Consider the following 230,686-nt stretch of genomic DNA (forward strand, 5'->3'; position numbering starts at 1 on the left):
GTAGAACATGGCAGGTCAAAAGAAGCAACGCGGGCGTAACCCGATTGCTGCCTTTTTTGGTTTTGGTCTCTCGAACCTCGGCGTCCAGCCGCACAAGAATAAGAAGAAACCCACCCCATCCAGAGCAGTTTCTAGCCCTTCCGGTGACACTGACACGCAAGTTCCCGTTGCAGCTCATTCTTTCTCTAGTCACTTCATTACCTTTGCGCTCATCATCGCTATCATTGCCGTCTCTATTTACGGCCCTTTGAGTTCTTTCCTCAAACAGCGAGATGAGATTAACGACGCCAAAGAAACTATCGCCGCACTTGAAGCTGAGCAGGACGCTTTAGAGGCGCAGGTCAGCTGGTGGGAAGATGATAACTACGTCAAACAGCAGGCACGCAGCCGCCTCTTTTACGTTGAACCCGGTCAGACACCCTACCTGGTGGTAGGCCTGGACGGCACCTCAGCGTTAATTGATGACACCAGTGCCGCAGCGAAAACGGCCCCAGAAGACCCCTGGACTACCAAGTTATGGGGCTCTTTCCAATTAGCTTCTGGACAGGACGCCCCAGCGGTGGGCGCCGGCTCTGAGGCGGAAGAAACTGATTCTTCTGACGCGCCTAGCCCTGATCTTAGTGTTACCCCTAGCGAGTGACCCCTGCTTAAAGTCGGTGGGTGTCACCGCGTACACTTATAGCTAATCCACCGTTCAACCATGATGATAAAGGATCCCATGACCACTCACTTACCTCACGGCTTCGGCGTCACCGCTGAAACCCTTGCCCCCACCGAACTCGATATTCAGGTTCTCTCGGCACAATTGGGGAGAAAAGTTCGTGACGTGGCCGAGATTCCTGCTCGTTGTATCTGCGGTAACCCGCTGGTGGCTGCTACCGCCCCGCGTTTGTCGAACGGAACTCCTTTCCCCACCGTTTTTTACCTGGCGCACCCTGTTATCACTGCAGCAGCGTCTCGCCTCGAAGCAGAAGGTGCGATGTACGCCATGACCGACGAGGTCGCCGCTGATCAAGCAATGGCTGAAGCTTATCGCGCTGCCCACGAAAACTACTTAGCTGAGCGTGAGCGCATCCGCGTGGCGACTAACACCGGTGAGGTACCCGAAATTGAGGGCATCTCTGCCGGTGGCATGCCTACCCGCGTTAAGTGCCTGCACGCGGTGCTGGGTCATACCCTGTCGGTGGGGCGCGGCATCAACCCCTACGGGGATCGCACCCTGGATATGATTTCTGAGTGGTGGACTCCCGAGGTTTGCCACTGCGACCCTGCCTGGCGTGCTGACGCCGCTACTGAAGCTTAAGGGGTAGAAGATGCGCGTAGGTGCTATCGACTGCGGAACCAACTCAATCCGCCTGCTCATCGCTGACATGGAAGAGGGCGCAGACGGTGCTATCCACCTATCAGAGGTGGTGCGCCGTATGAAGATTGTGCGCCTAGGAAAGGGCGTGGACGCCACCGGGTGGCTGGCCAAAGAATCTTTGGAGCGCACTTTTGAGGCAGCCCGTGAATACGCCGGTTTGCTGAAGGAACACGGTGCGCAGAAAGTTCGTTTTGTGGCTACCAGTGCCACCCGCGATGCCGGTAACCGCCACATTTTCATGAACGGTATCCAGGAGATTCTGGGGGTTGAACCCGAGATTATTTCTGGCACTGAAGAGGCTGCGCTGTCCTTTGCTGGTGCCCTATCATCGGTGGGTAATACCGAGCAGATGACGCTGGTGATTGACCTAGGCGGCGGCTCTACCGAGTTCGTCCTCGGTAACAAGGACGGGGTAGCGGCCTCGCAGTCGGTCAATATCGGCTGCGTGCGCATGACTGAGCGCCATGTTAGTTCTAACCCTCCGAGCGTGGATCAGATTGCCCGCGTAATTGCAGATACAGACCGGGCTATTGGGGGTGCATCTGCTGAGGTTGACTTCTCTGTTGCTGAACGTCTGGTGGGGGTCGCTGGTACGGTCACTACGGTCACTGCGCATGCGCTGGGTCTCGATTCCTATGACCCGCAAGCTATTGACCGCACCGAACTGTCCATCAAAGATATTTCGAAGGCGGCGGCTGATTTGGTGGCTATGACCACCGAAGAACGCGCTGAACTGGGCTTTATGCACGAGGGCCGTGTTGACGTTATTGGCGCCGGCTCAATTGTCTGGGCTCGTATTATCGAGCGTATTTCGAAGATGACCGAGGGGCGGGTTTCTACCGCCATTGCATCTGAAAAAGATATTCTGGACGGCATTGCCCTCTCATTAGCTCGGTAGGGCTTTGACCCCCTCACAACACCGATTACCTCTCAGCAAACTACGGTAAGGAGTGTGCTTCCATGGCTCGGTTCAGCCTTCGCCAGGTTCTAGCGCTTGTTGCTAGTGCTCTGCTGATGACCACTGGCTTTCGTGCCGCCCTTGCTACTGAACCCAGTGCATCCCCCAGCGGGGGAACCAGATCTGCCGCCCCCAGCCCGTCGCACCTGACCTCCGTTCCTACCATCGATACCCCGCGCGGTGACTCCATTCGGGCTAGGCAGTACTGGTTGATGCAGTATGGGTTCGCGGATCTCTGGAAGGAAGCTACCGGTCAGGGAGTAACCGTCGCGGTCATTGATACCGGAGTCGACGGCAACCACCAAGATCTCAAGGGCAATGTCATTGACGGCTTTGACGCTTCGGGCAATGGCTCCGGTCAGGGCTGGAAGGGCCTGGGTGTCGAGCCGGAGCACGGCACTCTGGTCGCTTCTGTCATTGCTGGGCATGGACACTCCGATGGGGGCACTCCGACTAACCCAGGAGAACCCGGGGATGGTCCCGCAGGCATGATAGGTGTAGCGCCAGAAGCTACCATCTTGCCGATTTCCTTAGAGCTGGGCACCGTGGGTAGCTCTACTAAGTCCGTGGATGAGCAGATTCCCGCTGCTGTCCGCTACGCTGTGGACGCTGGCGCGGACATCATCAACCTTTCGGTGGGGTCAGACAGCACCTCTTGGCCCGAGAGCTGGGATTCTGCCTTCACCTATGCCGAAGAAAAAGATGTCATTATCATCGCCTCAGCCGGCAATAGGGGAGCGGGACTTACCCAGGTCGGTGCTCCCGCTACCATGCCCGGTGTTCTTACCGTAGGTGGGGTTGACAAGAGTAAGAAGGATTCCTGGTCCTCGTCCTCTCAGGGTATTTCTATCGCTGTCTCAGCCCCGAGTGAGTCCATGGTGGGCGCGATTCCCAATAACAAGTATGCTACCTGGAGCGGCACTAGCGCGGCTGCACCTACGGTTTCTGGCCTAGCCGCTCTCATCATGGAAAAGCACCCCGACCTTACCGGTAGCCAGGTCATTGAGCGTATTATCTCCAGCACCGATGACGCGGGGGAGAGCGGGCGCGACGCCTTCTACGGTTTCGGGGTGATCAACCCGCAACGGGCGCTAGCTCCCAATACACCCGATTCAGCGGAGTCTAACCCCCTGGGGTCGATGAAAGAGTGGGTTTCGGTGCACCGTAAAAACACCGGCACAGCAAGCCCCACATCCAGTCCCACTGCTGCGCCAGTGCATGAAGAGGGAGAGAGCATCGAGGCAGTTGCTGCTCCTCAGCCCGTGCGTCCAGCTGAAGATTCGGGCATCCTGCCCTTCATCGTGTTGACGGCCTTCGGTTTTTGGATGGTGGTGATTACAGCCGGTAGCCTGCGCCGTCTGGACTCACTGGCCCGACGCGCAAGCCGCCGCCGGTAAAACCAGTCCATCAGACTCTCACCCGGCACTTTGCATGCACCTTTCTGGTGACTCTGGTCTAGCCGTCTAGAAATTGAAAAACGTGAGAAAATAGACCCGAACCAAACCGTAAGACCTTTTTCTCAAACCGTGCTTAAAGGCGCCAAAAGTGGCAAGATAAGCATGGAGACTTTTTTGCCGTACACCGGCAAACAACCAACAGGAAGTAGCAAACTCAATGGCTTTCAATAAGATTGCACAGGACCGCCCTCGCGTTCTCATCGTCGGTGGCGGCTACGTCGGCTTCACCGTCGCTCAGAAGATTCAGAAGGTTATTAAGGAATCCGGTGGCGTTGTCACCGTTGTAGACCCCAACCCCTACATGACCTACCAGCCCTTCCTTCCCGAAGTAGCTGCTGGTTCCATGGAAGGCCGTAACGCAACCGTTCCACTGCGTCAGCATCTGCGCGACTCCGAAATCATTGGCGGACGCGTTGTAGCTATCAACCACGCCACCAAGACCGCCACCATTGAACCCATCAACGCTGGCGAGAACTTTGAACTGACCTACGATGAAATCGTTATCGGTGCTGGTTCAGTAACCCGTGCCTTCCCCATCCCCGGCCTGGCAGAAGTTGCCATCGGTATGAAGACCATTGAAGAAGCTGTTTCTGTTCGCAACTGGGTACTGGAACGCATCGAAGTTGCTTCTCTTGAAATTGATGAGGACGCCCGCCGTCGCGCCCTGACTTTCGTCGTCGTTGGTGGCGGTTTCGCTGGTGTTGAGACCATCTCAGAACTCGAAGATATGGCTCGCGAAGCTGTCAACCGTAATGAGCGCTTGCGCGTTTCTGACATCCGCTTCGTCATGGTTGAAGCTGCCCCCCGCATCATGCCCGAGGTCCCCGCAGATCGTGCTGAGAAGGTTGTTGCTGAACTACGCGGCCGCGGCATCGAAGTTCTGCTCAACACCTCACTGTCAGATGCAACCGACGGTCACCTGCAGCTCATCAACATGGGCGACAAGTCACCTGCCGGTGAACTGGATACCGACACCCTCATCTGGACTGCAGGTGTCGCAGCCTCTCCCATGCTCAAGAACACCGATTTCCCCATCGATGAGCGCGGTCGTGTGCGTGTAGGTGCTGACCTTCGCATCACCGGCGACGAGGGTGTTATCGAAGGCGCTTGGGCTGCAGGCGATAACGCTGCTGTTCCCGACCTCACCGGTGGCGGCGTGGGTGGCTTCTGCGTACCTAACGCTCAGCACGCCTCACGTCAGGCAGTTAAGCTGGCTGAAAACCTGCTGGCTAACCGCCGCGGTGAGTCACTGACCGACTACTACCACGAGACCATCGGCGTTGTTGCTGGTCTGGGTCTGTGGAAGGGCGTTGCTAACTTCAAGGGCAAGACCATCGGCGGCCCCCTGGCTTGGATCATGCACCGCGGCTACCACGGTACCGCAATCCCCACCACCGAGCGCACCGCACGCGTCATGGCAATCTGGGCTCTCAACCAGATCTTCGGTCGAGATACCTCCCACATCCGCCACCAGCGTTCACCCCGCCGCGCTTTCCAGGAAGCAACCGGTACCGCACCTGAAAAAGAGAAGCCACGTCTCTAACCTTTTTCTGGTATAAATAATGGGTGCCCGCATTGTGCGTGCGGGCCCTGTGCGCCCCTATAGCCCAATTGGCAGAGGCAGAGGACTTAAAATCCTTGTGTTCTGGGTTCGAGTCCCAGTAGGGGCACAACACTGAGACCCGGTGCTACTAGCATCGGGTCTTTTGTATAGCAAGTACCTCTTACCCTTTTCGTATGTAACTGAAAGCCCAGCATGACTAGCCCGCGCCTCTTTGCCGTAGACCTTGACGGTACCCTTCTCACCGATACTAAAACGTATAACCATGAGCAATTGGACCGCGTTCTTGAGCTGATGGCTGCGGAGGGGTCGCACTTGGCGATTGCCACTGGAAATCAGATGCCCAAGGTTGATGAGTACCTGGCAGGGCACGAGCATCACGCCAACTTGCACTACATCGCAGAAAACGGTGCCATCATCCATAACCAGGGTAGAGATTTGGCCCTCTGGGGTTTTAGCCCCCAACTGGTGCATGACACCCTGGAGGCTTTGCAGCAACACCTCAAGCTAGGCATTATTGTTTCTTGCCGTCACCATTCGTATATCCCAGCAGACCGCCTTGACACCATTTCGGCAATCGTTCACTCATACCTCTCTGCTAGTGGCATGGAAATACCCGGTTATGATCCCGCTGACCCTCTCACCGTGATTCGTCCCTTCTACCCCAACGTTGAGGCAATTGACGATGTACAAGCCATTAAGGACACCGTAGTTAAGGTTGCCCTCAACACCGATTCTTCTGCTGATGTTTATGAGACGATGAGTATGCTGCATCAGACCCTGCCTGAGGGCGTTACTCCTACCTCATCTGGTTTTGGGGCGATTGACCTGATTCTTACCGGCAATCATAAAGGCCGTGGTCTGGCATGGCTAGCTAATCATTTGAGCATTCCACAGAGCCAAACCATAGCCTATGGGGACTCAGGGAATGACCTTGAAATGTTCCAGTACGCCGCCACCGCCATCGCTATGGAAGAAAGTGATCCACGTCTTCTACCTGAAGCAGATTTTAGTATTGGTAGCAACCAGGACGGCGCGGTGCTAGATCATATCGAAGCGACGCTTACTGCCCCTTAGCCTGAAAATTGCCTGGGGAGTGTATAGCCCAGAGAAAAATACCCAGCAAAGAAGCACACTTTTCGGTAGGCTAACAGGTAACGTTTCCACGACTACCATTAGGAGAACACAGCCGTGGCAGGTAACCCACTTCTCAACAGTATGACTAAGCCAAAGGGTGATCCCCGCTTTGGTCAGTTTGGTGCTGGCGGCACCTCAACCGCTCACCCCTACGGTCAGCAGACCTACGGTAACTACCAGCAGCCTCAGTATGGGCAGAACCCCTACGGTCAGCAGCAGCACGCTCAACCGACTGCAGACGAGCTGAACCAGATGTACGGCGCTGGTACCGCGGGGCCCGCGGATACCAACCGTTTGACCATTAACGATGTCATCGTCAAGACCGGTCTGAACCTCGGTATCGTTGTGCTGGGCGCGGTCATTGGGTGGGCATTCCCTGCTCTGATGTTTGTTGGCATGATTGCCGGCCTGGCGCTGGGCATAACCAACGCAGTGAAGAAAAAGGTCTCACCTGCCCTGGTCATGGCCTACTCCTTTGCGCAGGGTCTGCTCGTAGGCGGTATCTCTGGTCTCTTCGAAACCATGTACCCCGGTATCGTGGTCCAGGCTGTTCTAGCAACCCTCATTGTCTTTGCCACGGTGCTGACTCTTTACTCTTCAGGCAAAATTCGTGCCACCGCTAAGATGACCCGCTTCTTCATGATTGCGACGATCTCTTACCTAGTTTTCGCTCTCATCAATCTGGGCTCAGCACTCTTCTTTGGTTTCGATATGCGTAGCGACATCACCATCATGGGTATCCCCCTGGGTCTCATCATCGGTCTCTTCGCCGTGCTACTGGCGACCTACTCGCTGCTGCTTGACTTCACCAACGTCAGTGAAGCAGTGAAGATGGGTCAGCCTGAGCGCGAATCCTGGCGTCTTGCCTTCGGTCTGATTGTCACCCTCGTGTGGCTCTACATCGAGATTCTGCGCGTCGTTTACTTCGTGCGATCCATGGCAGATAACTAAACCATCATCCGGTACCGGAAGGGGGAGGGAGAAGCGTTAAGCATCCCTCCCCTTCTCGCGTACAAATTCCCTTATCGCCGGTATATGAGATAGCTAGAACAAGCACGAGATAATCGTGGGAAGATAAAAATATGAGTGTACAAGTCCCCAACACCAGAAGCAGAGACACCCAAGAGTCCTCTGCCCACTATGTTTCACCCGCGCTTAAAATAGCGGCTGGCTGGTCTTGGCGTCTACTCGTGGTGGGTATCGCCGCAGCTGCGCTCTACTGGATGTTCTCCAAGATTTCGCTGATCGTCATTTCTATCATGATTGCCGCGCTTTTGGCAGGGCTCGTGTCCCCTGTCGTTTACTTCCTGCGGAAAAACAAAATTCATGCAGGTATCGCAACAGCTATCACCGAAATCGGTCTTATTGCTGGCGTCATCGGCCTGCTAACGCTTGTTGGTCAGCAACTTACCGCTGGGTTCTCCTCCCTGTCTGATCAGGTGGCAGAGGGCTGGAATCAGTTGGTCGCGATGCTCAACAACCTTCCCATTGAGCTAGGTGCCGACCGTATTGATGGCTATATTAGCCAGCTTACCGAGGCAATCCAGAACAACACATCCAGCATCATCAGCGGTGTCGCCAGTGTGGGCTCAACCGCCGCTGATATTGGCACCGGCACCGTCATCGTTCTCTTTACCCTCATCTTCTTCCTCATGGAAGGTGAGCGTATCTGGCTTTTCATCGTTAAGCTTTTCCCACGCCGTTCACGCCTTGCCGTCAACGGAGCTGGCCGTCGTGGGTGGAAGTCACTGGTCAGCTACGTGCGCGTACAGGTCTTCGTCGCGGCGGTGGACGCCGTAGGTATTGGTCTCTCAGCCTTCTTCTTGGGCGTGCCGCTGGCCTTCCCCCTGGGCGTCCTGGTTTTCCTGGGTTCCTTTATTCCCGTGGTTGGTGCACTTCTGACCGGTGCTATCGCGGTACTGCTCGCTCTGGTAGCTAACGGACCTGTCAACGCTCTTATCATGCTGATGATGGTGCTGATCGTGCAGCAGATTGAATCTAATATTCTTCAGCCCCTGGTCATGGGTAAGGCTGTCGCTCTGCACCCGCTCGCTGTCGTTATCGTGGTCATTGCTGGCTCAACCCTTTACGGTATTGTTGGCGCCCTCTTTGCTGTGCCTGTGCTTGCAGTCGTCAACACGGTAGTGAGATACCTTGCTGGACGAGAGTGGGAGAGTGACCCCGATATTAGGCAGAGTGAGTTCCTCTACCCGCACGAAATAAAACGCCGCACCAAAAAAGCGATTGCTGAAAAAGTTAAGGAACGCTTAGAACGCAAGAAGGAAATAGAGAAGCAACAGGAAGCTACTGCAGAAGCGGTTGAGACCTCCACCGCCCCCGATTCTTCAGCAGCCCGTTAGCAACCAGCCCACAATACAAAGGTAGACATCAGTGGAAGAACTGCCCGTTCAGCTTGCAGATATCCAAAACGCCGCCGACCTGCTCGAAGGCGTTATTGAGCGCACCCCTGTGGCTCACTCCCGTGCGCTTAGTGAGATTCTGGGGACCGAGGTCTTTCTCAAATGTGAGAACCTGCAACGATCCGGTTCTTTCAAGGTACGTGGGGCCTACGTCCGTATGGCGCAGCTCAGTGACGCTGAGAAAGCGCTGGGTGTCGTAGCAGCGTCAGCGGGCAACCACGCCCAGGGTGTAGCCCTCGCGGCCTCCCGCCTGGGGATTGAAGCCCGAATTTATATGCCGCGCGGTGCAGCCCTGCCTAAAATCGCTGCAACTCGCAGCCATGGCGCTGAGGTAATTTTGCACGGCAACACTGTGGACGATGCTCTCGCAGAAGCCAAGCAGTATGCCCAGCAGACCGGCGCGATTTTTGTGCATCCCTTCGACAACGAGGACATCATCGCTGGTCAAGGAACCCTGGGTCTTGAGATTCTCGACCAGGTCTCTGACGTAGATACTATCCTGGTTGGTGTAGGCGGGGGCGGGCTACTGGCCGGTCTTTCTGTGGCGGTACGTGCCAAGGAGAAGGAACTGGGCAAAAAAATCCGTATTATCGGTGTGCAAGCAGAACACGCTGCTGCCTACCCGCCCTCACTGGCAGCGGATGCCCTAGTACCCCTCAAAAAGGTCTCAACCATCGCTGACGGTATCGCGGTTGGCCGTCCAGGTCAGTTGCCCTTTACCATCATCAAATCCCTGGTGGACGATGTTCATACCGTCTCTGAAGACGATATCGCCCGGGCACTCATCTTCCTTCTTGAACGCAACAAGCTGGTAGTTGAACCTGCGGGTTCTGTACCGGTTGCTGCCCTCATGAGCGGTTCATTGACCGAGAAGTACGGTGATTTGGGCACCACTGTGTGTCTGCTTTCGGGCGGTAACATTGACCCCATGCTGATGCTCAAGGTCATCCAGCGCGGTCTATCAGCGGCAGGTAGATTCATGACCATCAAACTGATGCTAACTGACCGCCCCGGTGAGCTCACCTCAATCTCCCGTATCATCTCTGAACACGACGCCAACGTAACTGGCGTGGACCACACCCGCTTAGGCGGTGCCCTGTCCATGGGCGATGTTTCAATCACCATCGACATGGAAACTAAGGGCGCCGAGCATTGCAAAGAGGTCATCGTTGCCCTAGAGGCTGAGGGCTACCAGCCAATCGTCGTTCAATAATCTGCTTTTCAGCCTGGTATACAACAAGGCCCCGGCGCCTCCCACCTGTGAGGGTGAAGACATCGGGGCCTTAGTTGTTTGCGAGCTTTTAGCCGGTAAAGGGCTTAGCTGAGATGATCTTAACGGGAATCTGCTTACCGTTAGGTGCTTCGTAGGAAAGTTCATCACCAACCGTGTGACCATTGATGGCAGCACCCATGGGTGACTTTTCACTGAAAACCTGCAGTTCGCTGTCACCCACCAGCGAGTCAGCAACTTCGCGAGAGCCGAGCAAGAAGCTTATCGCCTTACCGCCGATTTCAGCCTCAATGACCATGCCGGGCTCAACGATACCGTCATCAGCAACGGGCTGATCTGAGACCTGGGCGTTGTCCAGCAGATGCTTGAGCTGGGCGATACGGCCTTCGTTCTTGCCCTGCTCCTCGCGGGCTGCGTGATAGCCGCCATTTTCTTTAAGATCGCCTTCATCACGGGCAGCTGAGATGCGCTCCACAATTTCCTGGCGGTAGGGGCCAGAAAGGTGGTCGAGCTCAGCCTGCAGACGGTCATATGCCTCCTGGGTGAGCCAGGCGCCTTCGTTTTCAGCCATTTTTCCTCCTTGGGTGCGGCTTTCCAGCTAGGCTGGGAAAGATCCGCTACTAGCGAGAGAGGCACCCGCTAACTGGGTGCCGCCCTGAGATATATGTGACCAATTTTACCCATAGAGGCAGGCGTTGACCTAATGTTCCCCCTGAGCTAAAGAGCTACTTCTGTTCTGGAATCCAACAGGCATCAACGGTCACTGTATGGGCTTCACCAAGCGTGCGTAAAGCTACGGTTTGCACAGAGATTCCGTTGCCGTTTTCATCGGCGTAGGGACCAATAGCAACTTCCTTCCAACCTACCGGCGCGCCTGAAGGGTTGAGAGCCTTGAGCGCGCACACTGCGGTGTCTTCAGGGTTTTTACTGACCTCGAAAGTGACATCAACTTCATTAACACTGGTCAGTGTGAATCCGACGTCCCGAGCCGTAGGCTTATCCTGTGAGGAGGTCTGTACCCAAAGGACAAATGCCACGCCCAAAGCAACGCCCAGTGCTGCCAGGGTATACCAGAAAGCTGGGGACATTTTTTTGCGTTGGGTGCGTTGACCGTAGCGGTCAGAAAGGGTGGGTGCGGTCATTGTGCTCATTCATCCGGGGTAATACTGAGGTTTATGGTGCTCGGCTCTTTCGCTAGAATTGAGCACAGCAAAACAGCGGGTCACCACTCCCACGATACCGTTTCTCATTCACCGATTCACCTCCTAGCGCCGAAAGCATCATGATGAATACACCTCAGTCACAACCTCTCTTTGATCACGCGCACCTTGCTCCGCTTGAGGAGGACTACACCGGTTTGCGCATCTTAGCAGTGCATGCCCACCCCGATGACGAGTCCTCTAAGGGCGCCGCATCCATGGCAGCTTATGTTCAGCGCGGAGCGCGCGTGATGGTTGCATCCATGACAGGTGGTGAACGCGGCGATATTTTGAACGCTGAGGTTGATAGCAACCCGGCAGCTCACCGCGACCTACCGGGAGTCCGGCGGTCCGAGATGAAAAAGGCCGCTGAAATTCTGGGTGTAGAGCACCGTTGGGTAGGGTTTGTCGATTCGGGTCTTCCTGAAGGTGACCCCCTGCCGCCTTTGCCCTTCGGCTCCTTCGCAACGCTACCCCTTGAACAGGCCGCCGCGCCTCTCATTCGGCTGGTGCGGGACTTCAAGCCCCACGTGATTCTCGCTTACGATGAGATCGGCGGCTACCCCCACCCGGATCACATTATGAGCCACCGGGTAGCTATGGAGGCCTACGAGAAAGCTGGAGACGCCACCGCCTACCCCGAAACCGGGGCGCCCTGGGAAGTCTCCAAAATTTATTACGACCTTGCCTTCAGCCCTGATCGTATGACGACTTTTCACAACTATCTGGTGGAGCAGGGGCACGAATCACCGTTTGCTCGCTGGGTAGCTGAGGCAATGGAAGGTGACGGCAAGGGGCACACCCCACCGGTTTCCCGCCACCAAACCACCACCCGCATCCTTGCGGCAGACCACTTTGACCAGCGAGATGCAGCTCTACTGGCCCACCAGTCACAGGTTGCCCCCGACTCCCTCTTCTTTGCTATCAGCCCCCAGGAACAAAGCCAAATCTGGCCCTTTGAAGACTACGTACTTGCTTTCAGCAGAGTCAGCTCCCAACTGCCAGAAACCTGCTTCGCAGCAGGTATTGATTACGCAGCGCGCTAAGAAGGGTAAGCTATCTTCCCCACCACCTATAATGGGGAGACAGGCCTAAGCGCTTTTTACGTTCCACGACCCTAAGGACGCCCCACCGTGTCATCTCTGACCCTTGCAGCCCTCACCGTTGCAGCAGAAGCGACCCCCACCGTCATCACCACGGTTAACCCTGATGGCACCTTCCGCGGGTCTCCCGGGATCATCGGTTTCGGAGTGACCTTCGTGCTGGCTGTGGTCATCGTGATGCTGGGTCTTGACCTCACCCGCCGCGCTCGCCGTCTGCGCTATCGGAGCGAATACGCCATTGCCCGTGAAGCTGAGGAGCTAGCGAAGGCCGAGGCCGCGGCATCCGCTGCCCAAGCCGCTACCCCTGAAGTGCACCCCACTGTCAAAGATGAAGCGGTGGTAGCGCAGGATCATTTGCGCCGCCCGCACTAGCTACCGTGCCCTAATGTCATAAAAGAAACCTGGCAGCCCCACATGGGGTGCCAGGTTTTTCTTATGCTCCTGGACTAGACAGCGAAAATTGCCAGCATGACCGCAATGTAATGCAGAATAAAACCGATTACGGTACAGGCATGGAAAAGTTCGTGGAAACCAAAGATGGAGGGGGACATGCGCGGCCACTTGCTGGCGTAAAAGATTGCGCCAACGATATAGAAAGCACCGCCTGTGGCAATCAGGATCATGGCGGCAGGTGATACTTGCCAGAAATCACCGAGGAAGAAAACCGCTAAGAGACCCATCACTATGTAAATCGGGGTGTAGAGCCAGCGGGGAGCACCCGTCCAGAGTACGCGGAAGAGCACCACCGATAGTGCACACCCCCAGATCGTCCAGAGCAGGACCGCCTGCTTGGTTCCGCTCAGCAGAGTGAGTGCGATGGGGGTATAGGTGCCAGCAATGAGCAGGGCAATATTCGCGTGATCCAGCCGCTTGAGCAGCATTCGCGCTTTAGCTGGCCAGAAGCCACGGTGGTACATGCCCGAGACACCAAAGAGTAGCACGCCGGTGAGGGCGAAAACGGCGCAGGCAAGAGCAAGCGGTCCGCCCCCTGAAAGGGCGATGAGGACGATGCCGGCAACAAAAGCTACGGGTGCGAAGGCCGTATGAATCCAGCCGCGCATTTTAGGTTTACCGTTGAGACGGTAGAACTCCATGATTTCGTGCTGGGTTTCGCTAAGACGCTCCATGACCCCGTGGTAACGGTCATGAGGTGCTACCTGCTGGCCGGAGGACGGTGAGTTGGTGGTCTTTTCCATATATTTAGTATGGCAGGTATAAATTCTGGTGAAAAGTAGATGCTGGGACGTGCAGTGATCTTGAGCTGTAGGCTGATGGGACAGCGCCCGGCACCAGGGCAAAGAGCTAGAATAGGGGAGTGAAAAACCTCTCTGATCGGTCAGGAGCCAGCATGAAACTACCTCAACCCCTCTACACGGTGTATGAGCGGTCGCTGGCGGCCTCCTTGCCCGTTGAAAAGTTGCCCCAGCACATCGGTGTTCTGGTGGACGGTAACCGCCGTTGGGCGGCTTTGTTGGGTCAAAGCACCAAGCACGGGCACCAGGCCGGTGCTGCGCGCATTATCGAATTTTTGGGGTGGTGCACTGAGCTTAGAATTCCGATGGTCACCCTCTACATGCTTTCAACCGAGAACCTCAAACGAAGCAGCGAAGAGCTCATCGATTTGGTGGAGGTTATTGAAGGGTTTATTGGTCAGTTGGCTGAGTCTGGGCTGGCTCGTATCCGAGCGGTGGGTCAGCTGGAGTCGTTGCCAGATAGCCTGAGATCTGCCTTTGAAGGTGCAACTGCCCGGACCAAAAACGTGCAGGACCTGCAGGTGAATGTGGCGGTGGGCTATGGCGGCCGCCAGGAAATCGCCGACGCCGTGCGTGGCCTTCTGCGAGAGGCTGCTACCAGTGGTGCGTCCCTGGCAGAGCTCTCTGAGAGCATCACCATTGACGATATTTCCCGTCATCTTTACACCAGCGGTATGCCGGACCCCGACCTGCTGATTCGTACCTCCGGTGAGCAGCGGCTTTCGGGCTTTATGACCTGGCAGTCCGCCTACTCGGAGTTCTACTTCTGCGAGGCACTCTGGCCGGACTTCCGCCGCGTTGACTTTCTGCGCGCTCTACGTGACTACGCCCAGCGGCAACGCCGCTTCGGCTCCTAGGGCCCGATGCTGACAATCATTGCGGATTTCGCCGCTCGGGGGTTGAGCGGGGACTGGCGTGCGGGCGCCTCAGCTCTTCTGCTGGTGTGGGTGCTGGGTTACTTTCTGGTCACTGCCTGGAAGCTCTGGGTTATCGATGTGAGGGAACACCGCCTGCCTGACCGGCTGGTGCTACCCATGTATGCCGGAGTGGGAGCGCCTCTCTTTGCTGTTGCCTTTCTGGGGTCAAACACCTTTAACGATGCCCGCGAGATAGCTTATAGTGGGGTGCTGATGACGGGCTTCTACTGGGTGATGCGTCTAGCCTCCCGCCGCGCTCTGGGCTTCGGCGACGTTAAGCTCGCCGGTGTGCTGGGCATGCTCTTGGGTTTTTTCTCACCCACTAACCTGCTGTGGGGTAATGTGCTTATCTTCTTATTCGGTGGGCTCTGGGCACTGACTCTAGTCCTGGCCCGCCGCGCTAACACCAAGACTCATATCGCTTTTGGTCCTTTCATGCTGCTGGGCACGGCGCTAGCAGTATTCTTCCCCGCCTGACCCTCTACATCCTACGAAAGCCGCGCTCATGCCCACTCCAGAATTCATTACCTCCCTGCGAGAGAAAATCGGCAGTGAACTGCTCTGGCTCTCCGGCGCCACTGCCGTCATCCAGCGCGATAGCGGGGATATTTTGCTGGTGCGACGCTCCGATAATGGCAATTGGACGCCGGTCACCGGCATCGTAGACCCCGGCGAGAACCCCGCGCTAACCTGCCTGCGGGAGGCGCAAGAAGAAGCCAACGTGGAGATTGAGGTGGTTGCCTTTGCCCAGCTTAAGGCTGACCCTCCTCAGCAGTTCACCAATGGCGACCGCTGTCAGTTTTTAGACCACACCTTCTACTGCCGTTACATTTCGGGCGAAGCGCGCGTCAACGATGAAGAGTCCAGCCAGGTGCGCTGGGTGCCGGTAGAACAGCTCGCTGACTATTGCGGTGAACGCATGTTAGACCGTATTGACGCTGCCCTCAACTATCGGGATGGCGCACGGTTTGGTTTCGAGGCTGTCTAAGAAGATTCGATGGTGCTAGCCCAAGACCCTCGTCGGAGGCCAGCCTAGCCTAGCGGAAAAGAAAGCACGGTGCTCATCTGCTGTGGTTTGGCAGGCGCGCACCGTGCTTTCCCTTGAAGGGCTGGTTGAAGCTGGGGAGAGTTTAGAAGTTGCCCAGCATCTTGGTGACGTCCAGGGCCTCGTCTAGCTGAGCCTCGGTCACTTCGCCGCGCTCCACGTAGCCCAGGGCAATGACCGCCTCGCGCACGGTGGTCTTATTAGCCACCGAGTACTTAGCGATCTTGGCTGATGCCTCGTAACCGATCAGCTTATTCATAGGGGTCACGGTAGAGGGGGAGGCCTCTGCCAGGAAGCGGGCACGCTCCACGTTAGCTTCAAGACCGTTAATCATCTTGTCAGCCATAACGCGTGAGGTGTTGGCCAGCAGACGGATGGATTGCAGGAGGTTAGCTGCCATGACGGGGATGCCCACGTTGAGCTCAAAGGCGCCATTGGTGGAGGAAAGGGCGATGGTGGTGTCGTTACCGATGACCTGGGCCGCTACCATGATGGCGGCTTCACAGATCACGGGGTTAACCTTGCCGGGCATAATCGAGGAGCCGGGCTGCAAATCGGGGATGTGCAGTTCGCCCAGGCCGGTGTTGGGCCCTGAACCCATCCAACGAATATCATTGTTGATTTTCATGAAGGAGTAGGCGATGTTGCGCAACTGGCCGGAGGCTTCAATTAGGCCGTCACGGTTTGCCTGGGCTTCAAAATGGTTGCGCGCCTCGGTCAGGGGCAGACCGGTTTCTTCCGCCAGCAGTTCAATGACGCGCGCGCTAAAGCCGTCAGGGGTGTTAATGCCGGTCCCAACAGCGGTACCGCCCAAAGGGACCTCTGCGATGCGAGGCAGGGAGGCGTGGATTCGCTCAACACCGTAGCGTACCTGTGCTGCGTAGCCGCCAAACTCTTGGCCCAGGGTCACGGGGGTAGCGTCCATCAGGTGGGTGCGGCCGGACTTAACGACGTCCTTGAACTCCACAGCCTTGCGCTCAAGTGACTCAGCAAGGTACTCAAGAGCGGGCACCAGGTCTTTGATTAGCGCTTCGGTCGCTGCCACGTGTACAGAGGTGGGGAAGACGTCGTTAGAGGACTGGGACGCGTTGACGTGGTCGTTGGGGTGCACCTCAGCCTCGGAGCCTTCAAGCTCGCGGTTGGCAAGGGTTGCCAGTACCTCGTTGGTGTTCATATTTGACGAAGTGCCAGAACCGGTCTGGAACACATCGATGGGGAAGTGTGCATCGTACTCGCCGGCGGCCACCAGGTCTGCGGCCTTCTGGATAGCGGTAGAGCGCTCAGCGTCGAGCACGCCCAGTTCTTCGTTAGCCTTTGCAGCGGCTTTCTTGATGAGGGCCAGTGCACGGATGTGGGCAGACTCCAGTGTCTGACCGGAGATGGGGAAGTTTTCCACGGCACGCTGGGTTTGCGCGCGGTAGAGGGCATCTACCGGTACGCGGACTTCGCCCATGGTGTCGTGTTCAATGCGGTATTCAGTGTTTTCAGCCATACCCATGATTTTAGTACGAAGCAGTGACGCCTGTCGCATTGGAGCGCAACATGACGGCGGAAAACCTGGCCGCAGAACTAATCGGTGATGCTGGGGGAGCTGGAGTAGACCAGCTCGGCCTTACCGTCGGCGAGGTGATAGAAGACGCCAATGACAGCCACGGTTCCACCCTCGACCGCCTCACGAATGATGGCTGACTGCTCGGCGATGCGGGCAGCGGTCTGGCGGGTGTGTTCAATGACCATCTCGTTAATGGTGGCATCATCGGGTAGATCGGGGGAGATCACCGATGGCAAGATGCCTTCGACGAGGTTGCGGATGAACCCTGGAGGCATGGTGCCAGAAATCAGTGAATTACGGGTGGCAGTGACTGCGCCGCAGGAGTCGTGCCCCAGCACCATGATGAGGGGGATTTCGAGTTCAGCTGCTGAGTATTCAAGGGAGCCCAGCACCGCATCATCGAGCACCTGACCAGCGGTACGCACCACAAACGCATCTCCCAAGCCCAGATCAAAAATGATTTCGGCGGCTAGACGTGAATCCCCGCAGCCCAGAATAGCGGCAAAAGGGTGTTGCCCGCTGACTAGCTCAGCACGCCGGGCGGCGTCCTGGCGGGGGTGGGAGCTGGTGTTGGCCACGAAGCGTTCGTTGCCTTCTAACAGTCGCTCCCAAGCTTGCTGCGGTGTTGCAATCAGGCTCACAATGTTCTCTTCTCTACGAAGCAGTGTTTCTAGGGTCTAAGCTAGCAAGCTAGGCTTCCAAAAATAGTATGACACACCTAACTTTTATTCAATGCCGCTAGAAGGAGTGGGCGAGGAGGTAGAAGACGGAGCCTTCAGGTAAGCAACCGTTGCTTCTGCCAGAGACTCAAATTCGGGTGCGTCTGCTTCACCCATCATGATGACCGTGGTGCCTTCAAGCTCTCCGATATAGTTGGTGGTGATCTTATTCTTATCATCAGGGTCAACCTGAGAGCGCACTTCCCACTCAGTCCCCGCCATCTGAACCTGCGCTTCGGGCACTGCATTGCCTACCTGTTGCGCAACCCAGGTGGGGTTGGCATCCTGAGCCTGGACCAGCTCGATGAAATGGTTGCTGGGGGTCACCTGACCGCTGGACCAATAATTGATGCCGTCTGCAGCGCCGGTGTTCCAGCGAGCGTAGTTGTAGTGCCAGCCTTCCTGCTCGGCCGCAGCCACATGGTAACCGGCCTCACGGCTTGCTTCGTAGGCAACGACCGGCACATCTACGGTGGGCTGGTAGGGGTTCTTGTTAGGTTGCGGCATTAGCCAGAGCACGGGGATGATGAGTAGCAACATCACCACCATCGAAATAATCATGTTTCTCGCCGGAGCGTTAATACGCCTTGCTTGCTTTTCAGTAATCTGAGGCAGCACCTGCTCACCTCCTTGCGCATCAGAGGACGCGGGGGCGTCGGCAGGCTGCGCTGAGGGCTGGAAATCGGGAGTATTGTTCGATGAAGTCACGCTTTCTAGTATGACCTACCAAAGCATAGAAATCGAAGACAGCTCTTGCCTATGACCTACCTCACCCCCCCCATCGGGTCTTCCGTAAATGTTCCTTAACAAAGCCTGGAAGAGAGTAGGCTAAATAGAGGCACATAGCCACACCGGGACCAGTATGCCAAGGTGCCCCGGAGCAACAACTCAAAGGTGAGAAGATGATCGAACCCTACATGTCAGACCGTAACCTAGCCCTAGAACTAGTGCGTGCTACCGAAGCCGCAGCCATCGCCTCCGGCCCGTTCGTAGGTGCTGGAGACAAAAACATGGCAGACGGAGCCGCGGTAGATGCCATGCGCGCCCGCCTGAAGACGGTTCACTTCAACGGCACCGTGGTCATTGGTGAAGGCGAAAAAGACGAAGCCCCTATGCTCTTCAATGGTGAGCAAGTCGGTGATGGTAGCGGCGCTAAGTTCGACGTTGCGGTAGACCCAATCGACGGTACCCGCCTCACCGCCCTGGGCATGGATAACGCCCTCTCGGTCATCGCGGTTGCTGAAGGCGGCACCATGTTTGACCCCTCAGCCGTCTTTTACATGGAAAAACTGGTCACCGGCCCCGAAGCCGCCGACATGGTGGATCTACGCCTACCGGTCAAACAAAACCTACACCTGGTGGCTAAAGCTAAAGGCACACATATCAATCAGCTCACCGTCTGTGTGCTCGACCGCCCACGTCACGCCAAGCTGGTTGAAGATATTCGTGCCACCGGCGCTCGCACCCGCATGATTCTGGACGGCGACGTGGCTGGTGCCATCGCAGCGTGCCGCGAAGGCACCGGTGTGGATCTCATGATGGGCACCGGCGGCACCCCCGAAGGTATTGTCGCTGCCTGCGCTATCAAGGCAACCGGCGGCGTCATTCAAGGACGTCTGGCTCCGGTAGATGATGCCGAGCGCCAGAAAGCCCTCGATGCTGGTCATGACCTGGACGCCGTGCTGAGTACCGATGACCTGGTAACTACCGATAACTGCTTCTTCGCAGCTACAGGTATCACCGACGGCAAACTGCTCCGCGGTGTGCGCTATGGTCGCGACACCGTCACCACCCAGTCGCTGGTTATGCGCTCGCTCTCAGGCACCGTGCGACTCATCGAAGCTGAGCACAAGCTCTCACGCTACCTCACCAACGTAGTCGGTATCATGCCCCGCTAGTACCGTAAACGCCCCAGCCACGTGGCTGGGGCGTTTTTTGTGGGTCAACCTCAGTTCTACTTGCCGACCTTAGTACGAACGGTGGCCATCGTCTTGCGTGCGGCCGGTAGCACCTTGGTCTGGGCCAGCTTCTTAGCCTGAGCTAGGCCCTCACGAGCGGCCCGAATACCCTGGTAGGCGCGATAACCCTGAGATGATACGGGTAGATCCCAGGTTCCGGGGAAAGCTACTGACTCGCCGCCAAAAGACTTCTTGAACTGCGTGAAACCTGCCCACTCATGGTTAGGGTCATCAGTGGGAGCGATGCCGAAAAGATCCATATACTTCAGGCCCTTCTCCTTAGCGTCCATCATGATGGTGGAGAGCAACGGGTTACCCGCTTTGAGCTTGCGGTGCTCAAAGCTAACTGCAGTATGGGCGTAGACGCGGGTATCGTCTGAGTCGTAGCAGAGGGAAGCGCCGATGGGTTCGCCGTCAACCTTGACGATAAAGAGAGTGGCGGCGTCCTCAGGCATCAAGACCTTAGCCACGTTCATCAGGTAGTCGTCCTGCTGACGGTTAAAGCCAAGGCGCTCTGCGGTCTCGTTGAGGTAGTGCAGAAGAATTTTGACGTCTTCGGGGTTCTGAGACTTCTCAAACGTCACACCCTTTTTATGGATATTGCGGTGTAGGTTTCGGTTGGAGGAAATCATGCCCTTGAGAAGTTCATCCTCGGAGAGGGTTAAGTCAATAATTTGGGTGTGACCGGGCTGAATCTGGCGCGGGGAGAGCTTGAAGCCTCGCGCTGCCAAGAAAGATTCGCCGCTCTGCTGGCCCCAGATGCTGTCGTTAGTTGGCTCCACACGAATGAACCAGCACTTGTGCTCGGCAGCAACTCTCTTCATATCGGCTATGGCCGCATCAAAGGCTGCAGCATTCTCTGCCTCAGGGCCGTAGGGAGAGTAAAGGTAACGCCCTGTTGAGCCACCTTCAACGGTTGCCATGTAGTTCCAGCCTTCGCCCGAACCCCGCACTACCGTGTGCCCATTATGTTCCTGAAGTTTAGCCCAAATATCTGACTGCAGAATGTTACTCATGGCGTTCAGTCTACCGGTTAGGGCACGGAGCAGGTGCCATTGGGTGAGAGCTCACTGGCTAGCTGCGCGCGGAAAGCCACGGGTTCAACCGTCACAGCGTCAGAGATGGTGCTTGTATCGGTGTCAGCTATTTCTGAGGCAGAAGACCCACCCTGCGCCGTGGTGGCCGTGGGGGCGATGCCCTGGGCCGACTCAGAAATCATTTTTTCTACCGCTGCATGGAGCTGATCAAAGTCTGGGTAGGTCGGGAAATCTTCGCTGAAGTAGGGCGGCCCAGCGGCGAACTGAATCAGATCGTAGTCCTTGGACTTCAGCGCCACATCACCCAGCTGGGACAGACCGCTCTGAGGGATATTGGTTTCTACCACCTGCTCACCTGCAGCAGTGATATCGGCGAATTTGGTCAGCACATTAGCAGGGTCAAGCTGCTTGAGCATAGCAGCCTGAACGCACCGCTGGCGTGCCTGACGGTCGTAATCCGAGGCGCCCTCTCGGGAACGGGCATACCAGAGAGCGTGGAAACCATCTAGCTTCTGCACACCTGGCTTAATGTAACCGTCAATGGGGTTGGGCTCACCCGTGAGCTCGTTGGTGCCCCCGCCAATGGGAACGTAACCTCCCACATCAATGGTGATACCACCCAGGGCGTCCACCAGTTGCTCAAAACCGCTCATATCAATCAGTAGGTAGTTCTCAACCGTAATCCCCAAAACCCCTGATACCGCATCCATGGTAGCTTCAGCGCCAGGATCCTCTGCCTCCGGGTACAGGTCTGGGTAGTTAGCGGTGACATCAGGGTAGAGAGCGTTGAGAATACACTCGTCTCCGCAGTTGAAGCCCTCTGGGTAAACAGACCAGAGAGGGGAACCCTGCTCGAAGATTGCGTTCTGCAGGTTGCGCGGCACCGAGATAGTGATGGCCTGCCCTGTTGAAGCGTCAATACTGACTACCGTCATAGAATCCGGGCGGCGGCCCACCCGGTCTTCGCCGGCATCCCCTCCCATGAGCAGAATGTTGTAACGGCCCTCGTTCTCATTCAGCGCGCCGTCAGCGAAGATAGAACCGAGAGCTCCCCTGCCTACCCAGGTGATGTAGGCGCCGTAGCCCAAGCCACCACCGGTGACAAAAATTGCTGTAATCAGGCAAAGGGTTACCAGAGTGCGGTGCTTACCGGCCAGCAGACCTGGGCGGATAGCACGCAGAGTATCAAGGAAGAGATACACCCAGCCTGCGGCTAGAGCCAGCAGGAGCAGGGCGAAGGCGGAGAGAAACCAGGTATTGGTAAACAGCGAAAGCACCATGGTGCGGCGCATCAGCCAGAGCCCCAGCATAAAAATGATGAAAGCCCACACCGTGAGAGTCACGGCCAGTGCCCGCTTTCCTACCACCTTGCGGTCGGTCATCAGTTGAACAGAACCGGGTAAGACCAAAGTGAGCAACAGAAACATCCATGCTCTTTTAGACCGCAACGCAGGTGAAGCTGCTTCTGGGTGATGCAAAGGATCAGTCAGATTGGGTGCGCCCAGATTCTGACCACGACTACGCATCCCGCTAATCGGATGAACGGGTTGAGAATCACGCTGATCTAACACGATGGCCTCCCCTGGGCTGAACAGCACCAATATGCTCTTTGTCTAACAGAGAAAAACTCTGCCTCACCACATTAGCTAAAGAACCTGGGTGTACCACCGGCACAAGGGGGCTAAACCCTGAGAGGAGGCACACTTCACAAATATGACGCTATTCTTTAGGGGGCGTAGGGTGCCTTAGCATCGCTTTCTGATGCATCAGGAGCTGGGCGTGCGGGGGCAGGGCGCTCGCCGGCTTCTTCAGCGGCGTCCTCGATGCGTTCGGTGACTTTAGCGCGCAGGGCTGAGCCCTTGTCCATGGCGGTCTGGCGCAGTGAAGCCGCAAAGTCGATCATGTCTGAGCGCACCTGACGGGCAAAGCTGTCATCGCCGCTGCCCAGGATACGCAGAGCCAGCAGACCGGCATTACGGGCACCGTTGATGGAAACAGTAGCCACGGGCACTCCGGCGGGCATCTGCACAATGGACAGCAGAGAATCCATGCCCTCTAGGCTCTTGAGCTTGACTGGGACGCCGATGACCGGCAGGGGAGTCACTGCAGCCAGCATGCCCGGCAGGTGAGCAGCACCGCCTGCTCCGGCAATGATGACACGGATGCCGCGTTCGTGAGCTTTTTTGCCGTAATCAATCATGTCCTCAGGCATGCGGTGGGCTGAGACCACATCAGCTTCGTAAGGAATCCCGAATTCTTCGAGCACCTGGGCTGCGGCTTCCATGACGGGCCAGTCAGAGTCAGAGCCCATGACAATGCCGACGATGGGGTTAGATGAATCGTAGGGTGAGCTCATGAGCGTCTCCTTGAAGTAGTGGCTAGGCGCCGTGGGTGAGTAGGTGAGCGGCCGTGGTTGCCTGCTGCCGCATAGTGGGCAGGTTGCTACCTACCATATTGATGTGACCGATTTTGCGCCCGTGCTTGGGCTCTTTTCCGTAGAAGTGCAATTTGGCGGCAGGGTAGTTGCCCAGAACCTGGGGGTAAACACCGAAGATGTCTTGATTTTCTCCACCCAAGAAATTTTTCATCAGAGCGTAATCGCCCTTGAGAGAGGTATCTCCCAAAGGAAGGTTGGCAACTGCACGCAGGTGCTGTTCAAACTGGCTGGTGACAGATCCGTCCTGGGTCCAGTGCCCAGAATTGTGGGGGCGCATAGCAAACTCATTGACCATGAAACCAGCAGCAGAGCCGGGCACTTCAAAGAGTTCAGCTGCCATGACACCGGTAACCTCTAGCTCGGTGGCGACCTGAACAGCGGCCGCTGTCGCTGCTTTCACGAGATCTTCAGAGAGGCCCGGGGCAGGAGCAATCACTTCATCGCAGACCGAGTTCACTTGAATAGATTCAGCTACCGGCCATGCACGTACTTCACCGGAATCTCGGCGGGCTACCAGAGCCGAAAGTTCGCGGGTAAAGGGTACCTTTTCTTCAACGAGGAGGGATGAAAAATCGGTGCGTTCGGGCAGCTGGTCAAACCAGGTAGCTGCCTGGTGGCGCGCCTGATCGGCGTCATCCAGCACCAACACGCCTTTGCCGTCATACCCGCCACGCGGTGTTTTAAGGACGACGGGCCAGCCGGTTTCTTCGCCGAAGACCAGTAGTTCGTTGAGGGTCTTTACTTCAGCCCAGGTGGGATTGGGTAGACCCAGGCGGTCTACCGCTTTGCGCATCTCTAGTTTGTCCTGGGCATGCACCAGGGCGCCAGGTCGAGGCTGAACGTTGATGCCATCATCAATGAGCCGTTGCAAGAAATCGGTGGGCACATGTTCGTGATCAAACGTCAGCACATCGACGCCGCGAGCGAACTCGTGCAGGGTATCAAAGTCCCTGTAGTCGCCCACCGGGGCGTAGGGAACAGCGCGAGTGGCGCAAACATCATCAGATTCGGCTAGAACCTGTAGTTCTAGACCGAGTTCGGTTGCAGCGGGTGCCATCATGCGGGCAAGCTGCCCGCCTCCGACGACACCGATTTTGGGGCCAGTTACAGGAAAAGTCACTCTTTTAGGGTACCGGTCACATTACCGCTTGTAAAAGCATGTCCTAGGGGCTAAGACAGGGTGGCCTGTGAGCAAATACGTAACGAACTTTCGAGGGCTCGCACAGGGGCCGCTGTATATTTGACTCAATACAGCCCTAACCTGAACTAATTCGGGGTGCTGGGCCCAAGCTTTTCGGTGCTGGGCCCGCTGGGGGCACCGAAGATAAGGAAACCATGAGCTCTTTTTCTGAGCGGCTAAAACTCATCTGGCAGTCGCACGGCCGTGAAGTCCTACAGTTTTTGTCCGTGGGCGGCGCGGCCTTTGTCATTAACTCGGCCGTGACGTGGACTCTCATGCACTCCATCTTTGAGGACGGGCACGGTAAAGCTAAAGTAGCCGCCGGTATTGTTGCTACCCTCTTTTCCTGGGTAGCTAACCGCCTGTGGACTTTTAAGGAAAAGCGCACCGGAAACAAGTGGCGCGAAGCGGTTGAATTTGCCATCGTGAACGCAATCGGTATCGGTGTTGAGTTAGGTTGCGTGCTCTTTAGTTTCTATGTTCTGCAGTTGACCAGTCCCACGGCGTCCTTCATCTCGGGCACCATTATCGGCACCATTTTGGGTACCATCGTGCGCTACTTCCTCTACAAATTCTGGGTCTTTTCCAAGAGCAAGGGCAAAACTGACCTGACCGAAGAAGAGCGCCGTGCTCAGCTTATTGCCGAGACTACGCAGATCATGACCGGACACATCCCACAGGTTAAGGCTCAGCAAATTAAGCGCCCTGGGAGCAACGGCTCCATCAGAGCTGATCGCTAGCCTAAATCTTTAGGAGCTGCAGCTCTTTCATCGGAGATAATGCGATTCTTGCGCTCATCGGCCCACTCTTCTTGTGGGTCAAGAACTAGCACGCTGTAACCAGCCATGAGCGCTCCCAGTACATCAACGGTGGCATTGAGGCTGAGCTTAGAAGTTTCAAGGAGCAGCGAGTGGGTCTCTGTTGCTGTGAGCTGCGATAGTTGCGCCGCCCGGGCGGCTGCCCGCTGCATGAGCTCACGGTAGGTTAGCCCCGTGAAGGCCGCATCGCTCTCGTGGGGCAAAGAGAAACCGCTGTAAGCATCAGAGTGAGAACGCACCTCAGCACAGTAATCGGTAGTACCTGCCGGAACCTGCCCCATGAATCTCATTGAGAGGGGGCCGCGGTCGACCAGCACAGGGTATTCAGCCGCTGATTGCTCTATCTCATCCGGTGAGAAAGCCGCGTGCACCTGTGAACCTTCGCCCCCACCCTCAAAAGTGAGTCTCGCCCCCACTCTTAGGCCCGCTAAAAGCAATACTAAGCTGCGCCAGTGCACCTGTGGGGTCAGCGTATATTGCTGTGCGGCACCCAGCTCACATTCATCTACCAAGAAATTCGCTGACTTGCTGACCCAGTTATCTAACACGCGCCCTGAGAGCTCGATACGCTCTCCCGGCGCTGAGTACCAAAGCAGGGCTGGGCTTTGACGCCGGGCTAAAGATGAGATGAAGGCAGTAAAAGTGGGAATGGAATCTAAAGTCATATTCTCTACTTTAGTAGAGCGTCGGATGAGGGCCGTAGAGCAGGGCGCCTAGCTGAAAGCTATGGTTTGCATATACCATAGTGAAACGCAAATCTGAGTGAGAAGCCCGGTCAGAAACACATAATTTTTAATCTCAGCTTGACGAAAGGGTCATCACACACGTGTAATTAGGTGCAGGGAATTTTTTACGAACAGATATCACGGCGCCTTATTAGCCCCCTTCGGGGAATAAAAAGGCGCTGTAGGCCAGGCTGTTCGGGAAGGCCAAAGCGGCAGTCCGGCGCCCAGTCGCCGGTTTTATATCTACCGCGCATTCAGTCCTGACCGGGATATGAAAGGGAAGACAATGGGCTCTTACAGTCACCAGCCTCACGGCGATGCCGGTGGGCGCACTGCAGGGGTTCAGCACCACAATATGCACTCCGCCCAATACCTTGAACACCAAGCAAGCAACTTTCTTGCCCCCGTTGCAGAACGGGAGCCAGCCCGCACACCCCAGACGGGTTCTGCAGGACCCCACGAGGCTGCGTCCAGTGACGCCGATAACCTGTCACTGTGGCAGCAGGCAGCCGGTATCTACAGCACAGATGGGGACGAAGGCGAGCTCTCGTGGCAAGCTGATGCTCTGTGCGCACAGACTGATCCTGAGGCTTTTTTCCCCGAAAAAGGTGGATCAACTAGGGACGCCAAGCGCGTGTGCAGTGAATGCCCCGTACGTGAGGCCTGCCTAGAATATGCCATGGAAAATGACGAACGCTTCGGCATCTGGGGCGGTCTTTCAGAGCGCGAGCGCCGTCGTCTGCGCAAGCAAGCAATCTAAGAAAGAAGGGCTTGTCATATGGCAACTACTCGCCAGTGCTCGCGCCAGACCTGCCAGCGTGAAGCTATTTTCACGCTCACCTATGCATATTCCAATTCCACGGCTGTCATTGGCCCTCTTTCGGTGCACCGTGAACCGCATGCTTACGACCTGTGTGAATTTCACGCGGACCGTCTGACCGCTCCCCAGGGCTGGGACGTTGTTCGCGTAGCTTCCCCGGTGAGTGCTACACCTGAGCAAGAAGTTCCAACCCAGGCGTCCTACCCGCCGCTTCGCGGTCTGTAAATCACCCTCTTAATGTGGCAGCGGGTCCTTTGTGTGAGCGGAGATCCCACTGGCTCATATGAAACCGTCACCCCGCGTTTACTTGACCTTAATCACAGGTGCGTGACGTGGGCAGGTCACATAACCGACTCTCCAACTATGTCTTTAGTAGTTCACATCAGATAAAATTTGATGAGCACACCAACACACTCGCACCCCCGTTACCTTTAAGGAAGTACGTATTCGTGGAACATCCTCACTCCGGTTTATCTCGCGATGCCTGGACCAGGCGGTCCTTTGTTACCGTGGGCGCCTTAGGTACCGTTACCCTAGCTGCCTGTTCGACATCCTCTGAGAATGCAACTGAGAGCGAGGCTTCACCTAGCACCACTTCCGCCACCCCTTCATCGACCCCTGATAAGGAGTTTGCCGGGACGGTAGAGGTCTACCCTGCTTTGGGTGAGGTAGAAATCAACCCCGTCGAGAAGGTGACTGTAACCAGCCCTGACTCAACCCTGACCGACGTCATTGTCACCACCCCTGAGGGCGCTGAGTTAGCTGGTGAACTTTCAGAAGACGGAAGCACCTGGACTTCCACGGACAACATGCTTTTCCACAGCGACTACACCGTGAGTTGGCAGGCAGCGGATGCTGAAGGAACAGCGGGCGAAGGCGAAAGCACCTTCACAACCGTCACCTCTCCTCACGAAGCAGATGTCATTGTCAACGTTACCGACGGCAGCACCTACGGCATTGGGCGAATTCTTCAGTTCAACTTCTCTGAACCCGTGCTCAACAAGGCCGAGGTGGAAAAGCGAATTAAAATCACCGGCGGTGGCGACCAGGCAGGCAAATTCCGCTGGTACAACGATTACATGGCACGCTACCGTCCCGCTGATAAGTGGGCCACCAACTCAACCATCACCCTTAACATCGATTTGTTTGGGCTGGATATCGGCAACGGCATGATTGGTAATCACAACACCGCCCTGAGTTTCAAGACCTGGAATAAGCGGTACGCACTAGCGGATAACCTCACCAAGACCATCAAGATTTACGTTGATGATGTTCTGGTGCGGGAGAACCCCATCACTCTGGGTAATGCTGAGTGGCCCTCAGTGGTAGGGGAACTGCCTATCATGGAGAAGTCTGAAAGCTACTACTTCAACCCTACTTCTCTTGATCTTGAAGAGGATGATGAACATTATTACGAGCCTTTCTGGGCGTCCTGGACGGCGCGACTGACCAGCGGCGGTGTCTTTGTGCACCAGGCACTACCCACCGCCTGGTCTTCTGTAGGTGTCTACAACGTGTCACACGGCTGCATCGGCATGCTGCCTGAGGATGCAAAATTCTTCTACAACACCTTCGGTGTAGGTGACATCGTGGAAACCGTGAACACCGGCTACCCCCAGGCTGACCCGGATGATGGCTACGGCGACTGGAATATTCCCTTTGAGCACTACAGCGACTCAAGCTGGGTAGGTAACTGGTAGGCCAGCCCTTTAGAGAAGCTCCCGCCCCTCCCGTGGGTGGGAGCTTCTCTGCGCCTGGCTGCATACAGTACAGTGAAGCAAGCACACATCAATCACAGGGGAGCGTCATGACCCAGGGACCAGATCAGAGCCAGAAGCCAGAACGAGAATGGGGCAAACTTTCGCCCGCTATTTCCTCACCCACAGCGGACTCACTTCTATCTGCTCGTCGTAAGGAAAGCATCGTGCCCACAGAGGCACCAGCGCCCGGCACGGAAACTCCCTGGACATCCTCCATGCCCGCGGTGGCAAATCACCGGGCAGACGCCTTAGAAGAGCCCGGGCAGCCAGCTGAGCAAAAAACCACAGCGGCTCTGCCTACTGAAGCCTCAACCGCTGAAGCCCCGACCATCGGTGGCTCTGACTCTGCTCCTCAGCCCCTAGCAGCCTCCGTCGTTACTGCCGAAGAAGCCAGTGTGCGGGCTGAAGCTCGAGAGACTGCTGTGGAAGATCGCCCACGCTGGCTAGCAGCCCGTACCGCACTCATCGCGCTAGCGGTTCCCCTGCTGACCCTCCTAATAGCCGTGCGGCTAATCGCCACTCACGGCTTCCTCTGGGCCGAGTATCACCGCCCGGGGTTCCCCGCTGACAGCTATGGCTTTGACACCCAAGAGCGTCTACGCCTGGGGTCTTACGGTCTGGACTACATCCTCAACTTTGCCCCCCACACCTACCTCTCTGAGATCGAAACCGGGGGAGCTACCGCCTTTTTAGCCTCCGAGATAGAGCACATGACCGACGTAAAACGGGTCATGCTGATAGCACTTACCGCAGGCGCCCTGCTCTTTATCGCTGCTCTATGTGCCAGCCGATCACTACGCACCCGCGCACCCGGTGCCATCAGAAAGAGCCTTTTCACCGGCTCCTGGCTCACCCTGGGCGTACTCGTCGCACTGCTGGTGATCGGGCTCTTGGGCTGGGAACCCCTCTTCACAGCCTTCCACCAGCTTTTCTTCCCTCAGGGCAACTGGCAGTTCCGCATGTCAGATACCCTCATTCGCCTGTACCCACCCCAGTTCTGGGTGGACGCTGCGCTCGCTATCGCGACCCTCACCCTGCTCTTCAGCCTGGTGCTCATGATGCTCACCTGGCCTACCCAAGCCCGTAAGCAACGGGCGCTTGCCCGCCGCGCGCAGCGTCAGGAACTCCAGAGGAAGCTCAGCCAGTAGGGCTACATCGAGATAGTGCTTGCTTTAGATCCAGGCGTCGAACCACATGCGCTGGCGCCACTGGTCATAGGGCACCACCTCAGCGGTCCAAATGGGCCAGAAGTAAACTGAAACGAGGAGCGCGAAGACGGTAAAGAGCCCCACTGTCAGCAGGCCCAGCCGTTTGCGCCGTACGCTATCGCCCGGGCGTCCAAGCGCCAGCCCCAGCACCCCTGCCAGCATCAGAATAAGGTAGGGCTCAAAGGAGAGGGCGTAGAAGAAGAACATGGTCCGCTCTGGGTAAGCGAACCAGGGTAGGTAGCCCACCGCGAAGACTGCCAGCAGGGTACCGAAACGCCAGTCCCTGCGCCACAGCAGGATGAGCAGGGAAAACACCGCAACGATGATGAAGGACCACCAAATCAGTGGGTTGCCAATGTTCAGTACCGCCTGAGAACAGGATTCTACGGTGCAAGCACCCTCACCCATGCTGGAGGATTCGTAGAAGTAACTGGTCGGTCGCCCCAAAATTAACCACTCGGCTGCTGAGGACTGGTAGGTATGAGGCGAGCTGAGACCCGCGTGAAAGCTGAAGGCAGAGCGGTGATACTCCCAGAGGGAACGCAACGAGTCAGGGAGCCAGAGCAGCCCCTCACCCGGATGCTCAGCCGCCCAGTTACGGTAATAGGCGGTGGATGAAACGAACCAGCCGCTCCAGCTGGCTAGGTAGGTCAGCAGACCGGTACCAATAAGAGCAAAGAACGCTAGCACACCGTCCCATAGGAAACCAGACACATACCAGCGCCTCACACCCGCTATACGGCGGGCATTGGCGTCCCAAAAGACGGTAAGCAGACCAAAAATCGCGATGAAAAAGAGAGCGTTCCACTTCACGCCCACTGCCAGACCAGAGCAAATGCCAGCAACCAGGCGCCAGTAGCGCAGGCCCAGAGCAGGGCCGAAACGCATGAAAGAGTCAGTGGGCGCTCCACCGTTGGACGCCGCGTGGGCTGCAATCCGGCGTGCCAGCGCCCGGCGCCCCTGATAACGGTCAAGGAGCAAGGCCACGAAGGCGGCAAGCAGCCAGAACATCAAGAAAATATCGAGCAGGGCAAAACGCGACTGTACAAAGTGAAGACCATCAATACTCAGCAACAAGCCAGCCAGAGTTGCCACGGTGATAGACCTAAACAGTAACCAACCCGCAAGCATCACTAAGCCAATGGAAAGGGTGCCGGTGAGGGCAGCAGCACATCGCCAGCCGAAGGGGTTATCGTCGCCAAAGAGCAGCATGCCCACGGCAATCATCCACTTGCCGACCGGTGGGTGCACCACGTACTCAGCCGAATCCTGAACGCCCGACGGCGCACCGGCAACGAAGGAGTCATTTGCTCCCTCAGCCCAGGTACGCTCATACCCGAAATGTAACAGCGAGTACCCGTCTTTAGCGTAGTAAGTTTCATCGAAAACAATAGCGTTGGGTTCAGCCAGATTCACCAACCTCATCAACCCGGCAAGAAGCAGCACCAGTGCAGGCGCCACCCAACCCCAGGAGGGCAGTGAAACATACTGCACCGCCAAACGCGCTCGTAGGGCTTTTTCTGTAAAAGCGTCGGTGAGCGTCATAACGGCGGTGGGCCGGGCACTATCATTGGTTTTCACCCGTCCTATGCTAGTTGATATCGGGCTGTTTCTGCGGGCAGACCTGCCTCATCGTTTGCGTTATCAGCAGATGAAGCGGTGATATTGCACCCCTTTCCTGGCGCACCCCTGTTGGGCTTTGACCTGCTCCTAGTAGGATAGGCACGTTGAAAATTACACCCTAGGAAAGCAGATAATGAGTCAGCCTGCCGCAAAACCCGCCGCTCAAAAAGACACAGCCCCCTCACAGATCGCTTTAAACCTGGTGCGTGGTGCCCTTATCGGGACGGTAGAAACCGTGCCGGGTGTTTCCGGCGGAACCGTGGCGCTGGTCGTGGGTGTGTATGAGCGTCTCATTAGCTCGGCGTCCTCACTCATGAGCGGGGTCAAAGAAGTAGCGGTGAGCACCGTGCGCAAGGACCCTGCCCAGCGCAGCGCTGGTTATCAGCGGATCAAGAACCTCCCATGGGCACTGCTGCTTGCTATCTTCTTGGGTATGGCCGTAGCCGTTGTATCGATGGCCCATATGATGAGCTACCTGGTTGAGGAGCAGCCGGTACTGACCAGTGCCGCTTTCTTTGGCATGGTGTTAGCTTCCCTCTACGTACCCTTTAGCTTCGCCGGTAAGTGGCGGGGCAGGGACTGGTGCTATGCCCTGATCGCTGCAGGCATCATGTACTTCGTTGTCTCTATGCCACCTGCCGGTGATATGTCTAACCCGCCCTGGTACATCATTATGGGCGCGGCGGCTATCGCTATTGCAGCTCTCGTCTTGCCGGGCCTGTCCGGCTCCTTCCTGTTGCTGAGCTTTGGGCTGTACCAAACTACTATGAACGCTGTGAGCAATTTTGATCTCACCTATATCACTCTTTTTGGGCTGGGCGCAGTTCTGGGACTAGCTACCGTGGTCAAGGGTCTGGAGTGGGTGTTGCAGCATCATCATCATCTCACTCTGGTGGTGCTGACCGGCGTTATGCTGGGTGCACTGCGTGCCCTCTGGCCCTGGAAAACTGACAGCAACGACCTGCTAGTGGTGGGCGATCAGGCTGGTGCCGCGCTTATCTGGTGCCTGGTGGGCTTTGTGCTGGTGGTACTGGTCATTCTTGCAGATAAGATCTTCAACAAACCTAAGGTAGTGCATCAGGAAACGATCTAGGCGCTCTGCTTTCTGCCCACCGACCGGTCTGTCCTCTAGGGGGCAAGCCGGGCGGTGCTAGTCTTAAAACCATGAGTGAACAGCAGAGCACGAGCACCCCCCAGACCGATATAGACCCCATAGTCGGTGCGCTGGTCCTGGGCGGCACCCCTATCGGTAATCTGCAGGATGCTTCCCCGCGCCTGCGTCACGCCATGGCTACTGCCGATGTGATTGCTGTGGAAGATACCCGCACCCTGCGCCGGTTGGCGTCGGGGCTCGATGTGCAGACCCGCGGGCGGGTTCTGGTCAACCATGACCACAATGAGGCTGCACGAGCATCCCAGATTGTCGATGCCGTTGCAGCGGGGCAAACGGTTCTGCTGATGTCTGATGCCGGCATGCCCGCGGTCTCTGACCCCGGCTATGTAGCTGCTGCCGCTGTAGCTGATGCTGGGCTTCCCGTTACCGCCGTGCCTGGTCCATCGGCTGTTGTCACGGCGCTGGCGGTCTCTGGCCTGCCCAGCGGGCGTTTTACCTTTGAGGGCTTTCTGGCACGCAAGGGCTCTGACCGCACCCAAAGGCTCGCAGCCCTGGCTGCAGAAGAGCGCACCATGGTGTTCTACGAGTCTCCCCACCGCCTCGTTGCCACGTTGGCTGATTTCGCTCAAACCTTTGGTGCTCATCGCCGGGCAGCGGTCTGCCGTGAGCTCACCAAACTTCACGAAGAAGTTGCACGCGGCACTCTGACCGAACTGGTTGAGTGGAGCGAATCCAAGCAAATACGTGGTGAAATTGCCATCGTTGTGGAGGGAGCCGAACCTCCTGCTGCCCAAGATGCCGAAAGCCTTACAGAACTCGTCCTTGAACTGGTGGACGGCGGGATACGTCTCAAAGACGCCTGCGCGCAGGTGGCAACAGCTCGGGGAGTCTCTAAACGGGATCTCTACGAGGCAACCCTGGCTGCCCGCGATCACGACTAACCTGCAATTCAACATGGGGCTGGGGGACAGCTCGCTCAAGATGCCCCATCCCTCACCTGCCTACCGTGATACGGAAGAGAAACTTATGTGCACTAGCCACCACACCATGACAGCTGAAGATCTAGCAGAACTAGCAGCGCGCTTTGCCGGTACCCTTCCATCTCAGAATGAGCTGACGGCATCCATCTTTGAAACCACGCTGCCTGTCCCAGAAGGGCAGGTTCCTCCCGCCTATGAACCCGAGCGCTACGCTCTTGCCGGTGAAGAAAGCGGGGAGGGGACGCGTCGCAGATCAGAGCAGGGGCAGGATGGGAGGCGCCGCAATCTTGCGTTTCCCCCGGCGCCCGCACCGCTGCCCTATGCGATTGTTGATAACCACACCCACATGGACTTGCTGGATGGCGAGGTGGCGGTTACTGCCCGGGATGCCTTAGATACCGGTGAAGCACTGGGTATTGGGGCTATTGTGCAGGTGGGCTGCGATGTTCCCAGTTCCCTCTATGCGGTTAGAGCTGCTCACTCTGATGCGCGCGTGCTGGCAGCGGTTGCCCTGCACCCCAATGAGGCACCCAAGCTTGAAGAAGCTGGTCAGCTGGACGCCGCGCTGAACGTAATTGAAAAGCTGGCGCAGGATGATCGGGTACGCGCCATTGGTGAGACTGGTCTAGACTATTTCCGCACCGGTGAGGAGGGGGTGGAGGCACAGCAACGCTCCTTCCGAGAGCATATCCGTATCGCTAAAACCTGCGGCAAGGCTCTGCAGATTCACGATAGGGACGCCCATGAGGACGTAGTGCGTATTCTGAGGGAGGAGGGTGCCCCTGAAACCGTTATTTTCCACTGCTATTCCGGGGATCCTGACCTCGCTGAGATCTGTAATGGTGAAGGCTGGTACATGAGCTTTGCGGGCACGGTGACCTTCAAGAATTCTCAGGGAATTCAAGAGTCACTGAAACTTGCCCGCCGCGATTTGATTTTGGCTGAGACCGATGCACCCTTCTTAACACCGCACCCCTTCCGTGGGCGTCCCAACGCTTCTTACATGACCAACTACACCGTGCGTTTTATGGCGCAGTACCTAGACACTGATCTTGAGGAACTCTGCCGGGACATCCGCGCTAATTCTCTGGATGCTTACGGTAGCTGGGGCGTAGAGGGTTTCTGAAGCCTCTAGAGCTACCTTTTGTAGCGAATTCAGAGGTAGTTGTTGGTATTAGAATGTTCTCATTGGGCGGCCTCTTTAACTGTGCCCCAGTAGAAAAGATGTGGAGAAGCGATGGGTAAAAGTTTCACGCCCCAAGCCAGCATTATCATTCCTGCTTATAACGCAGCTGACACTATTGCTGATCAACTTGATGCTCTTTGTCAGCAGGTTGATGCACCAGAATTTGAAGTGATTGTTGCTGATAACGGTTCAACCGATAATCTTCGGGGCGCTGTTGAACCCTTTAAGCAGAAACTCAACGTGCGGGTCATTGATGCCTCGGCCAAAAAGGGTCAATCCTTTGCGCGTAACTTAGCTGTGTGGGAAGCGCAAACGAATTTTATTCTTAGTTGCGATGCTGACGATATTGTGGGTGAGCACTGGGTCAATAAAATTTACCAGCATATTTCAACGTCTGACTGCCAAGTCGCGACACCAACCGCTGTTTTTTACCCGCACCTGGGGGAGACCGGGCCTCATAAATATTCTGGCAATATCCCCACTGAACCTCATATTTCCTTGGGTTATAAGATTTTTGCCCCAACCAGCTCTACTGGCTATCGTCGTTCAACTTTTATTGAAATAGGTGGAATGGACGAAACCTATAACCGGGGGTGCGAGGACATCGATTTTTCCTGGCGCATGGTTGAGTCGGGGCGTAGCCTCGTATGGGAACAAGAAGCCGTACTGTTTTATAGAGCTCGGAATGAAGAAAAAGACCTTTTCGTGCAGTTCTTTCGATACGCTCGTGAAGATATTCTTTTGTGGAAGAGACTGAAAGACCGTGGTGTCCATCTGCCCACCTTTTCTTTTGCAAAGGTTTGTAAAAGAGCCCTTGCTGTTCTTCGACGGTATCCAAAAAAGCACACCAGAGGGGACCTTATTGACTACGCAAAGAGAATTGGTACCCTAAGCGGCTATGTTCAATACAGAATTCTTAGACAAAAAAGCAAACCGATATTTTTGCAGGAAAGTATTTCTACCATTAGTGAGTAAGAAATTTAAGATTGACTGATTCAAGAATAGTCTCCCGCCGCGTCATATCTCTGGCCGACTCCGAAAGAATAAATGGGTTTCTTCGTCAGCCTTCAGGGGGAAGCTTCGAAGTCTTTCAAGCTGTTGACGGAAGGAAGGGCGAAGGGCTTGAATCCAGATGAAACAATTCTGCTAGCGATGCCCTTCAGTTCTAAAGACCAAAGAAACTATTTTAGTCATGACGAGAATGCTTGCCAGCAAAGCTTTATTTCAAAGGATTTAGTTAATCGGAAGTACAAACTGGCGTCCTATGACGGTACCGCCTGGGGTACGGGTCTTTATCTTATGAGTAAAAAATCTGCCACTAAATATATTGAGTGAGTGAAGGATCTGGGCAGGACTTATTGGGTAGCTGATGACTGGGCTTACATTTCCAGCAAGTGTGATTTTTCTATGAAAGTAGTGCGCCCCAATCTAGCGTCCTGGGAGGGGGCAAGCAGCGTCCAGAGTGAAGAGAAGGATCCTGGGAGTCCAAGAGCCGTGACCCTCATTGGAAAAGTAAGGGAGCGGGTAGGAATAAGGACTCGCCTTTACCGCTTCCGGAGCAGACTTGCGGCTACCGCTTTCGATCTAGCAGAAATGCTCTCGCCTAGACGGTAAATGTTATTTCTTCATGAGTCGAACTGGCACCGCTAGGTAGGCAACAGCCCAGGCCACGGGCAGGGCATGCATGAGGCCAAGGGCGAGCGGCCATTCGCCGGTACCCCAGTTGTGCCCACCAAACCAGATGGCGAAGGGCAGAGCAAAAATAAGGGCGCCGCTTGCTGCCAGGTAGAGGTAGGTTCGGTCAGATGACCGCCAGCCATAAACGGCAGCAAAGAGCACGAAGGTAACCAGCCAGACCCAGTGATGGGTCCACGAAATGGGGGAGAGCAGAAGCCCCAGCACCGCCACAGCGCTCACAGCTCCCACCGTCTGCCCCAGGGCATGCAGCTTCTTGCACGCCCAGTAGGTAAGCATCAGCACTGTCAGGGCTGATGCCGCGAAGAGGGCGGTTGCCGCCGGGGCCGGGAGAATCATGGACCAGCTACCTAGCAGGTTGTAGTTCAGCGCTCCGGTGATACTGCCGACCCTGTCGGACTCAAAGATTTTCTCGGTGAAGAATTCGAGGGCATGGTGGGGCATAACGGCGAAACTTAGCGCGATGCCTGCCAGCCCGGTACCGATAAAGCGCGCCAGAGACTTCCAATCCTTCGTTGCTAGGAAGTACAGAGCGAAAATTGCGGGGGTTAGCTTAATGCTGGCGGCTAGCGCCATAAGTACGCCGTGCCAGCGGGTGCCGCGCAGGTAGATTGCGTCGGTGAGAATCAGTAACACCAGAAAGAGATTGATCTGCCCCAGCTCCATATTGAAGCTGATGGGGAAAAATTTAAGAAAAAGCGGTGTCAGCCAGAGCCCGCTTGCCAGCGCCACCCGTCTGCTGACGTCCAGCCCGCGCAGAGTGAGGTAACTGACCAGCACCAGAGCAACCACATTGAGCACCAGGAAGGCTGGACCAGCAGCCTGAGCGTTAGTGAGTAAGACAAAGGGTGCAAAAATTAGCGCAGCCAACGGTGGGTAGGTGAAACCGTAAATTTCTTCTGGAGGAAGAGCCCAGTTGTAAAGATTACCGGTGGTCAGCCAACTCTTGACCGCACCGTAGTAGACGTTCAGGTCAAAGAAAACCCGGGGCTCCATCTTCTCGTTCCACAGAAAGGGGTAGAGGCTAATAACCGTCAGCAGAAGCCCCGTCACTATTGCCACGTTGCTGGTCAACCCAGAGCTGAGTGCGGCATAGGATGCACCTGTGTGCTGAGATGCGGTGGTCTGTGAGGTTGATGTTGCGGAGCGAGGGCGCATGACCGTCCTGGTAGTGGCTGGGGTAGTACAAGAGAAGAGTCTACCGTCCGGGCAAATCTTGCCCAGACGCTCACCTGCTGGTGACTTGGTCACTATGAGGCTAGCTCCCTCTTTGAGCCACCTGGCATATAGACTGGTGGGGTGACTGAAGAACCTGCACCCACCACTCAAAACCTGCTCGGCGCCCAAGAAATCCGTGAACTGGCCGATATGCTCGGTATCCGCCCCACCAAAACCCTGGGGCAGAATTTCGTGATTGACCCCAACACCATTCGCCGTATCATCGCTACCGCTAAAATTAGCCCTGATGAAACGGTGGTTGAGGTTGGCCCTGGGCTGGGGTCTTTGACTCTGGGCATCCTGGATGCCGCTAAAGACATGGTGGCTGTGGAGATAGATCCGCCTCTGGCAGAACAACTCCCTGCAACAATTGCCAAGATGCGCCCGGGCTCAGAAGCACGTATTGATGTCGTGCTGTCGGATGCCATGAAGGTCACCGAACTGCCTAGAACCCCCGGCGCGCTGGTAGCTAACCTGCCCTATAACGTAGCGGTTCCCGTCCTCTTACACATGTTTGCGCAGTTCCCTTCTATTGAGCATGCTTTGGTGATGGTGCAGGACGAGGTCGCTGACCGCCTGGCCGCCAAGCCCGGTTCTAAGATTTACGGGGTGCCCAGCGTTAAGGCCAACTGGTTCGCTGAGGTCTCCAAAGCGGGAGTGATAGGCACTAACGTCTTCTGGCCAGCTCCTAAAATCAAATCAGGTCTAGTTGCCTTTGAACGCCGCGCAGAGCTGCTTTCTGACCTACCGCGGGAAGAGGTCTTTGCCATTATTGACGCCGCATTCGCTCAGCGTCGTAAGACCCTGCGCGCCGCCCTGTCTACCTGGGCAGGTTCAGGTGCCCGCGCCGGCTCTATTCTTGAAGCTGCGGGTATTGACCCTCAGCTACGCGGTGAAAAGCTGGATATTCACGACTTCATTAAGATTGCTGAAGCTGCCCGTACGGTGCCGGCGGTAGGAGAAGCCTAATGTCTGTATCGGTCAAGGCCACCGCTCCGGGCAAGGTCAACCTGTATTTTGCGGTCGGCCCTCTTAAATCTGATGGGTACCACGATGTCGCGTCTCTTTATGCTGCGGTGGACATTCTAGAAACAGTTACTCTGACGGAAACCGATGCTCCTGGGATTAGTCAGTCGATGAGTGTTGCTCCCGGTTCACCGGTGGCTCAGCAGATGGAGTTAGGCGCTTTTGACCCCTCCGTAGTGCCTCTGGACCACACTAATCTTGCCTACCGCGGTGCTGCTGTGGTGCTGGATGAAGCTGGGCTGAGCCCGGCTGATGTCTGCCTGAAACTGCACATTGAAAAGGCGGTGCCCGTTGCCGGTGGTATGGGCGGCGGTTCGGCTGATGCCGCAGCGGCTATGAAAGCGATGAACTCTTACCTGGCGCAAACTGGCAGGCTTTCACAAAAGCTACCGCACAACCGGTTGTTACAACTTGCAGCTCCACTGGGGGCAGATGTCCCCTTCGCCCTGTTGGGTGGGCTAGCTGTTGGGCAGGGCATCGGTGACCGCCTCCAAGCAATTCCCTTACCCGAGGGCGTTGAGCCGCTTCGTTTTGGTTTTGTGCCAGCGGTCTCTGGCCTGTCAACGCCTGCAGTTTTTCGTGAGCTGGACGCCGGCAGGGAGAGCGGCCGCTACCCTTCCCCCGACGAAAACTTGCAGGTGCCACAGCAGCTTATTGCTACTCTGACATCACCGGCTCCGCTGACCGAGCGCTTGCCTTTTATTTCTAGTCTTTTGCGCAATGATCTTGCTGCTCCCGCTCTCAGCCTGCTCCCTGAATTGGAGCAAACCCTGGCAGTGACAGCAGAAGACCCAGGTGTAACGGCATGTTTTGTCTCCGGCTCAGGCCCTACGGTCGCCTATATCTCACAGTGAGTTAGCTGAAAGAACCTGCAGTCTAACCCTGAGGCGTGGGTAGAATGAGAGCTGTTCTTTTCAGATTGCAGTGACTGTGTAGGGAATTATGCTCAGCAATATTCGCAACCTTTTTTATCTGGTTGATTTCCCGGTGAAAACCAAATTGGCGTTATCGGTGATCGGCGCCTTCATCGTTTCCCTGCTTGAAATATTTGGTGTAGCTGCAACCTATCCGCTCATCTTGCTGGTTTCAGGGCAAAGTATTGAAAACGGACCCCTAGCCACTCTTGCTCAGCTTCTGGGAACCACTGATAGGCAACGCCTAATTGCACTTACCGGAATAATAGTTGTATCTGCATTTATCGGAAAATCATTGTTTACTATTGGCTTCCGATGGTGGCAAAGCGGTTTTGTCAACAAAATGGAACTGTCCGCAAGAGTAAATCTGCTGGGCCTTTACCTAGACTCTCCCTACCCGGACCACAAGAAACGAGAACTCTCCAAAATCCATACCAACCTCGTGACATCAATGGCTCAGGCCTATCGAATGAGTATCTTTGGAGGGTTGAGCCTGCTGACAAACCTCATGACGATCACCCTCATGCTCATCATTGTTTTCATTCTCTCACCACAGGTTGCACTTATTGCTGTACCTATTTTTGGTGCCGTAGGGTATGCCATTCCCGCTCTTTCTAAAAGACGGCTGGAAAAAATTAGCCATGAAATGACAAAGGCTGATCAAATCTCCTGGTTCTCATCAATGCCAGCTTTATCAGCTTTCCGAGAGATGCGATTGTTCTCCGTGGGAAATCAGTTTGTGCAGAAATATAAGCGCGGCGTTGAAATGAGCGCTAAAGCCCAACGCCAACAGGGTCTGGTCAACGAGCTACCTAAAAACATTATGGAAATCGTTTTTATTGTTAGCATTGCGTCCCTGGCAGTCTTTATGTTTTCTACCCGGGACCAAGCAGAAGCAATTGCAACTATGGGCGTTTTCAGTGTGGCCGCTGTACGTCTTATGCCAGCCATTAACTCAGCTATGGCCTCTCTTAACGTTGTAAGATCTGGGACTGCTGGTGTGCTCCTTCTCAACAGAGAAATTGAGTACTTCAAGGGTATTTCACGGTATTCAGCACTACCTTCTTCGAACACTGTTTTCACCGGCGATGTTGATGTTCAAGGGGTTAGCTTCCAATATGACCCGGCAGCTGAACCGGTCTTAAAGAATATCTCTATCTCAATCCCCGCAAACAAAACGGTAGCTTTTGTAGGGTCTAGCGGGTCCGGAAAATCAACCCTAGTTGATATTATTCTGGGAATGCTCACACCCACCCAGGGGTCTGTCACCTGTGGCGGAATCCCCATAAGCGCCGACCTCAAGGCGTGGCAACAGCAACTGGGTGTCGTGCCGCAAAGTGTTTATGTGCTACCAGGGAATCTCAAGGAGAACGTTGCTTTTGGTTTACCCGAGACTGACATCGATGATGCACAGGTAATCTCTGCTTTAGCTTATGCTGAGCTGAATGAACTAGTCGATAGCCTGCCGAACGGCATTACAGAAGACTTAGGGCAGGACGGCGGCAGGTTATCTGGCGGGCAGCGTCAGCGACTGGGGATTGCCCGCGCGCTGTATCGCACCCCCAAATTACTGGTTTTAGATGAGGCTACATCAGCTCTAGATAATAAGACCGAGCATAAAATCACGCAGACTATCGAAGGTTTAGCTGGTGAAATGACGATCGTGATGGTGGCTCACCGCCTGTCTACTATCAAAAAAGCAGACATTATTTACTATATGAAAAATGGTGAAGTGGTGAACCAGGGAAGCTTCGAAGAACTTTCTGAGCTGAACCCTGAATTCAAAGAACTTGTAGAGCTAGGTAAACTGTAGGCCAGATTTTTTCTATGAGTAGATGCACGGGAAACTAGCGGATGACGAATAATAGGACAATCTATTTTTTAGTAGATGAATTTCCGAGGTTTGGTGGAGCTGAGACTGTGACGGACAGATTGGCATCGGAGCTTACGGAAAGAGGTGAGCGTGTAGTTGTACTTGCCAAAACCTCCGGCATGAAGCTACCCAGGGAGGGCGCATACACAGTTGAATATTGGTCTCCTTTCTCTTTTGCTCTAAAGCAGTCGGTTCTTAGGCAAATTTCATTGAGGCAAGTTCCTCGTGGGCTTTTCCTGTTTGCTCTTAAGAAATCTGGTTTCCTTAATAAATTTGTTGATGTTTCTGCGGCGATAATTATTAAAAAGAAAATTCGTCGGTGGAATTCTTCTGACATAATTATATCTACTCGGGCAGATATTCTGCTGCAGTTAATATCTTCTCCTGCATTTGATATTGAGGGTAAACCTCTGATAATAAATCAATTTCACACGTCCTTAAACCCTCTTGGTGAATATGGCGCCTTTATCGAAGAGGCAAGGCGTTCTCTGAAATTAATTGATGGTTTTACTGTGCTGAGCAAAAATTGCAGGAACAGTTTTATAAACGATTGGTGCATTCCTACTCTCGTTCTGGCTAATCCTAATCCGCCGCTCAACAAATTTTCTATTTCATCTTTTGAAAAGAGAATTGTTATAGCCGCTCGTTTAGTTGAGAGCAAGCAGGTAGATATTGCTATTAAGGCCTTTTCCCGTTTTGTCCAAGACCCGCTCTATGAAGATTGGTGCCTGGAAATCTTCGGTGATGGAAGTGAACGTCATGCCCTAGAAAGTATGGTCGAGAATTTAGGTGTGGAAAAATCAGTTTTTTTCAGAGGTCAAGCCAGAACACCCGAGGAAATTTTTTCGAGGGCCAGCATTCATCTCATGACATCAAGATTTGAAGGGCGTGCAATGGTTATTCAAGAAGCTGCGTGTTTTGGAATACCAAGTATCGCTTTCGATGTAAGCGGTGGGACACACGAATTGGTCAAGTCTTTGGACGGAGTTCTGGTTCAGCCAGGAGACTCCGAGCAGCTGCTATCTGAACTAAAGAAAATGGCGGTCAATAGACTCCAGCTCGAGCAAAATTCGTTGCAGGTCAGGTCAAAGGCTAACCAATATGACCCATCAACAATAGTAGATACTTTTTTGCGGTGGGTTGAGGAAATTCAGCATTAGGTTTCAAAAGGTTGTTTGGTAGCGTTTGATAGTGAAAGGTGGAGAATCAAATTCGCGGACATTCAGTGGTCATTATTTCTAGTCAGGTACCTAAAACGGAACCCACCAGCGCCGGTGAGCGGTTGGTTGGTGAACTTTGTGAGGCCCTTAGTTCCCATGGGCACACCCCTCTGGTGATTGCCCCCCACCCACGTAATGGTTTGGCCCAGCAGTACGCTGTGGCTCACCATTTCCTTAATATGGATAAATCCAGCCGCATTCAAAAGTGGAGGGCTCCGGTAGGTACCTGGACGCCTAATCTGGAATTCTTGCTGGCTGTGCGAAATGACTCCACGGTCATGAAACATCTGCAATCTGCAGAAATTATTGATATGCAGTGGTCGACTAATATTATGCTTGCTCCTTGGCTTCGCCGGGTAAACCCCTCAGCACGGCTCATTGGCACCTACCACGATATTAATGAACAGCGATTTAAACGCAGATCTGCAGCTGAAACCAGCGCAAAAAAAGCGCTGGTCTGGTCTGTGCAAGCCGAAATATCACGGTGTTTCGATACTGTTTCGGCTGGTTACCTTGATACGGCTATAGTTCTCTCTGCTAAAGATGCAGGTTTGTTGAAAACCCGTCAAAGGGACATCGGCAAGGTTGAGACTATCCTCCCTCCGGTTTATCTGGGTAACAGCGTCCCCCTAGCCCGAGCTGCACGTAGCAAGCATCTTCTCTTTGTGGGAACCATGTACCGCTGGGAGAACCACCAGGCTGTCCAGTGGCTGATTGAAAAGGTTCTGCCTCTCGTCTGGCAAAAGGACCCCGAGGTTACGCTGAAGGTAGTAGGGGAGAGCCCCTCCGCCGATCTCCTACGGTTAGGTCAAGATCCCCGCATAGAATTTACTGGGTTCTTGCAGGAAATAGAGCCTGCTTATGCCGAGGCAACCGCGGTGGTTGCCCCCATCCAGCTGGGCAGCGGCGTCAAATTTAAGACTTTGGACGCTATCTTGCGTGCTGTTCCCGTCATTGCCACAGTGCCCGGTGTCGAAGGTATCGCTCAGGTGAGCTGGGCATCAAAAATAGCTCACAACCCGCAGGGCTTTGCTCGTGCGATACTCGATGTGGTGGGTAACCCTGCAACCTACCAGGCAAAAGCAGACGAGGCTTGCTTAGAAGCTAAACACATTTATTCACAGCAGAGTTACCGAGCGAGAATTGGGAAAATCTATGGCACGAACCATTCCTGAAGTTTCGGTGGTAATACCGGCTTATAACGCTGCCGACTTCATCAGAAAACAGCTTGATGCTCTATTATCTGGTACTTTTCTACCCGGTGAGATTGTTGTTTCTGATAATGGTTCTACCGATACCACTGCTAGTCTTGTGCAGGCCTATACTGATTCTGTTGTCCAAGTAAGAGTGGTGGACTCATCATCGCGTCAAGGTGTCTCGTACGCGCGAAATAAGGGAGCCGAAGAGGCCAATGGTAAGAAACTGCTGATTTGTGATGCAGACGATGTGGTGGATTCACGGTGGGTTGAGCAAATGTCTCTGCATCTTGATTCTTGCGACCTTGTTGGAAGTGGCTATCAACATCTTGTGAGGCAGGCCAATGGCGACTATACGTTAGGTCATCTTTTTATCCACCAGCCTGAGGTCTTTGAGGGGCACAGGTATCTACTGGGCGCAACTATAGGTTTCAGAAGGGATGTATTTGAGTCCCTCCATGGGTTTGATATGTCTTACATAGGTGGGCATGACGAGGTTGATTTTTGTTTGAGAGCCTCTGCACAGGGATATACTCAAGGTTGGATTCCCGAGCCTCTCATTCTTTACCGCCAACGTCCATCGCATAAGGGTCTGGCAAAGCAGTCCCGGAACTACGGGCGGACCTGGATACAACTGGCCCAGAACTTCTCACCTATTTACAACCATCACATCCCTTCCCTCAAGCTCATGATTCGTAAGGTAGTGCCCCAAGTACCTAGCGTGCTCTTGAAAAAGCAGATGAGCTGGGAAGAACTCAGGGGTTTCTACTGGAATGTGGGAAGACTTGAGGGAGTTATCAAGTACCGGATGTTCCGGAAGACTCCGCAGCGCAATCTGTATAGCTCGGTACCTGACAGCCCTCGCTAAGAGGTTGCTGGAAGCCACCCTCGATTTTGCAAAGACTGTTCTATACTCCTCCACATCGATAGGTATGGAAAGTTCGCGTGGACATGCTCTGAGGCCCGGTGGCCCTTCTGCGCCACTTCTTGAGGGTCTTCTAGTAATTGGTTGATACGCAGACTCCACGCTTCAGGATCACCCTGCGGATGGTAGTAGGCTACATGATCGTCAAAGTAGTCTCTCATAGCAGTCGACTCGGTGAGTAGCAGAGCTGCTCCAGTTGCTGCCGCTTCGAGGACAACAGTTTGCCCGGTAGGGTAGGCAAGCTCGACCGTTGGAATCGCTAAAATGGATGACTCATGCAAGACCTTAACGTACTCTTCGAAAGGCACCAGCCCATGGAAGATTATATTGCTGGGCAAATCGATTCCTGCAACTAACTCGGGCCTGGTATAGAGGTGGATATCCGCCTTGATAGTCCGGGCTGCTTCAATCAGGGTTGCATAATCCCTGCCGCGATCAAACCCGACTGCTGATATCAGCCCCTGCTTCTTCATATGTGGGCTGTAACTAAACAATTCTGGTGCAAATCCAAAATGTATAGCCTCTACCCGTTCCCGGGGAAATCCCGCATCGACTAGGATGTCTACCTGATTCGAGCTCAAAACGAAGATAAGATCAACCGCCGAGTATTTTTTCACTAGTTCAGTGCGTTCCGAGGCTGATGCCTGCAGCAGCTCCTCAGCCAGCCAGCAAGAAATCATTGCTAGAGGCTTAGACCCATACGGGGGGATGTTTTTGCTCTTAAGCAGAGCAGGAAATTGAGCATGCTGTTCAAGAAAACATAGGACCGCCTCGCTCTTGACTACACGCGGTATAAGCTGCAGAGCTTTGAGAATGGGGTAGCCAGCACGATGTTCAAGCACATCACGAATTTTGATGAGGGGCTGTCGCTTCGCATCTGCACCATCGTAGACAGTGTGGCCTAGCTGGTTTCTGAGTAGGTTGACCCCGTAGGGGCCTTGCTCTACGGTTCCTGAACAAAGGACTGAAATAGGTGCCATTGATAAAACAACCCTTTCGCAAATATTTTATTTATTATTGTGCGCGAATAATTGTGAATAATGAGCCGTAGCGTTTTGTCTTATGTGACACTTTCTCCATCAGATTTTATGAGACCAGATCGCTGAGCTCCATCCAGCGCATCTCTAATTCTTCAATCTCGTCCTGCAGACTCTGCTGCTGGGCGCCAAGATCTGCAAGACCTGTGTAGTCACTTTGGTTGTGCGCCACCATCTTTTCAGCCAGGGCATTTTTCTGGTCAGCTAGTTTGGCTAACTTACGGTCAATCTGGTTGATTTCTTTCTGGGCGGCTCTTGCTTCAGCACCACTAACTTTGGGAGCCGAAGCGGTAGCAGCGTCTTGCTTGCCCAGCGGGGAAGAATCAACGGCGGCGCTGGAGGGCGCGGAGGCTGCTTGAGCAGATAGCTGCAAGTACTGGTCGATGCCGCCGGGTAGGTGGCTGAAGGTACCGTTCACTAGCGCGTATTGCTGGTCGGTCACACGTTCCATGAGATAGCGGTCGTGGGAGACCACTAGAAGGGTGCCCGGCCAGGTATCCAGAAGGTCTTCCATAGCTGCCAGCATGTCCGTATCAAGGTCATTGGAGGGCTCATCCAGGATCAGGACGTTGGGTTCATCGAGCAAAATCAAAAGAAGCTGCAGACGTCGCTTCTGGCCACCTGACAAGTCCTTAACAGGTGTAGATAGCTGCGCTGAGGTGAAGCCAAGGCGCTCCAACAACTGCCCGGGAGTCATTTCTTTCCCGCCGGTTACATACGTTGTACGTTTGCGGCCAATGACATCTGAGACCCGGTCGTTTTCGATGTCTTTTAGCTCATCGAGCTGCTGAGTAAGGGTGGCTACCTTAACAGTCTTGCCGTGCTTAACTCTGCCGGTGCTGGGCTGGACGGAGCCCGTGACGAGACCCAGAAGCGTTGACTTACCGGCACCGTTGACGCCCATGATGCCGGTGCGTTCACCGGGGGCTATACGCCAGGTAATTTTCTTGAGCACCTCTTTGGAAGAACCCGGGTGCTGGGTATCCGGGTAGCTGACTGAGACATCCTCGATATCAACGACGTCCTTACCCAAGCGTGACACCGTCATTTGTGATAGTTCAACCTTGTTGCGTACCGGGGGAACATCAGCAATTAGACTATTAGCGGCATCAATGCGGAATTTAGGCTTGGATGTACGGGCGGGTGCGCCACGGCGTAGCCAGGCCAGTTCCTTACGCATGAGGTTCTGACGCTTAGCTTCAATGGTTGCTGCTTGACGGTCACGCTCAACACGCTGCAGGATGTAGGCGGCGTAGCCTCCCTCGAAGGGTTCAACGATGCCGTCGTGTACTTCCCAGGTGGCGGTGCAGATTTCATCGAGGAACCAGCGGTCGTGGGTGACGGTGAGCAACCCGCCAGCGTTTTTAGGCCAGCGATTCTTCAAATGCTGGGCAAGCCAGGTGATAGCTTCAACATCAAGGTGGTTGGTGGGTTCATCAAGCATGAGGACGTCCCACTCGCCAGCTAGCAAGGCGGCTAGAGCTACTCTGCGGCGCTGGCCGCCGGAGAGTGAACCAATAGGGGCGTTCCAGTTGAGGTCTGAGACCAGGCCGGCAATCACGTCGCGCACTTTGGCGTCGGAGGCCCACTCGTATTCGGGGGTATCGCCCACAATCGTTTGACCCACGGTGAGGTCATCACTGAGGACGTCTGCTTGGTCTAGGTAGCCGATGCGGGTCCCTGAACGAACAGTCACCTTTCCTGAGTCAGGCTCGAGCCTCCCCCCTAAAAGTGAGAGCAGGGTTGATTTGCCGTCGCCATTACGACCTACGATGCCGATTCGGTCACCTTCGTTAAGCCCTATGGTTACACCCTCAAAAACAGTACGGGTGGGGAATTCGATGTGCAGCTCTTCGCCGCCTAATAAATGTGCCACCTCTCTAGGCTACAGGCACCTCGGTGGTTCTGCCCTAGAAAAGTATGTATCTGCAGGCAGAGACCGTTCTTACATCTGGTGAAGATGTGAGGTGCTCTACTCCCTAGGCAGGTAAAATTATGGCGGGTAAGGCACAGCCCCACCTAGCGGGACCATAATGAGCGGAGCGCCATGTCAGATTTTAATGTTTCAACCCTTTTGCACAGGTTTGGGCACAAAAAAACCTCTGACTCTGCTGTGCCGCTTGTAAAAAAACAAGTTCTTTTTATCTGTACCGGAAATATAGCTCGTAGCGCGTCTGCGCAATATATCTCTCGTTCTAAAATTTCACCGGAGGCGCAGTGGACCTTTGACAGTGCTGGGATTGGTGCTGTGGTGGGCTCAGGTGTGGCCCCTCATGTTGATAGAGAGCTAGATGCTCGTGGCGTTGAATATGGTGCTCACCGGGCCAAACAGGTAACGGAGAAAATGATCGCTGAATCTGCCTTAGTCCTGGTGATGGAGAAGGAGCATCTTCACTGGTTGGTCCATGAGTGGCCGCAGTATCGGTCAAAAATTCACCTTCTGGGACAAATGGCACGGCTGCAGAAGCATGCGGGACGGCGCGTTGATCCGGTCGCCTTCATGCAACAGCGCGTCGAAGAGCCTTTAGCAGCCGATGAAATAGCTGACCCTTACCTCAGGGGTAAAGCTGCTGCCCAGAAGGCCATTCAGGAAGTCGAGAACGCACTTGATGTCATCATTCCCTGGCTAGGGTACTAAACTTTCGCGTGCGTTATAGCTCACTGTATTTCGTATCAGGGCATGACTTTGATACTATTTTGACTGTCTGTTCTCAAGGAGTTTTGCGTGAGTTCACCTCCAGAGCCAGTCAGTGATCCGCCATGGTGTAATTGGCAACACAGCGGCCTTTGGAGCCGTTATTCAAGGTTCGAGTCCTTGTGGCGGAGCTAGTCACCACGTTAAGCGTTGAAATAACCACCGGTGGCGATTCCCATATCACTCGAGGAGTCCACACATTGTGAGCACTGCAGTAGCGAAAGCACCGTCAGCCGTCATCGTTCTAGCAGCAGGTGCTGGAACCCGTATGAAGTCAGAGACTCCCAAGGTAATGCACCCTATTGGTGGGCGTTCCATGGTTGAGCACGCGATAGCAGCTGCTCAGGATCTTCGTCCCCAGCGTCTAGCTGTTGTGGTGCGTCACCAGCGTGACAAGGTAGCAGCCCACGTTACTGCCTTTGACCCTTCTGTCACCATTGTGGATCAGGATGACGTTCCCGGCACCGGTCGTGCAGTTGAAGTTGGCCTCCTGGGTCTTGACGAGAGTGCCACCGTTGAGGGAACCGTTGTCGTCACCTACGGCGATGTTCCTCTACTCCGCTCAGAAACACTCAAAGAACTTATCGCGGTTCATGAGCTTGATGGTAATGCGGTCACAGTTCTTACCACTAATATTGCTGATCCCGGTGCATACGGCCGCATCGTCCGCAATGCTGCTGGTGAAGTAACCGCCATCGTTGAGGCCAAGGACGCCACTGATGAACAGCTAGCTATCACTGAAATCAACTCGGGGATCTACGCCTTCGATGCTGCTGTCCTTCGCGATTCGCTCAAGCAGGTGACCACCGATAATTCCCAGGGTGAAAAGTACATCACCGATGTCTTGGAGATTGCTCGCAACGCAGGTCACCGCACCAGTGCACTGGCGATTGAAGACCGTTGGGAAGTTGAAGGCGCTAACGACCGCGTACAGCTGGCCCAGCTGGGCCGCAAGCTCAATGACCGTCTGCTGGAGATGCATATGCGCAACGGCGTGACCATCGTTGACCCGGCAACCACCTGGGTTGATGTCACCGTCACCATCGAAAACGATGTCACCGTGCTACCTGGCGTCCAGTTGCAGGGAACCACCAGCATTGCCACTGGCTCCACTGTTGGCCCTGATTCCACTCTCAAAAACATCACTATTGGTACTGGCGTTATTATCGAACGTACCCACGGTTCTGAGTCAATGATTGATGCCGGCGCTACCGTTGGCCCCTTCGCCTACCTGCGTCCCGGCACCCATCTGCACGAAGACGGCAAGATTGGCACCTTTGTAGAGACCAAGAACGCTGAAATCGGTAAGGGCTCTAAGGTACCTCACCTGTCTTACGCAGGGGATGTCACCATCGGTGAGAGCTCCAACATTGGCGCGGCGTCCATCTTCGTTAACTACGATGGTGTCAACAAGCACCGCTCCACCGTAGGTAATAACGTGCGCATGGGCTCCGATAACATGTACGTCGCTCCTGTCACTATCGGTGATGGGGCGTATTCTGGAGCTGGGACCGTTATTCGCCAGGACGTCCCCGCTGGCGCCCTTGCAATCAACGAAGCCCCCCAACGCAATATTGAAGGCTGGGTTACCAAAAACCGAGCGGGTACTGAGGCTGCAGCTGCAGCCGAGGCAGCAACCTCTGAGGAGAACAAGTAATGACGGAGATTACTAATCCGGGCGAAAAGAAGATGGCCCTGCTGAGTGGTAGCGCCCACCCAGAACTTGCACAGCAGATTGCAGCTGAGCTGGGCAACGAAGTTCTACCTAGCTCCTCTTACGTTTTTGCTAACGGGGAACGCTATGTACGCTTTGAAGAATCAGTGCGCGGTGCAGATGCTTTTGTGATTCAGGCGCATCCTGCTCCCATCAATGAGTGGCTGATGGAACAGCTCATCATGATTGACTCCCTCAAGCGTGCATCGGCTCGTTCCATTACCGTGGTTTCGCCGTTCTACCCCTATGCCCGTCAGGACAAGAAGCATAAGGGCCGTGAGCCTATCTCCGCTCGTCTCATCTCAGATCTCTACAAGACTGCCGGTGCTGACCGTCTGATGAGCGTGGACCTGCACACTGCTCAGATTCAGGGCTTCTTTGATGGCCCCGTGGATCATCTGATGGCAATCCCCCTACTGGCAGAGTACGTAGCGAGCAAGGTTGATACCAAGAACGTCACCGTTGTTTCGCCCGATACCGGCCGCGTGCGCGTTGCTGAAGAGTGGGCAGAGCTTCTGGGCGGCGCGCCTCTTGCCTTTGTGCACAAGACCCGCGATATTAATGTCCCCAACCAGGCTATCTCAAAGACCGTGGTGGGCGATATTGAAGGCCGTACCTGCGTGCTCATCGATGACATGATCGATACCGGCGGTACTATTGCTGGCGCGGTGAAGGTGCTCAAGGATAACGGTGCAAAAGACGTCATTATCGCAGCTACCCATGCTGTCTTCTCACACCCTGCCGCTGAGCGTCTGGGCTCCTGCGGCGCCAGTGAGGTGGTAGTGACTAACACCCTGCCGCTGCGCGATGACCAGAAGTTCGAGAACCTGACAGTTCTATCGATTGCCCCTCTCTTGGGCCGGGCTATCAAGGAAGTCTTTGATGAAGGCTCCGTCACCAGCCTGTTTGAAGGCAAGGCTCACTAGCTACCATCACTTATGATCGTGCGGTTCCAGCTCAGTAGCTGGTGCCGCACGTTTTCATATTATGACTTGTCTCGGAGTAGTTGCCGAGTCACTACAAAAGGAGTCTGGTCATGAGAGTAGGTATGTTGTCTTCTTGGGATATGGAAGATCCATCCTCATGGTCTGGCGTAGTTTTGCCTGCTTGCCAAAGTCTTGCTGAAAAAGTTGAATTAGTACCTTTACAGGTGCCAAAAATTCGTGATTCTATGGTGGATCGTTTTCTTACACGGTTGCTCGGCCTCCTAAAGATTACCTACCTACCCGGTGATTCTTTCGCCACCTCCTTCCGCAAGGCACGGGCTGTGAAAAAGTTGCTGAATCAGCATCAAGTAGATGTAGTGGTATCGTTCGCAGCTGCCAAAGAGTCCTTGGGCGTGCCTGCCCATATTCCTCTAGTTCAGATAGCTGATTCGTCTTTTAAAGCCATAGTTAAGGCGTATTTTAAGCACCACAAAGTATCCCGCCTCACCCTGTTTCAAGGTGCGATGTTGGATCGTTGGGTAGCGCGTAGAAGTGATTATTTCTGTGTAGCCAGTGAATGGTCTGCCCAACAACTGATCAATGATAACGGGGTGAGCCCAGAAGCTATTCGCGTACTTCCTTTCGGTCCGGGAACTTCGCCTGTATCGGGGCCTTTAGGCTCTAAATCTACTGACCCAGGTATCGCTGTTCTCTTCATTGCATCTAACTGGGCCCGTAAGGGTGGGGAACGGGCTCTGAAGAGCTTTAGAAAAGCCCGTCTTGTGCGCCCTGAACTCACTCTCACAGTGGTGGGGGCACTACCGCTCGTAACTGAAACAGATGGAGTGAAGTTCTTACCACGCCAAACCCGTGAAGAATTATCTAGCTTGTATCGTTCCCACCACCTCTTATTAGAACCAACCGAGGCAAGCGCAGGTGGAGTGGTTGTGACTGATGCTCTCAACCACGGGTTGCCCGTACTTTCTACCCTGGTTGGTGGCATCCCCACCCTGGTTCGCCCGGGTGAAACTGGTTGGCTAGTATCGCCGGATAACGCGGTTGAAGAAATGGCAGAGCTGTTGGTAACTCTGACGCCGGCCGAATTGACCCGAGTTTCAGCAGCTGCTGAGCAAGACGCTGGTCAACGTTTGACCTGGGAGAACTGGTCAAAAGGAATGCTAGAAGTCTGTGAAAAATTGGCTCCTTAGTGATTCTAAGCCTGGCTGAGAATATGGAGTCTGAGCCCAAAACGTCGCCGCTACCACAATAGATGACGTTGGTATCCGCCCCGCAACATGATTCGATAGGGAGTAGAGAGTATGCGAAGAAGAGGAGGCCGTGTGCCATTACTTTCGGTCATTATCCCTTTTTATGGTGACCCCACCGATACCCTAGCGCTACTTGCAGAACTTGAATCTCAGGGAATCCCAGATTCCGTTGAAATTATCGTGTCAGATGACTGCTCACCCATCTCCTTCCCATCACATCAAGGTGTTACGGTAGTGCGCCGTAGCTCAAACGGTGGTTTTGGATCCAACGTCAACACCGCTGTTGCTGTTGCTAGGGGAGAGTGGGTGTTGATTCTCAACAGTGATTTGACCCCACCAGAGAACTTCTTAGTACGCATGATTCAGGCAGCCCAAGAGGAAGGAGCAGCCCTGCTGAGCCCTCACATCGTAGGCCACCGGGGTGAAAATCAGTGGGTAGGGAGGAAATTCCCCCTAACTCGCCATCACATGTGGGAGTGGTTTACTCCGGCGGCGCGATTACGCTCCACCGTATTCTGGCACGCGATGGTGGGGCACGATGTAACCTGTGTCAGCGGCAAGCGAGCTGAGCCTGATTGGCTGATGGGAGCCTGCATGATGCTCCGTCGTCAAGACTTCAACGCTGTAGGCGGCATGGATGAGCGATTCTTTATGAATAGCGAAGAAATTGACTTGCAACGGCGGTTGGCGGAACGGGGCACGAAGAGAGTCTTTCGCGGAGATATCGTAGTGGAGCACCTGGGTGGAGGCTCATCGGGGGCGTCCGCTCAACGTCGTCAGTGGGTATTGGACTCTCGTTTTATCTACAACGCTAAATGGGGTCAGGGGCAGCACCTGGCGTTAGCCCTTAAACTGACGAGCTATGCAAACTTTTTCTTTAACATGATCCGAGTCATCCGCAATAAAGCGGTGACCCCGCGCGCTGGTCTGCGCGAGGAGCTGGCCTTCATCAAGAGAGCAGAGCACAAAAAATAATGTCAAAAAAACTGCTGATTATCAGCCCTGCCTTTCACGGCTACTGTCACTCTATTGCCGATGGTTTCAGGGGCTTAGGTTACGAGGTCACTGTTCATCGCTATGATGCCTTTGACACGGTGAAAGATAAGGTAAGAAATAAGGCGCTCTACGAGTTGCCCTCAAAGCTTGGATTTGACGGGCAGAAAGCTGCAGAAAAAGCAGCGACATCTAAAGCGCTTGAAGTCATAGAGCAGGTTAAACCCGATAAGCTGATCGTCATTAAGGCTGATACTCTGGGCGACAACTTTTGGCAGGCTGTTTCGGATCGAAAAGTCCCCTACTTGCTGTGGCTCTACGATGACTTGAAACGTCACCGCTACACCTTTGAGTTCCTACGCAGCCTTCCAGCTGTGGTCAGCTACGCGCGGTCTGAGGCAGAAAGTTTTGCTGCTGAGGGAATCAACGCTCACTTCGTAGCTAATGGATACGACCCCAAGCTGGCAGCTTTTCCGACAACCCGCGTCCCTGAAATTGTGTTTGTTGGATCCCGCTACGAAAATCGGGAAACTATACTCCTCGCTTTGAAGGACGCTGGTCTGTCGGTGCGTGCCTACGGCCGAGGCTGGTCACATCATCCCTTTGACCGCCTAAGAACGTGGGAACTTAAGCGCCCTAATCTCCCGGCTGAGCGTGATATTCCCTTGCACGAAGCCTACCGGGTACAGGCAGCTGCTGCTGCATCTTTGAATGTACATGGGTTACAGGCGGGTCTTGCCATGCGCACTTTCGAGGTGCCCGGTATGAATGGTCTTCAACTGATTGATCGCCCCGATGTTGCTGAGTTCTATGAGATTGGCAAGGAAGTCCTGCTCTATCAGAGCACAGAAGAATTGATTGAGCTGTGCCAGCATATTATTGCCGATCCCAGGTGGAGCGATTCCATCCGTGCCGCCGGCCTCAAACGTAGCCAGGCTGAGCACACCTTCTTCCACCGAGCACAGAGCATGGATGCGCTATGGGTCTAAAATACCCCACCGATCTTGAAGCATGGGGCAAATGGCAAGCAAACTCTAAACCAGAACGCAGAGTAAAAGACTTTGTTCAGGTTTGCTTGCGGTTAGCACCCGGAAAAAACAGTGGGGTTGCCCAAGAAGCGGCTGAACCTCAAGCCGGAATTCTGCACCTTCGCGGCTCGTCTCCACGCCTGCTGGTTGTACTGGACTCTACTTCACCTACATCTTTATGCTCTCTGGTGCGCCCTCTGCAGTTTGTCGACGATGTAGATATCGCGGTGTGGGCCCCGCAGGATGTCTCGGCTCAACTGCCTGGTCAAAGTGATAAATGGCGCTGTGAACCGGCTAGCGATATGGATCTTTGCGCACTCACAGAAGTGGTGACCGTGATGGCTCTAGGGCACTACATGGGATTCGGGGGTGCAGCATACCGGCTGACCCAGCGCACCGGCGCCCGGTTCGTGACCGTTCAGCATGGTCTGCACACTCCTTACGCCCCACCTTTGGCTCCAGGAACTCACCTCTTAGCTTTTAGCGAGGCTGATGCTCATTTCTGGATTTCGGACCGAACTGATGTTACCTATGATGTAGTGGGTTCTCAGCTCTTCTGGGATGCAGCGCAGAAGCCCAAGGTAGATATAACGGAGCTGGGGGAGCCAGTAGTCTTCCTGGGTCAAATGCACGGTGCAGAGTTGCCGCGCGCCTCCTTTGTAAGGGCCACCCTTAAGTTCGTTAAAAAACACGGGGCAGTCTATCGACCGCACCCTCAGGAGAAAGATAAACTATCAAGAGTAGTTCATGCCCTCATGAAAAAGATGGGTGTGACGATTGATGAATCTCAACAGCCTTTGAACCAGGTGAACAACCCTGTTGTTGCTATCTTTTCAACAGGCATCATTGAAGCGGCTATTCGCGGCGTGCCCTCCTGGGCTTATCACCCTGACCCCCCTGAGTGGCTCATGGAGTTTTGGGAACGTTATGGCATGAGTCAATGGGGAGATTCTCCGACACCGTCTCCTTCGCTTCCGCAGATAGAACCGGCCCGATCAATCGCTACTATCATCACTCAACAGTTGGAGAAGTAAAGATGCGTGTGTTGTGTGTTATTCCGGTTCGCGGCGGTTCTAAAGGCATTCCTCGCAAAAATATCAAGCCGATTGCGGGCAAGCCGCTGGTAGCCTGGACCATTGAACAGGCTTTAGCCGCTCAGACCGCTCTCGCGGGTGAACACACGGTTGATGTGCTGGTTTCAACCGATGACGCTGAGATAGCAGAGGTAGCTCGCGCACACGGCGCCCAGGTACCTTTCATGCGCCCCACCCACCTGGCAGAAGACACTACTGCCACCGAGCCTGTGGTTGAACACGCCATCGAGTTTTACACAGCCGCGGGTCAGCGTCCGGACGCAGTAATGCTCTTGCAAGCAACCAGCCCGGTGCGCCTACCGGGAACCTTAGAACGCGCTATCCGTCAGTTTTCTGTCTCGGGCTCAGACTCTATGGTGGGCGTTATTCCTATTGGTCCTTTCATCTGGACTGCTACCGAACCGCCCACCGCCCAGTATGAGGTCATGGCCCGCCCCCGCCGCCAAGAACTGACCCGTGAAACCTTTCGCTACCGTGAAAACGGGTCTATGTACATCACTAAAACCGAGCTCTACGAGACCCTACATAACCGTTTAGGCGGAGCAATTGAGCTATTTATGCTTGATGAGGTAGAGGGTGTGGACATTGACGCCATGATTGACTTCACCGTAGCTGAACATCAACTTAAACAGACTTTCTCAACAGAAGAAAACGAAGGTTAACCCCGATGAATATCGAACGTAATATCACCCCCTACATCGTTTTCGCTGAGGATCCGGTATTAACCGCTCTGCAGAAGATTTCTGCCAACCAGCAGCGCATTATCTTCCTGGTCAATGAGTCTGGCTACCTGCAGGGCGCCCTATCTGACGGGGATTTCCGCCGCTGGCTCATCGCTAACCCGGCTGCCAGCCTAGAAACTTCAACCTTTGAGGTCGCCAACCTCACCCCCAAAACCGCTCCCTTCGGGGCATCCCCTGCAGAGCTCCAGGGTGAGTTCGCCCAGGGAATTTCCCTGCTACCTCTGGTCGATGAGCGTGGCCACTTGGTAGCTATTGCCGTGGACGAGCAGAACGTTCTGCGCATTGGACGAACCGAAATCTCTGAGGACTCACCCGCTTTCATTATTGCCGAGATCGGCAATAACCATCAGGGTGACGTTGACTTTGCCAAGCGCCTGGTTGACCTGGCCGTTGAAACCGGCGCTGATGCCGTGAAGTTCCAGCTACGAGATATGGACGCTCTCTACCGCCAGGCTGGCTCAAAAAGCGCTGGCGAGGACCTGGGCGTGCAGTACACCCTTGATCTGCTGCGTCGCTTCTCATTTAATGTTGATCAAATGTTTGAGGTCTTTGACCACGTCAAGCAACACGATATGGACATCATGTGCACCCCTTGGGACGCTCCCTCGGTACAGGCACTGGTGGACTACGGTGTGCAGGGCCTGAAGGTAGCATCTGCTGACCTCACCAATCACGAACTTCTGCGGGATATGGCTTCTCGTGGTCTGCCCATGCTGGTTTCAACCGGTATGAGCCGTGAGGAAGAAATCCGCGAATCGGTCAACCTGTTGCGTTCAACTGGTGCTTCCTACGCCCTGCTCCAGTGCCAGTCCACCTACCCGGCGCCCTTCAAAGACGTCAACCTGGCCTACATGGATCGCTTGGCTGAAATTGGTCAGTCACTAGTGGGTTACTCCGGCCACGAACGCGGCTACCACGTTCCCATTGCGGCTGTTGCCCGCGGCGCAAAAATCATTGAAAAGCACTTCACCACCGATAAAACCCTGGAAGGCAACGATCACACTGTCTCGTTGCTACCTGAAGAGTTCAAGGCAATGGTGACCCAGATTCGTGAAGTTGAAGAGTCCATTGGCACCGCAGCACCACGCGAGGTTTCTACCGGTGAGCTGATGAACCGCGTCAACCTGGCCAAATCGCTGGTAGCTACCCGCACCATCGCTCAGGGCGAGGTGGTCTCAGAAGCCGATGTTGAGGTTAAATCACCTGGCCGCGGTCTGCAGCCCAACTACCTGCCTCAGCTGGTGGGCCGCACCATGCAGCGTGAGGTTGAGGTTGGTAGCTTCTTCTTCGAAGGAGATCTTAAAGATGACCTGGTCACCCGCCGAGATTTCAAGTTCGACCGTCCTTGGGGTCTGCCGGTTCGTTACCATGACTACAAGCCTCTGATTGAGGACGCCACGCCTGACTTCCTGGAATTCCATTTCAGCTACAAGGACCTCGAAATCAATATCGATGATGTCTTTGACCGCAAGTTGGGCATGTCCTTCACCACCCACCTGCCCGACCTCTTCGCAGGTGACTTCTTGGTAGACCTGGCATCCCGTGACCAAGACATCTGGGAACGCTCCATAGCTGAAGTTCAGCGCACTATCGACATCACCCGCGATCTGACCCGCTACTTCACCCTGGATAATGACCCCATCATGGTGGTCACTATGGGCGGCTTCACCAAGGACGGCCACATCGCACCGGCAGCCCGCGTCGATAAGTATGAGCGCATCGGTGAAGCGCTGAAGCACCTTAATACCTCAGGTGTGCGTCTTTCGGCTCAGACCCTGCCCCCTTACCCCTGGCTCATGGGTGGGCAACAGTTCCACAACCTCTTCCTTGACCCTAAAGACACCGCCGACTTCTCAGACACCTACGACACCGAGCTCTGCTTGGATATCTCCCACACCATGCTGGCCGCTAACTTCCTTAAGATGCCGCTGAGTGAAGCCGTTGAGCTTCTAGCGCCGCGCTCTAACCACCTGCATCTAGTGGACGGCGTTGGCGTAGACGGCGAAGGCGTACAGGTCGGTGAAGGTGACGTGGACTGGGCAGCTTTGGGCAAGCAACTGCGCGAACTCAACCCCACCGCTTCCTTCATTCCCGAAATCTGGCAGGGGCACGTTAACAACGGCGAGGGATTCTTCACCGCACTAGATCGGTTGGAAAAGTGGCTGTAAGCCATTCTTTACCGGTGGCGCTCCACTGTGTACCGGTCCCAGGCTTTGGTGGCGTAGCTCGGCATATCAGCGATATCGCTGAAGCCGGGCTACCCGGTTACCGCCTGGTGGTGCTCTGCCCGCCAGGCGCACTTTCTGCTCGGCTTAAAGAACTAGGTGCTGAGGTGCTAGAAGCAAACTTTGGCACGGACGCTGGCCTCATGGTGTCCTTACGCACCCTCACCAGCATCATCGAAAACTTACAGCCGGCTATAGTTCATAGTCACCTAGCCTACGCTGATGTAGTGGCAGCTATCGCCGTCAACCGGCTCAAAGCGCGCAGGGTGTTGCACCGCTCCACCCATCTCCCACAGCTCTTTACCACCGAGCACGGCATCGCCGGAGACGACACCGTGTACCACGGCTCATCCTGGCGCTCACGTCTCATGCAGACGGTCCACCGTGCCCGGCTCTGGGGCACAGATGGGGCACTCGCTGTTTCACAGTCCACCGCTGATCAGATGAGGCGTCAATGGGGCGCTCGCAAGGTGGGCGTGCTGACTAACGGTATTGACCTTTTGGGTATAACTCAGGCAGTTGCGTCGCAGCGAGTTGTCCCTGATTCCCATCAGTTGAGGGTTCTTTCGCTCTCCCGTTTAGCTCCTGAAAAAGGGCTGGATGTTCTGATTGATGCCTTCTCCCTACTGCAGCAACAGGTACCGGGTGCATCCCTGGAGATAGCGGGTGAAGGTGAGCTTTTACCCCAACTTCAGCAGCAGATTAAAAAGCTTGGACTTGAGGAATCGGTGAGTTTCCCCGGTTTTGTTGATTCTCTAGCTGCTATGGGCCGCTCTGATGTTTTGGTTCAGCTTTCGGTGTGGGAGAACTGCTCCTACACCCTGCTGGATGCCAAGGCCGCTGGTCTAAAGGTGATAGCAACAGCGGTTGGCGGTAACCCTGAAATTCTCTCGGGTGCAGAGATGGTTCCATCACTGAGGCAGATGAACCGCCATATAGCTGCAGCGCTGGTTGCCAAGAAGGTACGAGAGGCACAAGATCTACCTAACACAACCTTCGAATGGACTACTACGGAACAGATGACCAGCCGCTTGGCTGATTACTACGGGGAGGGGCAAGATGTCTATCATCGGAATAAGCGATGAAGGAAAACTGACCCTGGGGCAGAAAACCATCGGGCAGCAGGTCAAAGATTGGGGCCAGCGCGCCAAGGTTGAGGTCTCCCAGGTTCGTGTTCCTGAGTTTCTGCTTTTCGCGTCCCTGATTTACGGGCAACCCGTACCGGGTGTGGGCCTACCCTTTAACCAGCTCATGGTCTTTATCATTGTGCTTTACGCAATGAGCCACAAGCCGCTTTTCTCATTAGGTAAATGGTCCCGTCTCTTTATTCTGTTCGGCGCTATATTGAGCTATATTGCCATGGTCTCCGCGTTCGCTGACCCCAGCGATTACGCAGCGGACTGGACGAGGCGGTGGGTGCGCCTTGCTGTAACAACCCTTCTGATTTACGTTATAGCGGTAGGCCAAGTTCACCTGCGGTCAGCGATTTTAGGCTACTCTGCAGCGTTGGTCGTTAACGCGGCGCTCTTCTTTGGAGGGATAGCCCCTGATACCTACGGCGGATATCTGACAGGTTATCTAGGCGATAAGAACTATGCTGGTCTGGTTCATGTTCTCTTCGGTTTGCTGATTATGACGGCTTTTACTAAACGGTGGCAGCAGGTCACGGTTTTCTTGATGTCCTGCGGTCTGTTATGGACCACAGGTTCCCGTACGTCCTTAGGTGCGTTGGTTTTTGCCTATCTTTGGATTCTTATTGCTCCTCGTCTGGTGCCGCTTGCTAAGGTGGCTCTGATGGGCGCTTTCTGGTGGCTCCTTGGCTTTTTAACGGAGGATTACTCGCAGGCAGAAGTTTTTGGTGATCGAGCGGGAACCGACGAACTACGGTCACGTATTGATGCTATGTCATGGGCCAAGGTGCAGGATACCGGCTTCTTCGGCCAGGGACTGGGCGAAGCATATATCTACGATGTGGCTGATGAACGTACCTGGTTCTTTCACAACTCCTACTGGTCAGCTTTCGTCGAAGGCGGTTGGCCTTGGGCTATAGCTCTGGTTGCTATTACTCTTTTTGTTGCTGTGCGCCCCCTGAGCAAGAACCCGGGCTGGAATAAATACCAAGTTATTGCCCAGGGTTTGGGTATTGCGTTATTGGTCTGTGCCCTGCGTTTGGGTGAGGTTTTCTATACACTTCCTTGGGCCATCGCAATGGGCTACGTCTTGCGTGCTTGGGTGATTAGTCTACCGAGCAATGAAAAGGTTCCCCTGTTCGGGTACGACAAAGAGATTATGGATGTTAAACGATGAGTAGTTCATTGCAGGCCTCGGTTATTATCTGCGTCAAAAATGGTCAGGATTTCTTGAGGAGGCAGCTCGATGCTGTGACGGCCCAAGTCACAAACCCTAGAATCAGCTATGAGATTATTGTGGTTGATAACGGGTCAACTGACGGAACCCCGCAGGTGATTCAAGAGTGGCTAAAAACAGTTAGAGCGAACGGTCTCATCAAAACTTTCTCTCAGCCTCATCTGAAGGGGATTCCCACTGTAAGAAACTTCGCAGCGCAACAGGCCGAAGGTGAGCTCTTGCTTTTTTGTGATGCTGATGATGAGGTGTCATATTCTTGGGTTCAAGCCTATATTGACAGATTAAACGGGCAAGAAGCACTTGCCGGTGGTTTGATAGAAGCTTATGACTCTGCAGGGGTAGCTCATCCGGGCTTTTTCCCTCACAGTCTTATACAGACGACATATCTACCGCATGTTGGTAACTGTAATTGTGCAGTAAGTCGATCTATCTTTTTCGCTGTGGGTGGCTATGACCAATCATTACCTACCTATGGTTTTGAAGACGTTGATTTCTCATGGCGGGTACAAGAGGCTGGTTTCCCCATTATCTTCGTTGAAGAAGCCCGTATACGGTTTCAAATTAGCGGTTCTACTGCGTCCTTTAGAAAGAAGTTCCTTTTGGGAAAGGGGAGGGTCCTGATGGCCCGTCGGTACCCTAGTTACGATTCTGAAACCTATAGTGTCGGTTATTGCACCAAAAAAATCATCAGAGTTGCTTCTGAAATTATTCACAGATTTCGTAAGGAAAGAACCTTTAACCGGCGTGAGCTATCAGTTCTAGTAGCGAGCTTCGGTAATCTATACGGTGCTCTTTTCTATTCAGGCAAGAATAGACAACCCGCCCCTGAACTTCTACCACTTTCTGAGGTATAGCTGTGGATATTGTTATTGCTACAAACAATGGTGATATGGGGGGCGGGGAGGTCATGCTACTCAACATCGCCAGAGCGCTCCGTACCCTTGGCCATAAAGTGACCGTCGTTGTCCCCGCCCAACCCGACGAGCTACTTGACGCTGCGCGAGATGAAGGCTTTACCACCCTTGCCTTACCGGCAACAGACCGCAAGACTTACATGGCTCAGTTACGAGCATGGCGCGCTCGTAACCGTAATGCTTTGCTTTGGTGTAATGGACTGGTGCCTTCACTTGCCACGGCGGGCGACAAAAACCGAATTATTCACCTCCACCAGCTCCCTGCCGGTTCCCAAAAGGTAGCTTACCGGTTGGCAAAAAAAGGAGCTCGCGCCGTCCTAGTACCCAGTCACTTCATGGCGTCTCGCATTAAGAATGCAACCGTTCTAGAGAACTGGGTTTCAGAAGTTTCAACCCCCATAAATAAATCGAAAGATAGGAGCGAACTCGCGGTTGGTTTCTTCGGCAGAGTATCAGAAATCAAGGGTACCCACCTGCTGGCGGAAGCTCTATATCAGCTCAATCAAAAAGGGACGTTGAACTACCGTCTTATCATTGGTGGCAAAGCAAAATTCATTGCGAAGGCAAGCCACAATCGCGTTAAGGATGCGCTCCACAAGGTTGAAAGTAGTGTCACCCACCTGGGGTGGGTGACACAAAATGAATTCTTCCAATTAGTTGATTGCGTGGTCATGCCCTCACTTTGGGAAGAGCCCTTTGGCTTAGTTGCGGCTGAGTCGATGAGTGCTCGGGTGCCTCTCATCGTCTCTAGTTCAGGTGCACTCCCTGAGATCCTTGGTTCTGACTACCCCTTCATTGTCCCTCGGGGAGAAGTGCAGCCAATTATCGTTGCCTTAGAAAATTTAGCTCATATGATGGAGCACCAAGACAACGAGCTTTCAGATATTCTGAGTGATAACTATTGGCGTTGGCAAGAGAACTATTCACCTGATGCTGGCAAAGAACGTATCAGGCGCTTGCTGCAAGATTTTGAAGGGTAACCCCTCCATGAGCACATATTCAGCGGCCGTCATTATTCCTACACGTGGCGGAGCCTCAAAACTTCACTACCCTCTGGACGCTCTTGAACAGCAAACAGAGAAAGACTTTCAGGTCATCGTTGTGATTGATGGTGATATCGATGATTCAGCTTCGGTAGTGCAAAGATACATCGAGCGTTCCACCCTGAATCTTTCTATGATTGTCTTCGATGAAAACCGGGGTCGAGTTGCAGCTCTGAACGCTGGTCACAACGATGCTGATGCTGATGTGCTAATCCGCTGTGATGATGACTTGCAACCAGCAACCGACTACATAGCGCAGCACCTTTCACACCACCGTGGAGAGAAGGAGGTCGGTGTCATTGGTATCTATAAGAACGTACTGCCCGACACGCCCTACGCCAGGTTTTATGGACGATACCGCGATGAAAAGTTTAGGCAAGATGCTTATTCGTGCCCCTCAAGCCGCCAGTGGGTGTACTGGGCTGGGAACGTCTCTATGTCCCGCACCCTCTTCCAACAGCTAGGAGGTTATGATGAACGCTACCGTCTATACGGATGGGAAGACGTTGATATGGGGTATCGGCTCTACCAGGCAGGCGCAAAAATTGTGATCGATCCCCATCTAGCTACCCATCATTATGTGGCGGCTACTACCACTGCTAGCCGCGCTAAGCGAGCTCTTTACTCAGGAGCTGCGCGGAACATCTTTGTCGACCAGCACGGGAGCACTGCTCTGGGATCACCCAAACCTACGGGGGTATGGGGGCTGGCTGTAAGGTCAATTGCTAAACTTTCCACGGAAACTAATGTAAAGTATGTGGGAAATGCCATTGATACCGTTGCTGATAAGATCCCTCCGCGATTGGCTGAAAAACTGATTTCCTTGATTGTTGAGTCAGCTAGTTATGCAGGGATTACCCACCCTCAACGCGCACAGAAGAACTTCTAACCGAATGACTTTGCTCTCTATACGTTCTCGCACCACCACAGGTGACGGCCAGACAGCTGGCACAGTCCCTCTTGCTATAGCTCATGATTATCTCACCCAACGCGGTGGAGCTGAACGAGTGGTCCTTGCCCTTCATAAGGCTTTCCCCGACGCCCCCATTTACACAACCCTCTACGATCCAGAGAATACTTACCCAGAGTTTAAAGACTGCCAGATTATTACGTCACCTCTGAATCACTTTAAAATCTTCCGCAAAGACCACCGCCTTGCACTCCCTCTTTTACCATTCTTTTCCAGCCGTTTGAAGGTCGATGCTCACAGGGTCGTAGTATCAACTACAGGTTGGGCTCACGGGTTCGACGTTCCTCATGACGCTTTGGTCTACTGCCATTCACCGGCGCGATGGATCTACCTTACCGATCAATATCTAGGTAACCGCCTCAACAAGGGTCTAGCCAGGATTTTTAAGACAATGAGACCCTTCCTACGCAGGTGGGACCGGGCAGCTGCTATGAGACTGCCTAATTACGTGGCGAACTCAAGCATCATTCAGCAACGAATTTTTGATGTCTATGGCAAAAGAGCTGATATTATCTTTCCTCCCTACTCAGTGCAGAACGGGGAGCCACAAGAGCCGATTGCCGGTCTCGAGGATTTCATGGAGCGCGGCTATTTCATGATTGTTTCGCGGCTACTTCCCTACAAAAACGTTCAGCATGCAGTAGAGGCTTTTTCAGGTCTTGACCACCAGCTATTAGTGGTGGGGGCCGGTCCTATGCTGGATGAGCTCAAATCAATGAGCACCCCAAATGTTGCTTTCGTATCCAATATTTCTGACGCTCAAATGCGCTGCGCCTATGCGGGTTCGACAGCCTTACTGGCTGTGTCCCACGAGGATTTTGGTATTACCCCTCTTGAAGGTGGAGCTTTCGGCAAGCCAACCATCGCACTACAAGCTGGGGGTTTTCTCGATACTATTTCTGAAGGTATCAACGGGGCTTTTATTAATACTCCCAGCGTTCAAGATATTAGAAAAGCTGTCCAAGAATTAGATTCGCAGCAGTATTCTGCAGAGGCCATCAAAGCTCATGTTAAGAGGTTCAATGAAGAGCGGTTTATCCATCAGATGAAAGCTCGTTTGGTTCAGACCTCTTAGGATTCACTCACACGGTGTAGAAGCCCCTGGTTGAGAAGAGAATCGAGGAAAACGAGCACGCTTTCAGCGATGGTCTCGCGCGGCAATCCGTAGATATCACTGATTTCAGTAACAATTTCCTCGGTACTGGCGGGCTGATCTAAAATTTCCCAGATGACTGTGCTCGGGCCTTTGAGCACAGCAATCTCAGACGTCAGAAGGTTAGCAAGATATGACGTATCGTCGTGAGGTTCCGGGCGTTCAAAGCCCATGATGAAAGCTGTGTGCGGGGAGCGGTATAGTTTTTCTGTCACGATAATACTTTCCCTACTTTCCCCACACCCGAAAACGGCTGAAAAACTTTTCCCGAATTTCCTGAGGGCTCGGTTGGTGTCCTAGCTCCATGGCTAGATGGTCTCTGTTGACTCTAAGAATGCTGAGCAGAACCCTAGTTTTTCTCCTTGGACCTTGAGCATGATTGAACCGTGCCCACCACTGAAGATAGAGGGGTGTCTCCTCTGATACCGATTTCCATAGAAGATAATCCGGGTGCTTATCGAATCGCTCTATCTCACCAAGCGCTGCGGCGAAAGTTAATTCAGCCCCCAAATCAGGCACGCGATCCCTCATTGTTTGCCAGTCTGCAGACGTTAAGGAGCTGTGCAAATGGTCGATGTCAGAATTGATCTGAGTTGCAGAACGGGCGGCGTGAACTATAACAAATATCCTGGAGTCAACTAAGGACGGTAGAAAACAGGGGTAGTGAGCGATTTCGCGAACACGGCGATGTTGCCATAGGGTGTCGAAGGCGGAACCCTGAGCGTTCCCGATACCAGGGAAGTAACGATGAATATCTGCCAGACCCCACGAACCGTGATAAAGAGTCATAGCGTGCTCAAAGATAGACCCTGTCTCGAAGTGAGCCTTAATCTCCCACCCGTCTTTTAACGCTGACTGAACTAACCGGTCTAGATGCTCTGGGCGTACCAGAATATCCACGTCAGTGCTGCTTCTGCCCGGAGGGTAGATTTCTTCAGCGAAGGCGTAACCCTTAATATGCAAGATATCTACGCCACTCTTCTCGGCAAGGTGTTGGAAATAAGCGTGTGACAACTGCATTCGAATATGCAAAGGTACATCAATGACCGGGGAAGTTGGAGAAGCAGGGTTATGAGACATAGCGCCTAGGAGGTTCAAATACAGGTGAGTATGTACATACAGTTTATGCCAGCTTACTCGGGGAGTATAGCTGGCATAAACAGGCAAGAGCCCAAAAAATCAGGCACTAACTACGGTACTAGGCCTTAGACTTAGCCTTTTTAGCAGAGCGTTTGCTGCCCTTCTTTGACTGTTCGTCCTTGCCGTAGTAACTGTTATAAGCGCCGTTAGAGCTGTAGGCAAAACCGTAGTAGGAGTTACCCAGACCTGTGCGAGGTGCCCGGTTAATAACCAGCCCAAGAATCTTGGCGTTAACCGCTCGCAGATTCTTAGCTGCTTCTGCCAGGTTTTCTTTGCGAGTCTTACCTACGGCGCCCACGAGTACAACGCCATCTACAGAGTTTGAAAGTAAGGAAGCGTCGGTAACGGGGAGAACGGGTGGAACGTCAATTACTACCGTGAACTCTTGAGAGAGCTCGTGGATGAGCTGACGCATCTTGTCTGAGCCCAGCAGCTCTGAAGGGTTCGGGGGTATGCGACCTGCAGGAAGAATAAAGAGCTGAGTATCCTCAAACTGTTGAACTGCATCAGCCAGCTCAACCTGACCAGCCAATACCTGGGTAAGACCTACCTTTGAGTCCACCTTAAACTTCTTAGCGATGGTGGGGCGGCGTAAATCAGCATCAATAATAACGGTAGGCTGATCAGCATCTGCCAGAGCGCGCGCAAGCGAAGAGGAGACAGTTGATTTGCCTTCACCAGGTTCTGCGGAGGTAATAATAAATGAACGAGGGGGGTTATCCACGTTGACGAAGCGCAGATTGGTGCGCATCTGGCGGATAGCCTCTTGCGAGATGTGGTCTTTATTAGCGGAGAGAATGTTCTCTTCACTGAGTTCATCTGAGACCGGCAGAACACCAAGCACACCTGCATCAGTCGCTTTCGTGGCGTCGTCTCGCGTCCGAAGTTTAGTATCCACAGTACGACGGAGCATCACAGCAGCCAGCACCAGAGCGAGACCCAAGCCCGCTCCGATTAGCACTAGCTTAGAGGTATCAGGGCTAGTGGGTGAGGGGTTAAGAGCTGCATCTTCAAGAGGGATAACCCTCACGGAGCTTGATCCCTCCAAGTCGTTGACAACCTTAGCAACTGCTTCAAGAGAGCTATTGGCAAGAGCCTGAGCTGCTTCGGGGCTGGATGCAGTCGCTGAGACACTAATGAGTGCAGAGTTTGAGTCCACGCTTGCGGTGAGACTTTCTTGAATCTCCCCCCTCGTAAGGTTAATCTCAGGGTTTGCAGCAATAATCTCATCAGCGACAGCTGAGCTTTTAATGAGCGATAGGTAGGCAGTGGCCTTCTCTTTGGCTGCGACCGAGCCAGAGATAACATCGTTTATGCCGCTATCTTCGCCCACCGTCACAAAACCGGTAGACGATGAAGCGTAGACGCGGGGCTGTAGGAGCGAATATCCAAAGCCCATGAGAGCGCCGACCAGCAAGCCAATGAGTAACAGTTTAAGATTGGCACGCACCATGCGCAGAAAATCAAGGATGGTCATAGAAACCTATATCTAGTGTAAGTGAGGGGGGTGTTTAATCATTGATTTTATCAGTGCAGGGGTACTGAAAGGGATCTCAGTCTGTGAACGGTTTAACACAGCGGGTTCTTTTTTCTCGCCCTTTACCCCCGGGAGCAACGAGTACTCCGAATGCTTACTTCATGAGGTTGAGCAAGTACTGGCCATAGCCGCTCTTGATGAGAGGTTGCGCCATTTCTTCAAGCTTCTCGTCAGTAATCCAGCCCATGCGCCACCCAATTTCTTCGGGTGACCCAATGGATAGACCCTGCCGGGCCTGCACGGTGCGAATAAAGCTTGAAGCGTCTGCTAAAGAATCGAAGGTGCCGGTATCTAGCCAGGCCGTGCCGCGAGGTAGAACCTCAACCTGCAGTTTGCCCTGTTCAAGGTAGATTCTGTTGAGGTCGGTGATTTCTAGTTCACCGCGAGGTGAGGGCTTAATATTCTTGGCGTATTCAACAACATTGTTGTCATAGAAATATAGCCCGGGGATAGCGTAATCACTCTTGGGTGCCTGAGGCTTCTCTTCGATGGAGATAGCCTTGAAGTTTTCATCAAATTCAACGACACCGTAGGCGGTCGGGTCAGCTACACGGTAGCCAAAGACCGCGGCACCGTCGACGTCGCTGTATTTACGTAACTGATTACCTAGACCTGGGCCATAGAAGATATTGTCGCCCAGCACGAGCGATACTGACTCCTGGCCGATGTGCTCTTCGCCCAGCAGGAATGCCTGCGCTAGTCCATCGGGGGAGGGCTGAACTACATAGGAGAAGTTAACGCCGAACTGTGAACCGTCTCCCAGCAAACGCTGGAACTGAGCTTGGTCCTGCGGGGTAGTAATGATGAGGATGTCTTGAATCCCAGCCAACATCAGCGTTGAGATGGGATAGTAAATCATCGGCTTGTCATAAACCGGGGTGAGCTGCTTGCTAATGCCTAATGTGATGGGGTGAAGGCGTGAGCCTGTGCCACCCGCGAGTAGAATTCCCTTCATCCTTTTATTGTGGCATGAATGGCAGTGTTTTCACCCCCAAGCCGCAGCAATAAACACCATGATGTACCTTAGTCTGGTTACATGGGTAAAATTCTTGTGACCGGCGGCGCCGGCTTTATTGGTTCTAATTTCGTGCACTACCTGTTGGAGAATACCGACCACAGCGTAGTGGTGCTCGATAAGATGACGTACGCAGCGAACGAGATGTCTTTAGCCGGTTTGCCGGCAGACCGTTTTGAGTTGGTCAAGGGCGATATTGCTGACACGGATATCGTTGACCCTCTGGTAAAGGCCGCAGATGCAGTAGTGCATTACGCAGCGGAGTCTCATAACGATAACTCCCTGAATGATCCCACCCCCTTTATTCACACCAACCTTATTGGTACCTTTACTCTCTTGGAAGCTGTCCGTCGGAACAAGACGCGCTACCACCACATCTCTACCGATGAGGTTTTTGGGGATCTTGAACTCGATGATCCCGCTAAATTTACTGAGACTACCCCCTACAACCCTTCCTCCCCGTATTCCTCCACCAAGGCCGGTTCTGACCTCTTGGTACGCGCATGGGTTCGGTCTTTCGGTATTGAAGCAACGATTTCTAACTGCTCCAACAATTACGGCCCTTACCAGCACATTGAGAAGTTCATTCCTCGCCAAATCACCAATATTTTGGCGGGTATCCAGCCCAAGCTCTACGGTGAGGGTCTGAACGTACGCGACTGGATTCATGCCTCAGACCACTCTTCAGCAGTGCATACTATTTTGGAGAAGGGAAAAATTGGCGAAACTTACCTTATCGGTGCAGATGGGGAAGTGAATAACATCACTGTTCTGCGCTCAATTCTTCGCCTGATGGGTCAGTCTGAGGACGCCTTTGAGCATGTTGTTGACCGCCCTGGCCACGACCTGCGCTATGCCATCGACGGTAGCCGCCTACGCGCGGAGCTGGGCTGGGAGCCTCAGTTCACTAACTTTGAAGCTGGCCTCAAGGACACCATCGCCTGGTACACCGATAACCATGCTTGGTGGGAACCCCTTAAGGCTGAGGTCGAGGCTAAATACGCTAAGGTTGGCCAGTAATGCCCAAGAGCTTGACTATTCATACCACTGACATTCCCGGGCTGCTGGTTATTGACATACCTCAGCACGGTGATAACCGCGGCTGGTTCAAGGAGAACTGGCAGCGTGAGAAGATGGTCGCCGCTGGCCTGCCTGACTTCGCGCCTGTGCAGAATAATATTTCCTTTAACGCCGCTGCCGGAACTACTCGCGGTATCCACGCTGAACCGTGGGATAAGTATGTTTCTGTGGCGACAGGTCGCATTTTTGGCGCCTGGGTTGACTTGCGCGCTGGGGATTCCTTCGGTGCTACTGTAACCGTCGAACTGGGCCCAGACACCGCGGTCTTTGTGCCCCGAGGTGTAGGTAATTCATTTCAAACACTTGAGGACAACACGGCCTATACCTATCTGGTAAATGATCATTGGTCAGCAGATGCTGTGGACGGCTATAAGTTTCTCAACCTAGCGGATGAAACGGTGGCGGTGCCCTGGCCTATCTCTCTGGAGAAAGCAGAACTGTCGGAGAAGGACAGGGCTCACCCACGTCTTGCAGATGTAGAACCCCTGCAACCAGCACCTCTGCTGGTGGTCGGCGCTAACGGTCAGCTGGGGAGTGAACTCGTACAACGGCTTGAGGCTACGGGTACTCCCTACATTGCGGCAACCCGAGAACAGATTGATTTGGCAGAACCAAGCACCTGGGCTGACGCCTACCGTTGGCGTTCACTGCGGGGCATCATTAACGCAGCAGCTTATACCGCTGTGGATACCGCTGAAACTGAGCAGGGCAGAGCGCAGGCCTGGGCCGCTAATGCTACCGGTGTGGCTGCTCTGGCTCGAATTGCTGATGGGGCTGGCATCCCACTGGTGCATGTTTCTACCGACTATGTTTTTGATGGCAGTTTGCCCCTGGGGCAGGAGTACACGGTAGATGCGCCGGTAGCACCTCTGAGCGTTTACGGTCAGTCTAAGGCCGCCGGTGAAATGGCGGCTCGCAGCGTAGCTCGGCACTATATTGTGCGTACCTCCTGGGTTATGGGAGACGGCAAGAATTTTGTTGAAATCATGAAGTCCCTGGCTGAGCGCGGCGTAGAACCCACGGTGGTAGCTGATCAACATGGACGCCCCACCTTCTCCGAGGATCTGGCCGGCGCTATTCTGCACCTGGTCGAAGCAGGCTGCGAGTACGGCACCTACCATGTGTCCAACACAGGCGATGTCATCACCTGGGCTGATCTCGCAAAAACTGTTTTCAAGGCAACTGGCCACAGCCCAGATTGGGTCACCCCGGTGACAACAGAGCAGTATTTTGCCAAAGCTGAAATCTTTGCCCCCCGACCCACAAATTCCGCCATGGATTTATCAAAAATTATTGGAACAGGCTTTGAACCTCGTTCCTACCAGGATGCTTTATCAGCCTATCTCAGCTAACACGTAGGTAGCGATAAAATGACCGGCTCACAGCTAAAACCTGTGAGCCGGTCAGTTCTATACTTATTATCAAATTCATCTAAGGGGGTGTGAAATGCAAGACGAGAAGATCAACCATATCGTAGTTGTTGATCCTGGTGTAGTCATCGAACGGGCGGGAATATATTATCTGCCGGAACGTAGCTATCTGGGATACAGAAAATACAAACAGTACCTTGATAGCTGCCATCAGGATTTCACGTTTTCTGTAGTAGCACTCGGCAGGGTGCAGGTTGCAAGCGGGCCAGGGGATGTAGCTTCTCTTTTCCCCTTTACCTCTGATCAAATCGGCTTAAGGAAATATCCGGCAAGAAAATACCTTGAGTCCCTGCATAAGTCTGCTGTTGTTCTAGTGCTTTATAAACAAGATACTGCTGACTTTGTAGACCTTGGGCATAAGGTCGTATATCTAGTAGAGAACCCCCCTTCTGTTAGAAAAACAATCTATTCCATCGAAACTGCGGGAAAGATGTCATATATCAGCCGTATGAGGGTGAATATTGGGATGTGGCGTCAGGAGCTGGCAGCTCGAAGAGTATTTAAGAGAGCCGTCGGGCTACAGTGCAACGGAGAAGCGGCGTCGGCAACCTACGGAAAATACAGCAATAATTCTTTAACTTTTTATGATCATAGAGTTGAATCGGTACATCACGATAGCCAACACAAAAAAAGCCCACAGAGCAAATTTTCAGTAAGTTTTTCAGGTCGAATCGTACCGATCAAAGGTTCTCGGTACATGGCGGAGCTTTCCCATGAGCTTTACCGGCTGGATCCAAGTATCACCTTCTATGTGATGGGGGATGGGGAGGATCGCCAGAAGGTCCTTGATGAGGCTGCGCCTAATCTGGTGTATAAGGGGTTTATGGGCTATTCCTCTGAGTGGGAGCCGTTCGTGCAAGAAAATGTAGATCTCATGGTTTTTCCGCACCCTCAGGGTGATCCCTCCATGACCTATTATGAGGCGCTGGGGCAAGGGGTGCCGGTGGTGGCTTTTTCTAATGAGACATCAGACTTCTTGCGCCTGCAGGGGGCTGCATGGACGGTCCCGTCAGGGGACGTGAAAGAACTAGCCCGTTGCATTAATGAACTTGCTCATAACCCGGATGAAGTAGAAGCTAAAGCCCGAGCCGCACGTGATTTTATGCGTAAGAACCTGTACCAAGATACCGTTGCTCGTCGTATGGAGCATCTGGTATCTGTTGCACGTATCTCATAAGGCGCTCAGTGATTGTGTTTACCGGTAGCGGTCTGCAATAATTGGAGGGTTGTCTTCATCGGCAACAAGCCAAGGCAGTGGAATGCCGGTGGGAAACTCCGGTAGGTCCGTAACTGACGGTGGCTGGTTAGAAAACGATTTCTAGCGCCAGTTCACTTATATAACTTGGCGCATCAACCTCTAACCAGCGAAAGGAATGCACACATGTCAAGTGCAGAAAAAATTTCAGCTAACGTCCGTGATGACTTCGGTAAGGGTTACGCACGTCGTATCCGCATGGCAGGCGACATCCCCGCCGTCATCTACGGTCACGGCGAAGACCCCAAGCACGTAGTTCTGCCCGGTCACCAGACCACCCTCGCAGCTCGTACCCCCAACGCTATCTTCGATTTGGATATCGAAGGAACCAGCGTTCTGGCTATGATCAAGGACATCCAGCGTCACCCCATCCGCCCCGAAATCCAGCACATGGACCTTCTGATTGTTAAGCGCGGCGAGCGCGTCGAAATCGAGGTTCCCCTGCACGTTGAGGGCGAGCCCGCAGTTGGTGCCGTAGCTAACCAGGAAGAAACCGTTCTTCTGGTTGAAGCGGATGCCATCAAGGCACCCGAGTCAATCACCGTTAACATCGAAGGTCGCGAAGTAGGCGCACACGTTCTGGCATCAGACGTTGAACTGCCCGCAGACGTAACTCTCGTTGCAGACGCTGAACTGCTGATCGTCAACATCTCAGAGCCCGAAGAAATCGATCTTCCCGAAGCCGGTGAAGAAGGCGGAAACGCTCCTGAGGGCGACATCGTTGAGGCTGCCGAATAATCAAATCAGGTTGGCGAAGCCAACTATTCAGATAACTCAAAGCACTAAAGCTATGAGTCACCTGCCGGCACTCTAAACCGCAGGTACCTGTCAATGCCCGCGCACTTGCACCTAAAATGTACAGTGCGCGGGCATTGATATGTTGAGAGAACCACGATTTTTTTGAGAAAACTTCTTGAGCCGAAAGAGGGCGTTATAGTGGCTGATACCTGGTTGATTGTAGGGCTTGGTAATCCGGGGTCTGAATATGAAAAGACTCGTCACAACATTGGTCAGATGGCGGTTGATGAACTAGCCCGTACGGTGGGCGGTAACTTTAGAAAACACGGGCGAGCTCGTGCGCAGGTCCTTGAGGGGCGCTTGGGAATGGGTGGGCCCAAGGTAGTTTTGGCTAAGCCTCTAACCTATATGAATGTTTCTGGAGGGCCGGTTTCTGCCCTTGCCCAGTTCTACGGTATCGACTCTGATCATATTATTGCTGTCCACGATGAATTAGATATCCCCTTCAATACCATCAAACTCAAAATTGGTGGGGGAGAAGGCGGGCATAATGGTTTACGCGATATGACCAAAGCCCTGGGGACAAAAGACTACTACAGGGTGCGTGCAGGTATCGGGCGCCCCCCGGGACGCATGCAGGTGTCTGATTTTGTGCTTAAGCCCTTTAGCTCAAGTGAAGCTAAGGAGTTGCCGTTCCTGGTTTCTGCTGCCGCTGACGCAGTTGAAATGCTGATTAAGCAGGGGCTCTTAGACGCCCAGCAGAAATTCCATGGAGCTTAAGGTTCCCTACTCCTTTCCCCAGAAAGCCGCACCTAACTACCATTTTTCTCAGCTGAGGAATAGGCTATAAAAGTATGCCGTTATAGAGGCAGAGCCATAGAAAGGGCAGACACGTGGCAATCGAATACCGTACCTCACCCGGCGCACCGCTCACCGACGATTTGGTGCGCGAACTCCGCAAAGACTTCCCCATCCTAGACCGCACCGTGAACGGGAATGCTCTCACCTACCTTGATACCGGTGCCACCAGCCAGAACCCTCTGCAAGTGCTGGACGCCGAGCGTGAGTACTACCTCGGGGCTAACTCCGCAGTTCACCGTGGAGCGCACACCCTCGCTGTTGATGCAACAGATGCCTTTGAGGACGCCCGCCGTACCGTAGCAGGTTTCATCAATGCCGCAGAGACAGAGCTTGTCTGGACTTCTAACGCCACAGAAGCTCTCAACCTGCTGACCTACAGCTTCGCCAACGCCTCACAGGGGATTGGCGGCCACGACTCTGCCAGATTCGCTCTGGGGGAGGGCGATGAAATCGTTACCACCGAGCAAGAGCACCACGCTAACATCATTCCCTGGCAGATTCTGGCTGAGCGTACAGGAGCCACTCTACGGTACATCCCCGTGACCGATGAGGGTCTCATCGACTATGAGGCTGCGCAGACCATCGTCAGTGACCGCACCCGCGTGCTGACCTTTACCCACGTCTCAAATGTCGCCGGTTCGGTGACCGATGTTGAACTCCTGGTCTCCCTGGCTCGTAAAGTCGGTGCAATCACTGTGCTGGACGCCTGCCAGTCGGTGCCTCACATGCCGGTGGATGTCAAAAAACTGGGCGTAGACTTCGCAGCTTTCTCAGCCCATAAGATGCTAGCCCCCACGGGCATCGGAGCGCTCTATGGCAGAAATGAGCTTTTGGAGGCTATGCCTCCCTTCCTGACCGGTGGGTCCATGATTACCAAAGTGACCATGAACGAAGCCCAATGGATGCCTGCTCCCATTAAGTTCGAGGCCGGAACCCAGCGGGTATCCCAGGCGGTAGCTTGGGCAGCAGCTGTGCGCTACCTGGAGCACTTGGGTATGGATCAGGTCCACGCCTGGGAGGCACACCTTGGCCAACTCTTGGCAGAGGGCATCGCTGAAATTCCCGGCATTCGGCTTATCGGCGCTGCCGCAGGTCAGCCACGTGCAGGTCTTGCCGCCTTCCACGTTGAGGGTGTACACCCCCACGACGTAGGCCAGCTCCTCGATGAAAAAGGCATTGCGGTCAGGGTAGGTCACCACTGCGCTCAGCCCCTACACCGTGCCCTGGGGCTAACCGCCTCAACACGAGCTAGTGCCTACATCTACAACACCACCGAAGATGTTGAACGGTTCGTGGACCAGCTATCAACCGTGCGTGCATACTTCGGCTACTAAAGACAAAACCGGGGTTAGAGCGCCAGCTGATACCCCTAATTTCTAAACCCATACCAACACAGGAGAATCAATGAGCGGCCTTGAACAGCTCTACCAACAAATTATTCTCGAGCACTCCAAGCAGCGTACCGGCGAAGGTTTGATCGAAGCTGAAGGGAAGCGTGCCGCCAGCAACCACCAGTACAACCCCACCTGCGGCGATGAAATCAACCTGAGGGTCATCCTCAAAAACCAAGAAGAGGTCATCGAGTCTATTTCTTGGGAGGGGGACGGCTGCTCCATCTCGATGGCGGCAGCCTCCGTCCTCTCGGAGATGGCACCCGGCATGACAACTCAGCAGTTCCAAGCTCTGGTCAATGACTTCCGCGAAATGCTACGCTCACGCGGCACCGTAGAACCTGATGAAGAAGTGCTGGGGGACGCAGCTGCCTTCGCTGGTGTCTCTCGGTTCGTGGCGCGTGTGAAATGCGCTATGCTCTCTTGGGTCGCTGCTGAAGAGGCCGCTAAGGAAGCATCTGCATAGCACCTAACCAGACTGCTAAAAACCCTGCCTTCACTCCCGACGCTGGCAGGGTTTTTTGTTGCCTAAAACAAGCTCTGACCTGCGATGTCCCCCAAAAAGCTGGCTCTTCTTACTACCCACTAACCTTCCCTTTAACGTACCGTTGAAGAAGACCAAAATACTTCGCGCTCGCACCGTGAAGACCAATATCTTAGGGGATTAATGAACATCGGTTACGCCGCAGGCGCTTTTGACCTCTTTCACGTAGGGCACCTTAACGTGCTCCGTGAAGCTAAAAAGAACTGCGATTACCTCATCGCAGGCGTTGTTTCAGATGAAATGCTGGAACTCACCAAGGGGCGCAAGCCTATCGTGCCTCTGGCTGAACGTATGGAAATCGTTTCCCACATTGATTATGTTGATGAAGTACGCGCCGAAACCGTTGTCGACAAGCTGGAAACCTGGGAACAGGTGCGTTTCAATACCTTCTTCAAGGGTGATGACTGGAAGGGCACTCCCCGTGGAATCGATCTTGAGAACCGCTTCGCTCAGGTTGGTGTTGATGTCGTGTACTTCCCTTACACCGCTCACACCTCCAGCACCAAGCTACGCGCTGCTTTAGCCGCACTTACCTCTGCAGCTGCCTAACAGAGCTTTAACACTCTCAGCCTTATCAAAAGAACCCGGTCAACATCAAATGTTGACCGGGTTCTTTGATCATCAGAGAAAGCTTAGTAGTTATTTTTGATAAACTCTTCAGCACTTGATCCAAGGGCTGAGAAAACACGGCCAATCTGAGGCTCAGCGGCGGCCGCAATTTTCTTGCCAACCAGGGGGATGGAGCACTTCACTTCGCCGTTCACAGTGGCAGTAGTGCGATCACCTTCGGAAATCAGTTTCTGCTGCGCGGTACCGGTGACGGGCACACCCCTGACCGAAACCTCTGAATCTACAGTGCGCGAGCCGTCTGCAGCGGGTGCTGAGACACGATCGACCTGAGTCATGGTGATACCGCTGCCCACACCGGGGATTTTCTTCGCCATATCAGGAATACGGTCAGCGGGGATACCGCGAACAGTGGTTGCTGTAAAAGCGCCGGTATGGTCGCCTTCTACAGAGAAAGATTCGAGAGTGACCCGCACCTTTTCACTGGAAAAGCGTGCAAAGTTTTCGTCAGCGAAAGCCCGTGCTACCTGGTCAATCGGTGCGTTGATAATGGTGGTGCTCTGAACAGCCATGATGGTGCCCCTTTCAAAGGCCTTACTGAAGTGTCCTGTTCATTCTACGTGCGCTGGCACCGTAAAGGCACGGTTTTCTTCCTTTAAAGTATGAGTGCGCCCCTTCTCTGAGAAGGGGCGCCCCATACTTCACTCATTCACAGGTCAAGGATCTTATTTATTTTTTAGACCGCTCACAATCTGCCGTGCACGCCGGATAAAACTGTGGTGCTGATGCTCCAGAGTCAATAGCTGGTTGCTCAGCTTATCTGCAGCTTCATTATTACCCGGAACCCTCAAGGTGCCCTGAAGGGACTCTGGATTAGCTAAGGCAGCATCTAGCCTACGAGCTAGGTCTTCAGCGCTGGTGACAACGATGGTTTCACCGTGCTCCTCCATGACCCGGGAGAACTCTACCTGGTGGTTATCTACCACTTCATCCAGCTCAGTGCGTCGAGGAACAGCTAGAGGAATTGCACCTACTTCCCGGGCATCCAGGATTGAACCAGGGCCGCCCTGAACCAGCACCACCTTCGCTGCTCGATAAAGCTCGAGGAGTTCAGCGCGAGGTATACGCTCGACGGCTTCAGCCTGCTGGGGTGCGGCTGTGAAACCGTGTTGTACCAGGCAACTAACATCAGGATGCTCGGCTAGGTAGGTATCCACCCAGCTCACCAAACGGTCAAAGTGGTGGTAGTCGGTGCCTAATGACACCATAAGATCATAATTCTTAGCGGTCATGTTCGACTCCAGTATTTAGAGAATATGGCCGATATTAACGGCTTCGGGGAATGCCTTCTTCTGCTCATCCCACTGCACCACAAAGAGATCGCTCATGGGGTAGCACATACGCCCGGTCATGGTCGGCATAGTGATCCGGTCGTAGGCCTCAATAAAGACTGTTCTAATCCCCAGTATCTTGGCGATGATGAAGAAAGGAACAGCTACAGCGGCACCGGTGGAAATGATGGCGTCAGGGCGTTCTTTGCGAAGAACGCGCCAGGCGACCCCTATATTACGTACAGCATTAGGGATGTTGCGGGTGGTAGGGAAGTGCACCCAGTAGGTGCGTTCACCTTCGAGAGCTGAGCGTACTTCGGGAAGGTCGAAGGTAGCCCAGGCGCGGTCATGGTCTTTCCAAAATTTATCAAGAGCGATGAGCTGGGCAAGATGCCCGCCGGCGCTAGCGGTGAGGAGCACTTTCATGAGCGTACTTTACTTACTTCTAGAGTTTGGCAGAGGAAGCGTAGTAAACAGGGATGACCTGGGTACCAGCTGAGGGAGTCAGCTCGTCAAAGAGGCGGCTGACGCTGCTGCGCTGGCTCTTAGCAGTAAACGGCAGCAACAACACGCCAGTGCTATCGGCGGCTAACAACACCTGGGCAAATGAAGTGGTAGATGCAGTTTCTACCAGAACCGGTGAGTTCTGCTGAAGCTGGGTACTCATAGCTGAGGGTGCGATGCTATCAAACGTTGTAGCATCCATAAATGAAGTGTTGGTTGCCAATACACCCTGCAGAGTATGAGCCAGGGAGGTAGCGACACCGGGGGTAGGGGAGTAAATCGTGATTCCCCCCAGACCAGCCTTGGCAAGATCGCCCTCGGGCGCACCGATTCGGCGCAGAAGGTGCTGAGCAGATTCACGTTCTTCACCATCGGCCACCAGAGAAACCTCTGAGCCTGAAATTTCAGAAAGACGCTGAGGGTAGCCGAGACCGCGTGCAGTGCGATCAGCGATGTAAGCAAAGAGAATACCCAGTAAAAGACCGGTAGCTGCACCGATAAAAATGGTCTGAGCCATACTGAAGGAAGCGGACTCCTGAGGCGGCTGGGCCTCCGAAATGATGCTGCCGCTGTCAGTTGAGGTAGTTACAACGTTCAGCACTGCTTCGTCCACGACCTGTTTGGTCATATCATCGGCTACAGAGTTAACCTTGTTCCGCAGCTCGTCTAGCTCAGCTTGTAAGGTGCCCTTGCTGTGATCAAGGTAAGCCTGAGCGACAGTGTTAGCTGCATTGGCTGCATCCTCAGGAGTATCAGCAGTGACCACGATATCTAAGATGGTGCTGTTGGAGTGCCCGGCAACATCGAGGGTGTCCATAAGGTCCCTGACGTCCATTCCGAGGTCATCTGCCGCTGCCTGAAGGACGGTGCGTGAGCCAGCAATAGCCTCTTCGGTGTCCATATCAACGGAATTGAGCGCTGACCTCAAGGAGGTGCCGCTGCTGGGCTGAACCACATTGATGACAGCTTTGGCCTCGTAACGCTCCGGGAACATGGCGCCTGCTAAGGCTCCCAAAGCAGCAAAGATAAGTACAAACAGTAAGATAATGAATTTTTGACGCATAATACGGCGAACAGCGGTGCCTAAGGTAATGGGTGGTGTCTGCTGGTCGTTGCGTGGGCGTTTATTTCGCTCCATGGGTGTATGTTCCTTCCCTAGTTTTGACCTAGCGGCCAAATTTGCGAGTGAGTGATGTGAGAGTTTTTCGAGGCCAACCGCTGTTCTAAAGCGGTATAGCATTAAGAGATACGTTGGAATGATAACGGCTGCGTAAACCAGTAGAGCTGTGAGACTCTGCCCCCACAGCAGCACACTAAGCGCTCCGCCTAACCCCGGTAGCAGGGCTGCAATAGCGACAATGGGTAGTATCTCGGCGGGCCGTGGTCTAATACCGACTTTGGTGTACACCTGGTATGTCGCCATTCCACAGTCAACGAGCACCGCAGCCGCCCAGGCCGTCGCCGCGCCTTTTAGCCCCCATACGGGAATCAGGGTGAGATTGAGAGCTACAGCAACGACTAGGGCTGACAGCTTGTTATAAAGCTGCCACCTGCTCTTACCGCTCATAAGGAGCACGCTTTGCACACCTCCGGCAGCCATCTGCAGCAGCATGGCTGAGCAGATGATCCAAAAGAGAGGTGCGCCGACCGTAAATTCTTCGCCGAAAAAGCGGAGCAGAGTTTCCCCAAAGATGGCCAGGGTAATGAAAAAGGGCCAGCCAACTGCAATGAGAATACGAGTGGCAGAAACAAAAATCTGACGCGCACGAACCGTGTCAGCTCGCGCAATGGCTGCAGAAATTTCTGGCCCGGTCACCACACGCGCTGTGTGCTCCACCATAGCCCCAACGCGCACGCACCGGTTAACGGCTCCGTAGACCCCGCTTGCAACCGGTCCCAAAAAGACGCCGATAAGCAATACATCAATCCATTCAAGGGTAGCTTCAACCATAGCTGAGACGCCGCGAGCAGAGCTGAAAGACCAGAAGCTTTTCGCCGATTCAGGTGCAGCTACTGAAGCCTGAGGAACCGAAACCACAGCTAGGTGACGCGGGAGATAATGCGGCAAGTCAGGCTCAGATGGCATATATTTCTTGACCCAGAGCACAGCCAACAAGAGAACGAGCAAGATAGGAAGTGACCACGCTAGCGCCAGGTAAACTACCGCCCCTGAAAAGCTAACTGCAAGAAGTACTGCGAGAATGCGCAGGGTCGGTAGAACAGCGCTTTGCAAGAAAGTAAATTCAACGGTTTGACCTAAGCCACGGAGCGCTCCGAAAGCCAATGTCATCCAAGCTGCAATCAACAGAAAGGGTGCCGAGACAAAGATTGCTAATCGGATCTCTGGTTCAAGCTGTGGAGTGATGGCAGGTAGCGCGTAGATGAGCGCAGCAGCAACCACCGCCAGAGCGATAAACGTTGAAGGTCCCACAGCAAAACGGATGAGTCGTGGCAGTGCAGAATAGCGTCCAACGGCCCGTTGCGCGCTCATGGTGCGCACCAGTCCGGTATCGGCACCAAAGACACACAAGGAAGTACCCATAGCGAAAAGCGCCATGACCTGAAAGAAAGCGCCAGCGCCTGCAGCCCCAGCACCGTTAGACACGATGAGTGTAGCTATAAATGCAGCAGCAGAACCGTATATGACGTAAAGGGTTGAAAAAGCCCCGCTCTTAGCTAAGGAACGAGCCACTAGAGACCCTCCCCGTACGTTCGAGATCGCATCATCAGCGCAGCACACAACATCAAAACAGAGAGCTGAATAACGTCAAAAGAGTAGAAAGTTACTACTGCTAAGGCCGACACAATCACAGAGTGAACCCATAGACCGGTGTGAGAAGCGATATGCCAGGTGTTAATTAATACGGAAATAAAGTAGGTCAAGAAAAGCCCTAGGCCTACAAAACCGAAGCAGAACATGAGGACCCAGATTTGTCCCTGGCTTCCCATTGAAACACCCACGCTTTCTGACCTCTGGGATGTCCCGTAGCCAACGAAGGGCGAACGTAACGTGTAGGCAAAAGTGAGCTCGTATAGGGAGGCTCTACCGCCTGTGGAGTCAGAGTACTCCTGACGCCCCAGAATCTCTTCAACGGCACCTGAGACTGTCAGGTAGGTGACCGTTCCTACCAGTAGGAGTGCGCCGATACCTACCGCCCGCCAGTCACCCTTAAAGAGCAGCCTCATCAAAACGTAGGCGCAAGAAGCACCAAGCCCGATGAACATACCTCTGTTGGAGGTCGCTACAGCCGGTACTAAAGAAAGCACGACGGCGATACCCAAAAAAAGCTTGATCTTGTTTGACTTTACGCCTGCCATCACTCCAAAAACCACAGGGGTCAACAAGGCATACGCCAGACCCCAGGAGTTTGCGTAATTAAAGGGCGCAGAGGGGCGGTAATAGGGCACCTCCACGCCCCAGGGCCTTTGTACCTCTGCCATCGCGGGGTAAACATAGGTGCGCACCATCTCATTGTTAAGCAGACCGCCGGGCATGATAAAGCTCATGGGCGTACGCAGACGAAACTCAGGGAATATAAGTGCTAGGTACCCAAGTATCACCATTGTGATCCAGACGCTGAGTAAGCCGCCTAGAAGCCACCGGTGGGGTATACGTTCCCGCGCGTTGAAATAGTAGAGAGCGTAGATCCCCACATTGAAAATATTCATATATCGCTGAAACCAACCCAGGAATTCTGAAGCATTATCAATCGAAACGAGGCAAACCACACCCCAGAACATGAGGGCAAACCAGAGCCATAAGGTGGAGTGCACCAGCACATTGCGTCGCATGACCATGCAAATAATCATGACCGTTGACAAGATGGTGGGGGCGAACTGTAATAGACCCAGAGCCCAGATAACGGGCAAACCATAAAAGAGGGTGAGCAGGGGCCACGCTGGTAGCGGTGCATTCACAGAGGGATGCACCGCAGCCAGGAAACGGTTTTTTTTACCCGTGGGCGTGATAGCGACTGACATGCAGTTATAGACCTCGCCCTGTTTTCTGTACCAGATCTAGCAGGAACTGGGGCTTGATGAGGCCAGTGGCAATCACATAGGCAGCCCAAGCTCGAAGCTGCTTGACGTCGCGGCGGATGGCTGAGGTCGCAAACTGCTTTGCGAGTTTTTTATTACCCACAGCAGCATGCGCGAAAGCAATCTGCCCCGCGATGCGTGCAAGTCCCTTAGGCTGACGCTCAAATTCTGGGTACTTCTGCAGGATGTAGGTAAGACCTTCAGCCATGGACTGCCAGTGCCCTGCAAAAAATGAGGGGCGATCCCACAGAATGAGGGCGCCGGGTTGTTGGATGGAATGAATATCTCCAAACCGTGTGGCGCGCAGATACATCTCGTAGTCCTCACCATACCCGTGAGGTAGATTCTCATCGACTAGGCCGATACGACCATCGGGGAGGATGTCTTCCCTCTTAAAGAGTGTGGTGCTGGGGTGAATAGCTATGATGCGGGACTCGAGCAAGTCATCGAAGGATGCCACGGCGGGTGCGGAGCGCTCAACGTCCTTACCATCAGTTCGCACCATGATGCTCGATGAGATGGCAACTGCTTCGGGGTTCTGCTGCCAGAGGCTAATTTGAGCCGCGATACGGTGGGGGTACCAGTAGTCATCATCGTCGCAAAAACCAGCATACTCACCGGTTGCTGCTGCAACGGCGGTGTTTCTGCCGCCAGCTAGCCCTTTAGTCTGATTGTTAACTATTGTCCTGAGAGTGCGGTTGGCAGGGGCCGTTAGATCTGAAAGGTCATCAATTTCGACATAATCAAAGACCACGATAATCTCGAGTTCCCCAGCATAGTCCTGATCGAACATGGACTGAACAGTCTTTCGCAGAAGCTGAGGACGCTGACCAGCGGTGGCAATGAGTGCTGAAACTTTAGGGTATGACATAGCGCTTATGCCCCTTTTGAAGTGCTGAGTGAAACGAACTTACGACGCATTGATAGCAGAATGGTCGCGGCATTGGAGAGGAAGAGGAGAGCGTAGACCACGATGAAGCCCCAGTCAGTGCCCCAGAGGATGAAGATCCAGCAGAAAGTGCCGGCGTCCATATGAAGGTTGACGAAGGAGCGCAGGTTCCCGCCAGAGGCAGGTGCTGCTGTGCCCCTGTTGTTACGGAGCTGTTCAGCCAGAATCTGACTCATGAAATGCCCGGTGATAATGACGCAGAAAGCCAGGGGGAGCCACCACAGACCCCAACCAGCGAGAGGCCAAGAATCCTGGTACTTGATGAAGCCAACCAAGATGGTGAGATGCATAGCAGGAGTGCGCATAGCGTCTACCACATGATCTAGCCATTCTCCGGCGGGTGAAGATGCGCCGGTAACTCGTGCAACCTGACCGTCGGCTGAATCCAGTGCATAGCCAAGAGCGAAGAGAAAAGCTGCTACAGCGCCAAGCCATACAGAAGGCGGGAACAAGATCAACAGCAGCATGGCTATCACGGAGGTGAGGGCGCTGATGGCCGTGACGCCGTTAGGGGTAATGCCCCATTTTACGGCTGCCGCCGCAAACACGCGGGCTACGCGACGGTTGACCCAGCGGGTGTAAGCGGGTACTCCAATTCCAGGTTTCTGCGCTGAACTGAGATGTGAAAGAGTTTCCCTAAAACCATAGGATGTACCTGAGGCGCGTGAAGTCATAGCGGTGCCCTTGAATTCCCTAAAAAGTGCGTGCGTGATGAGTGGAGTTTATGAACATCCCGTGAGTTGACTTAGGCTATACCTGCTGTTCAGGCAGGTAGTCGCGCAAAGTGAAACTCCTGGAAAACCCTAAACCTACCCTTAATTTTAAATGAACAATGAGAGGTGGGGACAGGTGATTTTCTTAGGACAAGTGCCGTAATGATGTATCGCCTTCCCCACATTTTGTGGGGTGTCATGTGGACACCACCCAAGAAAACAGTGATCCGTCCTAATGGACGGATCACTGCTTCAGACTCAAGAATTACGGATTCTTGAGGGTTGCTTCCATATCGAAAGTGGCGCTTTCTCCACGGCGGTAGGCGTGAACCTGCGCTGCAATGACGTTCTTGCCCTGGTTGAGTTCGCTTGCCGGAATCGTAATGGTGATGGGGCGTAGCTTAGCGTCGCTATAAGCAACTCGCGCCAGTGCCATGGACGAGGCGGTAGCGTTAGTGGCTAGATTCTCACGGTGAACTTCTTTACCGTTCACGTAAATCGCCATACCATCATCAGCGTAGGTGGTCAGAACCAGTGACTGCCCTGCAGCAGGGTTAACAGTGAGTTCTTTACGCAGGAACATGGCGTTGGGTTGGTTCCACCAGCTGAAGCTAAGGTTTGATGCCAGGCTCGGCTCGCCCCAGCCAATGCTGCTGGGCCCGGTGTACCACTGACGACCTGTGTTGTAGGCGTAGTTGGTATCGCGCCACGTGCGGTCATAAATATTGGTGAGGCCAAAGGTTACATCCCAGCGGTCTCCACTCACAACAAGCTTCTGGTCAGCAGGAGCTTCAGGTTCGACAGGTTCCACCGGATCAGCAGGGTCCGGATTTTCGTCAACTACGGGAGGGGCGGGGTCATTGGGCGCAGGCTCATCAACGGGAGGGATAACCGGATTTTCCTCGTTATCTACGGGAGGATCAACGGGTTCTTCTACCGGGGGAGCAGGCTCTTCAACGGGAGGATCGACAGGTTCTTCTACCGGGGGAACAGGTGTAGTAGCCACAGGGGTAGTCTCTGAGTAGTTGCCCACGTTGTCAACAGAGCGAACGAAATAGCGAGCACCGTCGGTGTGAGCAACCGAGTAGGAAGTGCCACTCTTGACGGTTGCGATGACGCGGTTATCGCGCAGTACCTGGTAGTCGGTGCGGCTACGGGTGCCGCTGGTCCAGGTCAGTTCATCAGTGGTTCCGTCAGTGGTGACCTGTAGGTTACTGGGTGCTGCAGCAGGTGCAACGTCACGGGGGGTGAATCGAACGAACCCCACGGTTGATTGCCCGCCGCCTGAACCGCGGCTACGGGTGATATCGCCACCGGCCCAGAGAACGCCGTTGGAATCAACAAACGATTCCCACACGCCGTAGCCTTTATCACCTGAAATTTCGGGTGAAAACTCGGGTAGAACCTCGCCGGTCTGAGCATCAAATGCGCCAACCAGTCGGATGCGGTGAATGTCTGATGCAGTGTCCCATGGGGTCTGGTAGAGGTCGCCGCCTTCATAAACCCAGTTGCCACAGTGGCAGGCACCGTACATAACATCGGTGTTGGTGTCGAGTTGAAGATCCTGGAAGTCCCCGCCTGACCTCGTGATGGATGAGGACATGCGGGAGAGGTCTGACAGGCTGTACTGGGCAATCAGGTGTTCAGATCCGCCAGCCCAAACTTCTGAGTGAGCTTGCTGTACATCGAATTGGAAGCCACCGTTAGTAGTGTTGATGGGGTAGGAGGGCTTCCAAACCCAGGGCTTAGAGATAGTGCCTGCGGTGGGGCTTAGGTAAGCCAGCTTCACAGTATTTACGTCGTTGACTTTGGTGAAATAGCCAGCAAGTGCAACACCGTCTTCGCTAGCAGATACACCATTGACGGTACCGTTGAGGACCGGGCGCCAGGTGACGTCAACGCCCTTGGTAGACACGTTGAAACGGGCAGCGTTGCGAGAATAGGTGTAGAAGTCACCGGTTCCTCCCTTAACGTGGGTGAAGGAACCACCGATGTAAACGTAACCTCCCTGAACCTGGATAGTTTTAACTACGGGAACAGCGCCAGAAACACGGTTGACAATATCCCAGCCCAGTGAAGTGTCGGTTTCACCGGTCACGGGGTTAAGAATCACAAAACCGTTAGCAGGCTGACCATTGACCTCAGTGAACTCGCCACCAACGGCTAGAAGACCATTAGGCAGTGACTCTAGAGCCTTAATTTGCCCATTGAACGTGGGGGTAAAGCTCCGAACCAACTCTGCGGAATTCACATCGTAACCTGCAAGGTAACCCTGTTCAACGGTTTCTCCGCTGGCACTGACAACATTTTTGAAGTCGCCACCGGTGAAGACAGTGTTGCCTACCTGGGCGATAGCCTGCACACGGGTGTTTAGTTCACTTACGACGCCGGTGCCCGACTCCATAGAGGTACGCCAACGCATCGAGGCAGTGAAGCTGTTAGGAAGCTGGCGGTTATCTTCCGCTGCTAGACCGCTGTCCGGAATCTGTGCGAAACCAGCATCGTTCTGGTTGATTTTGGGGCGGATAAATACCTGGGTGAATCCCATGGGGGCGGTGCCTGTCGGGGTCCAGAGGTATGAGCTAGCATCGGTGTTGCCACGAACATAGGAGCCGTAAGCAAAGCCATTCTTCCACCCGTGTACAGCTGCTGAAGTGAAACGTAGGGTGTTGTAGCTCTGATTCCAGGAGGCGATGCCACCGGTGGTTAATCCGTAGGTTCTACTTCCGCCTATTGAAGAAGGGTTCTCGAAACGAACGCCGCCCCAGTTAGTGTTAGCCTGTAGCGTCCAGCTCCAGCTTTCGGTGTTAATGCGCTGAGCGTAGACATTTTGCCAGTCAGTGCCCTCTGCATTGACTGCACGACGGAAGCGGACGCCGTCCTCAAGCGAGTCAACGCGATCACCGTCAAGGAGCTCATCGACGGTTTCTGATGACAGCTGAACAGGGTCGAAAGCTTCAGAGCCGGTGGGCTTGGTGAAGATATCTTCAGCCTTGCCACGGCCTTGGTATTCTTCAGTCCAACCTTCACGGCCGCGGCCAATCATAACCCAGCCGCCGCCGTCAGTTTCCTGATCACAGTAGAACTGTGCAGGGGCATCCATCGAGGGGGTGAAAAGCCAGTAGGTGCCTGACGCTGACTCGGGGTCATTTTGCTTGACTTCCCAACAGGAAGCAGCAGCAGTTTCTGAGCTCAGGCCGTTGGGAACATACGTGGTATTGGCGCTAGCGCCTGGCAACATGGCTACCGCGACGCCCAGCGCGGTTGCACCAACGGCCAACTTAGAGATAAATGATGGTTTTTTCATATCTGTTAGCAATCTGCGTTGTTGGGGAAGTCTTGTGAAGCGATCTTCCAAGCCCCATGATCTTCAATGAGAGTAAAAATGTTGAGTGAACGTGGCTGCCCGGTGGGGTTCATCTGCGTACCAGTAACGTTGAGAACTTTGACGTCTGAGGAGTCCAAGCAAACTTCAAGGAGTTTTGCAGGTTGCCCTTCATACTCACCATCAGTCAGTCGTGGATTTCCTACGACCTGAGAAGTTCCCTCTACCCTCCACCCGCTCATTGCGTACTCGGTGGCGGTGGCTACATACTGATCCAAAGCTGATCCGGTTGTCGTTTTTTTCAATTCGTCAACGGTAGCTTCTGAGACGTACTTGTAGGGGTCAATCTCTTCGTCAACATCGGTGTTCTCAGCACCTTCATCCATGGTGTTTGGTGAGGCTTGATCTGAAGTGTTGACATCCACTGCCTCTATTGAGGAGAGTACCCGCTGTACTTCTGTATACAGTTTCTCGGTTATCTGGACCTCTGCAGCATCTAGCGGAACCTCTTGAGCGTCAGCTAGCTCTTTAGATCCTACAAAATTCTCTTCAGTAGAAGAGGCATCCTGGCTTTCTTCTGCACTGTCTTTCGGTGCTGCTGAAGCTGAAGTCGTTGGTGATGCTGAGGCTTTAGCCGGTTCTGATTCGGCTGGCGAGTTCTCTTGCCCTGCTCCTGAACATCCTGTGAGGATGAGGGGGACAAGGGCGCCGATTGTCAAAAAGACTGTACGGCTAGAGCTCGTGAAAAAGGGCAGAGTTAACCCGTGTTTTTTCATGAATCCCTAATATTCTTTTAGCGCGAGGTCGACCGATTCTCATTAAGCTTTGCGAAGAGCTGTGGTTGCAATGAGTACGGACTGAAAAAGTGTTTCTCTGACGACAATACTACAGCTGAGGATTCATAAATAGCGAGGGTTTTGTGCCGCTGTCACTGTATATGGTGACAGCTTTTTCATGTGCTCATGCTTTAATTCACGACGTAAAATATTTAAATTTTTATCGAGTAAACCTGCCTCTGAGTGGCCCTGCCTGAGGTGATGCCTGTATGGAATAATGAGAGAGCTGTTGTTCCGGGTTTGGAAGGGGAGAATACATGGCTTTACATGGCATAACAGAGGCACTCAAGGGCGAGGGGACCTATGCCGCCATCATGGGTGTCGCTGCCGCTCATCCAACTGCAAGGGCGGATGAATTTGTTATCGGGTGCCCGGAGGGTGCGAGACCCTTTTTACTACAAGGAATTTCGAATGTCACCAACATGGGGGACACTGTCAGGCCCCCTGTTGTTTTAGTGATTACTGCCACTGATCGAGAGGCGGAGGATACGGTATTAGCCTTGTCCTCTTTGATACCGGCAGAAGAAGCGGTGCTTTTCCCTGCCTGGGAAACCCTTCCTCATGAAAGGTTGTCACCTCGCAGCGACACTGTGGGTCAGCGGCTTTCGGTTCTTCGATCCTTGGCGGGCCTGGGGGCAACCTTTCCTCGTGTTGTGGTTGCACCGGTCCGTTCACTGCTACAGCCTCTTGTGGCAGGTTTGGAAAAGATGGAACCCGTTGAAATTAAAAAAGGCCAAGAGGTCGATTTTAATTTAACTGTGAAACAGTTAACACAAGCTGCCTACTCGCGAGTAGACCTTGTTTCTAAAAGAGGTGAGTTCGCAGTGCGAGGTGGGATTTTAGATATTTTCTCACCAGTTTCAGATTACCCGGTACGCATCGATTTCTTTGGCGATGAGGTTGAAGACATCAGATACTTTTCAGTAGCTGACCAACGCACTATCAACGCCGAGAATCACCCCGGTGTTTTCCTTGCACCACCCTGTAGAGAACTACTCATCACACCCTCCATCATGAGTAAAGCCGCCCGGCTCAAGAACAGCTACCCCGGCGCTGCTGGCATGCTCGAAAAAATTGCCGGCGGTATTTACGTTGAGGGAATGGAATCCCTTATACCTCTACTGGTTGATAACATGGTCACGCTACTAGATCACCTGCCTGAAGGCTCTTTGCCCATCATCATCGAACCTGAACGTGTTCGCTCCCGTGCCGCGGATCTCGTCGCCACCAACGAAGAATTTCTACACGCTGCCTGGGACTCGGTAACAGACGCATCTGACGCACCCATCGATCTGGGACAAAACGGTCTATCGGATTTAGGCTCAGGCAGTTTTAGAACGGTTGCCTCGATGCGTGAACTTGCTCTGGCTAAAAATATGGGCTGGTGGGCCATGACCTCACTTGGCGTTGATAGTGCCATTGATGATGATGTTGACTCAGTTCAGTTTGCCGCTCGAGTGCCCCATACCTATGCCGGTAACGTTACTGAGCTGTTAGATGAAGTAGGCAAAAAAGTAAAAGATGGTTGGCGTATCGCTGTAGTCACCCATGGGCCCGGCCCCCTGGCCCGCTTGCTCGATCTCTTCCAAGAAGCTGAGATTCCGGCGTCCAGAGTGGAGAGTCTCGAACGAGCTCCTGAACCGGGCATTATCGAGATGACCACAGCTAGTGCAGGGCATGGCTTCATGATGGACGGCGCTAAGTTGGGGCTACTCACGGAGGCTGATATTTTGGGGCGCACATCGCCCTATGCCACCCGTGATTTGCGTAGCGGTAAGTTGCCGTCTAGACGCCGTAAGAACGCGGTGGATCCCATGAGTTTAGCTGCCGGTGACTATGTGGTGCACGAGCAACACGGTATCGGTCAGTTTGTTGAGCTGGTACAGCGTCCTATCGCCGGGGCTACTGTGACTCCAGGACAACTCAAGCCCATGAAGGAATACTTGGTTCTGGAGTATGCCCCCACCAAACGGGGAGGCCCCAAAGACAGGCTATTTGTTCCCAGTGACCAGTTAGATCAGGTCTCTAATTACGTGGGTGGAGATGCTCCCACTCTCTCAAAAATGGGCGGAAGCGACTGGGCTAAAACTAAGAGCAGGGCACGTAAAGCCGTCAAAGAAATTGCGGCTGATTTGATTAAGCTTTACTCGGCTCGCCAGGCTTCACGCGGCCACGCATTTGCGGCTGATACACCCTGGCAATCTGAACTAGAAGAAGCCTTCCCCTATAACGAAACTCCCGATCAGCTGGTTGCTATCAACGAGGTCAAGGCTGATATGGAAAAAGAAGTTCCCATGGACCGCCTAATCTCGGGCGACGTGGGCTACGGCAAGACCGAAATCGCGGTTCGAGCTGCCTTCAAAGCTGTGCAGGATGGTAAGCAGGTGGTGGTTCTCGTGCCTACCACCCTGTTGGCGCAACAGCATTTTGAGACCTTTACCGAACGCTTCTCTGGATTCCCTATCAGCATCCGCGTGCTCTCCCGCTTCCAGAAGGCTAAAGAATCTGCTGAAACATTAGAGGGCATCAAGAACGGTTCAGTGGACGTTGTCGTGGGCACCCACCGTATTCTCTCGGAGTCCACCGAGTGGAAGGACCTGGGCCTGGTCATCATTGACGAGGAGCAGCGTTTCGGTGTTGAGCATAAGGAAAAGCTCAAGACCATGCGCACTAACGTTGATGTGCTGGCGATGAGCGCTACCCCCATTCCGCGCACCCTGGAGATGTCTCTGACCGGTATTCGCGAGACCTCCACCCTGGCAACCCCACCCGAGGAACGCCACCCCGTACTGACCTTTGTTGGGGCTCGTACTGATCAGCAGGTTACCGCGGCTATACGCCGTGAACTTATGCGTGAAGGCCAGGTATTTTTCGTTCATAACCGGGTATCTTCTATCGAAGAGACCGCCAACCAATTGCAGAAGTTGGTACCTGAGGCGCGCATTGCAGTAGCCCACGGTCGGATGAGCGAATCTCGGCTGGAAAAAATTATCGTGGATTTCTGGGAACGTAAGTTTGACGTCCTGGTATCAACCACCATCGTGGAGACCGGCCTCGATATCTCTAATGCCAACACCCTCATTGTTGACAATGCCCAGAATTATGGTCTTTCGCAGCTTCACCAGTTGCGTGGACGCGTGGGGCGCGGGCGAGAACGTGCTTACGCCTACTTTCTCTACCCACCCGAAAAGATGCTGTCCGAAGTCGCTCATGAGAGGCTGAAAGCGGTCGCAACCCACAACGAGCTGGGTGCGGGCATGCGTTTGGCTATGAAGGACCTAGAAATCCGTGGTGCCGGCAACCTCCTGGGAGGCGAGCAATCTGGGCATATCGCTGGGGTAGGGTTTGATCTCTATCTGCGCCTGGTGGGGGAGGCCGTCGCCAACTTCCAGCACGGTGAGAAAGAAGAGACACCAGCGGAGATCAAAGTTGACCTACCGGTCAATGCTCATATGCCGCATGACTATGTCTCTTCAGAGCGTCTGCGGCTTTCTGCCTACCGCCAAATCGCCCAAGCACTGACAGTTGAAGAACTGAACGAAGCCCGCGAAGAGCTGGTAGACCGCTACGGTGCTCTGCCTGAACCTGTAGAGAACCTCTTTACCATTGCTGCCCTGCGCCAACGCGCGCGTGCAGTGGGTTTGAGGGAAATCGTTGCTATGGGGCCAAAGGTTCGCTTCTTCCCGGTTAACAATCTGCCCGAATCTAAACAGATGCGGCTAGAGAGAATGTACCCCGGTTCCCTTTACCGCCAGGTGCCCGGCACCGAGAACTGGCAGATTCTGGTCCCCCGCCCTAAGACCGCTAGGGTGGGTGGAAAAGATTTGGTGGACGCCGCTATGGTTGAATGGACGGAGCAGTTCCTCCACGCCATCTTCGAAACCAGCTAATAGCCGATACGCAAAATGGGACTCCCCAACCGGGGAGTCCCATTTTTATTGTAGCGTGGTGACTACTTCATGTAGAGATCGGTGCCACCTGAATGCACGGCTTCATTGGTCTTTGACGGTAGAACCCAGAGCGGGATTATGAAAGCAAGGGCGTAAAGCACGATTGCGATAGACCACCAGATCCAGCCACCCTCGGGGTAGGTGCCCAGCGCGTAGAAGCAACCGAGCAGAATGCCGAAGCAAAGTACGAAGAGTGCGATGTTGGAGCCCATTTCCTTGGTACCGGAGTGCTGGGGAGTACCTGAACGGGGAGGGTTACCTGATTCCAGGCCGAGTGACTCGACGTTTGAGCGCTTCTCAGCCTCAGAGCGATCGTTATCAGACATAAGATAGTCCTTTGGGTGTGTGTACAGCTTAATGTTTAGTATAGGTGCTCAGGGGCAGCTTCGCACGGTGTGTCACTAAAATGAACGCCAACTTGAGTAGGTGGCGCGTGCTTTAGTAACCGCTTTCGCTTGCCTCGCCTGCACCAATAATAGCGATTCCCTTTGAAGCGCCGATACGGGTCGCTCCGGCAGCAATCATTGTCAAAGCCTCTTCACGGGTGCGGACACCACCAGAAGCCTTAACGCCCAGCTCAGGGCCAACGGTTGCGCGCATGAGGGCGATGTCTTCAACGGTTGCTCCGGCAGAGGAATAGCCGGTAGAAGTCTTCACAAAATCGGCTCCGGCTTCAACGGATGCTTCACAAGCCAGAACTTTCTGATCATCGGTCAGCTCACTGGTCTCGATAATGACCTTAAGAGTGGCACCGCCGGCGTGAACGGCGTCTGCCACAGCCTTGATATCTGCCACCAGAGCAGCGCGGTGGTTGGCGCGGGCGGCTGCAATATTGATAACCATATCAACTTCGCGGGCACCCGCCTCTACAGCGGTTTTAGCCTCGAACGCCTTGACCTCGGTAGCTGAAGCACCAAAGGGGAAACCAACAACTACGCAGGGCACCGACCGGGAGCCAGCTAGCTCCTCGGCGAGAACCGGGGCCCATACAGGGTTAGCGCAGACACTAGCAAAGCCGTATTCGCGGGCTTCGCTACACAAGCGGCGGACATCTTCTTCAGAAGCGTTGGGGGCAAGAATAGTGTGGTCAATCATTGCTGCGAGCTGGTCGCGGGTTAGCTCAGAGGTCATTGTTTCTCCTAATTGGTGCAGGCAAAATTATGCCTGCTTAAAGTACAAATGGTGGGCGGGTTTAGAGCCCCAGGGCTGCCGACATATCGGCTTTGATGATATCGAGCTTGGTGGCTGCGGTTGCGCGAGCGTCAGCTACTGAACCGGTCACTGGAACTACCGCTTCAAGGTAGCACTTGAGCTTGGGTTCGGTGCCCGATGGTCGCACGATGACTCGTGAGTCGTCCTCTGTGTAGTAGCGCATACCGTCGGTGGGAGGCAGGGTTTCGGTACCCTCGGTGAGATCCTCAACAGAGGTTACTGATGAGCCTGCTAACTGGGCCGGGGCGTTATCGCGCAGTCGCTTCATCATGGCAGGAATGAGTGCCAGGTCCTCAACGCGAACCGAGAGCTGGTCGGTAGCGTAGACGCCGTGCTGGGCTGAGAGATCATCAAGCAGAGCGGGTAGACTGCTGCCAGCATCCTTGAGCTCCTGAGCGTAAGCCGCCATGACCAGGGCAGCTGAAATACCGTCCTTATCGCGCACCTGGGCATGGTCTACGCAGTAACCCAGTGCCTCTTCGTAGCCAAAGCTCAGGTTTTCTACACGGGCAATCCATTTGAAGCCGGTGAGGGTTTCTACATGTTTGACGCCGGCGGAATGAGCAAGCGCCCCCACCTGGCGTGAGGAGACAATGGAGTTAGCGAAGGTTGCCTCAGCAGGGTTCTCGAGGGTGGAGAGCGTGCGGTTGGCTAGAATCGATCCGGTCTCGTCGCCTCGGAGCATACGCCAGGTGCCGCCGTCATTGATGGCAAAAGCCGCGCGGTCAGCATCGGGATCGTTAGCAATAATCAAATCGGCATCCAGCTTCTGCGCCAGAGCAAAGGCCAGGTCGAGGGCGCCGGGCTCTTCGGGGTTAGGGAAAGTGACGGTAGGGAAGGTGGGGTCTGGGTCCGCTTGCTCCGGCACTAGCGTGACATGGGTGAAACCTGCCCCGCGTAAGACAGCTTCGGCAGTTTTGCCGCCCACACCGTGCAGAGGGGTCAGCACAATCTTAAGGTCACGGTCCTGCTGGGGTACGAGCGAGAGGACCTTCACGATGTAGTCATCGGCCACAGTATCGGGCAGGACACTCCAGCCCTCGTCAGCTAGAACTGGCTGGCTAACAGCGGCAATAGCGGCCGCGATGTCACCATCGTAGGGAGGGACAATCTGAGCGCCGCGAGCGCTCTCCTCTACTGCCTGACCGCCCAGATAGACCTTGTAGCCGTTATCGTTGGGAGGGTTGTGAGATGCTGTGACCATCACACCAATTTCAGCTCCGTATTCACGGGTAGCCCAGGCCGTCACAGGGGTGGGTAGGGGAGAGGGCATGAGCTTGACCTCGATACCTGCTGCAGTGAAAATTGCTGCGGTATCGAGAGCGAAGACATCAGAATTCTTGCGTGCATCAAAACCGACTACCGCTGAAACCTGCTCCCACCCTTCGGTCTCAGCACGAGCGGTGGCGTAATCAGCTAGGCCCTGGGCAGCCCGCTGCACCACCACGCGATTCATGCGCATTGGGCCAGCGCCCAGCTCAGCGCGCAAACCTGCGGTGCCGAACTGCAAAGTACCAGAGAAACGATCAGCTAGATCAGTTGCTGCAGCTTCATCGCCAGCCTCAGCCTGAGCCAGAATACCTTCAAGCTGGGTGCGAGTCTCAGCGTCCGGATCATCAGTAATCCAAGCGTGGGCCTGCTCGACGAGCTGAGGTAAAAGGGTAGACATCAATAAATCCTTAGATTTCAGCAGCCACATTATGGCTGGCCAGTGGTTAGAGGGAAGCGATAATGTCTGCCAGAAGGCGGGAAATACGGGGGCCAGCGGCCTCGCCTGCTTCGATCACCTCAGCATGGCTGAGCGGTGTTTCCTGAATACCGGCAGCCAGGTTGGTGACCAGTGAAATACCAAATATCTCGAGCCCGGCGGCACGAGCTGCAATAGCCTCTAAGGCGGTAGACATGCCAACCAAGTCGGCACCTAAAACTCCAGCCATCTTTACCTCTGCGGGAGTCTCGTAGTGAGGACCGGGGAACTGCATGTAGACACCTTCCTGCAAGGAAGCGTCAATGCTGCGAGCGATTTCACGGATGCGAGGGGAGTAAAGATCAGTGAGATCAACAAAGTGTGCACCGGTCAGTGGGGAAGCTGCCGTGAAATTAAGGTGATCAGAAATGAGCACCGGTTCACCGGCGGAGTAAGCGGGATTCAAGCCGCCGCACCCGTTGGTCAGAATCATGGTCTTGGCGCCGGTAGCCGCCACGGTGCGCACCCCGTGAACCACCGCGTCCACACCGCGACCCTCATAGTAGTGGGTGCGTGAGCCAATCACGAGAGCACGCTGGCCCTCCGGGGTAAGGATTGAGGTAAGGGTGCCGGGGTGGCCCACCACAGCAGCCTTATGGAAACCAGGCACCTCAGAAGCATCAAGAGTATGGGTGACCTCGCCGATGAGGGTGGCGGCTTCGCCCCAGCCCGAACCCAGAGTCAGGCCCAGATCGTGCTTCTCAACACCGGTCTTCTCAGCAATAAATTCAGCTGCCTCACGAGCCCGCACCAGCGCGGGATGGTTGGGGTCAGCGGTAGATACAGTGGGGGTATTTGATTCATTCAACACACCTTCTAGCCTACCAATAATGACGGGGCGAGACTAGGTGGATCCGAGGGGCTAGGTCTTTGGTCGAAAGACGCGGCTGACCCAGAAGAGTAAAGGGAAAAGGTGCAGGGTAAAGGAGCGTGCCCAACTTACACCCTTCAGCGTTCTAGCCCTAAAATTCTGTGCCTGCAAGTTGAGCCATCCTGGGATGTGGGACACAATGGATAGGTGACTCTAAAAACAGATTTTTCTTCCCACAAACTCGTCATCCTCGGCGGCGGCCCCGGCGGCTACGAAGCTGCTCTGGTGGCAGCTAGCCACGGTGCCGACGTTACCATCATCGAAGATAAGGGCATGGGCGGATCAGCCGTGCTCACCGACGTCGTTCCCTCCAAAACCCTCATTACCAGTGCGGACGCCCGCAACCGCTTTGGTAAGGCACAGGAGCTCGCTATCTCGGTGGGCGAAGACGATAACCCGCCTCAGATTTCGGTGGACCTTGCCAAGGTTAATCAGCGCCTCATTGACCTAGCTCTACAGCAGTCCCACGATATTAAGCGCACCCTGGAACGCAACGGGGTGAAGGTAATTGCCGGGCGTGGCATGCTCATTGACCGTAACACTGTTCAGGTAACCGATGCTGACGGGCTGACTTATGAACTCAATGCCGAGTTCATTCTGCTGGCTGTTGGTACCCACCCGCGCGAGCTACCAACTGCACAGCCAGACGGGCAACGTATTCTCAACTGGACCCAACTGTATGACCTCAAAGAACTACCTACAGATTTGATTGTGGTGGGCTCCGGTGTAACCGGCGCCGAATTCGCATCAGCCTATGACGGCCTGGGCTCTAATGTCACCCTTATCTCTTCGCGCGACCAGGTGCTTCCCGGCGAAGATGGGGACGCTGCAACCGTGCTGGAGAACGTTTTTGAACGTAAGGGTGTGCGGGTTCTACCGCGCTCGCGCGCGGAGGGTGCTGAGTACAACGAAGCCGGTGACGGTGTGGTAGTTACGCTCTCTGACGGTCGCAAGGTCGCAGGTTCCCACGTCCTGATTGCCGTTGGATCTATCCCCAACACCGAGAACCTGGGGTTGGATGCAGTCGGTGTTGAGATTTCAGAAACCGGTCACATTAATGTGGATCGTGTTTCACGTACCAATATTTCAAATATCTACGCGGCCGGTGACTGCACCGGTGTTTACCCACTGGCGTCGGTTGCTGCCATGCAGGGGCGGGTGGCGGTCTCCCACATGCTGGGTGACACGGTCAAACCTTTGCGTACCCACCAGGTTGCAGCCAATATCTTTACTGCCCCCGAAATTGCGACTGTCGGGGTCAGTCAAAGCGAAATCGAAGCGGGTAAGTACCAGGCTGATATGGTCATGCTGCCCCTGGCAACCAACGCACGCGCTAAGATGCTGGCGGTAGAAGACGGTTTCATCAAGATTTTTGCCCGTAAACATTCAGGCACCGTCATCGGTGGTGTGGTGGTAGGGCCTCGTGCCTCCGAGCTTATTTTCCCGCTTTCACTGGCAGTGGATAAGAAACTGCACGTGGACGATATCGCCGAGACTTTCGCGGTCTACCCCTCGCTCAGCGGCTCTATTTCTGAGGCTGCCCGCCAGCTGCACATCATGCAGTAGGGTTTCAGCTCCACCAAAAAGTCCACCGAGAAACCTCGGTGGACTTTTTTGTAGTGAGCGATTTACTTGGTGCGGGCCATGGTGGAAAGATCAACATCACGGGTTTCGTGAGTGATTGCCATGAAGATGAAAGTGAGAACCCCGGCACCTGCCAGGTAAAGGCCCACAGCACCCACACCGCCGTTAGCATTCAGCCAAACCGCTGCATAAGGGGTCAGTGCAGCACCCAAAATTGAGGCTACGTTATAGGAGATGCCCGACGCGGTGTAGCGGACGTTCGTGGGGAAGAGCTCGGGCAGGTAGGCCGACATGGAGCCAAAGGTCAGGCCCATGAGCGTCATGCCGATTGCCATGAAGAGCACGATGCGGCTGGTGTTAGCTTCAGCGCCGGTGCCCACCACCTCGGGGTTCATGAGCAGGCCAAAGCAGAGACCGAAGGCGATAATGCAGGCGGTGATGACGAGCTGCGATGAGCGTCGACCGTATTTATCCGCTAGCCATCCCGAGACAGGAACCATAGCTGCAAAGAAGAGGATGGTGATGAGCTGAATAACGAGGAAGCTGCGGTAGGGGATGCCCAGGCCACCCTTCTCTGCTGCGCCGATGCCAAAGGAAAGAATCCAGGCAGTCATCAGGTAGAAGAGCACGTAGGTTGCCAGCATGATGAAGGTACCCTGAATCATAGGCCACCAGGCAACCTTGAAGGCCTCAACCAGCGGGGTCTTAACCTTCTCGTCCTTAGCCACCGCCTGCTTGAAGACGGGAGTCTCTTCTAGCTTGAAGCGAACGTAAAGACCTACAGCCACCATAATGACGGAGGCGATAAAGGGAACGCGCCAGCCCCAGACCAGGAAGTTGTGGTCCAGGCCGTCACCGGTAGCGACCGAGGTGAAGCCCATCGTTACAGTTAGCAGAAGCATGAAACCGTTGGCGAGAATGAAGCCGAACGGTGCGCCCAGCTGGGGCCACATGGCAGCGCGGGCGCGTTTACCTTCTTCAGCGTACTCAGTGGCGAGAAGAGCCGCGCCGGACCACTCGCCACCCAGACCCAGACCCTGGCAAAAGCGCAGGATGGTCAGCATGATGGGCGCCCACAGACCGATGTGGTAGTAGGTGGGGAGCAAGCCGATGAGGAAGGTAGCAATACCCATGGTGAGCAGTGCGCCTACCAGGGTTGCCTTACGGCCTACCTTGTCGCCAAAGTGGCCAAAAATCACGGAGCCAATAGGGCGGGCAACGAAAGCAGCCCCAAAGGTCGCCATCGATGCAAGAAGCTTGGCAGTGTCATCTTCACCGGTAAAGAAGAGTGCTGGGAACACTGCCACGGCTGCGGTGGCGTAGATGTAGAAATCATAGAATTCGATGGTGGTGCCGATCAGCGATGCCATGATGACGCGGCTGCGGGGTATGGTGATATCGCTGGCCGACGCGGCCGTTGATGCGGGTGAAGTGGTCACGGAAAGCTCCTGTATATACCGCTGACACGGTGATATGTGGTGTAACAGAAACTCACTGTAAACTGCCTGACTGCTATATGAAACCGGATTTCATATTCTAAGACGTTGTCTGGGGTAAAAAAGCGCCGGGACGCAGCTGTAAGTTGCATCCCGGCGCTCGGATAAAAATTTAGCGAATGGTGGCGATGACTGCCCCGGCAGAGACGGTTTCACCCTGCTTGAGTTTCAGCCCATTGACCTTGCCCGCCTTGTGAGCGGTGATGGGCTGTTCCATCTTCATGGCTTCAAGAACTACGATGAGATCGCCCTCTGCTACTTTGGCGCCCTCCTTGACGGCTACCTTCACGATGGTCCCCTGCATGGGGCTGGTCAGCTCATTGCTGTTGGCCACTGTGGTACCACCACGGGTTGAGCGTGACTTGCGTGCCTTAGCTGCTGCGGGTTTAGATACCGCTGAACCTCCGAATGCGGGAAGCGTGACCTCAAGTCGCTTGCCACCCACCTCAACGGTCACCTTCTGACGCTCGTCTCCGTCATCAAGTACGCCCAGGGCGCCGTTGTAGGCGGGCAAGGTGTTATTGAATTCAGTCTCAATCCAGCGGGTATGCACACTAAAGGACTGCCCATCAGCAGGTGCAAAAGCCGGGTCTTTAATGACGGTGGCATGGAAGTTAGCTACGGTGGGCAGGCCCTCGATCTTAAGCTCCGTCAGTGCCCTGGAGGCACGAGCAAGAGCCTGCTCGCGGCTATCACCGGTCACAATCAGCTTAGCTAGCATGGAGTCAAAGTTGCCCCCGATAGTATCACCAGAAACCACACCGGAATCCCAGCGGACGCCGGGGCCCTGCGGCACGATCAGTTTTTCGATGGTACCGGGGGAAGGCATGAAGCTGCGGCCGGCGTCCTCACCGTTGATGCGGAACTCGAAGCTGTGCCCGCGCACCTCGGGGTCGGTCGGGTTGATTTCTTCGCCGCGCGCAATGCGGAACTGTTCACGCACCAGGTCGATGCCGGTGACCTCTTCAGAAACAGGGTGCTCTACCTGCAGGCGGGTGTTAACCTCAAGGAAGCTGATGGTACCGTCGGTACCAACCAGGAACTCGCAGGTGCCTGCGCCCTGGTAGCCAGCCTCTTTGAGGATAGCCTTGGACGCATCATAGAGGCGCTGATTCTGTTCTTCGGTGAGGAAGGGTGCAGGGGCTTCTTCAACCAGCTTCTGATTGCGGCGCTGTAGGGAACAGTCGCGGGTAGAAACGACCACAACGTTGCCGTGGGCATCAGCCAGGCACTGGGTCTCGACGTGACGGGGGGAATCGAGGAAGCGCTCAATGAAACATTCGCCGCGGCCAAAAGCTGCGATGGCCTCACGTACAGCTGACTCATAAAGCTCGCCGATGCCCTCGCGCTCGCGAGCCACCTTGATGCCGCGCCCGCCGCCGCCGAAAGCTGCCTTAATTGCTACGGGGAGACCGAACTCGTCGGCAAAGGCTTCAACTTCTTGGGGGCTGGTGACCGGGTCTTTGGTGCCGGGAACCAGGGGAGCGCCCACCTTCTCGGCGATATGGCGCGCTGCTACTTTATCACCCAGCCGGTTGATAGAGGCGGGGGAGGGGCCGATCCAGGTGAGGCCAGCGTCGATGACCTGCTGGGCGAACTGGGCGTTCTCAGAGAGGAAGCCGTAGCCTGGGTGCACAGCGTCGGCGCCTGAGCGCTGAGCAACTTCAAGGAGCTTGTCCATTACCAGGTAGGATTCAGCAGCAGTTGAGCCACCCAGGGCATAGGCTTCATCGGCAAGTTGAGCATGCTGAGCTTCGCGGTCAGGTTCAGCGTAAACTGCTACCGTCGCGATGCCCTCATCTTGAGCAGCACGAATAATGCGTACCGCAATCTCACCGCGGTTAGCGATCAGAACTTTGGTGACTGGGCCGGTGTGGCGCCCGGTCACCGGGATGAAATTCTGTCCAGCATCGATAGTTTCAGTCACTCAAAGCTCCTTGGGAAGTATTGCGCCACGTCAAGGCGTCTAGTTGATGGCGCAACGGCTCATTTTAGGTGGCGTTTAGAAAAAATTTAACCGCATCTTGAAATTTATCGCGAATTTTTCCAAATGTCGCTGATTGAAACACCGAACGTGGTGAGCATCGTGCGGAGGGCATGTACCGAGAGACCGACGATGGTGTGAAATTCTCCCTCAATACCCTTGATAAAAGCTGACCCAAAACCGTCGATAGTAAAGGAGCCAGCTACCCAGAGTGGCTCACCGGTCGCCACGTAGCTTTCTGCCTCAGCCTGGGTGAAGTGATCAAAGTGCACAGTGGCGCTACGTAACTCACTGGTTTCTACCGGCTGCTGCCCGCGGTGATCAATCAGCCAGTGGCCGGTATGCAGAACCCCAGATTTTCCGCTCATCGCTGTTATTCGCTCTAGTGCCACTTCTGCACTGCCGGGTTTCCCGTAGGGCCGCCCATCAAGTTCAAAGACAGAATCACACCCCAGGATAATTGCCCCCGCGCACTGGGGGAGGGCTGCAACAGTGCGGGCTTTAGCTTGAGCCAGTAAAAGGGCAGTCTGGGCAGGGGAGATATCGTCGAGCCCCTTGGTGTAGGCATCTTCCTGTGCTGCTGCCAGGGCGGCATCCTCATCAACATCACTGACAATAACCTCAAAACTAATGCCCGCGTCCTCAAGAAGTTTCTTACGAGCGGGAGACTGAGAAGCCAGAACGAAGCGGGGCTGTTGGGTGGGGATAGTATGCATAGCTCTAAGTGTATTGAATAGCCAGCTTTTGCGGTTGCTTAAACCCCGCACCATCCCTCAGCATCCTGCCTGATATGCAGGGGGGTATGAAGGGTGGCGCGGGGTCTAAGTGAAGCGGGGCTTAGAAGAGACCCATGGGCTGGTCTGAGTAGGACACCAGCATATTCTTGGTCTGCTGGTAGTGATCCAGCATCATCAGGTGGTTCTCGCGCCCGATGCCACTCTTCTTGTAGCCACCGAAAGCTGAGTGAGCTGGGTAGTTATGGTAGTTATTGACCCAGACTCGCCCTGCCTGAATGGTTCGCCCGGCGCGGTAGGAGATGAACTGGTCGCGGCTCCAAACGCCGGCACCCAGACCGAAATCGGTGTCGTTGGCGATGCGCATAGCTTCGTCAAAATCGGTGAAGCTGGTGGTAGCTAGGACGGGGCCGAAAATCTCTTCCTGGAAGATGCGCATATCATTGTTACCGGCGAAAACGGTGGGCTGAATGTAGTAGCCACCCGCTAGATCTCCGCCCAGTTCGCAGGCTTCACCGCCGACCAGGACGTCCGCGCCTTCATCCTTGCCGATTTTAAGATAGCTAGTGATTTTGTCCCACTGTTCCTTGGAAGCCTGGGCGCCCACCATGGTTTCAGTATCCAGGGGGTTGCCCTGCTTCATGGCCTTGACTCGTTCGAGTCCAGCTTCAAGGAAAGAGTCATAGATAGGCTTTTGGATCAGGGCGCGCGAAGGGCAGGTACAGACTTCGCCCTGGTTGAGACCGAAAGAGGCAAAGCCTTCAAGAGCCTTGGAGTAGAAGGAGTCCTCTTCGCGAGCCACGTCCTCAAAGAAAATGTTAGGGGACTTGCCGCCTAGCTCCAGGGTGATGGGGATGATGTTCTCTGCGGCAGCCTTCATAATGATCGAGCCAGTAGTGGTTTCGCCGGTGAAGGCAATTTTGCGGATGCGCTTGCTCCCTGACAGAGCAGCGCCTGCTTCAGTACCAAAGCCGTTGACTACATTTAGTACGCCAGGAGGCAACAGGTCCTTCCAGAGGTCAACCAGGAAGAGAATGGATGCCGGGGTCTGCTCTGCGGGCTTGAGCACAATGCAGTTGCCGGTGGCTAGGGCCGGTGCAATCTTCCAGATCGCCATGAGGATAGGGAAGTTCCAGGGGATAATCTGCCCCACGACGCCCAGCGGCTCGTGGAAATGGTAGGCGACGGTGTCCTCATCGATTTGAGATAGACGGCCTTCCTGGGCACGAATGGCTCCGGCAAAGTAGCGCAAATGATCTGCTGCTAGGGGAATGTCTGCCGCTAGAGTTTCGCGCACCGGTTTACCGTTATCCCAGGTTTCGGCTACCGCGATAGCTTCAAGGTTGTCCTCGATAACCTGGGCTAGTTTGAGCAGTAAGTTGGAGCGTTCGGTGACGGAGGTTTTGCCGTAGGTTTCAAAAGCCTTCCAACCGGCGTCCAGTGCTTTATCGATGTCAGCGGCGGTGCCGCGGGCTACCTCGGTAAAGGGCTTGCCGTTGACCGGTGAGATGTCTTCGAAATACTGGCCTTCGGCGGGAGCCACCCATTCGCCACCGATGAAGTGGTCATAGCGGCTTTTGAAGGTAGCGAGTGAATCTGAGGTGCCTGGGGCGGCGTAGACAGTCATGGGGTCTCCTTTGACGAAACTGTTTGTAACACGGGTCACGTTTCAAGAAGTCTATCCGCTCACTGAGGTGGTCGGCAAGGGTATATTTTGAGAAAATAGGCAGCCTTCGCGCTGCACACCTTATGCGCTACCCCGGAGGAAAAATATGGATAGCCCCCGCCTCGGTCTCATCGGGACTGGAATGATAACCCAGGAATTCGCGGCAGCTACTAAAGCTGAGAATGCCTTCGAGCTGGTTGCGGTGATGAGCCGCTCTAGCACTACCGCACGTTCCTTTATTGAGGATGCTGATCTAGACCGGGTGTGCATCACTACCGAAATAAGCGAGTTGCTGGGGCATTCGTTAGATGCGGTATATATTGCTTCCCCCAATTCCTTCCATAAGAATCATGCCTTAGCCGCCATCGACGCTGGGGTGAATGTCATGGTGGAAAAGCCAGCTTTCTGGAACCCCGCGCAATGGCAGGAGGTACACCGTGCCGCTGAAAGAGCCGGGGTCTTGGTCTTCGAAGCTGCGCGGCATCTTTTTGAGCCCGGCTTTGAAACAGTTGGTCAGTGGGTGGATGAACAGAAGTCAAGCGGGCGAGAGGTGACAGGGGCCAGCCTGAACTTTCACCAGTATTCTTCACGCTGGGACGCTGTGCTGGCAGGCCAGGAACCCAACATTTTCTCGCTGTGTCACGGCGGTGGTGCCCTGGTTGACCTGGGAATTTACACGGTCTATGCAGCGGTCGCCTGGTTTGGGGAGCCGCAGGCTATCTCTTACAGAGCCCAGCTGGCGCCGACCGGGGTGGATGCTGCCGGCGTCCTGCTACTGACCTACCCCGGCTTTACCGCTGAGCTATCTTTCTCTAAAAGCCAGGTCTCCCGCCTGCCCAACGAGATTAGGGCAGGACGCTCGGGCTTGGTGCTGAATGCGGTGCAGGGAATCGACAGGGTAAAGACAGTCGAGGGGCAGACCCTCTTTGAAGCAGGGAAACCCGGTGCACCGTTGAGCCAGCTGATGCGCTCTGAAGCTCTTGCCTTCGCGGAGCTGATCGCAGCTCAAAGGCAAGGTAACCTCACCGCGCAACAGAGGGAACACTACCGCTACCTAACTCAGCTTTCGCGCACCGTTAATCGCATCTGCACCGAGGCGCGCCACCAGGCGGGCATCGTATTTAGTGGGGAAGTTGATAGCTCTGAAAAGCACTAACTCGGGGCTGATGTCCTAGCGAAGAGCAAAATACTCAGTCTAATAACCCAGTGCTCGCTTGAGGGTATCTAGGCCGACGGAACCGAGCATGAGGGCGCGGGTGTGGAAGTCCCTATCTGAGACACCGGCGGCGCGGGCGTCCTCACGCAGGTGCAACCAGAGGCGCTCGCCGACCTTATAGGAGGGAGCCTGCCCCGGCCAGCCTAGGTAGCGCAGGAATTCAAAGCGGCGCTGGCCTTCTGACATGTCCAGGTTGGCTTCCAAGAAGCGGTAGCCACTCTCGGCATCCCAAACACCGGGTTCAATGCCGAGTTCATCGACCCAACGCTGAGGGATTTCAAAGCCACAGTGCAGGCCGATATCAAAGACGACGCGGGCGGCGCGTAGGCGCTGGGCGTCCAGCATACCCATGCGGTCGCCGGGGTCCGCCAGGTAGCCGAGTTCGTCCATGAGGCGTTCGGCGTAGAGAGCCCAGCCCTCGCCGTGGCCCGAGACCCAGCAGGCTGAGGCGCGCCAGTTGTTGAGGGATTCTGCCATGGCGGTTGCGGTGGCTACCTGTAGGTGGTGGCCGGGGGTGCCTTCGTGGTAGACAGTGGAGACTTCGCGCCAAGTGCCGAAGGTGTCTTCGCCTTCGGGGACTGACCACCACATGCGGCCGGCTCTTTCGAAGTCGGCTGACGGGCCGGTATAGTAGATGCCGCCCTCTTGGGTGGGGGCGATCATGCATTCGAGGTTTCGCAGGGGCCCTTCGATGGTGAAGTGTTCTTTGGAGAGAAAATCCAGGGCTTCGTCGGAGAGTTTCTGCATCCAGGCTTGGAGTTCATCGGTGCCGTGCAGAGTGCGGGCGGGGTCAGCATCCAGTGCTGCCTTGGCCTCTTCGATACTGGCACCGGGCTTAATCTCTTCTGCTACTTCCTGCTGGGCTGCGATGATGCGGTCTAGCTCTTCAACGCCCCAGGCGTAGGTTTCTTCTAAATCTAGGGTAGTACCCACGAACTGGCGTGAGTAGAGGGAGTAGCGCGTACGTCCTACAGCGTCTTCTTGGGGTGCTGCCGGGCGCAGGGTTTCCTGCAGATAGGTTAGCAGCTTGCCGTAGCCTGCCTTGGCGGACGCCGCGCCCTCCTTGGCATGGTCGGCGTGGGTGGGAGCTGCTTCGGCAATTTCAGCGGCCAGGGCGTCAAAGAAACCACCGTCAGCGATGTAGGCGGTCACTTGCTCGATGGCGGTATCAATCTGGCGAACAGCGGCTACGCGGCCGCGGGTGTGTGCTTCTTCGAGGCTCTCGATATAACCTTCGAGGGCAGAAGCGACGTTATGCAGGCGCCCTGCAATAAAACCCCAGTCTTCTTCATTATTGCGGTTCATGAGGTCAAAGACTGAACGGATGCCCTGAATGGGGGAGGCTATGTTATTGATTTCCCAGGTTCCCAGCCCCGCCTCATGAAGCTCAAGTTCTAGGCCCAGACGCTCCTGCATGGCGTCGACGGTGACTTTATCGATGTCATCGGTGATTTCTGCCTGATTCAACTGTTCAAGGGTTTCACGGATGACAGCGATATCGGCAGCGGTGCCGGCGGGGGAGAAGTCGGCGTATTCGTTTTCCCTGCCCTTGCGCCCTTCTAGTGTGGCGCTGGCGGGGTCTAGCTCCAGGCACTTCTCGTAGTAGGCATTGGCAATTTCATCGACGCGAGTTTGTGGGCGGTTGGTGGTAAAAATAGCAGGTAAATCTGGGTGAATAGTCATGAGACCTATATTACAGTTCAGATGCAGAAAAGGGCCTTCACTCTTGCCGGAGTGAAGACCCTTTTTAAAAAATTGAACTACTGGGGGCTTTCTTTGGTGAACCAGTAACTCACGGTTTATCCGATCATGTTACTGAACAATATAAAACGAAGATGACGGCACAAGGTTGCTATCGGGCCTCTGATAGGAAAAACTAAGGTACGCAGGGCTTGATTGACTTAACCTAGATCGATTGAGTCATGTGCATAACCGAGTAGACGAGCATCATGGGTAGCTATTACAGCGATACCGCCTTTGTCGCAATGGTTTTGAACGAAGTTTATAACTCTTTGCGCATTGCCATCGTCAAGTGCTGCAGTCGGCTCATCGAGCAGAATCAGGGGTGTATTCCTCAATGCTAGCCTGATGAGACTCACTCTCTGTTGTTCGCCTCCACTGAGTTGGTAGACAGGTTTATCCAAAAAACTGTAGTCAAGATCGAAGTAGTTGAATGCAGTCTCTGCTCGGGTCTGATCTTGCTTAACTTCGTACCCAGCAAGTTCTATGTTTTTGCGGACCGACCAGGAGCCCACTAACCCGGAGTTCTGAAAAGCTAGACTAACAGTGTTTCTAAGGTAGTTTCTCTTAGCTTTTCCCTTGAGCGTTGAAGGGTTAATACCATTGAAGTCAATGATTCCAGAGGACGGTTTTTCTAGGGAACCTAAGCATTGCAAAAGAGTAGTCTTGCCTGAACCGCTGTGACCGCGAAGCGCTATAAAATTACCTGACTCTGCATTGAGACTGAGGTTTTCCCATAGCGTCCGTTGGGGAAAACTGTAACGGAGTTCCGACAATATGAGTGAGTTTTTCTCTTTCATGTAGATCCTTGGATTTAGGAGATTTCGAGCGTAAATCTAGATAACGTACGTTCTAACTGTTTAAGTGTAAGAACTACCACGGAAGCCGAGACAAGAATCATTGCACTAGCGATAATAAGAATTACTGTGAGGGGGAGCTGTGTTGTTGCAACGATAAGAGAAATTGGTATAGCTGCTAATAACATATTTTTGATGACAAAATCACCGTAGGTTTCAGTAAAACTAGCTCCTGATGTGAGTAGAAGAAAAATTGCTGAACGGTTCCTTGCTTGGTAGATAGTGGCCAGGATGACGTTTCCTAGAAGTAGTGCAAGCAAGGCAACAGAAGTTCCTACCAGAGAGATACTGAAAGCTACTTTCCTATCAACGGCTGCTAAAGCCGAATTTTGAGTTGTGTACTCATAGCCGACTACTGCGTACTCTAAATTTTCCTCATTTACAGCTTTTTTTAGTGCTGTGTCGTCAAAAACAATCCCGTATTCTCCAATAATCTGTGGGGGAATGACATGATTTGCTGAGTGACTAACTATAACTATCGGGTTTTCAAGGTACATGCTGGTAGGTAAGTTGTAACTCAACAGCGGTAAGATTCCTGTATCAATACCGGTATAGGACCTAACCATTGTTGCTGGACGCGGGTTTCCCCCCAGTTCTTGTTGAAACTCTGCCCAGCTTTTAACCTCAGCTACAATTTCCTCCTCATATGGGGAATAAGACTGGGGTATTAAGACAGCAACTGATGATTCTTCTTGGGAGGTATGGATGACTAAATCAAGTGTTGATGCATCCAACTGAGTGAAAGTCATCAGGTAATTGGGATTGACCAGGAGTACATTATCCGAAACAGATGAAGGTGTATCATACAATGGGTTTTTGCTGGCGAGATAGCTAGTCTGATCTATTTCGAGTTGGGCAAACACATTGCCAAGTTGCTCTTTAGCATAATCAGCTTGTGAAGACAGAAGGGCGTAGCCCATGACAGGCTGTACCAGATTTGTATGCTCGTTTCGCAGGGTGTCAGCGTGCGATTCCTTTTCATCCTCATTCTTGAGGGTAAGCGTATCGGAGATACTTACCATTGAACCCAAAAAAGCAACGACAACCAGGAGGCCTGAAAGTGCTCCCAGTAGAGTCATTGGGCGTCTGCCCTTGTTTAGTGCTCCAAGTGAGTATTTAACAGTGCAGATGCGTATACTCAGGATGCTAGTTACTAATGCGCTGGTAAGGATTAGTGCCTGTTGAATCGCGATAATGGCTATACTTCTCAGCCTATACCCGTCTGCAAATATCACGCTATAGAGACTCAATACGATTGTGCCAAAAACTAACGGTGCATATACCGGTAGCAGTAATGATGCAATTTCCCTCAGAGAAACGTAGAGCGGGGCCTCCCCTCCAACGACTCGGACTGAGACTATAGCGAGCCTGACACTTTGTAGCTGGCACAAAGATATGACAAGACAGATTAAGAGAATAGCTACTGCCACTGCCCAACCGTTACCAACTAGAAAGAAAAACCATAGGACGTAGCCTGGCTGGGAATGTACGGTTGTACTATTAGCTCCTAGCTTATTGAGTGTATCCGCTACGGCTTGAGAGTCTTGAGAGGTGCCGTCTATGAGGTAGGTTCCCGTAAGCTGATTACGGTTCAGCTGCTTTTCTGGGTACAGGTGTGAAGGGTACTTGTCGCTGAAGCTTGGGAACGATTCTGTATCTAGATTACCGATTACCCTGTCCGCATTACCTGATATTAGGTAATAGTCGGACGCCGTAACACCATTGTCTAAAGACACTGAACTCTTATAAATATTAATATTTTGAGCTTGCGCAATTGAATTTAGTTCATTCAGAAAGCTTTCTGTGGAAATATTACCAGGAAGCTCTGTTACAGACACTCCTGTTTTAAAGCCCTCTGGCCCCCAGCGATCTTGGTCAACCAAAAAAATATAAGTAGCTGAGACAAAGATTGAACTAAGTAGAAAAGAAGTAATCCAAGCGAGAATATATGCGAAACGGATATGGCTATTCATTGGCTTTTTGTTTTTTTTGGGGGGGGCGGGTTGGGGTTCCCACATTTTGAAACCCCAACCCTGTTTAAGATTGGCAGAAGATTCTAACGCCAATAGCTTGTGTTTCCACCCCAGGTAGCACGAATGTTGGCTTTGGACCAACGATTGGTGGGCGCGGTGGCGCTATTGCATTTATTAGCGTTGCATGCGGTGCTACCGTGTGCTCTTGAGGGGTGGTGATAATTTGACCAGGTGTTCATAACAACATAATTCACCCCCTGGTCCCAGGTGCCGCCCCCTACATTGTGGATGGCGGCGTTAGCTGCGCTTGCACCGCCGAAAAGGCTGGCGCTGAGAGCAACAGTGGCAAGGATCTTTTTAGAGAACTTCATCGTTTCCTCCAAAGTATGAAAAGTTTGGTGCGTCTCTCCAACGGATTCGCTAACTTAAAGTATTCCCTAATCGCAGGCTGTTCCGCAATAGTTTGTAGATGGTTTCTGAAATTAATTTTTATATTAGATCGATGGGTCTAAATTAGATTTTGGAATGGTTCCAATTATGTTCAGAGTTCTAATCTTGGAAATATTTTGCTCCAAAGTATTTGGATTTACTAGGTAAAGAAACTACTGCGGCCGTGCCCGCTTCCAGGAGCCCGGGCCCGGCCGCAGGCGAGCGCCTAGCTGCTGGGTGGTGTTCAGGCGGCGCTGCCAGTGCTCCAGTGTAGTTTCCCTATTCTGCTCTGCTTCCGCGGCAGAAGCTGCCACCACTGCGGTTAGAGCTGCCAGCTCCTCGTCGGTGGGGTTGCCTTTGACCACCGTCAGCAGGGGAGCCTCCGAAGGGGCAGTTATGCTGCCGGCCTGGCTAGCGTCATCCTGCGCGGTTACAGGGGTGGGTGCTGGTGCCGGTTTCTTACCGAAGCCCAAGAGCGAGAGGGGGTTGGGGGTTGCCATAGAGAATTAGCCTTTACAGAGGAATATTGCCATGCTTTTTGGCCGGGCTTGCTGCCCGCTTATCGTTCAAGGCACGCAGGGCGCTGACGATGCGCACACGGGTCTCTGACGGAGCGATGACCTCATCAATATAGCCCAGCTCAGCTGCCTGGTAGGGGTTGAGCAGCTCTTCTTCATACTTGGTGATGAGCTCAGCACGGCGGGCCTCGACGTCCCCACCTTCTTCGGCAAGGGCGGCAAGCTCACGACGGTAGAGAATGTTTACCGCGCCCTGAGCGCCCATCACACCGATTTGAGCGGTGGGCCAGGCAAGGTTAATGTCTGCGCCCAGCTTCTTGGAGCCCATCACAATGTAGGCACCGCCGTAGGCCTTACGGGTAATGACGGTAACCAGAGGAACAGTAGCCTCAGCGTAGGCATAGAGCAGCTTAGCACCGCGGCGGATGATGCCGTTGAATTCCTGGTCGGTGCCGGGCAGGAAGCCGGGTACGTCCACAAAGGTCAAAATAGGAATGTTGAAGGCATCGCAGTTGCGCACAAAACGGGCAGCCTTCTCGGACGCATTGATATCCAGGGTGCCAGCGAACTGCATAGGCTGGTTAGCCACGATACCAACGGTCTTACCCTCAACACGGGCGTAACCGATCATGACGTTGGGAGCGTAGAGCGCCTGCATTTCCAGGAAATGCCCGTCATCCACAACCGCCTCAATCACCGAGCGCATGTCGTAGGGCTGGTTGGCTGAGTCGGGGATCAGCTGATCCAACTCAAGGTCATCTGCGGTGGGTTCGGGGTCCTGATCATGGTCTAGGGGTAGGTTGACCGCCAGGTTGTTGGAGGGCAAAAACTCGATGAGCTCGCGCACGAAATCGAAAGCGTCCTCTTCATCCTCTGCCAGGTAAGTAGAGGTACCGGTGACCGCATTGTGCTGGCGCGCCCCGCCCAGTGTCTCCATATCAATCTCTTCACCGGTTACGGTCTTAATGACATCCGGTCCCGTGATAAACATGTGACTGGTCTTATCAACCATCACGATATAGTCCGTCAAAGCGGGGGAGTAGGCTGCACCGCCAGCTGAGGGGCCCATAATCACAGAAATCTGCGGAATGACACCTGAAGCGCGCACATTCATGCGGAAGATATCAGCGAACATAGCTAGGGACGCCACGCCCTCCTGGATGCGGGCGCCACCACCATCATTGATACCAATGACCGGGCAACCGTTCTGGAGTGCGAACTTCTGCACCTTAACAATCTTCTCGCCGTTGACCTGGGACAGTGAACCGCCGTAAACCGTGAAGTCCTGAGAATAAACAGCCACCAGGCGGCCGTCAATCGTGCCGTAGCCTGAAACCAAGCCATCGCCTAGAGGGCGCTTCTTATCCATACCAAACGCTGTGGTGCGATGGCGCGCCAGAGCATCAAACTCAACAAAAGAACCTTCATCAAGCAACATCTCAACACGCTCACGGGCGGTCTGCTTACCGCGCTCATGTTGACGATCAATCGGAGCCTGGCCGGTAGGAGCGAGAGTCTGCTCCCGGCGGGCATAAAAATCCTCAATCTTTCCTGCGGTTGTTGAAAGATCTGGCCCGCTGTCAGCCTGCTCGGTGAGATTCTCGCTCATGGTGCCTCTTCACGCTCTTGGTGTGTCTAGGTGCCCCGGGTCAGGGCATTCGTATCAACTATAGTCGTCGCCTGAGCCGAGGGTAAATTTTTTTAGGAATTTTGGGGTGTTTTCTCTAAATAAGAGGGGTAAATGTTTGGTGGACGCACCCGAAGCTGGCTTCGAGTGCGTCCACCAAATACGTGTGGGCAAGGAAAGCTACTGACTCACCTTGCCAATGACTGCGTTCCATTCGCGCACCTTATAGCCGGTGAGGACGCCGCCGGTGCTCATGGGGTCAGCCGCAATGAGAGTGTCCAGGTGTTCCTTGTTATCAGCAACAAAAATGAGCAGAGCGCCAAAAGGCTCCCCATCGGGGTAGGCGCCTGCGGCGTGCAGGTTACCTTCTTCATGAAGTCTGGCCAGGTACTCGCGGTGGGCTGGGCGGTGTAGCGTCTGAAGATCGGCAGGCCCGTAGGAATACTCAACAGCGTAGGTGGTCATAGGTTGCTCCCTAAAATATTGTGAGACTAGATTCAAGAAATCCTGCTGTGTTACTGGGACCGTGTGGGGTATCTTTGCACCAGTTGGCGCAAGGATGCCCCATCGGGTTTCCATACATCATTGTTTTGCAAGACTGCTGAACTGAATTGCTCTCCCCAGTATCTCACCTCACAGGCTCGCCGCTAGTATTAAGAGGCAGATTAAAGAAAGGTAACCATGACTCAGCTTGACCCCAGCGCTGTTGACCTACCCGGCTTCGACCGGGTAGAAATTCTTGAGAGTATCGGCTCAACTAACGACTACGGGCGGGCCGTACTGATGGGGGATGCTGTGGCTCGGCGCAGCTGGGGCGAGCTGTCCGTCATCTCAACCGGGGACCAAAACGCCGGGCACGGGCGGTTGGACCGGGTCTGGTCAGCACCTCCGGGATCCAGCTTGGCGACAACTTTTGTGGTGCGTCCTCACGCCAACCCCCGTGTGCACATTGCCCCCGATCAGTACCACTGGCTAACCTCCCTAGCCGCACTTTCAGTCCGCGACGCACTGATGCAGGGCTTTAGCCTGGTTCCCAGCATTAAGTGGCCCAACGATGTGCTGTTAGGTAACCGTAAGGTATGTGGCATCCTGGCGCAGCTAGTACTAGAACCTGAGGGCGATATCTCGGTAATTGTGGGGGTGGGGCTCAATCTCAATATGACCGCTGAGCAGCTGCCGGTCCCCACTTCAACCAGCACCTTGGTAGAGAGCGGTCAGCTAGCTGACCTGGAGCAGGTGCTTACTTCTTTAGCGACCCGGTTTGAGTATTACTACCGCGAGTTTGCGTCAGGCGGGTTTGACGCATCACAGCCCTTTGGCGGTGCCAGCCTGTTGGAGCGCCTGCGCGGTGCTCTCAGCACCATTGGTGCCCATCTCACCATTCATCTGCCGGGCGATGAGACCTTCCGCGGGGTTGGTGTTGATATTGCTGACACCGGAGAGTTGGTAGTCCGGGCTGAAAACGGTGAAGAACGCCAGTTTACGGTAGGGGACGTCGTGCACGTGCGACCCGATGGCTATGGCTCCTAGTCTCCCGGGCTGCCTGAAGCAAACATTCAGGTTTAAGCACTACACTCTACAACGATGAAAATTAGAGGTGAGCTCATCCCTGGCGAATATGTTCTAGCGGCAACCCGGTCCCACGGGGTGCTACTTTTGCGCCCCCTTGGTTGGGCGCTAGGATCGATGGTGGCGTGGAGCTTTTCCTCAGCACTTGGAACTGATTCCCGCTGGATCAGTTATTTAGCACTCGCGCTAGCACTTGGACTGCTTTACCGGGCTGTTAAGAGTGGACTGCGCTGGTGGCTCACCAGCTATGTCCTTACCAGCCACCGCCTTTTAGTGCGTACCGGTATGAAATCTTCTACCGACGTATCAATTCCTCTTGAGCTCATTGAGGGTGCTAACCTAAAACGGCTTACACTGATGGGAATAGTGGATGCCGCGCCCATAGTAGTGCGGGTGAGAGGGCAGCAGTATATTTTGAAGGCCGTGCCCGATGCTGCCCGTTTCTCGCACGAAATAAGGCAGGCACAGATGAACGTGCTTGCTACTGGTAAGGATCGCACCCAGGGCAACTGATGCCTAGCTTTTCTTAAAAATTGAGAAATGAGATGTGGGCAGGGTTAAGATGGAAGAATGCGCCACAGACTGCGACCAGTCGTAGTCCAGCTCACAAAAGAGTATTCTGGATGTAGACCGTCACCCACCAGGGCCCGTCTGATAACCGCAAACACCAGAGACAGCGAAAGCGAGAGACTCCGTGGAGAAGCCAGCAAACGGCATCGGCTCTGAAGCCGGTACCGAACGCTACAGGAGCAAGCGCCGCAGGCACGGGGTGCAGGGTCAGCTTTACCGCAGCGACGAAGCCCGAGAGGGCGTTTTGGAGCTTGAGCGGGCTTTGCTGGGCGATAACCGCAGTCTCACCCGCGCCGAAGTCGCTGCTGAAGCTGACGTATCGCTCCTCACGGCGCGTAAGATTTGGCGTTCGTTGGGTATCCCCAACCTTAAAGACGACGATGCCTTTTTCACGCATATGGACAGTGAAGCTCTGACCACCATTAGCAATATGGTGCGCGAAGGCAAGCTCACTGAGGACGCCTCCCTTTCAATTACACGATCCGTCGGTCAGATGATGGACCGCATGGTGGTGTGGCAGGTGGAAACTCTGGTTGAAGATATGGTCATCAACCGGGGAATTACTGATGCGGAAGCTCGAGCCGAGTTGCTACACCTCCTCCCTAAACTTCTCGACGATTTAGAACTCATCACCGTCTACGGCTACCGCCGCATGATGAACTCTGCAATCCTGCGTCTAGCTCTGCGCGATGAACAGGACGATGCTGATTTAGCTGAAACTGCTTTACCGCTTGCCCGAGGCGTGGGCTTTGTTGACCTAGTTTCCTACACCTCCTTATCTCGTGAGATGAACGAGAAATCTTTAGCGCGTTTGGTCAAGCATTTTGAGCAACGGTGCGCAGAGGTCATCGCAGTAGGTGGCGGCCGCATTATTAAAACGGTGGGGGACGAGGTCATGTACCTGGTAGAGTCACCCGAGGACGGAGCACGCATTGCGCTGACCCTATCTAAACTGATCAGTGAAGATTCGCAGCTACCTGAAGCTCGCGTGGCTTTTGTGTGGGGGCGGGTGCTTCCCCGCCTCGGTGATATTTACGGCCCCACCGTCAACCTGGCGTCACGGCTCGTGGCTCTCACCGAACCCGGCGTCGTGCTCACCGACAGCTCAACTGCTGATGCGTTAGAGGGCGATGAACGATTTGTGCTGATTCCGCAGGGCGTGCGTAACGTGCGCGGCTTTGGCAACGTCAGGCCCGTGGCCATCACCCCGGGAATTGGTAATGAACTGGAGATTGAATTCGAATGAGCACGGCAGAACGCCTGACTGTTTACACTGGCACCGCCACTGACGTTGGGCAGCACAGGGACAACAATGAAGACTCACTGACTGTTGCAGGTACTCTCTGCGTCGTGGCAGACGGTATGGGTGGGCACGAAGCTGGTGAGGTTGCCTCACGTCTGTGCACTCGTACTCTGGCTTACTCTCAAATGTTTACCCGCCCCGGGGGTATGACGGAAGAAGAAGAGACTAAATTTCAGCAGGCTTTAGAGGCTGAAATTCAGCAGAATACTGAGGAGCCTCAAACTAATCGTCGCTTGCGCCGCCGCAAGGACACCTCGGTGCTCAACCAGCAGATTCTTAAAACCATCGAGAACATCAAGGGCGTTATCTCTGAGGCTGATGAAGCCATCAAAAATACTCTGGGCCTGCGTGCCGGCACCACGTTGACCGGTGCCTGGCTAACTCATATTGGTGAGCAGCAGATGTGGTTCATCTTTAACGTTGGTGACTCACGCACTTACCGGTTGCTTCGGAGTGAAGACGTAGAGACCGAGGAAGCTCTATCAATCTCTAATGGCCCCATTGAGGGTCTTCGGTTGGAGCAAGTCACGGTTGATCACTCTGAGGTGCAGTATCTAGTAGATACCGGTCAGATTACCGCACTAGAGGCGCTGACCCACCCTCGCCGCAACGTCATCACCCGTGCTCTGGGTACCGGCAACTATTGGGAACCTGACTTTTGGGTTATTCCGGCTAAGCCGGGTGACCGCCTCATGATGTGCTCAGATGGTTTGTCCGGCGAGCTTTCCCACAACTATATGGCGCGTGTTCTAGCGACCGTTGAGCACCCTCAGGACGCTGCGGATGTGCTACAGATGGCAGCCCTGCGCGCCGGAGGTAGGGACAATATCACCGTGGTGGTGGCAGATGCCATCACCGAAAGTGATGCCAAGGTCAGGGCTGAAGAGCTCAAGGAACTGACCCACACCGATGCCCACAAGATTGCCGCCCGTATCGAAGAATTCGACTATGAGCACACCACTGATACCGAAGAGGAACAGTTCCACCCCGAACGCGAACTGCACCGCGGTATTAACGGCTAGCACCTTTTCTCTATGGTAGTCCAGGGCGCCGCACCCCATACCCGGGGTGCGGCGCCCTTTTCCTTAGCTAATCCGCTTTTAGGGCACGCATTTTCAGGGCACAATAGAGGGGTGAGCGATATGAAGGACCTACCCGGTGTAGAAGAAGAGACCGTGCACGGCATTGACCGCGACCTGCTAGAAAGCCAGGGGGTGTCAGCTGAACTTAAAGAAGAATATGCGCAGCTGGTAGATCGTGTGCGCGAAGCTAGGCAACAGTATTATATGGACGACGCTCCGGCGCTGTCAGATGCTGAGTATGACCAGCTCTACCGGCAGTTGGAAGGTTTGGAGGCTAAGCACCCCGAACTGATCTCTAATGATTCTCCCACTCAGGAGGTCGGTGGAGAGGCGTCCAGCGCTTTTGCACCAGTACAGCACCTAGCGCGTATGTATTCACTTGAGGACGTATTCTCGCTGGAGGAGCTTGGAGTCTGGCTCGACCGCGCCGAGGCGAACGCCGAGCAGATGACAGGTGCGCGCCCCACCTGGCTGACTGAGCTCAAGATTGACGGGCTGGCAGTAAATCTGCTCTACCGTGATGGGGTTTTGGTGCGCGCTGCCACGCGAGGTGATGGCACTACCGGCGAAGATGTCACCCACAACGTTCTGACTATTAAGAGCATCCCCACCCAGTTGACCGGTAGCCAACACCCTGCTGAGATTGAGGTTCGCGGGGAGATCTTCATATCGTCTAAAGATTTCAAAGCACTCAACGAGAGCATGGTAGAGCAGGGTAAAGCCCCCTTCGCCAACCCCCGCAACGCAGCTGCCGGTTCTCTGCGTCAGAAGGACGCCACGCTGACTGCCCAGCGCCCTTTGAGCATGTTTGTGCACGGTATCGGTGCTCAGAGCGGTCTGTCTATTAGCAATCAGTATGAGACCTATGAGCAACTACACCAATGGGGGCTACCGGTCAGCCCTTACTCACGGTTGTTGAATAGCCGTGAGGAGATCCTGGAGTTCATTGCCACATATGGGGAGCAGCGCCACTCCTTGATTCATGAAATCGATGGCATTGTTATCAAGGTCAATGATTTTGATACTCAGGCACGTCTGGGTTACACCTCCCGAGTTCCCCGATGGGCAGTGGCCTACAAGTACCCACCCGAAGAGGTTCACACCAAACTTCTAGATATTTTGGTGAACGTGGGCAGGACCGGTCGAGTAACTCCCTTTGGCATGATGGAGCCTGTGAAGGTGGCAGGCTCTACCGTTGAGATGGCCACACTGCATAATCAGGAAGTTGTTAAGGCTAAGGGTGTCTTGATTGGCGACACAGTGGTACTCCGGAAGGCTGGGGACGTCATCCCCGAGATTGTTGGCCCTGTAGTTGCCCTGCGTGATGGCAGCGAGCGGGAGTTTGTGATGCCTACTCTCTGCCCCTCCTGTGGAAAGCCTCTTGCTCCTGCTAAAGAGGGGGATGTTGATATCAGGTGTCTTAACGCTCGTTCCTGCCCATCCCAGCTCAAAGAGAGGGTTAACCATCTGGCTGGGCGCGGTGCCTTTGATATTGAAGCACTGGGTTATGAGGCAGCTCGGGCACTCACCAGCCCAGCGGAGCCAGAGGTCCCCCCGCTCACGAGTGAAGCCTTCCTATTTGATCTCACCCCTCAGGATCTTGCGGATGTGAAAATCGAGAGGGAGAAGACCCTGCGCGGTGTCACACAGATGGTGCGCGAACCCTATTTCTATAGCAAAGGGACCGCTAAGAAACCCAGTGCACCGAAGGCGAACACACTCAAGCTCTTCGAACAGCTGGAAAAGGCTAAACAGCAACCGCTCTGGCGTGTGCTGGTTGCTCTGTCGATCCGCCACGTTGGGCCTACCGCAGCTCGGGCACTTGCCACAGAGTTTGGGTCTATGGACGCTATCCGTGCAGCTAGCGAGGAACACCTCTCTAATGTCGATGGGGTAGGAGCGATTATTGCCCGCTCGCTCATTGAATGGTTCGAGGAGGACTGGCACCGCGAAATAGTCGATCGTTGGGCTGCTGCCGGGGTGCGCATGGAAGATGAGCGCGATGAGTCTATCCAACGAACACTTGAGGGGCTGACCGTAGTCGTCACCGGATCTCTTGAAGGCTTCACCCGTGACAGCGCTAAAGAGGCCATTATTCTGCGGGGCGGGCGAGCATCGGGCTCTGTCTCAAAGAAGACAGATTATCTTGTAGCAGGAGCCGCTGCAGGTTCAAAGCTAGATAAGGCTGAAAGCCTGGGGGTCAAGGTGCTAGATGAGGCAGGATTTGAGGCTTTGCTGGCAGGAGACCTGTCTTAAACGGTGGCAGAGATGTGATTTACGATACCAAATCGTGATTTTTGTAGGGGTGCTTGGGTCGCGTATAAGCCCGAGCACCCCTGAAATTTAGGGGTTTCACTCTTTAAAACGGGTTTTGTAAAGACCCCCCGCTCTATTTTTGTTACCAAATTGTGACTTTCTGATCTGCGATGAGGGGGAAAGTTTAAAAAGTTTTAAGAGATGTGAAACTAGGTTTAGACGCTAAAAACAGCTCAGCGGAGATTTGGCTCCAAGTGCGTGCCTGCTTCGATAAAGCCCGCCAAATCAGCGTGCAATGCGGTGTGAACCCTGGGGCAAACAGTGCAAGGGCGTTCCGCCCTGAGGGTTTTGTTAATACAGGGCTAGTGATGGCTTAAAGGTGTTTCATCTCAAAAAGGGGTTGGCATGGCCCTAATCGTTACGTTATCGTTATCAACGAATCGAAAACGCCTTCACTCTGAAGGCTTTATAGTTCGCGGTGGAAGCCGCGAACACATGCTGGGTTATACCGCACACCTGATATCGTCTACAGGGTATAACCTTCACAAGATCCACTCAACATCTTGGGTAGACGGTAACGCACAGACGCCCAGGGATGGGAAGAGCGTAAGGTGGCCTTCGGAGCATATACATGACTTCCAACATTCGTCGTAACGCAGCAGCACTTGCCCTCGGTGGCGCAGCAGCAGTAGCTACTCTGGCAGCTCCCGCAACCTCAGCAAACGCAGCTCCCCTCGAAGCTTGGGATGCACTGGCACAGTGCGAGTCCGGTGGTAACTGGTCAATCAACACCGGCAATGGCTACCACGGTGGCCTGCAGTTCTCACAGTCCTCATGGAACGCAGCAGGTGGCTCAGGTTCACCCGCAGCTGCTTCAAAGGCTGAGCAGATTCGCGTAGCTGAGAACCTCCTGCAGATGCAGGGTTGGGGCGCATGGCCTTCATGCACCGCTCAGCTTGGCCTTTCCGCTTACGGTACCTCTAGCGCACCCGCAAATCTTGCCCCCCAGTCAAACGAAGTTGCAGAAATTGCAGCACCTGCTGTAGTTGAAGCAGCACCCGTTGCAGAAGCAGCACCTGCTGTAGTTGAAGCAGCACCCGTTGCAGAAGCTCCTGCAGCTGCAGTAGCTGAAGCACCCGTTGCTAACACCTACACCGTTGCCGCTGGCGATACCCTTTCAGAAATCGCTTACGCTCACGGCTTCAGCAGCTGGGATGCGCTTCTGGCAGCTAACTCAGAACTGATTACCAACGCTAACGTTATCGAAATCGGCTGGGAACTCACCATCCCCGCTCAGTAAGGTCTTTATCAATAGGCTTTAGCGTCTACAGCGCATCAAAAGGTGCCCGTGTACCCCAAAGGGGAGCGCGGGCACCTTTTTGTTTACCTCTTACTATTTGTCTTTCTGCGGACGGACAGAGTCTGTCCACCAGCCCCGGTGGTGGGCGCCCGGGGGCAGTGCGGTAAACTAAGAGACTGAAAACCTATGTCTACCTCGTGGAAGTGATTATGTCTGCCATTACGAGTGAGCAGGTGGCGCACCTGGCCATGCTGGCTCATATTGAGATGACCGAAGAAGAGCTTGCCTCGATGGCAGCTGAACTCGATGTCATCGTTGACTCTGTGAAGTCAGTGTCCGATGCGGTATCAGCTGATATCCCCGCAACGTCGCACCCCATCCCCCTGCAGAATGTCTTCCGTGAGGATGTTGTGGGTGAAACTCTCACCGCTGAAGAAGCGCTCTCGGGAGCACCCGATGCTGAAGACGGCAAGTTCAAGGTGCCGGCTATTTTGGATGAAGACTAAGGAGCTGGCATGAACAATATGTTGACACTTACCGCAGCAGAAATTGCTGAAAAGCTTACCGCAGGGGAGCTAACCTCTGTAGAGGTAACCCAGGCTTTTATTGACCGTATTATCGCTACGGATGGCGCGGCACTGGATGCCGACAACCGGGCTGCCGGAAAGAACGGCGTGAACGCTTACCTGCACCTGAACGCTGAAGAAGCGCTGACTGTAGCAAAGAGCGTGGACGAAGACCGAGCTGCCGGTAAGGAACTGCCGGCTCTGGCGGGCGTCCCCATTGCTGTCAAGGACCTCATCGTCACTAAGGGCCAGCCCACCACAGCCGCTTCCCGCATGCTTGAGGGCTGGATGAGCCCTTACGATGGCACCGTTACCCAGAAGATTCGCGGTGCGCGCATGCCGATTCTGGGCAAGACCAACCTGGACGAGTTCGCAATGGGATCGACCACCGAGCACTCAGCCTTTGGTGTGACCCGTAACCCCTGGTCGCTGGACCGCACCCCCGGCGGCTCCTCGGGTGGTACCCTAGCAGCACTCGCGGCCTTCCAGGCACCCCTAGCGCTTGGCACCGACACAGGTGGTTCGGTGCGTCAGCCCGCAGCTTTCACGGGCACTGTGGGTATGAAGCCCACCTACGGCTCAATTTCGCGGTACGGTGTGATTGCTATGGCATCATCACTCGATCAGGTGGGCCCCTGCGCCCGCACCGTGCTCGATACCGCCCTGTTGCACGAAGTAGTTGCCGGACACGACCCGAAGGACTCCACTTCACTGCAGACTCCTGTAGGCTCCTTTGCTGATGCTGCCCGTGCTGGTGCGGCTGAGGGCGGGCTTCAGGGGCTGCGCGTAGGCGTTATTAAGGAATTGAGTGGCGAAGGCTTCCAGCCCGGCGTCCTGGCTCGTTTTAATGAGTCTCTTGAACTGCTCAAGAGCGCTGGTGCTGAAATCGTTGAAGTATCCCTGCCTTCTGTCAAGGAAGCCATTGGTGCCTACTACCTGATTATGTCTTCTGAGGTTTCTTCAAACCTCGCTAAGTATGATGGCGTGCGCTTCGGCCTACGCAAGCTGCCTGAAGAAGGCAACGTCACTATCGAGCGCGTCATGGGCGCCTCACGAGCCGCCGGTTTTGGTGCAGAAGCTAAGCGCCGCATCATCCTGGGCACCTACGCGCTCTCAGCAGGCTACTACGACGCCTACTACGGTTCGGCTCAGAAAGTGCGCACCCTTATCCAGCGTGACTACGCTAAGGCATTTGAGGTCGCGGATGTACTGGTATCGCCGACCGCTCCCACCACCGCCTACAAGCTGGGCGAGAAGACCAAGGGTGACCCTATGGCTATGTACATGGGCGATATCGCCACCGTGCCGACCAACCTGGCTGGCGTGCCCTCTATTTCTCTGCCCGGTGGCCTCGCTGATGAAGACGGTCTACCCGTTGGTATCCAGTTCACCGCCCCCGCCCATGAGGACGAGCGCCTCTACCGCGCCGGCGCTGGGCTTGAAGCCCTGCTGACCGAAAAGTGGGGTGGCCCTCTGCACCAGCAGATGCCTGACCTTGAAACCTTGATTCGTGACTTCAACTTTGAGGGAGCTAAGTAAATGACTGACGACATTCTGTCCTTTGAAGAAGCCATGGAAAAGTACGACCCTGTACTCGGCTTTGAGGTGCACGTAGAGCTCAACACCGCTACCAAGATGTTTGACGCTGCCCCCAACGCCTTTGGCGACGAGGCAAACACCAACATTACCCCGGTCTCCCTGGGCCTGCCCGGTGTTCTACCGGTGGTCAATGGTAAGGCAGTGGAGTCTGCTATCAAGCTGGGTCTAGCATTGGGCTGTGACATCGCCCCGGTCTCTCACTTTGCGCGTAAAAACTACTTCTATCCCGATACCCCCAAGAACTTCCAGACCTCTCAGTTTGATGAACCTATCGCTGAGAACGGCTCTATCGATATTGAGCTTGAAGACGGCACCGTCTTCACCATCGATATCGAGCGCGCTCACATGGAAGAGGACGCCGGTAAGCTGACCCACAAGGGCGGCGCCGCTGGTCGTATCCAGGGCGCTGACTTCTCGCTGGTGGACTACAACCGTTCCGGTGTGCCCCTCATCGAAATCGTTACCCGCCCCATTGTGGGTGCAGGGGAACGCTCTCCTGAGCTGGCTCGTGCCTACGTAGCGGCTATCCGCGAAATCGTTAAGAACCTGGGTATTTCGGACGCCCGTATGGAACGCGGTAACGTGCGCTGTGATGCCAACGTTTCACTGATGCCCAAGGGCACCACCGAATTCGGAACCCGTTCAGAGACCAAGAACGTTAACTCCCTGCGCTCAGTCGAACGTGCCGTACGCTACGAGATTCAGCGTCATGCTGCCGTACTAGATGCTGGCGAGAAGGTGGTGCAGGAAACCCGCCACTGGCACGAGGATACCCGCACCACCACCTCGGGTCGTCCTAAGTCTGACGCAGATGACTACCGCTACTTCCCTGAGCCGGACCTAGTACCCGTGGTAACCGATGCCGAGTGGATTGAGCGTTTGCGCGCCGAACTGCCCGAGCCTCCCGCTGAGCGCCGCCGCCGTCTCAAGGCTGACTGGGGTTTCTCCGATGAGGAGTTCCGCGACGTGGTCAACGCTGGTGCAATGGACGCCATCGAAGAGACCATTGCAGCTGGTGCCCCCGCTGCTGTGGCGCGTAAGTGGTGGATGGGTGAAATCGCTCGCATCGCTAAGGAACGTGAAGTCGAACTGACTGAAACCGGTGCGACTGCTCAGACCGTCCTTGAGCTCAATAAGCTCATTGAAGCCAAGAAGATTAATGACAAGATTGCCCGCCAGGTGCTGGGTTTTGTCATTGATGGTGAGGGTGAGCCCGCTGAAATTGTTGAGAAGCGTGGCTTGGCAGTTGTGTCTGACGACGGTGCGCTAACCACCGCTATCGATGAAGCTTTGGCTGCTATGCCCGATGTTGCCGATAAGATCCGTGCCGGTAAGGTCCAGGCTGCCGGTGCTATCGTCGGCCAGGTCATGAAGGCGACCCGTGGTCAGGCTGATGCCGGACGCGTGCGTGAGCTCATCCTTGAAAAGCTGGGAGTAGAGGGCTAAAAACCACCCCCTCCTTGAAAAGAGCAGGGCACGGGATCTTCTTCCTGTGACCCTGCTTTTTCTTTTAAACTGATAGGCGCCCGTCCAGTAGTGGACGGGCACCTACACTCGCACTACCGGGGTGTGCTAAGGGGGGGGGCACACTTCTCAGGAGACAGGTACTAGGGAACCTGTAACCCCCGATGCTTTCAGGATAATTTTCCGCACTGCTCATCCTGAAATGACCTACCACAGGGGTCATAGTGCGGAAATTATGGTGTCCTATTCACAATATAGAGACAGGAGTGATTGAGTGAAATAAAAAGAGCAGGGGATATAAGCGTTGGTTGTTGATAGCCCCTGCTGCTGAGAAAGCACTCAATACTTTTTATGCCCGAATATTTTAAATGTATCTATTTTTTATCGGACAGATGAGATAACAAAAACGCGTAATCCCAGGCAATGTCGCGCCAGGCCGTGTACCGCCCTGAGCCTCCACCATGCCCGCCGTCCATTTCTGTCTTGAGTAGGGGAACCGGTGAGTCTGAAGATATAATTTCACGCAGTTTAGCTACCCATTTTGCAGGCTCAACATACAACACACGTGTGTCATTAAGGGAGGTGACTGCGGCTATCGCCGGGTAGGCAGTAGCTCGGATGTTTTCGTAAGGGCTGTAAGACTTCATATAGTCGTAAACTTCACGGTTCTCGATGGGGTTACCCCATTCTTCCCATTCCAAAGCAGAGAGCGGAAGCTCTGGGTCGAGAATGGTAGTAAGGGCGTCCACGAAGGGAACCTGGGCTAGGCAGGCTTTGTACTTCTGCGGCGCCATATTTAGTACGGCCCCCATGAGCAGACCGCCGGCAGAACCACCCATAATACCTATCCGTTGTTCGTCCACCCAGGGGAGTGAGGCGAGAAAGTCGGTGGAATCAATGAAATCTGTGAAAGTGTTCTTCTTGGCTAGTTTCTTGCCTTCGGTGTACCAGGACCGGCCCATCTCGCCACCACCGCGGATATGAGCAATCACAAATACGGCACCGCGGTCGAGGACGCTCAGGCGGGCTACGGAGAAGTAAGGATCCATTGAAGCTTCATAGGAGCCATAACCGTACTGAATCACGGGGTGCGGTTGTGTCTTATCCACATCAGCTAGGTGCATGACAGAAAGAGGAATCATGGCGCCGTCGGCAGCTGGCGCCCACATGCGATAAGCGGTGTACTGATCACGCTCGTAGCCCAGAACCGGCGTTTCCCGGCGTAGCACCAGCTCATCGGTATCAGGGAAGTAGTCATAGACACTGCTGGGCGTGAGGAAGGAGGTGTAGTTGAGGCGAATCACCGGGGACATAATGTTCATCCCTGAACAGGAGGAAGTGTAGAGCTCCTCACTAAAGCCGCCGGGCTGAGTGAACTCGATACCGCGGGGGTCGCCTACAGCGAGCTGATGTGACAGTGAGCTGCGGGGTGCAACAAAGACCTTAACCGTGGTGTTCTCTCGCGCCATGACCGCAAGGTGGTTGCGCGAGAAGCTAACGCTCTCGATGCGTACATCGTCGCGGTGCGGCATAAGAGCCACCCAATCAGCCCGCAGACGCTCAAAAGGTACATAGGCTTCGGGGAGAGGTGCTATGACGATTTCTGAGTTGGGCGCATCAAAGTCATGGGTGAGCACCAGGTAGGCCCTTCCATCGACATCGATGATGTCGGTGCTGTATTCAACCCTTTGCTCCCTACTAATAATCAGCGTGGGCTCTACCTCGCCTAACTCATGAATATTGACCACGCGGGTCTCAGTGTACTCAGAGTTACCGGAGGTCATCACCACGTGTGTACGGGAGGACGACATCCCCGCTCCCAGCCACATGCCCTGATCCTCTTCGGTATAGAGAGCAATGTCATCAGCCGGGCTACTTCCCACTCGATGAGCACGAATCTGATAGGGGCGCCAGGAATCATCGGCTACAGCATAGATAAGGTGGTTAGCGCCCGAGGCAAAGAAAGCTCCGGCGAAGATATCTTCAATCTTTTCATCCAGCATCTGGCCGGTTTCAAGGTTTTTGAAGTGCTGGGTGTAGCGCTCATCGCCGGTGTCATCGACTCCAAAGGTCAGCAGTCGTCCGTCGCGAGTAACCTGGAAGGAGCCTAGTGAGAAGAAAGGTAGGTCTCGCGCAAACTCGTTGCAGTCCAGCACCACTTCTTCACCCTCAAGCGGCTGACCGGGCACCACCTGCGGTGGTGTATAACGCTCAACAACGCTGCCTTCTGTTAGGGCAGGCACCCGGCACATAATGGGGTACTGCTCGCCGGCTACCGTCCGATTGAAATACCACCAGGCACCCCTGCGGGAGGGAACGGACATATCCGTTTGCTGAGTGCGGCCTTTAATCTCTTCAAAAATAGCGTCGCGCAGAGGCTGCTGGTCAGCGGTAACCCCATCGGTGTATGCATTCTCTGCTGTGAGATGGGCAAGCACCTCTTCGCTCTCTTTATCACGCATCCATTCGTAGTAATCAATGAAAGTATCGCCATGATGAGTGCGCTCGCTGGCGATGCGTGGGGGACGGGGTGGGGTGAGCGTCATGAGATGCCTTTCTGATGGTTTCTTCTCCAGTCTAGTGGAGAGAGGTTTCCCCGTAAGAGCAGGAGCGGGCGGACGATGAGCGCGGCCAAGCTAGTCGGGGCTGGGGTGAATTGACGAGTGAGCGCTAGCGAACCCTGCGAGAGGGGCAGCTTGAACGCGCTCCTAGACCGTCCGTGGTCTTAATCCAAACTGGGTAAGGGTAAGAGTTACACCTGCGTAATTTTTGCAACAAATGAAACATGCTGACATCTTGCAGTCTTTTCTTGACGCCATGAAACCCGCTAAGGAAGACTAACAACAGGTCAAGAGCGCCAGCACTAAGCCTCAGCTAGCTGGCCGGCAACCCTCCACCTGCGGTGGGGTGCCCTGAGTGAAGACCTGACACATCCCAGACGGGTATGTGTAAGCGCGGGACCGATGTGCCATCTCCTTCGGTGCATCACCTTCCGGTAGACCGGGAGTTACGGCATGCGGCCCCACCTTGCGAGATATTTTCCTCACTAGAGACTGGAGCTACCAACATGACGACCTCACAGAACATCCCCACTCCCAGCAAGCCTGCCGGCTGGAAATTTGAGACCCAGCAAATTCACGCTGGTCAAGAACCTGACCCGGTCACCGGGGCACGCGCTTTGCCGATTTATCAGACCACCTCTTTTGTCTTTAAGGATTCACAGCAGGCAGCTAACCGTTTTGCTCTCTCTGAGCTGGGCCCCATCTATACCCGTATTAATAACCCCACCCAAGAAGCGGTAGAAAACCGTATCGCGGCCCTAGAAGGCGGAGTGGGAGCGCTGTTGCTCGCATCTGGTCAGGCAGCCAATACTTTCTCGATTCTCAATATTGCCGGGGCAGGGGATCACATCGTTGCCTCGCCCTCTCTTTACGGCGGTACCTACAACCTCTTCAAATACACCCTGGCGAATCTAGGCATTGAAACCACTTTCGTTGATGACCCCGCAGACCCCGAAAGCTGGCGCGCTGCCGCCCGCCCTAACACCAAAGCTTTCTTTGGGGAGACCCTGCCCAACCCTCGCGGGGACGTGCTGGATATTGAACCCATTGCAGATGTAGCTCACAGCGTAGGTGTTCCCCTTATCGTGGATAACACCGTAGCAACGCCTTATCTGCTGAACCCCATCAAGCACGGTGCTGATGTTGTGGTGCACTCTGCGACTAAATATCTAGGGGGCCACGGAACCTCTGTGGGTGGTGTCATCGTGGACGCCGGCACCTTCGACTACGGTGCTTACCCCGAAAAATACCCCATCTTTAATCAGCCCGATGAGAGCTACCACGGCCTGGTCTACGCCCACGACCTGGGCAAAGACGGCGCCTTTGGCGTCAACCTCTCTTACATTTTGAAAGCCCGCGTGGCCCTGCTCCGTGATTTGGGAGCATCAATTTCTCCGACCAATGCCTTTAACATAGCGATCGGGCTTGAGACCCTGTCACTACGCATGGAGCGACACGTGCAGAACGCTGCTGCAGTTGCCCGCTTCTTATCTGAGCATCCCGCGGTTGAATCGGTGGTTTACTCGGGTTTGGAAAGTTCACCCTACTACGGGCTGTCTCAGAAATACCTGCCCCGCGGCGCCGGTGCAGTCCTGGGCTTCACTCTCAAAGACGCGGATGCTCCCACCGCCCAAAAATTTGTAGATGCGCTGTCCTTACACTCCCTCCTGGTCAACATTGGCGACGTGCGCAGCCTGGTCGTACACCCGGCGTCCACCACGCACAGCCAATCAACGCCAGATGAGCTAGCCGCCATCGGCATCAATCCCGCCTTTATTCGCCTCTCGGTGGGTATTGAACATATCGATGATATTTTGGCTGACCTCGAACTAGGCTTTAACGCGCTCTAAAGTACGAAAGGTAAATCGATGACGATTAAAGCCTCGACCACTGATACCGCTGCTGGCACCCGTGTGGACGGCGTACTTAAGTACGCCCAGATCGGCGACCTAGCCCTCGAAAACGGTGAAACTCTGCCCGACGTTGTCATTGGCTATGAAACCTGGGGGACCCTCAATGAAGCCGGCGATAATGCGGTGTTGATTCTGCACGCGCTGACCGGTGACACCCACGTTTCTGCCGGTCGCGCGGCTTCGGATGCTCCGGCAGAAGTGCGGGCGGCAGCTGAAGCAGGTGGTTGGTGGCCTACCGCTGTGGGCCCAGGGCGAGTCATCGATACCGATAAGTACTTTGTGGTGTCCCCCAATATGGTGGGGGGGTGCTACGGCTCAACAGGGCCGGCTTCCCCCTCACCCCTTTCCGTAGATTCTGAAGGCAAACCCTGGGGCTCTCGCTTCCCAGCCGTTACCATTCGGGATAGCGTCCACGCCGAGAAGGTACTGGCTGATCAGCTGGGCATTACGTCTTTCCATCACGTGGTGGGCGGCTCACTGGGTGGAGCGCGTGCCATTGAATGGGCGGTGACTTACCCCTCCCTGGTGCGGTCGGTAGCTGTGCTGGCTTCGGGTTCGGCAGCTACAGCAGAACAAATTGCCTGGGGGCACATGCAGAATCTAGCGATACGCCAGGACCCCAACTTTGCCGGCGGCGATTACTACGGCGGCCCCGCTCCTGATACCGGGCTGGCACTTGCCCGACGTATCGCGCACACCACCTACCGTTCGGCGGCTGAACTACACTTCCGGTTTGGGCGCGACGAACAGCCGGGCCACGAGGTGCTTGCCCCCAAGTACAGTGAGCGCGGCCGCTACCAGGTGGAAAACTACCTGGATTACCATGGGCAGAAGTTGACCGCGCGTTTTGACGCTAACTCCTACCTAGCGATCAACGAGGCGCTACTGAGCCACGATGTGGCACGTGGTCGCGGCAATCTTGAGAAAGCGCTGGCTCTCTCCACCTGTCGATGGACGCTTGCCTACGTTGACTCGGACCGCCTCTTCTTCCCATCCGACACCCAGATTATTGCTGCCTCCCTGCCGCAGCCGGTGGAGCCCGCCGTGATCCATTCACCCTGTGGACATGACGGTTTTCTGATTGAGCACCGCCAGCTGGAGCGCATTCTGCTGCAGAGCTTTGAGGCGCAGGACGCTGCAGACGGGCAGAAGACTCGCTCAGCCGGCCGCGCCTACCCACGCAAATATTTGAGGGTGGTCGCCTAACTATAATGCTCGGCAAAAGCCCGGGGAAGCTATGTTAGGTTGGAAAAAACACCCCGCCCAAAGGAAAACTTATGTCCCAGTACCTGGTTGATTTTTCAAATGCCGAGCCAGCACGGGCAGGCACCCACCTGGTGGTGCTCTTGCACGGTTATGGTTCTCACGAACGAGACCTTACCGGGCTGATCCCTTACCTTCCATCCGATAAGGTAACCTACGCGTCCCTACGTGCCCCTCAACCGGTAGGGTATGCCCTTCCCGCGGACGCTGAGAGCGCTTATGTTGGCCAAGCAGCCATGGGCTACCAGTGGTGGCCGCTGAATGCTCAGCTAGAAACGGTTGGCTTTCGAGCCATTGAGCTGACGACCGACTATGTACTGGACTGGCTAGAACCCCTAGCTGCTGACCACAAGAGCGTTACCCTGCTGGGCTTCTCCCAGGGCATGGCCGTGGCGACATCCGTGGCCCGCCGCCGTCCCGAGCTTATTACTGCCGTGGTAGGGCTTTCTGGCTACGCAGTAGATGGCGGTTCTGATTACTTTAGGGACGCCGAGCTCACCGGGGATCAGAAACTACAACTTTTCTGGGGGAGGGGAGACTCAGACCCAGTCATCACCGCTGAGAAGATTGAATTCACCCAGCAGTGGGTGGGGAAGTATACCCGGGTGGAGCAAGAGCTTTACCCCGGCTTAGCCCACGGCATCGCTGCTCAGGAGTTGACTCATATTTCGGCTTATTTGAGTGAAAAGGTGCTGGGTTAGTCCCTTTCTACCTGCACTGCCATACCATTGAGTTCCACGACATCCCCGGGATGGAGCTGTTTGCCGCGCTGTTCACAGATTTCATCGTTGACCTTGACCAGGCCATCCTGAATGACATCGCGGGCGTGGGTGCCATTTTCTACCAGGTTAGCCAGTTTCAAGAACTGACCTAGACGGATCATCTCGTCACGAATAAAAACAGGTTCAATGTTGCTCATACCCCATACTTTACCGCCCCATATGCCCCGGTGTGTGCGGTAGGCTGGTAGGTGCACGCCTCCACAGATGAGCGTGCATTTTTTGCAAATCCAAGCACGCCACAACCGGTGGCGCAGGCTCATAGGAGTATCCAACACATGGCAGCGAAGTCCACGCTCGATAACGTCATCTCACTCGCGAAGCGCCGCGGGTTCGTCTTCCAGGCAGGTGAAATCTACGGCGGTTCCCGCTCAGCCTGGGACTACGGCCCCCTGGGCGCAGAGCTCAAAGAGAACATCCGTCAGCAGTGGTGGCAGACCTTTGTCCGCGGACGCGAAGACATGGTGGGTCTGGATTCCTCCATTATCCTGCCTAAGGCAGTGTGGGAGGCTTCCGGACACGTAGCAACCTTCACCGACCCCCTGGTGGAGTGCCTCTCCTGCCACTCACGCCACCGCCAGGACCACCTGATTGAAGCCTTTGAAGCCAAGAAGGGCCGCGCACCTGAAAACGGAATGGACGATATCGTCTGCCCTAAGTGCGGCAATAAGGGCCAGTGGACCGAACCGCAGAACTTCTCAGGTCTCATGAAGACCTTCTTAGGCCCGGTGGATAATGAAGAGGGTCTGCACTTTATGCGCCCCGAGACCGCTCAGGGTATCTTCGTGAACTTCAACAACGTGGTAACTGCCTCCCGCAAGCGCCCGCCTTTCGGCATCGGTCAAATCGGAAAGGCTTTCCGCAACGAAATCACCCCCGGTAACTTCATCTTCCGTACCCGCGAGTTCGAACAGATGGAAATCGAGTACTTTGTGCACCCCGACGATGCACCCAAGTACTACGACCAGTGGATTGAAGACTGCTGGAACTGGTTCATTGACCTGGGTATCAACCCCGATAATATGCGCAAGTTTGACGTCCCCGACGACGACCGCGCCCACTACTCAGCTGGCACCATGGACCTTGAATACCGCTTCGGTTTCCAGGGCGGCGAATGGGGCGAGCTGATGGGCGTTGCTAACCGCACCAACTATGACCTGGGCGTGCACAACGAGCACTCCAATGCCAAGCTCGAATACTTTGACCAGGGCACCGGCGAACGCTACGTTCCCTACGTCATCGAGCCTTCCTTCGGTTTGACCCGCGCGATGATGGCCTTCCTGGTGGATGCTTATGTCGAGGATGAAGCACCCAACACTAAGGGTGGCGTGGATAAGCGCACCGTGCTGAAGCTGGACCCGCGTCTGGCTCCCGTCAAGGCTGCTGTTCTACCCCTGTCCAAGAAGGAAGACCTGGTTCCCTCAGCCAAGAAGCTGGCCAACGAACTGCGCCGCAATTGGAACATCGACTACGATGATGCCGGTGCAATCGGCCGCCGCTACCGCCGCCAGGACGAAATCGGCACCCCCTTCTGCATCACGGTGGACTTCGACACCCTCGAAGACCAGGCAGTCACCATTCGTGAGCGCGATACCATGGCTCAGGAGCGTGTAGCCCTGGATCAGGTCACCGCCTACTTGGCAGCTAAACTAGCTGGCTAAAGAGCAGATAACCTCACATAAAACTCAGGAGGATGCGCTTCACGTCAGCTACAACGAGCTGACGTGAAGCGCATCTTTTGTTCATTAACCTCAGTGGTCTTGTGCCTGAGGGAAATAAGGCTTGATCTAGGGTAGCTGGTCGTAGTGGCCCTCTGCTTGCAGTGATTCAGGCTCAATCTGGAAGGTTGAGTGCCTGATACTGACCTCAAAGTGTTCAGCAACGCAGGTCTGTAACCGTGTAAGGGTTTCGACGGCGCACCCATCGGTTAAGCAGTCGTCCTTAACGACCACGTGGGCGGTTAATACCGGGAGGTCTGAGGAGATTTGGCTGGCATGCAAATCGTGCACAGCCACCACGTGGGGAAGAGTCTCTAGATGCCGGCGCACATCCTCAACGTCCAGTCCCCGCGGTGCCGATTCTAGGAGTACGCTCACTGTTTCTTTCAGCAGCTTGAGGGTTCGGGGCACAATCAGCAGACCTATGAGAATGGCGGCAAGGGCGTCAGCCTGCAACCAGCCGGTCAGCGCGATTATTATTGCTCCAGCGATGACCGCAACTGATCCCAGGGCATCATTGAGCACCTCCAAGAAAGCCGCGCGCATATTAAAGTTGCGGCGATCCCCACCCAGTAAAATTAGCATCATTACCACATTGACCGTTAGGCCAAGGATGCCAAAGACTAGCAGCTCTCTGGCGGCTAGGGGCTGGGGATTAAAAAAGCGCTGTACTGCTTCAATCAGCACAAAAGCCCCGACCCCCAGTAGCATCGCTGCCTGAGCCATCGCGGCCAGCACTTCAAGGCGCTTGAGCCCCCAGGTGCGTCGAGCTGACGGCGGGCGAGCAGCCAGATGAGCCACGATGAGGGCAACGGTGACCCCGATAGCGTCGGTGGCAACGTGAACGGTGTCAAAAAGTAAAGCCAGCGAGCCGGTAACCCAGGCACCCACCAACTGGATGATAAAAAGTGACCAGGCAATGAGAACAACTGCTAACAGCTTCCGAGTGTTAACACCGGCAAAGTAATCATGAGAATGCTCAGAGCCATGCTGGTGGGAATGTGAATGCGCTGCCACAATTTCTCCCTTTTTCTTGCGTCTAACCTTTAAAGAAAAACTACCCCGGTGAGACCGGGATAGCAAACGGTGAGCTGAGAGAAAGGGCAGGGGAAGTGTTTGCCCCAGGGGCTGCCCGAGCAGACTTATATGGCGACGTGAGTTTCTGATAGCTGTAGGTACCCATTCACGCTGCGAGCCGCCTCCCAATCCTTTCTAATGACAGCCTTGAGAAGGGCGTCATGGAAGGTGCCGTCAATGCAGAGCGCCTCGCGGCGGCGTCCTTCGGGTACAAAGCCGCAGGAGGTGTAGACGTGGCGGGCACGAGCATTGAAATCGTAGACTTCAAGCTCAATACGGTTAAGGCCCAGGTGTTCAAAACCGTAGTCCACCATCAGCTTGGTAGCCTCAGTGCCGTAGCCTTTATTCTGCCCGGCCTTGCCGATAGCGATGCGGTAGTTGACCGAGAGGTTGTTGGGATCGTACTCGTTGAACACGACTTCCCCCACATACTGATCTAATTCAGGTATATAAATCGCCAGGTCAAGACGATTCTGCTTTTCGTTGCGGCGGCCGTACCACTCACGGGTACGCGCCTCATCGAAGGAGTGGGTCTCGGTAATACGAGAATGTGCGGTGCCGGTCTTGATGAGTACGTCAGGCTCCTGCAAGATACCAATCATCGCGTCAATGGCACGGTCATCGAGGGGGCGAAGTTCAACTTTAGAACCGCGCAAAATGGGTTTTGTCACAAGAGGTGAGGTCATGACACCAATCTATAGAGAAGGTAAGAAATGCTGGGAACAACCATCATTCTAAGCGGTAGCCGGTAGGTAAAGACAAGTTGAAACTTTCTCGGTTCGCGGTGGGCGTTCAGGGGCAGTGTTGCTGCTCTCTGCACCAGCGCTGGGGCGTCCGCTAGAGTAGGTGAGTACCCCACAATGAGAGACCGGAAGGCACCCGTGAACGACTACATCTACCGCCCCTGGCAGCCTGGCGATGACCTTGAACTTTTGCAGTACTGGAAGGACCCCGAAAACCACCAGGTAGCTGCATTCCGCTCGTCCTTCGCTGAGAGCAGCAATGAGCCTTTCATCCGCACTATCGTTGCTGAGCATCAGGGTGTTCCTGTGGGGGCCGGTGTTATCTATGAGACCTCGCTGCATACTCAACGTCTCTGGGCGTATGTAGAGGTTGCCCCCGACCACCGCCGTAAGGGTGTCGGGTCTGCCCTGTTGCAGCATCTCAAAGATGCCGCGCAGCAGGCGCCCAGCGGCGTGACTGCCCTGCGCAGCAAGACAGTGCCGGAATCAGCAGGTCTTGCCTTCGCCGAACATCACGGTTTCAGCGTATTGCAGCGCTCTCGCATGGTGCGGGTAGAAGCCGGCGGTGTGCCAGCGGTGCCCCTGCATCAGGACGAGTCGGAGCGCCTTACACAGTCCATTGAGGACATTGCTACTGGCTCGGTGGAACTGACGCAGTGTTTTTGGGAATTTTATACAGCAGTTCATGCTTGGGACCCTCCTGCCCAGACCTCAGTCGGACGCGTGAACCGTCTTTTTCTTTCCGATGAAGCAGAAGCCCTGGGTGCGGTCGTCCTGCGTGATGACGTACTACGCGCTCAGCGGGAAGGCAAAAAGGGCTTTATCAGTGCCTTTGCCATCAGCTACCGCCCACTAGCGGTAGACGCCGGCCAGATGGAGCTGGCGGAGGATGATGCGACCGATGTCACCATTGGTTACCGCCCGGGTCACCCGGGCGCGCGTGAGGCGATTCTTCAGCTCCTTTCGGTGATGGTAGGGCAGTATGCTGTGAATATCGAGGTGGACGACTCTATGGAGGATCTAGCGGTGATGATTGACCAGCTTATCTCTATGGGCTCTGCATCGGTGACGAGCACCTCCCTAGTGATTGCTGATAGCTAAATCTAAGAGAGTCTTCCTTTTCATGGATGATGTACGCGTAGAGCGTGTGCTGCGAGCTGTTGAGTGCATCCCCGACGGTTCAGTGGCTACCTATGGAGATATTGGGAACGTAACGGGGGAATCTGCCCGCGTGATTGGGCGAGTACTGGCTCTTTGGGGCTCAACTGTGCCCTGGTGGCGTGTCTGTAATAGCAAGGGTGAGATTCCCGGTCACAGTGCAGAAGCTCTTGAGCTGTGGTTGGCTGATAAGTTGCCAATCAAAGCTCATGGGTCACTGGAATTAGTGGAGTGCAGGGTAAACGTTGCAGCGCTGAAAGACCAGGTCGCGACGGTGTTGGATGCTCTTGAGAGTAATTGATGAGGGTAAAGAAAGCGCCGTCCTCCATGCCTGAATGGAAGGACGGCGCTGGAATCTTCAAAAGAGTCCTCTAATACAATACATGTTTTTAGACCCTAATCCCAGTTTATTATGTGTTCTGGCATGTCAGAAGCATCATGTCTAGACATGTTTGGATTAGCGGGGTTCTGTATTGAATTTAGGTAAACAGGAGTGAAAAATAACTTAAAAAGCCAGCTTAGGTATTTACAAAGCATGCTGTTAATGAGTAGGATTACTAGTGCGCTAGAGCATAAGGCTCCTTCAGGTGAGGGTTCCTTAAGTTCTCGTGCACCGTCCATGAAAATACTCCGAAAGGGAGCAAAACCTATGGCTACTAACGAAAATATCGAAACTCTGCGCAACTCCACTGTTTTTGGCCCCGAGGGTGAAAAAATCGGCAAGGTTGGCGAACTTTACCTTGACGCGCAGACTGGTAACCCCACCTTTGTTACTGTAAACACCGGTCTCTTCGGCACCAACGAATCATTCGTTCCTGTTGACCAGGCGCGCTACAGCGGCGATGAAATCCACGTTCCCTTCACGAAGGAATTCGTAAAGGACGCCCCCAACATCGCTGAAGATGGCGAGCTGTCACCCGCAGAAGAGCAGCGTCTCTACGAGTATTACTCATTGAGCGGCACTGCCACCACCCACGATGACGTTCACACCTCACACGAGGGTCTGGCTACTGGCACCGCAACCGCTGGCGCTGCGGATCTCACCGACGATCGTCGCGATGCGCACGCTACCACCGCTCATGACGGCGATGTTGTTGCTCATGAGGAGCGTCTGAACGTTTCCAAGGCAACCAGTGCCACCGAAACCGGCCAGGTTCGCCTGCGCAAGGTTGTTCGCACTGAGAAGGAAACTGTTGAGGTTCCCGTCCGCAAGGAAGAAATCGTCGTTGAGCGCACCAACCTCAAGGATGGCAAGACCGTAGATAACTACGATTTTGACTCAGCTGATGCACATGCTGACGTTACCGTTACCGCGCACGAAGAGCGCCCTGTGGTCTCAACCGAGACCGTGGCCACCGAGCGCGTTTCAGTGGGTAAGGAAGTCCACACCGAGACCGAGCGTGTATCCGCAGACGTCCGCAAGGAAGAAATCGTCGTTGATGGCGATGACACCCGTAAGAACTTCTAATAACTTCTGAAACTGTGAGTACCTCATAGTTGATACGAGCCCCGCACCTGCTAATCCAGCGTGCGGGGTTCATTTTTTACTCCCCAGAAAGTGATTCTTATGTCTCATCTTGAAGACCCCCGTTCTAAGTACCCCGTGATTAGCCCTCCCGAGCAAACCCAGCCTGAACCTGGCCTGGATCAAAAAATGGAACCTCTCGCTGATTTGGGTGAGAAAACTTATCAGGGTAATGGTCGCCTTGCTGGGCGTAATGCCCTGATTACCGGAGGTGATTCCGGGCTGGGAGCGGCCGTTGCCATTGCCTACGCCCGTGAGGGGGCCAATGTGGCGATTTCTTACCTACCAGAAGAAGAGCCCGACGCTGAACTCATTATCAAGGCAATTGAGGAAGCTGGGGTGAAGGCGCTGGCGCTACCGGGGGATCTGCGTGAGCTAAAGCAGTGCCAGGCCATCGTTGAAAAGACCGTAGAGGCTTTCGGAGGTCTCGATATCGTGGTCAATAATGCTAGCCGTCAGGTGTGGCATGAAAGGATTGAGGATCTCAGCGATGAGGACTTCGACCACACGATGAAGGCTAATGTGTATTCGGCCTACCGCGTTACTAAGGCGGCTGTGCCTCACCTTAAGCCCGGCTCTTCGATTATTTTCACCTCTTCGATTCAGGCGTATGAGCCCTCAGAGACGCTGCTGGACTACGCCCTGACTAAGGCTGCTCAGAATAACTTCAGTAAGGGGCTGGCGCAGGCTTTGGCTCCTCGCGGTATTCGCGTGAATGCTGTGGCGCCGGGGCCCTTCTGGACTCCGTTGCAACCCAGCTATGGCCAGCCCGTGGAGAAGCTGACCCAGTTTGGTCAGGACACTCCTCTGGGCCGTGCTGGTCAGCCAGCTGAAATCGCGGGTGCCTACGTTTTCCTAGCATCCGATGACGCCTCCTACGTTGCGGGCGAGACCTTAGGTCTTACCGGCGGACGCCCCACCCCGTAGGTCTCACAGCTAGAGCACTGAGCCTGCCCCCACCTCAGAGACCTTAGAGGTCTCTGAGGTGGGGGCAGGCTTTTTGGTGCAGGCCTATAAGAGGGAGGGTTACCAGGGGAACTCAGCTGAGTCGTTCAAATAGATGATGAAGCCAATAACTTTCCTGCGGGAGTTGAAGGCAATCTGGCCGACGGGTTTACCGTCTGTATGGTCTAGCGTGAAGTCTGCGATTGCGAAGATTGAGGTGTTGGGGACTTTGATAGTAGCCGAGAAAACCTTGAATTCGTGGGGGTTTGGGGTGCGGAGATAGAGGGAATCAACGCGCTGAAAATCTCCACATCCCTCCAATACTTCTTGCCAAACCTCGGCAAGTTTTTTCTTGCTGAGTCCTCGTTTCGCGGTGAAAGAGAAGTAGCTGTGCACCTTCTCCCACTCGTGTTCTCCGATGCGGTGAAGAACGGCTTTTGCGGTGTTGTTGAGGTGTGCTTGGGTTGTTTCTGAGAAGTGCATGGGGGCAATCTCCTGAATAATCTTTGAGTATTTTTGGGCTGCTGCCTGGCGGCTAACCCCTAATACTGAGCCAATCTCACCCCAGGAGTAGCCATCATTTTTAGCGACCGCAATGCAGTGGTTGAGATGGTGTTCAGAGTCCTGAGCGGCCTCCTGGGCTAGAGCTATGTTTTCGAGTTGGGTGGGCAGATTTTCCATGAAGCCTTCTAGATGTGAAAGTGTCAATTATTTATTTCTCTTTCACGTTTAATAATGTACACGAGGGTGTGAATGTGTCAAGGTTTTATTTCGTCATTACATAATGGTGCGTAAGCTGTGCCTAGAACGGGGCTTCACATGATGAAGCGCACTCGGTCAAGCTGTCTAACCCAAGCTGGGCCGGGAAGGGCGTCCTTACCCGCTACTTTGTATCAAAGCTGGCACTGTGAGATGCCACGCTGACCGCCTCTGGTCAAGTGTGCGAAAATAGCACAGTGACTCTTTCAACTGATACCCCCGCAGAAACCAGCGCCGCACCGCAGCTCAAACTGCCGCCCTTGCAACTGGGCAAGCTAACCGTTGATACCCCCGTGGTCCTGGCGCCCATGGCGGGCGTAACTAACAAGGCTTTCCGTACCCTCTGCCAGGAGTACGGTGGGGGACTGTACGTGACCGAAATGGTGACTGCCCGTGCCTTGGTGGAACGCAAGCCTGAGTCTATGCGCATTATCGACCACGATGACCACGAAAAAATCCGCTCCATCCAGATCTACGGTGTGGACGCTGTGAACGTGGGTAAAGCAATCCGCATGGTGGTTGAAGAAGACCGTGCGGATCATATTGACCTCAACTTTGGTTGCCCTGTACCCAAGGTAACCAAGCGCGGCGGCGGATCAGCCTTACCCTGGAAGACTGACCTTTTTACCGCCATTGTGCAAACTGCGGTGCGTGAGGCGTCACGCAATGATATTCCCCTGACCATCAAAATGCGTAAGGGTATTGACGAAGACCACCTCACTTATCTGGATTCCGCCAAGATTGCACGTGACGCCGGTGTTGCGGCTATTGCTCTTCACGGACGTACTGCCGCCCAGCACTATGCGGGCAAGGCCGATTGGGATTCGATCGCCCAATTGCGTGAAGTTATCCCCGATGTGCCTATTTTGGGTAACGGCGATATTTTCTCGGCCGAGGACGCTGTCGCCATGGTGGAGCAGACCGGTGTGGATGGTGTGGTTATCGGCCGTGGTTGCCAGGGGCGTCCTTGGCTTTTTGGTGATCTTCAGAATGCCTTTGAGGGGATAGCTGAGCGGCACCGCCCCGGTGTTACCGAAGTGGCGGACATGATTTACCGTCATGCTGAATTGCTGGTGGAGACTTTTGGCGATGAGCACCGCGGCTTGCGTGAGATTCGTAAGCACGTTGCATGGTACTTCAAGGGCTACCCTGTAGGCGGGGAGCTGCGCGCGAAGATGGCGACCGTCCCTGATCTGGACACCTTCCGTGAGCTGCTAGGCCAGCTGGACCATTCTATGGGCTACCCGGGTGCCGCTGTTGAGGGCCCGCGTGGTCGTGCTGGCAACCCTAAGGTGCCCTCACTGCCAGATGGCTGGCTCGACTCCCGCATCCTGGGCGACGCCGAGCGTTTGGGCCTGGTGGAGGCTGAGCTAGATATCTCGGGCGGCTAGAGTCTCACCTTCGATATCACCGAAATGTTCACCAGCGTTTTCCGTGACGTGTGGGCGGCTAAGAGCACCTGGTGGCTGCACCATCGGCAATGAGCAGTACGTGGGCTACTAGACTTAGATGCATGACTGCCTACACCATTCGCCCAGAAACCTCTGATGACGTCCCTGCAATCGGTCAGCTTCATAGAGCAGCTTTCGAAACCGGTTACGAGGCGCAGCTCGTCGAGGATCTGCGTGCCAACCGAAGTGTCTGGGAACCTGGTGTGTCTCGGGTGGCTGTGGGGCAGAGCGGCCAGATTCTTGCTCACGCTCTGTTGACCCGCTGCTGGGTAGGGTCGGTGCCGGTACTTGCACTCGCCCCGGTGGCTGTAGCTTCCACTCATCAGAAGCAGGGCATCGGTAGTGAGCTGACCCGTAGCGTCCTGTCGGCAGCCCGAGAAAAAGCGCTACAACTTAATGAGCCGGCCTGTGTGCTGGTGCTGGGGCATCCAGCCTTTTATAACGCCCTTGGGTTTGAACAGTCGCGTTTTCACGGAATTAAAACAAGTATGAATGTGCCAGCTGAGGCTTTTATGGTTCTTAATCTTAACCCCGCTTTTGATCTGCCATCTGGCGAAGTTATCTACCCAGCAGAATTTTGGTTGAGCGAAGATGACGATTTATAGAACGCTCTCATACCTGGAAGTTCACTCAAAAGTCCCACCAGCACAACACTAACCCTCGCACCATCGCAAACAACCTGGTGGTTTTCCGCCTAGTTTAGACCAGATGGTGTGGGGTGGGCTCCTACTTCTGAATAAGTCTCAATTGATGAGGCGGAACTAAATCCCGCACATATCACGAGCCAACACCGATATTGAAATCATCGCTGCTCTGGTGAACATGTCTAGGCGTATCGATAATGCAGGGCTATGAGAAGCTGCTTCTGGCGCTTTCTTCGTCAACTTTGTCTTCTTGGTTCTTGCCATTATCTCCATTGTGATGACGGTTCCCGGTAGTCTAAAAAGCCACACATCAGTAAAGTTGTACTACTTAGCAACCGTCCCTGAAGGGTAAAAACTCATCTCCTCGTAGCATCTCACTACGTGGAGATATGCTAAGGGGCAGCAGGTAGTCACTAAGAGGCGCACTCTCTTTTTTTTTGGGGGGGGGGTAGGACGCGCCTATCTCTAGCTCAGGATTTTTTTCAACCCGCTTCTGATGTCAGCTTTAATCTCATCGACTAGCCCTGATTGGCCTGGTGCGTTCAGATAATCTAGGGTCAGGCCATTAATGAAGGCTGTTATAAGCCGGGCGGTGCGAGGGATATCCTCAGTGGCGACTCTCAAGTCCCCTGTAGAGTGCCAGGCGATTAGTGCCTGCGTTAGCCGATCCTGAAAAGTGGCTAGCTCCTGTTGATACAACTTGGCTAGCCCGCTACGTGTTGAAGCCGCTGCTCCCATAGTAATCCAAAGTGTGGAGTCCTCTCGTTGCACCTCTCCAATCGGTAGAAGCTCGAGTAGGGCAGTCGTTAGTCTTTCCAATGGATCAGCGGGTAGTTGTAGATTCTGCACCCGCTCGTGTTGTCGTGCTGTAGAGCGCAAGAGTGCTTTTTCGAGCAACTGATTTTTTGTGCCCATGTAGTACTGGACGGTGCCGTGGGCAAGGCCTGCTTCTTGGGCCACTTTCCGCACGCTCACTACATCAAACCCTTGTGTAACAATCACGCGGATTGCCGCATCACTTATAGCGGATTCTTGAGCAGATGTATCAGACATACATGCACTTTATCAGTGAAGATATCTTAACTCTATTTCTTCATACATTCGTATGATAAGGTCTAATATAATCGCATGGAGGAGTGGACTTTGGCAAACTTTCTATCATTATTGGCTCTAGCCTTGGTCGATAGTCTCAGTATGGGAACCCTAGTGATTCCTCTGGTGTTGCTTCTCAAATGGAGGCATGTCCGGGTGGCCCCTTACGGGGTCTACCTGGCCACCATAGCCGCCTCCTACTTCTTGATAGGTACCGCGCTTTTCTTTGGGATGCGCGGGGTGATGGAAATTTTCAGTCAAGTAGCCGTCACCGCCTGGTTTAGTTGGACCTTATTAGTATTGGGTGCTGCTCTGTTCATTTTCGGAGTTTTCTCGCCCAACCCTGCTAAGAAGACAGCGGAGGAGATTATGGATGCCCGGGAGCAACAGGCTGACCAGAAAATCCGGCAGAGTGCAGGTTTACTGGGCATTGTTAGTTTGGCTGTTGGGGCAGCTGTTTTAGAGACGGCAACCATGTTGCCTTATCTTGCCGCTATTGGCATAATTCAATCGCTACCTGCACCTTTTGCGGTTCAGCTGGGGGTGCTGGGCCTTTATTGTCTAGTGATGGTTGCCCCGGCTGTGCTGATAGGATGTGTCGCTCGTCTGTGGGGTGATCGCGTTTTCGAAAAAATCTTCACAATAATGCCGCGTTTAGAGTACGAAGCTAAAGTAACGCTCCTGTGGGTGGCGGCTATTGTGGGAGTGTTGATGGTCAGAAACAGTGCGATACAGCTGGGCTTGTTCTAGGAAACTTGAACCACCAGATTTCTCTGCACTCATCCGAGTGGGGCATATCCTACTAAACTTGAAGCTATGAGCGTCGAAAAGTCAGCAAGTGCGTATCTCAGCGAGCCCGCCCCCAGCCCCGGCTACACCGAGGCGGACGCCGCCCGCTGGGTGCCCGAGCACCATAAGTTTGTTTACCGTTCGCCCTTTGAGCGCGACCGTGCTCGTGTGTTGCACTCGGCCGCACTGCGCCGTTTGGGGGCTAAAACGCAGGTGGTTGACCCCGATACCGATGACTTTGTGCGCACCCGTCTTACTCACTCTCTAGAGGTCGCACAGATTGGGCGTGAAGTGGGCAGAATGCTGGGGTGCGACCCCGATGTGGTTGATGCAGCCTGCCTTTCTCATGATTTGGGTCACCCGCCTTTTGGGCACAATGGTGAAACTGCCCTGGACAAACTCGCTGCGGACGCCGGCGGGTTTGAGGGTAATGCGCAAACCCTCCGCCTGCTCACCCGTATTGAACCCAAGGTGATGCGGCACGATGGTGGCAGTGCGGGGCTCAACCTGACCCGGGCGTCCTTAGACGCCACCTGTAAGTACCCATGGGGGTATGCCGACGCCCCGCCGCGGCCGGACGGTAGACCCAACCGCAAGTTCGGTGTCTATGCCGATGACCTGCCGGTCTTCACCTGGTTTCGAGCCAGTGCCCTAGAAGCTGGCGCAGCCCCCACCCAAAAATGTATCGAAGCGCAGGTTATGGATCTTGCCGATGATATCTCCTACTCGGTGCATGACGTTGAGGACGCCGTGTTCGGTGGTCACGTGCAACTGGATGATCTCAAGAACCCCAATACCCGCGAGATTCTGTTTGAAAAAACTCGCCAGTGGTACCTGCCGGGAGCTGACGATAGTACCCTCGATGCCGCCCTGAACCGTCTAGAAAACCTGGAACGCTGGGTGCCTTTTATGAGCGGTACTCGCAGTTCTCATGCCTCTTTCAAAGCACTGACTTCAAAACTCATTGGTCGTTTTGCGGCCTCGGCAATGAACGCCACCCGTGATGTTTACGGTGATGGAGATTTGACTCGCTACAGCGCCCAGTTGGTGGTGCCCCAAGAAACCGAGCATGAGATCGCCGTGCTCAAGGGCATTGCCACCACCTTTGTCATGACCTCTCGTGACGCCCAGCCCCACTACGAAAACCAGAAAGAAATTCTGGAGTTTCTAGTGGCAGCCTTGCTGGATAACCCTGAATACCTTGAACCTGTCTTTGCTGCTGACCTGCGTGAGCTAGGCCGCAACGATGACGTTGCTCAACTGCGCCTAGTCATCGATCAGGTCGCCTGCCTGACTGACCGCAGTGCCCTTGCCCTCTTCAAACGCATCACCGGGTCGAACTGGTCGGTGGGCAACAAGCCCCTTTGGTAGAACCCTTTCACGGAAGTAGAAGAATGAGATATAAAAAATCTTTCAAACAGCTCGCCCTAGCGGCGGTATCCAGCCTCATGATTGGCGTACTGGTGGGTGCAGTCACCGGACGATGGGTATGGGGATTCACCGCCTTTATCGTGACCCTACTCATCGCCCTTTCACCCGAAAGCTTCGGGATGGGGCGCACTCGCCCTGGCCCCCTCGACGATGAATAACCGCGTTTGACGCCTTCAACTACACTGGTAGGGTGGCTGGCTTAATTAAACGTGAAGACATTGATGAGGTACGCTCGCGCACCGATATCCGCGAGATTGTTGAAGGATATGTAACCCTCAAAAGCGCTGGCATCGGCTCTTTCAAAGGGCTCTGCCCCTTCCATGACGAGCGCACCCCCTCCTTCCACGTGCGCCCCCAGATGGGCACCTACCACTGCTTCGGCTGCGGCGAATCAGGTGATGTCATTTCCTTCGTCATGGAAATGGACCATACTCCCTTCACCGAAACGGTAGAAAAACTGGCAGCCCGTATCGGCTATGAACTGCATTACGAACAGGGCACCGGCCAAACCAAAGAAGAGGTCGGCCGTCGGCAGCGTCTACTGGACGCCCACAAAATAGCCGCCGAATTCTTTCAAAAAAACCTCTACACCCCCGCCGCTGCCCCGGCTCAAAAGTTCCTGGGCGGGCGCGGGTTTGACCCGGCATCCAGCCAAAAATTCGGGGTAGGCTATGCCCCCAAGGGCTGGGATAATCTGCTCAAATATCTGCAGAACAAAGGCTTCACCACCGATGAGTTACGCGCCACCGGCATGTTCTCAGAGGGCAACCGCGGGCTCTATGACCGTTTTCGCGGCAGGCTGGTCTGGCCCATTCGCGGTATTGCCGGGGAAACCATCGGCTTTGGCGCTCGCAAGCTCTTTGATGATGATCAAGGCCCTAAGTACCTCAACACCCCCGAAACCCAACTCTACAAAAAATCCCAGGTGCTCTACGGCATCGACCTGGCAAAACGTAACATCTCCCGCCAGAAAAAGATTGTGGTGGTTGAAGGGTACACCGATGTCATGGCAGCCCACCTGGCCGGGGTTGATACAGCGGTTGCCACCTGCGGCACCGCTTTTGGCACCGACCACATCAAAATCATGCGCCGCCTCATCTCGGATGACGGTAGCGGTGGAGAAGTCATCTTCACCTTCGATGGTGATGCCGCCGGGCAAAAAGCTGCCTTGCACGCCTTCGCCGAAGACCAGCGCTTTGTCGCTCAAACCTATGTTGCCGTTGCTAAAGACGGCATGGATCCGTGCGATCTGCGTCTAGCCCGGGGAGACGCCGCCGTGCGTTCGCTGATTGAGTCCCGCCGTCCGCTCTTTGAATTCGCCATCGATGCCACCCTAGCTGACTTTGATCTTGATTCCCTTGAAGGGCGAGTGCGCGGCATGCGGGCCATCGCTCCTATCATCGCGGGCATTAAGGACGCCGCCCTGCGCCCAGCCTACGTTCGGCAGGTAGCAGGCCAGCTGGGCTTAGACATCGGTGAAGTGCAGCGCGCCGTCACCTATGCCCTTAACCACCCGCAACTCTCTGCTAGCCAAAAAGCTGAAGCTGCAGAAGCTGAACGTGCAGCCCGACAGGCAGGTGAAGAAACAGAGCAGAGAGCCCAAGAAAACCCCTTCGAGCAGCCCGACATGAGCGACCCTCTCGCCAAGCTAGAACGCGATGCCTTAGAAATCGTGGTGCAAAAGCCTGACTATCTCAGTGTCGAACAGTGGCAGGAACTCGCCACCGTGCAGTACCGCTACCGCATGCACGCTGGGGTGGGGCAGGGGATTATCGGTGCAGCAAGCACCATGGCCCCCGTTCCCGGTCACGTCTGGGTCAACACCGTCCGAGCCCATGCCCCAGAGGAAGTGCACGCTCTCATCGCCCAGCTCACCGTGGCTCCCATCCCCGCGCGCACGGTCGACCAGCTAGTGCGCTACTCCCGCGATATTCTCAACCGTCTCTTTGAGCAACAAATCACTCGCCAAAAATCAGACCTACTTATGAGACTGCAACGGACTAACGCCGCCACCGAACCCGAAGAATACCGGCAAATCCAACAACAACTACTGGAACTAGAAATGCAGCGACGCAAAAAAATGCAAGGACAAGACTAACTTCCACCAAACCGCGTGATGTGTGACTGAGCTTACGGAATTTCGATTTGCGAGGTTGAAGCAACTCCAGTAAAGTTATTACTCGTTGCGGAGATGAAAATATCACCTTAAACATTCCCCCGTAGCTCAATTGGCAGAGCATTCGACTGTTAATCGAAGGGTTACTGGTTCGAGTCCAGTCGGGGGAGCAAGCAATAAGACCCAGCTTTTTAGCTGGGTCTTTTTCTTTAACCAGCAATCACTCCGCAGGTCTTAGAATCCGAGCGTGCACCCCAAAGATGCGCAGTCGTATTTGGCAATCCTCCCCCACCGCCCTTTTCTTCTTGACTACTTGAAAAAAAATACCCCTAGGGGTATGGTTTGGGAGGTAGGTTAATCAGCTGAAAGGTATGTATGCTACTCGCTGTGCTGCTAGGAGCCGTTATCGGCCTGCTCATGGGTGCCCTGGGCGGTGGCGGGGCAATTCTTGCTGTGCCAGCTCTAGTGTTTATTTTTGGCTTTGAGCCACAGGATGCCACGCTCGGCTCACTGGTCGTGATGGTAGCTGGCACACTTTCGGGTATTGTCAACCATGCAAAAATGGGTTCAGTAGACCTAGGTAAAGGCGTGCTGTTCGGCATGCTGGGGATTGCTGGCACCTATGGTGGACGCTATCTTGCTGGGGGAGTAGATGGCAGCGCTCTCATGCTCACCTTTGCTGCCCTTTTGGTAGTGATAGCTAGCCTCATGATTAAAAATGCCGTCGCTGGCTCACGAGTCGACTTCAGTGATAGAAGTGTGGGCAGATTTGCAGGTGCCATTAAAATTACTCTGGCTGCTCTCTTAGTGGGTGTCCTCGTAGGCTTCTTTGGTGTGGGTGGTGGTTTCATGATTGTTCCGATGCTTACTCTGCTGATGGGCTTGAGTATGCGGCGTGCGGTGGGCACCTCGCTGGTTGTCATCTTTATCAATTCCGTCGCGGGGTTGGGCGCTGGTTTTGCCCAGTTAAGTCAGCTGGACTGGGGTGTATTGAGTGTTGTGGCCGGCTCGACGGTACTTGCTACACTCATCGGAACCAGGATTGGTGCCAAGGTGCCTCAGAAAATGCTCAAGCTAGCTTTCGCCACTCTGCTGTACCTTGTAGCTATCTACACCGCTATTAACAGTTTTCTAGCCATCATCTAATTACTACATCAAAGGAAAATGATATGACCATCGAATCATCGTTACCTCAGTCAATCGACTCAGCCCGTTTGGAGCAGATGCGCATCGAGGGCAAGGCCCTGCTGCTTGACGTAAGAACAGCGGCTGAGTTTGAAAGTGCCCATATTCCGCGGAGTATCAATGTGCCTTTGGCGCTGATTGAAAAGCATCCCGAGGATCTCAGCGCTCACATTAATGAGGAAACCATTATTATTTGCCGTTCGGGTGCCAGAGCGCAGAGAGCTCAGAAGCTACTGGCCGGGGTGGGTGTGCTCGACACCAGCGTCTTGACCGGCGGTATTGAAGCGTGGAAATCAGCGCAGGGTGCTATTAAGGCGGGCCCCACTCGTTGGGATCTTGAGCGCCAGGTGCGTTTAGTAGCTGGTTCACTGGTGCTCAGCAGTATTGCCTTGAGTGCAGTAGCTCCTAAAGCCAAGTATGTTGCCGGGGCTATCGGTGGTGGTCTGAGCTTTGCTGCGCTGAGTAATACCTGTGCCATGGGGGCGGCTCTGCAAAAGCTGCCTTATAACCGCCAGGGTGAAGTGAGCTTGAAAGAAGCTCAGGTTCGCCTGCGCCAGCACAACGCTTAGGCGATAGATAAAGCCGCCGGAGCCATATGGTTCCGGCGGCTTTTTTGCGCCTGTGTCGGCAGGTAGTTCTGTTTACGCTAGTGAGAGGAACATCTTTTCTAGTTGCTCTGGGCTCATTTCTGGTTCTTCGGCGGTCAAGCACTGCTGTAGCCCAGCGGCGACGATGGCAAAACTTGCCCGGTCTACGGCTTTGGATGCTGCGGCAAGCTGGTTTACGACCTGCTGGCAGTCCGCACCCTCTTCCAGCATGCGGATGATGCCACCCAATTGCCCTTGGGCTCTTTTGAGGCGGTTGATGGCAGGTCTGATGTTATCTGGTTCAAGTTGCACGATTTTCTCCTTGTGTTGCTCTGTTTAGTATACCCCCGGGGGTTTGACTTTAGGTGGTATTTTGCTATGCTCAATAATACCCCCAGGGGTATTATTTATAACTGATAGGAGTCATCATGCTTTTTGAACGAATTTATGAAGAGGGACTAGCACAGGCAAGCTACTTCATTGGCTGCCAGCGCAAAGGCCAAGCCATTGTGGTCGATGCCCGCCGTGACATTCAGGTTTACCTTGATCTAGCTGCCAAAAATGGCATGGACATTATTGCTGTCACTGAAACCCACATCCACGCGGACTACCTATCGGGAACCCGCGAACTGGCATCGTCAACCGGCGCCACCGTTTACCTCTCGGGGGAGGGTGGAACTGACTGGCAGTACGACTTTGACGGTACGAGAATCCACCACGGCGACACTATCCAGCTGGGCAACATTACCCTTACAGCTCAGCACACCCCGGGCCACACCCCTGAACACCTGTCCTTTCTCGTGACCGACGGTGCGGTGGCAGATCAGCCCGGCTATATGCTGACCGGTGACTTTGTGTTTGTGGGAGATCTGGGGCGGCCAGACCTGCTCGATGAGGCAGCAGGTGGCAAAGACACTCGCTTTGCGGGCGCAAAAGATCTCTTTGCAAGCCTCAAGAGAGTCTTCATGCCCCTACCGGATTACGTGCAGATTTACCCGGCGCACGGTGCAGGTAGCCCCTGCGGTAAGGCCTTGGGAGCGGTGCCCACCAGCACCGTGGGCTACCAAAAAGCTTTCGCATGGTGGGCGCCTTATCTTGAAAACGACGATGAGCAAGGGTTCATTGATGAACTTCTGGACGGACAGCCGGACGCACATGCCTACTTTGCGCGCATGAAAAAAGAGAACCGGCTGGGCCCAGCGCTCATAGGACAACCTGCCCATCCCGAAAAGCTGGATGTTGAACAGGTCAAGAATATGTTGAGTGACGGGTCAGCTCTACTGGTTGATACCCGTGACCAGCACAGCGTCCACAGGGGAACTGTTAAAGGTGCATTGAACGTTCCGGCAGGGCAACAAGCCTCCAATTTTGCTGCCTGGGTAATCGACCCGGAGCGTGAGCAACGCCCTCTTATCGTCACTTTTGATGGTGAAGCTAACGCGGCTCAATTTAGGGACGCTCTCTACCGTGTTGGTATTGATACGGTGCGTTTCTTTACCTCTGATATCGCTGAGTTGGCGAACTATCAGCCAGAAACCATCGTTCCGGCTGATTTAGATCACACCGGTTACGATGCCCTCGTTGATGTGCGCGGCAAGGGGGAGTACGCTGCCGGCAGTATCCCTGGGGCACAGCAGCTATCTGGCGGGTCAGCGCTCTGGCGCCTCAATGAGCTACCGCAGACTGGTTCAACCCTGGTGACTTTTTGCCAATCAGGTGTGCGCAATTCGGTAGTGGCTAGTGGTCTGCGTCGAGCAGGTTACAAGGTGCTGGAACTTGAAGGAAGCTACCAGGGCTGGCTGGATGAGCAGGGTGCATAACGATAGGTAAATAATTACCTCCAGGGCGTGAAGTATCTCCCCTAATAGGGCTATCAGCGGAGTAAACTGATAACTTGGTATAAGCAGTACACAAGCACACTTATAATGCAAAGAGAGGTGGCTCATGACCACTCCGATGGATCCTATTGGGCAAACTCGTGCTCAGAGCGTCCGCGCCGAAGAAATGCCTGCCGCTAACCGCGGTATCCGCGCGGGCATCAACAACATCAAATCCAGTGCGACCCAGGTTGTTGATGCAGGCAAGGTTCTTACCCGCCTTGCCCCCAAACAGCTTAAAGACGAAGTTGCCATTGCCAAAATTGAGGTCAAAGAAAAGTGCATCGCGGTAGGTAAGGGCGCTGCAGTAGCTGCTGTAGCCGTCATCTTCGCACTTTTCATGGCCATCGCTCTGGTCATCCTTGCTTACGTCGGTCTTGCCGCAATCATGCCTAACTGGGCAGCTGCCCTCGTACTGGTGGGGCTTTTCCTCCTGTTAGCTGCCGTGCTGGGCTTCGTCGGTTACAAGATGATCATGAAACAGCTTCCTTTCAAGCCTGAATCAGCAATCTTCGGTGTACTCTACGACCTCGGCGTGCTCAAGGAAGGCTCAGCAATGACTTCAAAGCGAGTCAAGCGTGAGCAGGCTGAAAAGGCTGAAGCTAAGAAGGCTGAATCAGGAGAGAATAAGAGCGAGGACTCTGAGAAGACCCCTGCCGCTCCTGCTCCTAACAAGGAACAGCTCATCCAGCGCACCAAGCAGCGTCGTGAACACCTCAAGACCCTGCGCGATGACATCGAAAACCACGCCAACGACGTTCAGACCCGCGCTAAGGGCCTGAGCCAGGAGGCTAAGTACAGTGCCAAGAACACCCCTGCGACTGCGGCATCTACTGCGGCTGCCAACGGCAGGAACCTGGTTAACAATGTATCTGACCCTGAAACCCTGCAGGCCCACTGGAAGTCCTTTGCCGCTCTGGTAGCTTCCCTCGGTGCCTTCTTCGTATTCCTGGGCAAGCTCGTTCGTCGCAAGTAAGCCTCACTGACTTACGAGTATGCGCCCGTCGTCCTTTCTGAGAAAGAAAGGACGGCGGGTTTTTGCTGAAATAGTGGGGCTTGCAATTGGGTTAGAGTGAACGAGCTATCTGCACTGAACCTGCAAAAAATCAATCAATCCGGTAGTGTCTTGATGGTAGCAAGCCCCCTCTCTTCAACCCTTAAAGGTGACCACATCAATGGCCACGCAGCCCCTCACCATCCTTATTGGTGCTGATACCTACCCTCCCGATGTCAATGGTGCAGCGCAGTTCTCCCACCGTCTAGCACGAGCCATGAAAGATCGGGGGCACACGGTTCACGTCATGGCGTCCCGTCAAGAAGCAGGTACAACAACGTCCTTTGACGTAGACGGCCTAACAGAGCACCGCGTGCGCTCGCACAAGGTGGTCACCCACTCCTACATGCGTTTGAGTTTTCCGTGGGAAATTTACAAAGACGCTGAACGTATCGTGCAACGCATTAAACCCGATGTTATTCATGTTCAGTGCCACTACATCATCGGCAGGGTGCTCGCCAGAATCGGTAAGAAATACGGGATACGTGTTATCGCCACCAACCACGTGATGCCAGCTAACATCAACCCCTTCCTGCCCTTTCCTCAGTGGGGCAAGGACCTGGTGGAGAAAGCTTCATGGAGCGATATGCGCCGAGTGCTTTCTCAGGCGGCGGTGGTCACTAACCCCACTCAAATCGGGGCTGATGCTATGCGCGCTTCAGGTAAATTTAAGCGCCTGGTCATGCCAGTGTCTAACGGTATTCAGAGTGAGAACTACGAGCTTGCTCCCGGTGAAACGGTTGAGAAAGACCCTCGGGAGCTTCTTATCTTCTTTGCTGGTCGCCTGGCGGTCGAAAAAAATGTGGATGTTCTCATCGAAGCGCTTGCACTACTTCCTGAGTCTTTGAACCACACGGTTCTTGAAGTAGCTGGCAGCGGTGAAATCCTGGAGAGCTTACAGGTTAAGGCGCATGAATGCGGTGTTGAGCACCGCGTGAGATTCTTGGGGTATGTCACCGACGAGCAGCTACGGGACGGCTACTTGCGCGCTGACGTCTTCTGTCAGCCTGGTACCGCTGAGTTGCAATCTCTCGTCACGCTTGAAGCGATGAGTGCATCTAAACCCGTTGTTTTGGCCAACGCACTTGCACTACCCCACCTTGTAGAAGAGGGGCAGAACGGTTACCTCTTCGAGCCGGGCAACCCCCAGGATTTAGCAGAAAAATTAGCTGCGGTGTTGCTTCTGTCAGAGGAAAACAGAACCAAAATGGGCCAACACTCTCATCGAATGATTGAGAAGCACGCAGCCGAGAAGACCTGGCAAACCTTTGAATCTCTCTACGTATCGAACCAGGCTTACCATGATTTTGTAGCTGGTCGTCGTTAGCCACGTAGGCAACAAATTTTTCTAGAGCAGTCCCTGTGGGGTATTCTTGATAACGCTTGCACTGCTAAATTGCGCGTGAGCGGGGGGCCTTAGCTCAGCTGGTCAGAGCAGGGGACTCATAATCCCTTGGTCGCGGGTTCAAGCCCCGCAGGCCCTACAGCATAAACCGCTTCCATTAGGTTAGACGATATAACCTGATGGGGGCGGTTTTTTATACCGATCAAGATGTCCGTGCTGACCGATGAACGAAAACTACCTAGGCCGCAAAATCATCGCCTATGGGTAGGAGAACGCTGGGATCGGCTAACCCCAAAAAGAGCAGGGGGTTAACGTAGTCGTCTGGTCCTTGACGAACCCCCCAGTGCAGGCAGACCGCAGGCTGGCAGTGAGCTACCTCTTGATCAAGCTGAGCGATAATCTGCCCCGCTTGAACCTCAGTACCTACCGGGAGGGTATCGGTCACCGGTTCAAACGATGATTTGTGCCCGTCTGGGTGCTCAACGGTCATGACATGACGGTCCACCACGGTGCCCGAAAAAGTGATGACCCCAGCTTCAGGGGAGCGCACCATAAAATTTTCCGGCAGTATGAGATCCACCCCGCGGTGACCTGGCGACCACTTCTGCTCAGGCTTTTGAAACTCCCTAACAACGCTTAGCGGACCAGTCACCGGGGCTTGCCACCGCGGCGTCCTGCCATCTACCGCATCACTGCTGGGGGCTGCTAGTAGAAAAACGGCGAGTAAAACCGCTAAAAGGCATAGATGCTTCGTCTTCCGGATATAAAGCTTCATTGTGTCATCTTCCTTCGCTATGGCACCTCTTACCCTGCGCCTGGCGAACGCTTCAACCTATACCAGTGGAAAAGTGACATGGGAAGGTATCGAACCATAAAATCCGAGGAAGTGCTCCGCTCAACCCCTTGGTGTATCCGGTAGCCTAGTAATCATCATCACCTTTCCAAGGGAACACTTCATGCACCTCTCAAACCCCCAAAAGAACCTGGTTGGAATCTGCTCTGTGGCTCTCGCTACGGGGCTTCTAGTATCAAATTTGAGCTTGCCTGCCACCGCGGCGCCAGCAGATGCCCCGGCTGCCTCGACTCAGACCTTTCAAGGCCCTGCTGCCAACGGCCCTGAAGCTGGTGATAACGGCGAAGCAACCACCACTTACGCTCCTAGCTTTGATGAAAGTACAGACCGTATTATCGTCAAGTTCCAAGACGATGCCGCACCCCTTCAGCGAAATGTGGCTGTTGCTGAAGTGGCGGCTGATGAAGCGGTGGCAACCGAGTCTCTTGAGCCTTTGAAGGAGACAGTGGGTGGCGCGCTGGTGCTTGAAGCAGACCAGATGCTGGATGAAACGGAGCTGGATCGGATGATTGAGACCTTGGAAGCTGACCCCGCCGTTGAATATGCAGAGCCTGACTACATCATCAACGCTCCTCAAGCGGCTACTCCTAGAAACCCACCGAATGACCCCTACTATGCTGGCTACCAGTGGAATATGCGAGCTATCGATGCGGCAGGTGCCTGGCGTTATGCAACCGGTGAGGGCGTGGTTATCGGTATCGCAGATACCGGCCAAACCGGGCACCCTGAGCTTTCTGGTAAAACGCTAGCTGGCCACGACTTCGTCTCCGCTGGCCAGAGTAGGGACGGCGATGGATGGGACCCGAACCCTAACGATGAGGGTGATTGGGGGCCCCAAGTCCCGGCCTCGATGTGGCACGGCACCCACGTAGCCGGCATCGCGGCGGCCTACACAGATAATGGCACCGGAGTAGCTGGTGTTGCCCCCAACGCTAAGGTGCAACACGCTCGTATTATGGGTGTCAATGGCAGGGCCTATACCTCTGACCAGGCAGCCGGTATTGCCTGGAGCGCGGGTGTGCCCGTGCCCGGTGCCCCGGCTAACCCCACCCCTGCAAAGGTCGTTAACTATTCAGAGGGTTTTTACTCAGCTACTTGCCCTCGGGTACTTCAAGAAGCGGTCAACGCTGCTTATGCTCGGAATGTACCCGTGGTTGCCGCCGCTGGTAACTTCGGGGCCAATGCTGCTGGTACCTCACCTGCTAACTGCCTAGGCGCTATTGTTGTTGGGGCTACGGCTGCCGGTGACGTTATGACTAGTTATTCCAACTGGGGCTCAATGCTTGACGTCCTCGCTCCGGGTGGAGCTGTTGGTTCGGATGTTTGGTCTACGGTGAATACGGGTAGGTACACTCAAGTGGGCCCAGGTTATGGCCCTCTCAACGGGACCTCTATGGCTGCGCCACACGTGACCGGAATTATCGCCCTGATGAAGGAGCGAAACCCCAGTCTCACGGTGGAGCAGATTCGGAGTACGCTGCAGACCACCGGTAAAAACGTCAACGGTTATCGTTTTGTTAATGCGTCTCGTGCGGTACAAGCTGTTCCTGATACCCGTTCAAACTATGGTCTAGTGGGAGCCATCGGAGCTTATTACTGGGCCAACGGCGCTCAGGGTAGGTTCGGTGATCCCACCACCCACGAGCTCGTTCTGAGGGACGGCGGGGTGGCACAGATTTTCTCCCGCAACCATGTCATCTATTGGACATCCCGTACCGGCGCCCATGCGGTGAATTTCTCGGGTGGTATCGGCGGCAAATACAGAGCTGGCGGATACGAAAATAAGTATGGCTACCCCGTCATGGACGAGACCGCTATAACCGGTGGAGCGGTGCAAAAGTTTGCTCTTGCTGACGGGCGGAGATACGCCATGTATTGGACCCCTGCCCACCATCGAACCCACGTCGTCTGGGAAGGCGGAGCGATTGGCTGGCGCTTTACCCGCGAGGGAGGGACAGCTCGTTACGGCTTCCCCTCGGAAGACGAAGTTGCTTACTCCTACGGTGCTCGGCAGACCTTCAACCTGGGAAGTGCCGATCATCGATTCTACTGGTCTGCTTCGACCGGCGTTGCTGTGATGAACGGGCGAGGCGGAATCTTTAACAAATGGGTCGCCATGGGGCACGCGCCGGTTGTGGGCTTCCCCGCTACCGATGAACAGGCTATACCTGGCGGCGTCCAGCAAAGGTTTAGAAATTTGCAGGGTAGAGAAACCATCTTAGTATGGTCGCCTTCAACCGGGACCAAATCTCTGATTGCTGGGGGAGGACTGTACCATTACTGGCTAAACAACGGGTACACCTCGGGGTTAGGCTTTCCAACGACAGATGAGACAGCTCATGCCGATGGCAGTGTCACCTTGAACTTCTCAAGCGGTGCCCAGCTCAAATGGACCGCTAAAGACGGCGTGCAAAGAATTAAGTAGCTATTAAGGGGGAGTTCAAAGATGAGTTTTAGACTTAAAAAGACAGGGCTAAAAGTGACTTGCCTACCAGAGGAAAAACCCCAAAAATCGGTGTTAGAACAGGCTTTGATGCGGTATAGTTGATGTTTGCAGTTTGCCTGTGTGCGTACTTGTGTGCACACTTTCAGCCTTCAATGGTCGAAAGAGGCAAAGGGAATCCTTTTACATAGAGACCCACCCGCGCCTTGGTGCGGGTCTGACATCGCGTAGCTCAAAGCAGTTTTACCACTGATAAGGGACGTTCGGTCCGGGAAACCGGTCGCGGCCTGAGATTACCCGTCTAAACCTTTAACGGGCGGATCTGAGCGCTACCAGGGGAGCAGGTGCAAGCCCATACGCTCCACATGTAAACCGATAACTACTATGCGCGTGGCGCGGTTAGCCTGGAATCAGGGGCCCGCCCGGCACTTTTCAAAAGGAGACGACATGCCCGTCGTAACTATGCGCCAGCTTCTCGATTCAGGTGTCCACTTCGGTCACCAGACCCGCCGCTGGAACCCCAAAATGAAGCGCTTCATCTTCACCGAGCGCAACGGCATCTACATCATCGACCTGCAGCAGTCACTGGCCTTCATTGACCAGGCATACGAAGCTGTTAAGGCAACCGTTGCACACGGTGGCACCGTTCTTTTCGTTGGTACCAAGAAGCAGGCTCAGGAAGCCATCGCTGAACAGGCTACCCGCGTGAACATGCCCTACGTTAACCACCGCTGGCTCGGTGGTATGCTCACCAACTTCCAGACCGTTTCCAAGCGAATCGATCGTATGAAGGAACTTGAGCAGATCGACTTTGATGACGTAGCAGGCTCACAGTTCACCAAGAAGGAACTGTTGCTGCTCCGTCGCGAGCACGAGAAGCTGGAGAAGACCCTCGGTGGTATCCGTAATCTCACCAAGGCTCCCTCACTCATCTGGATTGTAGACACCAAGAAGGAACACCTCGCGATTGACGAAGCTCAGAAGCTCGGCATCCCCGTGGTAGCCATCCTGGACACCAACTGCGATCCTGACGAAGTTTCATTCCCCATCCCCGGCAACGACGACGCTATCCGCTCCGTCAACCTGCTCACCCGCGTTATCGCGGATGCAGCTGCTGAGGGCCTGCTGGAACGCGAAAACAAGAAGGCTGGCAAGTCAGCCAATGCTTCCGAAGAGCCCATGGCTGAATGGGAACGCGAACTGCTCGAACAGCACGAATCCGCTAAGGATGAAGAAGCTAAGGCAGAAGAAGCTAAGTAAAGCTTGAGAACGATAAGGCACCCGCCCACCTTGGTGGGTGCCTTATCCTCTCACCGCCACCGGTTACGGTGGTACCCAATAGATTTTTGATCTGTTCACAAACCATCAAGGAGTTCACAATGGCGAACTACACCGCAGCAGACATCAAAGCACTGCGCGAAAAGACCGGCGCTGGCATGCTCGACGTCAAGAAGGCCCTCGACGAGGCTAACGGCGATCAGCAGAAGGCAATGGAAATCATCCGCGTTAAGGGCCTCAAGGGCGTTACCAAGCGCGAAGGCCGTGCAACCGCAGAAGGTCTCGTAGCCGCACGCGTTGAAAACGGTGTTGGCTTCATGGTCGAAGTTAACTCAGAAACCGACTTCGTTGCTAAGTCAGACCCCTTCATTAAGTTCGGTAACGACGTTCTCGAGGCAGCAGTTGCAGCTAACGCTTCAACCATCGACGAACTCAATGCAGCATCCTTCGAGGGTAAGACCGTTGAAGAGCTCACCACCGAAGCTGGCGCACTGCTGGGCGAAAAGATCGTTGTTCGCCGCGTAGCACGCGTTGAAGGCGAAAATATCGCTGTTTACCTGCATAAGACCTCAAAGGACCTGCCTGCACAGGTGGGTGTCCTGTTGGCTGTTGCTGGTAACGACGTTGAAACCGTTGCTCACGATGTAGCAGTTCACATTGCTGCAATGAGCCCCAAGTACCTCACCTCTGAGTCCATCTCAGCTGAGGACATCGAGGCTGAAAAGCGCGTTGCAGAAGAAACCGCACGCAGCGAAGGCAAGCCCGAGCAGATCATCCCCAAGATCATTGAAGGCAAGCTCAAGTCTTTCTACAAGGAAAACACTCTGGTTGACCAGGACTTCGCAAAGGACTCATCAAAGTCTGTTGCTGCAGTTCTGGAAGAGAACGGTGCGACCGCAACCGCTTTCGAACGTTTCCGTGTTGGTGCGTAAGTAGAGAAGCTCGCTCTTTGAGCAGTTACCTTGCCCTGTTAAAGGGGCACTGTGATACTGCACAGAAAAGTTGAGTACAAAGGGGAGTCCTACACAAGGGACTCCCCTTTGTCGTATGCTAGAGACGACGCGAGCGCCGGTAGGCGTTGCACCTATCATTGAGCTGCCAGGAGGGCCCATGACCACCACACCTATTCATAAAGATGACACCGGACGCCGCCGAGTCCTCCTCAAGCTTTCTGGTGAAGTTTTTGGTGGCGGACAGGTCGGTATCTCAACCGATGTTGTTCGAGGCATTGCTGAACAGATTGCGTCAACCATCGGAAAAGTTGAGGTCGCTGTTGTCGTGGGTGGCGGTAACTTCTTCCGTGGTGCTGAGCTTTCAGAAGCGGGTATGGACCGTTCGCGTGCAGATAATATCGGCATGCTGGGCACCGTTATGAATTCTCTGGCGCTACAGGACTTTCTGGAACAGGCTGGTATTGATACCCGTGTGCAGTCGGCTATCTCTATGCACCAAGTTGCCGAGAGCTACATTCCGCGCCGCGCCATCCGCCACATGCAAAAAGACCGCGTTGTGATCTTTGGTGCTGGTGCTGGTTTGCCCTACTTCTCTACCGATACCGTTTCGGCTCAGCGTGCCCTTGAAATTCATGCTGATGAGGTTCTAGTGGCTAAGAACGGGGTGGATGGTATCTATACTGCTGACCCCAACAAGGATCCCAACGCCGAGCGTCTTTACAACCTTACGTACGATGAGGCCCTGAAGCGTAACATCCGAGTCATGGACCAGACCGCTTTCTCCCTCTGCAAGGATAACAACGTGACGATGCGTGTGTTCGGTATGCAGGGTGAGGGTAACGTAGCTAGGGCCATCCTGGGTGACCAAATCGGTACACTGGTGACCGCATAACTGCCAGAGATTAGCCCCTACCAGTCTGACCCACTAGACTGGTAGGGACTGAATAAAAAGCCCGCCTACACGGTGGGCGAGAACCAAAAGGACAACACCGATGGTTGATGAAACCCTCCTTGAAGCCGGCGAAAAAATGGATAAGTCCGTTGAAGCGCTAAAGAACGAATTCGCTAGCATCCGCACCGGACGCGCTAACCCCTCGCTTTTTGCTAACCTCACCGCTGACTACTACGGCGCCCCCACCCCCTTGCAGCAACTGGCGTCCTTCCAGACCCCCGAAGCCCGTACCATCCTCATCACCCCCTACGACAAGAGTGCACTGGGTGCCATTGAGAAGGCAATTCGTAACTCAGATTTGGGTGCCAACCCCGCTAACGATGGTAACGTTGTGCGCGTTGTGATGCCTGAAATGACCGAAGAGCGCCGCCGCGAGTACGTTAAGATGGCTAGCCACAAGGCAGAAGATGGACGCGTTGCTGTGCGCAACACCCGCCGTCACGCCAAGACCGCTATCGATAAGCTGGTCAAAGATGGTGAAATCGGTGAAGATGATGGCAGTCGCGCCGAAAAAGAACTGGATGCCCTCACCAAGAAGCACACCGATCAGATTGACGCTCTGCTGAAGGTCAAGGAAGCTGAACTGACCGAGGTCTAAACACGATGACTGCTCAGCCTACTGAACAGCCTAAGAAGGCATCAAAAGCTGGCAGGAACTTACCCGCCGCCATCACCGTCGGCGTTATTCTCGGCGCGGTGCTGGTGGTGGGTTTGTTTTATCTTCCTGCTGTCCTTGTGCTGCTGGCTGCCGCTGCTGTTGCTGTGGGAACGTGGGAAGTTTGCCACGGTCTCAACCAGAAACGCGGCATGGGTGTGCCACTTATCCCGGCTGTCGCTACGGCCTTTTTCATGCCTTTTGCCGCCTACTACGGCGGTGGGCAATGGTTAATTTTCGCGGTGGTTGCCTCAATCCTGGTGCTGATTGGTTGGCGCATCGTTGGCAAACGCGATGGCATGATTATGTCCATCATGGGTTCCATCTTTGTGATGTCCTGGGTACCTTTCATGATCTCGCTAGCTCTTTTGCTCTACCGCGAAGAATCAGGTGCTGGTAAGGTGCTCATGATTTTGCTGATGGCTATTGGCAATGACACCTGGGGCTACATTGCAGGTGTGCTCTGGGGTAAACACCCAATGGCTCCCAAAATATCTCCCAAAAAAACCTGGGAGGGCTTTGCAGGCTCTATGGTTGGGTCACTTATTGTTGGCATCATCTGCTCAATGGTGATTGGTGATCCTTGGTGGTACGGCATCATTGTGGCCATTTTTCTGGTAATTGCCTCAACGGTGGGTGACCTGGGGGAGTCCATGGTCAAACGCGAAATCGGCATTAAAGATATGTCTAATCTTCTTCCAGGACATGGGGGAGTTATGGATCGCCTTGACTCCATCGTTTTCGCGATTGCAACTGGCTACGTTATTTTTGCTGTACTCGGTGCTATCTTCTAGGTCATGCAGAGAACTTTCAAGGAGTGAACATGTCACAGCAGGCATCAACTGCCGAGGACTTGAGCAAAGTGGGCCCGCAGGAAAGCGGCTACTGTGTACGCGAGGTCAATGATTTTTTCGGTGCACTCGCCGATGACTATGAGCAGCTACTAGCACACCACAGCACCTCGCAGTCTGCGCATACCTCCCGCACCATCCGAGATAAGGTGTTCACGCCGGAAGCAGGGGGTTACACCCCCCAGGCGGTTGATAGTTATCTAGACCAAGTTGAGGATCGCTTTGCTGAAGTTGAGCGTCGGCTTTACATTGAGCGTTATGGCGCGGAACTCTGGCAAGATTCGCTAGAAGAGCTGTGGGCGCTTCTGCGGGGGCGCTTAAACCGTCCCGATGGGGAGCGTTTTCGCAGGCCCTCCCATCAACGAACCAAGGGTTATCTGACACAGGATGTTGACGAACTCTGCCGACTCATCCTGCGCACAGTTGAGCATGGTGAAACTTTGCTACCGCAAAAAATTCGCTCAGCGGCTTTTAGAAGTGCGGTGGGCAAGAACAGCTATGACGAAACGCAGGTTGATGCTTTTATGAGCCGGTGTCTCGAATATTTACAAGACACGCTATAAAAGTTACGAGCTTATTTTTACTAGTGAGGGCAGGTTTACCGGGTTGTTACGGGAACCTGCCCTTTTTGTGCCATCTGTACTTGCAAGTGATGTGCGATACAGACTAGTGTGTTCACAGTTACACATTAGGAGGTAGTTGATGTCACACGCATCACCCGAACCCATCAAACTACCGGTCGACGCCGACCATGTAGATTTCGCTGCCGCCCAACGGGGCGAAGATTTTGTTAAGCTACGCAAAACCCACCGTTCATTTGTTATGCCCATGACCGTTGCCTTTCTTGTTTGGTACCTGGCATATGTAGTCCTGGCCGTTTATGCGCCAGGACTAATGGGCATCCAGGTGGTAGGAAACATTAACCTCGGTATTCTTCTGGGGCTGCTGCAGTTTGTCACAACTTTCGGTATCACAGCACTGTACGTATCCTTCGCAAATCGCAAACTTGACCCCCTGGCACTGAAGCTACGCACCGACATTGAAGACGGTCAGTACGCTCACGGCAAGACCAACTAAGAGGCAACTATGAACATAACTACTATGCAGGTCAGCGCCCTGCAGGCAGCAGACGCTGCAACCGAAACCGTGGGTACCCCCTGGATTAACATGACCATTTTCGGCGCTTTTGTGCTCATTACTATGGTGGTGGTGTTGAGAGCGTCGAAGAATAATAAAACTGCAGCCGACTACTATGCCGGCGGGCGCTCCTTCAGTGGAACCCAGAACGGTCTAGCTATCGCCGGTGACTACCTTTCGGCGGCTTCCTTCTTGGGTATCGTTGGTGCAATTGCTTTGACTGGCTACGATGGCTTCCTTTACTCCATCGGCTTCCTCGTGGCCTGGCTGGTAGCACTTCTTCTGGTAGCTGAGCCCCTGCGTAATACCGGTAAGTTCACCATGGCTGACGTTCTTTCCTTCCGTCTGCAACAGCGTCCGGTGCGTATCGCAGCCTGTATCTCAACCCTTGCTGTCACACTTTTCTACCTGCTAGCTCAGATGGCGGGTGCCGGTGCGCTCGTCTCCTTGCTCATGGGTATTAGCTCCCAACTCGGCCAGTCGTTGATTATTGTCGGTGTTGGTCTGCTCATGATTGTTTACGTCATGATCGGTGGCATGAAGGGTACTACCTGGGTGCAAATCATCAAGGCTTGCCTGCTGCTTTTCGGTGTTGCCGTGATGTCGGTCTGGATTCTAGCTCTCAACGGTTTCAACCTCTCAAACCTCTTGGGCGCAGCTGTTGAAACCTCCGGTGATCCTAGAATTCTAGAGCCCGGCCTCAAATACGGTGTTAACGAAATCGCCAAGCTGGACTTCGTTTCCCTCGCTATGGCGATGGTCTTCGGCGCCGCTGGCCTGCCGCACGTTCTGATGCGCTTCTACACCGTGCCCACCGCTAAAGAAGCACGCAAGTCTGTGGTGTGGGCTATCGTCCTCATTGGTTGCTTCTACCTCTTTACCCTAATCTTGGGCTTCGGCGCTGCAGCAATGGTTGGTGCGGAAGCCATCCAGTCAGCACCCGGTGGCGTCAACTCAGCGGCACCCCTGCTGGCCTACGAACTCGGTGGTTCTCTGCTGATGGGCGTCATTGCAGGTGTTGCTTTCGCAACCATCCTGGCAGTAGTTGCCGGTCTCGCAATTACAGCATCAGCTTCTTTCGCCCACGATATCTACACCAATGTCATCTGCAAGGGTAAGTCTGATCCTCTCAAGGAAACCCGCATCGCAAAGGCAACCGTGGTAGTCATCGGCTCACTGTCCATCCTCGGTGGTCTTGGTGCCCAGGGTCAGAATGTTGCCTTCCTGGTTGCCCTTGCCTTCGCCGTTGCAGCATCGGCTAACCTGCCCACCATCGTCTACTCCCTCTTTTGGAAGGGGTTCAAGACACGCGGTGCGCTCTGGTCAATGTACGGTGGTCTGAGCATCTCGGTTCTGTTGATTCTCTTCTCGCCGGTAATGTCCGGTGCAGAAACCTCCATGATTAAGGGAGTAGATTTTGCCTGGTTCCCGCTGGCTAACCCCGGCATCGTCTCTATCCCCGCCGCCTTCCTGCTGGGCTTCCTGGGCTCACTGGGTGGCAAGGAAGAGTCAAGCGCTAAGCAGTCAGAGATGGAAGTTCGCTCACTCACCGGCGTCGGTGCAGAAGGCGCAATCGATCACTAAGAGCTGTATCTAGCATTATCATTGGTGGGCGCCCCGAACGGGGCGCCCACCAATGTTAACCCAACTGTGACCAAAGCATAAGACAAGAAACTAACAGATTGCTTAGTGTTTCGTGTACGCTTAAAAACGTACAGCTGATAATAATCAGCACAGATGAAAGGACATACATTCATGGGTATCCTCGGTTGGATTATTCTTGGCCTCATTGCAGGTGCGCTCGCTAAGCTCATTATGCCCGGCAAGCAGGGCGGTGGCATCATCGTCACTATGGTTCTGGGTATCGTAGGCGCTATGCTCGGTGGCTGGCTGGGCAACTTCCTGCCCTTCCTCACCGCTGGTGTCGGTGGCGTAACCCTCGGTTCAATCTTCACCGCTGTTATCGGCGCCCTGATTGTTCTGTGGATCTACGGTGTGATCACCAAGAAGAGCGCTCGCTAGCCTCTAACGATAAGGCTCCCCGCCGGTGTCCCTCACGGGTGCACGGCGGGGATTTTTTGTTAATGTTCCTCGTTGTACTCGGGTAGGGCGTGCAGGGTGGTGAATAACGCACCGGAGGGGAGGGTCAGCCCGGCGGGGTAACGGGTAGTGTTTGGTGGGCAGAGCTCAACTCCACGAAGAGCCTACCGTCGATACTACGCACAGGGAGAGCCATGAAGAGCATACTTAGAATTATCCGTGCCACCCGAGAACTTTGGCCCTTTTATACCGGCATCGTGGTGTGTGCTGTGCTGACCTCAGTTAGCTCCCTCTTAGCGCCCTTTATTATCTCGGGTGCGACCGATACGGTGGTGAATCACCTCAACGGCTCTGAGCCCACTACAGGTATGGCAATTGCCTGGTTCGCAGTGGCCTACCTGGTAGCCCAGCTCTTTAACGTGCTCACCAGCAACATTGGTGGCTACATCGGTGATGTGATGAGCCAAAAAATGCGAACTATCCTATCAGTTCGCTACTTTGAGAAGCTACTAACACTGCCGCTCTCGTACTTTGATACAGAGCTGACCGGCACCATCATTTCGAGGCTTAACCGTTCAATCACCGAAGTAACTAACTTCGTGAAGGCCATGAGCAATACCTTTATCTCGCTCATTATCACCACCGTCTCGGTTATCGTTATTAGCTCCATCTACTACTGGCCGCTGGGTCTGCTCCTTATCATCATCTTCCCCGTCTACCTGTGGCTAACCTCAAAAACTAGCGCCAAGTGGCAGGTCTGGGAGGGTAAGAAAAACCAGAACATCGATATAGCTTCAGGCCGCTTCAACGAAGTCATCGGTCAGATTCGTGTGGTCAAGTCTTTCGGTGCCGAGCGCCGCGAACTAGACCTTTTCCGCACCCACTTTGGCAATACGGTAGGGCTAACTCGTGAGCAGTCCCGCTTCTGGCACTCCATGGATGTCGTCCGCCTCGCCTTCCTAAGCCTCATCTTCTTTGGGCTCTACCTGCTCATTTTCCTGCAAACTCTGGCGGGTAACTTCAGCATCGGTGACATGGTGCTCCTTATTCAGTTACTTGCCATGGCAGTAGCCCCCATCAATTCGCTGTCCTGGATTGTTGACAGTGCCCAGCGCGCCATCACCGGCTCAAAGGACTACTTTGACGTGATGGAACGGGACTCCGATGCCCGTGCCCTGGCCATTACCGCTGGCACTGACGTTCCCACCCGCCCGCACACCATCCAGGCCGAAACCGGGCAAGAGCTGGTGCGTTTTAATGAGGTCACTTTCGGTTATAACGGTGAAGAGGACGTACTGCACAAGATCGACCTCTCCATCAAACGCAGTGAGCGCATCGCTTTCGTGGGTGAATCCGGTGGCGGTAAGTCCACACTGATGGCTCTTCTTGAAGGGCTCTACGATGCCCGCAGCGGCTCTATCACGGTCGATGGCATGGATATTGCCGGCAGTGACCTTGAAACTGTGCGTTCACTGATTGGCATGGTCTTTCAGGATGCCTCACTCTTCTCGGGCACCATCGCAGAGAATATCGCCTACGCCAACCCCGCTGCCAGCCGCGAGCAGATTATCGCTGCTGCTAAAAAAGCCAATGCCCACGAATTCATCTCAAAATTTGCGGACGGCTATGACTCACTGATTGGCGAACGCGGCCTCAAACTCTCTGGTGGGCAGAAGCAACGCGTAGCGGTAGCCCGCGCCATCCTCAAAGATGCTCCCATCCTCATTCTCGATGAAGCTACATCGGCTCTAGATACCAAGGCTGAACGAGCTGTTCAAAAGGGCCTTGAAGAGTTGATGGTGGGGCGTACCTCTCTGATTATTGCTCACCGCCTCTCGACTATCGCCACTGTTGACACCATTGTCACGCTCAAGGACGGCCGTATCGACGAGATAGGCGCCCCCGCCGAGCTGGCGGCGTCCGGCGGTATTTATGCCGAACTGCTGGGTCTGCAGAACCAGAGCGGTAAGGCTTCTAAGAAGAAGCTGCAAAGCTTCGACATTGTGGGTTAGCTCGGCCCTGGTGTAAGGGCCAGATATGAGAAAATGAAGCCATGCGATTTGGTTCAACACAAAACCTCAGCCCCAGCACCACAGCCCTCACCCCTGAACTGATTGATTTCTTAGGGCAGGGCCGCACCGTTGCGTTGCTGGGTTCTACCGGTTCTATCGGCACTCAGGGCGTTGAGGTCATTGACCACCTCAATTCACTAGCTGATAGCAGTAGCGGGGCAGAGGATGCTCCCTTACGGGTGCTTGCACTATCTGCTGGCAGTAGCTCTCTACCCGCTCTAGCACAGCAGGCCGTGAAACTGCGCGTGCAGTTGGTCGCGACCAGCGGTAGCGAGCAGGACGCCGTTCGGCTGCGCGAGCTCATTGCTGATGCAGCTCGCACCCAGGGTTTATCTAGTTATCAACCGGATATCGCCTACGGTCCTGAAGCGTCAGTTCAGGCTGCCTCATCTGGGGCGGACGTAATACTCAATGGCATTACCGGTTCCATTGGCTTACGCCCCACCCTGGCCGCTCTTGAAACGGGTTCTCAGGTGGCTCTGGCGAATAAAGAATCCCTCATTGCTGGTGGCGCCCTGGTACGTGCCGCGGTAGATGCCTCACCGCTAGAGCAGCCGATGGTGCCCGTTGATTCTGAACATTCTGCACTCGCCCAGGCGCTTGCCTCCGGCACCGACCGGGAGATTGACCGGCTGGTGCTCACCGCCAGCGGCGGGCCCTTTCGTGGCATGAGCTATGAACAGTTGCGCGAGGTTACCCCAGCTCAGGCACTGGCACACCCCACCTGGGATATGGGCCTGGTCGTCACCACCAATTCTGCGTCTATGGTCAATAAGGCGCTGGAAGTTCTTGAAGCCCACCACCTCTTTGGCATCGACCTAGATCGGATTGACGTGACGGTGCACCGCCAGTCAGTGGTGCACTCCATGGTGCAGTTTGTGGACGGTTCTACCATTGCTCAGGCGTCCCCACCGACCATGCTTCTCCCCATCGCACTGGGACTAACGTGGCCGCACCGTATTCCCGGTGTCGCCCAACCCTGTGACTGGACGCAGGCGTCCGAATGGACTTTTGAGCCCCTGGATCACAAGGCCTTCCCCGCTGTGCAGATGATTAAGCAAGCAGGAAAGCGCGGCGGTACCTTCCCGGCAGTTTTCAACGCCGCCAATGAAGAAGCCGTAGCTGCCTTCCACGCCGGGGCTATCCGCTTCACAGACATAATCGAGAGCACCGCCCGGGTGCTAGAAGACCACGAGGGTTCCAGTGCTCAGGCTGAAACCTCTGAGCTGACGCTGGACGCCGTGCTGGAGGCCGAGCGCTGGGCGCGCGTTCGCGCTCACGAGATTTTGGCTCGTTAGGGACTTTGACCCCACAAAGACCGGTGCTGAATTGATCCAGTACCGGTTCTCATCTCGACCTCAGAAAACCGGGGTTTAGTAAACCTCAAGACCGCGAGCGCGGAACTGATCGCGCACCCGCTCAACGTCCTCCTTGGAGGGTGGCTCAACGCCTGCGAGTTCGTACTTGAGACCCAGAGATTCCCACTTATCGGTGCCCATCTGGTGGAAGGGGAGCACCTCAACGCGTTCGACCACGTTCTTCCAGCGGCAGACGATATCTGCCACCTGCTCAACGTTCTCTACCGAATCGCTGTAACCCGGCACAGCGACGAAGCGAACCCAGATTTTCTTGCCCAGGGCGGAAAGCCTGTCGCCGAAATCAATGGTGGGCTGTAGCTCGCGACCGGTGAGTTTCTTGTAAACCTCTTCTGAGCCGGACTTTACATCCAGCAAGACCAGGTCCACATTTTCCAGGAACTCATCCGATGCGCTCTTGCCCAGATAGCCAGAGGTGTCGATGCAGGTGTGAATACCCAGAGACTTAGCACTTATCAGAATGTTCTCTGCAAAAGCGCGCTGCATCAGCACCTCACCACCAGAGATGGTGATACCGCCACCGGTGGCGCGGAAGATCTTTCGCATGCGCTTAATCTTGTTCATCAGGTCGGCTGCCATAATAGGCTGGCCGTCCCGCATGTGGAAGGTGTCAGGGTTGTGGCAGTAGAGGCAGCGCAGGGGGCAACCATTCATAAAGATGGTCATGCGTGTGCCGGGGCCGTCCACGGCAGTGACCAGCTCCCAGGAATGCACCGAACCCAGCTGACCCTCACGCATCATCTTGAGTTGCTGCGCGCGTTCAAGTTCAGTCAGTTCACCCAGGCCCCAGGTGCCTGCACCCTTATGTCGATCCGTCGGCGGAGCAAAATCTTGCTCGCCGACGGATACAGTGGCGTCTGTTGTTGTCACTACAGCTTATGCACCGTGGTGGAAGGTGCGTGAGAGCACGTCCATCTGCTGTTCGCGGGTGAGACGAACAAAGTTCACGGCGTAACCTGAGACGCGCACGGTCAGGTTGGGGTAGTTATCGGGGTTCTCCATCGCGTCCTCGAGGGTTTCGCGGTTTAGAACGTTGATGTTGGCGTGGTAGAGACCCTTGGGGGTGGTCTTTGCTGCGCGATTTGCCTTCATGGATGCTAGGCGCTCTTCGTATGACTTTACTGCCATGGTGTTCTCCTTGAGGTGGGGTGGTGCGGTGCACCGGTTGCTTTTAGTTTTTTTAGTCTTCTTCAGGGATGAAGCCGGCGTCAAGGATACCGACCAGGTTTTTGACCTGTTCTTCCTTGGTGCGCCCCAGCGCGGTGGGGGTGATGGTGTTGGTGAGTGAGATGCCGTCCAGAGCGTCCTCGTAGTCCAGCTTGCCGACCGAAAGCATGGAAGCGACCATGCCGTGGGTGTCCATACCGTTTTCGGGGTTGGCGCCGGGTGAGAAGGGCTCGCCTGCGCGGTGACCTGAGGGGAAGCTACCGGTTGCCTTGCCGTAGACCACGTTGGAGGTGATGGTCAGGACAGACTGGGTGGGGATCGCATCGCGGTAGAGGGGGATCGCCTTGATCTTTTCCATGACGGTGTGGACGATGGTTGCGGCGATATCATCGGCGCGGTCATCATCGTTGCCGTAGGCGGGGAACGAACCCTCGGTGATGTAGTCAACGATTAGGCCGGTCTCGTCGCGTACGGGGGTGACCTTGGCATACTTGATAGCTGCCAAAGAGTCGGCAACAATCGACAGACCTGCGATACCGCAGCCCATGGCACGGATGATATCTGAATCGTGCAGTGCCATTTCGATGGACTCGTAGGCGTACTTGTCGTGGCTGTAGTGAATGATGTTCAGAGCCTCAACGTAGGTACCGATCACCCAGTCCAGCATTTCTTCGTACTTAACCCAGACCTCGTCAAAGTCGAGGGGGCCGTCGCCGGTGATGGGCTCGTAGCCGGTTACAATCTGTTTGCCGGTCATTTCATCACGGCCGCCGTTCATGGCGTAAAGCAGCGCCTTAGCAGCGTTGACGCGAGCGCCGAAGAACTGCATTTGCTTGCCGATCTTCATGGGGGAGACACAGCAGGCGATAGCGACATCGTCACCCCACTGCTCGCGGATCTGAGGGTCTGATTCGTACTGAATTGAAGAGGTCTCAATGGAGATAGCCGAGCAGAATTCCTTGTAGCCGGTGGGCAACTCTTCATCCCAGAAAATGGTGATGTTGGGCTCGGGAGCAGGGCCCAGGTTACGCAGAGTCTGCAGCAGACGGAAGGAGGTCTTGGTGACCAGGGTGCGGCCGTCAGCGGAGAAGCCGCCGTCTGACCAGGTTGCCCAGTAGGGGTCACCTGAGAAAATCTGATCGTAGTCAATGGTGCGCAGGAAGCGGACGATGCGCAGCTTGATAACAAGAGCATCAATCATTTCCTGGGCGTCGGTCTCAGTGATGAGACCGGCCTGCAGGTCGCGTTCGAAGTAGATATCCAGGAAACCGGAGAGACGACCGATGGACATCGCAGCGCCGTCCTGAGACTTAACCGAAGCTAGGTAAGCGAAGTAGGTCCACTGCACTGCTTCTTGGGCATTGGTAGCGGGGCCTGAGATATCGAAGCCGTACTTTTCAGCCATCTTCTTGAGGCGCTGCAGAGCACGAATCTGCTCTGAGTGCTCCTCGCGGTAGCGTGCCCAGTGCTCACTGAAGCCTTTGCTTAAGGTTGCGTCTTTAGCGCGCTCTTTATCAGCAATGAGATTATCAACGCCGTAGAGAGTTACACGACGGTAGTCACCGATAATGCGGCCGCGGCCGTAAGCATCGGGCAGGCCGGTGATGATGTGGGAGGAACGGGCCGCACGGATGCGGGGGGTATAGATGTCAAAGACAGCCTGGTTGTGGGTCTTGCGGTACTCGGTGAAGATCTTCTTGATATCTTCGTTAGGTTCCATGCCGGCCTCACGGATAGCGGTCTCGACCATGCGCCAACCCCCGTTAGGCATCATGGCACGCTTGAGTGGGACGTCGGTCTGCAGGCCAACGCAGACGTTGTCATCCTCAGAGATGTAGCCAGCCGGGAAAGCGTCAATTTCAGCCGGGGTGTCGGTATCAATATCGTAAACACGCTGCTTACGCTCAACCGAGAGGTATTTCTTCTCAAGGGTGTCCCAGACCCGCAGGGTCTTATCGGTGGGCCCAGCGAGGAACTCAGCATCACCTAGGTAGGGGGTGAAATTATTGAGCACAAAGCCGCGAACGTCAATTTCATGCTGCCAATCACCGGGGGTGAACCCCTCCCATGCCTTGGTTGACTGCTCATTGACGAATACGCCGTGGGCTACAGAGCTTTCAGCTTGCACCTGTGCGGTCATGTGAACTTCTCCTTGTGAAGATTTCTATGGTTTGAACACACCCGTAGCGGGTGTTCCTTCATGAATAAGTCTGTCGTGAAGAAGGGCTTAAATCAAATGTAGTACAGAATATGCTATAAATGATAGACCTTGAATAAATAAGATATATCACCTAGTCAAATCATATTCAATGGCTTTTAATGGTGGGCGGTAGATCAGCTTTTCAATCCCATGTGCACGCTTTGTTTCGCGTTCAAGGCAGTTTATGAAGTAAGTGTTCTTTTGACCTAAAAGTAAAGGTGCAAAACACTCAAAAGTTGGGGTGGGTTCCACCTAAACTTGTCTGACACTTGAACCGAAAAGCAAAACCCGCTGTGTGAGCAAAACATATGTGTAGCTTCAGCGAGAGAGAATACGGGATAGCGGCAGCAGGTCGACCCTCTCGCCAGATTCGCTAGCGCTCACGCGGCGATTCACGCCAGCCCCGAGCCAGCCTGCTACCGCTATCTCATATTCTCTCCCTGGGATGCGTCAGTCCCACTGTTGGCAAATTCAAAGACTCATCAGCTCGCCAAGAGCACCTAATTTCTAGCCGGTGGCGTAGGCTAAAAAGCTGGTATATCCCGACGCCACCCCAACTCGCCGACAAGAGAGGTGGGCCCCCGGCGTCCTACCGCGATTCAAGGAGTTCTGTGGGTATTCTGCTCTTCATTCTGGGTGTTGTGCTGATGGCGCTCGCTATTGCCGTATCCATTGCCCTGCATGAGGTGGGGCATCTGCTGCCCGCCAAGCTCTTTGGGGTGCGGGTGCCGCAGTACATGATTGGTTTCGGTAAGACCATCTTCTCCTGGCGGCGCGGTGAAACGGAATACGGTTTCAAGGCGCTACCCCTGGGCGGCTACATCTCCATGATCGGCATGTACCCGCCGGGTCGGGAAAATCAGGGAGGTCGAGCCGGCGGAACCAGCCCTTTCCAGCAACTTGCCACCGATGCCCGCGAGGCGGATGCTGAACGCATCTTACCGGGGGACGAAAACCGTCTCTTCTATCAGCTACCGGTCTACAAACGCATCATTATTATGCTGGGTGGGCCCACCATGAACCTGCTCATTGGGCTGATGTGTACCGCCATTTTGGTGACCGGCTTCGGCTCTTATCAGCCCACCGCAACCGTTAGTACGGTATCCGAGTGCGTGCAGCAAGTGAGCGCTACCGACGCTGATAGCGCGTCTGCAACTGAATGCGGCGCAGAAGACCCGGTATCACCTGCTCTGAAAGCTGGCCTGCAGCCGGGCGATGTAATAACCAGTTTTGACGGTGAACCGGTGACTGGCTGGGAACAGCTCAGCTCTATGATTCGCGACCGTGCCGATCAGACCGTGCCCGTCACCGTGCAGCGTGATGGTCAGCTACAAGAACTCCAGATTACTCCCATACTGACCGTCCGCCCGGTGATGGATGAGTTATTAGGGACCTATACGGTGGATAGTGAGGGCAACCTAGAAACCGTTGATGTTGGTTTCATTGGTATCAGCCCCGAAACCGAGCTGACCCCTGGAACGGTAGGGGAGGTGCTGCCCACGGTTGGGCAGTCTCTTGAGCGAATCGGGGCTACCCTCATTAAGCTACCCGCCCGCGTCTACGGAGTAGCACAAACCCTGATCACCAACGGGGAGCGCGATATCAACAGCCCGGTCTCAGTGGTGGGAGTGGGGCGTATTGCCGGTGAAATCGCTGCCCACGACGAAATCATGCTGCGCGATAAGGCTGCCTCCCTGGTTTCACTGATCGCTCAAATGAACCTCATGCTCTTTGTCTTCAACCTGATACCGTTGTTGCCTCTGGACGGCGGGCACGTGCTAGGTGCACTCTGGGAGGGCTTCCGCCGCAAGACTGCCCGCCTGTTAGGGCGTAAGGATCCTGGCCCCTTTGACCCGGTGAGGCTGCTGCCGCTGACCTACTTGGTGGCAGGTTCCTTCTTGGTGATGACCGTTATTCTGGTGGCTGCTGATATTTTCAAGCCCATCAACGTTTTCTAGTAGCTAGCTTGTGATGCCCGCGAGCTTTTCAACCTTTGCCTGGTAGAAGGGCGGGTAGCAGTTCGCTTCTGCCACAGCGCGAGCCGCCTGCTTATCGCCCATGGCGGCGGCGAAAGCCGTGCCCAAGGTGATCCCGTGGGTGGGTGCGTCCAGAAACTCCACGGTGTCGCCGGGGCTAACGGTGCCCGGGGTGATAACACGCATGTAGGCGCCAGCGTCCCCGCGGGCGGTGAAGGTTTTGACCCAGCCGCGCTGATCCAGCCAGGTGGCGAAAGTGCGGCAGGGGGAGCGGGGCACACTCACCTCGAGCACTGCCGTTCCCACCTTTATACGCTGGTTGAGCAGTACCTCAGCCCAGGTGATTCCTTCGGTAGTGAGGTTCTCACCAAAGTAACCATCAGTGAAGTCTTGGCTCAGTTGCTCGCCCCAGTAGTCCAGCTCTTCGCGCGCATAGGCGTAGACCGCCTTGTGCTGCCCGCCGTGGTGCTTGGTGTCGCCGATGGTATCACCCGCAACCCCGGAGCCATCCCCATAGTGAGGCCCCGGTGCAAAGACCTCAATAAAAGACTGCGCCACCTTGTTAATGCCGGTTATTTTCTGGGTTCTCGTCTGATAGGGCACAGGGTCAGCGATATTGGTTGAGAGGACGCGGGGCAAGGGTGAGGTCTGGGTCATAGGACTCAGTATAGGTGGACGTTGCTCAATACGGAGTCTGATACATCGACGTTAGCCTGACCTCTATGTGCGCTAGCTCAAGCGCCCCCAGCGCAGAAGCGTGGCACAATATATAGTTGAAACAACGCGTGCCACCGCCGGTGTGCCGCCTGTAAGTCTTTTGGAGGATTATCTTGACCTCAGTCGCTCTTGGAATGCCCGCCGCACCGCCACCCGTGCTGGCGCCGCGCCGCAAAACCCGTCAGTTCAAGGTAGGTAGCGTAGGGGTAGGGTCAGATTCCCCCATCTCGGTTCAGTCTATGACGACCACTAAAACCCACGATATTGGCTCCACCCTGCAGCAGATTGCTGAGCTGACCGCGTCCGGTTGCGACATCGTGCGCGTGGCATGCCCCACCGATAAGGACGCCGAGGCGTTGCCCATTATCGCTAGGCAGTCCCAGATCCCGGTGATTGCTGATATTCACTTCCAGCCCAAGTACGTCTTCCAGGCGATTGAAGCCGGTTGCGGTGCTGTGCGCGTGAACCCCGGTAACATCCGCAAGTTCGATAACCAGGTCAAGGAAATCGCTGCTGCAGCTAAGGATCACGGCACCTCCATTCGCATCGGTGTCAATGCTGGTTCGCTGGACCCCCGCCTGCTGGAAAAGTACGGTAAGGCAACCCCCGAAGCACTGGTGGAGTCCGCTGTCTGGGAAGCATCACTCTTCGAGGAGCACGGCTTTAACGACTTCAAGATTTCTGTGAAGCACAACGACCCCGTCATTATGGTGGAGGCCTACCGTCAGCTGGCGGCTGCCGGCGACTGGCCCCTACACTTAGGGGTCACCGAAGCAGGCCCAGCCTTCCAGGGAACTATCAAAAGTGCTACAGCATTTGGTGCCCTTCTTTCGGAGGGTATTGGCGACACCATTCGCGTCTCCCTATCAGCTCCTCCCGTTGAAGAGGTTAAGGTTGGTTCCCAGATTCTTGAATCACTCAATCTGCGCCCCCGCAAGCTCGATATCGTTTCCTGCCCCTCCTGCGGCCGCGCCCAGGTAGATGTGTGGGAACTTGCAGAGAACGTCAGCAAGGGCCTTGAAGGTATGAAGGTGCCCCTGCGCGTTGCCGTCATGGGCTGCGTAGTGAATGGCCCCGGCGAAGCTCGCGAAGCCGATCTTGGTGTTGCCTCCGGTAACGGTAAGGGGCAGATTTTTGTCAAGGGTGAGGTTATTAAGACTGTGCCCGAAGAGGACATTGTGCAGACCCTCATCGATGAGGCCAACCGCATTGCCCGCGAAATGGAAGAGCGCGGCGAAATCGACCTCTCCGGTGACCCCACTGTTTCAGTGAGCAACTAAACCACCGCACACCCACCGTGTCAGTTTTATCAAAGATCCAGCGCAACGCTGCGGACGCCATCATACGCCCGCTCACTCTCGATGACCGAGATGAGCTGGAGGCCCTGATTAGCACTGACCCGGTGGGTTTTTTATATGCCGCTGAACACCTCAACATTTTTGGCTTGCCTGCGCCCAGCACCCTGAACGCCCTCAAGACCCCCCACGGGTTTATTGGAATATTCGCGCCCCGCCACGCCGCAACTGCTGAGGGCTCGCCCAAGGACGCTGCGCCCCCAGAATCAGTGGTAGCTGGACGCCTGCCGCGTCGAGTGCTCAACGTGCTAGAGGCAACGTTTGCTAGAACTACAGAAACTGTCGGCAGAGTGCAGGGGAGTCACACCGAAGCTTCTCTACCTGGCTACGCCGAAGCGGTATCACCAGAAAACCGGGAACCTCGCTACGCTCTGGTGGGTGCCCTGTGGTTGGGCGCTAATTGCGTGCCCCTGACCATACCTGCTGAGTATCAACGCCAGGTTGCCCAGTACGTCCTGAGGCATCACCGCAGGATCGGATCTATCTTTGGGCGCCGTGAAGCTGTGATGGGTCTGTGGGAATACCTAGCTCAGCGTATGCCCACGCCCTTTGACGTGCGAGAAGACCAGCCCCTGCTGGAGCTGCCCGAGTATGTTGACCTGACCGAACTTGCAGATAGAGAACTGCGCCGCCCTAACCTAACAGCTCCGCAAATTGCCGAGAAGGTGCGGTGGGCACGCACCTCTGACCGACAAAGCCTACTGCGCGCTTCGGTGGCTATGTTTACTGAAGAAGTGGGTTATGACCCCATGGCCCGTGACCCGGCAGGCTATACCCGCCGTATCGATGACCTGACCCGCAGTGGGCGCACCCTGGTGGCCGTCAACGATGAGGGCGTGGTCGTCTTTAAAACAGATTTGGGGTTGGCTCACGGGGACGCCTGCCAACTGCAGGGCGTCTGGTTGCACCCTGCTTATCGGGGGCAGGGGCTGGCACCCACCTTGCTGGTGCAAGCGTCCCAACTCATTCGCACTCGCTTTCCCCAGCTCTCGCTCTATGTCAACAGCTATAACACGGTTGCCAGGGCACTATATCAACGCACAGGCTGGGAACAGACAGGCACTTTCTCCACTATCCTGTTCTGAACCTTACAACAGGTGGAAAGTGCCCTATAAGTGGGGGCAGGTAATACCTCGTCATAGACAGAAAAAACGCTCTGACAAGCATATTCTTATAGATATGAGAGGCTTTAACCACCGCTAGAAGCAGTAGGGTCTCTTTGTTGATCAAGGATAGGGAACTATGAAAAACCTCTACGCTTACGCCACCTCCGCTGTGGCTACTGCAGCACTGATAGTAACGATGACCCCCGCCACGGCTCAAGCTGCCGAAGCCAGCCCTGCCCCGAAGTCTGGCATTGCCAGGCTGTGGCTTAAAGATCCGGCTAAGTATGGCCAGCCCCTAAGCCCTGAAAAGTGTTTCCCCAATAAAACCTGTGCTCAGGACTTTGAAAATGCCACCATCACCTGGAATAAGAGGAACGGCGTGCAGGTGCTCAATGGTGCAGAGAACGCAGCAACCTTTAGGGCAGCGGGCGGCGCAGAGGTTTTTGGTGGCTTTGAAGGGGATGCTTGGAATCATGCCTACTGCGGCCCATCTGTTACCACTTATAACGGGCAGACCCGCTCGCTGATCGTCCTCGCAGGAGAGCATGCAGGTGCCTCACTGGATCTCAACAGCCCAGAAGCGGAACAGTGGAAAGCCGAGCGCGTGCAGACCGGCAACTGCTTCTACAAAGAAGAGACCCCTGAGCCTGCCAACCCCATCATCCCTATTACCCCGGATAACCCCAAAGACCCTGCAAAGAGCGATGTAGAAAACGCTTCCATCACTATTGACGCACTGGTTGCCTCTACCACCGACTTCCAGCCTACTGCGCCGGTTTCAGCCGTTACCCACCGTAGCGGTGTCTATTACTCGCAGGATTTCGGCAACAATATTTCAGTCCTTTATTCAGCCGAGCAGAACAAGGCTATCTGGATGAACACCAATGCAGTGGCTGAGTACCTCCTGGCACCGCAGGAGTACGGCCCCTACCTCTGGCAAACTCTGGTGAGTAATGAAGACGGTCAGCTGACTCTGCAGGCTCTTGTGATGCAGCACACCCAGTTCAGTTACAACTGGGACGATTACGGCTTTATGCTTTATGCCCTGCCCGAGAATCAGGTGCTTCTCTCCCGCCCCCTATCTCTCGAGTGGCAGGGTGAAGACTACCTTATCTACCACGATGAATTGCCCGCACTCGTCAACGGTTTCCCCGATGACGTAGCAGGCCGCGTCTACGATGAAAATCTGCCCGTTGACACCACCTTCGACTGGTCTAGCGCAAGATACATTGGTTTGCCGGGTGTTCTCGTCACCAAAGATGCTGATGGCAACGATTGGTATATCAAAGCGACCAGTGAGCAGAAGCCCCTACCGGGTGCTGTGCCTGTGAAGTCAAATATGTTGCTGGATAGCTACGTGCTGAGTGACCGCCCGCGATTTGCGAGCTACGGTGAATGGGCTTACGGCGGTGACTATAAAATGTACGGCCCGATGGCAATGCTGGGTGCCCCCGTGGGCGATGAAGTTCATGGTACAGACCCTGAGGGGGACCCCATCGTGACTCAGGAATTCGAGGGTGGTACCGCCACCTGGTACAAGGGCACTGAGTGGTTGGGAGCTGACCTTAACGAACGTGGTCTTGCAAAGACTGAATGGTACAAATCATTGAACCTCCGCTAATCAAACGGTTGGGGAGTGGGCAGCACACATCGGGGGTGCTGCCCACAGCTCTAAGCGGTAAACTGGGAGTAGACTGTGCCTGCCTCGCCTGAGGCAGGCATCTCCAGACCACTTACAAGAAACGGAACAGCAGCACCTTGGTACAGCGCCTTTCTAACCTATTCCTGCGCACCTTGCGCGAAGACCCGGCTGATGCCGAAGTCGCCAGCCACAAACTGCTGGTGCGCGCCGGCTACATTCGCCGCGCCGCTCCCGGCATCTACTCCTGGCTACCTTTGGGCCTGAAGGTTCTCGCCAAGGTAGAGAACATTGTGCGCGAAGAGATGAATGCCATCGGCGCCCAGGAAGTGCACTTCCCGGCGCTGCTGCCCCGCGAACCCTACGAGGCAACCAACCGCTGGACCGAGTACGGTGATAACCTCTTCCGCCTACAGGACCGCAAGGGCACTGACATGCTCCTGGCTCCCACCCACGAGGAAATGTTCACACTGCTGGTCAAAGATCTATACACCTCTTACAAGGATCTGCCAGTCTGCCTCTACCAAATTCAGACCAAGTACCGCGATGAGGCCCGCCCCCGTGCCGGTCTACTACGCGGCCGCGAATTCATCATGAAGGACTCCTACTCCTTCAACATTGATGACGCCGGTTTGGATGAGGCCTACCAGGCTCACCGTGCCGCCTACATCAAGATTTTCGAGCGTCTGGGTCTGGAAATTGTGATTGTGAAGGCTCAGTCTGGTGCTATGGGTGGCTCCCGCTCAGAAGAATTTCTGCACCCCACACCCATCGGTGAGGACACCTTTGTGCGCTCAGCTGGTGGCTACGCAGCAAATGTTGAGGCTGTAACCACCGTGGTTCCTGAGCCCGTGGACGCAACCAATACCCCCGCCGCTATCGTGCTGGAGACCCCCCAGTCACCCACCATTGAAACTTTAGTAGACCAGTCCAACTCCTTGCACCCCAAGGCGGATGGCGCCTGGACCGCGGCTGACACGCTCAAAAACGTCGTGGTTGCTGTCATCCTCCCGGACGGCGAACGTAAGCTGGTCGCCATCGGTGTACCCGGTGACCGTGCCGTAGATATGGATCGTGTGGAGGTTAACGTCGGCGCCCTGCTAGGTGTTGGTGGCGAGGTTGAGGTCGAGGCTGCAACCGAAGAAGACTTTAAGAAGTTCCCCCAGCTGGTCAAGGGCTACATCGGTCCCGGCAACTCGCTGGATGCCAAGCTTCTGGGTGAAGACTCTGCTACCGGCATCCCCTTCTACCTGGATCCCCGCGTGGTGCCCGGCTCTGCCTGGATTACCGGCGCTAATGAGGCCGGCAAGCACATCTACTACCTGGTCGCGGGCCGCGACTTCGAAGCTGATGGCGTCATTGAGGCCTGCGAAGTGCGCGAGGGCGACCCCGCTCCGGACGGCTCAGGTGAGCTGATGACTGCCCGCGGCATCGAGATGGGCCACATCTTCGCGCTGGGCACCAAATATGCTGAGTCACTGGGTCTGAAGGTGTTGGACCAGAACGGCAAGCTGCAAACCGTCACCATGGGTTCTTACGGTGTGGGTGTCACTCGTGCACTGGCTGCCGTTGCTGAGGGCAACCGCGATGATCGCGGCCTCATCTGGCCCCGCAACCTTGCACCGGCCGATGTGCACGTGGTGATGACCGGTAAGGGCACTGAAATCGTTGATGGCGCTGAGGCACTGGTTGCTGACCTTGAAGCCGCAGGGCTTGAGGTCATTTTTGATGACCGCCCCAAGGCGTCCCCCGGCGTTAAGTTTGGCGATGCTGAGTTGTTGGGCGTTCCCACCATTGTGGTCGTGGGGCGTGGCTTTGCCGAGGGCAGGGTTGAGGTCAAGGACCGCCGCAGTGGTGAGGCACGTGAGGTTGCTGTGGCCGATGCGGTTGCAGAGATCCTAGCTGAGGTTCAAGGCTAGAACTTAGCTTTGCGTTAGGTTTGAGAGGTGGAAGGGGTACCCCTTCCACCTCTTTATTGTTGGTGTAAAAGGACGGTGGTGCGATGCTGGGGTTTGAAGGGTTAGATCTGCTGACTCTGAGTTTGCTGCTGCTGGCTGCTTTCGCGGCTGGCTGGGTGGATGCCGTGGTCGGTGGCGGCGGAATGATTCAGCTGCCCGCTTTACTCATGGTGCCCGGGCTAACCCCGGTGCAGGCGCTGGCGACCAATAAGGTGGGCTCTGTCTTTGGCACCCTCACCAGTGCAACCACTTACTTACGGCGTGTCCCGGTGGACCGGCGCACGGCACTGCCCACCGCCCTCCTTGCTTTTGGTGCTAGCGTGATGGGCGCTCTGCTAGCAACGGTTCTGCCGGTGGTTCTCATTAAGCCGCTGATCATTCTTGCTCTGGGCGGAGTGCTGGTGTATACCCTTCTAAAACCTAAGCTGGGGGAGCTGAGCCGCCCCCAACATACCGGTGGGCGGTTGCTACTGACGAGTCTGGGGATTGGTGCAGTCATCGGTTTTTATGACGGGGTGCTGGGCCCCGGCACAGGCTCTTTCTTGATGATTGCCATGATTTCACTCCTGGGCTATAGCTTCTTGCAGGCTACCGCTCACGCCAAAATCATTAATGCTGCAACCAACCTGGGTGCTATCGTACTTTTTAGCCTGGGTGGGCACACTGTGTGGTTGCTGGGGTTGGCCTTGGGGGTTGCCAATATGGCTGGTGGCTACCTGGGTGCTCGCACCGCCATAGCACGGGGCAACGGTTTTATACGGGTGATGATGCTCTGCGTAGTGAGCGCCCTGATTCTTAAGCTCAGCTACGACCTATTCACCGGCGCCTAGCTGGCGCTGCCGGCATCCAGCAGGGTTTTGACCAGCAGAAGCTCTACCCGGTCAGCCTCCGTTGGTAGGGCAGAATCGCCGAGGGCAGCCTGCGCGTTGGTGGTAATAGCTGCCAGCGTAGCATCCAGCTGCGTAGAAGCGTCCGCAGGTTCAGCCAGAGGGTAGGACGCCGCCGGGGCTTGCAAGAGCCCCTCACAGCTCAAAATCGGGGAAAGCTCACCTTCAAGAGTTTCAGCAAATTTAGCCCAACTGCCAGCAGTCTCAGCTACCTCGCCGTATTCCTGACCGGCGCGGGCAGCGTAAACCTCTGTGACATAGCCCAGCTGTCCTAAAGCATCCTGCAGATGAAGAACTGGCTCAGAAACCGCCCCCTCTACAGGAGCTGGGTTTGGGTTATCGCAGACAACACCTTCCAACCCCTCTAAACGCTGCTCTAGCGCGGAAGGGTAATTTCCCTCAACGAGACCATCAGCTGCTGCTCCCTGCCATACCCTCACCGCAGTCATGAGGGCGCGCTCGCGGTCAGCTGCATTTTGCGTATCAAACCCGAGTGAGAGCAGCGCATCAAGGCTCTGCTCTACCCGGCTCCCGGAACCGTCTGAAACCTGAACGACTTTAAATTCTCGGGCAGCCGGTGCCAAAGTCTCCAAAGATGCGGTAATCGCCACACCTAGCTCGCCGTCCTCACCGGCTTCCTGCAGAGAAAGGAGCTGAGCTGCAATTGCGCTCTGAGTCTCAAGCTCTGCCCGGGTCTGCTCGCTCTTCCTCTGCGCCGTCAAGCCAACTGCGACCAGAGCAAGAAGTATCAGGGCCAGAAGAGCGGCAAAAATCTTGGGAAGAGAGCGGGGCATGGGCAACCTTGGGACGGCGGGAAGGACACACCCCATTCTGCCAGAAAGATCCATGCCCAGGCAGAGCTAACTGACCGGCCCCGGGATATCGGTTAGGGTAGAGAAGACGACAAACCGTGAAAGGTGAGAAAAGCTATGGCGAACGGCCCCAAGGCTTCAAAAAAGGACGCTCCTAATGCTCGCGAGCGCAGGGCATCGGCCCGTGCCGCTGAGGGTATTTCCACCCCACCGGCTGCGTCCGGCTCTTTTCTTGTGCTGGATGAAGTGCGTGGTGCTATCAAGAAGGTGGTAGCCGAAGACTTTAAGCTGGTGCTTGAAAAGGTCACAGCCCAGGGCAAGGGCGCTAACCGCACCCTTGAGATCGTGATTGATTACCCAGAAGACCGCACCGATGCTCTCTCGCTGGACACCATCGCTGAGGTTTCACAGGCAATTTCATCGGCGCTCGATGAAGCTAACGACGGTGAGGCTCCCTACATGTTAGAGGTCTCATCCCGCGGCGTCACCAGCCCGCTGATCGAAACCCGCCACTGGAAGCGCTCGATTGATCGCCTGATTGATATCACCGAAAAGGGCGGGGAAAACTACCTTGCCCGCCTCGATTCAGTGAGTGATGAGGGCCCGGTCCTGCGCCGTAAAAAAGAAACCAAGAAGGGTCAGCCGGAGTCTTACCGCGATGCGCATACCCTTCCCTGGGACGCGATTTCTGCCGCAAAGGTAGAAATTGAGTTTAACCGCTAGCTCCTAGTCGGTAGAATAGCTAGCAACGACGCATAACCTCTTTAGGTTGCACCCCTAGGGTGCGCATACAACTTAGCGGGGCCGGGGTGTGAAAACGCCCCGGCGCCGTGCTACATAGAAGGGCCCGCCATGGACATTGATTTGAGCAACCTTCGCCTGCTCGAAAAAGAGCGCGACATCTCGATTGACGACCTGATCCCCATGATCGAAAGTGCCCTTCTGTTGGCATACCAGAAGCAGCCCGGTGCAATCCGAGGCTCACGGGCAGAGATTGACCGTTCCAGCGGCATCGTCACCATCTGGGCTCCTGAGCTCGACGAAGATGACCAGCGTATCGGCGAATTTGACGACACCCCCAACAACTTTGGGCGTATCGCGGCCTCAACCGCTCGTCAGATCATTCACCAGCGTCTGCGCGATGCTCAGGACTCCCAGGTTCTCGGTGAGTTCAAAGACCGTGAAGGCACCCTGGTTTCAGGTGTTATTCAGCAGGGCCCTAACCCCCGCATGATTCACGTTGACCTCGGCACCCTCGAAGCGGTCTTGCCGACCGCTGAGCAGGTGCCCGGTGAACGGTACACCCACAACACCCGCCTGCGCGCCTACATCCTAGAAGCCCGCCGCGGCCCCAAGGGCCCCTCCATCGTACTTTCGCGTTCACACCCCAACCTGGTGCGCCGCCTCTTCGAGCACGAAGTGCCCGAAATTCAGGACGGCTCAGTTGAAATCATGGCCATCGCCCGTGAAGCTGGTCACCGCACCAAAATGGCAGTGCGCGGCACTAAGCCCGGCATTAACCCCAAGGGTTCTTGCATCGGTGAAATGGGATCTCGTGTGCGCGCCGTGATGGGTGAGCTGAATAACGAGAAGATCGACATCGTTGACTACTCGGACTCACCCGAAGAGTTCATCGCCGGAGCGCTCTCACCCTCCAAGGTCAGCGAAGTAACGGTGACCGACCGCAAAACCTTCTCAGCCCGCGCTATTGTGCCCGATGACCAGCTCTCACTGGCTATCGGCAAGGAAGGGCAGAACGCCCGCCTGGCTGCTAAGCTCACCGGCTGGCGTATCGATATCATCGCTGAATCCAAGTACCGTGCGGCTCTAGCAGCAGCCGAAGAAGCCGCTGCAGAGACCGAGACTGAAGCTTCGGATAGCGAGAGCTAACTAACATAGTTGCCGTTAGCCCCCGTAAGGGGGCTAAACTGGTCTTTAGAGGTTATTAACAGGGAACCAGTGCGCCCACTCTTGCCCCTCTACTCCATGGAGAGAGGCAGGCGGTAGCGTCCTGGTAACAGAACGAAAAGGAGGGGCACATGCACACTCCTCTTCGTACCTGTATCGGCTGCCGCGCAACTGCTGCGCAGTCAGACCTCATCAGAATTGCAAAGGTTGACGGCGAGCCCCCGCGGCTCACCTTTGACCCGGCAAAAAATCACCCGGGTAGGGGAGCCTGGCTCCACCACACTCAGGAATGCCTGGCGCTCGCAATCAAAAAGAACGCGTTCAGCAGGGCCTTTCGCACCCGGGTACAGCCAAATGAACTGGTGATCACAGCATAGTGCTGCACACCGGTTCAGGGGTAAGACCCAGGCGAACCAAGAAAGTCAAACGAGTTTGACGACTTACCTTGTAAGAAAGCGAGTCAGAAAACTGATGGAAACCCGATGAGTGCCGCACAATGAGTGCTTTTCTGTGCTCAGACACCGGCAACACCGCAGCTCACCATGAGCTGCCACCCCCAATAAACTGAAGGTTCGCGCCTGTTCTGGTGCGAATCAGAACAGGAGAAAAGTGGCTAAGCCCCGCGTTCACGAGATCGCTAAAGAACTCGGAATCCCCTCTAAAGAAGCAGTAGCAAAGCTGCAAGAACTTGGCGAATTCGTCAAGGGTGCTTCTTCAACCCTCGAAGCACCGGTTGTTAAAAAACTCCGCGCTGCTTTCCCTAACGCCAAGCCTGCTGCGGCCCCCCAGACTGAGGCTGCTAAGCCCAGCGCTTCTAGGCCCACAGCAGCGAAGCCCGGTGCCATGAAGCCCGCCGCGCCCAAGCCCGCTGATGCCCCCAAGGCTGAAGCTGAAAAGCCGGCACCTGCTGCTCCTAAGGCAGCTGAGTCTCAGGCTGAGACCAGCAAGCCTGCTGGCCCCCGCCCCGGCAACAACCCCTTCTCAACCTCACAGGGCATGCAGGCATCTGCTCCCAAGCCCGGTGCACCTAAGCCTGCAGCTCCCAAGCCCGCAGGTAAGCCCGGCCCCCGCCCCGGCAACAACCCCTTCTCAACCTCACAGGGTATGGGTAAGCGCGGCGACCGCCCCGAGCGTGGCGAACGCGGTGAAGGCCGTACCGGTGGTCCGCGTCCCGCAGGTGGACGTAACCCCCGCGGCGGCGCACCCCGCCCCGCAGGTAACGGTGGTCCCCGTCCTGCCGGTGCAGACAACCGCGCTCCCCGCCCCGCAGGTGGCCGCAACGCGCGTTCTGCAGGTGCCGATAACCGCGCTCCCCGCCCCGCAGGTGCAGGTGCCGATAACCGCGCACCCCGCCCTGCAGGTGCCGGTGCAGGTGGCGATAACCGTGCTCCCCGCCCCGCAGGCGGCGGTGCAGGTGGCAACCGCCCCTCACCCAACATGATGCCCACCAAGATGAGCGGCAACGTTGGTGCCCGCGGTGGCGCTGGTGCTCCCGCAGGCGGCGGCACCGGCCCCCGTCGCGGTGGTGGTGGCCCCGGTCGCCCCGGTGGTGGCCCTGCAGGCCGCGGCAATGCACAGGGTGCATTCGGCCGCGGTGGTGGTAAGCGCAAGAAGGGCAAGACTAAGTCAGCTCTGCGTCGTGAAGAGCAGCTGCGTCAGCCGACTGTTGGTGGCGTCGCCGTACCTCACGGTGACGGTACCACCGAGATTCGCTTGCGCCGCGGCGCCTCCCTCATGGACTTCTCCGAGAAAATAGGCGCAAACGCAGCAGCATTGGTCACCGTTCTCATCCATCTGGGTGAAATGGCAACCCAGACCCAGTCACTGGACGAAGAAACCTTCGAACTGCTCGGTGCTGAACTCGGTTACGTCATCAAGGTCGTTTCCCCCGAAGACGAAGAGCGCGAGCTACTCGAATCCTTCGACATCGACCTTGAAGCTGAAGCTGAAGGCGAAAACGACGACGTGCTCGAATTCCGCCCGCCCGTAGTGACCGTTATGGGTCACGTTGACCACGGTAAAACCCGCCTGCTGGATGCTGTGCGCAACACCAACGTCATCGACGGTGAAGCCGGCGGCATTACCCAGCACATCGGTGCTTACCAGATTCACACCGAGGTTGACGGCCAGGACCGTGCGCTGACCTTCATTGACACCCCCGGTCACGAAGCCTTCACCGCTATGCGTGCCCGTGGTGCCAAGGTCACCGACATCGCCATCCTGGTTGTCGCAGCGGACGACGGCGTCATGCCCCAGACCGTTGAAGCCCTGAACCACGCCCAGGCAGCAGAAGTGCCGATCGTGGTGGCCGTCAACAAGATCGATAAGGAAGGCGCTAACCCGGAGAAGATCCGCGGTCAGCTCACCGAATACGGTCTGATCCCCGAAGAATACGGTGGCGACACCATGTTCGTTGACGTTTCAGCACGTCAGGGCCTCAACATCACTGAGCTCCTCGAAGCTGTCTGCCTCACCGCAGACGGTGCTCTGGAACTCAAGGCTAACCCCAACAAGGAAGCCCGCGGTGTTGCCATTGAAGCCAACCTGGACAAGGGCCGCGGTGCAGTTGCTACTGTGCTCGTCCAGTCAGGTACTCTGCGCGTCGGTGACGCTATTGTCGCCGGTGCAGCTCACGGCCGCGTCCGCGCTATGTTCGATGAGAAGGGCACCAGCGTTGAAGAAGCTGGCCCCTCACGCCCCGTCCAGGTCCTGGGTCTGTCCACCGTGCCCCGCGCAGGTGACACCTTCCTGGCCACCGAGGAAGAGCGTACCGCCCGTCAGATCGCTGAAAAGCGTGAAGCAGCAGACCGCAACGCCCAGCTGGCTAAACGCCGCAAGCGCGTCACCCTCGAATCCTTCGATGCCGCAGTGGCTGAAGGAAAGATGGACACCCTCAACCTCATCATCAAGGGCGACGTCTCCGGTGCTGTTGAAGCACTGGAAGAATCCCTCATGAAGATCGAGGCTGGCGGCGACGAAGTTCAGCTGCGCGTTATCCACCGCGGCGTAGGTGCAATCACCCAGAACGACGTCAACCTGGCAACCGTCGATAACGCAGTGATCATCGGCTTCAACGTCCGCCCCGCAGAACGCGTGGCAGAACTGGCTGACCGAGAAGGCGTAGAAATGAAGTTCTACTCCGTCATCTACCGCGCCATCGAAGAGGTCGAAGCAGCCGTCAAGGGTATGCTCAAGCCCGAGTACGAAGAAGTTGAGCTCGGCTCAGCTGAAGTACGCGAGGTCTTCCGCTCCTCCAAGTGGGGCAGCATCGCCGGTTCAATCGTCCGCAGCGGCACCATCAAGCGAAACACCAACGCTCGTCTGGTTCGCGACGGCGCTGTGGTTGCAGACAACCTCAAGATTGAGTCACTGCGCCGTTTCAAGGACGACGCCACCGAGGTCCGCGAGGGCTTCGAATGTGGTATCGGTCTTGGGTCTTTCAACGACATCAAGGACGGCGACATCATCGAGACCTGGGAGATGCAGGAAAAGCCCCGCGTCTAAGCCCTCCCTAAGGGTACCGGCGCCTAACCCCACCGGTTAGGCACCCGATGATTGGGGGTGGGGTGGTCGCACAGCGGCCACCCCACCCCCATTAGAATTTATAGAGAACAAACTTCGAGGCTTTCTCACAAGACTAAGCACCGCCGCTGCGTCCGGCAGCTGCTGTGTTTGGGAGAAAAGCCGCAGACCTTCTTACAAGGAGAAAACTCATGGCTGATCCAGCCCGCGCCGCCCGGCTCGCTGACCGCATCAAGGTCATCGTCGCTCAGGCACTAGAACGCCGTATCAAAGACCCCCGCCTGGGGTTCATCACTGTCACCGACGCCCGCGTGACCAACGATCTTCAGCACGCCACGGTCTACTACACCGTATTCGGGGACGCCGAGGAGCAGAAGGCAACCGCTGCTGCTCTAGAAAGCGCCAAGGGCGTCCTACGCTCAGAGGTCGGTAAGAACATCACCGCCCGCCTGACCCCCACCCTCACCTTCGTGCCCGATGAGGTGCCGGTTAACGCTGCCCACATCGAGGACCTATTGCGCAAGACCAAAGAACGCGACGCCGAAATCGCCGCTACCGCAGAGGGCGCTGACTACGTCGCAGGTGCGGACGCCTACAAGACCGAAGAAGACGACGAAGCGTAAGTAAACGTGGCGAAGAAAAGTGCGACCGGCCCATCGGGGCTCATTGTTGTTGATAAACCCGCAGGGATGACCAGCCACGACGTGGTATCAAAAATGCGGTGGATTGCTGGCACCCGCAAGGTAGGCCACGCAGGCACACTGGACCCGATGGCAACCGGGGTACTTATTCTGGGCGTCAACAAGGCAACCAAGCTGCTGACCTGGGTGGTGGGGGAGACCAAGACCTACACCACCGTCATGCGCCTGGGGCTGAGCACCGTGACTGATGACGCCGAAGGTGATATCACCGAGGTTGCCAGCAAAGCTGCGGTTGATGCTATCACCGAGGACATGATTGCTGAGCAGGTAGCGAAGCTTACCGGCGCAATCGAGCAGGTGCCCTCGTCCGTTTCAGCCATCAAGGTTAGCGGTGTGCGCTCCTACGCCAGGGTACGCTCCGGCGAGGACGTTCAACTGGATGCCCGCCCCATCACCGTGCACGGTTTTGAGGTTCACTCGGTGACCCCTCAGACCGTACAGGTAGAACGCGTGCTTCAAACCGACGAGGACGGCGTAGCCACCTCAACCGAGATAGTTACCGCTAGCGTGCTGGATGTGGCGGCAACCGTCACCTGCTCAGCCGGCACCTACATCCGTGCCCTGGCACGCGACCTGGGCGCTGCTCTGGGTGTGGGTGCCCACCTGACTCAACTGCGCCGCACCGCTATCGGCGAGATATCGGTAGAGGATGCCTACAGCCTTGATGCCCTCATTGCGGGGCGGGAAGCTGAACAGGCAGTGCCCCTGCTACCCATCGAAGAAGCAGCCCGCAGGCTCTTTACCGAACGCCTGCTCACCGCAACGGAGGCAACCGATCTGTCGAATGGCAGGCGCATCAGCCCCGGCCCGGCGGGCACCGAGCACACCCCGGTGTCCTCACTGAATCACCAACAGGCCGGCAGCAAGGGTGGGCACGACAAGCCCACCACTGCCGGTATCAGCGCCACCTTCGCTCCTGATGGCACGCTCGTCGCCCTGATTGAGAACACTCGCTGGAAACGCGAGGACGTCGCCAGCCCCATCCTGGTCTTCGAATCAGGCAAAACTTTTGAGGAGAACCCTGCATGATCGCTGGCCTTGACCTCTGGTTCTGGGCATGCCTAGTGCTCTCAACCCTCAGCTTCGCCATCTGCATCTTCCAGTTCCTACGCGGTGCCGCCCCCGACGACTACTCACAGGGCTCTGTGCTCGTACTCGAAGCCTTCTTGATGATCTACCTGGTCGGTTCCATCATCATGCAGGCCCTCACCGACGGGCCCAGCGGCGACTGGCTAGAATTCTACGGCTACCTCATCACCGCCATGATCATCCCAGCCGGCACCTTCATCTGGTCGCTCACCGAACGTAGCCGCTGGTCCACCCTGGTCCTCGGCCTGACCGGGCCAGTACTTATTATCATGCTGCACCGCATGAACATGCTCTGGTACTACTACTAAAAATCATGTGCTAGACGCGATGCCAGGTGGGAGTGGCAGAACGCCCGTGGCCGACTGGCTGGGTCTGGTATGAATCGCTGGTGAGCGCTAGCGAGCCGGTGAGAAGGTTAGCTGGTACGGGCGCTCTACCGTAATCAACGGGCGAGCCCCCGCTATCACTGAGGAAAATAATGGAACAGTCATCAACAGCAACTCTCGACAAGAAGACCAGCGGGTTTGGTCGCCTTCTAGTAGTGGTCTATGCGGTCTTCACACTCTCTGCAGGTGCGCGCTCCCTCTACCAGGTCATCCGCAAATTTGACGAGGCGCCGCTGTCCATTACCCTCTCGGCTATCTCAGCCCTGATTTACCTGGTTGCGACCATCGCTCTCGCCAAAAAGGGGGAGGGGGTCTGGAAAGTGTCCCTGGGAGCGGTGGGCATCGAGATGGTAGGCGTCATCTTGGTAGGCATCTTCAGCTACATCCAGCCCCAGCACTTCGAACTTGCCTCGGTGTGGTCCCACTTCGGCTCCGGCTACGGATACATCCCCCTCATCCTCCCCATGGTGGGGCTCTGGTGGCTGTTCAACACCAGGCCCGGCCGGGTCAACGCATAAACCAGGCGCTGCGTGTGCGGGCCAACAGCAAACCGCGTATCATAGACACGAGCAAGACACCCCCAAGGAGTACCGTGAAGCGCTATACCGACCTTGCCCAGGTCCCCGCCGGCTTTGGCCCCACCGTGGTCACCATCGGCAACTTCGATGGCGTACATATCGGCCACCAAAAGGTGCTCTCAACCCTGGCAGAGACTGCTCAGCACCACGGCCTCACCTCCGTCGCCGTCTCTTTTGACCCCCACCCTGCCGTGGTCCACAACCCCGCCGGGCATCACGTGGAAATCATGGACCAGGATTCCCGCCAGCGCATCATGGACTCCCTCGGTATCGATGTCTACCTGCTCCTTCACTACAACCTGAACTTCGCAGCCCAGAGCCCCGATGAGTTTGTGCACCGCACCTTTGTTGAAGCGCTGAACGCCCGCTACGTCGTCATCGGTGACGACGTCCGTTTTGGCGCCGGCAACTCCGGGGACCTCAACACCATGAAAGAGCTCGGCCAACAGTACGGGTTTGACGTCATCGTGGTTGAGGACCTCCTAGCAGATGGAACCCACCGCTGTTCATCCACCGGCATCCGCTCATTGCTCACCGAGGGCAAAGTGGCCCAAGCCGCTGAAATTCTGGGCCGAAACCACTTTATGCAGGGCGAAGTCGTTCACGGTGCAGCCCGCGGCCGCGAACTCGGGTTCCCCACCGCCAACATGGACGCCAACTCCACCGGCCTCGTACCAGCAGACGGTGTCTACGCCGGCTGGCTCACTGACGAGGCAGGTACTCGCCACCCCGTTGCTATCTCCGTGGGCACCAACCCCACCTTCGAAGGAATCACCTGCCGCCAGGTCGAAGCGCACGTCATCGGACGCCCCCAAGAAGCAGTAGAAGCCTTCAACCTCTATGGCCAACACATCACCCTAGAATTCGTGGACTACCTGCGTGGAATGGTGGCCTACACCGGCGTTGAAGCGCTCATCGAACAGATGAACTTGGATGTCGCCCGTGCCTCAGAAGTCCTCGGCGTCTAGGGTCGGCCTTACTCATTCCCTCCGGGAATTCAGCACAAAAAGTCGCCCCGCGCATCCTTAGAAAGGACGCACGGGGCGGCTTTTTTGGTAAAGAAGGTTTTTACATTTCTTCATGGGTGTTGGGGTCAAAGCCCCTGCCCACACCCGCTTCGAGGGCGGTAATGGCGTCCATCTGGTCATCCGTCAGCTCCCAGCTGAAGACATCCAGGTTAGCTTCCATCCGCTCAGTGTTAGAGGACTTAGGGATGGGAAGGTAGCTGTTCTGCACCTCCCAGCGCAGAATTACCTGCGCCACGCTCTTGCCAACCTCAGCTGCGATACCGGCGAGCACGGCGTTCTTCAGCATATCGGTCTTACGCCCCAGCGGTGACCAGCACTGGGTCAAAATTGCGTGGTCGGTATTGTACGCAGCCCAATCCTTCTTCTGAGAGTAAGGGTGCAGCTCAATCTGGTTGATCGCCGGGGTTACACCGGTTTCCTCTATCAGACGGTCAATGTGCTCCGGGAGGAAGTTAGAGACACCAATGCTTTTGACGGTGCCCTCCTCCTGCAACTTGATGAGCGCTCGCCAGGTATCCACGTAGAGGTTCTGGGAGGGGTTGGGCCAGTGAATCAGGTAGGCATCCAGATAGTCCAGGCCCATCCGTTCGAGGGTCCCCTCGATGGAACGCATGGCACCCTCATAGCCGTGATCACGCCCGGGCAGCTTGGACTGCACAAAAATATCGCCACGGTCGGTACCTGAGCGCAGCACGCCGCGGCCCACGCCGGTCTCATTTTCGTAATTAACGGCAGTGTCGATTAGGCGGTAGCCGCGAGCAATAGCCTCAGAAACTGCCACCTCAGCCTGAGCGTCAGTCATGGGGTAGGTGCCCAGACCCAGCTGGGGGATTTCGTTGCCGTCGCGCAAGGTGTGCTTATTCATAGTGTCTCTCTTTTCCTAGGCGGGGGTATTAATGAGGGCTGTTACGAGCTGAGCGCTCCGCGCAGCGACGATGGGGGCGTCCATATGGAAGTCCTGGTCAGCGGCCGGGCCGCACAGATCAGAGACGCCGCGCACCGAGATAAAGGGCAGATCGCGAGAAACGCAGATTTGGGCCAGCGCTGTGGTTTCCATGTCGGTGGACAGTGCCTCGGGGAAGATCTCGCGGGTGTTCTTAACGTTGTGGGCGGTAACGAAGGAGCCACCTGCCAGCATGGTGCCATAACGCACCTGGCCTTCACCGGTGTAGACCTGGGCCGCAGCCTGCGCCTGCTCCAGCAGCGACTCGCTGGCCTGGTAGCGTGCGGGCATACCGGGCACCTGCCCGTACTCATAGCCAAAGGCGGTGGCGTCCGCGTCAGTGTAGGTGTAGTCGGCGCCGATTACGATGTCACCCACGTTGATGCTGGTGTGCAGGCCACCTGCGGTGCCAGCTGAGAGGACGGCGGCGGGGTGGGAGACCAGCCCCAGTGCAGTGGTGAGCGCGGTAGCCGCATTGACCAGACCAATTTTTGAGCGGACCAGCAGAACCGGCTGGGTGGTACCTGCGGTATTCAGGGTGCGGGGGTAGAACTGAGCGACGCCCACTCCGAAATCATCGGCGGCGGGCTCGGTCAGTTCAAGGAAGGGAGCAGCTTCTTCGTCCATAGCCACCTGAACGATGACCGCGGTGGCGAATTCCTGGGGTAGCAAGGAATTCATGAGGCCATGACCTCTTCCCACTCATCCTTGCGGTCCAGGAAGGCTGCAACGGCTGTCTGCGCTTCTTCGAGGGAGTGGTTAGCACCCCAACCGCACTGCACCTCGTTAGCTGCGGGCACTTCGGTGGCGTCCAGAAGATCCTGCATGGTGGCTGCTAGGATCTGCGTGAAGTCTGCGGGCTCGATCCCCAGGGTGAGGGCGTAGAAGCCGGTCTGGCAGCCCATAGGGGAGAAGTCGATGAGCGCGTCGGTATGGTTGCGCATGTGGTGGGCGGTCATGTGCTCGATGGAGTGCACAGCCTTCATGCCCAGGTGCCCCTTGTTGGGCTGGGTGAAGCGCACGTCGTATTTAATGAGGGTATCCCCGCCGGGTAGCTCCTTACGCCCTGCTACGCGAACATAGGGGGCAGCAACTTTGGTGTGGTCCAGGTCGAAGGACTCAACATTGGTTTTCTGTTTTTCCACTGATTTCATCTATCTGTTCGGTGGGTTAGTTTGTCTGCTTACCATTCTTTCGCATCTAGTGGCAGGACGCTAGCCGAGAGCGGGTTTCTGGCAGGGAGTTTTCGGGTAACACCCAGGCCCACCTAGCTTCGTGCGGGCTGACGGAGGGGTAATCTGGAATCTGACCCCGCTGTATCGAAGGAGAACCTCATGAACGTTTTGATCCCCACCGCTGCTGCCGCTGCCGGCCTGACGGGTGGCTATAAGGTTGCCCGCCTCACCGAGGTGCGTGCACTGGGCGGTGTTGCCCTGGCCGCCGGTGGCGTAGCTGCCTTCAAAGGGTGGCAGGAAAACGCAGGAACCTGCACCGCTGCAGCCTTGACCGCTGTCTACCTGGGCGGCTTTGGCTACTCCCACGTGCTGCACAAGAAGATTGGCCCCTGGCCCGCTGTCTGTGCCGTCACCGGTGCTACCGTGCTGGCTTCTCTAGCTTTCGGGCGCGGAAAGAAATGAGTGCCTAACGCTATGCGTAGCCAGTGGATAGAACACTTTCGTGACGATGACCATGAACTACTAGGCTGGATTGAACCGGTAGGTCAGGAGTTTCACGTCTTTAACCTTTTGGGGCAAAAAGTTCTTGTGACTGAGGACTGGTTCGAGGCTGAGACAGTCCTCGATAATCTGGGAATCAGCTATTTGGCGGATAACTACACACTGAAGCTTGATGATGGCCATAAAGAGGTTGTTCTGGTGAGCGTTAGTCCCGATGGCATCACTGCAAAAACCAATAACTACAACGACATCACAGCCGATCAAGAATTCTTTGACCTGCCTTTTCCAGCACCGTCCACCTTGCAGCCAGCCAAAGCATAGTTACGGATTGCGAGTTAGCTTATATTCAACTCGAATCATGGGAGTGAGCTGCCACCGTCACCGGTGCTACCGTGCTGGCTTCTCTAGCTTTCGGGCGCGAAAAGAAATAGCGCACCTCTGACAAAAGTGGCATCAGCTCCTCATTGGCCTATGCTGTAAAAGAAAACTTCACTGGCATGTTCTTACTTCATGTCAGTGAAGTTTTCTTTTTACAAGGCCTGCACGGGGCGCTGGTCTCAGAAGGTTTTAGTTGGCGGGCTTGACCGCTACCACCGGGGCGTTAGCTTCAAGGATGATACGCTGTGCTGCTGAGCCCAGCAGCATTTTGCCCACCGGGCTGCGGCGTCGTACACCCACCACCGTGGAGCAGGGTTATGACGTGACCCTATCCAACTGGCGCCTCCTGGCTGCCCCAGGTGGGCTGACCGCTGAAGAAGAGGCAGAGCTAACCGATATCGTGCTTGAAACGGTCGAAACCGAAGAATGGTCAACGGCGGTAGGGCGCTATAACTGGGCCGAACGCGTCATCACGGGCGATGAACTTGATGTCTTCTTGGAAGAGGAAAAAGAGCGCATTAGCTCCCTCTATGAAAGTTTGGGGGTCTAGTCGTGGCTGAAACACTCAGTGCCCGTCAGAACAGGGCTCACATGATCAGGGATCTCAGCATGCCCCTGCTGATTATTGCCCTGGCTACCTACCTTTTGGTCGGCATGCTCACTATGACGGTGCCCGATTCTGTAGCCTTCCCTGGCCCCCGTTTCTTCCCGGCGATTATTACCGCCGTGCTCTACGTACTGGCACTGGCTGACATCCTTGCTGTGATTAGAAAACACCGCACATCGGATACTCTGCAGACGGTGGAAAGCTCAGGCACCTACCGCGACGGAGACCCCGCCGCAGCAGCCCACGAGGACGTTATTACCCGGGTGGATATTCGTTCCCTTGCCTGGGCCGTTGGAGGCTTCCTCTTCTTTGCCCTCACCCTCGAATACTTGGGCTGGGTCATCGGCGCTGGTCTGCTCTTCTGGTGTGTTGCCCGCGGATTCGGGGCCAAAAACCCTCTGATGGCACTCATCGTAGGGCTGACCGTCAGCTCACTGGCCTACATCGCTTTTGACATGGGGCTAGGGCTCAACCTCCCCTCTGGAATTCTAGGAGGCGGTTTCTAGTGGACGCTCTCTCACTGCTGGCCGACGGCTTTGCCGGTGCTTTCACCCTGCAAAATTTGCTGTGGGTGCTCATTGGCTGTTTGCTGGGCACCGCCGTGGGCGTCATGCCCGGGTTGGGTTCATCGATGGCGGTGGCTCTGCTACTGCCCGTCACCTTCGCCCTTGAACCTACAGCCGCCTTTATCATGTTCGCCGGTGTTTACTTCGGCGGTCTTTTCGGTGATTCCACCATGGGTATTCTGATGAACACACCCGGCCAGGCTTCTGCGATTGCCTCCACCTTTGAGGGGCATCGCATGGCCAAAAATGGACGCGCCGCCCAGGCTCTAGCGGTAGCTGCTATTGGTGCCTTCATCGGTGGTTTCATTTCCTCCATTCTTGTGGTCTTCCTGGCACCCGTGCTGGCAGACTTCTCCACCAAATTCGGCCCAGCAGAATACCTAGCGCTCGCTATCTTTGCTTTCGCAGCGACGTCCTCAGTGGTAACCGACTCAGCGGTCAAGGGTTTGCTCTCACTGGCTCTTGGTCTAGGTGTGGCTGTGGTCGGCATCGATGGCGTGACCGGTATTCCCCGCTTCACCATGGACTCCAACTACCTCTTTGACGGTATCTCTTTGGTCACCGTGACCGTAGCGATTCTGGCCCTGGGCGAGGTCTTCTACAGCGCTTCGGTTGCCCGCCACCAAGAAGAGGGAAAGATTATCCGCCCCAAGGGCCGTGCTTGGCTGACGGGCGCAGAGTTCAAAGAAGCAGCCCCTGCTTGGGGGCGCGGTACCCTGATTGGTCTGCCCTTTGGCATTATCCCTGCCGGTGGTGCGGATATCCCAACCTTCTTGGCCTACGGCACCGAGCGTAAGCTGGATCGTCGCCGCAAGAACCCCCAGTTCGGTGACAAGGGCGCCATCCGTGGTCTTGCTGCCCCCGAGGCGGCAGGTAACGCAACCACCGGTATGGCCATGGGTGCTTTGCTGGCGCTGGGTCTGCCGATCTCTGCAACGGCTGCGATTATGCTGGCGGCCTTCCGCCAGTACGGTCTGCAACCTGGCCCCCTGCTCTTTGAGCGTTCGCCAGAGCTGGTTTGGGCGCTGCTGGCTAGCTTCTTCATCGCCATGGTGGTGTTGCTGGCAATTAACCTGCCGTTTGCGATGCTCTGGGCTAAGCTGCTGCTGATTCCTGCGCCCTACCTCTATGCGGGGATTACGGTTTTTTGTGGGCTGGGTATTTACGCCACCTCGTCTTCAATCTTTGATCTCTTGCTGTTGCTGGGTATTGGCTTATTGGGTTTCTTGATGCGCATGAATGACTACCCGCTGGCACCGCTAATCATTGGTATGGTGCTCGGTCCGCTGGCTGAAACCAGCCTGCGTGATGCTCTGACCTCCTCCAGCGGTGACTTTTCGGTGCTTTTCAGTGGTCCTATCGTCATCACGCTCTACGGTGTGCTGGTGCTCATGCTGCTGCTGACTCTGCGCAGTAAGGTCACTAAAAAGACCGGTAACGACATCTAGGGAACCTGGCTGCTGACGGCATTCTGGCGCTAACTTACCCCCGCACTTTCTCTCTTCTACCCGGTGTTGATCTCCGGTTGAAGAGAGGACGTGCGGGGGGCGTTCTTTTTGGGTGAGAGAGACAGTGCAGGAGGGTACCCTTTAGTCAACTACTTTCCACCGGATTGTGAAGAGGTGCTCTCGTTCCTTGTTACCTTCGAGAGCCGCTTGAATCAGCGTCAGATAGTCTTCTGCTTGCTCATCCAGCTGGTCTCTCTTCCGCCTGAAGGTGTCCTCTTCTTCTTCAGCTTTTTTCTGCCACGACCGGGCTTCTTTCACAAGCTGGAGCTTTATCTTCATATCTGATTCACGGCTTGAGGCTTGCCTTGCTGCTTTTTCTTTGCTTCTAAAATCACGGATGCGGGCATCGTATTCTGCACGCAGGTCTTGGCGATTTGCCTGCTGGATAGCTTCTTGCTCGAAGTAAAACGTGGCCGTCCGCCCTTCAAACTCTGCGTGCACCGTTGCTTCTTGTTCATCTAAGCTAGCAAGTACTTCTTTAGTAACCACTGCGTTTGAAACGTTGGTTTCGGCGGTGGAAAGGTCAAGAATCTGGCTAACCTGTTCTTGATCGAGCAGCTGGCCGTCATCGGTGACACCTGCACCAAGCAGATAGGATTCAACGCTGGGCTGCACACCAGCCATGAGCGTGAAGGTCACTTTATCAACGCTGAGGACACCGCTCTTTCCCTTGAGCTGCCGGACTGGTTGCGCAACCCGGTCTGATGCCTTGAGCGAAAACACCAGTTCTGCTGGGGGAGTAGCCCGAGTCTTTGCCGAGTCAACGACCCAGGAGGCAAGCGCTGAGTTGTAACGGTATTGGTGGGCTCCAGCCACCGGTGCTTTTTTGAAAAAGTAGTATCCAAGTAAGACACCATCTACAGGTGTGGTGTGAAGCTTGAAGCGGCTGCCCCCGTCGGTAAAATCTGCGTAGCTATCAAGCTCATAGGTGGTGAGAGCTAGCAGTAACCGTTCAAAGGAGTTGAGGATTACGCCTGCTTGCTGATCGTAGCTTTTGAGTTTGTCGCGGACGCTGGGGTCTAGGTTGTCGAAGACACGAGTGCGGGTACGCTTCATCTCCTTGGAGATTTCGGCAGCGTACTGCGCTTCCAGAGCATCAAATTCAGCTGAGATTTCTTTAGAGGTTTGTGCGGTATCGAGAATTCGTGCAATTGATTTTTCGAAGTCTAGACCGTCTTCAATTCGGCCTAGCACTTCATCAGAAGCCCCAAAGACAGAGGTGAACAAGTTGAACTTATCGGTTAGCAGTTCAAGAATTCGCTCCTCAGCAAGGTTTCCTTTGTTGGAAAAATTCACGACAAAAACGTTGTGCTTTTGCCCGAACCTGTGCACACGGCCAATGCGCTGTTCTATTCGTTGAGGGTTCCACGGCAGATCATAGTTAACAAGCATGGAGCAGAACTGTAGGTTGATACCTTCTGCTGCGGCTTCTGTGGCAATCATGATGGTTCCTCTGTCACGGAACTCATCGACCAAAGCCTTTCTACGGTCGGCGGCGGCGACGTGCGTGATGAGGTCTGAACCTTCGTTGCGCTCCAACCAGTCTCGGTAGATCTGGTTTGCCTCGGGGCTGTTATTAGACCCATTGAAGAGTACTAGACCTTCTCCCCAGCCTTTTTGCTGAAGGGTTTTAGCTATGTATTCTTGGGTTTTTGTTGAGTCGGTGAAGATGATTGCCTTCTGTGGGGCACCAACCAGTTGGAGCTTTTCAAAACCTTTCTCGAGCGACTCAATGAGCGCTAGACACTTCTGGTTGTCCTCAATAGAGCGGGCTAAAGCTGCATAGTCCCTTAGCTCCTGAACTTCAGCTTGCGCTGCTGCGAGGCTTAAGTTGCGGTAGTCGGTTTCAGCGGAATCAGAGTTGAGCGCGTCTTCAAGTTCCTCTGTAGTGAGGTCTTCATCAATGATTCCACCACGGTTATCACGGCTTTTGCCTGCGGCAATTTCCTCCGCCAGACGTTGAGCAGTTCTTTCAAGAGTAGAAGCCACTGCATAGGTAGAAGAACCAAGCCTTTTACGTAGAATCAGTGCTGATAGGTGCCTTTGTGATTTGGCAAAAGCATAGAGGTGCTCCCGTTGCAGATAACTATTGACCAGCTCATAGAGCTTCTGCTCTTCCTCAGAAGGCGTGAATGAAAAGGTGAGTGGTTCACGGTTCGTAAATCGTATGTAACGGCTAGCGTCCTTGCGTAAGGTCCGTTTGGCGATGAGCCGAACACGGTTGCTGAGATCGTCGTTGCCGTATTCGTCAGCACCGTCAACGTAGCGTGCGCGGAACGATTCGAAGGACCCAAAGAAGTCGGGGTCAAATACTGATACCAGACCGTAGAGTTCCTCTAACCGATTTTGCAGCGGGGTCGCTGTGAGCAGAATAGACTTGGTCGCTCCTGCCATGACTTGCGCGACGCTAGCTGCAACTTTTGCTTTGCCGCTCCAATAAGACCTGAGACGGTGGGCTTCATCAGCAATCACTATGTCCCACTGTCTGGCGAGTAGCAGTACGTTACGCTGTATGAACTCGTAGGAGCAGATAATTACTCCTGGTAGGTCTTGAACATGGTGCAGGAGGTCACGGTTACTGCCATCCAGAAGATAGGCAGGAATCGCGAACTTTTCGTCCAGTTCCTGTTTCCACTGTTGGCGGAGGGAAGATGGCGCGATAATTAAAATCTGGCGTTTACGCTCTGCCCAGTACTGGGAGATAACAATGCCAGCTTCAATGGTCTTACCTAAGCCCACCTCATCGGCCATAATGACGCCGCGTAGGGACGTTGCTTTGAGAGCAAACAGGGCAGCATCAATTTGGTGGGGCTTAGGCTCAACTGTGGCGTCAAATAATAAGCCTGCAAGTTTGCCTACATGGTCTGATGCGTAGGAACGGTCGAGCTCATGGGCATAGTATTTTGCCGAGTAGGGGTTGAGAGTCATAGTCCCCACCTCTCAGGAGCTGCAACCTCGTAGTTCACACCAATCGCTTCAAAATGTTTGCGTGCGGACGCAATCTTGGCGTTTTCAAGCGGGCGGCGCTTTGAAGGGTCTAATGACCCCTTGGTCTCACGAACCATATAGAAGCGGTCTTGCCCGTCCTCAACTTTTACAATTGCCCAGTCGGGATTGTAAGGACCAACAGGGGTGTCCACTTTGAACTTATCTGGGAGCTTCATAAACAGTTTGATGTCTTCCCGAGAGTCCAGAAGTTCAGCGAATTGACGTTCAACATCGGAGTCAAAAACCACGTAATCAAAATCAGTCTTTTCGGTGTTCCTAACCTGGTAGAGCATATTGATAAATCTGTCTTTTTCAGCCATACCGTCTGTTTGTAGTTCCCGTAGCTCGTAAATTGAGCCCCTGATTTTCTGGTACTGGATACCTTCGACGAGCACTGTAGCTAGATGAGAGGTAATGGCATCCTTGACCATGACCATAAAATCATTGGGGTTAGCAAGGAAGTCCTTTAGCCTGCCAGAGCCCAGCAGGATGTCAACAATCGTTTGCCTGGTGAGAGAAGTTGCCTCCTGGAGCTGAGTGACAATATCGGGTAGGGGGTAGCTCCGGTCAAGCTCTGCCGACCGGGTGGCATGTTCATGGTGTTTAGTGCCCCCACGGGTAATTTCCATTCCAGCCCTGGTTACCCTGATTTGGATGGGGGAGATTTCTGGAGCTGCTTTAATCGTCGCTATTGCCGATTCGACCAGCTCTTCACGGTCTAGGTTCACCCGGTAGGTGGTGCGAGCCGTTATTTTCTCCCAGAAGCTCTCGAACTCACGTGAAGAGTAAATTTGCTTGTTGAGCTTGCGGGTTACCCTCTGCTTCTTATTTTGGGTAATACCTGAGGTGCACTTAATAATGCGGTCGATAACTTCATCTTCAATAGTTGCATACTGCACTGGCAGCTGCAAGGTAAAACCAAGCAAGTCAGGCCTGAAAGAAGGCTGTGTTTCACCGGCTTTGTTTACAAACCCGGCGGTCAGCAAGTGCTGGAAAATCTCTTCCGATTTGGTGAAACCGATTCGTTTCCCCTGGCCCAGCTCGCCCATCGTAATTTTTGCGAATTCACTTTTACGAACGTGCCCAATAGCGACATTGGCTTTCTTGTACTCGGCCTGTAGCCCGGCAGCAAACTGACGGTAGGACTCATTAGCTACGACTGTCAGCTGGGCAAGACCCCTGTCAGACAAGCGCTCGCCGGCTTGGTTAACGGGTAGGCGTAGTCCGCGACCGATGGTCTGGCGGCGTTCAGATTCACCGCTCATTTCACGGAGCGTACAGATCTGGAATACGTTGGGGTTATCCCAGCCTTCTCGCAGGGCGGAGTGGGAAAAGATGAATTGCACCGGCTCATCCATTGAAAGCAGGCGAGCCTTATCTTTCATGATGAGTTCGTAGGCGTCGTCATCTTTTGCTGTTGAGCCAGAGGTATCGATAAAGGTGGTGACCTTATGTGTGCCACGGCCATTAGACATTTGAGCGAAATACCCTGAACGAAGGCTCCTTGCATCGCCTGGAACAGCTGTTAACCAGTCGGGGTTCTTGGCGCGTTCCTCATCGAGTATCTGGTCGAACCAGGTTGCAAAGTCGCCGCTCGCATCAAGGTTGTTGGAGCCCGCACCAAGGTAGTGAGCCACCTTATCAATGAAGAACAGTGAAAGAACCTTGACACCATCCTTCTTGACCAGGGATGCTTTCCGGAGATGTTCCCTGACGGTTTCGCGGATCATCTCACGGTAGATATGGTGTGAGGCGCCGCCGATTTCTTCACCGATGCCTAGGGGCTGCCCGTGGTTAGTTAGAGTTACCTGCTCTGGGTAGAGACTGATTTCATCGATACGCCAGTTGCCTGCATACGCCTGGTTCTTGGTCAGAACTTCGAGGTCAGCTCCTGGCTTGACCCATTTCTTGCTGCGCTTGAGCGAACCGTCTTTCTGTGCGACCACTAGTTCAAGCTGCGCTTGGAAGGTTGGCTTGTTCTTTACCCCGTGCAGCTTGATATAGGGGGTTGCCGACTCGCCTTCTTGGACGGTTTCAGCTACCACAATCTGCTTGACCAAGCCCAAATCATGAGCGTCAATCGGATCAAGACGATAAACGGTATTGCGTGAAGTTCTATGGGTAGCGGAATAGCGCAGAGTGCAGAGCGGGTTGAGCTCACCGATAGATGATTGCGACAGCTCTGATTCCATATTTTGAGGTTCATCCATGATGACTACAGGCCGGACTGCTTGGAGGAAGTCGATTGGACGCAAGCCGTTAAGCCGGTCGCGTTCCTGATGAATGATGCGGTTGTTAGCGTCGCCTCTGATGGAGTCGATGGTCATCACTAGAATTTGAACACCGGTGGAACTAGCGAAGGCACGGACGTCCTCTGGGGACTTACCCGAGTAGACGAAAGAATCGAAGGGGTGCTCGGGGTAGAGAGTGCGGAAATGGTCCCGCATCAGCCGTATCGAGGTGTTGACGCCCTCACGGATTGCTACCGAAGGAACAAGAATGATGAACTTTCGGAAAGAGTATTGTTTTGCCAATTCAAAGATAGTGCGTAGATAGACATAGGTTTTACCTGTGCCAGTTTCCATCTCAACATCAAACTGAAGGCCATCAACTAGTTCTGTGGAGACCTCAAGCCCGTTGCGGTCTTGAACTGCACGTAGGTTTTCCAGGATAGTTTCGTGGTCCAGCAGCAGGTTGTTACCGACTGCCCCGATTTCGTTGACGAGCTCCAAATCTAGTTGGGTCTGGTCGCCTGCTGCTTCGAATAGGGGACTGGTGCTTGTTTCTTCCAGCACGGCTCGCTCACTCCAGAGGACGGTGCGCAGGGCTTCTGCGTCTGCTGGTTGGCCCTGAAAGAGGTCTGCTACTGCTTCAATCGCTTCAAGCTGGTAGGGCTGCTTGTCATCAAATTTAAATTTCACTGTAACCCTCCACTATGCAATCGATAGGTCGATGCCGCGGGTTTTGCAGAGCTGCACCAGGTTGGTTTTTAGCTCGTCATCCCCTTGGAAGGCATCTTCAAGGACGATGAGACGCACCTCAGCAAGCTCAACGAGTTCGCGGAGCTGGTCGAGGTTAGGCTTGGTCTGCTCATCGAAGTAGCCAAGAATCAGGTCGTTACCAACGCTGAAGACCGTGAGACCGGCAAGTTCTTTTTGTTCGTACTGCTCGGTGAGGGACAGCCCTAGCTTGAGGATGGTTTCAGTGAACAACTCTTCTGGTGAAGAAGCGTCATTAGCTGAGTCGCGGACCGAGTTGAATAGATCTTCAAGCTCATTCTCATCAATAGTCGCGTTGACTTTCCATTTAGCGAAGTTAGTATCAGCGAGCTTATAGGCGCGGAAGCCTGAAATGTTCGTAGACGCTGAATTTTCATTTTGAGTCAGCTTTTCATCTGCCTTAAAGATTCTGAACCGCGCATAATCTGCAATATCGTTGAATCCAATTGTTTCGAGCATAGAGCCAGGAGCTGCTAGCTCCGGAAGCTGTACGCAGATAAACCGGCGTTTCTGCTCATCTTTTAAATTTTGTTTGATTACTGCATGTCCGGTTGAACCAGACCCTGCAAAAAAGTCCAAAATAACATCATCATTTGAAGTGCAAAACGAAATAAAGTAACCAATGAGGTCGGTGGGCTTAGCATATTCGAAAGGATTAGGCTTGCCTGTTACTGCTTCAATCTCCGAGCTAGCACTTTTAGTAGTTCCGACAAGCTCTTTATTAAGTAGAGTTCGAGGATGGAAGGTGCCACGTTCTTTAGAGTATCGAAGTAAGCCCGATTTGTTAAAGAAGAATTCCGTAACCTTCTGCCCTTTTGTATCAAAGGTTTCATTGCCAGCTAGCCAGGACTCAAGTTGTTCCTTCATGGCCCAGCCAGCGGTAAGTTCTACATCCTCCGCAAGTAGACCATCTCTAAATTTCAGCGTGCCATGAATTTTCATGGTCTCTTTAGTGCCGATAACTCCTGAAAACTCTGCATTCTCACCTTCAAAGCGCATTCCTTTTTTGAGGGTTACAGCTGATGCAGAATTTTTAGGAGAAATCTTTTTAATCGCCCTGTCTTCTATTATGGAATTAGCACCATAGTCAGAAAGTTTAAAATAATTTAAATTCGATTTATTTCGAGCCCAACCAAAAATATACTCATGGTTCCGAACTACATGCCCCGCGGTTGCTCCTGACTTTGGCCAAATAAACGGGCCCGTGCAGTCTGAAGTCAAAGAATTTTCGTAACCAAAGATTTCATTTCCGATTTGAGCGAGATGGGCGGCTTCATGATCATCAATTGAAATAAAAATTACTCCATCTTCGGTAAGCAGATTCCGTGCTAGCTTGAGACGCGGGTACATCATATTTAGCCAGTTGGAATGGTAGCGCCCTGCAGTCTCTACATTAGATGTGAGCTTTCCGCCCCTCATCATCTGCTCGGTCCACTGAAGGTAATTGGCGACGCTGTCACGGAAGTCGTCCTTGTAAACAAAATCCGTGCCGGTGTTGTAGGGAGGGTCGATGTATATCATCTTGATTTTGCCGTAGTAGTGCTTTTGCAAAACTTTCAGCACTTCAAGATTGTCACCCTCGATGAAGACGTTCTGGGTCGTTTCCCAATCAACGGAATTATCGCGGTCGGGCAGTAGAGTGGCGGTCGTCGGCATCTGAGCTAGGTGCTGTGCCTCCCGCTTACCCGGCCAGCTTAGGCCAAAGCGCTCGGGGCTGCTGTCTGCATCTTTATTGAGCAGGTCGGCAAGTTTATTGATGTCGAGTTTGCCGTCAGCAATGATTTCTGGGGCGAGTTCAGCTAGTTTGTCAGCCAGCTCAGTCCGAAAGTTGGGGCTGGAATTTGGGACATCAAACTCTTCAAAACCCTGGTTTGTCATGGGGGCACCTTCTAGCGTTAAATGATGGAAATCTAACAGGCCACCTACTAAAGCAGCACTGTTTGCACTCAGTCTACTGTCGCTAACTTAGTGCGGTGTGGCGCATCACCAAATCTAACCACTCGCGTCTTGGTCTCAAATAGTTCGGCTGAAACATTATCTCGCCGTCCTGCCGGTGTGTGGTAGCTAGCACAGGGCTGCTCTTTCGGCGGGGGAGCCTGTGCGGTAAAGTGGGGAGCGCATGTGACTGCAGTCCGTGGCAGTTTCATGCAGAAGCCACCCCGCGCCTAGCGTTAGGGGAGGCCCTCCACCCGGCAGTAAAAATATTGACCGGGCCGCACACGGCACTAACTCTAGGAGTTACACAGTGGCACTCGATCCCGCCATCAAGCAGGAAATCATGAAGGAATACGCAACCCACGAAGGTGACACCGGTTCACCCGAGGTTCAGGTTGCAGTTCTGACTCGTCGTATCACCGACCTGACCGAACACCTCAAGTCCCACAAGCACGACCACCACTCACGTCGTGGTCTGATGATCCTCGTTGGTCGCCGCCGCAACCTGCTCGGCTACCTCAAGAGCGTTGATATCGCACGTTACCGCGTCCTCATCGAGCGTCTCGGTATCCGCCGATAAATCAGTAGCGTAAGGGCGACACCTGGGCACCCCCTCCTCGAAAGAGAAGACAGCTAAGGTGCCGCCCTTGCCTTACACCCCAACAGAAAACCCAAGCCGCCGCGTGCTTTCGCGGTCCTCGGTAGCGGTTTACAGAACACCCAACGTAGGGGTCTGTGAGCCTCAATCGATGACCGAAAGCGCGGCGCACCACACGAAATGGAGGAACCTTGGAAGGTCCCGAAATTCAGTTCGCTGAAGCAATTATTGATAACGGCACGTTCGGTAAGCGCGTAGTTCGCTTCGAAACAGGCCGTCTAGCCCAGCAGGCAGCAGGCTCAGCCCTGGTGACCATCGACGATGAAACCACCCTGCTCTCCGCTACCGCCATTGGCAAGAACCCCCGCGAGGGCTTCGACTTCTTCCCCCTGACCGTTGACGTTGAAGAACGTATGTACGCAGCGGGCAAGATTCCCGGCGGCTTCTTCCGCCGCGAAGGTCGCCCCTCCACCGAAGCGATCCTGGCTGCGCGTCTGATTGACCGCCCCCTGCGCCCCGTCTTCAAGAAGGGCATCCGCAACGAGGTTCAGATCGTCGTCACCGTTCTCACCATTGAGCCCGATGAAATCTACAACACCGTAGCCATCAACGCTGCATCCGCTTCAACCACCCTTTCCGGTGCGCCCTTCGCTGGCCCCATCGGTGGCGTACGCGTAGCACTGATTGACGGCCAGTGGGTTGCTTTCCCCAAGCACTCACAGCTGGAAAACGCTGTCTTCGACATGGCAGTAGCCGGCCGTGTCATCACCAAGGCTGACGGCACCGAAGACGTAGCCATCATGATGGTTGAAGCTGAAGCAACCGATAACTCCTGGAAGCTCATCAAGGAAGACGGCGCAACCGCTCCCACCGAAGAGGTTGTAGCTCAGGGTCTCGAAGCTTCAAAGCCCTTCATCGCAGCTCTCTGCAAGGCTCAGTCAGACCTGGCTGCCCGCGCGGGCAAGCCCGCCATGACACTGCCCGTCTTCGGCCAGCGTGAAGCTGACGTGGACGAAGCCGTCAAAGCATACGAGTCCAAGGTGGTAGAGGTCTACTCCATCGCAGGTAAGCAGGAGCGCGAAATCGCTTCCGGTGACCTGCAGCAGCAGATTGCTGAAGAGCTCTCCGGTGAAGGCAAGCCCTTCGAAGGCCGTGAGGACGAAGTCAACGCAGCATTCAACGCTCTGACCAAGCACGTTGTGCGTCAGCGCATCCTCACCGACCAGGTACGCATCGACGGCCGCGGTCTGACCGACATCCGCCAGCTGACCGCTGAGGTTGAGGTTCTGCCCCGCGTCCACGGTTCAGCTATCTTTGAGCGCGGTGAAACCCAGATCATGGGCATCACCACCCTCAACATGCTCAAGATGGAACAGCAGCTCGACTCCCTTTACCCGGTTAAGTCAAAGCGCTACATCCACCACTACAACTTCCCGCCCTACTCAACCGGTGAAACCGGCCGCGTAGGCTCACCTAAGCGCCGCGAAATCGGCCACGGTGCCCTTGCAGAGCGCGCGATCACCCCGATCCTGCCCTCACGCGAAGAGTTCCCCTACGCCATCCGCCAGGTATCAGAAGCGTTGGGTTCCAACGGCTCAACCTCTATGGGCTCAGTGTGTGCTTCAACCCTGTCCCTGCTGAACGCCGGTGTGCCCCTGCGTGCGCCCGTTGCAGGTATTGCGATGGGTCTGGTATCAGACGAAGTTGACGGCGAAACCCGTTATGCAGCTCTGACCGACATCCTCGGTGCAGAAGACGCACTGGGCGATATGGACTTCAAGGTCGCAGGTACCAGCGAGTTCGTTACCGCTATCCAGTTGGACACCAAACTCGACGGTATCCCCGCATCCGTTCTGGCCGGCGCCCTGACTCAGGCACGCGAAGCCCGTCTGCACATCCTCGAGGTCATCAATGCAGCTATTGATGCCCCCGATGAGATGAGCGACTTTGCACCCCGCGTGATCTCCGTTCAGGTACCCGTTGCCAAGATCGGTGAGGTCATTGGCCCCAAGGGCAAGATGATCAACCAGATCCAGGAAGATACCGGCACCGATATCTCCATTGAGGACGACGGCACCGTCTACATTGGCGCAACCGACGGCCCCTCAGCTGAGGCTGCACGCTCAGCCATCAACGCAATCGCTAACCCCCAGGTTCCCGAAATGGGCGAACGCTACCTGGGTACCGTCGTCAAGATCACCAGCTTTGGTGCTTTCGTGTCACTGACCCCCGGCAAGGACGGTCTGCTGCACATCAGCGAGCTGCGTAAGCTCAACGACGGCAATCGCGTTGAAGATGTTGAGGACGTCGTGGGCGTAGGTCAGAAGGTCCAGGTCGAAATCTCCAAGATTGATGACCGCGGCAAGCTCTCACTGGTTCCCGTGGTCGCCGACGGCGAAGAGGCTGGAGCCGACGAAGAGTAAGTAGGGTCAGCCCTCACTGTAACCACCATCAACGGGTGGGGTGCCGAAAGGCTCCCCACCCGTTGGGGTTTTAAAGCCTGCAAAAGGGTATATTGAACTAAAAGCCCAAAGATTTAGACCAGAGAGACCTATGCCCGTCCTTCTTCCCACCTCCCTCACCCAGCTCACCGATGAGCTCAACTACCATACCGGCAAGCTCATTCACGCTGGTGGCGGCGGCAACGATGTTCGCCGTAGCATTTTACCCGGCGGTGTGCGCGTGATTACCGAGCGCATGCCCTCCCAGCGTTCTGTTTCAATTGGCTTTTGGGTAGGGGTTGGCTCACGCGATGAAGCCCCCGGTATGCTGGGCTCCACTCACTTCCTTGAACACCTGCTTTTTAAGGGCACCGGCCAGCGTACCGCACTTGATATTGCCCACGCCTTTGACAGGGTGGGCGGCGAATCCAACGCGCTCACCGCTAAAGAGCACACCTGCTACTACGCACGAGTGTTGGACGAGGACGTCTCCATGGCCATTGACGTCATCGCCGATATGGTGACCGGCGCTGTCATTGACCCCGAACTGCTGGAGCAAGAGCGCGGCGTCATCCTCGAAGAAATTGCCATGGACCAGGACGATCCCACCGACGTTGCCTTTGAGTCATTCATCGAGCAGCTCATGGGAACCCACCCGCTGGGACGCCCCATCGGGGGTACCCCGCAAGAAATCACCGATGTCTCCCGCGAAGCGGTGTGGGACCACTACAAAAAGTTCTACACCCCCGACCGGTTAGTTATTTCTGCCGCAGGTAGTCTCAACCACGGCGAAATCGTCAAACTGGTCATGGAATCACTGGCCCAGCGCGGCTGGGACTTGAACGAGGGCACCGCCCCGGCACCCCGCCGCGAGCGCCTGCGCGCTGAGATCACCCCGGGCGCTGAGAGTCTGACCCTGGAGAAGAATTTTGAGCAGACCAACATTGTGATGGGTTGCCCCGGTTTGATAGCAGGAGATGATCGCCGTTTTGCTATGAGTGTGCTCAACAGCGCCCTGGGCGGCGGCATGTCTTCGCGTCTTTTCCAGGAGATTCGCGAGAAGCGCGGTCTGGCCTATTCGACCTTCTCTTTCTCTGGCTCTTACTCAGATGCGGGCTACTTCGGTATGTACGCTGGTTGCCTGCCAGCTAAAGCAGAGCAGGTGACTGAGCTGATGCAGAAGACCTTTGACGATCTTGCACGCGATGGGCTGACCGCTGATGAACTGGAGAAGGTCATTGGCCAGCTGGGTGGGTCAACCATACTGGGCAGTGAAGACGCCGGTAGCCGTATGAGCCGCCTGGGTAGGGCTGAGCTAGATTCGGGTCGCTTTATGAGCCTAGATGAGCTCCTTGAAGGTGTCCGCGCTGTCACCCTTGATGATGTTCAAGATCTTGCCCGCTACCTGGCACAGCAGACCTGGGTAACAACGGTTGTCAAATAAAATCCCTACTGGCCCTGGACGTGTTCCGGGGCCAGAGTGCTGTGGGCCAGGCTAGCTTCTGCCTGCTGGACGGCGTCCGCAATAATCTGGGCATAGACTTCAAGGCCCTGCCCGTGCGGGTGCACGCCGTCTGACACCAGGTATTCCGGGTGACCTTCACTGGCTGCCTGCCAGTCGGCGATGCTCACCGTGTCAGGGTGAGCTGCGGCAAAGGAGCGAATTGCCTGGTTGGAGGGCTCAATCCAGGGCAGGCTATCAGGGCCTCGGCCCGTCACAAGAACCAGCCGGCGCTTGCCATCTGCTACGACCGTTTCGTAGAGCTCCTCAAGTTCTTCAGTCGAGAAAGTGGAATTGGCAGTCACCGAAAGCACCACCACCGTGGGTAGCGTACCTTCGTTTGCCTGCTGCTTGATTAGGGGTATGGCCTTACTGCTGGTGCGGGAAACTTCCCCGTCAATAGCTGCATGAGGGAGCATGTTTGCCAGCTCACCGGCGGCGGCCAGCGTTACCGAGTCACCCACCACACTTACCCCGTCTGGAATTGCAAGGGCAGTGGGCGTCTCAGCCGGTTGCTGGTCCTCTGGGGCAGAAGTAATCGGCTGTTGCTGGTGTTGATCTTGGGCAGCCTGGCCGGCAGCAATGAGAGCCTGGGCCTGCGTCATGTTCGGTGCTGTACGTACAGCAAAAACCGTTGCAATGAGAGCTAAACAGGTCAGCACCGCAGCGGCCACGGGCACCACTTTGCCGGTGCGAGCAAATATAGCGGTCAGCCATGAACTCAGAGCCCCGTGGAAGCCTAGAGCGCGAACCGGTTGTTCCACATAGATGTAAGAGGCACCGGCGCAGAGCAGAGTGAGTAGCAGGACGACGGCATTGACCCAGGGAGAGCTGACGGGGCCAAATATATAGTGGGCCAGCACCATCAGCGGCCAGTGCCAAAGATAAATACCGTAAGATCTCTGACCCACCCAGACGAGAGGGGGAAAGGAGAGCAGAGCGCGAAAAGCACCTGAGGTGCCGCCCCGGACATCCGGTAGGAGCGCCTGAATCATTCCCAAACCCAAGAGGGAACCGGCAAGAAGCCCCCAGGGCATCAAAAGACCCGGGTTAGCGTCAGAAAGGGTGAGGGCCAAGGGTACTACGAGCAGGAGGGACACCCAGCCCGTTACCTGGCGGATCCAACCCTGAGCGCCGTTGCCGTAACCGACGATGGGGTAGAGACGTTCGTCTGCCGGCGGGTACATGGACCAGGGCAGTAGCATAGCGAGTAGTACGCCCACCATCAGGCCGTAGAGGTGGGTATCGGTGCCGTAGTAAAGGCGGGTAGCTGATGCGCCCAGCGCCCCTAGGATGAGCGTGAGTAGCAGGGAGAGTGTACCCAAAATCGCCGGGACCAGTGAACGCTGCCACCACTTGGCGGTAAACATGAAGACAAAGACCATGATGACCGGCCAGAAGAAATAGAACTGTTCCTCAACAGCCAGGGACCAGAAATTGGTCATGAGTTCGGGGGATGTCTGGGTGAAGTAGTCGTTACCTGCCCTAATGAGCAGCCAGTTAGAGGAGTAGGTGAAGGCACCCAAAATTTGGCGCCCCAGACCCACCTGCGCGTCCCCGCCCACGATCAGGGCCACCGTGGAGATAAAGAGCACCAGCACAGCGACGGCCGGGATAAGACGGCGCAGACGCCGCACCCAGAAAGCAACGATGTTCATCTTGCCGGTATAAGCACCCTCGCGCAGGAGCAAGGCGGTAATCAGATAGCCGGAGATAACGAAGAAGATATCAACACCGATCATGCCTCCGGGCAGAGCTTGGGGCCAGAAATGGTAGACCACCACCAGTAGCACGGCGATGGCTCGTATACCGTCGAGCCCGCGCAGCACAAATTTTCTCTGCCCTTCGTGCGGGTGCACGGCAGAATAAAAGACGTGGTCTTCTTTCACCGAAAAGGTCCTCTGGTTTTATTAGGGGGAGATGTGCAGGCGCACCTCACCAGTTTAGGGGGTAGAAGCCTAAAAAGCAGGGCGCGTAGAACCTATCCGGTAGGGGTGTTCTGCCATACCCGGTCAGCCGAGTTTCGTATGATGAAACAGCCTCCACCGCGTGGGGAAACTGTATGCGCTGGTGAAAGTGTCTTTTATGAAGTGACCCCCTGCGCCGGGCAAGGGTTTTCGCTAGAGTGGTAGGCAGTAGTAGCGTCCCACTGAGCGCTACACATAAGTACTCGGGTTGCTGGGAGACAGGGCAGGTAAATGAGCAAGATATGGAAGGTTGCTGTAATCGGTGCAGCTGGCCGTATGGGGTCAGAAGCCGTAGCAGCGGTGAATCAAGCTGATGATATGGAGCTGGTAGCGGCCCTGGGCAACGGAGATTCCCTTGAACTCCTGGTGGAATATAGCGCAGAAGTCATGATTGACCTGACCGTTCCTGCTGTCACTGAGCAGAACGTCCGCTTCGCAGTAGAGCACGATATTCACGCCGTAGTAGGCACCACCGGCTGGGACCAGGAACGCCTCAGCAACCTTGAAACCCTCCTCAATGAGCACCCCAGCGTTGGTGTACTCATTGCCCCTAACTTTGCGATCGGCTCCATTTTGGCCACCGAATTCGCTGCCAAAGCTGCCCGCTTCTTTGAATCGGTAGAAGTTATTGAGATGCACCACCCCAATAAGGTGGACGCCCCGAGCGGTACCGCTGTGCACACCGCCCAGAAAATTGCCGAATCCCGAGCTGCCGCTGGTGTCGGGCCTTCACCCGACGCGACCGAAACCGACCCTGATGGTTCGCGCGGTGCCGTGGTCGATGGCGTCAACGTGCACGCCGTGCGTCTGCGCGGGCTGACCGCCCACCAAGAAATCCTGCTGGGAGATGCTGGCCAGCAGCTGGTCATCCGCCACGACTCCTTTGACCGCACTAGCTTCATGCCCGGCGTCCTGCTAGGCGTGCGCCAGGTAGCTGAGAACCCCGGCCTCTCAGTGGGCCTTGACCGGTACCTTAACCTTGACTAGCGCAACCCCCAGCACCTCACTCCGGCTCTTTAGCGCTGGCACTATTGCCCTGGCTGTGCTCACCGTGCTCATTCTTCCCCTGAGCTGGGGCACCAAACTCTTCCTGCTCACGGTAGGTGTCTTCTGCGCTGTCTTCATCGCGGTGGATGCCGGAGGCCGAGGCAAAATCTTTGCAGCTCTAATCACCGGGGCGCTCGCCCTCTACCTGGCGCTGACCGTGCAGCGCGGGCTGATCTTTATTGAACACGCTGGGACAGTGGGGCTAGTTCTGGGTCTTGCCCTCATCGTCCTGCCGATTCTGGGTGTCTGGTCCATCGTCCGGGAAATTACCTTTGGCGCCCGCACCCAAAAACTGGGTGAAGAACTGGCGCAGGCCGGTGAGCTTCCAGAAGACCACCTACCCCGCAGCGCTTCGGGGCGGATCGATCGGGCAGCTGCCGATGAACAGTTCACTCAGTACGCCGGCGCGGTAGAAAATGATGGGGGCAGCTGGAAGAACTGGTTCAAACTATCTTTAGCCTACGACGCTTCAGGCGACCGCAAACGTGCCCGAAAGTCCATGCGCACCGCCATTGACCTTTACCGGGGTAAAACACCCCAGAACCTCACCGTCTAGAGAATTTCAACCGATCACACGGGTAGCACCGGGGGAGCAAGCTCACACGAGATGGGCTACTTTCTAGGGACTAGCCCCAGCACATAAGGTAACGTATTAACTATGTCTGAGACTGCAAACACCACCTCACCCATCTTTGGTCGACTGCTGACCGCTATGGTCACCCCTTTCACCGAGTCTGGTGACGTTGACGAGAAAGCCACAGCGGCTCTTGCCCAAAACCTTGTGGACCGCGGTCATGACGGTCTCATCGTCTGTGGCACGACCGGCGAATACTCCACCATGACCGATGAAGAAAATGAGAACGTTTTCCGCATCGTCAAAGAGGCAGTGGGGGAGCGGGCCCACATCGTGGCCGGCGTGGGCTCTAACGACACTAACCACACTCTTCACCTGGCCTCCCGCGCCGAAGCAGTTGGTGTAGACGGCCTGCTGGTGGTAACCCCCTATTACAACAAGCCCACTCAGACTGGACTTGAAGCCCACTTCCGCACCGTAGCTGATGCCGTCAAAACCCCCGTTATGCTCTATGACATTCCCGGGCGAGCTGGCATTCCCATTACTCCTGCGGTCTACCGTTCACTGGCTAGCCACGAGAACATTGTGGCTGTTAAGGACGCTAAGGCAGACTTCACCGCAGCCACCGAGGTCATGGAAACCACCGACCTGCAGTACTACTCCGGTGATGATGGTCTGACCCTGCCCTGGATGGCGGTGGGAGCTGTCGGTCTGGTCGGTGTGACCAGCCACGTGGCTCCCGAGGCCTTCCGCCAGCTCATCGACGCGACCGTTGCAGGAGACCTTGCGACAGCTCAGAAGCTGCACCTTGAACTGGCACCGGTAATTCGCGCTGCTATGAGCCGTGTGCCCGGTTGTGTAGCTGCCAAGCAGATTCTCTCTTGGCAGGGAATTCTAGATTCTCCGGCCGTGCGTCTACCGCACGTGCTAGCAACCGATGAAGAAACGGCACTCATGCGGGCAGACCTTGAAGGTTCTACCATCGCTTCAACACTCATCCGTTAAAGACGTTACAAGGGGTTAGCGGGCTTACCTAAGACACTAGGTTTTAGGCAGGCCCGCTTTGCCCGTAGAAAATACAAAAAGAAAAGTAAGAAAGAGAGACTATGGCTCAAACTGTTACTAGTCCCCATATGCCGCCCAAGCTCAAGAAGGACACCCTGCGCGTTGTGCCGCTCGGTGGTCTGGGTGAAGTAGGCCGTAATATGACCGTTTACGAGATCAACGGTAAGCTCCTCATCGTTGACTGCGGCGTGCTCTTCCCCGAAGAGTCCCAGCCCGGTGTTGACCTGATTCTGCCGGACCTCAACTACATCAAGGACCGCCTAGATGACGTGGTAGCTGTGGTGCTGACCCACGGCCACGAAGACCACATCGGCGCTGTTCCTTACCTGTTGCGTCGCCGCCCCGACATCCCCCTGGTGGGCTCACAGCTGACACTGGCCTTGGTAGAGGCTAAGCTGCAAGAACACCGCATCAAGCCCTACACCATGGATGTAGTCGAGGGGCAGATTGAGAAAATCGGCCCCTTCGAGTGCGAATTCGTTGCCGTTAATCACTCCATTCCCGATGCCATGGCAGTCTTCATTCGCACCGTTGCGGGTAACACCCTGCACACCGGTGACTTCAAGATGGATCAGCTACCCCTGGACGGCCGCATTACCGACCTGCGCCACTTCGCGCGTCTGGGTGAAGAAGGTGTTGACCTCTTCTTGCCCGACTCAACCAACGCTGAAGTTCCCGGCTTCACCCCGACCGAAAAGCACATTGGCCCGGTGATTTCCAACGTCATCCGTGACGCCAAGAAACGCGTCATCGTGGCTTCCTTCTCCTCTCACGTACACCGCGTACAGCAGGTGCTGGACGCCGCCGAAGAACGGGGCCGTAAGGTCGTGCTAGTGGGCCGCTCGATGGTCCGTAATATGACCATCGCTGAAAAGCTGGGTTACCTGACCGTGCCCAAGGGCCTCCTGATTGACCTCAAGAAGGTTGATGACTACCGCCCCGACCAAATCGTCATGATGTGTACCGGCTCCCAGGGTGAGCCCATGGCTGCGCTCTCTCGCATGGCTAACGGCGATCATAAGATTCAGATTGAACCCGATGACACCGTCATTCTGGCGTCCTCTTTGATCCCCGGTAACGAGACCTCTGTCTACCGCGTGATCAACGGCCTGATGAAGTTGGGTGCTAACGTGGTGCACAAGGGTAACGCTAAGGTTCACGTTTCAGGGCACGCAGCAGCGGGCGAACTGCTCTACTGCTACAACATCCTGCGCCCCCGCAACGTCATGCCCGTGCACGGCGAAGTTCGCCACCTGCAGGCCAACGGCAAGCTAGCCGTTGAAACCGGTATCAAGGAAGACCGCGTGCTGATCTGTGACTCCGGCACCGTGGTTGACCTCAAGGACGGCTTGGCGAATATCGTGGGTCAGGTACCCTGCGAATATGTTTATGTTGACGGCAAATCCGTAGGCCATGTAACCGAAGATGACCTCAAGGACCGCCGCGTCCTGGGCGAAGAAGGCTTCGTGTCCATCGTGACCGTTATCGACCGCGCCACCAAGCGTGTTGTGACCGGGCCGGACATCCACGCCCGCGGTATCGCTGAAAATGATTCCGTCTTTGATGACATCACCCCCAAAATCACTGCGGCTCTTGAAGATGCCTTACACCGTGCACCTGAGCGTGTGCATACCGTGCACCAGCTGCAGCAGATTGTCCGCCGCACTATGGGAGCCTGGGTGGCCCGCCGCCTGCGCCGCAAGCCTATGATTGTGCCTGTGGTGATTGAAACCAACACCCCTGAAGCCCGCAAAGGCTAACACAAAAGCTATCTAGCGTAGCTATGGTGCGAAGCTCCTCCACACCGGAGCTTCGCACCTCTTGCCCTATCACCCCACGAAACTGTACTGGAAGAATGGCTCCGAGAAACTCACGATCGAGCAAATCAGCACCCCGTTCAAACGGTTCCCGCGCGAGCGCGTCCAAACGCGCGTCCGCTCGGAAGGGCAACCGCAGAACCGCTGCACCCCAAGAGAGCAACGCCCTGGTGCGTGCCCTGGTAGGGGCGTGGCAGGGCCTTGCCTTCACCGTGGGTGGAGCCGTGCGCCGTATGGGCGCCCTACGCACCGATATTGAGCTGCACGAACGCAGGGACGGCGGAGCCCTCTTGATTCTGGCTATCGGCCTTCTCACTGCTGCTGTGGAGTGGTGGGGTTGGCGTGCTGACGCCAACGCCGACCTGGCCTGGTACGAATGGCCCCTGAACATCTGGCACATTATTGTTGGTGGTCTTTTCGGCCAGGGGTCACTGCTCATTCCCATTTTGTGCTTTATCTTTGCCATCCGTATCTTCCGGCACCCCTTGGAGGTTCGGGAGAATAACCGTATTGCCTTGGGCTTTACCATCATGACCGTTTCGGCTTCAATGATGGGCGCCAAGGTAGCTGATTACCCCACCTTCTCTGATTCCTTTGAACATTTCTGGGGCGGCGGCGGTACTGTTGGCGTACTCATCGGCACCCCTGCCAACCGTATCGTGGGCGGGGTTACCGCCCTGGAATGGATTCTCATTAGCCTGGTTTTTCTGGCCGGGTTCCTGGTCGCTACTCGCACCCCTCTTCGTCAGGTCTGGCCCAGGACAGTTCACATCTTTGGGGTTCTGCTGGGGGAGCACCACCATCACGCTTCGTCCTCAGCCGGTTCTCGTGCTACCTCACGCACTGCTGACGATCAGCCCACCAAAGTCTTTGATGAGGGTGAGCATGACCGCTCCTACCTCTATGACGGTGACTACGAAGAGTCACCGGCACCCCAGCGTCGCGGCGGTTTGCTCGCTTGGTTGGGCTTTGGTCAGCAGCCAGCGGTAGACACGCGCCTCGATGCTTATGATGGGGATGAAGCTTACCGCGGTGCTCTATTTGAGGAGCCTGTTGCAGATACGGCACCGGTGGCTCAGGCTGCCAGCGGTCAGCAGAGCTCAACCGTTGCTTCTACCCGCCCGTCGTCTGTTGATGCCTTTGATGTTGAAGCTCCACGCAAGCAAACCCGCAGCGAAAAGAAGGCAGCTAAGAAAGCCGCTAAGCAACGTGCGGAGCTCTTCGACCAGGGGGCCTGGGCTGAGACCCCAGCAGGCGAGCCCGGTTCTGGTACTTCTGATGCCCCAGCTCAGCGCCTGGATGAGACCCGCCGAGCAGCTGCCCAGCGCGGCAACCTGACCGAGACGCTCACCGAGCCTGAAGAAGCCTCTGAGGGTAAAGCTCAAGTTCAGGGCGAAGCCGGTGCTGTGGTGGCCCCTCGCACCCACACCATACCTCGTCCCTCATCTCATAAGAGCGCGGCTACCGGTGGTGCCCTAGGCGCTAGCCTGGCTAGCGCTGCCGCTGGAGTAGCGGGAGGCACCGCCTCAGCCAGCGGAGCAGCGAGCCCCACAACCCCAAAATCTTCAGCACCCGCTCCTTCGGCGCCAGCTGCTCCCGCGGCGTCCGCGCCCAATGCTACGCGTGGCGCTGAGCGCGCTTCCCGCATTCAAAACAGCACCCGCGTGGAGTTATCTGAGCAACCCCGTGAAGCTCAGGTGGTTGAAGCCGCCGGGCGCGACTACACCCTACCCGCAGAAAACATGCTGGAAGCGGGCCCTCCGGCCAAGGAGAGCAGCGAGGTCAATGAGCAGGTCGTTGACGCTCTGACCAATGTCTTGCAGCAGTTCAACGTAGACGCTGAAGTGACCGGCTTCTCTCGTGGCCCCACCGTTACCCGCTATGAAATTGAACTGGGCGCTGGTACCAAGGTAGAGCGCGTTACAGCCCTGTCCAAGAACATCTCTTACGCCGTAGCATCGGCCGATGTGCGCATTCTTTCGCCCATTCCGGGCAAGAGCGCTATCGGCATCGAAATCCCCAACACCGACCGTGAAATCGTGGTGCTGGGCGATGTGCTGCGCTCGGCTAAAGCTCACGCCACCGATCACCCCATGGTAATGGGCGTTGGTAAAGACGTCGAGGGCGGCTTCGTGATTGCCAACCTGGCCAAGATGCCCCACATGCTGGTCGCAGGCGCTACCGGTGCCGGTAAGTCCTCCTTCGTGAACTCCATGATTACCTCCATTCTTATGCGTTCAACCCCTGACCAGGTGCGCCTGGTCATGGTGGACCCCAAGCGCGTGGAGCTCACCGCCTACGAGGGCATCCCGCACCTAATTACTCCCATCATCACCAACCCCAAGAAGGCAGCCGAAGCACTGCAGTGGGTGGTCCGCGAAATGGACGCCCGCTACGACGACCTCGCCCACTACGGCTACAAGCACATGGACGATTTCAACAAGGCAGTCAAGGCAGGCAAGATTCAGCCCGAACCTGGCTCCAAGCGTAAAATCAAGGCCTACCCTTACCTGCTGGTGATTGTGGACGAGCTCGCGGACCTCATGATGGTTGCCCCGCGTGATGTTGAAGAGTCCATCGTGCGTATCACCCAGCTGGCGCGCGCCGCCGGTATTCACCTGGTTCTAGCTACCCAGCGTCCTTCAGTGGATGTCGTCACCGGCCTCATTAAGGCGAACGTGCCCTCCCGCATGGCTTTTGCTACCTCATCGGTCACCGACTCCCGCGTGGTGCTGGATCAGCCCGGCGCTGAGAAGCTGATTGGCCAGGGCGACGCCCTCTTCCTGCCCATGGGCGCCTCTAAACCCATGCGTGTACAGGGTGCCTGGGTCTCTGAATCTGAGATTCACGAGGTGGTAGAGCACGTCAAAACTCAGATGCCGGTTTCCTACCGCGATGATGTGGTGGCTGCCGCTCCTTCGAAGAAGATTGCCGATGATATTGGTGATGACCTCGATGACCTACTACGCGCCGCCGAACTGGTAGTTAACACCCAGTTCGGTTCAACCTCCATGCTGCAGCGCAAGCTTCGCGTGGGCTTCGCTAAGGCAGGCCGTCTCATGGACCTTCTTGAATCCCGCGAAATCGTTGGCCCCTCTGAGGGGTCAAAGGCACGTGATGTGCTGGTTCAGCCTGATGACCTGCCGGATGTACTGGCTAAACTGCGCGGTGAAGATCCCCCCGCTTTGGCCGAAGACTACGATGACCCCTACGCTGGTGACCCCGTGGGCACGATGAACGCGGGCGTCCCTGAAACCGTTGATGATTACGACGGAGATGATGGCGATGAGGACGCCTGGAGCCTTACCGGGCGATAATAGAAGTACCCGACACCGCCAGTGACCATTTACGTAAGGACGTGATACGAGATGGCAGAACAAACAGCTACCACCTCATCTAACTGGAACCTTCCCAATGCTTTGACCGCTCTGCGTATTGTCATGGTGCCCCTCTTTATCTGGCTGCTTTTGGCTGGTGGTCAGCACGGTGAAACCGATATGGGCTTGCGTTGGTGGGCTGTTGCTGTCTTCATCATCGCTATGATCACGGACTGGCTGGACGGGTATCTGGCTCGCTCCCGCAATCTGATTACCAGCTTTGGCAAGATTGCTGACCCTATTGCCGACAAACTTCTTACGGGGGCGGCTTTCGTGGTTCTCTCTCTGCTGGGGGAGCTGTGGTGGTGGGTCACCATCGTGATTCTGGTGCGTGAATGGGGCATTACCGTGATGCGTCTTTTCATCATCAAATACGGAGTTATGGCAGCGTCCAAGGGTGGCAAGATGAAGACCGTTCTGCAGACGGTAGCACTGGTGCTCATGATTATGCCTTTGGGGCAGCTGGGTACCTGGGCACTATGGCCGGGCTGGATTGCTATGGCAGCCGTCGTGGTGATTACCGTGGTGACCGGCATTGATTACGTTATCAAGGCAGTGCAGCTGCGCCGGGACTACTTAGCAACTCAGGGGCGCTAATGCTGTCACGTGAGCAAGACCTTGAACTAGCCGCAGCCAGGCTGGTGGCAGCGGCTTCGCTGAGAGGGGTGACGTTGGCTACCGCTGAGTCTCTTACAGGTGGCTTGCTGGGGCAGCTTATTTGCTCGGTTCCTGGGGCCTCTGCTGTTTACCGAGGCGGAGTTATTTCCTATGCTTCGGAGGTGAAGGCGTCGGTGTTGGGAGTCCCCGTTGGTCTGCTAGCTAGTAGAGGCGCAGTTGACCCAGAGGTAGCCCAACACATGGCACAGGGTACCGCCCGGGTCTGCGGGGCGGACTATGGTGTTTCCACAACGGGCGCTGCTGGGCCCGAGCCCTGGGACGGTAAACCCGTTGGCCGAGTCTATCTAGCTGTGGCTGGTGATGGGCAGGTCTTTTCAGTTGAAAAAAACTACGCAGGTGATCGCCAGAGCATACGCCAACAGGCAGCTCGCGATGCGCTGGTGCTCCTGGCAGATGCTCTTGAGGATGAGCTACCCAGCTAGGGCGCCTGTATAGGTGGGGTTTGACGGCAAGCCCTACCATAAGCTGTTAACCTAATTCCCAGTAAGTCTTCAGATAAATTTCGGGAAAACGGGGAATGAAAGCACAGGCTATTGGGTTTCAATAGATGTAACAGGAAAAGGTCGTAAGTATACGAAATATTCTTGATTTCAGCTGACTGCGCAGATTGAGTGCGCTAGGCTGAATAACAACCAGCTTTTGAATCTATCAAAAGAAGATACCCATAGGAGATAGGTATAAAAATGACGAAGCAGCCCGTATCCGTGAACGGTGTCGTCCGTTGGAAGGATGTGGGTCAGACAGAGAATGCTGCCCCAGTCCACGAGACCGGCAAGGTTATCCTTCTGCGTCACGCCATCGGCGAAGTTCTGCGCGATGTTCGCCAGCGCCAGGGCCGCACCCTCCGCGAAGTTTCACATTCAGCTCGAGTATCACTGGGCTACCTCAGCGAGGTTGAGCGCGGTCAGAAAGAAGCCTCATCAGAGCTTCTTGCTTCCATCTGCCAGGCACTCAATATCACGCTTTCAGCTATGCTGGCCGAAGTTTCCGCCCGCATGGCAACTGAAGAAGGTTTCTCGGTGCCTGATACTGTTCCCGCTGAATTTTCAGAGCAGTTCAAGCGCGAATACGGCATTGCAGCTACCTCTAGCCGCGACATCCCCGCTGTAGAGCGCCCCGTAGCGGCTCGCTAAGAAATCTAGAGAAGAGGAGCTGGACCCGCAGAAGGGTTCAGCTCTTTTTTATTCAGTTATGCAAAGGCAACTATGAAGCTCAGTGAATTTTGGGTAGCGATGGAGCATGAATTTGGGTCAGCCTATGCCCGGCATCTTGCGAGAGACCTGGTGCCGGGAGACTTTGGCGATCTGACGGTTGAGCAGGCATTAGCCGCCGGTAAGGACGTGCGCGCAGTGTGGCTTGCCGTCTGCCGCATCCAAGACTTACCTGAAGAGCGGTGGCTGGGCCCCGACGCGGCGCAGCGTGCCTAGACGAGCAAATCACTAGAACACTTTCGTACATAATAGAAAATATGTTCGAATGTGTGTAGAATGTGTACACATGAAGCTTAAACGCTGACACATTGAACGGTTATCCACAGATTTTCAGAAAATATACCGAGACTCCCTAAAGTGTCAGCCACAGGTATTACCGTGGTGACCAGAGGAAAACACTCCGCCACGATAAGAGACGAGGAAACGTAGATGGCAGCTAAAACCCGAATGCAAACAGTGAGCCAGGTGCCCGCCGAAGGCCGAGAAAAAGCACTTGAAGCTGTACTTGCGCAGATCGATAAGAACTATGGTAAAGGCTCAGTCATGCGACTGGGTGACCGTGAGACCCCTAAGGTTGACACCATTTCAACCGGTGCTCTCGCTCTGGATGCCGCCCTGGGTATCGGAGGTCTGCCCCGTGGCCGCGTCGTAGAAATCTACGGCCCTGAATCATCGGGTAAAACCACCGTTGCTCTTCACGCTGTTGCCAGCGTCCAGAAGGAGGGCGGCATCGCCGCTTTCATCGACGCCGAGCACGCTCTTGACCCTGTTTACGCAGCTAAGTTGGGCGTTGATACTGACTCCCTGCTGGTCTCCCAGCCGGACACCGGTGAGCAGGCCCTTGAGATTATGGATATGCTGGTGGGCTCCGGCTCGGTCGATATTATCGTTATTGACTCCGTGGCTGCTCTGGTGCCCCGCGCTGAAATCGAAGGTGAAATGGGTGACTCCCACGTGGGTCTGCAGGCTCGCCTGATGTCCCAGGCGCTGCGTAAGATTACCGGCCGTCTTGCTTCAACCAACACCACAGCAATCTTTATCAACCAGCTGCGCGAAAAGATCGGTGTCTTCTTCGGCTCACCTGAAACCACCACCGGTGGTAAGGCACTCAAGTTCTACGCTTCGGTCCGTATTGACATCCGCCGTATTGAGACACTCAAAGACGGCGCTAACCCCATCGGTAACCGCACTCGTGCCAAAATCGTCAAAAACAAGATGGCGCCCCCCTTCAAACAGGCTGAATTCGACATCCTCTACGGCGAAGGCATTTCGGTAGAAGGTGGCATCCTGGACCTGGCGGTAGACCACAACGTGGTCAAGAAGTCCGGTGCCTGGTTCACCTATGAGGGTGACCAGCTGGGCCAGGGTAAAGAAAACGTTCGCCGCTTCCTCAAAGACAACCCTGAGCTCTGTGAGGAAATTAAGTACAAGACCATGGTCAAGCTCGGCATCGTAGAAGCGGATGAAGAGCCTGAGGAAGTAGCTAGCGACTCGGTTGATCCGCTGGATGATATTTCAGAGAACTTCTAGCTAGCAAGTTCTCCACCCTATCTCTTCAGAAGCTCTCCACCTAGGGTAGTGAGGGCCGGTTGAGACAGAGCAAGCCGCTCTTCCCTCTGGGGAGGGCGGCTTCGCTCATATGAGAAAGTAGAAGCATGCAGAGTAGCAATTTTTCAGAAGAGACCTTTCTACAGCCAGAGGAGTACCCTGCTTGGCACCCGGCTGCCCGGGGAATAGCACAGGATCTTCCCCATGAAAACGGGGTTGATGCCGCGACCTCTGCACCTGCGACCCCTTACACCGGCAAAAACCTGCCGGTGGAGCCTATCGGGCAGCAACAGCGTCCAGCTTCGACCGGTTCTGTTTCGGGTACTAACCGCTACACCAAGCGTCGCAATCCCCACCATAAGAAGGGATTCCGCCGCCCGCCAGCAAAATATGCTGCTGCTTCACCGTTTGCACCCGCTATTGGGGCAGCCAGCGCCGGGGAGCCAGACGTTCAACAAAAACGTCCGCGGAGCACGCCGCTCTTCCGCGAAGGCTCCGCCCTTAATGAGCCGGTCAGCGACGAAGAGATGTTGCTTCAAGGGGTTACGCCTTTATCGGAACCCGGGCAGGGGCGACGCCGCGCTAAAGAGCCTGAGAGCGAGTTCAGCCGTGCAAAGAATGCGGTGCTCAACCAGCTGGCAGCCTCCCCTAAATCCAGGTCTATGCTCTATAAGAAGCTGGTTGAGAAAGAGATTTCTGAACCTGTCATTGAAGATGTGTTGGCTCGTTGTGAAGCTGTAGGTCTTGTGAATGATGCTGAGTTTGCCGATGTCTACGTGCGCACTCGCATGAACGTAAAGAAGCTGTCTCGAAGCGCTATTCGCAGGGAACTGAAGCAAAAAGGCGTGGAGGGGGAGACCGCAGAGATTGCACTGGAACAGCGTACCGACGATGACGAACGCAATGATGCCCACGAGCTGGTGCGTAAAAAGTTGCGGCCCTCCATGGACCTCGCTGACCGCCAGGAGAAAGATAAAATCATGCGCCGCCTAGTGGCTATGCTGGCGCGGAAGGGCTACCCGTCGGGGCTGGCTTTCAGTGTGGTCAAGCAAGAAATTGAGACGTATATGGAAGAGAACGGCATAGAGAACTCAAGTTCGAGAAGCTATTACGACTAAAAACCAAGGGCGCCGCTCGCACTTGTTAGTGCAAGCGGCGCCCTCGTGCTGTATCAGTGACTGCGGTAAAGGTTTCTAAGCCCAGCCGGTGGGAAGCAGACCGAAGATGGCAGCCAGGGAGTAGATGAACGCGACCATATAGGTGACGATGAGCAGGCCCTGAATGAGGGGGTGAGCCTGCCAGGTGACCGCCCAGACTGGCTGTAGCTCACCCTTCTTGCGGGCAGCATGTAACATGAGCACCGGCAGAATAGACATAGCAGCACCGGCAAAGCCGCCAGCGTAGCTGAGTGCCGAGACGAAGCCACCTAGGCCCGCGAGAGAAATCGCTAGAGGCGGCACAACGGTCAGAAGCACAGCGATGAGACGCTTGCGGCTTTTCTCGTTCCAATGGGCGATATCTAAGATGTTGCGCATCGCGGTGTAGCCAATTGCAACAAAAGAAGTGAACATGGCGAGGAGCGCGAAGATGTTAGCGAGGTAGTAAGCAACAGGTCCTAGAGCTTCACCCCAGGAGAGGGTGACTACTTCTGAGACATTGTCGCCCAGCAAACCGAGTGCCACAAAGGGAACCAAAGCCAGGGTGAAGCCTGTGGCCGCCATGCCACCCACGAGAGCGGTGGGGATAGCGCGAGGGTTGGTATCGCCTAGGCCACGCACTAATTCAGGTACGACGTACTGGGCCATAAAGGTGAAGACCGCCAGGTTCATGATGGGGATGATGAAGAAGGGGTGTAGCACTAGTAGGTTTTCGAAGGTGATACCGGGGCCCAGAATGGTCCAGAGCGAAAGAGCAAGGATGATGGCTGCCATGCCGGTAGTGATAAGGCCCTCGACCAAGCCTGTAGCGTGCAAACCCTTGTACATGATGAAGGAGCCCGCCAAGAAGAAGAGGAGGCTCCCGGCCAGTGGAGGAAGCCCGGTGAGATTGCTCAGCAGAGAACCTGAACCAGCCGCGTAGGCGATGAGCGCCCCAATGCTGTTGACCATGATGGCAGCGAAGATAATCCATCGGCCTGTCTGGCCCAAGTATTTTTCTGCAAGGCCTGAAAGCTGCAGGGGCTCTTTGGTGCGCTGGGAAACCTCGGCAATGTACATCATGGAAAAGGTGGTGAGCAGGCCCGCGATGGCCAGGGCAATGGCGAGCGCTAAGAAGCCGCCGTTTCGGGCGGCGTAGGGCAGGCTGAGAATACCGGCGCCAATATTGGTGCCGAAGATGAGTGCGATACCCTGCAGGACGCTCAGGGTGGGGGCAGGGCGCTGGTAGGCAGCTCCGTTGGAGGTGACGCTATGAGGCATAGGTTAGCTTTCGAGAGAGGGCAGGTGTGTTTTATTTTAGATTGTACGGGGAGAATTTTAGTCTCCGAGTGGTCAGCGGTGTGGTGGATCAGTTTGATGCTGTTCGCGAGTTGCCGGCTTGTTCGGCGCGAATGCCTTGAATAGTTAGCAACGCGGCTTCCACCTCTGGCAAGCTGGTCAATTCTTCTACGGTGGGGATGCCGGGGTAGATGTGCTGTGCCAGCATAAGGGCTGCCTCCTGAAGCTGTCTTTCGTTCAGGTAGGTGGTCAGTGATGGGCCTGGTGTTGAGGGGAAGCCTAAGAGAACTTCAGCAATGAGCAGGGCGGGGTGATGCCATGCGCTACCCTCAGCATCTAGCGCCCTGACTGCTAGGTTCCCCGTGCTCAGGGCAGGGGTCTGGGCAAGGGGTTGGGCAACGGATAAGACCACATTGAGAGGCGAGAAGTCTCCACTGGTTAACACCGCCTGGTGGGGGCTGACTGCCAAAAGGGTCTCGAGGTTACCCTTTACACGCGCAAGTTGGTCTGCAGGCAGATCACCGCTAACCACCATTCGCTCTAGCCCTTTGAGCACCAAAGCGGGGGAAGCGAGTGAACCGGGGCTGCTTGCTATGGGGTCAGCTAGCGCCAGCTGCTGCCTGAACCCTTCAATCACCTTCTGCTGGGCAGGGGAGCGGAGCACTGCCGTCCACAGGTCTAGGTAAGCTCGCAGAGCTAAAGCAGCCTGCTGAGACCCCTGGGCCATGAGTTCAGCGCAGCTTTTCAGTTCGCTGGACGCACCTGAAGCTAGGTCTTCCATCATGAGGGTGCGGCGGCCATCATCGGATGCACGTAGCTGCGGGTAGACACCGGGCACCAGCTCACCTAAGGCGGCTAAACCGTGCTTTTCCCTCAGGTAACCAAAGCCCCCAGAATTACTAGCAGCATCGCGACGGCGGAAAAACTTGACGATGCGGCTGCTCGTAGCGCTCGCGGTGCCGCCCGGGGAAGTATCCGAGCTTTCGAAGACCAGGCGCAAAACCACCGACCGCATACCGGCTGACAAAATCTCTACCGCGCCCACCCGGCATCCTGATGTCTGTTCAGCGAAATCAAGCATGGCGGCCGCTAGGCGCGCAAAAGCAGCCGAGGTCACCGGTGACTCAGTGCTGGACGGAGTGTAGGCGTCAGCGGCAGCCGCTATCAGTGCGGCGAAGCGAGGGGATGAAGCTGACATGGTCACCATTATCGCCTATCTAGTACCCTAGAGAAGTGAGTATTGACGTATCAGTAGTGAAGCCAGAAGAAACAACCACAACCCGCACCTACGAGGTGCGCACGTTTGGTTGTCAGATGAACGTACACGATTCAGAGCGCATGAGCGGTCTGCTGGAGTCCAGCGGCTATGTGCCTGCTGAGGACGGCGAGCGCGCTGACCTGGTGGTTTTTAACACCTGCGCGGTACGTGAGAACGCCGATAACAAGCTCTACGGCAACCTGGGCATGCTCAAGCAAGTCAAAGACGTTCACACCGATATGCAGATTGCTGTGGGGGGCTGTCTGGCGCAGAAGGACCAAAACACCATTATTGAGAAGGCTCCCTGGGTCGATGTGGTCTTCGGTACCCATAATATTGGCTCACTTCCCACCCTGCTTGAACGTGCTCGCCACAATAACAAAGCTGAGGCTGAGCTGCTGGAATCCCTTGAGGTTTTCCCCTCAACCCTGCCCACCAAACGCGATAAGGTCTACTCCGGCTGGGTCTCTATCTCGGTGGGCTGTAACAATACCTGCACCTTCTGCATTGTGCCCTCCCTGCGCGGTAAGGAACAGGACCGCCGCCCCGGCGAGATCTTGGCTGAGGTGCAGGCACTGGTAGACGACGGCGCTATTGAGGTCACTCTGCTGGGCCAGAACGTGAATTCCTACGGTGTAGGCTTTGGCGACCGCCAGGCTTTTTCTAAGCTTCTGCGGGCCTGCGGTGAGATTGAGGGTCTAGAACGCGTGCGTTTTACCAGCCCTCACCCTGCCATGTTCACCGATGACGTCATTGACGCAATGGCAGAGACCCCTAACGTCATGCCTGTGCTGCATATGCCTATGCAGTCCGGTTCGGATAAGGTGCTCAAAGATATGAAGCGTTCCTACCGCTCCAAGAAGTTCTTGGGGATTCTGGAGAAGGTGCGCGAGCGCATCCCTGAGGCTGTTATTACCACCGATATCATTGTGGGCTTCCCCGGTGAAACTGAAGAAGACTTCGCTGAGACTCTGCGCGTGGTTGAAGAGTCACGCTTCTCCTCGGCTTTTACTTTCCAGTACTCGATCCGCCCCGGCACCCCGGCTGCTACCATGCCTCACCAGGTACCCAAGGCTGTGGTGCAGGAACGGTATGAGCGCCTGACTGCCCTGCAGGACCGCATTGCCGGTGAAGAGAACCGTAAGCAGATGGACAAGACCGTTGAGCTCATGGTCACCGCTGAATCAGGGCGCAAGGCTGAGCAGACCCACCGACTTTCTGGCCGTGCCCGAGATCAGCGTCTGGTGCACTTCTCTGTGCCTACCGGTTGCGAAATACCCCGTCCCGGTGACCTGGTCACCCTACCTATCACCGAAGCCGGTTCTTTCCACCTGATTTCAGACCCGGACGCCAGCCAGTACTCGGTGCGCCGCTCGCGTGCAGGGGATGCCTGGGACCGAGCACAGGCTGATTCGTGTGGTACCGGCACCACCCAGGTTACTGGCTCCCCGGTATCTTTGGGTTTCCCAACCATCGTGAAGCGCTCATGACATCTTCCGCTGATGTAACCGCTGAGCTGGCGCACGCCACTGTCGCGGGTGCTCTGCCGGTCATTGCCATCGTCGGCCCAACGGGTAGCGGCAAGTCTGATCTTGCTATCGACCTGGCCTTAACCCTAGGGGGGGAGTGCATCAACGCTGATTCCATGCAGTTTTACCGCGGTATGGACATCGGCACCGCTAAAGTTACCGCTGAGGAAATGCGCGGGGTGCCCCACCACATGCTGGATATTTTGGACGTCACCGAGGAAGCTTCGGTCGCCGTTTTTCAGCAGCAGGTGCGTCAGAGGATTGCTGAAATTCAGGGCCGTGGCCGTTATCCCATCGTGGTGGGCGGCTCTGGTCTCTACGTACGAGCAGCTCTAGATGTGCTGGAGTTCCCAGATACGGACCCAGCTGTACGTGCTGCCCTGGAAGATGAACTCAAAGCCAAGGGCCCCGGTGTTTTACACGCCCGGCTGCTGCAGGTAGACCCTGAATCAGCGGCACGGGTCAAGGACGACCGCCGGCTGGTGCGAGCCTTGGAGGTCTACCAGGTGACCGGTCGGCCCTTTTCGTCCTTTATGCCTACCCGTCAGTATGTCCAGCCTTCCCTGCAAATTGGTCTTAACGGAGACCGGGCACAGCTGCACGAACGCCTGCATGAGCGGGTGGTTCTCATGGAAAAGGCCGGTCTGTTGGCTGAAGTAGAGACACTGGAGGCACAGGGACTACGCCAGGGCAAGACGGCCTCTAGAGCTATCGGTTACCGTGAATTCTTGCGCCTTTTGGATGCTGAGCGCGGACAGTTGCCTCAGGTCGAGAAGTACACGGTGGAAGAAGCCATCGACGATACAGTGACCGCAACTCGCCAGTTCGCACGCCGGCAGATCACCTGGTTCTCGGCTGACCCTAGGGTTACCTGGCTGGGTTGGTCAGATGCTGAGAAACCCGACCGAGCGATAGAGGCTATCCGACAGTTTGAGGCTACAAGCCCCGCCCGGAGCAACTAGACTGAGGGGCAGATGAAGAGGTCTATTGTGAGACCAACGACCGAAAGGGATACCAGTGGCTACCCACGTATATGAAGCTCCTGTCTGGGGAGATCTCACCGCCAAAACTCTGACGAAGGGGCATGCAACGGGCAACGATTTTATTTTTATCACTGACCCCTTAGGTGAGCTAGACCTTCCTGCTGAACTGATTGCACAGGTAACTGACCGCCACTTCGGTATCGGTGCAGACGGGTTTATCCGCGCGGTCAAAACCAAAAATCTGGACTTTGCCAGCCATCTGCTAGAAGCCCATCCCGAGGCAACATGGTTTATGGACTACCGTAACGGTGATGGTTCCATCGCTGAGATGTGCGGCAACGGCGTGCGCGCTTTCGTAGACTACCTGCTCAGTGAAGGCCTGATAGAACTTGAAGAAGGTGGACGCCTCCTCATCGGAACCCGAGCAGGTGTCAAAGCCGTGGCTAAAACTGATACTGGCTACGCCATCGATATGGGCCCCTGGGGCTTTATCAATGGTGACATGGCACGCGATAACGGCACTGACGCCCAGGTGACCGCTAAGGGCCTCAAAACCCCGCGCGGCGCACTCTCCATCACCATGGGTAACCCCCATACCGTGGTCATGCTAGGGACCGACGGCAAACTGGATGGACTCAACCTGCACGAAGCCCCTAAAGTTGCACCCCGACCACCTGAAGGTACCAACGTCGAATTTGTGGTCCCCGAAGAAATCTCAGCAGAAGACGGCGACCCAGCCACCGAAAACATTGGCCAAATCCGCATGCGCGTCCACGAACGCGGCGTCGGTGAAACCCTCTCCTGCGGCACCGGCGCCTGCGCAGCTGCAGCAGCCACCCGTTTCTGGGGCGGAGACGACGCCCCTGATGAGTGGTTGGTGCGTGTTCCCGGTGGCACCTTAGCAGTTACCTTCGTGCTCGGACCGGACGAACTCGAACACGTCGTCCTCGCCGGGCCCGCCACCATGGTAGGTAAAATCCTTCTCGGCTAGGAAAAAACGAGGGGTGGCGGTTGCTAGAACGCGGCCGCTCAAACTCTCATGGTTATTCTGCGGGATTGTGTACCTGCAGGATGCGGAAGCCCTTGGAGGTAGCGTAGCGGCTAACCTCCAAGGCCGGGAACTGAGCGCTCAGCCACTTGTGCAGAGAATCAGAACCTAGATTTTTTTGGACCACCAGGTAGGCAGATCCACCGGGGGAGAGCCGGGGCAACCACCGATGCATGATGTCGTGTAAGACCTCTTTACCCACCCGAATGGGAGGGTTAGACCAGATCGTGTCAAAGGTGAGATCCTCGGGTAATGACTCAGGGCTACCCACCGTCACATTGGACAGCCCCAGCCTAGCTGCATTCATCTCGGTGAGTTGGGCTGAACGAGAGTTCACATCAACGCCATAGACCGCAGCTGCTGGTGCCCGCATCGCTAGGGTAAGGGTAATGGGGCCCCAACCACACCCAATATCCAGGAGGTGGTGGCCGGTAGGTTCGGGAGCCTCGTCCAGCAAAATCTTGGTACCCTTATCGACGCCACCGGGGCTGAAAATACCGCCCGCTGTCATCACAGTGACTTTCTGCCCTGCCAGCTCAACAGAGAGAGGCTTGGGGGTGAAGTCGCCGGTGGGGTTTTCAGAAAAATAGTGTGCTGAACTCATAGACCACTATTTTACGCCACCCAGCCCACCAGGTAGACGGTGAGACTTTCTGGTGAGAACAATACGATACCCGGTAGGCACGGGGCTTAAGCCACCAAAGAACACCCCCACCTTTTAGCCCGCACCCACTGCCCCTAGCGCTCTCACCCCGGTAGAATAGAACACAGTTTCTAAACCTGAGAAAGGCACTATGACCGAAAACGCAAACCCCAGCCAGACCGCACATCTGCCATCTGATGAGCAGCTCCGCCTCACCGTTGACAAGGTGCTAGGTAGGGCAGAAAGCAGCGGTAACGTGCTGGGCGAACGCGCTCGCGAGCTTTCCAACAACCAGAGCGAACACTCCTCCTACGATGGCGAACAGCAGGATCTTGAAGAACGCCGTGCGCTACGCCGCGTGGCCGGTCTGTCTACCGAGCTTGAGGATGTCACTGAAGTCGAATACCGCCAGCTACGCCTCGAACGCGTGGTGCTAGCAGGTGTCTGGAGTGAAGGCACCTTGGCTGAGGCAGAGAACTCTCTGCGAGAGCTCGCCGCATTGGCTGAGACCGCTGGTTCTGAGGTTCTAGACGGCCTGGTACAGCGCCGCCTCAAGCCGGATCCCGGTACTTTCTTGGGCTCCGGTAAAGTACTTGAACTCAAAGATATCGTTGAATCGACGGGTGCCGATACAGTCATTGTGGACGCCGAGCTGGCCCCGTCCCAGCGTCGTGCTATTGAAGATATCGTCAAGGTTAAGGTCATCGACAGAACCGCTTTGATTCTGGATATCTTTGCCCAGCACGCTAAGTCCCGTGAAGGTAAAGCACAGGTTGAGCTCGCTCAGCTGGAGTACATGCTGCCACGTCTGCGCGGTTGGGGTGCTTCCCTTTCTCGCCAGGCCGGTGGCCGTGCTGCCGGTGGTGAAGGTATTGGTTCACGTGGCCCCGGTGAAACCAAGATTGAGCTGGACCGCCGCCGCCTGCGTGCCCGCATGGCTAAGCTCAAGCGCGAAATCGCTGCGATGGCACCGGCCCGCGAAACCAAGCGTCTTAACCGCAAGCGAAACCGGGTGCCCTCGGTGACTATTGCCGGCTACACCAACGCCGGTAAATCCTCGCTTCTTAACCGCCTAACGGACGCTGGCGTGCTGGTTGAAAACGCTCTCTTTGCTACCCTTGATCCCACTGTGCGTAAGGCGCAAACCCCGGACGGGGTTGGCTACACCCTCTCTGACACCGTGGGTTTTGTACGCTCACTGCCCACTCAGCTGGTAGAGGCCTTCCGCTCCACCCTCGAAGAGGTGGCGGATGCTGATGTGATTGTGCACGTGGTCGATGTGTCCCACCCTGATCCCGAGGGGCAGATTCACTCGGTGCGTGAAGTTATTACAGAGGTTGAGGCTCAGAATATTCCTGAGATTATCGTGCTCAACAAGGTTGATGCTGCGGACCCCTACGTAGTTGAACGCCTGCGTCAGCGCGAACCTAACCACGTGGTGGTCTCTGCCCGTACCGGTGAAGGGATTGAGGAGCTACAGCAGAAAATTGCTGACACCATTCCTCGCCCCTCCATCGAACTAAACCTGCTGGTGCCCTATTCCCACGGTGAGATTGTTTCCCGTCTGCATCAGTGGGACGCCGAAATCCTGCGCACTGCCTTTGTCTCTGATGGAACCTACGTTCAAGCGCTAGTGCGCGATGAGGTTGCCTCAGAACTATCGGAGTTTGTTCTAGATGATGACCTCTTTGAAATTCTGCAGCTCGAAATCGATGAGGCGGTGGCTGCTGGCGCCGTCGAAACCATCCGTTAATGAGTGAAATCGTCAGTGCACCTACCGGGCAGGAACTAGAAACCCTGCCCGGTGCTAAACCTGCTTTAGAACTTCTTGACACAGTGGTTGAGCGCAGCGGAGGCCAAAAACGGGACGGCCAGCGCACCATGGCAGCACACGTTGCCCGCTCGCTGGAAACTGAAAAGCATCTGCTGGTTCAGGCGGGAACCGGCACGGGTAAGTCCTTGGGGTACCTGGTCCCTGCCATTGTTTCGGCCCAGCACAGCGAGAAACCCATCATCGTTGCCACCGCTACTCTGGCGCTACAGTCCCAGATTGTACACCGAGATATCCCGCGCCTTCTCGAGGCGCTGGGGGATCAGCCCGAACACGAAACTGATGTAGCCATCCTCAAGGGCCGCAATAACTATGCCTG

The 230,686-nt window shown here is 55.2% G+C and carries 202 protein-coding genes, 4 tRNA genes, 1 pseudogene and 1 riboswitch (1 of these 208 only partly in view); of the genes and pseudogenes, 140 read left to right on the forward strand and 67 right to left on the reverse strand.

Features of this window, described 5'->3' with window-relative positions; all coding sequences use genetic code 11:
• The first annotated feature begins 7 nt into the window (after window positions 1-7).
• From VVR27_RS02700 to ilvA, 10 genes are all read left to right on the forward strand, one after another.
• The gene (locus VVR27_RS02700) at window positions 8-640 is read left to right on the forward strand and encodes a septum formation initiator family protein (RefSeq protein WP_368546962.1); all 633 of its coding nucleotides are present in this window, start codon (window positions 8-10) and stop codon (window positions 638-640) included.
• A gap of 78 nt (window positions 641-718) precedes the next feature.
• Window positions 719-1,303 (forward strand): DUF501 domain-containing protein, encoded by a 585-nt coding sequence (locus VVR27_RS02705; protein WP_346873440.1) that lies wholly within the window; start codon window positions 719-721, stop codon window positions 1,301-1,303.
• 10 nt (window positions 1,304-1,313) lie between these two features.
• The gene (locus tag VVR27_RS02710) at window positions 1,314-2,261 is read left to right on the forward strand and encodes an exopolyphosphatase (protein WP_368546963.1); all 948 of its coding nucleotides are present in this window, start codon (window positions 1,314-1,316) and stop codon (window positions 2,259-2,261) included.
• A 62-nt stretch (window positions 2,262-2,323) separates the two neighbouring features.
• Window positions 2,324-3,718: a S8 family serine peptidase gene (locus tag VVR27_RS02715; protein ID WP_368546964.1), complete on the forward strand. Its 1,395-nt coding sequence runs from the start codon at window positions 2,324-2,326 to the stop codon at window positions 3,716-3,718.
• Window positions 3,719-3,935: 217 nt separating this feature from the next.
• Window positions 3,936-5,321: an NAD(P)/FAD-dependent oxidoreductase gene (locus tag VVR27_RS02720; protein ID WP_368546965.1), complete on the forward strand. Its 1,386-nt coding sequence runs from the start codon at window positions 3,936-3,938 to the stop codon at window positions 5,319-5,321.
• A 53-nt stretch (window positions 5,322-5,374) separates the two neighbouring features.
• Window positions 5,375-5,448 (forward strand) — tRNA-Leu (locus VVR27_RS02725).
• A gap of 86 nt (window positions 5,449-5,534) precedes the next feature.
• The gene (locus VVR27_RS02730) at window positions 5,535-6,416 is read left to right on the forward strand and encodes an HAD hydrolase family protein (RefSeq protein WP_368546966.1); all 882 of its coding nucleotides are present in this window, start codon (window positions 5,535-5,537) and stop codon (window positions 6,414-6,416) included.
• Window positions 6,417-6,557: 141 nt separating this feature from the next.
• Window positions 6,558-7,427: a Bax inhibitor-1/YccA family protein gene (locus VVR27_RS02735; protein WP_368546967.1), complete on the forward strand. Its 870-nt coding sequence runs from the start codon at window positions 6,558-6,560 to the stop codon at window positions 7,425-7,427.
• Between the two features lie 131 nt (window positions 7,428-7,558).
• Window positions 7,559-8,836, forward strand: coding sequence for an AI-2E family transporter (locus tag VVR27_RS02740; protein ID WP_368546968.1), 1,278 nt, complete (start codon window positions 7,559-7,561; stop codon window positions 8,834-8,836).
• Between the two features lie 31 nt (window positions 8,837-8,867).
• Window positions 8,868-10,109, forward strand: coding sequence for a threonine ammonia-lyase (ilvA, locus tag VVR27_RS02745; protein WP_368546969.1), 1,242 nt, complete (start codon window positions 8,868-8,870; stop codon window positions 10,107-10,109).
• Window positions 10,110-10,197: 88 nt separating this feature from the next.
• Here ilvA and greA read toward each other — a convergent pair whose 3' ends face one another.
• Together greA and VVR27_RS02755 are read right to left on the reverse strand one after the other, a co-directional pair.
• Window positions 10,198-10,698 carry a transcription elongation factor GreA gene (gene greA / locus VVR27_RS02750; protein ID WP_368546970.1) on the reverse strand — a complete coding sequence of 167 codons (501 nt, stop codon included), beginning with the start codon at window positions 10,696-10,698 and terminating at the stop codon, window positions 10,198-10,200.
• Between the two features lie 154 nt (window positions 10,699-10,852).
• A complete protein-coding gene (locus VVR27_RS02755) occupies window positions 10,853-11,278 on the reverse strand; it encodes a DUF4307 domain-containing protein (protein ID WP_368546971.1) in 426 nt (141 codons plus the stop codon).
• A gap of 134 nt (window positions 11,279-11,412) precedes the next feature.
• Between VVR27_RS02755 and mca the strand changes: the two genes are divergently transcribed.
• Window positions 11,413-12,372, forward strand: coding sequence for a mycothiol conjugate amidase Mca (gene mca / locus VVR27_RS02760; RefSeq protein WP_368547155.1), 960 nt, complete (start codon window positions 11,413-11,415; stop codon window positions 12,370-12,372).
• 87 nt (window positions 12,373-12,459) lie between these two features.
• Window positions 12,460-12,801 carry a hypothetical protein gene (locus VVR27_RS02765; protein WP_368546972.1) on the forward strand — a complete coding sequence of 114 codons (342 nt, stop codon included), beginning with the start codon at window positions 12,460-12,462 and terminating at the stop codon, window positions 12,799-12,801.
• Between the two features lie 74 nt (window positions 12,802-12,875).
• On the opposite strand, the gene trhA is transcribed toward VVR27_RS02765, so the two are convergent.
• Window positions 12,876-13,625 (reverse strand): PAQR family membrane homeostasis protein TrhA, encoded by a 750-nt coding sequence (trhA, locus tag VVR27_RS02770; RefSeq protein ID WP_368546973.1) that lies wholly within the window; start codon window positions 13,623-13,625, stop codon window positions 12,876-12,878.
• Window positions 13,626-13,777: 152 nt separating this feature from the next.
• Here trhA and VVR27_RS02775 point away from each other — a divergent pair, with 152 nt between their 5' ends.
• The 3 genes from VVR27_RS02775 to VVR27_RS02785 are packed head-to-tail and all read left to right on the forward strand — an operon-like array spanning window position 13,778 to window position 15,587.
• Window positions 13,778-14,539: an isoprenyl transferase gene (locus tag VVR27_RS02775; protein ID WP_368546974.1), complete on the forward strand. Its 762-nt coding sequence runs from the start codon at window positions 13,778-13,780 to the stop codon at window positions 14,537-14,539.
• A gap of 6 nt (window positions 14,540-14,545) precedes the next feature.
• Window positions 14,546-15,076, forward strand: a complete 531-nt coding sequence (locus VVR27_RS02780) for a prepilin peptidase (RefSeq protein WP_368546975.1) — start codon at window positions 14,546-14,548, stop codon at window positions 15,074-15,076.
• Between the two features lie 28 nt (window positions 15,077-15,104).
• Entirely contained in the window at window positions 15,105-15,587 is a 483-nt protein-coding gene (locus VVR27_RS02785) for an NUDIX domain-containing protein (protein ID WP_346873427.1), read from the forward strand.
• A gap of 142 nt (window positions 15,588-15,729) precedes the next feature.
• Here the strand turns inward: VVR27_RS02785 and VVR27_RS02790 are convergent, their stop codons facing one another.
• The 3 genes from VVR27_RS02790 to VVR27_RS02800 all read right to left on the reverse strand — a co-directional run bounded on the left by VVR27_RS02790 (window position 15,730) and on the right by VVR27_RS02800 (window position 18,623).
• The gene (locus VVR27_RS02790) at window positions 15,730-17,136 is read right to left on the reverse strand and encodes a class II fumarate hydratase (RefSeq protein ID WP_368546976.1); all 1,407 of its coding nucleotides are present in this window, start codon (window positions 17,134-17,136) and stop codon (window positions 15,730-15,732) included.
• A 77-nt stretch (window positions 17,137-17,213) separates the two neighbouring features.
• On the reverse strand, window positions 17,214-17,837 hold the full coding sequence (locus tag VVR27_RS02795) for a carbonic anhydrase (protein WP_368546977.1): 624 nt from the start codon (window positions 17,835-17,837) through the stop codon (window positions 17,214-17,216).
• An 84-nt stretch (window positions 17,838-17,921) separates the two neighbouring features.
• Window positions 17,922-18,623, reverse strand: a complete 702-nt coding sequence (locus VVR27_RS02800) for a DUF4245 domain-containing protein (RefSeq protein ID WP_368546978.1) — start codon at window positions 18,621-18,623, stop codon at window positions 17,922-17,924.
• A 194-nt stretch (window positions 18,624-18,817) separates the two neighbouring features.
• On the opposite strand from VVR27_RS02800, the gene glpX reads away from it, so the two are divergent.
• Window positions 18,818-19,813 (forward strand): class II fructose-bisphosphatase, encoded by a 996-nt coding sequence (glpX, locus tag VVR27_RS02805; RefSeq protein WP_346924153.1) that lies wholly within the window; start codon window positions 18,818-18,820, stop codon window positions 19,811-19,813.
• A gap of 56 nt (window positions 19,814-19,869) precedes the next feature.
• On the opposite strand, the gene VVR27_RS02810 is transcribed toward glpX, so the two are convergent.
• The 4 genes from VVR27_RS02810 to VVR27_RS02825 form a co-directional block, all read right to left on the reverse strand.
• Window positions 19,870-20,889, reverse strand: coding sequence for a lipid II:glycine glycyltransferase FemX (locus VVR27_RS02810; RefSeq protein WP_368546979.1), 1,020 nt, complete (start codon window positions 20,887-20,889; stop codon window positions 19,870-19,872).
• Window positions 20,890-20,906: 17 nt separating this feature from the next.
• On the reverse strand, window positions 20,907-22,337 hold the full coding sequence (locus tag VVR27_RS02815) for an LCP family protein (RefSeq protein WP_368546980.1): 1,431 nt from the start codon (window positions 22,335-22,337) through the stop codon (window positions 20,907-20,909).
• A gap of 299 nt (window positions 22,338-22,636) precedes the next feature.
• Window positions 22,637-23,266 (reverse strand): 5-(carboxyamino)imidazole ribonucleotide mutase, encoded by a 630-nt coding sequence (gene purE / locus VVR27_RS02820; RefSeq protein ID WP_251380667.1) that lies wholly within the window; start codon window positions 23,264-23,266, stop codon window positions 22,637-22,639.
• Between the two features lie 22 nt (window positions 23,267-23,288).
• Window positions 23,289-24,467 carry a 5-(carboxyamino)imidazole ribonucleotide synthase gene (locus VVR27_RS02825; protein WP_368546981.1) on the reverse strand — a complete coding sequence of 393 codons (1,179 nt, stop codon included), beginning with the start codon at window positions 24,465-24,467 and terminating at the stop codon, window positions 23,289-23,291.
• Between the two features lie 215 nt (window positions 24,468-24,682).
• Here VVR27_RS02825 and VVR27_RS02830 point away from each other — a divergent pair, with 215 nt between their 5' ends.
• On the forward strand, window positions 24,683-25,267 hold the full coding sequence (locus VVR27_RS02830) for a GtrA family protein (protein ID WP_368546982.1): 585 nt from the start codon (window positions 24,683-24,685) through the stop codon (window positions 25,265-25,267).
• Here the strand turns inward: VVR27_RS02830 and VVR27_RS02835 are convergent.
• Entirely contained in the window at window positions 25,264-26,010 is a 747-nt protein-coding gene (locus tag VVR27_RS02835; RefSeq protein ID WP_368546983.1) for a TIGR03089 family protein, read from the reverse strand. The two genes, VVR27_RS02830 and VVR27_RS02835, sit on opposite strands and share 4 nt — an antisense overlap.
• Before the next feature lie 346 nt (window positions 26,011-26,356).
• Between VVR27_RS02835 and VVR27_RS02840 the strand changes: the two genes are divergently transcribed.
• The 4 genes from VVR27_RS02840 to VVR27_RS02855 all read left to right on the forward strand — a co-directional run bounded on the left by VVR27_RS02840 (window position 26,357) and on the right by VVR27_RS02855 (window position 29,798).
• Window positions 26,357-26,830: a WhiB family transcriptional regulator gene (locus VVR27_RS02840; protein WP_368546984.1), complete on the forward strand. Its 474-nt coding sequence runs from the start codon at window positions 26,357-26,359 to the stop codon at window positions 26,828-26,830.
• An 18-nt stretch (window positions 26,831-26,848) separates the two neighbouring features.
• Window positions 26,849-27,115 (forward strand): DUF3499 family protein, encoded by a 267-nt coding sequence (locus VVR27_RS02845; protein ID WP_368546985.1) that lies wholly within the window; start codon window positions 26,849-26,851, stop codon window positions 27,113-27,115.
• Window positions 27,116-27,339: 224 nt separating this feature from the next.
• Entirely contained in the window at window positions 27,340-28,590 is a 1,251-nt protein-coding gene (locus tag VVR27_RS02850) for an Ig-like domain-containing protein (RefSeq protein WP_368546986.1), read from the forward strand.
• Window positions 28,591-28,697: 107 nt separating this feature from the next.
• Window positions 28,698-29,798 (forward strand): TIGR01906 family membrane protein, encoded by a 1,101-nt coding sequence (locus tag VVR27_RS02855; RefSeq protein ID WP_368546987.1) that lies wholly within the window; start codon window positions 28,698-28,700, stop codon window positions 29,796-29,798.
• Window positions 29,799-29,822: 24 nt separating this feature from the next.
• Here VVR27_RS02855 and VVR27_RS02860 read toward each other — a convergent pair whose 3' ends face one another.
• On the reverse strand, window positions 29,823-31,403 hold the full coding sequence (locus tag VVR27_RS02860) for a dolichyl-phosphate-mannose--protein mannosyltransferase (RefSeq protein ID WP_409349925.1): 1,581 nt from the start codon (window positions 31,401-31,403) through the stop codon (window positions 29,823-29,825).
• Window positions 31,404-31,614: 211 nt separating this feature from the next.
• Here VVR27_RS02860 and VVR27_RS02865 point away from each other — a divergent pair, with 211 nt between their 5' ends.
• The 5 genes from VVR27_RS02865 (at window position 31,615) to VVR27_RS02885 (ending at window position 36,096) form a co-directional block, all read left to right on the forward strand.
• A complete protein-coding gene (locus VVR27_RS02865; protein WP_368546989.1) occupies window positions 31,615-32,574 on the forward strand; it encodes a DUF368 domain-containing protein in 960 nt (319 codons plus the stop codon).
• Window positions 32,575-32,645: 71 nt separating this feature from the next.
• Entirely contained in the window at window positions 32,646-33,536 is an 891-nt protein-coding gene (gene rsmI / locus VVR27_RS02870; protein ID WP_368546990.1) for a 16S rRNA (cytidine(1402)-2'-O)-methyltransferase, read from the forward strand.
• A gap of 85 nt (window positions 33,537-33,621) precedes the next feature.
• The gene (locus VVR27_RS02875; protein ID WP_409349920.1) at window positions 33,622-34,701 is read left to right on the forward strand and encodes a TatD family hydrolase; all 1,080 of its coding nucleotides are present in this window, start codon (window positions 33,622-33,624) and stop codon (window positions 34,699-34,701) included.
• A gap of 111 nt (window positions 34,702-34,812) precedes the next feature.
• Window positions 34,813-35,736, forward strand: coding sequence for a glycosyltransferase family 2 protein (locus VVR27_RS02880; RefSeq protein WP_368546992.1), 924 nt, complete (start codon window positions 34,813-34,815; stop codon window positions 35,734-35,736).
• Between the two features lie 72 nt (window positions 35,737-35,808).
• Window positions 35,809-36,096 carry a hypothetical protein gene (locus VVR27_RS02885; protein WP_368546993.1) on the forward strand — a complete coding sequence of 96 codons (288 nt, stop codon included), beginning with the start codon at window positions 35,809-35,811 and terminating at the stop codon, window positions 36,094-36,096.
• 282 nt (window positions 36,097-36,378) lie between these two features.
• On the opposite strand, the gene VVR27_RS02890 is transcribed toward VVR27_RS02885, so the two are convergent.
• The gene (locus tag VVR27_RS02890) at window positions 36,379-37,707 is read right to left on the reverse strand and encodes a glycosyltransferase 87 family protein (protein WP_368546994.1); all 1,329 of its coding nucleotides are present in this window, start codon (window positions 37,705-37,707) and stop codon (window positions 36,379-36,381) included.
• Window positions 37,708-37,755: 48 nt separating this feature from the next.
• Here VVR27_RS02890 and rsmA point away from each other — a divergent pair, with 48 nt between their 5' ends.
• From rsmA to VVR27_RS02920, 6 genes are all read left to right on the forward strand, one after another.
• Window positions 37,756-38,643, forward strand: a complete 888-nt coding sequence (gene rsmA / locus VVR27_RS02895; RefSeq protein WP_409349921.1) for a 16S rRNA (adenine(1518)-N(6)/adenine(1519)-N(6))-dimethyltransferase RsmA — start codon at window positions 37,756-37,758, stop codon at window positions 38,641-38,643.
• Entirely contained in the window at window positions 38,643-39,554 is a 912-nt protein-coding gene (locus tag VVR27_RS02900; RefSeq protein ID WP_368546995.1) for a 4-diphosphocytidyl-2C-methyl-D-erythritol kinase, read from the forward strand. Before rsmA ends, VVR27_RS02900 begins: the two co-directional genes overlap by 1 nt.
• A gap of 88 nt (window positions 39,555-39,642) precedes the next feature.
• Complete coding sequence (locus VVR27_RS02905) at window positions 39,643-41,427, forward strand: ABC transporter ATP-binding protein (RefSeq protein ID WP_368546996.1); 1,785 nt, start codon at window positions 39,643-39,645, stop codon at window positions 41,425-41,427.
• Window positions 41,428-41,468: 41 nt separating this feature from the next.
• Complete coding sequence (locus tag VVR27_RS02910; protein ID WP_368546997.1) at window positions 41,469-42,647, forward strand: glycosyltransferase; 1,179 nt, start codon at window positions 41,469-41,471, stop codon at window positions 42,645-42,647.
• Between the two features lie 38 nt (window positions 42,648-42,685).
• Entirely contained in the window at window positions 42,686-43,882 is a 1,197-nt protein-coding gene (locus VVR27_RS02915) for a glycosyltransferase (RefSeq protein ID WP_368546998.1), read from the forward strand.
• The gene (locus tag VVR27_RS02920) at window positions 43,863-44,771 is read left to right on the forward strand and encodes a glycosyltransferase family 2 protein (RefSeq protein WP_368546999.1); all 909 of its coding nucleotides are present in this window, start codon (window positions 43,863-43,865) and stop codon (window positions 44,769-44,771) included. The genes VVR27_RS02915 and VVR27_RS02920 overlap by 20 nt, the downstream gene beginning before the upstream one ends.
• On the opposite strand, the gene VVR27_RS02925 is transcribed toward VVR27_RS02920, so the two are convergent.
• Together VVR27_RS02925 and VVR27_RS02930 are read right to left on the reverse strand one after the other, a co-directional pair.
• On the reverse strand, window positions 44,768-45,808 hold the full coding sequence (locus tag VVR27_RS02925) for a glycosyltransferase (RefSeq protein WP_368547000.1): 1,041 nt from the start codon (window positions 45,806-45,808) through the stop codon (window positions 44,768-44,770). The two genes, VVR27_RS02920 and VVR27_RS02925, sit on opposite strands and share 4 nt — an antisense overlap.
• 106 nt (window positions 45,809-45,914) lie before the next feature.
• The gene (locus tag VVR27_RS02930; RefSeq protein ID WP_368547001.1) at window positions 45,915-47,741 is read right to left on the reverse strand and encodes an ABC-F family ATP-binding cassette domain-containing protein; all 1,827 of its coding nucleotides are present in this window, start codon (window positions 47,739-47,741) and stop codon (window positions 45,915-45,917) included.
• A 171-nt stretch (window positions 47,742-47,912) separates the two neighbouring features.
• Here VVR27_RS02930 and VVR27_RS02935 point away from each other — a divergent pair, with 171 nt between their 5' ends.
• From VVR27_RS02935 to VVR27_RS03010, 16 genes are all read left to right on the forward strand, one after another.
• Complete coding sequence (locus VVR27_RS02935; protein ID WP_368547002.1) at window positions 47,913-48,503, forward strand: hypothetical protein; 591 nt, start codon at window positions 47,913-47,915, stop codon at window positions 48,501-48,503.
• A gap of 116 nt (window positions 48,504-48,619) precedes the next feature.
• Window positions 48,620-48,691 (forward strand) — tRNA-Gln (locus VVR27_RS02940).
• A gap of 71 nt (window positions 48,692-48,762) precedes the next feature.
• Window positions 48,763-50,217, forward strand: coding sequence for a bifunctional UDP-N-acetylglucosamine diphosphorylase/glucosamine-1-phosphate N-acetyltransferase GlmU (gene glmU / locus VVR27_RS02945; protein ID WP_368547003.1), 1,455 nt, complete (start codon window positions 48,763-48,765; stop codon window positions 50,215-50,217).
• On the forward strand, window positions 50,217-51,200 hold the full coding sequence (locus tag VVR27_RS02950) for a ribose-phosphate diphosphokinase (RefSeq protein WP_237203909.1): 984 nt from the start codon (window positions 50,217-50,219) through the stop codon (window positions 51,198-51,200). Before glmU ends, VVR27_RS02950 begins: the two co-directional genes overlap by 1 nt.
• Window positions 51,201-51,310: 110 nt before the next feature.
• Complete coding sequence (locus tag VVR27_RS02955) at window positions 51,311-52,408, forward strand: glycosyltransferase family 4 protein (protein ID WP_368547004.1); 1,098 nt, start codon at window positions 51,311-51,313, stop codon at window positions 52,406-52,408.
• A gap of 132 nt (window positions 52,409-52,540) precedes the next feature.
• Window positions 52,541-53,443, forward strand: a complete 903-nt coding sequence (locus VVR27_RS02960) for a glycosyltransferase family 2 protein (protein WP_368547005.1) — start codon at window positions 52,541-52,543, stop codon at window positions 53,441-53,443.
• On the forward strand, window positions 53,443-54,450 hold the full coding sequence (locus tag VVR27_RS02965) for a glycosyltransferase (protein WP_346924132.1): 1,008 nt from the start codon (window positions 53,443-53,445) through the stop codon (window positions 54,448-54,450). Before VVR27_RS02960 ends, VVR27_RS02965 begins: the two co-directional genes overlap by 1 nt.
• Window positions 54,441-55,523, forward strand: coding sequence for an RNA-binding protein (locus VVR27_RS02970; protein ID WP_368547006.1), 1,083 nt, complete (start codon window positions 54,441-54,443; stop codon window positions 55,521-55,523). The genes VVR27_RS02965 and VVR27_RS02970 overlap by 10 nt, the downstream gene beginning before the upstream one ends.
• 2 nt (window positions 55,524-55,525) lie before the next feature.
• Window positions 55,526-56,245, forward strand: a complete 720-nt coding sequence (locus VVR27_RS02975) for an acylneuraminate cytidylyltransferase family protein (RefSeq protein ID WP_345446126.1) — start codon at window positions 55,526-55,528, stop codon at window positions 56,243-56,245.
• 5 nt (window positions 56,246-56,250) lie between these two features.
• Window positions 56,251-58,494, forward strand: coding sequence for an N-acetylneuraminate synthase family protein (locus tag VVR27_RS02980; RefSeq protein ID WP_368547007.1), 2,244 nt, complete (start codon window positions 56,251-56,253; stop codon window positions 58,492-58,494).
• The gene (locus tag VVR27_RS02985) at window positions 58,485-59,636 is read left to right on the forward strand and encodes a glycosyltransferase (RefSeq protein ID WP_368547008.1); all 1,152 of its coding nucleotides are present in this window, start codon (window positions 58,485-58,487) and stop codon (window positions 59,634-59,636) included. The genes VVR27_RS02980 and VVR27_RS02985 overlap by 10 nt, the downstream gene beginning before the upstream one ends.
• Window positions 59,611-60,858, forward strand: coding sequence for a hypothetical protein (locus VVR27_RS02990; protein WP_368547009.1), 1,248 nt, complete (start codon window positions 59,611-59,613; stop codon window positions 60,856-60,858). The genes VVR27_RS02985 and VVR27_RS02990 overlap by 26 nt, the downstream gene beginning before the upstream one ends.
• Window positions 60,855-61,772 carry a glycosyltransferase family 2 protein gene (locus VVR27_RS02995; protein ID WP_368547010.1) on the forward strand — a complete coding sequence of 306 codons (918 nt, stop codon included), beginning with the start codon at window positions 60,855-60,857 and terminating at the stop codon, window positions 61,770-61,772. Before VVR27_RS02990 ends, VVR27_RS02995 begins: the two co-directional genes overlap by 4 nt.
• Window positions 61,773-61,774: 2 nt before the next feature.
• On the forward strand, window positions 61,775-62,812 hold the full coding sequence (locus VVR27_RS03000; protein ID WP_368547011.1) for a glycosyltransferase family 4 protein: 1,038 nt from the start codon (window positions 61,775-61,777) through the stop codon (window positions 62,810-62,812).
• A 7-nt stretch (window positions 62,813-62,819) separates the two neighbouring features.
• A complete protein-coding gene (locus tag VVR27_RS03005; RefSeq protein WP_368547012.1) occupies window positions 62,820-63,764 on the forward strand; it encodes a glycosyltransferase family 2 protein in 945 nt (314 codons plus the stop codon).
• A 118-nt stretch (window positions 63,765-63,882) separates the two neighbouring features.
• Window positions 63,883-64,920, forward strand: coding sequence for a glycosyltransferase (locus VVR27_RS03010; RefSeq protein ID WP_368547013.1), 1,038 nt, complete (start codon window positions 63,883-63,885; stop codon window positions 64,918-64,920).
• On the opposite strand, the gene VVR27_RS03015 is transcribed toward VVR27_RS03010, so the two are convergent.
• The 4 genes from VVR27_RS03015 to rfbA form a co-directional block, all read right to left on the reverse strand.
• Complete coding sequence (locus tag VVR27_RS03015) at window positions 64,917-65,213, reverse strand: PqqD family protein (protein ID WP_368547014.1); 297 nt, start codon at window positions 65,211-65,213, stop codon at window positions 64,917-64,919. The genes VVR27_RS03010 and VVR27_RS03015 overlap by 4 nt on opposite strands.
• Before the next feature lie 13 nt (window positions 65,214-65,226).
• The gene (locus tag VVR27_RS03020; RefSeq protein ID WP_368547015.1) at window positions 65,227-66,078 is read right to left on the reverse strand and encodes a nucleotidyltransferase family protein; all 852 of its coding nucleotides are present in this window, start codon (window positions 66,076-66,078) and stop codon (window positions 65,227-65,229) included.
• 118 nt (window positions 66,079-66,196) lie between these two features.
• Entirely contained in the window at window positions 66,197-67,615 is a 1,419-nt protein-coding gene (locus VVR27_RS03025; protein WP_368547016.1) for a polysaccharide biosynthesis tyrosine autokinase, read from the reverse strand.
• A 154-nt stretch (window positions 67,616-67,769) separates the two neighbouring features.
• Window positions 67,770-68,630 carry a glucose-1-phosphate thymidylyltransferase RfbA gene (rfbA, locus tag VVR27_RS03030; protein WP_345446108.1) on the reverse strand — a complete coding sequence of 287 codons (861 nt, stop codon included), beginning with the start codon at window positions 68,628-68,630 and terminating at the stop codon, window positions 67,770-67,772.
• A gap of 81 nt (window positions 68,631-68,711) precedes the next feature.
• Here rfbA and rfbB point away from each other — a divergent pair, with 81 nt between their 5' ends.
• The 8 genes from rfbB to VVR27_RS03070 all read left to right on the forward strand — a co-directional run bounded on the left by rfbB (window position 68,712) and on the right by VVR27_RS03070 (window position 76,538).
• A complete protein-coding gene (rfbB, locus tag VVR27_RS03035; protein WP_368547017.1) occupies window positions 68,712-69,710 on the forward strand; it encodes a dTDP-glucose 4,6-dehydratase in 999 nt (332 codons plus the stop codon).
• Window positions 69,710-71,122 carry a dTDP-4-dehydrorhamnose reductase gene (rfbD, locus tag VVR27_RS03040; protein WP_368547018.1) on the forward strand — a complete coding sequence of 471 codons (1,413 nt, stop codon included), beginning with the start codon at window positions 69,710-69,712 and terminating at the stop codon, window positions 71,120-71,122. Before rfbB ends, rfbD begins: the two co-directional genes overlap by 1 nt.
• Before the next feature lie 94 nt (window positions 71,123-71,216).
• Window positions 71,217-72,377 (forward strand): glycosyltransferase, encoded by a 1,161-nt coding sequence (locus VVR27_RS03045; RefSeq protein WP_368547019.1) that lies wholly within the window; start codon window positions 71,217-71,219, stop codon window positions 72,375-72,377.
• 204 nt (window positions 72,378-72,581) lie between these two features.
• A complete protein-coding gene (locus VVR27_RS03050; RefSeq protein WP_251380713.1) occupies window positions 72,582-73,193 on the forward strand; it encodes a 50S ribosomal protein L25/general stress protein Ctc in 612 nt (203 codons plus the stop codon).
• Between the two features lie 198 nt (window positions 73,194-73,391).
• Window positions 73,392-73,973, forward strand: a complete 582-nt coding sequence (gene pth / locus VVR27_RS03055) for an aminoacyl-tRNA hydrolase (protein ID WP_368547020.1) — start codon at window positions 73,392-73,394, stop codon at window positions 73,971-73,973.
• A 113-nt stretch (window positions 73,974-74,086) separates the two neighbouring features.
• Window positions 74,087-75,388 carry a SufS family cysteine desulfurase gene (locus VVR27_RS03060; RefSeq protein ID WP_409349922.1) on the forward strand — a complete coding sequence of 434 codons (1,302 nt, stop codon included), beginning with the start codon at window positions 74,087-74,089 and terminating at the stop codon, window positions 75,386-75,388.
• A gap of 70 nt (window positions 75,389-75,458) precedes the next feature.
• On the forward strand, window positions 75,459-75,911 hold the full coding sequence (sufU, locus tag VVR27_RS03065) for a Fe-S cluster assembly sulfur transfer protein SufU (protein WP_368547021.1): 453 nt from the start codon (window positions 75,459-75,461) through the stop codon (window positions 75,909-75,911).
• 201 nt (window positions 75,912-76,112) lie between these two features.
• Window positions 76,113-76,538 (forward strand): adenylyltransferase/cytidyltransferase family protein, encoded by a 426-nt coding sequence (locus VVR27_RS03070; RefSeq protein WP_368547022.1) that lies wholly within the window; start codon window positions 76,113-76,115, stop codon window positions 76,536-76,538.
• Window positions 76,539-76,621: 83 nt separating this feature from the next.
• Here VVR27_RS03070 and VVR27_RS03075 read toward each other — a convergent pair whose 3' ends face one another.
• The 9 genes from VVR27_RS03075 to VVR27_RS03115 all read right to left on the reverse strand — a co-directional run bounded on the left by VVR27_RS03075 (window position 76,622) and on the right by VVR27_RS03115 (window position 88,135).
• Window positions 76,622-77,128, reverse strand: a complete 507-nt coding sequence (locus tag VVR27_RS03075; protein ID WP_368547023.1) for a DUF2505 domain-containing protein — start codon at window positions 77,126-77,128, stop codon at window positions 76,622-76,624.
• 153 nt (window positions 77,129-77,281) lie between these two features.
• Entirely contained in the window at window positions 77,282-77,848 is a 567-nt protein-coding gene (locus VVR27_RS03080; protein WP_368547024.1) for a glycosyltransferase, read from the reverse strand.
• 15 nt (window positions 77,849-77,863) lie between these two features.
• Window positions 77,864-78,313 carry a PssD/Cps14F family polysaccharide biosynthesis glycosyltransferase gene (pssD, locus tag VVR27_RS03085; protein ID WP_368547025.1) on the reverse strand — a complete coding sequence of 150 codons (450 nt, stop codon included), beginning with the start codon at window positions 78,311-78,313 and terminating at the stop codon, window positions 77,864-77,866.
• A gap of 19 nt (window positions 78,314-78,332) precedes the next feature.
• Complete coding sequence (locus VVR27_RS03090) at window positions 78,333-81,083, reverse strand: polysaccharide biosynthesis C-terminal domain-containing protein (protein ID WP_368547026.1); 2,751 nt, start codon at window positions 81,081-81,083, stop codon at window positions 78,333-78,335.
• Window positions 81,083-82,372, reverse strand: coding sequence for an O-antigen ligase family protein (locus tag VVR27_RS03095; protein ID WP_368547027.1), 1,290 nt, complete (start codon window positions 82,370-82,372; stop codon window positions 81,083-81,085). Before VVR27_RS03095 ends, VVR27_RS03090 begins: the two co-directional genes overlap by 1 nt.
• A gap of 4 nt (window positions 82,373-82,376) precedes the next feature.
• Window positions 82,377-83,300 (reverse strand): glycosyltransferase family A protein, encoded by a 924-nt coding sequence (locus VVR27_RS03100; RefSeq protein ID WP_345446084.1) that lies wholly within the window; start codon window positions 83,298-83,300, stop codon window positions 82,377-82,379.
• A gap of 5 nt (window positions 83,301-83,305) precedes the next feature.
• Window positions 83,306-84,052 (reverse strand): CDP-alcohol phosphatidyltransferase family protein, encoded by a 747-nt coding sequence (locus tag VVR27_RS03105; RefSeq protein ID WP_368547028.1) that lies wholly within the window; start codon window positions 84,050-84,052, stop codon window positions 83,306-83,308.
• A 304-nt stretch (window positions 84,053-84,356) separates the two neighbouring features.
• Complete coding sequence (locus tag VVR27_RS03110; protein WP_368547029.1) at window positions 84,357-87,398, reverse strand: fibrinogen-like YCDxxxxGGGW domain-containing protein; 3,042 nt, start codon at window positions 87,396-87,398, stop codon at window positions 84,357-84,359.
• 5 nt (window positions 87,399-87,403) lie between these two features.
• Window positions 87,404-88,135: a hypothetical protein gene (locus tag VVR27_RS03115; RefSeq protein ID WP_368547030.1), complete on the reverse strand. Its 732-nt coding sequence runs from the start codon at window positions 88,133-88,135 to the stop codon at window positions 87,404-87,406.
• A gap of 374 nt (window positions 88,136-88,509) precedes the next feature.
• On the opposite strand from VVR27_RS03115, the gene mfd reads away from it, so the two are divergent.
• The gene (mfd, locus tag VVR27_RS03120) at window positions 88,510-92,142 is read left to right on the forward strand and encodes a transcription-repair coupling factor (RefSeq protein WP_368547031.1); all 3,633 of its coding nucleotides are present in this window, start codon (window positions 88,510-88,512) and stop codon (window positions 92,140-92,142) included.
• Window positions 92,143-92,204: 62 nt separating this feature from the next.
• Here the strand turns inward: mfd and VVR27_RS03125 are convergent, their stop codons facing one another.
• The 4 genes from VVR27_RS03125 to VVR27_RS03140 all read right to left on the reverse strand — a co-directional run bounded on the left by VVR27_RS03125 (window position 92,205) and on the right by VVR27_RS03140 (window position 95,915).
• Window positions 92,205-92,528, reverse strand: coding sequence for a hypothetical protein (locus tag VVR27_RS03125; protein ID WP_345446075.1), 324 nt, complete (start codon window positions 92,526-92,528; stop codon window positions 92,205-92,207).
• Between the two features lie 112 nt (window positions 92,529-92,640).
• Window positions 92,641-93,333 (reverse strand): deoxyribose-phosphate aldolase, encoded by a 693-nt coding sequence (gene deoC, locus VVR27_RS03130; protein ID WP_368547032.1) that lies wholly within the window; start codon window positions 93,331-93,333, stop codon window positions 92,641-92,643.
• Between the two features lie 61 nt (window positions 93,334-93,394).
• Window positions 93,395-95,083: a phospho-sugar mutase gene (locus VVR27_RS03135; RefSeq protein ID WP_368547033.1), complete on the reverse strand. Its 1,689-nt coding sequence runs from the start codon at window positions 95,081-95,083 to the stop codon at window positions 93,395-93,397.
• Between the two features lie 46 nt (window positions 95,084-95,129).
• Window positions 95,130-95,915: a purine-nucleoside phosphorylase gene (locus VVR27_RS03140; RefSeq protein ID WP_368547158.1), complete on the reverse strand. Its 786-nt coding sequence runs from the start codon at window positions 95,913-95,915 to the stop codon at window positions 95,130-95,132.
• 264 nt (window positions 95,916-96,179) lie between these two features.
• Here VVR27_RS03140 and VVR27_RS03145 point away from each other — a divergent pair, with 264 nt between their 5' ends.
• Window positions 96,180-97,598 (forward strand): NAD(P)H-quinone dehydrogenase, encoded by a 1,419-nt coding sequence (locus VVR27_RS03145; protein WP_368547034.1) that lies wholly within the window; start codon window positions 96,180-96,182, stop codon window positions 97,596-97,598.
• Window positions 97,599-97,660: 62 nt separating this feature from the next.
• Here VVR27_RS03145 and VVR27_RS03150 read toward each other — a convergent pair whose 3' ends face one another.
• From VVR27_RS03150 to VVR27_RS03165, 4 genes are all read right to left on the reverse strand, one after another.
• On the reverse strand, window positions 97,661-99,055 hold the full coding sequence (locus VVR27_RS03150; RefSeq protein WP_368547035.1) for an MFS transporter: 1,395 nt from the start codon (window positions 99,053-99,055) through the stop codon (window positions 97,661-97,663).
• Window positions 99,056-99,224: 169 nt separating this feature from the next.
• Window positions 99,225-101,039 (reverse strand): biotin carboxylase N-terminal domain-containing protein, encoded by a 1,815-nt coding sequence (locus tag VVR27_RS03155; RefSeq protein ID WP_368547036.1) that lies wholly within the window; start codon window positions 101,037-101,039, stop codon window positions 99,225-99,227.
• 104 nt (window positions 101,040-101,143) lie between these two features.
• Window positions 101,144-101,812 carry a nucleoside triphosphate pyrophosphatase gene (locus VVR27_RS03160; protein ID WP_368547037.1) on the reverse strand — a complete coding sequence of 223 codons (669 nt, stop codon included), beginning with the start codon at window positions 101,810-101,812 and terminating at the stop codon, window positions 101,144-101,146.
• Between the two features lie 121 nt (window positions 101,813-101,933).
• Window positions 101,934-103,457, reverse strand: coding sequence for an aldehyde dehydrogenase family protein (locus VVR27_RS03165; protein WP_368547038.1), 1,524 nt, complete (start codon window positions 103,455-103,457; stop codon window positions 101,934-101,936).
• Between the two features lie 145 nt (window positions 103,458-103,602).
• Here VVR27_RS03165 and VVR27_RS03170 point away from each other — a divergent pair, with 145 nt between their 5' ends.
• Window positions 103,603-104,652: a Gfo/Idh/MocA family protein gene (locus VVR27_RS03170; RefSeq protein WP_368547039.1), complete on the forward strand. Its 1,050-nt coding sequence runs from the start codon at window positions 103,603-103,605 to the stop codon at window positions 104,650-104,652.
• 39 nt (window positions 104,653-104,691) lie between these two features.
• On the opposite strand, the gene VVR27_RS03175 is transcribed toward VVR27_RS03170, so the two are convergent.
• The 7 genes from VVR27_RS03175 to VVR27_RS03205 form a co-directional block, all read right to left on the reverse strand.
• Window positions 104,692-106,395 carry a DUF885 domain-containing protein gene (locus VVR27_RS03175; protein WP_368547040.1) on the reverse strand — a complete coding sequence of 568 codons (1,704 nt, stop codon included), beginning with the start codon at window positions 106,393-106,395 and terminating at the stop codon, window positions 104,692-104,694.
• Between the two features lie 218 nt (window positions 106,396-106,613).
• Complete coding sequence (locus VVR27_RS03180; protein WP_237203387.1) at window positions 106,614-107,252, reverse strand: ABC transporter ATP-binding protein; 639 nt, start codon at window positions 107,250-107,252, stop codon at window positions 106,614-106,616.
• A gap of 14 nt (window positions 107,253-107,266) precedes the next feature.
• Window positions 107,267-109,375 (reverse strand): hypothetical protein, encoded by a 2,109-nt coding sequence (locus VVR27_RS03185; protein WP_368547041.1) that lies wholly within the window; start codon window positions 109,373-109,375, stop codon window positions 107,267-107,269.
• Window positions 109,366-109,653, reverse strand: coding sequence for a lactococcin 972 family bacteriocin (locus VVR27_RS03190; RefSeq protein WP_368547042.1), 288 nt, complete (start codon window positions 109,651-109,653; stop codon window positions 109,366-109,368). Before VVR27_RS03190 ends, VVR27_RS03185 begins: the two co-directional genes overlap by 10 nt.
• Window positions 109,654-109,884: 231 nt before the next feature.
• On the reverse strand, window positions 109,885-110,211 hold the full coding sequence (locus tag VVR27_RS03195; RefSeq protein WP_368547043.1) for an acyl-CoA carboxylase epsilon subunit: 327 nt from the start codon (window positions 110,209-110,211) through the stop codon (window positions 109,885-109,887).
• A 13-nt stretch (window positions 110,212-110,224) separates the two neighbouring features.
• Complete coding sequence (locus VVR27_RS03200) at window positions 110,225-111,838, reverse strand: acyl-CoA carboxylase subunit beta (RefSeq protein WP_346873353.1); 1,614 nt, start codon at window positions 111,836-111,838, stop codon at window positions 110,225-110,227.
• A 198-nt stretch (window positions 111,839-112,036) separates the two neighbouring features.
• Complete coding sequence (locus VVR27_RS03205) at window positions 112,037-112,321, reverse strand: YciI family protein (protein ID WP_368547044.1); 285 nt, start codon at window positions 112,319-112,321, stop codon at window positions 112,037-112,039.
• 216 nt (window positions 112,322-112,537) lie between these two features.
• On the opposite strand from VVR27_RS03205, the gene VVR27_RS03210 reads away from it, so the two are divergent.
• From VVR27_RS03210 to gatB, 9 genes are all read left to right on the forward strand, one after another.
• On the forward strand, window positions 112,538-113,386 hold the full coding sequence (locus VVR27_RS03210; RefSeq protein ID WP_368547045.1) for a biotin--[acetyl-CoA-carboxylase] ligase: 849 nt from the start codon (window positions 112,538-112,540) through the stop codon (window positions 113,384-113,386).
• 54 nt (window positions 113,387-113,440) lie between these two features.
• Window positions 113,441-113,938 (forward strand): PH domain-containing protein, encoded by a 498-nt coding sequence (locus VVR27_RS03215; protein ID WP_368547046.1) that lies wholly within the window; start codon window positions 113,441-113,443, stop codon window positions 113,936-113,938.
• Between the two features lie 181 nt (window positions 113,939-114,119).
• Entirely contained in the window at window positions 114,120-115,241 is a 1,122-nt protein-coding gene (locus VVR27_RS03220; RefSeq protein ID WP_409349923.1) for an adenylate/guanylate cyclase domain-containing protein, read from the forward strand.
• Complete coding sequence (locus tag VVR27_RS03225) at window positions 115,238-116,320, forward strand: PP2C family serine/threonine-protein phosphatase (RefSeq protein ID WP_368547047.1); 1,083 nt, start codon at window positions 115,238-115,240, stop codon at window positions 116,318-116,320. Before VVR27_RS03220 ends, VVR27_RS03225 begins: the two co-directional genes overlap by 4 nt.
• Window positions 116,321-116,440: 120 nt before the next feature.
• Entirely contained in the window at window positions 116,441-118,636 is a 2,196-nt protein-coding gene (gene ligA, locus VVR27_RS03230; RefSeq protein ID WP_368547159.1) for an NAD-dependent DNA ligase LigA, read from the forward strand.
• A 631-nt stretch (window positions 118,637-119,267) separates the two neighbouring features.
• Window positions 119,268-119,936: a transglycosylase family protein gene (locus tag VVR27_RS03235; protein WP_368547048.1), complete on the forward strand. Its 669-nt coding sequence runs from the start codon at window positions 119,268-119,270 to the stop codon at window positions 119,934-119,936.
• A gap of 209 nt (window positions 119,937-120,145) precedes the next feature.
• Window positions 120,146-120,442, forward strand: coding sequence for an Asp-tRNA(Asn)/Glu-tRNA(Gln) amidotransferase subunit GatC (gatC, locus tag VVR27_RS03240; RefSeq protein ID WP_251380745.1), 297 nt, complete (start codon window positions 120,146-120,148; stop codon window positions 120,440-120,442).
• A gap of 9 nt (window positions 120,443-120,451) precedes the next feature.
• On the forward strand, window positions 120,452-122,041 hold the full coding sequence (gene gatA, locus VVR27_RS03245) for an Asp-tRNA(Asn)/Glu-tRNA(Gln) amidotransferase subunit GatA (protein WP_368547049.1): 1,590 nt from the start codon (window positions 120,452-120,454) through the stop codon (window positions 122,039-122,041).
• Window positions 122,042-123,547: an Asp-tRNA(Asn)/Glu-tRNA(Gln) amidotransferase subunit GatB gene (gene gatB / locus VVR27_RS03250; protein ID WP_368547050.1), complete on the forward strand. Its 1,506-nt coding sequence runs from the start codon at window positions 122,042-122,044 to the stop codon at window positions 123,545-123,547.
• Between the two features lie 392 nt (window positions 123,548-123,939).
• Here the strand turns inward: gatB and VVR27_RS03255 are convergent, their stop codons facing one another.
• The gene (locus VVR27_RS03255) at window positions 123,940-126,111 is read right to left on the reverse strand and encodes a S9 family peptidase (protein ID WP_368547051.1); all 2,172 of its coding nucleotides are present in this window, start codon (window positions 126,109-126,111) and stop codon (window positions 123,940-123,942) included.
• A gap of 300 nt (window positions 126,112-126,411) precedes the next feature.
• A riboswitch (SAM riboswitch) is annotated at window positions 126,412-126,526 on the forward strand.
• Between the two features lie 106 nt (window positions 126,527-126,632).
• Between VVR27_RS03255 and VVR27_RS03260 the strand changes: the two genes are divergently transcribed.
• The 3 genes from VVR27_RS03260 to VVR27_RS03270 all read left to right on the forward strand — a co-directional run bounded on the left by VVR27_RS03260 (window position 126,633) and on the right by VVR27_RS03270 (window position 130,003).
• Entirely contained in the window at window positions 126,633-127,976 is a 1,344-nt protein-coding gene (locus tag VVR27_RS03260; RefSeq protein WP_368547052.1) for a bifunctional o-acetylhomoserine/o-acetylserine sulfhydrylase, read from the forward strand.
• Between the two features lie 18 nt (window positions 127,977-127,994).
• On the forward strand, window positions 127,995-129,245 hold the full coding sequence (locus tag VVR27_RS03265; RefSeq protein WP_368547053.1) for a homoserine O-acetyltransferase: 1,251 nt from the start codon (window positions 127,995-127,997) through the stop codon (window positions 129,243-129,245).
• Window positions 129,246-129,316: 71 nt separating this feature from the next.
• Window positions 129,317-130,003, forward strand: coding sequence for an alpha/beta hydrolase (locus tag VVR27_RS03270; protein ID WP_368547054.1), 687 nt, complete (start codon window positions 129,317-129,319; stop codon window positions 130,001-130,003).
• On the opposite strand, the gene VVR27_RS03275 is transcribed toward VVR27_RS03270, so the two are convergent.
• On the reverse strand, window positions 130,000-130,221 hold the full coding sequence (locus tag VVR27_RS03275) for an RNA-binding S4 domain-containing protein (RefSeq protein ID WP_346873339.1): 222 nt from the start codon (window positions 130,219-130,221) through the stop codon (window positions 130,000-130,002). The genes VVR27_RS03270 and VVR27_RS03275 overlap by 4 nt on opposite strands.
• Before the next feature lie 138 nt (window positions 130,222-130,359).
• On the opposite strand from VVR27_RS03275, the gene VVR27_RS03280 reads away from it, so the two are divergent.
• The gene (locus VVR27_RS03280) at window positions 130,360-131,742 is read left to right on the forward strand and encodes a glycine--tRNA ligase (protein ID WP_346873338.1); all 1,383 of its coding nucleotides are present in this window, start codon (window positions 130,360-130,362) and stop codon (window positions 131,740-131,742) included.
• 126 nt (window positions 131,743-131,868) lie between these two features.
• Here VVR27_RS03280 and VVR27_RS03285 read toward each other — a convergent pair whose 3' ends face one another.
• Entirely contained in the window at window positions 131,869-132,816 is a 948-nt protein-coding gene (locus VVR27_RS03285; protein ID WP_409349924.1) for a cation diffusion facilitator family transporter, read from the reverse strand.
• Window positions 132,817-132,941: 125 nt separating this feature from the next.
• Window positions 132,942-133,562 (reverse strand): GNAT family N-acetyltransferase, encoded by a 621-nt coding sequence (locus VVR27_RS03290; RefSeq protein ID WP_345446021.1) that lies wholly within the window; start codon window positions 133,560-133,562, stop codon window positions 132,942-132,944.
• A 195-nt stretch (window positions 133,563-133,757) separates the two neighbouring features.
• Here VVR27_RS03290 and VVR27_RS03295 point away from each other — a divergent pair, with 195 nt between their 5' ends.
• From VVR27_RS03295 to VVR27_RS03310, 4 genes are all read left to right on the forward strand, one after another.
• Complete coding sequence (locus tag VVR27_RS03295; protein WP_368547055.1) at window positions 133,758-134,720, forward strand: GNAT family N-acetyltransferase; 963 nt, start codon at window positions 133,758-133,760, stop codon at window positions 134,718-134,720.
• A 22-nt stretch (window positions 134,721-134,742) separates the two neighbouring features.
• Window positions 134,743-135,078 (forward strand): MGMT family protein, encoded by a 336-nt coding sequence (locus tag VVR27_RS03300; protein WP_368547056.1) that lies wholly within the window; start codon window positions 134,743-134,745, stop codon window positions 135,076-135,078.
• 348 nt (window positions 135,079-135,426) lie between these two features.
• Window positions 135,427-136,245 (forward strand): PRC and DUF2382 domain-containing protein, encoded by an 819-nt coding sequence (locus VVR27_RS03305; RefSeq protein WP_368547057.1) that lies wholly within the window; start codon window positions 135,427-135,429, stop codon window positions 136,243-136,245.
• 99 nt (window positions 136,246-136,344) lie between these two features.
• A complete protein-coding gene (locus tag VVR27_RS03310) occupies window positions 136,345-137,229 on the forward strand; it encodes an SDR family oxidoreductase (RefSeq protein ID WP_368547058.1) in 885 nt (294 codons plus the stop codon).
• 99 nt (window positions 137,230-137,328) lie between these two features.
• Here the strand turns inward: VVR27_RS03310 and VVR27_RS03315 are convergent, their stop codons facing one another.
• Window positions 137,329-137,955: a DUF3887 domain-containing protein gene (locus VVR27_RS03315; protein ID WP_368547059.1), complete on the reverse strand. Its 627-nt coding sequence runs from the start codon at window positions 137,953-137,955 to the stop codon at window positions 137,329-137,331.
• A gap of 248 nt (window positions 137,956-138,203) precedes the next feature.
• Between VVR27_RS03315 and dusB the strand changes: the two genes are divergently transcribed.
• Entirely contained in the window at window positions 138,204-139,397 is a 1,194-nt protein-coding gene (gene dusB, locus VVR27_RS03320; RefSeq protein WP_368547060.1) for a tRNA dihydrouridine synthase DusB, read from the forward strand.
• Between the two features lie 122 nt (window positions 139,398-139,519).
• Window positions 139,520-140,062, forward strand: coding sequence for a GNAT family N-acetyltransferase (locus VVR27_RS03325; protein ID WP_368547061.1), 543 nt, complete (start codon window positions 139,520-139,522; stop codon window positions 140,060-140,062).
• A 504-nt stretch (window positions 140,063-140,566) separates the two neighbouring features.
• Here VVR27_RS03325 and VVR27_RS03330 read toward each other — a convergent pair.
• Window positions 140,567-141,154, reverse strand: coding sequence for a TetR/AcrR family transcriptional regulator (locus VVR27_RS03330; RefSeq protein ID WP_368547062.1), 588 nt, complete (start codon window positions 141,152-141,154; stop codon window positions 140,567-140,569).
• Window positions 141,155-141,244: 90 nt separating this feature from the next.
• Between VVR27_RS03330 and VVR27_RS03335 the strand changes: the two genes are divergently transcribed.
• From VVR27_RS03335 to VVR27_RS03365, 7 genes are all read left to right on the forward strand, one after another.
• Window positions 141,245-141,943: a GAP family protein gene (locus tag VVR27_RS03335; RefSeq protein WP_368547063.1), complete on the forward strand. Its 699-nt coding sequence runs from the start codon at window positions 141,245-141,247 to the stop codon at window positions 141,941-141,943.
• Between the two features lie 66 nt (window positions 141,944-142,009).
• Window positions 142,010-143,353 carry a deoxyguanosinetriphosphate triphosphohydrolase gene (locus VVR27_RS03340; protein ID WP_368547064.1) on the forward strand — a complete coding sequence of 448 codons (1,344 nt, stop codon included), beginning with the start codon at window positions 142,010-142,012 and terminating at the stop codon, window positions 143,351-143,353.
• 23 nt (window positions 143,354-143,376) lie between these two features.
• Window positions 143,377-143,571 carry a hypothetical protein gene (locus VVR27_RS03345; RefSeq protein ID WP_368547065.1) on the forward strand — a complete coding sequence of 65 codons (195 nt, stop codon included), beginning with the start codon at window positions 143,377-143,379 and terminating at the stop codon, window positions 143,569-143,571.
• A gap of 32 nt (window positions 143,572-143,603) precedes the next feature.
• On the forward strand, window positions 143,604-145,511 hold the full coding sequence (dnaG, locus tag VVR27_RS03350) for a DNA primase (RefSeq protein WP_368547066.1): 1,908 nt from the start codon (window positions 143,604-143,606) through the stop codon (window positions 145,509-145,511).
• 115 nt (window positions 145,512-145,626) lie between these two features.
• Window positions 145,627-145,699 (forward strand) — tRNA-Asn (locus tag VVR27_RS03355).
• A gap of 205 nt (window positions 145,700-145,904) precedes the next feature.
• On the forward strand, window positions 145,905-146,675 hold the full coding sequence (locus VVR27_RS03360; RefSeq protein ID WP_368547067.1) for a sulfite exporter TauE/SafE family protein: 771 nt from the start codon (window positions 145,905-145,907) through the stop codon (window positions 146,673-146,675).
• Between the two features lie 23 nt (window positions 146,676-146,698).
• Window positions 146,699-147,283, forward strand: a complete 585-nt coding sequence (locus VVR27_RS03365) for a rhodanese-like domain-containing protein (protein WP_368547068.1) — start codon at window positions 146,699-146,701, stop codon at window positions 147,281-147,283.
• A gap of 72 nt (window positions 147,284-147,355) precedes the next feature.
• On the opposite strand, the gene VVR27_RS03370 is transcribed toward VVR27_RS03365, so the two are convergent.
• The gene (locus tag VVR27_RS03370) at window positions 147,356-147,613 is read right to left on the reverse strand and encodes a metal-sensitive transcriptional regulator (RefSeq protein WP_251380766.1); all 258 of its coding nucleotides are present in this window, start codon (window positions 147,611-147,613) and stop codon (window positions 147,356-147,358) included.
• A gap of 116 nt (window positions 147,614-147,729) precedes the next feature.
• On the opposite strand from VVR27_RS03370, the gene VVR27_RS03375 reads away from it, so the two are divergent.
• The 4 genes from VVR27_RS03375 to VVR27_RS03390 all read left to right on the forward strand — a co-directional run bounded on the left by VVR27_RS03375 (window position 147,730) and on the right by VVR27_RS03390 (window position 151,716).
• Window positions 147,730-149,121 carry a rhodanese-like domain-containing protein gene (locus VVR27_RS03375; protein WP_368547069.1) on the forward strand — a complete coding sequence of 464 codons (1,392 nt, stop codon included), beginning with the start codon at window positions 147,730-147,732 and terminating at the stop codon, window positions 149,119-149,121.
• A gap of 124 nt (window positions 149,122-149,245) precedes the next feature.
• Window positions 149,246-150,154, forward strand: coding sequence for a phage holin family protein (locus VVR27_RS03380; protein ID WP_368547070.1), 909 nt, complete (start codon window positions 149,246-149,248; stop codon window positions 150,152-150,154).
• 199 nt (window positions 150,155-150,353) lie between these two features.
• Window positions 150,354-151,559, forward strand: coding sequence for a glycosyltransferase (locus VVR27_RS03385; RefSeq protein WP_368547071.1), 1,206 nt, complete (start codon window positions 150,354-150,356; stop codon window positions 151,557-151,559).
• 83 nt (window positions 151,560-151,642) lie between these two features.
• Window positions 151,643-151,716, forward strand: a tRNA-Ile gene (locus tag VVR27_RS03390).
• A gap of 99 nt (window positions 151,717-151,815) precedes the next feature.
• On the opposite strand, the gene VVR27_RS03395 is transcribed toward VVR27_RS03390, so the two are convergent.
• Complete coding sequence (locus tag VVR27_RS03395) at window positions 151,816-152,157, reverse strand: M23 family metallopeptidase (RefSeq protein ID WP_368547072.1); 342 nt, start codon at window positions 152,155-152,157, stop codon at window positions 151,816-151,818.
• 376 nt (window positions 152,158-152,533) lie between these two features.
• On the opposite strand from VVR27_RS03395, the gene VVR27_RS03400 reads away from it, so the two are divergent.
• The 12 genes from VVR27_RS03400 (at window position 152,534) to dxr (ending at window position 166,109) form a co-directional block, all read left to right on the forward strand.
• Window positions 152,534-154,855 carry a S8 family serine peptidase gene (locus tag VVR27_RS03400; protein WP_368547073.1) on the forward strand — a complete coding sequence of 774 codons (2,322 nt, stop codon included), beginning with the start codon at window positions 152,534-152,536 and terminating at the stop codon, window positions 154,853-154,855.
• A gap of 465 nt (window positions 154,856-155,320) precedes the next feature.
• Window positions 155,321-156,133 (forward strand): 30S ribosomal protein S2, encoded by an 813-nt coding sequence (rpsB, locus tag VVR27_RS03405; protein WP_368547074.1) that lies wholly within the window; start codon window positions 155,321-155,323, stop codon window positions 156,131-156,133.
• Window positions 156,134-156,252: 119 nt separating this feature from the next.
• Window positions 156,253-157,083: a translation elongation factor Ts gene (gene tsf / locus VVR27_RS03410; RefSeq protein ID WP_368547075.1), complete on the forward strand. Its 831-nt coding sequence runs from the start codon at window positions 156,253-156,255 to the stop codon at window positions 157,081-157,083.
• A 178-nt stretch (window positions 157,084-157,261) separates the two neighbouring features.
• Entirely contained in the window at window positions 157,262-157,996 is a 735-nt protein-coding gene (gene pyrH / locus VVR27_RS03415) for a UMP kinase (RefSeq protein ID WP_237203470.1), read from the forward strand.
• Between the two features lie 100 nt (window positions 157,997-158,096).
• Window positions 158,097-158,654, forward strand: a complete 558-nt coding sequence (gene frr, locus VVR27_RS03420; protein WP_368547076.1) for a ribosome recycling factor — start codon at window positions 158,097-158,099, stop codon at window positions 158,652-158,654.
• A gap of 5 nt (window positions 158,655-158,659) precedes the next feature.
• Window positions 158,660-159,505: a phosphatidate cytidylyltransferase gene (locus VVR27_RS03425; RefSeq protein WP_346872687.1), complete on the forward strand. Its 846-nt coding sequence runs from the start codon at window positions 158,660-158,662 to the stop codon at window positions 159,503-159,505.
• Window positions 159,506-159,534: 29 nt separating this feature from the next.
• A complete protein-coding gene (locus VVR27_RS03430; protein ID WP_368547077.1) occupies window positions 159,535-160,125 on the forward strand; it encodes a DivIVA domain-containing protein in 591 nt (196 codons plus the stop codon).
• Between the two features lie 139 nt (window positions 160,126-160,264).
• The gene (locus VVR27_RS03435; RefSeq protein WP_346872685.1) at window positions 160,265-160,639 is read left to right on the forward strand and encodes a DUF485 domain-containing protein; all 375 of its coding nucleotides are present in this window, start codon (window positions 160,265-160,267) and stop codon (window positions 160,637-160,639) included.
• 24 nt (window positions 160,640-160,663) lie between these two features.
• On the forward strand, window positions 160,664-162,283 hold the full coding sequence (locus tag VVR27_RS03440; RefSeq protein WP_368547161.1) for a cation acetate symporter: 1,620 nt from the start codon (window positions 160,664-160,666) through the stop codon (window positions 162,281-162,283).
• A 171-nt stretch (window positions 162,284-162,454) separates the two neighbouring features.
• Window positions 162,455-162,721: a GlsB/YeaQ/YmgE family stress response membrane protein gene (locus VVR27_RS03445; protein WP_237203598.1), complete on the forward strand. Its 267-nt coding sequence runs from the start codon at window positions 162,455-162,457 to the stop codon at window positions 162,719-162,721.
• A gap of 212 nt (window positions 162,722-162,933) precedes the next feature.
• Complete coding sequence (locus VVR27_RS03450; RefSeq protein WP_368547078.1) at window positions 162,934-164,751, forward strand: ABC transporter ATP-binding protein; 1,818 nt, start codon at window positions 162,934-162,936, stop codon at window positions 164,749-164,751.
• A gap of 41 nt (window positions 164,752-164,792) precedes the next feature.
• Window positions 164,793-166,109: a 1-deoxy-D-xylulose-5-phosphate reductoisomerase gene (dxr, locus tag VVR27_RS03455; RefSeq protein WP_368547079.1), complete on the forward strand. Its 1,317-nt coding sequence runs from the start codon at window positions 164,793-164,795 to the stop codon at window positions 166,107-166,109.
• Between the two features lie 75 nt (window positions 166,110-166,184).
• On the opposite strand, the gene pflA is transcribed toward dxr, so the two are convergent.
• Genes pflA through VVR27_RS03470 form a run of 3 tightly spaced genes read right to left on the reverse strand, consistent with a single transcriptional unit; the run spans window position 166,185 to window position 169,494 of the window.
• Window positions 166,185-167,057: a pyruvate formate-lyase-activating protein gene (pflA, locus tag VVR27_RS03460; RefSeq protein WP_368547080.1), complete on the reverse strand. Its 873-nt coding sequence runs from the start codon at window positions 167,055-167,057 to the stop codon at window positions 166,185-166,187.
• A 6-nt stretch (window positions 167,058-167,063) separates the two neighbouring features.
• A complete protein-coding gene (grcA2, locus tag VVR27_RS03465; RefSeq protein ID WP_251380785.1) occupies window positions 167,064-167,315 on the reverse strand; it encodes an autonomous glycyl radical cofactor GrcA2 in 252 nt (83 codons plus the stop codon).
• 52 nt (window positions 167,316-167,367) lie between these two features.
• Window positions 167,368-169,494 (reverse strand): pyruvate formate lyase family protein, encoded by a 2,127-nt coding sequence (locus tag VVR27_RS03470; RefSeq protein ID WP_368547081.1) that lies wholly within the window; start codon window positions 169,492-169,494, stop codon window positions 167,368-167,370.
• Between the two features lie 671 nt (window positions 169,495-170,165).
• Between VVR27_RS03470 and VVR27_RS03475 the strand changes: the two genes are divergently transcribed.
• A complete protein-coding gene (locus tag VVR27_RS03475; protein WP_368547082.1) occupies window positions 170,166-171,512 on the forward strand; it encodes an RIP metalloprotease in 1,347 nt (448 codons plus the stop codon).
• Window positions 171,513-171,515: 3 nt separating this feature from the next.
• Here VVR27_RS03475 and VVR27_RS03480 read toward each other — a convergent pair whose 3' ends face one another.
• Complete coding sequence (locus VVR27_RS03480) at window positions 171,516-172,187, reverse strand: MOSC domain-containing protein (protein ID WP_368547083.1); 672 nt, start codon at window positions 172,185-172,187, stop codon at window positions 171,516-171,518.
• A gap of 173 nt (window positions 172,188-172,360) precedes the next feature.
• On the opposite strand from VVR27_RS03480, the gene ispG reads away from it, so the two are divergent.
• From ispG to VVR27_RS03505, 5 genes are all read left to right on the forward strand, one after another.
• The gene (ispG, locus tag VVR27_RS03485) at window positions 172,361-173,527 is read left to right on the forward strand and encodes a flavodoxin-dependent (E)-4-hydroxy-3-methylbut-2-enyl-diphosphate synthase (RefSeq protein WP_346872676.1); all 1,167 of its coding nucleotides are present in this window, start codon (window positions 172,361-172,363) and stop codon (window positions 173,525-173,527) included.
• A 17-nt stretch (window positions 173,528-173,544) separates the two neighbouring features.
• Window positions 173,545-174,687, forward strand: coding sequence for a GNAT family N-acetyltransferase (locus VVR27_RS03490; protein ID WP_368547084.1), 1,143 nt, complete (start codon window positions 173,545-173,547; stop codon window positions 174,685-174,687).
• Between the two features lie 157 nt (window positions 174,688-174,844).
• Entirely contained in the window at window positions 174,845-176,329 is a 1,485-nt protein-coding gene (locus VVR27_RS03495; protein ID WP_368547085.1) for a hypothetical protein, read from the forward strand.
• A gap of 137 nt (window positions 176,330-176,466) precedes the next feature.
• Complete coding sequence (locus VVR27_RS03500; RefSeq protein WP_368547086.1) at window positions 176,467-178,266, forward strand: proline--tRNA ligase; 1,800 nt, start codon at window positions 176,467-176,469, stop codon at window positions 178,264-178,266.
• Between the two features lie 83 nt (window positions 178,267-178,349).
• Entirely contained in the window at window positions 178,350-179,135 is a 786-nt protein-coding gene (locus VVR27_RS03505; protein WP_368547087.1) for a TSUP family transporter, read from the forward strand.
• Here VVR27_RS03505 and VVR27_RS03510 read toward each other — a convergent pair.
• Window positions 179,132-179,986, reverse strand: coding sequence for a hypothetical protein (locus VVR27_RS03510; RefSeq protein ID WP_368547088.1), 855 nt, complete (start codon window positions 179,984-179,986; stop codon window positions 179,132-179,134). The genes VVR27_RS03505 and VVR27_RS03510 overlap by 4 nt on opposite strands.
• 135 nt (window positions 179,987-180,121) lie before the next feature.
• Here VVR27_RS03510 and rimP point away from each other — a divergent pair, with 135 nt between their 5' ends.
• From rimP to VVR27_RS03555, 9 genes are all read left to right on the forward strand, one after another.
• Window positions 180,122-180,727 (forward strand): ribosome maturation factor RimP, encoded by a 606-nt coding sequence (rimP, locus tag VVR27_RS03515; RefSeq protein WP_368547089.1) that lies wholly within the window; start codon window positions 180,122-180,124, stop codon window positions 180,725-180,727.
• A gap of 129 nt (window positions 180,728-180,856) precedes the next feature.
• Window positions 180,857-181,894 (forward strand): transcription termination factor NusA, encoded by a 1,038-nt coding sequence (nusA, locus tag VVR27_RS03520; RefSeq protein ID WP_368547090.1) that lies wholly within the window; start codon window positions 180,857-180,859, stop codon window positions 181,892-181,894.
• 149 nt (window positions 181,895-182,043) lie between these two features.
• A complete protein-coding gene (locus VVR27_RS03525; protein WP_251380797.1) occupies window positions 182,044-182,289 on the forward strand; it encodes a YlxR family protein in 246 nt (81 codons plus the stop codon).
• Window positions 182,290-182,521: 232 nt separating this feature from the next.
• Window positions 182,522-185,416: a translation initiation factor IF-2 gene (gene infB, locus VVR27_RS03530; protein WP_368547091.1), complete on the forward strand. Its 2,895-nt coding sequence runs from the start codon at window positions 182,522-182,524 to the stop codon at window positions 185,414-185,416.
• Window positions 185,417-185,625: 209 nt separating this feature from the next.
• Window positions 185,626-186,057 (forward strand): 30S ribosome-binding factor RbfA, encoded by a 432-nt coding sequence (rbfA, locus tag VVR27_RS03535; protein WP_237203506.1) that lies wholly within the window; start codon window positions 185,626-185,628, stop codon window positions 186,055-186,057.
• A gap of 6 nt (window positions 186,058-186,063) precedes the next feature.
• On the forward strand, window positions 186,064-187,164 hold the full coding sequence (truB, locus tag VVR27_RS03540) for a tRNA pseudouridine(55) synthase TruB (protein ID WP_368547092.1): 1,101 nt from the start codon (window positions 186,064-186,066) through the stop codon (window positions 187,162-187,164).
• On the forward strand, window positions 187,161-187,532 hold the full coding sequence (locus tag VVR27_RS03545) for a hypothetical protein (RefSeq protein ID WP_251380800.1): 372 nt from the start codon (window positions 187,161-187,163) through the stop codon (window positions 187,530-187,532). Before truB ends, VVR27_RS03545 begins: the two co-directional genes overlap by 4 nt.
• A gap of 170 nt (window positions 187,533-187,702) precedes the next feature.
• On the forward strand, window positions 187,703-188,128 hold the full coding sequence (locus VVR27_RS03550) for a hypothetical protein (RefSeq protein WP_368547093.1): 426 nt from the start codon (window positions 187,703-187,705) through the stop codon (window positions 188,126-188,128).
• A 74-nt stretch (window positions 188,129-188,202) separates the two neighbouring features.
• Complete coding sequence (locus VVR27_RS03555) at window positions 188,203-189,156, forward strand: bifunctional riboflavin kinase/FAD synthetase (protein WP_368547094.1); 954 nt, start codon at window positions 188,203-188,205, stop codon at window positions 189,154-189,156.
• A gap of 100 nt (window positions 189,157-189,256) precedes the next feature.
• Here VVR27_RS03555 and VVR27_RS03560 read toward each other — a convergent pair whose 3' ends face one another.
• From VVR27_RS03560 to VVR27_RS03570, 3 genes are read right to left on the reverse strand one after another with little or no spacing between them, the layout of a single operon-like run.
• On the reverse strand, window positions 189,257-190,081 hold the full coding sequence (locus VVR27_RS03560; protein ID WP_251380803.1) for an aldo/keto reductase: 825 nt from the start codon (window positions 190,079-190,081) through the stop codon (window positions 189,257-189,259).
• A gap of 15 nt (window positions 190,082-190,096) precedes the next feature.
• On the reverse strand, window positions 190,097-190,840 hold the full coding sequence (gene mtnN / locus VVR27_RS03565) for a 5'-methylthioadenosine/S-adenosylhomocysteine nucleosidase (protein ID WP_368547095.1): 744 nt from the start codon (window positions 190,838-190,840) through the stop codon (window positions 190,097-190,099).
• Window positions 190,837-191,304 carry an S-ribosylhomocysteine lyase gene (locus tag VVR27_RS03570; RefSeq protein WP_251380805.1) on the reverse strand — a complete coding sequence of 156 codons (468 nt, stop codon included), beginning with the start codon at window positions 191,302-191,304 and terminating at the stop codon, window positions 190,837-190,839. The genes mtnN and VVR27_RS03570 overlap by 4 nt, the downstream gene beginning before the upstream one ends.
• A gap of 189 nt (window positions 191,305-191,493) precedes the next feature.
• On the opposite strand from VVR27_RS03570, the gene VVR27_RS03575 reads away from it, so the two are divergent.
• Window positions 191,494-191,796, forward strand: a complete 303-nt coding sequence (locus tag VVR27_RS03575) for a hypothetical protein (RefSeq protein WP_346872802.1) — start codon at window positions 191,494-191,496, stop codon at window positions 191,794-191,796.
• The gene (locus tag VVR27_RS03580) at window positions 191,797-192,156 is read left to right on the forward strand and encodes a hypothetical protein (RefSeq protein WP_368547096.1); all 360 of its coding nucleotides are present in this window, start codon (window positions 191,797-191,799) and stop codon (window positions 192,154-192,156) included.
• Between the two features lie 246 nt (window positions 192,157-192,402).
• Here VVR27_RS03580 and VVR27_RS03585 read toward each other — a convergent pair.
• Window positions 192,403-192,516: pseudogene (locus VVR27_RS03585) on the reverse strand (universal stress protein); the annotation flags it as partial.
• 1 nt (window position 192,517) lies between these two features.
• Here VVR27_RS03585 and VVR27_RS03590 point away from each other — a divergent pair.
• From VVR27_RS03590 to VVR27_RS03600, 3 genes are read left to right on the forward strand one after another with little or no spacing between them, the layout of a single operon-like run.
• A complete protein-coding gene (locus VVR27_RS03590; protein WP_368547097.1) occupies window positions 192,518-192,763 on the forward strand; it encodes a hypothetical protein in 246 nt (81 codons plus the stop codon).
• Between the two features lie 2 nt (window positions 192,764-192,765).
• Window positions 192,766-193,326 (forward strand): tripartite tricarboxylate transporter TctB family protein, encoded by a 561-nt coding sequence (locus VVR27_RS03595; RefSeq protein WP_368547098.1) that lies wholly within the window; start codon window positions 192,766-192,768, stop codon window positions 193,324-193,326.
• Entirely contained in the window at window positions 193,326-194,834 is a 1,509-nt protein-coding gene (locus VVR27_RS03600; protein WP_368547099.1) for a tripartite tricarboxylate transporter permease, read from the forward strand. The genes VVR27_RS03595 and VVR27_RS03600 overlap by 1 nt, the downstream gene beginning before the upstream one ends.
• Window positions 194,835-194,975: 141 nt before the next feature.
• On the opposite strand, the gene VVR27_RS03605 is transcribed toward VVR27_RS03600, so the two are convergent.
• From VVR27_RS03605 to VVR27_RS03615, 3 genes are read right to left on the reverse strand one after another with little or no spacing between them, the layout of a single operon-like run.
• The gene (locus tag VVR27_RS03605; RefSeq protein ID WP_368547100.1) at window positions 194,976-197,822 is read right to left on the reverse strand and encodes an SNF2-related protein; all 2,847 of its coding nucleotides are present in this window, start codon (window positions 197,820-197,822) and stop codon (window positions 194,976-194,978) included.
• On the reverse strand, window positions 197,819-200,803 hold the full coding sequence (locus tag VVR27_RS03610; protein WP_368547101.1) for a DEAD/DEAH box helicase family protein: 2,985 nt from the start codon (window positions 200,801-200,803) through the stop codon (window positions 197,819-197,821). Before VVR27_RS03610 ends, VVR27_RS03605 begins: the two co-directional genes overlap by 4 nt.
• Before the next feature lie 12 nt (window positions 200,804-200,815).
• Window positions 200,816-202,759 carry a site-specific DNA-methyltransferase gene (locus VVR27_RS03615; protein ID WP_368547102.1) on the reverse strand — a complete coding sequence of 648 codons (1,944 nt, stop codon included), beginning with the start codon at window positions 202,757-202,759 and terminating at the stop codon, window positions 200,816-200,818.
• 367 nt (window positions 202,760-203,126) lie between these two features.
• Here VVR27_RS03615 and rpsO point away from each other — a divergent pair, with 367 nt between their 5' ends.
• The 3 genes from rpsO (at window position 203,127) to VVR27_RS03630 (ending at window position 207,299) form a co-directional block, all read left to right on the forward strand.
• Window positions 203,127-203,396 (forward strand): 30S ribosomal protein S15, encoded by a 270-nt coding sequence (rpsO, locus tag VVR27_RS03620; protein ID WP_251380815.1) that lies wholly within the window; start codon window positions 203,127-203,129, stop codon window positions 203,394-203,396.
• Between the two features lie 209 nt (window positions 203,397-203,605).
• Complete coding sequence (locus VVR27_RS03625) at window positions 203,606-205,837, forward strand: polyribonucleotide nucleotidyltransferase (RefSeq protein WP_368547103.1); 2,232 nt, start codon at window positions 203,606-203,608, stop codon at window positions 205,835-205,837.
• A 130-nt stretch (window positions 205,838-205,967) separates the two neighbouring features.
• Window positions 205,968-207,299 (forward strand): M16 family metallopeptidase, encoded by a 1,332-nt coding sequence (locus tag VVR27_RS03630; RefSeq protein WP_368547104.1) that lies wholly within the window; start codon window positions 205,968-205,970, stop codon window positions 207,297-207,299.
• 5 nt (window positions 207,300-207,304) lie between these two features.
• On the opposite strand, the gene VVR27_RS03635 is transcribed toward VVR27_RS03630, so the two are convergent.
• Window positions 207,305-209,245: an acyltransferase family protein gene (locus VVR27_RS03635; RefSeq protein WP_368547105.1), complete on the reverse strand. Its 1,941-nt coding sequence runs from the start codon at window positions 209,243-209,245 to the stop codon at window positions 207,305-207,307.
• A 309-nt stretch (window positions 209,246-209,554) separates the two neighbouring features.
• Here VVR27_RS03635 and dapB point away from each other — a divergent pair, with 309 nt between their 5' ends.
• From dapB to VVR27_RS03690, 11 genes are all read left to right on the forward strand, one after another.
• Complete coding sequence (gene dapB, locus VVR27_RS03640) at window positions 209,555-210,310, forward strand: 4-hydroxy-tetrahydrodipicolinate reductase (protein ID WP_368547106.1); 756 nt, start codon at window positions 209,555-209,557, stop codon at window positions 210,308-210,310.
• A complete protein-coding gene (locus VVR27_RS03645; RefSeq protein ID WP_368547107.1) occupies window positions 210,303-210,926 on the forward strand; it encodes a hypothetical protein in 624 nt (207 codons plus the stop codon). The genes dapB and VVR27_RS03645 overlap by 8 nt, the downstream gene beginning before the upstream one ends.
• A gap of 102 nt (window positions 210,927-211,028) precedes the next feature.
• Window positions 211,029-211,949, forward strand: a complete 921-nt coding sequence (dapA, locus tag VVR27_RS03650) for a 4-hydroxy-tetrahydrodipicolinate synthase (protein ID WP_368547108.1) — start codon at window positions 211,029-211,031, stop codon at window positions 211,947-211,949.
• Between the two features lie 101 nt (window positions 211,950-212,050).
• Entirely contained in the window at window positions 212,051-213,769 is a 1,719-nt protein-coding gene (locus VVR27_RS03655) for a ribonuclease J (RefSeq protein WP_346872818.1), read from the forward strand.
• Window positions 213,770-213,864: 95 nt separating this feature from the next.
• A complete protein-coding gene (locus VVR27_RS03660) occupies window positions 213,865-217,143 on the forward strand; it encodes a DNA translocase FtsK 4TM domain-containing protein (protein ID WP_368547109.1) in 3,279 nt (1,092 codons plus the stop codon).
• A gap of 51 nt (window positions 217,144-217,194) precedes the next feature.
• The gene (gene pgsA / locus VVR27_RS03665; protein WP_345445900.1) at window positions 217,195-217,800 is read left to right on the forward strand and encodes a CDP-diacylglycerol--glycerol-3-phosphate 3-phosphatidyltransferase; all 606 of its coding nucleotides are present in this window, start codon (window positions 217,195-217,197) and stop codon (window positions 217,798-217,800) included.
• Window positions 217,800-218,303, forward strand: coding sequence for a CinA family protein (locus VVR27_RS03670; protein WP_368547110.1), 504 nt, complete (start codon window positions 217,800-217,802; stop codon window positions 218,301-218,303). The genes pgsA and VVR27_RS03670 overlap by 1 nt, the downstream gene beginning before the upstream one ends.
• Before the next feature lie 261 nt (window positions 218,304-218,564).
• Window positions 218,565-219,014, forward strand: a complete 450-nt coding sequence (locus VVR27_RS03675; protein ID WP_346872822.1) for a helix-turn-helix transcriptional regulator — start codon at window positions 218,565-218,567, stop codon at window positions 219,012-219,014.
• A 72-nt stretch (window positions 219,015-219,086) separates the two neighbouring features.
• The gene (locus tag VVR27_RS03680) at window positions 219,087-219,308 is read left to right on the forward strand and encodes a DUF3046 domain-containing protein (RefSeq protein ID WP_368547111.1); all 222 of its coding nucleotides are present in this window, start codon (window positions 219,087-219,089) and stop codon (window positions 219,306-219,308) included.
• 213 nt (window positions 219,309-219,521) lie between these two features.
• Complete coding sequence (gene recA / locus VVR27_RS03685) at window positions 219,522-220,622, forward strand: recombinase RecA (RefSeq protein WP_346872824.1); 1,101 nt, start codon at window positions 219,522-219,524, stop codon at window positions 220,620-220,622.
• A gap of 125 nt (window positions 220,623-220,747) precedes the next feature.
• Window positions 220,748-221,758 (forward strand): regulatory protein RecX, encoded by a 1,011-nt coding sequence (locus tag VVR27_RS03690; RefSeq protein ID WP_368547112.1) that lies wholly within the window; start codon window positions 220,748-220,750, stop codon window positions 221,756-221,758.
• 75 nt (window positions 221,759-221,833) lie between these two features.
• Here the strand turns inward: VVR27_RS03690 and VVR27_RS03695 are convergent, their stop codons facing one another.
• Together VVR27_RS03695 and VVR27_RS03700 are read right to left on the reverse strand one after the other, a co-directional pair.
• Window positions 221,834-223,057 (reverse strand): amino acid permease, encoded by a 1,224-nt coding sequence (locus VVR27_RS03695; RefSeq protein WP_345445890.1) that lies wholly within the window; start codon window positions 223,055-223,057, stop codon window positions 221,834-221,836.
• Window positions 223,058-223,145: 88 nt separating this feature from the next.
• The gene (locus VVR27_RS03700; RefSeq protein ID WP_368547113.1) at window positions 223,146-224,273 is read right to left on the reverse strand and encodes a hypothetical protein; all 1,128 of its coding nucleotides are present in this window, start codon (window positions 224,271-224,273) and stop codon (window positions 223,146-223,148) included.
• Window positions 224,274-224,308: 35 nt separating this feature from the next.
• Here VVR27_RS03700 and miaB point away from each other — a divergent pair, with 35 nt between their 5' ends.
• Genes miaB through dapF form a run of 3 tightly spaced genes read left to right on the forward strand, consistent with a single transcriptional unit; the run spans window position 224,309 to window position 227,836 of the window.
• Entirely contained in the window at window positions 224,309-225,823 is a 1,515-nt protein-coding gene (gene miaB, locus VVR27_RS03705; RefSeq protein WP_368547114.1) for a tRNA (N6-isopentenyl adenosine(37)-C2)-methylthiotransferase MiaB, read from the forward strand.
• Window positions 225,820-226,824, forward strand: a complete 1,005-nt coding sequence (gene miaA, locus VVR27_RS03710; RefSeq protein WP_368547115.1) for a tRNA (adenosine(37)-N6)-dimethylallyltransferase MiaA — start codon at window positions 225,820-225,822, stop codon at window positions 226,822-226,824. Before miaB ends, miaA begins: the two co-directional genes overlap by 4 nt.
• A gap of 49 nt (window positions 226,825-226,873) precedes the next feature.
• Entirely contained in the window at window positions 226,874-227,836 is a 963-nt protein-coding gene (dapF, locus tag VVR27_RS03715) for a diaminopimelate epimerase (RefSeq protein ID WP_409349926.1), read from the forward strand.
• 52 nt (window positions 227,837-227,888) lie between these two features.
• Here dapF and VVR27_RS03720 read toward each other — a convergent pair whose 3' ends face one another.
• Window positions 227,889-228,497 carry a class I SAM-dependent methyltransferase gene (locus tag VVR27_RS03720; protein ID WP_368547117.1) on the reverse strand — a complete coding sequence of 203 codons (609 nt, stop codon included), beginning with the start codon at window positions 228,495-228,497 and terminating at the stop codon, window positions 227,889-227,891.
• Between the two features lie 190 nt (window positions 228,498-228,687).
• On the opposite strand from VVR27_RS03720, the gene hflX reads away from it, so the two are divergent.
• A complete protein-coding gene (hflX, locus tag VVR27_RS03725; RefSeq protein ID WP_368547118.1) occupies window positions 228,688-230,289 on the forward strand; it encodes a GTPase HflX in 1,602 nt (533 codons plus the stop codon).
• Window positions 230,289-230,686, forward strand: the beginning of a protein-coding gene (locus tag VVR27_RS03730) for an ATP-dependent DNA helicase (protein ID WP_368547119.1). It continues 1,636 nt past the right edge of the window; 398 of the gene's 2,034 nt are visible here — the first part of the coding sequence; the start codon lies at window positions 230,289-230,291; its stop codon lies off the right edge, out of view. The genes hflX and VVR27_RS03730 overlap by 1 nt, the downstream gene beginning before the upstream one ends.

It is taken from the genome of Rothia sp. LK2492 (assembly GCF_040946345.1).
Taxonomy (GTDB): domain Bacteria; phylum Actinomycetota; class Actinomycetes; order Actinomycetales; family Micrococcaceae; genus Rothia; species Rothia endophytica.

Coding starts and splice junctions, on each gene's coding strand:
- VVR27_RS02700 (WP_368546962.1), top strand. CDS start 8: ATGGCAGGTCAAAAGAAGCAACGCGGGCGTAACCCGATTGCTGCCTTT.
- VVR27_RS02705 (WP_346873440.1), top strand. CDS start 719: ATGACCACTCACTTACCTCACGGCTTCGGCGTCACCGCTGAAACCCTT.
- VVR27_RS02710 (WP_368546963.1), top strand. CDS start 1,314: ATGCGCGTAGGTGCTATCGACTGCGGAACCAACTCAATCCGCCTGCTC.
- VVR27_RS02715 (WP_368546964.1), top strand. CDS start 2,324: ATGGCTCGGTTCAGCCTTCGCCAGGTTCTAGCGCTTGTTGCTAGTGCT.
- VVR27_RS02720 (WP_368546965.1), top strand. CDS start 3,936: ATGGCTTTCAATAAGATTGCACAGGACCGCCCTCGCGTTCTCATCGTC.
- VVR27_RS02730 (WP_368546966.1), top strand. CDS start 5,535: ATGACTAGCCCGCGCCTCTTTGCCGTAGACCTTGACGGTACCCTTCTC.
- VVR27_RS02735 (WP_368546967.1), top strand. CDS start 6,558: ATGACTAAGCCAAAGGGTGATCCCCGCTTTGGTCAGTTTGGTGCTGGC.
- VVR27_RS02740 (WP_368546968.1), top strand. CDS start 7,559: ATGAGTGTACAAGTCCCCAACACCAGAAGCAGAGACACCCAAGAGTCC.
- greA (WP_368546970.1), bottom strand. CDS start 10,698: ATGGCTGAAAACGAAGGCGCCTGGCTCACCCAGGAGGCATATGACCGT.
- VVR27_RS02755 (WP_368546971.1), bottom strand. CDS start 11,278: ATGAGCACAATGACCGCACCCACCCTTTCTGACCGCTACGGTCAACGC.
- mca (WP_368547155.1), top strand. CDS start 11,413: ATGAATACACCTCAGTCACAACCTCTCTTTGATCACGCGCACCTTGCT.
- trhA (WP_368546973.1), bottom strand. CDS start 13,625: ATGGAAAAGACCACCAACTCACCGTCCTCCGGCCAGCAGGTAGCACCT.
- VVR27_RS02775 (WP_368546974.1), top strand. CDS start 13,778: ATGAAACTACCTCAACCCCTCTACACGGTGTATGAGCGGTCGCTGGCG.
- VVR27_RS02780 (WP_368546975.1), top strand. CDS start 14,546: ATGCTGACAATCATTGCGGATTTCGCCGCTCGGGGGTTGAGCGGGGAC.
- VVR27_RS02785 (WP_346873427.1), top strand. CDS start 15,105: ATGCCCACTCCAGAATTCATTACCTCCCTGCGAGAGAAAATCGGCAGT.
- VVR27_RS02790 (WP_368546976.1), bottom strand. CDS start 17,136: ATGGCTGAAAACACTGAATACCGCATTGAACACGACACCATGGGCGAA.
- glpX (WP_346924153.1), top strand. CDS start 18,818: ATGATCGAACCCTACATGTCAGACCGTAACCTAGCCCTAGAACTAGTG.
- VVR27_RS02810 (WP_368546979.1), bottom strand. CDS start 20,889: ATGAGTAACATTCTGCAGTCAGATATTTGGGCTAAACTTCAGGAACAT.
- VVR27_RS02815 (WP_368546980.1), bottom strand. CDS start 22,337: ATGTTTCTGTTGCTCACTTTGGTCTTACCCGGTTCTGTTCAACTGATG.
- purE (WP_251380667.1), bottom strand. CDS start 23,266: ATGAGCTCACCCTACGATTCATCTAACCCCATCGTCGGCATTGTCATG.
- VVR27_RS02830 (WP_368546982.1), top strand. CDS start 24,683: ATGAGCTCTTTTTCTGAGCGGCTAAAACTCATCTGGCAGTCGCACGGC.
- VVR27_RS02835 (WP_368546983.1), bottom strand. CDS start 26,010: ATGACTTTAGATTCCATTCCCACTTTTACTGCCTTCATCTCATCTTTA.
- VVR27_RS02840 (WP_368546984.1), top strand. CDS start 26,357: ATGGGCTCTTACAGTCACCAGCCTCACGGCGATGCCGGTGGGCGCACT.
- VVR27_RS02845 (WP_368546985.1), top strand. CDS start 26,849: ATGGCAACTACTCGCCAGTGCTCGCGCCAGACCTGCCAGCGTGAAGCT.
- VVR27_RS02855 (WP_368546987.1), top strand. CDS start 28,698: ATGACCCAGGGACCAGATCAGAGCCAGAAGCCAGAACGAGAATGGGGC.
- VVR27_RS02860 (WP_409349925.1), bottom strand. CDS start 31,403: ATGACGCTCACCGACGCTTTTACAGAAAAAGCCCTACGAGCGCGTTTG.
- VVR27_RS02865 (WP_368546989.1), top strand. CDS start 31,615: ATGAGTCAGCCTGCCGCAAAACCCGCCGCTCAAAAAGACACAGCCCCC.
- rsmI (WP_368546990.1), top strand. CDS start 32,646: ATGAGTGAACAGCAGAGCACGAGCACCCCCCAGACCGATATAGACCCC.
- VVR27_RS02875 (WP_409349920.1), top strand. CDS start 33,622: ATGTGCACTAGCCACCACACCATGACAGCTGAAGATCTAGCAGAACTA.
- VVR27_RS02880 (WP_368546992.1), top strand. CDS start 34,813: ATGGGTAAAAGTTTCACGCCCCAAGCCAGCATTATCATTCCTGCTTAT.
- VVR27_RS02885 (WP_368546993.1), top strand. CDS start 35,809: ATGGGTTTCTTCGTCAGCCTTCAGGGGGAAGCTTCGAAGTCTTTCAAG.
- VVR27_RS02900 (WP_368546995.1), top strand. CDS start 38,643: ATGTCTGTATCGGTCAAGGCCACCGCTCCGGGCAAGGTCAACCTGTAT.
- VVR27_RS02905 (WP_368546996.1), top strand. CDS start 39,643: ATGCTCAGCAATATTCGCAACCTTTTTTATCTGGTTGATTTCCCGGTG.
- VVR27_RS02910 (WP_368546997.1), top strand. CDS start 41,469: ATGACGAATAATAGGACAATCTATTTTTTAGTAGATGAATTTCCGAGG.
- VVR27_RS02920 (WP_368546999.1), top strand. CDS start 43,863: ATGGCACGAACCATTCCTGAAGTTTCGGTGGTAATACCGGCTTATAAC.
- VVR27_RS02925 (WP_368547000.1), bottom strand. CDS start 45,808: ATGGCACCTATTTCAGTCCTTTGTTCAGGAACCGTAGAGCAAGGCCCC.
- VVR27_RS02935 (WP_368547002.1), top strand. CDS start 47,913: ATGTCAGATTTTAATGTTTCAACCCTTTTGCACAGGTTTGGGCACAAA.
- VVR27_RS02950 (WP_237203909.1), top strand. CDS start 50,217: ATGACGGAGATTACTAATCCGGGCGAAAAGAAGATGGCCCTGCTGAGT.
- VVR27_RS02955 (WP_368547004.1), top strand. CDS start 51,311: ATGAGAGTAGGTATGTTGTCTTCTTGGGATATGGAAGATCCATCCTCA.
- VVR27_RS02965 (WP_346924132.1), top strand. CDS start 53,443: ATGTCAAAAAAACTGCTGATTATCAGCCCTGCCTTTCACGGCTACTGT.
- VVR27_RS02970 (WP_368547006.1), top strand. CDS start 54,441: ATGGGTCTAAAATACCCCACCGATCTTGAAGCATGGGGCAAATGGCAA.
- VVR27_RS02975 (WP_345446126.1), top strand. CDS start 55,526: ATGCGTGTGTTGTGTGTTATTCCGGTTCGCGGCGGTTCTAAAGGCATT.
- VVR27_RS02980 (WP_368547007.1), top strand. CDS start 56,251: ATGAATATCGAACGTAATATCACCCCCTACATCGTTTTCGCTGAGGAT.
- VVR27_RS02990 (WP_368547009.1), top strand. CDS start 59,611: ATGTCTATCATCGGAATAAGCGATGAAGGAAAACTGACCCTGGGGCAG.
- VVR27_RS02995 (WP_368547010.1), top strand. CDS start 60,855: ATGAGTAGTTCATTGCAGGCCTCGGTTATTATCTGCGTCAAAAATGGT.
- VVR27_RS03005 (WP_368547012.1), top strand. CDS start 62,820: ATGAGCACATATTCAGCGGCCGTCATTATTCCTACACGTGGCGGAGCC.
- VVR27_RS03020 (WP_368547015.1), bottom strand. CDS start 66,078: ATGTCTCATAACCCTGCTTCTCCAACTTCCCCGGTCATTGATGTACCT.
- VVR27_RS03025 (WP_368547016.1), bottom strand. CDS start 67,615: ATGACCATCCTTGATTTTCTGCGCATGGTGCGTGCCAATCTTAAACTG.
- rfbA (WP_345446108.1), bottom strand. CDS start 68,630: ATGAAGGGAATTCTACTCGCGGGTGGCACAGGCTCACGCCTTCACCCC.
- rfbB (WP_368547017.1), top strand. CDS start 68,712: ATGGGTAAAATTCTTGTGACCGGCGGCGCCGGCTTTATTGGTTCTAAT.
- rfbD (WP_368547018.1), top strand. CDS start 69,710: ATGCCCAAGAGCTTGACTATTCATACCACTGACATTCCCGGGCTGCTG.
- VVR27_RS03045 (WP_368547019.1), top strand. CDS start 71,217: ATGCAAGACGAGAAGATCAACCATATCGTAGTTGTTGATCCTGGTGTA.
- VVR27_RS03050 (WP_251380713.1), top strand. CDS start 72,582: ATGTCAAGTGCAGAAAAAATTTCAGCTAACGTCCGTGATGACTTCGGT.
- sufU (WP_368547021.1), top strand. CDS start 75,459: ATGAGCGGCCTTGAACAGCTCTACCAACAAATTATTCTCGAGCACTCC.
- VVR27_RS03070 (WP_368547022.1), top strand. CDS start 76,113: ATGAACATCGGTTACGCCGCAGGCGCTTTTGACCTCTTTCACGTAGGG.
- VVR27_RS03075 (WP_368547023.1), bottom strand. CDS start 77,128: ATGGCTGTTCAGAGCACCACCATTATCAACGCACCGATTGACCAGGTA.
- VVR27_RS03080 (WP_368547024.1), bottom strand. CDS start 77,848: ATGACCGCTAAGAATTATGATCTTATGGTGTCATTAGGCACCGACTAC.
- pssD (WP_368547025.1), bottom strand. CDS start 78,313: ATGAAAGTGCTCCTCACCGCTAGCGCCGGCGGGCATCTTGCCCAGCTC.
- VVR27_RS03095 (WP_368547027.1), bottom strand. CDS start 82,372: ATGTCAGTCGCTATCACGCCCACGGGTAAAAAAAACCGTTTCCTGGCT.
- VVR27_RS03100 (WP_345446084.1), bottom strand. CDS start 83,300: ATGTCATACCCTAAAGTTTCAGCACTCATTGCCACCGCTGGTCAGCGT.
- VVR27_RS03105 (WP_368547028.1), bottom strand. CDS start 84,052: ATGACTTCACGCGCCTCAGGTACATCCTATGGTTTTAGGGAAACTCTT.
- VVR27_RS03110 (WP_368547029.1), bottom strand. CDS start 87,398: ATGAAAAAACCATCATTTATCTCTAAGTTGGCCGTTGGTGCAACCGCG.
- mfd (WP_368547031.1), top strand. CDS start 88,510: ATGGCTTTACATGGCATAACAGAGGCACTCAAGGGCGAGGGGACCTAT.
- VVR27_RS03125 (WP_345446075.1), bottom strand. CDS start 92,528: ATGTCTGATAACGATCGCTCTGAGGCTGAGAAGCGCTCAAACGTCGAG.
- deoC (WP_368547032.1), bottom strand. CDS start 93,333: ATGACCTCTGAGCTAACCCGCGACCAGCTCGCAGCAATGATTGACCAC.
- VVR27_RS03135 (WP_368547033.1), bottom strand. CDS start 95,083: ATGTCTACCCTTTTACCTCAGCTCGTCGAGCAGGCCCACGCTTGGATT.
- VVR27_RS03160 (WP_368547037.1), bottom strand. CDS start 101,812: ATGCATACTATCCCCACCCAACAGCCCCGCTTCGTTCTGGCTTCTCAG.
- VVR27_RS03165 (WP_368547038.1), bottom strand. CDS start 103,457: ATGACTGTCTACGCCGCCCCAGGCACCTCAGATTCACTCGCTACCTTC.
- VVR27_RS03170 (WP_368547039.1), top strand. CDS start 103,603: ATGGATAGCCCCCGCCTCGGTCTCATCGGGACTGGAATGATAACCCAG.
- VVR27_RS03175 (WP_368547040.1), bottom strand. CDS start 106,395: ATGACTATTCACCCAGATTTACCTGCTATTTTTACCACCAACCGCCCA.
- VVR27_RS03180 (WP_237203387.1), bottom strand. CDS start 107,252: ATGAAAGAGAAAAACTCACTCATATTGTCGGAACTCCGTTACAGTTTT.
- VVR27_RS03190 (WP_368547042.1), bottom strand. CDS start 109,653: ATGAAGTTCTCTAAAAAGATCCTTGCCACTGTTGCTCTCAGCGCCAGC.
- VVR27_RS03195 (WP_368547043.1), bottom strand. CDS start 110,211: ATGGCAACCCCCAACCCCCTCTCGCTCTTGGGCTTCGGTAAGAAACCG.
- VVR27_RS03200 (WP_346873353.1), bottom strand. CDS start 111,838: ATGAGCGAGAATCTCACCGAGCAGGCTGACAGCGGGCCAGATCTTTCA.
- VVR27_RS03205 (WP_368547044.1), bottom strand. CDS start 112,321: ATGACCACCTACGCTGTTGAGTATTCCTACGGGCCTGCCGATCTTCAG.
- VVR27_RS03210 (WP_368547045.1), top strand. CDS start 112,538: ATGACTCAGCTTGACCCCAGCGCTGTTGACCTACCCGGCTTCGACCGG.
- VVR27_RS03215 (WP_368547046.1), top strand. CDS start 113,441: ATGAAAATTAGAGGTGAGCTCATCCCTGGCGAATATGTTCTAGCGGCA.
- VVR27_RS03225 (WP_368547047.1), top strand. CDS start 115,238: ATGAGCACGGCAGAACGCCTGACTGTTTACACTGGCACCGCCACTGAC.
- ligA (WP_368547159.1), top strand. CDS start 116,441: ATGAAGGACCTACCCGGTGTAGAAGAAGAGACCGTGCACGGCATTGAC.
- VVR27_RS03235 (WP_368547048.1), top strand. CDS start 119,268: ATGACTTCCAACATTCGTCGTAACGCAGCAGCACTTGCCCTCGGTGGC.
- gatC (WP_251380745.1), top strand. CDS start 120,146: ATGTCTGCCATTACGAGTGAGCAGGTGGCGCACCTGGCCATGCTGGCT.
- gatA (WP_368547049.1), top strand. CDS start 120,452: ATGAACAATATGTTGACACTTACCGCAGCAGAAATTGCTGAAAAGCTT.
- gatB (WP_368547050.1), top strand. CDS start 122,042: ATGACTGACGACATTCTGTCCTTTGAAGAAGCCATGGAAAAGTACGAC.
- VVR27_RS03255 (WP_368547051.1), bottom strand. CDS start 126,111: ATGACGCTCACCCCACCCCGTCCCCCACGCATCGCCAGCGAGCGCACT.
- VVR27_RS03260 (WP_368547052.1), top strand. CDS start 126,633: ATGACGACCTCACAGAACATCCCCACTCCCAGCAAGCCTGCCGGCTGG.
- VVR27_RS03265 (WP_368547053.1), top strand. CDS start 127,995: ATGACGATTAAAGCCTCGACCACTGATACCGCTGCTGGCACCCGTGTG.
- VVR27_RS03270 (WP_368547054.1), top strand. CDS start 129,317: ATGTCCCAGTACCTGGTTGATTTTTCAAATGCCGAGCCAGCACGGGCA.
- VVR27_RS03275 (WP_346873339.1), bottom strand. CDS start 130,221: ATGAGCAACATTGAACCTGTTTTTATTCGTGACGAGATGATCCGTCTA.
- VVR27_RS03280 (WP_346873338.1), top strand. CDS start 130,360: ATGGCAGCGAAGTCCACGCTCGATAACGTCATCTCACTCGCGAAGCGC.
- VVR27_RS03290 (WP_345446021.1), bottom strand. CDS start 133,562: ATGACCTCACCTCTTGTGACAAAACCCATTTTGCGCGGTTCTAAAGTT.
- VVR27_RS03300 (WP_368547056.1), top strand. CDS start 134,743: ATGGATGATGTACGCGTAGAGCGTGTGCTGCGAGCTGTTGAGTGCATC.
- VVR27_RS03305 (WP_368547057.1), top strand. CDS start 135,427: ATGGCTACTAACGAAAATATCGAAACTCTGCGCAACTCCACTGTTTTT.
- VVR27_RS03310 (WP_368547058.1), top strand. CDS start 136,345: ATGTCTCATCTTGAAGACCCCCGTTCTAAGTACCCCGTGATTAGCCCT.
- VVR27_RS03325 (WP_368547061.1), top strand. CDS start 139,520: ATGACTGCCTACACCATTCGCCCAGAAACCTCTGATGACGTCCCTGCA.
- VVR27_RS03330 (WP_368547062.1), bottom strand. CDS start 141,154: ATGTCTGATACATCTGCTCAAGAATCCGCTATAAGTGATGCGGCAATC.
- VVR27_RS03340 (WP_368547064.1), top strand. CDS start 142,010: ATGAGCGTCGAAAAGTCAGCAAGTGCGTATCTCAGCGAGCCCGCCCCC.
- VVR27_RS03345 (WP_368547065.1), top strand. CDS start 143,377: ATGAGATATAAAAAATCTTTCAAACAGCTCGCCCTAGCGGCGGTATCC.
- VVR27_RS03360 (WP_368547067.1), top strand. CDS start 145,905: ATGCTACTCGCTGTGCTGCTAGGAGCCGTTATCGGCCTGCTCATGGGT.
- VVR27_RS03365 (WP_368547068.1), top strand. CDS start 146,699: ATGACCATCGAATCATCGTTACCTCAGTCAATCGACTCAGCCCGTTTG.
- VVR27_RS03375 (WP_368547069.1), top strand. CDS start 147,730: ATGCTTTTTGAACGAATTTATGAAGAGGGACTAGCACAGGCAAGCTAC.
- VVR27_RS03380 (WP_368547070.1), top strand. CDS start 149,246: ATGACCACTCCGATGGATCCTATTGGGCAAACTCGTGCTCAGAGCGTC.
- VVR27_RS03385 (WP_368547071.1), top strand. CDS start 150,354: ATGGCCACGCAGCCCCTCACCATCCTTATTGGTGCTGATACCTACCCT.
- VVR27_RS03400 (WP_368547073.1), top strand. CDS start 152,534: ATGCACCTCTCAAACCCCCAAAAGAACCTGGTTGGAATCTGCTCTGTG.
- rpsB (WP_368547074.1), top strand. CDS start 155,321: ATGCCCGTCGTAACTATGCGCCAGCTTCTCGATTCAGGTGTCCACTTC.
- tsf (WP_368547075.1), top strand. CDS start 156,253: ATGGCGAACTACACCGCAGCAGACATCAAAGCACTGCGCGAAAAGACC.
- pyrH (WP_237203470.1), top strand. CDS start 157,262: ATGACCACCACACCTATTCATAAAGATGACACCGGACGCCGCCGAGTC.
- frr (WP_368547076.1), top strand. CDS start 158,097: ATGGTTGATGAAACCCTCCTTGAAGCCGGCGAAAAAATGGATAAGTCC.
- VVR27_RS03425 (WP_346872687.1), top strand. CDS start 158,660: ATGACTGCTCAGCCTACTGAACAGCCTAAGAAGGCATCAAAAGCTGGC.
- VVR27_RS03430 (WP_368547077.1), top strand. CDS start 159,535: ATGTCACAGCAGGCATCAACTGCCGAGGACTTGAGCAAAGTGGGCCCG.
- VVR27_RS03435 (WP_346872685.1), top strand. CDS start 160,265: ATGTCACACGCATCACCCGAACCCATCAAACTACCGGTCGACGCCGAC.
- VVR27_RS03440 (WP_368547161.1), top strand. CDS start 160,664: ATGCAGGTCAGCGCCCTGCAGGCAGCAGACGCTGCAACCGAAACCGTG.
- VVR27_RS03445 (WP_237203598.1), top strand. CDS start 162,455: ATGGGTATCCTCGGTTGGATTATTCTTGGCCTCATTGCAGGTGCGCTC.
- VVR27_RS03450 (WP_368547078.1), top strand. CDS start 162,934: ATGAAGAGCATACTTAGAATTATCCGTGCCACCCGAGAACTTTGGCCC.
- dxr (WP_368547079.1), top strand. CDS start 164,793: ATGCGATTTGGTTCAACACAAAACCTCAGCCCCAGCACCACAGCCCTC.
- grcA2 (WP_251380785.1), bottom strand. CDS start 167,315: ATGGCAGTAAAGTCATACGAAGAGCGCCTAGCATCCATGAAGGCAAAT.
- VVR27_RS03470 (WP_368547081.1), bottom strand. CDS start 169,494: ATGACCGCACAGGTGCAAGCTGAAAGCTCTGTAGCCCACGGCGTATTC.
- VVR27_RS03480 (WP_368547083.1), bottom strand. CDS start 172,187: ATGACCCAGACCTCACCCTTGCCCCGCGTCCTCTCAACCAATATCGCT.
- VVR27_RS03495 (WP_368547085.1), top strand. CDS start 174,845: ATGAAAAACCTCTACGCTTACGCCACCTCCGCTGTGGCTACTGCAGCA.
- VVR27_RS03505 (WP_368547087.1), top strand. CDS start 178,350: ATGCTGGGGTTTGAAGGGTTAGATCTGCTGACTCTGAGTTTGCTGCTG.
- VVR27_RS03510 (WP_368547088.1), bottom strand. CDS start 179,986: ATGCCCCGCTCTCTTCCCAAGATTTTTGCCGCTCTTCTGGCCCTGATA.
- rimP (WP_368547089.1), top strand. CDS start 180,122: ATGGCGAACGGCCCCAAGGCTTCAAAAAAGGACGCTCCTAATGCTCGC.
- nusA (WP_368547090.1), top strand. CDS start 180,857: ATGGACATTGATTTGAGCAACCTTCGCCTGCTCGAAAAAGAGCGCGAC.
- VVR27_RS03525 (WP_251380797.1), top strand. CDS start 182,044: ATGCACACTCCTCTTCGTACCTGTATCGGCTGCCGCGCAACTGCTGCG.
- rbfA (WP_237203506.1), top strand. CDS start 185,626: ATGGCTGATCCAGCCCGCGCCGCCCGGCTCGCTGACCGCATCAAGGTC.
- VVR27_RS03545 (WP_251380800.1), top strand. CDS start 187,161: ATGATCGCTGGCCTTGACCTCTGGTTCTGGGCATGCCTAGTGCTCTCA.
- VVR27_RS03550 (WP_368547093.1), top strand. CDS start 187,703: ATGGAACAGTCATCAACAGCAACTCTCGACAAGAAGACCAGCGGGTTT.
- VVR27_RS03560 (WP_251380803.1), bottom strand. CDS start 190,081: ATGAATAAGCACACCTTGCGCGACGGCAACGAAATCCCCCAGCTGGGT.
- mtnN (WP_368547095.1), bottom strand. CDS start 190,840: ATGAATTCCTTGCTACCCCAGGAATTCGCCACCGCGGTCATCGTTCAG.
- VVR27_RS03575 (WP_346872802.1), top strand. CDS start 191,494: ATGAACGTTTTGATCCCCACCGCTGCTGCCGCTGCCGGCCTGACGGGT.
- VVR27_RS03605 (WP_368547100.1), bottom strand. CDS start 197,822: ATGACTCTCAACCCCTACTCGGCAAAATACTATGCCCATGAGCTCGAC.
- VVR27_RS03615 (WP_368547102.1), bottom strand. CDS start 202,759: ATGACAAACCAGGGTTTTGAAGAGTTTGATGTCCCAAATTCCAGCCCC.
- VVR27_RS03630 (WP_368547104.1), top strand. CDS start 205,968: ATGCCCGTCCTTCTTCCCACCTCCCTCACCCAGCTCACCGATGAGCTC.
- dapB (WP_368547106.1), top strand. CDS start 209,555: ATGAGCAAGATATGGAAGGTTGCTGTAATCGGTGCAGCTGGCCGTATG.
- dapA (WP_368547108.1), top strand. CDS start 211,029: ATGTCTGAGACTGCAAACACCACCTCACCCATCTTTGGTCGACTGCTG.
- VVR27_RS03655 (WP_346872818.1), top strand. CDS start 212,051: ATGGCTCAAACTGTTACTAGTCCCCATATGCCGCCCAAGCTCAAGAAG.
- VVR27_RS03660 (WP_368547109.1), top strand. CDS start 213,865: ATGGCTCCGAGAAACTCACGATCGAGCAAATCAGCACCCCGTTCAAAC.
- pgsA (WP_345445900.1), top strand. CDS start 217,195: ATGGCAGAACAAACAGCTACCACCTCATCTAACTGGAACCTTCCCAAT.
- VVR27_RS03670 (WP_368547110.1), top strand. CDS start 217,800: ATGCTGTCACGTGAGCAAGACCTTGAACTAGCCGCAGCCAGGCTGGTG.
- VVR27_RS03675 (WP_346872822.1), top strand. CDS start 218,565: ATGACGAAGCAGCCCGTATCCGTGAACGGTGTCGTCCGTTGGAAGGAT.
- VVR27_RS03680 (WP_368547111.1), top strand. CDS start 219,087: ATGAAGCTCAGTGAATTTTGGGTAGCGATGGAGCATGAATTTGGGTCA.
- recA (WP_346872824.1), top strand. CDS start 219,522: ATGGCAGCTAAAACCCGAATGCAAACAGTGAGCCAGGTGCCCGCCGAA.
- VVR27_RS03690 (WP_368547112.1), top strand. CDS start 220,748: ATGCAGAGTAGCAATTTTTCAGAAGAGACCTTTCTACAGCCAGAGGAG.
- VVR27_RS03695 (WP_345445890.1), bottom strand. CDS start 223,057: ATGCCTCATAGCGTCACCTCCAACGGAGCTGCCTACCAGCGCCCTGCC.
- VVR27_RS03700 (WP_368547113.1), bottom strand. CDS start 224,273: ATGTCAGCTTCATCCCCTCGCTTCGCCGCACTGATAGCGGCTGCCGCT.
- miaA (WP_368547115.1), top strand. CDS start 225,820: ATGACATCTTCCGCTGATGTAACCGCTGAGCTGGCGCACGCCACTGTC.
- VVR27_RS03720 (WP_368547117.1), bottom strand. CDS start 228,497: ATGAGTTCAGCACACTATTTTTCTGAAAACCCCACCGGCGACTTCACC.
- hflX (WP_368547118.1), top strand. CDS start 228,688: ATGACCGAAAACGCAAACCCCAGCCAGACCGCACATCTGCCATCTGAT.